Here is a 230,686-nt window from a genome sequence, read left to right on the forward strand (position 1 = left end):
CTGTCATTAGCAGGGTCTAGTTCAGTATTGCCTTTTTAAGGGATACACGACAAACAGCCCATGAAAAGCGGTGCGTTAAAGCAACTTCCTGCTGGGAGATTTTCAGGGTAGGAAATCCATCTATTGCTCCCAAACGAGGAAAATCAGCAAGTATAGCTACATAAAATCCATTTAATTTGTTTGGAGCGGCGGAGCAAGGTTAGAAGGGAGAGGATACACCCATCTTCGACCGAACTGTTGTGACACATCCATTCCTGCGGCTATAAGAAGCACTAGCAAAAACCCAATCACCATCCGCAAAATCGGATGTTGACTGGGTTTTATTTTAACAAGTAAAGGAATCAATAAAGCGCAAATCAATACCAAAGAATATCCAAGAGAAACCAGTCCAGCGGAATCCAGAAACCGATGTCCGTCCAACGAATACTGGGAAGTACCAGTACTGTTGGCCGTTGCTTTGCCAGATATACGTAAATCTGAACAAGCAGCGGGAGATGCCGCCTGGATCTACAGCGTAGACGCCAGGAGCTTTAAGCGGCTTAACGGGAATCTGAGATGGCGGCGCAGAGGTTGGCGGTTGAAATCCGCCTTGCCCTGGTCCAGGTCCTGGAGGTGGAAATCCAGGTCCGGGTCCAGGTCCACCTGGGAAACCACCAGGAGCACCAGGGAATCCCGGTCCACCCGGGAAACCGCCAGGACCGCCAGGGAACCCAGGTCCACCTGGAAATCCAGGTAGCATGCCGCCAGTGCCTGGGAAGCCAGGGATGCCGAAGCCACCTAATCCGCGCGGATCATAGGCTGGTACCCAGCCGTAATATTGCGGTACGGGATAGCCGTAAGGGTACGGCGTATTTTGCGGATAATAAGCAGTTGGATAGTCGGATTCCGTTGCCGCGCTTTGTGAAACCTCTGTTTCAAGCTCTACGTCGCGCAGTTCTTGTTTTTTGTTCGTTGCCATTCGTGAAGTCCTCCTTAGGTAAAAGCGGATAGTCGATACTTACTATATGCAGGGGGATAGACGGATGTCACGGTTAACAAATAACAAAAGTTAAGGATCGCTAGACCTAGAAGTCATGTTAGAATAGAAGTAACTGGGAAAATTAACCTAGATGAATTTGTCGAAATATAGGTTAATTCTCCCATATATGCGAGGGGATATGTCGTATATAATAGAAATTGGTATGATTTTGAAATTAATGGAGCGGGATTTCTTGAGAGACCTATTGGGTAAAAGATTAAGATACGATGTGACAACAAGCTATGGGCTAGTCTTAGTTCCTATCCATACCATTCTCAGTGAAGAGCATTTGGACTTATTTAAGCAGCATCGCATTGATACGATGGATATCGTAACCACGACTATGTCTGATGATCAGACGCAAGCTGCACCTGCTCATGAAGCGAATCGTTTAGTTCAGAAAGCGACGGAATATGCCAAGGATTTGTTCGAACGCATTCAGACGCAGAAGAAAATACCACTGCTTGAGATTAAGTCAGAATTAATTCCTATCGTCCAGCAGGCGGCTGATAATCCAGATCTGTTTCAATTATTTCAAGCTGTCAAAGCGAAGGATGAATACACACATCAACACAATATTGGCGTAGGCGTTCTTTCGACGCTTATAGGCAAATGGATGGAGCTCGCGGACACAGAAGTGGCTCTTCTATCTTTAGCAGCAACCATGCATGATGTGGGTAAAATCAAAATTTCTCAAGAAATTCTCATGAAGCCAGGTAAATTATCCAAAGAAGAATATGAAGAGATTAAAAAGCACACCATTTATGGCTATAATATGCTGCGTGAGACGGTAGGCATTAACTATCGTGTAGCTCTTGTGGCATTGCAGCATCATGAGCGCGCTGATGGCACGGGATATCCCCTGCAGTTGCAAGATAGTCAACTGGATAAAATGAGTCGTATCGTAGCTGTAGCCGATGTATTCCACGCGATGTCATCGAAGAGGCCTTATCATGAAATGATGCCTTTTCACGAAGTCGTCAGCCGCTTGAGGAAAGGTTTCTTCGGCGAATTAGATCCGCATATTGTTTCTGTTTTCTTGCAGAATATGATTAACAATCTAGTAGGCCGGCAAGTGCTGCTCACGGATGGTCGCTGGGGTGAAGTCGTCTATATTAATCCAACGGACGATACGAATCCACTCGTGAAAATCGAAAATTCCTTTCTTGATCTTAGTCGAGAAAGACACATTCATATAAAGGAAGTTGTCATATGAAGCCAATGATCTCAGAAAAGTCAGACGTTTTACTTCAATTTTATTCGAATTATGGGCTAACTCAACGCGAAATCGAAATCATTTCTTTGCTCGCTACATATGGATATACCAACAAGGAAATTGCCGAAAATTGCTGTATTAGTGAGAAAACAGTGAAGATTCACCTTGCCAATATTATGGGGAAAATCGGTATCGGCTCCATGCGAAAGTTGTTAGCTTTGCTGTTGCAGCAAGCGCTGCTCGTATCGCGATTAGGTGCAGGTGAGCCAGTCCGCGTAGCATCAATAGGAATGAGATAAGTAGAGCGTTTTGCCTTGTAAAAGCAGCCTATCCTCTAGGGGGAAAGTGCTGCTTTTTGCATTCTCTAACGCTCTTAAATGTGATACGATTTGGAACTAAAAAACGAGAATATTGTGTTGACATGATACGAAAAGTATCTTAAAGTAAGAGTAACAATTAAGATACAAATAGTATCATAGAAAATCGAAATAGACTTCTATTGGGAGGGAATCATGGAAATTAATTTTAAGGAATATTTGATGGTTATAAAGAAGCGATGGTGGCTAATTGTTATTGTCGTTTTTGTTTGTACCTTACTCACGAGTATGTATACAACTTCGAACTACGTACCCGTCTATCAGGCATCAACGAAATTAATCGTGAATAAAACATTTGAGCAAGATCAACTAGGTACAGAGCAGATCGATTATGGTGCGATTGGTGTGAATATGGCGCTTATCAATACATACAAAGAAATCATTAAAACCCCAGCTATCATGGACAAAGTCGTCCAGCGTTACCCTGATTTACGAGTTTCGACAGATCAATTGATATCTATCGTCAATGTAACTAATTTAAATGATACGCAAGTGATGTCGATTGTCGTGAGACATTTCTCACATGAAAGAGCTGTTGCTATTGCGAATGCCGTCTCCGATGTGTTCCAAACCGAAATTCCTCATATTATGAAGGTTGATAATATTACGATTCTGAATCGAGCCAAAGTTCAGGACAATCCTACTCCGGTGAATCAAAAGTCGAATCAATATATCATCCTTGGATTTTTTGCTTCCTTGGCTGCTACAATTGGTATCATTCTACTATTGGATGCGATGGATGATACGTTGAAAACAGATGAAGATATTCGAGAAGTGTTCGGACTTTCTACGTTAGCTTACATACCGAAAGCGAAGTACGGAAAGTTGAAATTGAAACGGAAAAATAAACTAAGAAAAAATGATGAGGATATTTCCTATGCGAAAACTATCTACTAATTCGACATCTCTCGCCTTGAAGCAAATTCTCCATAATTCCTCTACCTCAGAAGCCTATCGATCATTGCGATTTAACATTGAGTGCTCGGTATTTGGTCGTGAAGCCAAAACGATTACCATCACTTCAGCAAGTCGAGGTGAAGGGAAGACCACGACTGCGATTCAATTAGCTGTTGCCTATGCTCAGATTGGGAATAAAGTCATGTTGCTTGATGCAGATCTTCGAAATCCCTCCATCCATTTGGCATTTGGCGTTGAACCCAGCCATGGGCTAACCAATTATCTGAATGGTCAAATTACCATGAATGAAATCGTCCGAGAGACGATGGTAGAAAATCTCGAATTAATCCCGTCGGGCTCCAGGACACAGAATCCTTCGGGATTGTTAGCTTCTAAATTAATGGACAGCTTACTCGCAACGTTGAAGGAGAACTACGATATTGTCATTATTGACGCTTCCTCGTTGCTGACGATAACGGATGCCAAAATTATGGGGTCGAAGAGTGACGGTGTCCTGCTTATTGTCGAGCATGGCAAAGTCAAACGTGATATTGCAAAGAAGGTAAAAGAAGAGCTCCTGCTAGCGAATATGAAATTAATTGGCGTTGTACTTAATGAAGTCAAAGATAATCAAGCAGATGCTTATCTCTAATCAATCCTTTTGAAAAAATAAAGTAAGGGGAGAGAGTTTATAGCAAATGAGACAAAAAAGAAGAAAGCCACAGTCGCGAACTGTAAGAATTGCTTCTATTTTAACGCTCAGTATTGGCATCTTGGCAGGATGTTCGGACACAGCGATCCAGAATACAGATGCAAATTCAGTCTATGCGGATCAATCGCAGCAAGCGGTTAGAGTGTTCAAGGTAATTCCACAGAGAATTGGTGATTCGCCTGAGCGCGTCGCAGAAGTACAATTCTCTGCTCAATTTAAAATCATGGCCAAAGCTACCGGTGAAGTTGAGCAAATTATGAAGAAGCGCGGGGATATGGTTCAAGAAGGCGATGTTATTTTAAAGTTAAAATCAAGCGAAATTCTTGCGAGCCGGGAAGCAGCGGCTGCAACCGTTAAGACACTGCAAGACGCGATGGACAAAGCTCGCATAAGAGGACAGAAAGAAACGGAAAATCAGAAATCCGAGTTGAGTAATACCATTCAAAAAATGGAATTGGGGATGACTTCGCTCCTCCGCAGCTACAATAAAATGAAGAATGACTTTGATATTGGACTCGCAACCAAAGCTCAGCTGTACCAAATGGAAACGCAGATGATGAATGCTCGGATGGATTTGGATCAAATGAAAGTTAAATTACAAACATTTGACCCGATTGATCTAACTTCCGAGATGGAGTCACAACTGAAAGCGGCTAAACTGGCTTTGCAGCAGGTTGAGCAATCGACTGCGAACCTTGAAGTGAAAGCGACGGTCAGCGGTCTGATGACGGAGATGCCATTTGAAGCTGGAATGGGTATTGGGGCAGGTGCCCAGATCGCAATGATTCAAAGGCTGGATCCGATCAAAATTAAATCCCAATTATCTGATGAAGAAATGAAGCTAGCTAATGGGAAAACCGTCATGTCGTATTTACTTCCTAACAATAAAACGAAGTTTCAAGGGGCTATCAGCTATCTCTCCAAAGTGATGGATCCGGAAACGAAAGCATACGAAATTAACCTTGAAGTACCCAACAAGGATCTTAGCTTAAAGCCAGGCACGAAGTTAAAGCTGCAACTTGCAGAGGAAAAAGACCTTATTGTATTGACCGTACCGACTTATAGCATTGTTAGAGAAGGCGATAATGCTTATGTCTATGTCGTTTCGGGTGATACCGTCGAGAAACGTAATATTCAATTGGGGAGATTAAACGAACCTAAGCAAGAAGTGCTTTCTGGGCTTAAGGAAGGCGAGATGGTTGTGAAAATCAATCCTAGCGCTCTAGTGGATAAAGCGAAAGTGCAAGTAGCGGCAGTTGAAGAGCAATAAATAATAATGGAGTGACTTTATTTGAAAATACATTGGAAAAAAACGACGATAATGTTCATCCTAGCCGTCTCTCTGGTCATTCCATCGGCATCTTTCCATGTTGCAGCCGATGAGAAGTATTCACAATCCTACACATTAAGTCGTTACCAGCTGACGGAATCACTTCAAGTTGATGTGAAAAGCGTACTAAATGAACCTACTTCAGAGGGAACTAGAATTGGCGCTGTTGTTCGTTACTATAACGCTGGCGAGCGCTTAGTCGGTATTCCAGAGTATGAAGTTCGCGTGAAAACGAATGAAGGTTTGGAATACATTATGCGTCCTAGTCAAGCGAATGCGAGAAATATTCAGCCGAAAGAAACCATCGAGCTTAGTTATTTCAATGTCGTAGATCGTTATGATGTATTTGCTTTGGATGAGCTGTCATGGTCGGATGTGGATGAATTCGTCTACCCGAAGCAAGAGAAGCGAATTATCTCTCTGCCTATCGCGGATTTGGAGTGGAAAGGGGAGAAGGCGAATCTTTCTGACCCTGCTCAAATCAAGCAGTGGCAGGACACGTTCACCATCCCTATGCTAACGGATAAAATTCAATATCAACCTGTGAGCTTGAATGAACAGAATACAACTAATGGGATCAAGACCGTAGTCGGTTTCCTTGCAACCAACACGGGAGACAAGCCAATCTCTGTACCTGATTTTCGGATAAATGGGAAGTCAGGGAATAAAGTATTTATTGGCGAGCGACTGGAGCAAGATGAACTTATCTTAGATCCAGGTGAGAAGAATTATGTGCACTACGCCATACCGGTCAAGAGTAAAGCCGAATTGAAGAACTTAACGGTGCTAACACCGGAGGACTTTGTAGCGGAAGATAAAACACATATCTCTTACACCATCGGCAGACTAATGATTAATTTAATAGGGGCAACCAATTCAACTCGTTTACTGAGTCCGATTGGGTCCTATGAGTTGAACAAGCCGATTAAGTTCGATCCCATTAGTCAACTGATCCGATCGGATATTGAGGTATCCATGGTTGACCTGAACATGAGCGAGAGCGCAGGCGGCGGATTCAAAGCTGTAGTTGCTAAGTTCAAATTGTTAAATAAGAGTGGAGATTCCGTCCCGGTGCCTTCGTTCCAAACGGTACTGACCATTGCAGATGGTAAGAAATTCTCAGGCACTAGGCAAGAAACGAAGGTAGATACGTTAATCCCCAATATCAGCTACGTGATCTACTATACATATGTCGTGCCAAACTCTGAGACGGGTGAGCGGTTAACGATGGAAATTCTTGACGGTAAAAAGGTCGAGCCTTATAACTTAACCATTGCAGCGTTTAAGACAAAAGTGGTGGATACGTCAGACAATACTCTCGCGTTCTATCCATTTCAGGTGAAAATAAATGACACGTCCCTGCAACGAAGCTTTAATTTAGGAAACGGACCTAATTATTCCTATAAGTTAGGGATTGATTTCAACGTTAAACTGCAGGACGAGATTGTCGTGGATCAGAGCTTTTCCAAACTGAGATTAGAAGTAGCGGATGCCTCGAACCGAATTATGACATCGAAAGTGTTTTCATTCGCAGGTGAGAAAAAGCTGGTGACGGGTACAGAACTTCTGGCCTTCGATGCGGATACTTTAGAAGCTACGTTAACTCTTCGTCTCTATGAGGTCATAGATACTCCATTTGGAGAAGTAAGAAGACTAGTTCAAACGTTGAAAGAATAGGAGAGAAGAAAAGATGGAGAATGAGGCTATGAAACAAAAAGTGTATTCACCACCTATGGTGTTAAGCCAGCAGCCAGTTAGGTTTGAAACCGCCCAAAGTTGGAATAAAGGTCGTGGAAATTTGAATCACCCTGGAAAAGGGAATGGTGGCATTAACTATCCGAATCCTCCTTACACGGGACCGCACAATGGCAAAGGGAATGGTAAGCACTAGAAACTAGAAATAATTATTCTATGGAGGTCAATGAGATGCAGTCCGTGTAATTGGCCTCCCTTATTAATGAAGTGTCGAGGAGTAGAAGCATGGAACACATTCATACAATTATTGGTGAGCATTATATTCAAGTTCAGAGTCAGTCTACGAAGATTATGGATTGGATACGGAGAAACTTCGCAATTGTACCCGCCACATCGACTACCCCTCATATGAGGGTTCGGCTTCATGAAGGCTATGGTGTTCCTTTTGTTAATTATGAGGTATCCATTAAACAAGAAGAGAACAATCAGATTGTCTATCGAAGGTCGGATTATCTTATCGCGGTTGATAGTGATTATCGTGAAGCAGCGATCTCCGTGCACAATGAATTAGCTTTAAAGCATGCGTTCATGAATCTGTACAGCTCATTTCTCGTGCATACCAAGTGGGGGCTCCTTATTCATTCGTCTTGTGTAATCGAGAAGGATAAGGCCTATTTGTTCGCTGGTCACTCTGGCGCTGGCAAATCGACCGCTGCGAAATTGTCTGATCCTCGTGAGCTTCTCTCCGATGAAGCTTCTATTGTTAAGATTACACCAGATGGTATTACCGTGTTCGACTCGCCTTTTCGAAGCGAATTATCGCGATCAGGGAGTATGGATAAGAGTGCACTAGCAGGCATTTATTTATTGAATCAAGCAGCCACTAATCACAAGGTAGCACTGAGCAAGTCAGATGGTTTTCTGCAACTCGTTGATAAAGTGTTTTATTGGGCACATAGCTTGGAAGAAACAGTTAATATTCTGCATATGTTATTGGTTTTGGCCAAAACAGTTACGATTAACGAATTGCATTTTCAGAAAAATGATACTTTTTGGGAGCTGATCTCGTAATGACGCAATATGTGCGAATGAATAATTATGAGTCTATTGAGCTTGATATGGAATGGATTATTCTCAATACGGATGCGTATACGTTAACGAAGCTGAATGGTGTAGGCGGATTTTGCTGGTCTCTGCTGGGGACTGCGCAAACTATAGACACAATTGCCGAGGCGGTGCGCAACGAGTTCCAGTCGGTTCATAGCGATGTGGAAACAGAAGTCGAAGTATTTTTGCATGATATGATGGATCGAGGTCTTGTTCAACTTGCTGGGTCATAAGAACATCGATCAGATGATTGCGTTAACTATGGAGAAGCAAGGTTGGATTGATCTGCCTGCGCAAGGCATGAGTATGTATCCTTTTATCATAGAGGGGGATATTTGTAGATTTGTTCGTATAGAAGCATCATGCATGAAGAAGGGGGATATTCTCTTATTTCGTGCGAAGCACGGTCATTTAATCGCTCATCGATTGTCTCACTTCGTGATGAACGATCAACAACCACAGTATCGGTGCAAAGGTGATACGAATGTAACGTATGACGAATGGATTGCACAGGATCAGATCATCGGAAGATTGATTTGGATAAACCGTCATGGTCAACGTATTCAAATGACGAATCTAGCTTCAAGAACGTGGAGCTGGGCTATACGAACACTCCCTCTGTTATCGCGATTAGTTCAATTCTATTTGGTTCGAAGTCAACTTGCGAAATCGTCATCGTAGAATGAGTATGGAGTGTCGATGAGATGAACGGTCTATTGAAAATGGATGAAGCACGCAGAACGTATAAGGTTTTGAAGCCCTACATTAAGCAGCACCGAAGACCTTACCTAGGTCTCTTCCTCTTACTCTTCGTTGAAATTATGCTAACTATTGGATTCTCATGGTTTTTCGGTTCAATTACAGATGCAGCAATTCATAGTGACATCACACGGATGAAATGGTTAGTACCTCTTGGTATCACACTTGTTTTAATCAGTATTACCTCCACCTACCTGAATACCCTTTGGGAGACGATTGCTACCAATGCTGTAAAAAGGGATTTCTCCCAGCACTTATTTAAACATATTTTACAATTACCAGGTAAACAAGTAGATCGTATTCATTCTGGTGATTTATTAGCTCATTTCACGAATGACATTCATAATCTGGATGGCATTATTGGCAGCTCCTTAATAAATTTGATTAAGTTACCTTTTATTTATGGTGCTGTTCTCATTTATTTACTGCAAATCAATTGGAAACTAGCGCTTTTATGTGCACTTGTAGCTCCAGTGGCCATGGTTTCTGGGGTTATCTTCGGCATATTACTGCGTAATAATAATAGGCGAATTCAGCATTTGGTTGCTGGGTTCAATGTGCTGTTAAATGAAACATTTCAGGGCTTTTTCGTTATTCGCTCCTTTCTTATGGAGAAAGCGGTATTCACGAAATATGCGATCAAAAATAAAAAGCTTTACGCACTGGAATTAAACAATGCCAGATTACGCGGATGGTTTTATGTGGGGAGTCAAGCAGCCGCTTCCCTTACATTTCTAGTCAGCTTGTGTTTGGGTTCGTATTATATTTCTATAGGCGTATTATCTGTAGGAGCATTACTAACTTTTATCAATCTCGTCAATCATGTGGTGTATCCATTAACAGAGTTCGCTGGACAATGGGCTGGCTTGCAGAAATCGATGTCTGCTATGGAACGCATATTTCAAGTATTGGAGATCGAAGCGGAATCGGATGATTTCCCAGCCGCGATGAAAGTAGAACCCTTTGTGTCCTCCATTTCTTTTAGAGACATTACTTTCCAGTATGAGGGGCAAGCTCATCTATTTGATCATCTGAATGTACATATCCCAGCAGGGAAAATCGTGGCTATCGTAGGTTTAAGTGGAGCTGGGAAGACGACGCTGTTCAATTTGCTCCAAGGTTTCTACAAACCGCAAGCGGGTGAGATTTTAATTAACGGACGCCAAATCTCGCGTCTTTCGATATCTGAGCGAAGAAGTCTATTTGCCCATGTCTCTCAGGAAACGATGCTATTCAGCGGAACAATCAGAGATAATTTGTTAGTTGCGCGGCCTGATATTACCGATAGACAAATGATTGAAGCCACGACAACGGCGGGAATCCATGCTTATATTTCTACGTTGCCCCAAGGCTATGATACGGAAATTGGAGAAAATGGGTTAACATTTTCGGGCGGGCAGCGGCAGCGCTTAGCGATCGCAAGGGCCATTTTGAAGGAGGCTCCCATTTTATTATTAGATGAGGGTACCTCAGCCTTAGATAGTGAAACCGAATATCATGTGAAAGCGGCATTAGATCGGCTTATGCATAATCGAACCACGCTCATTATCACACATCGCTTAGCATCCGTTCACAGAGCAGATTATATTATTGTGATGGATAAAGGAGCAGTCGTACAAATGGGGCGACATGAGGAGATTATGCAACAAGAAGGGGTATACCGCCATTTGCAAGGAATGGAATCAAAGAGAGGAGAGTGGGGCTATGCTAATGTCTTTGATCAAAGCGTTGTATGACCCGCATGCTGCTCTTCCGGAGGAGTCCATGGTATATGAGAGGTCACTTGAGGAAATCAACCGGTATGCCATAGGATCACAAATGTTCACTTTACTGCATCAGCAGGGAAAATGGGACCATGTGCCTGTTTTTTTTCAAGAACGTTTACAGCAGCTCCTTGATGAGACGCGTTGTCTTAATTTTTTTATCAGAAATCAACTTGATCATATTCTTCGGCAGTTCGAAGCATCGCGTATTTCCGTGATTCCGTTAAAAGGTGTCCGATTTGCTGAGAAGTATTTCGGCCATTTCGGTGCTAGAGCGACTTCGGATATTGATGTATTGATCCAAAAGTCCGATTTGAATACCGCCATTCAATGCCTAAAGTCTCTCGGGTTCGTCAACGAGGAAGAGAGGTCTCCATCGCATTTCCATTGGAGTTTCTCCAAACGATTGCCATCTAGTCCGATTCCTTTGACCGTCGAGCTGCATTGGAATGTCCTTGTGGAGCAGACCTCCAATATTAACATGGGTGAATTCTGGGAGCAGGCGACGCCATTCGCATCTTACCAGCATGTTAAGGAGCTTTCCGTCTATCATACGTTCTATATGATGTGCCTGCATGGTTGGAGTCATTATATGGACTCGCCTAAGTATTATATCGACATTATGCAAATGATCCATCGTCATGGCGATGACATTAGCTTTGAAGCGCTCTTTCAAGATGCAGCGTCACATCAAACGCTACGAAGAATACACCGTACGTTAGTAAACGTGTATAGCCATTTCCCGCATCTCGGGGATATTAAAGAGCTGCCGGTCTCTTATAAGAAGGGAAGTAGTCAGTCTGGCAACCGTAATTTGATGGCATTAGCGAACAAGGTGAATAACAAATTTTTTAACTTTGACTCGGCTTCGCATACCTTGGTGGCCGTGATCCATACCTTATCACAATTGGTAAATTCAAGGTTTTCTAGCAGAATAAAAAAGTTTTAATAAGGCTGTTGACAGTGGAGATAGAAGATGATATTCTGAAAATGTTCTTGATAAAGAACGAAATGAGAGCGAATAGAGAACGATCAGAGAACGACAAAGAAATTGCTTATGTCATCTCTTTGTTAAAGAAACTCATCAGCAAATGTTCTCTAATAAGAATTTTTAGATAGAATGCTAACTTTGAGATTTGGCTATGTGGAGGGAAAGTATGAGTGCAATAACGGGAATCCGTCACTTCAATCAAGCGCATGTGAGTACTGAATATGGCCAAAGTTTAATGCAAGGATTACAGAAGTATCCAGCAGATGATGTGCGAACTTGGTATGATCAGGACATTTTCCTTGGCTGCCATTCGCAATGGATTACTCCGGAATCTGTGGGAGAACGCAATCCATACTATGATTCAGCAAGAGGATTAGTCATAGCGGCTGATGCGATTATAGATAACCGTGATGAACTGTTCCAACTTCTACAAATAGAGGCGAATAGGCAGAAATCGATGACAGACAGCGAGTTGATTGTACTAGCCTATAGCAAATGGGGCGAGGATGCTCCTAAGTATTTGATTGGTGACTTCGCTTTTATAATTTGGGATGAGAGAAATCAGCTGTTGTTTGGAGCTAGAGATTTCTCGGGTAGCCGGACGCTCTACTATCATTGTGACAAGGAAGCTTTCGCTTTCTGTACGGTGATTCAGCCTCTGCTAAGTTTACCTCATGTCAATAAAAGTATAAATGAACATTGGATCGCTGAATATTTGGCAAATCCCGGTGTAATAGAATGCGTTGACGACACGTCAACTGTGTTTAGAGATATTCAACAGTTACCTCCCTCACATGCCATTTCGATTAAGGGTGAGCGAGTGACGGTATCGAGATATTGCAAAATCACGCAGCAAGAAGAACGATTGAAGTTAAAGTCAGATCAAGAGTATGAAGAAGCGTTCCTGGATGTGTTTCAACAAGCAATTCAATCTCGGTTGCGAACGCATCGGCAGGTTGGGGCCTTCTTAAGCGGAGGGCTTGACTCAGGTACAATCGTTAGCTTGGCGGCTAGAGAGTTGCACAAGAAAAATAGCAAGTTACATACGTACAGCTATATTCCAGTAGATGATTATATCGATTGGACACCTAAAAGTGAAGTCGCGGACGAAAGACCGTACATCCATTCGACAGTCAATCATGTCGGGAACATCAATGATAACTATTTGGATTTCAAAGGGAAAAGTGCCTTAACGGAAGTGGATGATTGGCTGGAGATGCTGGAAATGCCCTATAAGATTTTTGAGAATTCCTACTGGATTAATGGCATCTATGAAAAAGCGCAGAACCAAGGCGTAGGGGTGCTCTTAAGTGGGGCAAGAGGAAACAATACAATCTCATGGGGGCCCGCTTTATCCCATTACGCTTCACTATTGAAGGAAATGAAATGGATTCGCCTTTTTAGAGAAATGGAAATGTATAGCGCTAATAATGGTGTCAAAAGGTCAAGGTTCATGAAGGCTGTCGCTCAAAAGGCATATCCGTTCATGAAACGTGGAAATGGGCAGCAAGTAGAGTATCACTTTCCGAAGTTGATCCATCCTGATCTTGCTGCGCGAACAGATGTTTACAGCAAGCTGCAGGCTTACGATATCGATTCAAATGGATTTACAAGTCCATCCAATATTTTCGAGACGAGAAAAAAACACTTTGAACAAACGTTTGTCTGGAGTCTAAATGGTACTTGTGGGACCAAATCATCGCTGCGCTACGCAGTCTGGAATCGAGATCCATCGAATGACTTGCGAGTAATTAAGTTCTGTCTCTCTGTTCCTGAGAACCAGACCGTGAAAGACGGGATGGATCGAGCCTTAATCAGGCGATCAACCAAAGGCCTATTGCCTGATAAAGTGAGATTAAATCAGCGAGTTCGAGGTGTTCAAGGAGCTGATGGTATTCATCGCATGGTGCCGGACTGGCATTCATTTATTGAGGAATTGCAGCAGCTTGCCGATGACCCTCAAATCTCGTCCTACATTAACATTCCAGTAGTCAAGGAAGCAATAGCTAGAATCGAGGGTACCACGCGGCCGAATAATCCATTCGACGCAGATTATAGCATTCTAATGCGAAGTTTAATAATGTACCGATTCTTACAAAAAAATGCTTGAAGGGAGGTGAGTATATGAACAAAACATGGGAAAAACCAGAATTGGAAGTACTTGATGTGAAAATGACAATGACAGGATTTCCGGATCAAAAACGGGACTTCTTGGACACGAACCAAACAGAACACCTAATGGGGCCTAGCTAGGTTCAAGTTACATAACCTTCAAAATTCCTGTGTTAAAAGCCCTTATACTGGAAAGTATGAGGGCTCGTTTTTTAAAGTTCTACAAGACAAAGCTTGGAGTGAGTAATGATGATAAGTACGGTGAAAGTCATGTATTATCGAGCTTTTGGATTTACTGTGGTAAGTACGATTCACTTACCTGAGTTAGTACAATTACATGATATTCAGGGATCACCTGATATTACCATTGAGACCACGGATCTATCACAATTATGGATTAGCATGGAAGCGGAGCTTGGTAAGTATACCGTTCGTGAGGGAAACGTCATTTTTCAAATTCCCCATCTGGGTATATTTTACATTGAACATGGAAATAAGATTCTCATTTCACCCGCCATTGGCTCTGACAAGGATGAAATTAGGCTTTATATATTAGGATCTTGTATGGGAGCACTGTTGCTTCAAAGAAAGATCCTGCCTTTACACGGAAGTGCAGTTGTTATTGAAGGAAATGCCTATGCGATCGTTGGAGATTCTGGAGCTGGCAAGTCGACGCTTGCATCCGCCATTATGAAGCAAGGTTATCCATTATTAAGTGATGATGTCATTGCGATTTCTTTCTCGTCGGATCAACAAACAGCTTATGTAACACCATCCTATCCGCAGCAGAAATTGTGGCAAGAAAGCATGGATCACTTCGGGATGGAATCAGCTGGTTATCGCCCGTTATTTAAAAGGGAAACCAAATTTTCAATTCCAGTTGTGTCCAATTATGAGTCAAAGCCTGTACCCATCGCAGGAATTTTCGAATTGGTCAAATCCGAGGGGGAGCACGTGGCGATTGGGCGGATGCCTAGTCTCGAATGCTTATCCATGTTGTATCATCACACGTTTCGTAACTTTCTGGTTCATAGGATGAACCTCTCATCGTGGCATTTTGACATGACAGCTAAGCTCGTTAATAAGCTGAGTCTATACCGACTAGAACGTCCTGTATCTAAATTTACGGCACCGGATCTCGTATCTACAATAATTACAACAATTAATAGGAGGCATATCTCATGATATCCAATCAAACCATTGATTTAACACAAGAAGTTGTTCAAAAGGATGGCCATATCGTAAGTGATATGGGGGGAGAAAAGGTCATGTTAAGTATTGAAAATGGAAAATACTACAATTTGGGATCAGTTGGCGGCATCATTTGGGACATGATTCAAGAACCCATACAAGTAGAGCATCTCATTCATAAATTAACGGGAGAATACGATGTTGAGCGATCTGTTTGCGAAGAGCAGGTACTATCGTTTCTAGAACATATGGCTAAAGAAGGCTTAATTCTTCGTATAGAAACAGGGGATGTGCGTTGAAAGCCATTATTTACTGGAGCCAACGATTGTATGCCAATACAGGGAAGAAGTTGTATGTAAGTGTTCTCGGTATGATTCTCATTAGTCTATTCGAAGGAATTGGCATCATTATGCTAATTCCTATGTTGAATATGAGCGGGATCTTTGACTTATCTGTTACGCATATTCCGATATCTGCTGCATTTGATTTCCTACGAGAATTGCCAAGGATCTGGGGCTTAACCATTATATTGGGCATTTATATCCTACTCGTACTAGGTCAAGGCATAATGAAATGGGTGATTACGGAAGGAAATACGAAGATCCACCAGGGCTTTATGCATCGAGTTAGATTGGATACGTTTAGCTCATTGTTGCAGGCGAAGTGGGACTTTCATTTGAAACGTAGAAAATCAGATTATGTAAATTCATTGACGGCCGAAATAGCAGGTGTTAGCGGTGGAATTAACGCTGGATTACAGCTGGTTACTTCGCTCATTTTTACGGGGATTCAAATTGCTTTAGCCTTCTGGTTATCTGCGAAGTTAGCCATTTTTGTCTTGATTTGCGGGTTGGCTGTCGCGATTATCTTCCGGAAATTCGTCCATAAATCGCAAGTCATCGGGCAGAATTCCATGGAATTGGGGAAACATTACCTCGCGGGCATAACAGATCAATTAAACGGAATAAAAGACATTAAGAGTAATATGCTGGAGCATTCCCGTATGACCTGGATGAAGGACCTCGATAGCCGAATACAACAAGAGCAGCTCGCTCACGTCAGATTGAAGAATACATCGCAATTCGTGTATCAGACGGCAGCGGCACTTTTTATCGCGCTCTTTATATTCCTTTCCGTTGGCATCTTTCAATCACAGTTAGAACAATTATTATTAATTATTCTGATCTTTTCAAGGTTGTGGCCACGATTGAATGGCATCCAGACCAATATGGAGACCATAGCCGCTTCAGTTCCAGCCTTCACAGCACTGAAATCGCTTCATGAAGAATGTGCGGAATCACAAGAATTTACAATGCAGAAGGTTGATTCTTCAATCGAGCCTATTGCGTTAAAGGATAACATAGAATGTCAGCATGTTTATTTCCGATATAACCGGAATACCGTGTATGCACTCCAAGACATCAACTTACAAATTCCAGTTAATCGAATGACGGCAATCGTAGGGCGTTCTGGTGCTGGGAAAAGTACATTGATTGACATTCTCATGGGCCTTATGCTGCCAGAAGAAGGGCATGTTTTGGTGGATGGAGTGCCATTAACACAAGAACGCCTATTATCGTTCCGTGCATCCATTAGTTATGTATCGCAGGATCCCTTCCTGTTCAATGCAAGTATAAGGGAGAATTTGCTGTTGGTTAAACCAGACGCTACCGAAGATGAAATCCATGAAGCGCTTGTGTTCTCCGCATCAGCCGAATTTGTTGCGAAGCTCCCTCAAGGTCTGGACACAGCAATCGGTGATCGTGGGGTTCGATTGTCCGGAGGCGAGCGTCAACGACTTGTGTTGGCAAGAGCTATCCTTCGTAAGCCATCCATTCTTGTATTGGATGAGGCGACGAGTGCACTCGATACGGACAATGAAACGAAAATTCAAGAAGCGTTGGAATTGTTAAGGGGTAAAATGACGATCATCGTGATTGCCCACCGCTTATCAACGATTCGGAATGCAGATCAAGTTCTTGTCGTTGATCAAGGAGCCATCGTTCAGCGGGGGATCTTCAGTCAACTTGCTAATGAAAAGAGAAGTTTGCTGAATCATCTCGTTGATAGTCAGCATGTGATAAGAAAGAATGGCTAGTTGCAACCATATTCATTATTTGGATGGAGTCAATGATGGTAATGATAACGATCATGCGAAAGTTCTTCTCATTAAATAGGAAGACGATGTTTCTATTTGTTGAGGCATTTATTTATTTGGCGTGGGCCAGAATTCTCATATCGGTTCCTTTTGCCAAGATAGCACCTTCTTTAGGTAGAGCTATGGAGGAATCAGCGCAAGATCAACCTAATATTCGGAAAGTGGATCTCATCCAGATTCATGATGCCATTGGGATCGTCAGTCGCCATACAGTATGGGATAGTAAATGCCTAGTCAGGGCAATCGCAGCTATGAAAATGTTAAAGAGACGCGAAATTTCCTGTACGCTTTATATGGGTACGCGCAAAGATGAAACAGGGAAGATGATTGCGCATGCCTGGCTTCGGAGCGGTCCTTTCTTTATTACCGGCGCGGAGGGGAAGGATGGCTATGTTGTTGTCGGGAAATTCGCACATCATAGTAACTAGTAGAATGAGGTTGGGAGGACCGAGATGAGTATCCGTTCGCAAGCGACATCCACACTGTTTTCCAAAGAATTAACATTGCTGCTTGCATTCATGCATATGCCGCCAGGCCAGAAGCAACTCCCTATCGGGAATGAACATCTCAATGGCATGGATTGGGACGAGTTTCTTGTGCTGACAAGACATCACCGAGTGTATCCGAATGTATATGACAAGCTTAGGCAAATGGATGACGAGCGCATTCCGGCCTATGTCATAAGGCAACTGCAGCAAGACTACCAACGTAACACGTTCTCTATGCTGCATTTAAGCTCTGAGATGGGGAGTATTTCCAAACACTTCGAAGAAGCCGACATTCGTGTCTTGGTTCTTAAGGGGCCAGTGCTAGCGGAAGATTTATATGGGGATGTATCACTCCGTACTTGCAGTGATTTGGATATCCTTATTCCAATTGATAACCTCCTGCAGGCAGAAGCCATGCTTATTGGGCTAGGATATGTGAAAGAGGACGTGTACAAAACGATCCTTGGTGATTGGAAATGGCGGCATCATCATATTACATATAAACACCCTCAGAAGGGAGTTAAACTTGAAATTCATTGGAGATTAGGACCCGGTCCTGGAAAAGAACCTACCTTTAATGAACTCTGGGAAAGTAAACGAAAGTGTTCCTTTGCCAAACATCCTGTCTATTATTTAGGAAGAGAGGATTTATTACTATTTCTTGCATCGCATGGCGCTCGTCACGGCTGGTCACGATTACGGTGGCTAGTGGATATCGACCGAATCCTTAGACAAGATTTGGCGTATGATAAGCTGAAGTATCAACTGAAGAAATACAGCCAGATGCATATCGCTGCACAAGCAATCATACTAGCTGTTAAACTGCTACAAACGCCGCTCACTAGTGAACTGGAGTCTATTGCAATGGCTAAACGAGGCGAACACCTTGCTGAGGATGCTTATTTCTACATTCATCAAAAAGTGAATCTCCACACAGATCCGGTTCCAGAGCATATTTCCAAATATCATAAACGACATCTGTTTTCCTTAATGACGTACTGGCAGAAAGCATTATTTATTTTAAGCTTTTTATATCCGTATCCGGAGGATGCTGAAACATTAAAATTGCCTCAGCGCCTGCATCTGCTCTACTTTCCATTAAGGCCTTTCCTATGGACATGGAGAAAAACCAAAAAACATGTGTTGTCATAGGCAAGCTATGGCAATGCTGAGCTGTATGTAAACGTTCTCTATGAAGTACAATGGTGTTGACATGTTCTTTATAAAGAACTATACTTGAGAGGAGTAAAGGTTCTTTATTAAGAACTTTTTATGTTTTTCGAATTAGGAGAGAGGTATCCCATGAAAATTCCCCAAATTATTCACTACTGCTGGTTTGGACATAATGAGAAGCCAGATATCGTGAAGCGATGCATACAAAGCTGGCACCTTCATCTACCTGGATATCAATTCATAGAGTGGAACGATAGCAATTTCGATCTGAACAGCAATCCCTATGTGAAAGAGGCTTACCAAGCAGGGAAGTTTGCATTCGTTAGTGATTATGTAAGAGTCTATGCACTCTATCACTTTGGTGGGATTTACTTAGACACGGATGTAGAAGTATTCAAACCGTTTGATGATATATTGCATCATGACTCCTTTTGGGGCTTTGAGCAAGAGAATTACATTGCCACTTCCACGATCGGAGCGGCCCCGCATAACAAGTTAATCCAAGTTTTCTTGGATTCCTATACGAACAAAAACTTCTTACGCTCGGATGGTACCTATGACTCATTAACCAATGTGGCCTTGATTACCAACATACTTAGCGACTGGGGAGTCAAACCGAATGGTGAATTTCAAGAGCTAGAAGGTATTGCGACGTTTTATCCCCAGGCGTATTTCTCCCCCTATGACTATATTAATTGCCGGACCTTAACAACGGGAGATACTTATGCTATGCACCACTTCTATAAGAGTTGGCTGCCGCTGAAGGCAAGGTGGAAGGGGCGGATCAAGGTGAAGCTGGCAAAAGTGATCGGTGGGGATAATATTGCTAGGTTGCGCAAACTACTTAGTTAAAATGATTTTTGAGGAGAATAGGCATGCAGATCTTAGGTAAAAAAATTCTAAGCACATTAATAAATGATGGCCGCGGTAGGGGATTCTACTACATGTTTATCATGAATGTATCGCATGCCATGGGAATTCTGAGAGCCTATCTCAACAAGCTTCTCTACTATAGAAATATTAAGTCTTCTATTTTCTCATTACAATCAAACAGTAGAATCGATGTGTTTAGCAAACACGCTAGGATCTATATTGGCAAATTCGTATTTATAAGGAAGAACGCAAGTATAAGAGTGGATCACTATGGAGAATTGTTTATTGCGGAGAAGGTGTTTATTAATGATCAGTGCAACATCAATTGTGTCTACAAAATAACGATTGGTAAGAACACTAAAATTGCACCTAACGTAAGTATAAATGATCATGACCATAATTTTCGTGAAAACGCTGGCGAACATCTTGTAAAGGGAGAGATTGTTATTGGTGAAAATGTGTGGGTAGGCTCTAATGTGGTTATTCTTCGAGACACGGTTATCGGTGATAATGCTGTTATTGCAGCGGGAAGTGTTGTTAAAGGTAATGTACCTGCGAATACCATATTCTTAAATAAAAGGGAAAAGAGCTACATTCAATATGCGTAAAATTCTTATTACAGTGTTTGATATGGAGATTGGTGGCATCGAGCGAAGCTTGATTAACATGCTGGAGAGCTTCGATTACAGCAACTACGAAGTGGATCTATTTATTTGCAAACATTCAGGAGATTTCTTGAGTTTGATCCCTGATAAAGTAAATCTGCTGCCACAGATAGATAGCTATACGGTATTTCGTGCATCCATGCTGGATTGTTTAAAGAGGGGGCAACTTCTAGCTTTAGGCATTCGAGTGTTGAGTAAAGTCGTTTCGAATTGGATGGCAAAAGTAAGGCAGCTAAAGGAGGGATCTGGGTACATCCAAATGCAGCTTGTTCAAAAATATACGACGTATTTCTTACCGAAGATAGGGAAGCAATATGATTTAGCTATTAGTTATGCATGGCCGCATGATATTGTCGCTAGCAAGGTAAAAGCGGTGAAAAAAATCGCATGGATACATACGGATTATAGCGAATTAGAGATCGATAATAAAATCGATTTGGCAGTATGGTGCAAGTACGATGTCATTGCTTCTATCTCTGAGGCCTGTACGGAAGCATTCATTAAGACGTACCCCACATTAGAAGAGAAGATTCAATTAATAGAGAACATTACATCTCCAGCGTTTATTAGAAAAATGGCAGATGATTATATTCACCTAGATGCTGAGCATCAGGATCATTTTAATATCGTATCCGTCGGCAGGTTATCTTATGTCAAAGGATTTGATATGGCTGTAAAAGCTTTGAGGTTACTTCATGATAGAGGATTAACTTCCATCAAATGGTTTGTCGTAGGATATGGGGGATATGAAGAACAGCTTAAACAGCTGATCGTGGCGAATAACTTAACGGATAGTTTCATTCTAGTCGGTAAGCAAATGAATCCCTATCCGTACATCAAGCTTTGTGACTTATATGTACAACCATCTCGTTACGAGGGGAAAGCAGTGACAGTAACGGAAGCTAAAATTTTAGGTAAACCGATATTAATTACCAACTATCCAACTGCGAGTAGTCAGATTGAAGATGGTGTGGATGGTATGATTTGTGAACTAAGTGTAGAGGGTATCGCGGAAGGAATTGAAGAGATGTATACACGAAGTGAACTCAGAACGGGCTTCATGAACAATAATGTAGGGCAAGATTACAGTAATACTTGGGAATTGAATAAGTTATACGGAGTGATATAGACATGAGTACGAAAGTAAGTGTAATTATCCCTGTGTATAATGCAGAGAAATACTTAGTGCCATGCATAGAATCACTTACCAGTCAGACGCTAGAAGAATGTGAATTCATCTTCATTAACGATGGATCCAAGGACGGGAGCGCTGGCATAATTGAGCATTATGCGAAACTCGATCGCAGAATTAGACTCGTGCATCAAGAAAATCAGGGTGTAAGCATAGCGCGAAATCAAGGGATAAAGTTAGCGAATGGTGAGTATGTAGGTTTTGTTGACGCAGATGATTATGTGGAGACGGATATGTTTGAAACGCTGTATGGGACAGCGAAAGAAGAAAATTATGATGTAGTTATTTCTATCTTTGAAACAGAAGTAGCGGGAAATAAGGTCATTACTGCATATCCATTTCCCACAGATACGAAATTAACTAGAGGTTTCATTGAACAAGAAATTATAACTTATTTACTCAAATCAGACCAAATGAATACAGTATGGAACAAATTGTATAAACGAAGATTAATTGTTGATCATGAGGTGGAGTTTCCCCAGAATATGCCGCTAGGTGAAGATGGATATTTTAATATGAGCTTCTTCAGCCATGCTCAACTAGTTATTTCGAAGGGTTATAGGGGATATCATTATCGAGAAGTAGCTGGAAGTGCAACTAGGAACATTCTAGAAAAGGATTACTTCAAGCGTGCCTTGGAAGTGTATCACCAGGACGTTCCGAAACTAGAAGTCATTATTGGAAACCAGCATAAAGTTAAGCAACTAAAATCAACTAAATTGATGAGAAGTGTGATGGCTAATATTCACGTATATCTAAATCCTACCCATGAGATTAGTTTCTATCGAAGGTTTAGGTATGTCACAAATATGGTTAAACATCCCATTGTATCTGAAGCATTACCGCTCTTCTATGAGCAAGAATACGATAACCTAGGCAGATACGAGAAGCTCATTACCTACTTAATTCAAAAAAAATCAATAGCCGGTCTATACGTTTGCACAAGATACAGCAAGCTTAAAAGCAAATCTATTTGAAGGGGATTATACAAATGAAAATTATGATGTTTGCTCATGATGGTAGCTTAAATAGAGGATGTGAGGCAATCGTGAGATCCTCAACACATATTATCAAGGAACGAATTCGTGGATCCAAGGTGTATCTTGCCTCAGGTAAACCAGAAACAGATCGTTTGATCACTAGACTAGATGGTATTTATGATGGATCGACGCGGAAGTTGAAAAAGTATTCATACGACTGGTTACTTTCTTCTCTTCAATACAAAGTATTTAGAGACGATTCCTACGCGCTGGGGAAGATTCATGATAACATTGTCAAGCTTATTCCCAAAATGGATGTGTATCTCTCCATTGGTGGTGATAACTACTGTTATGGTGAACAACCTGGCTGGTATGAAATTAATAAAAGAGTGAAGGCTGGAGGGAAAAAATTAGTTTTGTGGGGCTGCTCCATTGGACAAGAGGATATGTCTGAACGGAAGTTAGAAGATCTGAAATTATTCGATCTTATTCTAGCGCGAGAAACGCTTACCTATAACATGCTGAAGAGTAAAGGATTAACGAATGTGGAATTGTGTGCGGATGCAGCATTCACGATGGAGAAGGAAGAACTAGAGCTTCCTGAAGGTTGGCAACAAGGAAATACGCTTGGTTTAAATTTCAGTCCTTTAGTCATGGAACGAAATGTGAATTCTCAAATCGCAGTTAGAGAGTTAATTTCACATATTCTAGATAAAACGGATATGACGATTGCATTAACACCACATGTTATCCAGGCTGGCAATAATGACTATGAAATTCTTGAGAAGTTTTTCGAAGAATTTAAACATACAGGTAGAGTGATTTTGTTACCGAATCACTTAAACGCGATTCAATATAAAGGGTATATTTCAAGAATGAGATTCTTTATTGGAGCTAGAACCCATGCTACTATTGCGGCTTATTCCAATTACGTACCAACGATGGTACTAGGATATAGTGTGAAGTCCAAAGGGATTGCTCAAGATATTTTCGGTGAAGAGAAACTCGTGTTGGGCATTGAAGAAATTTCTGATGGGAACAAGCTTAAGACCAAATTTGATGAAATGTTCGCTGAGGAAGATGAAATAAAACACACACTGCAAGCTGCAATTCCGCGAATTAAAAAAATGTCATACCGAGCTGTTGAGTTACTTCATCAATTAGTTTAATGAATGAGGTGAATGTTAGTGAAAAAACTAATCTTTATCATGCCTAGTTTAACTTCTGGTGGGGGAGAAAAAAGTCTAGTTACCTTACTAAATAAACTTGATTATAACAAATATAGTGTGGATCTATTCTTATTATCACATGAAGGATTATTTATGGAGTTTGTGCCCAAGGAAGTGCGAATATTACCGCTGCCTAAGAATTTTACGATTTTCAGTTTACCCCTACTGAAGTCCATTGGGAAGTTTTTACTTAACGGAAGTGTTGGTTTAGCATACAACCGGGCTATGTTTACTTTTAGAAATAGAAGCCTTAAGAATGTAGCTTTAAGAGAACAATACAATTGGAAATATATTTCCAAGTCATTGGGCCTGATTAAAGGGCCTTATGATGCGGCTATCGGATTTTTAGAAAAAACATCTACATATATTTGTATAGATAAAGTCGATTCAGCCACTAGGAAAATAGGTTGGGTACATATTGATTATGATCAATTAGGCATGGATCCTTCGTTTGATCAGATCTATTTTAGTAAATTAGATCAAATTGTCACAGTATCAGAAGAGTGCGCTAATATCTTGGAAAGCAGATTTCCCGAGCAAAGAGATAAGGTAAAGGTCATTTATAATATTGTATCACCCGCGATAATTAAGAAAATGGCTGAACAAGGTCAAGCAGAATTGTTTGGTAAAAAAGAGAATCAGATTGTAATTGTATCAATTGGACGTTTACACTATCAAAAGAATTTCGTTATGGCTATTGAGTCCTGCAAAATGCTGATTGATCGTGGATATAACATCTCATGGAATGTCATTGGAGATGGTGAAGAGAAACAAAAACTCATGGAATTAATTAAAGAATATGGGTTAGAAGAAAATTTCAAATTATTAGGACTTAAATCGAATCCGTATCCTTATGTCAAACAAGCGGACATTTATTCACAAACATCAAGGTTTGAGGGTAAATCAATCGCAATTGATGAGGCTAAGATTTTGAATAAACCGATTATCGTGACTAATTTCACTACAGCTAAAGATCAGATTGATCAGGGCGTAGATGGTATTATCTCAGAAATGAATGCAGATGATCTCGCAAATGAAATAGAAAAACTAATTAATGATGTCGATTTAAGGGAGCGGTTATCGGCTACTCTAGCTAAGCAAAAATTGGGAACGGAAGATGAAATAGAGAAGTTTTATGAGCTGATCGGATAGGAGGCAGCAATGAAAAAAAAGGTGCTTTTTATTATGAATAGTTTAACCTGTGGCGGAGCAGAGAAAGCATTGATCTCGCTTCTGGAGACGTTGGATTATTCAAAATATGAGGTTGATTTATTTTTACTAAAACATGAGGGCCTATTTCTCAATAAAATACCAGATGAAGTCAACTTATTAAGTGAACCTCAAAATTATAAATATTTCGAAATGCCAATGGGAGCGGCTGTACTCGACTGTCTTCGCAAAGGAAGGTTGAAAGTAGCTCTTGCACGAGTGAGAGCTGGATTTATTTATAAAAGTGAGAAAAATTCAGCTAGGTCAGAGCAGAGGGCATGGAAATATGTTTACCAGGCTTTGCCTGATATCAATACGAAATATGACGCGGCTGTCGGATATCTCGAGAAGAATCCGATTTATTTTTGTATTGATAAAGTGAGAGCAACTAAAAAATTAGGATTTATTCATAGTGATTATAACAAAATGGGTATGGATGCTAAGTTGGATCACGGGTATTTCAACAAATTAGATCATATCGTGACTGTCTCGGAAGAATGTCAGCTCATTCTAAGAAAAATATTCCCGAGTTATATGCAAAGAATTGAAGTCATGCATAATATCGTATCGCCAGCAGCTATACGTAAACTCTCCTTAGAGGAAATTCATTTGGGCGGTCAAGAGTTGAAAATTGTTTCCGTAGGGAGATTAAATTATCACAAAGGATTTGAACTGGCTATTGAGTCTTGTAAGGAACTTGTAATGACTGGGTATCAAGTGAAATGGTACATCATCGGAGAAGGCGAAGAACGTAAACACCTAGAGAGAATAATCCATGACAACCAATTACACGATAATATCAAGCTTCTTGGCATCAAAGAGAATCCGTATCCTTATATAAAAGCTGCAGATATTTACGTTCAGCCTTCCAGATCTGAGGGGAAATCAATTGCGATCGACGAAGCCAAAATACTCAACAAACCGATTGTCGTAACCAACTTTGACACAGCCAAAGATCAAATCATTGATCAAATGAATGGTTTAATTGTTGAAATGAACCCGAAGTCATTGTCTGCAGGAATTGCTAGTTTAATAGATAATCCGTCTCTTCGGCAGCAATTCTCGCACAATCTCTCAACTGAAAATTTGGGGACAGAAAATGAAATAAACAAATTATACGAGATGTTTAATTAAATGAAAGAGGTTAACTTATATGATATTTCAACTCATAGGTTATGTTATATTACTCCTCATTGCAATCATAATCAGTATCGATATCTTTCCGATATTCAAGGATTGGTTAAGCAGAATTCATATCGGGAGATACGACAACCAACAAATATGGAATAAATCCATAACAAAGCTTGGCCTTAAGTGGCTGCATGCGACGCCGAAAATAAAAGTGACCGATCATACCAGGTTAGTCTTTATTGATATGTTGAAGGGGAACTATACGAAAGCTGCCATTCAGCATTGGCAAGAAGCTGCGTTGCTTCTAGGCATGTCGGAATATTTGAAACAAAATGATGACAGCGATGTTAAGCATCAACTTAATAAATTTATGTCTCAAAAATTTAATGATCAAGGTCAATGGAAACACACGCCAAAATATGTTGATGGGGCTATTTTTGCGTACGCAGTGATGAAATTAGATTTTATTGAAATCGACAAGTATAAACCTGCCTTGGATGCTGTTTGGGAAATGATAAGAGGGCATATTGGTCAGGATGGTACAGTCCAATATCGTAGCTTTATGAAAGAATATCGCTACGTGGATACGATAGGTTTCATTTGTCCTTTCTTAGTGGCGTATGGACTACGCTATCAAAAAGAGGAGTGCGTAGAGTTGGCTGTGAAGCAGATTACAACGTATGAAGACAGAGGTATGTTACAAGGACACCACATCCCAAGTCATGCTTACGCGGTTGCCGAGAAATTACCACTGGGACTGTATGGGTGGGGCAGAGGTCTTGGATGGTATGCTATAGGACTTATTGATGCATGGGGGGAAATGCCTAGTAATCATATCCATAAGTCAAGGCTGACAGAGAGCGTTAAACGATTCGCTGAAGCAGCCGTGTTATTCCAGCAGGATCAAGGAAATTGGAATTGGACGGTGACTAGAGGAGAATGTCGGCCAGACTCATCCACGACAGCAACGTTAGGTTGGTTCATGTTAAATGCCTCGCAAATTGATGGAATCTCAGAATTGTGTTTAAACAGTGCTAATCGAGCAGCAGCCTATCTCATGAAGGTCACTAGAAGAAACGGCGCTGTTGATTTCTCACAAGGAGACACCAAAGATATTGGTGTATATTCAACATTGTTTAATATTTTGCCATTTACACAAGGTTTCTGTATTCGAATGATGAATTTCAATCACGGTTATAAGGTTGTGAAGAGATGATTAAACGCATCGTGACCATTTTGAAAGTTAGGATTAGAAAATTTTTCCTAGAGGAAATTTGGTTAGAAGACTATGTGAAGATGGGAATGGTAGTTGGCAAGAATTGCTCAATACAACCGGGCGTTGTTATTGATTATTCACACTGCTGGCTTATTAAGATTGGAAATAATGTAACGATTGCGCCTCAGGCATACCTACTAGCTCATGATGCTAGTACGAAAAGTATCATTAATTTCACCAAAATAGGTAGCATTACAATTGAAGATAATGTATTTATTGGGGCGAGAGCATTGATTATGCCTGGTGTTACCATAGGGAAGAACTCCATTATTGGAGCTGGAAGCATTGTAACAAAATCAATTCCAGCAGATAGTGTTGCCGTTGGTAATCCTGCGAAAGTTGTAAAATCGGTTGACGAATACATTAAAAGCAATGAAATCCTGTTAACGAATAGTAGAAAATATGATGCTAGCTACACGCATGAAGGCCATATCACGCCGGAACAAAAGTATCGCATGTATCAAGAACTCTCAAATGAAATAGGTTTCGTTCTATGAGAACAAAAAGCTCGATTATTAATATTTCAGTCGGACTAGGTAATCAGTTAATTATTACTTTCTTAAGTTTCTTCTCGAGAACCGTCTTCATTCAAACGCTAGGCATCGATTATTTAGGTGTAAATGGCTTATTTACAAATATACTTGCTATGCTTTCCCTTGCGGAAGCGGGTATTGGTTCCAGCATTATTTATAACCTATATAAACCTGTTGCTGAAAATGACAAAGAAAAAATGATTATGCTTATGAAATTGTATAAGAAAGCATACTTAGTCATTGCGCTAATAGTCTTAGTCTTAGGACTTGCTGTTATGCCTTTTCTAAATTATTTTGTGAAAGATACGAATGTAGCGCATATCCATCTGATCTATTTTGTGTTTCTGATAAACACAGTTACACCTTATTTATTTCAATACAAGAGTTCTTTTCTGAATGTAAGTCAAAAGGGATATATTGTTACGGGGATGTTTTCAATCTCTTCAATTGTTTCAACTTCACTTAAAATAGTTATTCTGTATACGACTCAAAACTATGTCGTGTACTTAATTATTGACAGCATGATCACGTTAATTAATAGTGTCATCCTGTCGCTGATTGTTGATCGCTTATATCCGTTTCTTAAGGAGAAGATAACGAAGCAGATTGATCAGTTAACAAAGAGTAATTTAGTTAAGAATATTAAAGCCATCATCTTGCAGAATGTGGGGACCTATTTAATATTCGGTACCGATAATATTATTATTTCCTACTATGTGAGTGTGGCGGCTGTTGGGTTATATTCGAATTATTTTATGCTCATCGACATATGTCGAACCTTTGTTAATCAAATTTTTAATAATATTTACCACAGTATCGGCAATCTAGTAGCCAAAGAAAGTAAAGAGAAGATCTATCGTGTGTATAGAGTGACTATGTTTCTTAATTTCTGGCTGTACTCGCTGCTTGCGATTGTATTATATATCATGATTGAACCATTTATAAGCCTCTGGATAGGTCCCAAATTCCTAATGGATAAACTTGTATTAATCGTTTTAGTCGTTACTTTCTATGAAAGAGGAATGAGAAACTCGATTAGTACGGTTAAAACAACCGCTGGTATCTTTCATGAGGATAGATTTGTACCTCTGTGCCAGGCTGCAGTGAACCTAGTCTTCTCAATTATTCTAGTACAATACATAGGAATTGCAGGCGTATTTATTGGAACATTGATCAGCGCAATGGTTGTTCCATTTTGGACGACACCGTATTTCGTGTATAAGAAAGTGTTTCACAAGTCGATTTTCCGTTATTTTGTGCGGTATTTCTACTATGCGGCTATAGGATTAGGTACTTGCTTAATCACTTCTTATATAGCCAATTTGATAGTTGTGGAGAGCATTGTTTCATTAGTTCTGAGGGCAATTCTTTGTTTGTGTATTCCTAATCTTATTTACATTCTCTTGTTCCATAGGAGTGATGAATATAAGTATTTACTGGGAATCGCGAAAGGGATGTTAAATAGCATTCAGAGGAAAGTTACACCAAAAGGGAGTTCAGAATCTTTTTGATCTTTGGGTGTTCTTAATTGGGAACAGTAAAGGAGTCCGAAATGTGATGGAAATGATGCCATGTAACCCAGAAACCATAGCGTTTCTATTGCAAAAACGTGCGAAAACGTGTGCCAAAGATATTGCATACAGTTTTCCGGAAATAGAGCAGCATTATTCTTGGTCAAAGCTGTGGAATGAAGTTCAAATCATAGCAAAAGGGTATTTAGAGCTAGGGATACAGAAGGGTGATTCCATCGCATTTCTTATGACAGGAAGAATGGAACTCATCATTTCAATGTATGCAGCGGCTTGTATTGGCGCAGTAAGCGTACCATTGAATACCTATTCGAAAAAGGGAGAAGTATGCGAGTTTCTAAAGGGAGCGAGTCCCAAAGCTATGATCATTGGAAAGGAAGGACATCAACAACAATATGCTTCCATGATGATCGATATTTTCCGTGAGTACGTTCATAGTGACAACCGCCCAGCCTGGTTACCCTCCCATATTTTCATAGTGGAAGGGGATGGGATAGAAGTTCAGTCTCCTATACGACCCTATTCAGACTTATACACAATCGGAGCACAATCGGGAGATGAGGCTCTTCTTCGTGCATGTCTATTGACATCTATCCATGATCCGTTAATTCTGTTATACACGTCGGGTACGACCGGTACACCTAAAGGGGTGATTCGTACAACGGCTTCCTTCATATCAACCGCACCTAAGTATACGAACAAGAAGAAAGCTAACCCTATCTTGCAAAAAGTGACAGATGTGATAGCTAGAAGTTTTTCTGTTATCAGTCTGTTGCCATTGTACCACCTAGGGGGATTCGGCGTTATTTTCACAAATTTGAAGGTTTGTAATGTAAGGATGGTACTGCTTAGTTATTACCATCCTTTAACTGCCATAGAGATGGTTAGGAAGGAATCATGCCGTATATTGATTGGCACACCGTATATGGTCCAACGTATGCTTTCTGTTACCAAGGCCAACAATTCAGCCCTCTCCTCTCTAATTGGCATTTCCTTTACTTCTGCGGCAGTCAGTAGTGCATTACTTCATAGGGTGAAAAGCGAGCTTAAGCTCTTATTTTTTATGGTTACCTATGGCTCTACAGAAGCTGGTGCTATTGCGAACGGCACTTGTTTCACCGGTGGGGAGAGAAATTTACTCTTGTCACTGCTTTTCAAATTACTGAGAAGTACTCATTTATTAAGCGGTGCCGTGGAGTACAAGCAATTCGAGCAGAACAGTTACAGTCTTGCAGGGAAAGTTGACCGAGGCGTAGAGGTAAGAATTCGCGATGTTGTAACGGGGCTTGATCAATCTGCGCTTGAACATGGTGAAATTGAAGTTCGCAGCCATCGTGTAATGGGTATGCTTCATAGTCAGTCGTCCAATATGGATGAAGGTGGCTGGTTTCGAACAGGAGATCTAGGGTATATAGATAATAACCGAAATTTGACAATTACAGGAAGAATTCATCGACTGATATCGCGCGGTGGGGAGAAAATCTCTCCTCTTGAAATTGAAGGGGTATTATTGAGGAACGAAGATGTAGAGGATGCCTTCGTATTAGGTATTCCAGATGTGCTATACGGTGAAAAACTATGTGCATGCATTGTAGCAAGGAAAGGCTCGAGCCTTACAGCTGAATCATTAGTAAGAAGTCTTGTTAGTCAAGTATCGGCTTTTAAAGTACCTGAGCATATTATTTTTCTCCCGGAATTGCCATTATCTCCGACTGGAAAAATTTCTGTGGTTGAAATTCGTTCAATCGTCATGAATGGGTTAAATCGGGAGATTCGTTATGCGTAAATACTATCCGGGCATTACAATTTTTAAACTTGTCGGTTGCCTGCTCGTTTTATTTGCCCATTTGGTGATTAATCGTTATATGGTCTCAATGCCGGACCATCAACTGCGATTTCTTTCGCTGCCGCTTGGTGTGATCGTTCCTTGCTTTTATGTTGTTGCAGGGTTCCTAGCTTATAAGGGATGGACAAATGCGAGCAATTCACAGCACTATATCAGAAGGTATGTTAGCCGGATTCTTTTGATGTATGTGCCTTTTTGTTTGCTGTTTCTATTTGTATTTATTGCGCCTGAACTGATTCGCGGCGGGTTGACAATCACCAATCTCGGGCTTCAAGCCAAAATTCTTGCTGTTGCTGTCATCTTGAATGGACCATCCGTGCAATTATGGTTTATTCCTCCCTTAATTTTCAGTCTTAGTGTTGGGTACTGGCTTGTTATGAAAAGGGGTGTACGCACCGCACTATTGGCAGGGATTGTCGGTTTTCTAATGAGTTTGCTGATATCGGGCAGCTTGCGTTCTTTCGTAATCACTCCTATAGAAGACTACCTGTCTGGAAGCTCGATTCTGATCTATATGAAGTTGTTCATTTATAGATACCTTGGGCTTGGTTTTACTTTTGTTGTAATGGGGATTCTACTTGCACGCTATGAAGAGAAGTTCAATCGGGCGAAAGTGTGGCCATTAGTTGGAGTTGCCTTCATTATTTCGACAGCGGAATTTTTCTATTTATGGCGATACATCGACTGGAATATGGAGTATAAGATTACATTGAGTATTATTCCTAATACCTTACTTGTCTTCTACGGCATACTAAGAGTGAAAAGCTCCATCATCCAGAAGTATCATAGCTTCATTAATTTATTTAGTATAGTTACCTTCTGTGGGCACATTCTGTTTATGAAGCTTAACCTTTTAGTATTAGATTGGGAGATAACAGAGCTGAGCAATGGGCAGAACATTATCTATGTGGCAGCTACAGGTATAGAATGTATTCTTGTAAGCATCGTTTTGTATAAATGGAAGTCAATTTTTTCGAGCATTCAGATTAACAGGTTGAAGAGAATGAGTAAAAGCACTAATCGATAGTAGGGAGAAATTCCCGTAGATATGAGAGGATTGATATTTGGTAATGTCTAAATTAGTTTTACTTATTTACGTTTTGATGCTGTCCTTATTGCCAACGTGGTCTAGTAGTTCGAGTACAAGCGCTAATGTTAGCCCGAGTCCAAGTCCAACGGTTACTGCGAGTCCTACTACTGATTCGCCTTCTACTTCCGATACTCCGACAACAGGCCCTATTCAAGTACCTACAGGGAAGACATATGAACTTAATTTGTCCCAGTGGCAGATTTACAATGATAATACACATGCCCAAGAAACAACGGATGGATTAAACAAGGCTCTTATATGGGCGCGTGAAGCGGGATACACTGTGTTTAAAGTACCTGCGGGAACGTATCTCATTGCGAAGGGTACCGATGGAACGTGGGATTCTCGTGGGCGAATTAATATGGTAAGCGACATGACTTTCTGGCTTGATGATAAGGCTGTTATTCAAAAGGAAACGAATGGTTTCCAAGGTTACTCAACTTTATATGTTGGAGTTGGTGTCCAAAATGTTCGAATCGTTGGAGGTACCTACCGCGGCGATAGAGAAACACATGATTATTCAAGCGGAGGCACACATGAAGGCGGATATGGCATAGTCACGAAAGGTGCTATCAATGTAACGATAGACGGCGTGAAGACACTAAACTTTATTGGCGACGGGATCTATGTGGCAGGTGGAAGTGGGTATATGCAGGATATCTATGAACCTGGATTTGAGACAGGTGGCATTGATGATAAGGGGAATTCAAGCGCTGAGACGAATAAAATTAGAACCAAATCAACCTGGAAGATAACAGACCCTTCATTTGCATTGACGAAAGCAGTTATTATTGATAATGGAAAGAAATTACCATATACGTTTGATATATTTTTTTATAGAGCGGATGGTAGCTTTCTGACAAGTACCAAGCAACAGAAGCAAGGTAAATATATCCCGATACCTGAGGGAAGTAGTTCGATTCGACTTGTATTCTCTGGAAACCTGCAGACGGGGAACTATTTGGAAATATGGAATAAGATACAATCCACTGGAGTAATTATTCAGAATTCAGACTCTTCATTTAATCGTAGACAAGGGTTGAGTATAAGCGGTGGTAAACAGATTCTTGTGCAGAATAGTGTGTTCCATGATATCGGGGGGAAAGGTGGAACCGCTCCAATGGCAGGGATTGACGTGGAAGGCGGAGCTGGTGACAACGGTTATATTAACGAGAATATTACGATTAAAAATAATAAGTTTTATAAAAATAGTAGATATGATGTGATTTTCTACGATGGCCATGATGGGGTTCTTGAGAACAATCATTTAGCTTCTGCTGGAGCTATTGGGCTGGCCGTTTCTGAGCCATTTACAGGGGCTACGATAACTAATAATAATTTTGAAGGTACGAGTATTTATGCGAGTCATGACGTTACTTTCAATGGCAATCAGATTAGTGATTCATTGACTCATTTTGATGGTCCTAATATTGCGATCAGAGGCATGACGGCAACAAATACGAACTTTTCGATATCAAGTTCAATCCCCTTTGGCGTAACTGCATCGGATATTACGATTAATCTTACGAAAAAAACAGCTGATGCAGGATTATCAATTTGGAAAAATCCTGTACATTTAACGAATGTCACCATTCATGGAGCACCTGCATTGAGGTCAGTTTCAGGAGGGAATGTGCAAGGGAATATTATTGATAACCTCACAGTTACCGCTTATAATTCAACCTACGGATTGGATTTACCGCCTGGAACGTATAACAATTGCTCCTTTACTGGGCCAGAGGATGGTGGCAAAGCTATCCCAAGCGTTGGAAAACCTGGTGAATATATATTTAACAACTGTTCCTTTACTGGTTATGGGGGGATACAAGCTGGGAATGAAAATTTGGAACTCACCATCACGAACTCAAGATTTCATACAAAGGCTAATGCACCTGCAATATCAGTAGATAGCGCTCGGAAGGTGATTATTGAGAATAATGAAATTGTAGCAGATGGTATTACGTCAAGCTCAACCGAAATCATTAAACTGAATGATTTTTGGCAGAAAGAGAAACCGAATGACATCGGATTTGCTCGCATCAAGAATAACTCGATTTCAAGCAATATGGAGGCGATCGGAATTTCAACGATAAATGTTGGAACAGGAGCACCTGCTTTTGATATTTCAAATAACAATTTAAAGAACGCAATATTAAAATTAAAAGCAAACGATGTGAAATAGCTAAATAGTTAAGCGGATATAAAAAGGAAGAGCGATTGTGAATAGCACAGCTCTTCCTTTTGCTATGAGATTATAACGTGATATTGTTAATTAACCGGGTATTGGTGTTTATATCTGAAGTTACATTATTAAATATACAAGCAGCGATTGTCATTGATTTCTCACGTGTGAGCCAACGAAGATTTATTTTTGTGTTTTCAAGGTAACTATTTGTAATAACAGATATATTGGCACTGTCGGCTTTACCAATGCTTGAATTTATTAATGTACTCCGATTATTGGTTACGTTGCCATTGTAATTAATGCCTACATTTTGAAAGATACAGTTATCAACAAATAATTTTCTAGTATAACGAACATCATTGGAACCGAGAGCAATATCGCCGCCAAGTATGCTCGTCTTGGCTCGAATGAAGGAACCATTGGTTACATTTGCAGATTCGAAATTAGCGCCACCTTCAATTACGGTAATCCCGTCAATCGTATTGGGTCTTCCTACATAATTAGCAGGCGGACGAAGGTCGACTTCATAGTTTTTCACGGTGATATTGCGGAGAACAGCCCCTGTAAGAAGTAGCTGGAAATTTGGTGTCAGCACATTATCTGCCCGCCAATCCCGCTCAACAATAACATCGGAGATGTAGCATCTGCCATAATTAAAACGACTAAGGTTGAAACCAGATACGCCGGCGTCTGTCATCTTGACCGCGGGGCCATTCAAACTCTCCGAGACTTGAAAGCTGTTGGTTTTAACATTAATCGTATAATACAGTTTGTCAACACTAATCCCAGAGGGAACCTTGCCAATCCATTGCTCGAACGCAACTTTCGCTCCGTTTCCTGCCCCATGGGCTGCAGCGAAAGTGAATGTACTCGTTGCAATGTCGACTGTTGGCGTTCCCCAATAACCGTAGACACTTGAACCATAGAATAGGCCATTAGTAATCTTACAATTGTTAATTACTGCTCCAGTAACATCTGCAATTCGAATGTTTCCATTGTTGCAAATGGCCCCATTAACAAAATTATCACCTTTCACAACAAGTTCACAATTAATCATCGTGTTATTGAGGTAATTGATATACATATTATTGGGATACGAACTAATGCCTCCAACATTGTATCCTTCAAATTTGTTGTTTTCTAAGGTGACATGAATTGCATCTGCATTAACGAAATGGCCGCGGCTATTGGTGTAGATATAGTTCTGAGCGATATAAATACGTGTATTTAACTCCAAACCAGATTGATTCAATTCAGGACGCCAAGTAGGAATATTTGTTTCTGACCACATCGATTCAAGGTCAATACCGAACATGGGAGCCGTTCCGTCTTCTGTTACACCGTCATCAGCTAAACCAATATGGTGTATCTTATTGTTAATAATGCTCACGTCAGTCGGACCTGCAATGGAAATTCCTTGTCTTCTACAGTTGTGAAGATTGCAGTTATGAACTGTAATGTAAGATCCCATTTGTCCTTGTGTATAGTCAGCTGAATTTGTTTTGTATTCAAGCCAAGAAGCGAAGACAGCATCACCTGTACAGTTGCTGATATCCATATTCTCGATAAGAATGTTATTTGCACCTAGTAGATTAAACCCATGCCCCCATTCATGTGTATAGTTCTGAGCATCTACTTTAGCAGTGATTTGAGCAATCTGAGCATCTGTAAGAGGAGAGGTTGTAATATCAATGGCGAAAATCATTTTATTGGCATTAGCAATATCAGCAAACCAACCCCGTCCAGTTGGCGCTGCGGGTGCAAATTGTCCATTCGTTCTTGACCCGGCCAATGTCTCTTTTGAAATCTTGTCTTTGTATTGAAAGAAACTATAATTCGTGTTCGTTATACCGTTAATTGTCCATAATCGGAACATTTGAAGTAACCCAGGATTGCTGTATCGATCAACGACTTCACTACGGATCCAATTTGGATTTGTATTTAGGGAACCATCCGGATTAACCCCGCCACGGACGAACTTTACACCTAACTGATAAATGTGTGTTTTCTTATCCCCGACAACGGTTCCTCCTGAAATCTTAGCATCCGACACTCCTTTTAAATAAAAGATGCTGTACCAAGGAGAAGAATTCGCTTCCAATTGTAAAATGCAACCATCAAGCATTTCGAAATGCATATTGCTTTGCATGGTGATACAGGAGTAAATGGTGTTGTCGATTTTTAATGCATAGGTCCCTTTTGGTAAAACACAATGTGTAATGCCTTGTGATTTGGCCCAAGCAATTGAATCATTGATACCCTTTGTGGTTGCGGCTGAATTCGTACCATCATTCTTAATCGACCATTTGGCTAAATCAATTACGTAGGAAGCGGAGGAGAGGGAGTTCGAACTAACGGGTTGTTTAGGAACCCAACGTGATTGTGTACTGTCATAAGTCAGAACATCATTTTGGGCAGGCAGCTTGGTTGTTACATTAACATCATCTAAATCACCCAAATTTGCATGAATCATACAATCTCACCTTCTTTCTAGTTATTTTGTCGCATAGATTAGTGTATGTATAGCTAGTTGAATGCGTTAAGGATGAGAGACTAGGAGCCGATAGTTTATTTTGTTATTGACACGTTCTTTATAAAGAACTACAATGAAAGTAATTTAATCGAACCGTTCGTCAGTCTATTTTTTTTAATCCGAATGTTCTTTATAAAGAATTTATATTGAGAAAACGTTCTCTATACAAAGTAATCAGCAGAGTTGTTCCTTGTCGTTCTTTATAAAGAACTTCAATAGTCATAAAACGCTGTCGGTAATGTCTCCTTACCGTTATCAATGGGGGCACTCGATCATGCTGTGGGTTAGTGTATAAGACCTTAGACGCGAGTCGTCAAGAGTGTGGTGCGAGGTGGGGTTAGATGCCCTATTTATTAAAGGGTTTAATTATAAGGTCTTTTCCAAAGGCCCTATACTTAAGAACTTTAAAGAAAGGGTGAATTTATGTGTCATATAGCCAACGGTTGTCGCTTTTAATTATAGTAGACTCCTTCATAGTGTTAACTTCTATTTTCTTTAGCCGATTTTTGTTAAGCGCAGATCTACGAGTCATCACATTGCCGTTAGTTGTAAGTGCAATCGCATTGTTAGTAAGTCATCACGTATTTTCGCTAAGATATAAACTTTATAAGAAAGCTTGGGAATACGCGAGTGTAGGCGAGTTGCTCATTGTGTTGAAGGCTGTTTCCTTCTCCATTATTGCTGCTGCGTGCGTTCAACAAATTGTTGTTCAAGACATATACTTTCGTTTACTCGCTGTTACATGGATGATACATATTCTGTTAATTGGCGGCTCTCGCTTCTGTTGGAGATTATTGCGCGGGACTTTGACGAATAGGACGGACAACAAGAAGCGGACATTGATCATTGGCGCTGGATCAGCAGGTACGATGGTAGCCAGGCAGTTAATCAAGAATAGTGATACAGAACTGCTTCCAGTCGCATTTATTGATGATAACGTGCGTATCCATAATCTCGACATTATGGGAATTCCCGTTGTTGGAGGTATTAGTCAAATTGAGAAGACGGTCGCTGATCTTGGAATTGACAGCATTATTATTGCGATTCCATCCTTAGGACGGAAAGACTTGAATGCGATTTTCCAAGAATGCGCCAAGACGACAGCCAAAACACAAACATTGCCCATGTTAGAAGATCTTGTAACTGGTAAACTTTCGGTCAATCAATTCATGGATGTTCATGTCGAGGATCTCTTAGGTAGGGAACCAATCGAGCTGGATATCGCAAGTATTTCGGAGTTTGTTACCCACAAAGTGGTATTGGTAACTGGTGCGGGAGGTTCTATTGGTTCTGAAATCTGCCGTCAAGTTGCTAAATTCCAGCCAAGTAAGCTCATCCTGCTAGGGCATGGTGAGAACAGTATTTATTCCATCGAGATGGAATTGAAGGACATTTGTGAATACGACCAAACGGAATTCATTACAGAAATTGCCGATATTCAGGATTCACGCAAAATGATGGCCGTTATGAATCGATATCGCCCTGATGTCGTGTATCATGCGGCAGCACACAAGCATGTACCGCTGATGGAACGTAATCCCGAGGAAGCGGTTAAGAATAACGTCATAGGTACGATGAACGTAGCGATTGCAGCAAGTATGTGTGAAGTGAACACCTTCGTCATGATCTCAACAGATAAAGCAGTGAATCCAACGAGTGTCATGGGGGCAACCAAACGAATGGCTGAAATGATTATTCAAGACATGGATAAGAGCAGTAATACCAAATTCGTAGCCGTACGATTCGGTAATGTCTTGGGAAGCAGAGGCAGTGTCATTCCAAGGTTTAAGCATCAGATTGAAAAAGGCGGCCCTGTATCGGTCACTCATCCGGACATGATTCGATACTTTATGACCATTCCAGAGGCCTCTCGACTTGTTATGCAGGCTGGAGCTTTAGCCAAAGGTGGAGAAATTTTTGTCCTCGATATGGGCGAGCCAGTGAAAATTGTTGATCTCGCCACAAATCTTATCAAGCTATCGGGCAACTCCGTGGAAGATATCGGTATTGAATTTACCGGAATGAGACCGGGAGAGAAACTTTACGAAGAGCTTCTGAAAGCTGAAGAAATCGAGGAGCAGCAAGTATATCCGAAGATCTATATTGGGAAAACGGCGGATTTATTTATGGATGAAATCAAAGAGACCATTTCCGTGTACAACACCTTAGATAAGGACAGCTTAAGAGAACGTTTGCTTAATATTGGTAACAGCAACGTTCTTCTTTTATCCAAGAAACTATCATCTGTAGGCTAAAAAGGAGCAATCATGTATGAAAGTTAGAAAAGCCATTATCCCAGCTGCGGGTCTGGGGACAAGATTCCTGCCGGCAACGAAAGCAATGCCGAAGGAAATGCTGCCGATTGTTGATAAACCGACCATTCAATACATTGTTGAGGAAGCTGTTGAATCAGGCATTGAAGATATTATTATTGTGACGGGTAAAGGGAAAAGAGCGATCGAAGATCACTTCGATAACTCCTTCGAGCTTGAGCAGAATTTATTAGAGAAGCAGAAGTTCGAACTTCTTTCTGAAGTGAAGAAGTCATCTAACGTGGATATTCATTATATTCGTCAGAAGGAGCCGAAGGGCCTAGGGCATGCGATCTGGTGTGCACGCAAATTTATTGGCAATGAGCCGTTCGCCGTATTGCTTGGGGACGACATTGTTCGGGCAGATAAGCCTTGCTTGCAGCAACTGATGGAACAGTATGAGTACAACGACGCATCCATAATAGGTGTGAAGCATGTACCAGACGAAGAAGTGTCTCGATACGGAATCGTTGATGGATTTGAATTAGAGAACCGCCTACATAGCGTTAATCATCTGGTTGAAAAACCGCTCAAAGAGTTAGCTCCCTCCAATTTAGCTATCATGGGGCGATATATTCTAACTCCCACCATTTTCGATATCCTTAATAATCAACAGCCAGGTGCTGGAGGCGAGATCCAATTAACGGATGCGATCGCACAGCTCAATCGGATTGAATCGGTATATGCGTATGAATTTGAAGGTAAACGCTATGATGTTGGGGAGAAAATGGGCTTCATCCAAACGACAATCGAATATGCATTGCAGCGTAAAGATCTAAGATACGGTTTGTTGAAATATCTTTCCGAGCTCATGGAGAAAGAATTAATTAAATAGGTGATGCGGCGATGACTAAAAAAGTATTGTTCTGTGCCACGGTTGATTATCACTTCCGTGCCTTCCATCTACCTTACTTGAAATGGTTCAAGGACCAGGGTTTCGAGGTTCATGTTGCTGCAAGTGGAAATATAGAACTCCCCTATGTCGATACGAAGTTTGACATTCCGATTCAGAGATCGCCTCTACATCGTACGAATTTGGAGGCTTATGGGGCACTGAAGTCCATTCTTACTGCGAACAAGTATGACATTATCCATTGCCATACACCAATGGGAGGTGTACTGGCACGCTTAGCTGCACGATCTGCCCGTAAGAAGGGGACCAAGGTTATTTATACCGCGCATGGTTTTCATTTTTGCCAAGGTGCTCCTTTATTTCATTGGTTAGCTTATTATCCATTAGAGAAATTCTTATCTTATTATACAGATTGTTTGATTACGATCAATGAGGAAGATTACGCACTTGCTAAGAATCGCCGGTTCCGTGCGAACCAGATTGAGCATGTGCATGGAGTAGGCGTGAATACAACACAGTTTCAACAGATGGATGAACTGCATAGAGCTGCACATAAAGTATCCATGGGCTATCTGCCATCGGATATTCTTTTATTTTATGCGGCAGAATTTAATTCCAATAAGAATCAACATCAGCTTATACGCGCATTAGCTCATATTCGCAATGAAGCTCCTCATGTCAAACTGTTACTGGCTGGAGTAGGCGCACTACAAGAGCAATGTCAAGAACTTGCTAAGGAACTTCAGGTTGATCAACAAGTGGAATTCCTTGGTTATCGTACAGATATAGATCAGTTGGCGCCTGTGTGTGACATTGCTGTTGCTTCAAGTCTACGTGAAGGCTTGCCCGTGAACATGATGGAAGCGATGGCCTGTGGTCTTCCTGTAGTAGCGAGTGAGAACAGAGGTCACAGAGAACTTGTACATAATGGTGAAAATGGTTGGCTAACCCCCCCTAATGATCACAAAACAATGGCGGAGAAGCTCTTGCTCTTAGTTGGTGATAAGGAGTTACGGACTCGATTAGGATCGAATGGGAGACAAATGATCGAAGCCAAATACGCTATTGATCGAGTATTACATCAGAAAAGCGCGATATATTCCCGATTTATGGATGAAAAGGTGGAGGTCATGTGGGCGATCCAATAAGAATTCTGCATGTTGTTGTCAATATGAACAGAGGGGGCGCTGAAACCCTTCTTATGAATTTATATCGGAATGTAGATCGAACGAAAATTCAATTCGATTTTCTAACGTGTAAAGCAGGAGCCTATGATTCGGAGATTACCGAGATGGGAGGGATGATTCATAGAATTCCCTATGTGTCGGAAATTGGACACGCCAAGTATATCCAAGCCTTAAATCAATTCTTCGATACGCATACTACTTACAGAATTGTACACGCGCATATGGATAAAATGAGTGGCTTTGTATTACGTTCTGCCAAGAAGGCTGGTATCCCCATTCGCATTGCACATAGTCACAATACAAGCAGTGAAGGCGGCATAGCGGCTAAAGCATATAAATGGTTTGCAGGTACGTTCATCGCTTCCTGTGCCACTCATTTTCTAGCTTGCTCAAATAAAGCAGCGCAGTGGCTATTCGCAAATCAGCGGAGCAATGTGGTGTTAGTGAAGAATGGAATCGAGAGTGAACAATTCGCTTATTCACCAGTAGTAAGAGAGGAAGTAAGACGAGAGTTGCAAATTCCTCCGGACTCTTTCGTACTTGGTCATGTGGGCAGATTCAATCATCAGAAGAATCACACCTTCCTTATCGATGTATTTGCAGAATTGCATCGAGAGAAACCTAATACGATGCTTGTACTAGCAGGTGATGGACCTCTTCGAGAAGAGATGCAGAGAAAAGTGAAGATGCTTCGTTTGCAGGATAAAGTCAAATTCCTTGGCGTACGCAGCGATATTGCACATTTGCTTCAGGGGCTAGACATGTTTGTATTCCCCTCCTTACATGAAGGCTTGCCCGTGACGCTTATTGAGGCACAAGGCGCGGGACTGCCTTGCATGATCTCGGATGAGATTACACAAGAAGTGGATATGGGCATTCGATTAGTAGAGCGATTGCCACTCGCGGATAAAGAGATTTGGGTTCATCAGATGAAGGTTGTGATGGCCAGGAACAAATCCAGGCACATACCTGCTTCCTCCTTATCTAACCAGGGGTATGATATCCGCAACACGGCTGCTTGGACAGAAGGTTTTTATCTAGGTATTTCGAGGTGAAGAGATGACAAAGCTTACTGTTTTTACTCCAACGTATAATCGTGCGTATTGTCTTCCGAATTGTTATGAGAACTTGAAGAAGCAAACTTCGAGGGATTTCGTATGGCTTATCATTGACGATGGCTCAACAGACCATACAGATCAGGTAGTGGCTGGCTGGATTAAAGAGGATGTGATTAGGATCCGATACCACCGTCAAGATAATCAAGGTATGCATGGCGCGCACAATACAGCTTATCAATTGATTGATACAGAACTGAATGTATGTATAGATTCGGATGACTATATGCCACCGAATGCAGTAGAGCATATTCTTACTTTCTGGGAGGAACATGGCAGTGATCAGGTTAGCGGTTTGATCGGGCTCGATTCCTATACAGATGGGCGAATTATTGGTACCAAGCTGCCTGAGTACCTTGAGCGATCGACGCTATTCGAACTGTATAGTAAGCATGGCGTGACGGGAGATAAGAAGTTAGTGTACCGAAGCGAGTTAACGCGAGCTTATCCTTACCCCATTTTTGATAACGAGAAATATGTAGGTTTAGCTTACAAGTATTATAAATTGGATCAACAATATGAAATGCTCCTCTTGAACGAAGTTCTCTGCTGTGTGGAATATTTGCCGGATGGCTCTTCATTAAACATGGTAAAGCAGTATGCCAAGAACCCCCGAGGCTTTGCCTTCTACCGGAAAGAGCTCATGAAGCTACCCTTTGCCTCCTTATCTTTTAAATTCAAACAGTGTATTCATTATGTGTCTAGCAGTATGATATCTGGCAATCGTCGGTTTATGAGAGAAACACCTGCTAAACTCCTTACATTCCTTGCGATCCCGCTTGGCTGCATGCTCTATTGGTATGTTAGCCGCAAATCAAGAATCTCTTAAGCTATCAGGAAGGGAATTCACATGGCTATATTATGGCTTAACTTGGTCGTTGTTTATATTGCTTCCTATTTCTCTAGGCAGATTGCAAAACCTGTACGTGTTAGTTCAGGTCTGTTATGGATGAAACCTAATCAGTGGCTGACAGCTATTGTGATGGTGACATTCGTCTTAATTGCAGGGCTGCGCAACAACATTGGAGATACGTTCTTCTATATGTATTCCTACACATTAAGTGATTTTACTTGGGAAGAAGTCATGGCAGAAAAGGATATTGGTTTCGGTATTCTTCAAATGATACTGAAATCATTTACGAATGATCCGCAGTTATTAATCTTTATCACTGCGTTAGTAACCAACGTACTCATCGTGTATGTGTTGTACAAATATTCCAAATTATTTGAACTCAGTATTTTCATTTATATCACTTCAGGCCTGTACATTGTATCCATGAACGGTGTTCGGCAATTCCTAGCTTCAGCCATTGTTTTCGCTGCATCGAAATTCCTATTCGAAGGAAATTGGAAGAAATACTTTCTTGTTGTTGCTTTTGGCTCCTTATTTCACGGCAGTGCTCTAATCCTCATCCCCATCTATTTCATCGTGAGAAGAAAAGCTTGGACATCCTCTACGTTCGTTCTATTAACACTTGCTGTGATTCTGATAATTGGCTATAGCGTCTTATCCGACGCAATCTTTACAGCTATTGCAGATACACATTACGGTGAATACCAGAATTTTCAAGAGGGTGGGGCCAGTGTTATTCGTGTAGTCATTAGTGCGATTCCCCTCATATTTGCATTTATCGGAAGAGATAAGCTTCGGGAAATATTTCCCTATGGTGACTATGTCGTAAACATGTCTTTGCTGAATTTCGTGGTGATGGCTGTAGCGACGCAGAACTGGATTTTCGCGAGGTTTACCATTTATTTCGGTTTATACAACGTTATTCTCATGTCTTGGGTCATTAGTCTATTTGCTAAGAGACAACAAAAATTTATGTATTATGTCATTTTGGGCTTTTATCTCGTGTATTTCTATTTTGAAAATGTAGTTACGTTAAACATTATTTATCAAAGCGATTATTTTAAATTCTAAATGAATGATAGGAGGATATCACGATGGCAATTCTCGTAACGGGTGGAGCAGGCTATATTGGAAGTCACACATGTGTGGAGTTATTGAATGCGGGGTATGACATCGTTGTCGTTGATAATTTAAGTAATAGCAGTGCAGAGTCCTTGCTGCGAGTAACAGAGCTTACGGGTAAAGATTTCGCGTTCTATCCTGTTAGTTTGAACAATCGACCGGACATGGAGGGTATATTTCGCAACCATAAGATTGAAGCGGTCATTCATTTGGCAGGGCTTAAGGCGGTTGGCGAATCTGTTTCTGTGCCCTTACGCTACTATCATAATAATATCTCGGGTTCCATCGTCTTGTGTGAAATTATGCAAGAATATGGCGTGAAGAAGATTGTGTTTAGTTCATCTGCGACGGTGTATGGTACGTCAGAACATGTCCCCATTACTGAGGATGCGCCGCTAGGAGCAACGAATGCGTATGGTCGAACCAAGCTCATGATTGAGGAAATCATGAGGGATCTTCATGTCTCAGATGCAACATGGAGTATTGCGCTATTGCGTTATTTTAACCCAATTGGGGCTCATGCGAGTGGTCGATTAGGTGAGGATCCGAATGGAATTCCTAACAATCTCATGCCTTATATCACACAAGTGGCTGTTGGCAGTCTTAAGGAACTGCAGATATATGGCAATGATTATGCAACGACAGATGGTACAGGTGTTAGAGATTATATCCATGTAGTGGATTTAGCACAAGGGCACTTGAAGGCACTTGAGAAGGTTATGGAAACAACGGGCGTTGAAGCCTACAATCTGGGAACAGGGCAAGGTTACAGTGTATTGGAAATGGTCCAGACCTTCGAGCGTGTAACTGGCAGGCGTGTTCCCTATCAGATAGCTGCACGCAGGGCTGGTGATATTGGGGTATGTTACTCGGATCCTACCAAGGCTGAACGAGAATTAGGATGGATTGCTCTTAAAGGCATTGATGAAATGTGTCTGGATTCGTGGCGTTGGCAAACCAGTAACCCGCGTGGTTACCTAGTCGAGAACGAAATGCTCGCAAATATATAAGGAGGAATTAGCTTGTCGATCATTCGTGCAATGGACTTTAGAAGATTTAAGAATTGGTATGCTCTGTTGCGGAATGGAATGATTGTGTCGTTGTGGTCAATTACTGTATTTATTTCAGATAGTGTAATGGCTAGTGAGCCCCAGAAGCATAAGTTGGCAATGCCAAGCCTCCAAGCATCCGATGTAACGGATGTACCTGCTGAGTTTGTTGCTGATCCTTTCATTATTCAGCATAACGCAGAATTTCTTCTCTTCTTTGAAATTCTTAACAAAGCAACTGGTAAAGGAGAAATTGGTGTAGCAACCAGTTCCAATGGGAGCGAATGGACATATCGACAGGTCGTGTTGCGCGAGAAATTTCATTTATCTTACCCGCAAGTGTTTCTTCATAATAATGAGATGTACATGTTGCCGGAAACGGCGGAATCGAATCGCATTCTTCTATACAAAGCCACCCAATTTCCTTATGAATGGGAAGTGGCGTCTGAGCTCAAGGAAGGAAAGTACCTCGATCCTTCTATTGTGAATATGCATGATAGATGGTGGATGTTTACAGGGACAGGTGAGGGGAATCTTCATGTCCTTCATGCAGATCAGTTGGAGGGGCCGTGGTTGGAGCATGTTCAAAGTCCAGTCATCGTAAACAATCATATCATTAGTCGTCCTGGTGGGAGACTCATTGTTTCAGATGGTGTTCTGTACAGATATACACAAGCCGACTATCCGCATTATGGAGACTCTGTCCGAATGTTTAAAGTACATACACTCTCCGAAGATAAGTATGAAGAAGAGGAAGTTTCACTTGTCTTACGTGGTTCCAAGCAAGAGATGGATTGGAGAAAAGACGGGATGCATCATATAGACCAGCTTCAGTTGGATGAGAATCAGTGGTTGGTCGCTGTAGATGGTCATGAGATCAAGAAAGTAAATTATTTTGCTTGGAAGTTTGACCGTTTGAAGTCGAGCTTTATGGCAAAGCTGAGTGGGAGTTCAACGATTATGAAAAGACTATTTGATGTCAGTGTCGCAATCACATTATTACTAGTATTTCTACCGATTATCGGTATTGTTGCTCTTCTGATTCGGTTGAAGCTTGGCTCGCCAGTTATCTTTAGGCAGCAAAGACCAGGCCTATACGAGAAACCCATCAACATATTAAAATTGAGATCCATGACGGATGCCAGAGACTCCGAGGGTAATCTATTGCCGGATGCAATAAGATTAACACCATTCGGCCATTTTCTTAGAAAATTCAGTCTGGATGAATTATTACAATTGGTCAATGTCATTAAAGGTGATTTGAGTCTTGTTGGGCCAAGGCCGCTCCTAATGGATTATTTACCTCTGTATTCCAAAGAACAAGCGAAGCGTCATTTGGTTCGTCCTGGGATTACGGGGTGGGCCCAAGTGCATGGCAGAAACGCGATTTCGTGGGAAGCGAAATTTGAGCTTGATATTTGGTATGTAGAGAATAGGAGCTTTATGTTGGACCTCAAAATATTGGTGTTAACCGTCGGCAAAGTCTTGAAATCGGAAGGCGTCAGTCATGGAAATCATGTAACGATGGAGAAGTTCTCAGGATCAAATTTGTCATGAAGCGATGTGGACTCTTGTGAATATTGTTGTCATTGGCGAAGGTGGTCATAGCAAGGTTATCAGGGATATCATTAGATTAAATCCATTGAATCAAGTCGTAGCCATGTTAGATGATAAGTATTCGGAATTCACTTACAGAGATGGCCTGTATCAGGGACCGATCTCAGCAGCTCATCAATTGAGGGATCTCAGTCATGAGTTGAAATGGGTGGTTGCCATTGGTAATAACGAAATAAGGAAATCTATTGTTATGAAATTAGGCTTACCACATGAAGACTATGTCACCTTGATTCATGAGACAGCCGTCATTAGTCCAAGTGCAGCACTAGGTCATGGTTCTGTCATTATGGCGAATTCGGTTATTCATGCAGATGCCCATATTGGTCACCATGCCGTTGTGAATACGGGATCCATTGTTGAACATGACTGTCAGATTGCAGACTATGTTCATATTGCGCCTAAAGCAACGTTGACAGGGGCGGTTGTGATTCAAGAAGGAAGTATGATCGGGGCAGGAGCCACCATTATCCCAAGTAGGCAGATTGGCGAATGGGCTACAGTAGGAGCGGGAGCTACAGTTATCCGTGATGTTCCCTCATTTCGAACCGCAATTGGCACCCCAGCAATCCTTATTACTAAAAAAGAGTGAATGAAAGGTGTGTTTATATCATGTTTACCAACAAAAAACGAATCTATCTATCTCCTCCGCATATGAGTGGCAATGAGATGGCGTTTATCCAGGACGCTTTTGATACAAATTGGATCGCTCCGCTAGGTCCGCATGTCGATGCGTTCGAGAAAGAGATCGCAAGCCATGTCGGTCTTGTTGATGCGGCAGCAGTTAGTTCAGGAACAGCGGCCATCCACTTAGCCTTACGTCTATTAGATGTTGCTGAGGGAGATACCGTCTTTTGTTCAAGTCTGACGTTTGTTGCCAGTGCGAATCCGATTGTTTATGTGGGTGCAACCCCTGTGTTTATCGATTCAGAGCCAGAAACGTGGAACATGTCTCCGCAGGCATTGGAACGTGCTTTGTATGAAGCCGCGCGTATTGGGAAACTGCCCAAAGCGATCATAGTCGTTAATTTATATGGTCAAAGTGCCAAAATGGACGAAATCGTAGCGCTGTGTAAATTATTCCATGTGCCCCTGATTGAGGACGCGGCGGAATCATTGGGTTCAACTTATAAAGGAAGAGCAAGCGGTTCATTTGGCAAATTTGGCATTTATTCCTTCAATGGGAATAAGATTATTTCCACGTCAGGTGGAGGCATGTTGGTATCCAACGATGTTGATGGTCTGAATAAAGCACGCTTTCTTGCTACACAAGCACGCGATTATGCTTTGCATTATCAACACAGTCAGATGGGCTATAATTATCGGATGAGCAATATATTAGCTGGTGTTGGCCGTGCTCAGCTGGCTGTGCTGGAAGAGAGAGTGACCGCTAGGCGTGCTGTATTTGAACGTTATTACAACGAGTTAGCGCATTTGCCAGGCATTCAATTTATGCCAGAGATACCGAATACGAGGTCGAATCGGTGGTTGACAGCGCTAACAATCGATGCGAAAGAAGCCGGTGTATCGGTGGAAAGAATAATAGAACTCCTCGCGGAAGAGAATATCGAGGCTCGTCTCGTTTGGAAGCCGCTGCATATGCAGCCTTTATTCGAAGGGATTCCTTATTATCCGCATAGTGACAACGATAATGTGTCAGAGCGATTATTCCAATCAGGTTTATGCCTGCCTTCAGGTTCGAGTATGGCTGAAGAAGAGCAAGATCGGGTCATTGCATGTATTCAGAATTCCATACTTAAGGCGAAGAGTATCAGTGCTTAAATAATGAGTTGGCCTATGAATATTCGTCCATTTTCAACCGATGATGATGCATTTTTTGAAATATCATAATTTTCATTGGAATGTCGAGACAGTCGTGATAGAGGATAGAGTTGTAGTCATGCATGAATGTATGGTACCTACGTATCACCTTTCTCCATACGTTTATCCAAAATGAAGTCATGGCATGAATTCCTCCCTTCTGTACAAACGTATGAATACATAGACAATTCTATTCAATTATTCCTATATACTGACTTATTGTTCTTTATTAAGAATTTCGAAGGGGAGGACATGCGCATGTGCGGAATTGTAGGATATATCGGCAATCAGGATGCGAAGGAAATTTTGGTTAAGGGATTAGAAAAGTTAGAATATCGAGGGTATGACTCTTCGGGTATTGCTATTCTGAACGACAGCGGGCTACACGTGTACAAAGAGAAAGGTCGAATTGCAGCGCTTCGCGAAGTGATTGACTTGGAACAGGGGGCGCGGGTGGGAATCGGGCATACGAGGTGGGCTACGCATGGCAAACCTAGTAAACGCAATGCGCATCCTCATCAAAGCCACAATGGTAGATTCACGGTCGTACATAATGGTGTAATTGAGAATTATCAAGAGCTGAAGGAGAAGTCCCTCTCGCATATTCCTTTCTCCAGTGATACGGACACGGAAGTCATTGTGCAGAAGATGGAGCAGCTTGTGGAAAGTGGCTTATCTGTCGAGGAGGCTTTTCGGCAGTTGCTTCTAGCGATGAAAGGTTCCTATGCTGTTGCTATTTTAGACAGTCAGGACACGGGAACGATTTATGTTGGCAAAAATAAGAGCCCACTGCTCATCGGACTTGGATCCGATTTCCATGTGATTGCGAGCGATGCGATGGCGATGCTGCAGCTAACGAATCAATTCGTTGAATTAATGGATGAAGAAATGGTTATTCTACGTCAGCATACCAAGAACATTAAGAAACTGAACGGTGAAATCATTCAGAGAAGACCTTTCCAAGTAAAGCTGGATGCAAGCGATATAGAGAAGGGATTATACGCTCACTATATGCTCAAGGAAATTGACGAGCAGCCAGCCGTTATTCGCAAGGTGATCTCCAAATATCAGGATGACCAAGGTGGGATCCGGATTGACCCGCAGTTGCGTGAACGCGTGATGATGGCGGATCGCATCTATGTCATTGCTTGTGGAACTAGTTATCATGCTGGATTAGTTGGCAAGCAATTGATTGAGAACATCGCGAGCATCCCGGTTGAAGCCCATATCGCCAGCGAGTTTCTCTATAACAGGCCTATTCTGTCCGCGAATCCTCTGTTTATCTTTATTTCGCAGAGCGGTGAGACGGCAGATAGTCGAGGTGTCTTGGTTGCGATTAAACAGATGGGATATCCTGCCGTCACGATTACGAACGTACCTGGTTCGACACTTTCTCGTGAAGCAGATTATACGTTGTTAACGCACGCAGGACCAGAGATTGCTGTAGCTTCTACCAAAGCCTATACAGCACAGATTGCTGTATTAGCGCTGCTTGCCTTCGGTAGCGTAAGAGAGAATGCCAAGGCGCAGTGGCATGGCGTAGATCCTTTCCATGAACTGAGTATCGCAGCGAACGCCATGGAAATTCTAATTAATAAGAAAGAGATGATGGAAGAAGTCGTATGGCAATACCTGACTTCCTCACGCAATTGCTTCTTTATCGGCCGAGGGGTAGATTATTATGTTGCCTTAGAAGGTGCGTTAAAGCTGAAAGAGATTTCCTATATCCAAGCAGAAGGATTCGCAGGCGGGGAACTCAAGCACGGCACAATTGCCCTCGTTGAGGAGGGGACGCCAGCAATAGCTCTGATTACACAGCCGCATATTCGTGCGAACGTTCGAAGCAATGTGCAAGAAATTATGGCTCGAGGTGCACATGTGTGCATGATTACCATGGAAGGGTCGGAGGAGACCGGTGATCAGATTGTACTGCCTGCCGTCCATACGTTGCTAACTCCTCTGGTATCCGTAATTCCAGTTCAGTTAATCTCTTATTATGCTGCTAAATATCGGGGCTGTGATATTGATAAGCCCAGAAATCTTGCCAAAAGTGTCACTGTGGAGTGATGATAACGATGATTGGTCAGAATATATCGAGCATTCGCAAGCAAAGGGGGTATACATTGTCCGAGCTTTCGGAGCGGACAGGTATTTCCAAGTCGTATTTAAGCAACATTGAGAGAAATTTGAAACAGAATCCGTCTATTCATGTTATTGAAAAAATCGCTGTGGTACTTAAGGTTGATCTGAAAATACTATTGAAAATTGCCGTAGAAGTGGAAACCAACCAGCAGCTTGATCAGGAGTGGATGGATTTTATCGCGGACTTAAAGAAGTCCGGAATCAACAAGGAACGGATTCATGAGTTGAAAATATTGATCGAGTTTATGAAATGGCACAATGACAAAATAACGACGATATAATGAGATTGTATGAACCTTGTAATCAGGTAGAAAGCAAATACTAGCCCCTTAGGGGGCTAGTATTGTTCTTTATTAGGAACAAAATTTGTTCTTTAATAGGAATTCTGTTATACTAATAGGAGCAACCACTACATTTAAAAGGGAAGATCTACGATGATAGGTAAACGTGTACAACAATTAAGGAAAGAGAAAGGTCTGTCTCTGACAGAATTAGCTGAACGGGCAGGTGTGGCCAAATCGTATATTAGCAGCCTAGAGCGAGATATCCAGAAGAACCCTTCTATTCAGTTTCTAGAGAAGATTGCAGGCGTATTAAAGGTGCCTGTCGACAGACTTATCGATGATCAAGAAGAGATAGCTGTAGGTGAGCGAGAGTTAGATGAGGAATGGTACGAAATCATTAAAGAAGCTATGTCTTCTGGTGTTGATAAGCAACAATTTCGGGAGTTTTTGGATTTCAATAAATGGAGAATGAAACGGCCTAACGATGAATAGCTAGCTGCGCTATATGAACTTATGGGGACATGCACGGATTATTTTCATTTGCGTTTGGTGTTGGTTTCGTGGGTTGGAACGGGCTTCTTAAGAATGCGCGAATATCTTCCATGGTAAGTCCCATCTTACGAGCGCTTATAATGAGATTAATCCATTCTGCATCATATTCTTCTTTATCCATTTGCTTTAGCATGTTCACAACTGACCCCTCCAAAACTTTCTATGTAAGATACGCTTTGTATCGTTATATGTATTATCGCACGTTTTTTATCCGAAATCAATCCCGTTAACATTAAAATTATACAAACTGTATCATGAAATAAGAAGAGAATCATGTAGTATTATGTATGGATACAAGTCTTTAGACCTAGTTAGGAGGCGGACGCAGCATGGACGATACCCCCTTAAGTCGTAGGTCATTCCTCAAGCATAGTCTATTGGCGGTTGGTTCATTAGGGGTATTAGCGGGGATGAGCGGTGCGTATGGTATTTTTGGAGAGCCGAATTGGATCCAAACGACAACGGTCCAACTATCATACAAGCGGTACCCAGCTTCATTCGCAGGTATGCGAATCGTGCAATTCAGTGATACACATATTAGCAAGTATTATGGTTTATCACACTTAACTAGATTGGTTCAGCTGTTGCAGCGACAAGAGCCTGATATCCTTGTTTTTACTGGTGATTTATTCGATTCCAGGCAAGGTAAAATATCAGATGACGTGATTCCCGTGTTATCTCAGCTTCAAGCCCCGTATGGGAAATTTGCAGTCCTAGGCAATCATGATCTTCGTATGGATGCGAAGCGTATCACAGAGGTGTTAGAGAAATCTGGGTTTCAAGTACTCGTTAATGAAAACCGAAAAATCAGCCGAGGAGAAGAAAGCATTCGTATCGTCGGTGTGGATGAGATGTTCCACGGTAACCCTAATCTACCACTCGCGCTAGAAGGCGTAGACCAAGATGAGTTCGCCCTCTTGCTCGCGCATGAGCCTGATTTCGCTGATTTAGCTTCGAAGTACGCTATCGATTTACAACTTTCCGGTCATAGCCACGGTGGACAGATACGTATTCCTTTCTATGGCAGTGTATTCACGCCAGACCTAGGACAGAAGTACTCGATGGGGTTGTACAATTTCGACGGAACGGAGTTCCATGTATACACCAACCGCGGAATCGGTACGACTTTATTACCCATTCGCTTCAATTGCCGGCCAGAGATTACTGTATTCGTCCTTGAGACGAATTCCATATAAACGTCAAAAACTCCGCGGCACAAGGGATGCAGCGGAGTTTTTCTATCAATAGCAGAACCATTTTTTCCAGATGTCAAAGGAATCTTCGCATTCAATATTTTCGAAATCGAAATCATCCCAACAATCTTCCCAATCATAATCGTCCCAGTTGTTGTTATTATGATTGTTATTATTGTTGTTATTATTGTTGTTATTATTGTTGTTGTTGTTGTTGTTGTTGTTGTTGTTGTTGTGATTATTGTTATTATTATTGTTATTATTATTGTGATTGTTGTTGCTGTTGTTATTATTGTTAGCGTTGCCATATGTATTTGAATTGAAAATTTTACTTAAATTATTCATGAATTGAGATAGTAGACTATTCTTTTGTGAGTTTCCATTATCATAGCCGGAAGCAAAGGCAGATGCAGGAAATAGAATAGTAGTCAAGAGTATAACGATGAGGGGAATTCTTACTATTTTTTTGAACATGTATGGCGCAACCTCCTTTCTTCCTAGTATAGTAGTACTATAGTATTGTTCTTTATTAAGAATTATACATGAAATTTTCGGGTTTGAGAACAGTAAAAGGCATAGATCATTTCTTAAATTTATGATACAATATGTAACATGATAGATGAAAAGGGAGTGGTATGCCTATAAAATGAGTTCGTCACCAATTGATAGATACATATCGTAACATATCCTATGAAACTAATTAAGGTCATGTGAGGTGCTACTCATGCAAGTTGTTCAACCAATTAGAGAACAAGAGAAGATTGAGCAGATTCAAGAAGTGTTGAAAGAACAATCGGTTCGTGACTGGCTGCTATTCACAATTGGAATTAATTCAGGACTCCATCTTAGTGATATTCTCTATTTAAAAGTAAAAGATGTAACGGATCGAAATACGGTGAGTGTAAGAGAGGAAAAAACGGGGAAAGTAAAGACATTCCAGCTTTCTTCGCAGCTGAAGGCTTATATTAAGGAATATGTCCAATATATGGATGAAGACAATTACTTATTTCCTTCCCAGCGTACGGGGCACCCTATTAAGCGAATACGTGTGTATCGCATACTTAACCAAGCTGCAAAGCAAGTAGGCCTAACTGATATAGGCACGCATACCCTTCGTAAGACCTATGGCTATCATTACTACCTCAAAACGAGAAATGTCTCAGTTCTTAGAGATTTATTTAATCAGTCAGCACCATCCGTGACTTTAAAGTATATCGGTGTCAACAATTAATGGAAGGCTGAGCGTTGAGAGCAGCTAATAATTACTCTAATGAACGCTCAGCCCTAACAAAAGCAATAAATCTCCTTGCTTCCTCGGCTGATAATCGCTTCCCATCCACGGTTAATGAAAACTTCTGTAGAATTCCCTCGTCAGTTAAATCCAAATTTTCGACAAAGTCACGTACGTCTTCATCCAAAACCGTTTGTTGATGGTTTGTACGACCTAACAAATAATCGATAGAAACATTAAAAAAGTTTGCGATTTTATTAATAGTTTCATAATCAGGTTCGCGGCGATTTGTCTCATAATGCGACAGGGATGCCCTGGAAATACCTATTTTGACGGATAAGTCCTCTTGGGTTAGTCCTCTTTTTTCACGTAAGAGTGCAATGCGATCTCCGTATTTCAGCTTGATCAGTCCTCACTGTTCATAATCATTTCATTATTATATCCATTATCATTAACGTGGTATACCAGAAGATAATTATATCAAAGCAGAGATTCATTTGACTAGATACAAAATGTATTTCAAATCAGGAATAAACCCTTGATAAGTTACGAAATGTATCATATAATGAATAATATATACATATTGTAACAGGTTACGACATTTAGTCATACATTAGAGGGGGATATGAAATGATTAATCTTGAGAAAGTATTTTGTGTCGAATGCAACGAAATGATGGATAAGAGTTATGCTAGAAAGATTTTTAAGACAGGTTACTATCAAACAACAATCCCATTGGCTCATTGCATGAAATGCGAGACGATGCATGCCATGTACATGCCGAGCTTTGTTGAAGAAATGGCAGTTGCGAGTTGGATTTAATGGGATAAGGCGGGAGCAACATGAGAGACATGAAATGGACTTGTCACCACCAATAAGCCACGTTCTCTTAGTTGCATAAGAGTCGTGGCTTATTATTTGTTTTCTTAGTATAGTTCTACAACCTCAACGATACAATACGTATCTAATAAATAGATAAGTTTAAAGGAGTGACTACATGCGCCGTTGGGTAATGTACACTGCAGGCTGTCTCTTTGTTGGAATCGTTGGGGGAGGATTAGGTGTTTATTGGAAATATGAGCCCATTCATCACTTTGAGCAAGTGGACGTGCCAGTTCTAAGCAGGCCATCGCTTCCCATGGAGGAGGGAGTTGCGAATACTCAGTCTGTTGCTGCTGTAGAAGGAACGCCTTCTGTTATGCAGCAAGCCCCCCCTCAACCGATAAAGTCATTCAATGTGCTGCTTCTTGGAACGGACGCTAGAGGAACAGAGAACTCAAGATCGGATGTTATTATCGTGTTACACATCATGCCTAGCATGCGTAAAATCAATATGATTTCGATTCCCAGGGACAGTCGGGTCTACATTGAAGGTGTGGGATATACCAAAATAAACCATGCACATATGCTTGGCGAGATGCGAGGCGGTAACGAAGAGGGAACGAAGGAAGCTCTTCAGACTGTATCCAATTTCCTGGATGTTCCCATTAATTATTACATGAAGACTAATTTCAAAGGGTTTGAGGATTTCATTGATACCATCGGCGGTGTGGATGTAGAAGTTAAACAGAGTATACACTTACTCCATTCTGGAGAGACACTCCCTCAAGGCAGGCAGCACGTGGATGGCAAATTGGCACTGAGTCTGGTAAGAGAACGATACGCTTTTGCGAATGGAGATTTCGACAGGCAGAGCGAGCAAACGCAGTTATTGAAAACAGTTGCTTCAGAAATTTTGCGTCCAGAGCATGTTGGAGAGATCGCAAGCCTGCTATCAAAGGTTAAGAAAGATATCGTGGATACCAATTTCAAGGATAGCGATATGATAAGTTTAGCTTGGCTATTTAAAGGAATGACAGCAGACGATTTTACAACCAAGCAAGTTCCTGGCCATAGTGGTTATGAGATGGATCCCTTGGTGCGCGCACGGTTATATTATTGGATTCCGGATATGGTGAAGGTGAAGGAGATCAGCTCTACATTATTTTTGCAAAATGACATATTACGAGAGCGCTGATTCTATCAGACTTGGGTGCGCTTACAAGATTTATTGCTGGAATTCATGCAGGATTCTAATCATATCTGGCGATTTACGGGCATAACTTTGAAAACAAACAAGTGATTTTCACACGTGCTATGCAAGTCTTTGAGTATCTATTGAATTTTCTCGTTTCATCTTGACAAGATACGAAATGTATCATAAATTGAAAACAGAATTAAAATAAAATGTCATAGAACATATCATGATCAGGAGTGGTGCTCTTTTATGGAAAAAGATAAACCAGTTACACTTGAGATTAACGATGTTTTAAGACATTTGGGACTGGATGTGCAACAATTTCTGTTGTGGAAAGAAAACCAGTCGAAGAAGAAGCCCCACCAAGTTACTCCAACCCATGCTCCCCTCACTCACGAGAGATAATCGACATCGCCTCGTCCAAACCATCCCTACCACACGTATCGCACAAAGAAGTCAGCACGTACTGTAGTTATATTCACAATGATACATATCGTAACATTGAGGAGGTGAATCGATGACGACATCTTGGGCAGAATGCTCAGAAACTATTTTGGAATATCCTTGTTATGGTTTGATGAATATTAAACAGATTGACGGTCGAATGTTGGACTCCAAGTATACGCCGTTCAAAGTCATCGACATGAGTCCATCGCGAATGGGCTTCACTTCTTCTTTAAGTCTGCCCACAAATGAAAATGTGATTTGGTGTTTCCAATTTAAGTTTCATAACCAAGAGATCTCGTTATGCGGTGTGCTTCGTGAAAAGAGTCTGAGAGAGAATGGGTATGTCTATGCTGTGGAATGGCTGAATGAAGAAACGTCAACCGGCAACACCGTGCTGCAAACCCTTCGTTTCTGGGAGTACCAATTCAAGAATGAATTTGGCAAAGCGGTACGTGGCTATATCAATGCCATGGAGCTAGCCAACAAGACAACAATGGATGTTTCGTGCTAATTGATTTTCGGGCCAAGAAGGTAGAGTCTCTCAGAGACTCCTTCTTGACTTGGCTGCGGCTCGATCTTTAACAGTACATTCACGATAGGAGGTCACAATGGAAATTGAACTCAGACAATATTTGACCATTGTTCAAAAAAAGATGAGGCTAATTGCCGGCATTGTACTTCTAGCAAGTGTAGTTACGGGGCTTGTGAGCTACTATGGGATTGCTCCTCTGTATGAAGCGAGTTCGAAGATCATCGTAAATAAATCAACGGACATCGCTGGGAGAGAGAATCTCGATTACGATTCCATACGGACGAATGCGTTATTGATTAAAACGTATAAGGAAATTATTTTAACCCCAGCTATCCTCGACAATGTAGTTATGAAGTATCCCGATCTTGGTTTGACAAGCGCTGACCTTAAGGACATGATTCTAGTCAGCTCAACGGTTGATACGCAAGTGATGACCATATCCATTCGAAGTTCCTCGCCAGAACACGCAGCTAAGGCAGTCAATGCCGTCTCCGACGTATTCAAAACTACAATTCCTTCCATTATGAAAGTAGATAATGTTGTTATTTTGAATGAAGCTAAGCCCGAAGATCATCAAAGCCCTGTGTCCCCCCATCTGATTATGAATGTCGTGATTGCCTTCGTAGTGTCTCTGATGTTGGCTGTTAGCTTCGTGTTTCTTCTAAATTATCTAGATGATTCCATCCAGTCAGAAGCAGATATTGAACAATATCTTGGCTTACCTACACTTGCTACCATTGCCAGCGTCAAACCAGAGGATCTGCCTAACAAAGCACCTACGCAATCCCATAGAAAGGTGGCTGATACGGTCTATGCGAACGCTAATCAATAAGCATCCCCTCATTACGGAATCGCATCCCAAATCGCAAGTGTCCGAATCGTATCGAACCTTAAGAACGAACATTCAGTTCTCATCGATTGATCGCAATGTGAAGACCATCTTAGTGACATCGGCGCAGCCTGGTGATGGCAAATCAACGACAGCTGCTAACTTATCCGTTGCCTATGCACAAGAGGGAAAGAAGGTTCTCATTGTTGACGCCGATTTACGCAAGCCAACCCTGCATCATTATTTTGGAAAGTCGAATCGGTTTGGCTTGACCAGCGCAATTGTGAACCGAACCCAGTTCGATGAGTTCATCTGTGAGACGTCGATCGAGAATTTATCCCTTATCCCCTCAGGTCCGATCCCTCCGAATCCATCTGAATTGCTCATGTCGCAGAAGATGACCGCTTTCCTAGAGGAAATGGCCGACAGATTTGATGTCATTATTATTGACTCGCCGCCAACGTTAGCTGTGGCCGACGCACAAATTTTGGCTACCAAATGTGATGGTGTTGTCATGGTCATTCGTGATGGGAAGGTCAAGCGAGATATGGCTAGGAAGGCAATTCATAACCTAGAAAGAGTGCAGGCGAAAGTGCTAGGTGTCGTGCTTAACAACAAGCGCCATAAGAAAAGTGATGCTGCTTATTACGACTATTATGGCGACTAAATAGATAGAGAAGAGACAGAGAAGAGATATGAGGAGGAGTAGGGGATGGAGAGAACAGTAAGGAAAGCAATTATTCCTGCAGCTGGTTTAGGGACCCGATTCTTACCCGCAACGAAAGCGATGCCGAAAGAAATGCTGCCCATTGTCGATAAACCGACCATCCAATACATCGTAGAAGAAGCGATTGAATCAGGGATTGAAGACATCATTATTGTGACGGGGAAAGGAAAGCGTGCGATCGAGGATCATTTCGACAATGCCTTTGAATTAGAATACTCCTTAGCAGAGAAAGGGAAGTTGGAGCTGCTCGAGGAAATTCTGAGGCCCGCCAAAGTAGATATTCATTATATTCGTCAAAAGGAAGCAAAGGGGCTTGGTCATGCCGTCTGGTGTGCACGTCGCTTTATCGGTAACGAGCCATTCGCTGTGTTGCTAGGTGATGATATTGTAACGGCGGAAGTACCTTGCTTGAAACAATTGATGAGTCAATATGAACGGACACAATGTTCCGTCATTGGCGTGCAGCCCGTCTCTGAGGAAGAAACCAAACGATATGGCATCATAGATCCTGTGAATCGCAATGGAAAATTGTATCAAGTTCGCAATCTTGTGGAGAAACCACAACCGGGGACATCACCTTCCAAACTTGCCATTATGGGACGATACATTCTTACGCCAGAAATATTTGAGTTTCTTGATCTTCAAGAACGTGGCGCTGGGGGAGAAATCCAGTTAACGGATGCCATTTCGAAACTGAATGAGATACAGAATGTGTATGCCTATCATTTTAATGGGATTAGATATGATGTAGGTGAAAAGCTTGGATTTATCCTTACTTCGTTAGATTTCGCTCTTCGGAACAATGAGCTTAGAATGCCTCTCTTGCAGGCGCTCAATGAAGTGCTGAAACGTGAAAAGTCACCTCGCGCTATTGGCTAGAAGGAGGGAAACGAATGTCTAAATTATCCAACGATTCATCGGTAATCGAGGCAAACCAATACTATCCTAGAACAAGATGGAAGAAAGCAGATAGTTCAATGGTTTACTATGTCATTGCTAAACGAGTATTGGATATGATAGGTGCATGTTTGGGACTGCTTGTTTGCCTGCCCTTGTTCATTGTGCTAGCGATACGTATGAAGATAGAGGATCCGAAGGGACACATATTCTTCTATCAGCAGCGAGTAGGTAAAGATGGGAAAGTATTTAATATGTATAAGTTGAGATCGATGGTATCGAATGCAGAAGAGTTGCTTAACGATCTGCTTGATCAGAATGAAATGGAAGGCCATATGTTCAAAATGAAAGAAGATCCCCGAATTACCAAAGTCGGGAAATTCATGCGAAGAACAAGTATCGATGAACTTCCGCAATTATGGAATGTGTTGAAGGGGGATATGAGTTTAGTAGGGCCAAGACCGCCACTCCTTCGTGAAGTTGAGCAATACAGCGCCTATCATAAACAACGGCTGCAAGTTACGCCTGGGTGTACAGGGTTATGGCAAGTTAGTGGTCGGAACGACATCGGGTTTGAGGAAATGGTGGAATTGGATCTGACGTATATTCGTGAGCGGAAACTTTCATTAGAAGTCAAAATCATTCTGAGAACTTTCAGAGCCTTACTCGGTTCCAAAAATGCTTATTAATTGAAGTCTGAATTCGTCCATTTGAAGGAGGATAACTCGGGTGTGCCGAACGCGCGCTCTAGTCATCCTCTGAAAGGAGAGAGCTTCAATGAAGATTTGTTTAGCGAGTTCTACTGGTGGACACTTGGGTGAATTGAAGAAGGTCATTCCAGCTGTTGCTGAACATAACTATTTCATAGTTACAGAGCAAAGTGAGATGAGTCGATCTCTGAAAGACCAAGAAAGGGTCTATTACTTAACGCAGCAGGAAAGAAAAAATGCGCTCCTCCTCCTCCACTTATTTCTTAATTTGTTCATGTCCTTGTATATCCTATTCAAAGAGAGGCCGAAAGTCATTATAACGACGGGAGCAGGCGCTGTCCTAGGACTCTGCATATTCGGGAAACTGTTCGGGGCGAAAATTGTGTATATCGAAAGCTTTGCTAAAGTGTATACGGCTAGTGTCACCGGTAGGCTCATTTATAAAATTGCTGATCAATTTTATATTCAATGGGAGCAATTAAGAGATGTTTATCCGACGGGGACGTACAGGGGGAGCTTATATTGATCCTGATAACGGTAGGTACGCAGAGATTTCAATTCAATCGATTGTTACGTTGTATTGATCAGTTAGTAGAAGAAGGCGTACTGACAGATTCCGTTATCGCTCAGATTGGCTATTCGGATTATAAGCCTAGACATTATACATATGCTGACTTTTACAAACTGGAAGAGATCGATCAATTGACGAGAGCGTGCGACGTATGCATTACGCATGGTGGTATCGGATCTATTCTCAATGCGCTCAAATATAACAAGAAAGTAATCGTCATGCCTAGAAGACAATCATTAGGCGAACATGTAGATGATCATCAAGCTGAAATCTCATCTGCCTTTAGAGAAAAGGGATACATTCAGGTTGCCGAAGATGTGGATCAATTAAGGTTTCTACTTACTGAGATGGATAACCTGCACTTTAACACATACCTACAAGAGGAATCCAACCTCCTTCATGCCATTAAGGCATATCTTCAAACCTTAGGATAGGAGGCGAGCTCGGATGAAAGCGAAGATTCTTGTCGTAGGTTCATCGTTAAGGGATATGGGCGGCATCGTTACGGTCATTCGAAATATAGAACAATCCAATCTCAATGAACAATACGAGCTAACGAGAGTGGAAACGTACATAACTGGGAGTGTCATAGCCCGATTACACATTTTCATAGTGGGTCTGATTAAGTATCTTTATCAATTGTTATGGCACAGGCCTGATGTCGTTCATATCCATATGTCCAATGGCGGGAGCTTTTACAGGAAATCTATCATGATCATGGTTGGCAAAATTGTTAGAGTACCCATTATCCTGCATATACATGCAGCAAGTTTCGATGAGTTTTACAACCACAACAAGGTTCAGAAGAGGTATTGTCGGTTTATCTTGAATAGCGTTGATACCCTAGTCGTTTTATCGCAAGAGTGGAAAAATTACTTCTCTACCATTGTTCCTAGCGGGAAAATAGAGATTCTTTATAACGGGGTTTTTAAAATGGAGGAACCCATTAGCCGAAATAATGCGATACCGATTTGTCTTTTTCTAGGGAGATTAGGGGAGCGTAAGGGAACTTATGACTTACTTCTAGCTATTAGAAATTTGCGGAAAAAAGGGGTTGCCTGTAAGTTCCTCTTAGCTGGCGATGGGGAAATAACAGAAGTGAAACAGATCATCCAAAACTATGGTATCCAAGATACGGTTGATGTACTAGGTTGGATTAACGTTCAGGAGAAGGAAGCGTTGCTAAGAAGCGTAGATATGCTAGTATTACCCTCGTACAATGAGGGATTGCCAATGGCCATCTTGGAAGCGATGAATTTCTCATTGCCGGTTATTTCAACTTACGTTGGGGGCATACCTGAGGTTATCCAACATGGGGAGAACGGTTATCTCATTGAACCTGGTGACATTCAGGGGCTAACTAGATCATTAGAAATGCTGCTTAACGACAAGAATACGATCATCACAATGGGAGAGAAGAACAGGGCATTGATTCATCATCAATTTGATATCAACAGGCTGATGAACGAACTATCACACCTGTATCAACGACTCATTTTGAAATGACAATAGCTTCTAAAAGGAATGATTCATAATGAGCCTAACGATGAGATGTTTCTTGTGCTTTGTACTATTCATGTTTGCTCAGGATCTTATCACCATCCAATTGAACAACACCTTAGGCACGTATTTATCTTATGTGGATGAATTCTTCATTATAGGAAGCATTGGCATCATCATGGTTAGATCTAATTTTAAAATGAAAAGTAGTACATTGATCTTGTCGCTCATCACAATAGGCGTTTTGTTTTTCGGGCTGCTATCCAGCGCCATTCATCACGTACCGATAAGTACGACATTCGCAGGCGCACTATTAACAATTAAAGGATTTTTTTTATTCTTTATTTTTAAAAACGTAACGATTAACGAGCATAATACTCGGCCATGGATACGTCTCTTTACGATTCTTGGAGGTTTGGCTGCCTTTTGTGCGCTAGTGGATCTCTTGTTTCACGAGCAATTTCGAAATTTGCTGCACACGAATAATCTAGTAGATGCGAGATCTAATCTAGTCAGTGTGCAATCCTTCTTTATTCATCCGGGTACCTATGGTTGGTTCATGGTATTTGTAGGTTTGTACTACTTGTCGAATTATGTCGTTCTCAAACACAAGAAATCACTCATCTATACGATTCTTTTCTTCCTACTAGCATTTCTTTCGTTGCGATTTAAGGTATTGCTGACGATTGTCGTTATCCTCCTGTTGGTTGCCATGAAGAGGCGTATATATTCGGCAGCACTTGTGTGTGTGGGCATCCTCGTTTATTTGTTTTTTGGAGACATGATACAGAATCTGACCTTGTTAACCATAGACAGATATATTTCCGTAGACTATATGGACTCGGCTCGTAAAGCCTTATACCATACGGGGTTTAGTATTGGGCTTCATGATTTTCCGCTAGGTGAAGGATTCGGGAGATTCGGCAGTTGGATGGCGAGAGTCGACTACAGTCCTGTTTATTATGAATATGGCTTAGAACGTGTATACGGTTTGAGCCCCGATGATCCGAAGTGGGCAACCGATACGTACTGGCCATCCATTATTGGCGAGGTTGGTATTCTGGGAACGATCCTATTTATCTCTTTCTTTCTCTATGTCATGAGAGGAATTTATGTGACAATGCATGACGCCAGCGTCAGCAAGAATGAGAAAGTCTTTCTTCTTTTTGCTCTATTTATTATGATTCAGAGCTTGGTTGAGTCGTTGGGGGAACAAATTTTTAATGGCTCGCCCCAGTATATTTTTATTTTTGCGGTCATGGGAATGGCGGCCTCTCAAGTTGACAACATAAGAAGCAGTCATGCGAGCGTACAACTTTATGCACAAAGGAAGTATGCCTATGACTCGAGTCCTGTTTAAAACGGGGTTGGTCTTATTTCTGATCACAATCGTAAGTAAGGTACTTGGATTTACAAGAGAAATATTAATAGCCCGAACTTATGGGACTTCTTCATTGGCAGATGCCTATTACGTTGCGTTAACGCCGACGATGTTAGCCATTACCTTCTCCTTCACACTCAGCAGCGTTTTCCTCCCACTATTTGTTCAAGTTGCTTCCCATAAAAAGCATTCCAATGTCTTCACGAACAATGTCTTATTCCTGTTTTTTGCTATGTTCGTTGTGGCCTATGCACTTGTGATCGTGTTTACACAGCATGTAATCCATCTGCTTGCCCCTGGATTAACAGCAGAAGCGGAAGCCATGGCCATAACGCTTGTGAGAATAGTATTTCCGCTCGTTTTTATAGTTATTGCCATTCAGATCTATACCTTAATGTTAAATACATCTCATGACTATATGGCTTCAGCGGCAAGTATTCTTCCTAATAACCTCATCATTATTGCCTATCTGTGGTTGTTTGCTGATAAGTACGGTATGGTTGGTATCGCTGTTACAACGTTAGTCGCCTATGTCATACAGCTTGTCATACTGTTCATCCTGCTGAAGGGTCATCACTATAAAGTCGTGAAACATGTGGAACTTTGGCGGCCCGACTCTAAGAAATTCTTGCTATTGCTGTACCCGATTCTGTTTAGCTCTGGTTTCAATCAATGTAATGCGATCGTAGACCGCATACTGGCTTCAGGTATTTCAGAGGGCGCCATCGCGGCACTATCGTATGCCTTTAATTTAAGGGGAATCGCGACAGGTATAATCATTACGCCGATCATTACACTAACATTTCCTGAGTTATCGCGGCTATCGCATAACCAAGATTACGACAAAGTGAGTACACTTACGCACAATAGTCTATTTTCGCTGTTCATCCTCCTCATGCCACTTACCGTCATATTTATGTCATTTAGTCCGACAATTGTCCAAACCCTGCTAGAAAGAGGCAGTTTTGATTCGCAAGCCACGGCAATGACATCTACGATTTTCTGGGCCTATTCCATAGGGATTATCGCTATTGGGTTCAGAGAAGTCACCTTAAGAGCTTTTTATAGTTTCGGAGATACCCGTACGCCAACGTATATCATGATTGCTGGCACAGTGGTGAACATGGTTCTCAGTTATATCCTTGTGAGGAGCAGCGGAGTTATGGGGATTGGGCTATCAGCCAGTATTTCATTCATCCTCACAGCGCTTATTACGGCTGTTTTACTCAAAAGGAAGCAAGCTTCCCTATGGTCGAAAGATTTTATAAGAAAAATGATGAAATTAACTGTCGCAATGGGCGGATGTGGATTGGCCGTCTATTTGCTAAAGCAGGTTCCGTTGCTCGGAAGTCTACTCGCTGTTAATCGATATTACACGGTCATTGGATTGAGCTTATATGCACTGTTTGCCTACATCACTTTTATTGTTCTATTACTCGTCATGAAAGAAGATGACCTGATCACTCTCATGAAGAAGCTACTCTTTCGTAGGAAAAAGGAGATGAAGTTAGGATGAATATCTTACTTATTAATGCGCATTCCTCCAAGAATAAAGGTGATGCAGGCATTGTTCTTTCGATGATCGATGCGATCAAAAAACACAATGTGGACTGCTCTATTCGAATTCACAGTAGATTCCCGGAAATTGACAGTGAGTTTTATGAAGAACAGGTTAGCGCTTGCGTGGAAAATGTTTCAATAGATCCGGATACGTCGAAAATCGAAAAGATTGGATCGGTCTTAAAACTGCTGCCGAATTTGAAGAATGCAAGAAAAATAAAATCCGATGATTACCAATGGGCGGATGTGGTTGTCAGTTGTGGAGGGGGATTTTTACTTTCGCACAGATTTAGCGTCGCGCTTATGCAGCACCTGGTTCAGATTAAAACCGCATTCGACTATGGCAAACCCGTTGTTATTTATTCACAATCCATTGGCCCTTTCTATAATACGTATATGCAAAAGTTAGCGAAGGAGATTCTCGATAAAGTAGATCACATTTTCCTGAGAGAAGCGGTTTCCATGCGGTGGCTTGAGAAGATCGGGTGCAGCAATAAGAACGTGATGCTAGTTCCTGATTCTGCCTTTTCCATGGAGGAGGTTAGTTCGCCGCGGATAGATCGTCTGATGGAGGAGTTGAGGGCGTCACATGATGGTCCTATAATCGGTTTCACGGTTAGGGATTGGAATTTTCCAGAGGTCATGGATACGGAAGCGTATAGGTCCAAGTATATAGCAAGTATTCGACATGCGATTCAGTTTATTCATCAAGCGTACAAGGGAAAGGTATTGTTAATGCCTCAAGTGCTCGGTCCTAATGACTTTAATGATGACAGAATTATTAGCAGAGAAGTGCTAGCAGGCATTGACGCGCGAATTGCTGAGTTGTTGGCGTTTGATTTCCACCCTCGTGAATTGAAGTATTTATATTCCAAAATGGATATGTTTGTTGGGACTAGAATGCATTCCAATATCTTCGCTCTCTCCAATCATATCCCGACTGTCGCCATTAACTACGAACACAAAACGAGGGGCATCATGGAAATGCTCGGCTTACATGACTATGTGGTAGATATCTCGGATATTGAACCGGTCTCCTTCATTGAGATGATCGATCGTTGTTGGCAGAATAGGCAGGAATTAAGTGCTAAACTTGCTAATGAAATTCCTTCTGTTGTGAAACAAGCAGAGTTGCCAGCACAAATTCTTAAAGCGTTATAAATACAAATTTGTTAACCAGAGTGGTGAGAGGCCTTGATGACGAACCTACGAGCTGACATAAATCGTTATATAAAAGTAGGAAACCATGTTAGTGTATTGTCCAAACTGAAAATGTTCATTCTTCATGAGCCAATGTGGTATCTCATCATCTATCGTGCAGGAAGTTATGTGAAAGATCATATGAGAATTCCTGTCATTAAACAATTGTTATATATCATCCTATTTATCCTGCATAAATGTGTTTCCATCGTGATGGGCATTCAAATTCCGCTGGGAACACGAATTGGCAAAGGGGTTTACTTGCCTCATTATGGTACGATCGTGGTTCATCAGGATTCTATTATCGGTGAGAATTGCAATATTGGACAGGGCGTTACAATCGGCATTGCTGGCAGGGGGGAGAAGAAGGGCGTACCGCGAATTGGGAATAAAGTATATATGGCACCAGGAGCCAAGATTATTGGCAAAATCGTGATAGGCCATAATGTGATGATTGGTGCGAATGCAGTCGTCACGAAAGATGTGCCCGATAACGCTGTTGTCGCAGGTGTTCCAGCACGAATTATTAGTTACAAGGGATGGGAATAGACATAGCGACAGCAAACACGCCTCCTTGTAGAAGGGGGCGTGTTCTCGATTAATTTAATAAATGCTTGAATGCGCTGTAATCAATCTGTTGCTTCTCCAAGAAGCTCGTCAAGCTTCGATAATCTCGCTTCGGCGTTGCAAGGATGTAACCCTCGATACAGTGTTCTCTTGTAACTTCATTGGCATGAGCTTCTAGAGCTACTTGTCCGATACGCGCGGCGATGGAATGCTTGGCAATATCACGGAAAGCTGTTGGTACCGGCGACACTAATTGGTCGAGAAATGCTTTGGAATCTGCCGTCCATAGATGCCGAGACGTGTCCACGTAATGATTCTGCCAATCGAGTTTGGACTTGCCGTCCTCTTTGGGAAGGACCTTAATAAACTTGCGGAACATGAAGAACCCGCCGATGGACATGAATGCAAGCAGCACGCATACCCAAAAAATGATGAAATACATAAAGAAATCATTCGCCATTTATTTGTCACCTCGCTAATTTGCTTGGAATAGATAGTAAGAATTATACCTTATTTCTAGATTTCTTGCGACAATACGAGTAAAATAGGAGGGTAGCAGCTACTAATAAAGGAGTTATGGACTATGCCGAAAATTGGATCACACGTTTCGTTCTCAGATAAAGGCTTGCTCAATGCAGCAGAAGAAGCCGTTTCCTACGGATCATCCACGTTTATGATATACACAGGCGCACCGCAGAATACGCGCCGTAAACCGATCGAAGAGCAGTATATTGAAGAAGGCAAAGCTGTAATGGACAAGCATGCGATGAATGAAATCGTTGTTCATGCCCCCTACATTATCAACTTGGGTTCTTACAAAGAAGATACATTTGAACTTGCCGTACGTTTCCTTCAAGAAGAAATCCGTCGGACGGATTACATTGGTGTTCGCAACATCGTGCTTCATCCAGGTGCTTATACAGACAAGGATGCCGACTATGGGATTGCCCGAATTGCTGATGGCCTGAATGAAGTGCTAGCTGGGGTCAAAGATACGAACGTTAACATTGCGCTCGAAACGATGGCTGGCAAAGGGACCGAAATCGGCCGCAGCTTCGAGGAAATCGCGGAAATCATGGAGCGCGTAGAGTTCAACAATAAGTTGACTGTCTGTATGGACACTTGCCATATTCATGATGCAGGCTATGATATCGTGAATGATTTGGACGGCGTGCTGCATCATTTTGATCGCACGATTGGCCTTGAGAAGCTCGGTGTCATTCATTTGAATGACAGCAAGAATTCGCGCGGAGCGGCCAAGGATCGCCATGCACCGCTGGGTTCAGGTTGGATTGGCTTCGAAGCGATGAACAACATTGCGAACCATGAGAAGCTGCAACATTTGCCAATGATTCTCGAAACCCCTTGGATTGGGAAAGAAGATAAAACACAACGCCCGATGTATGAAGCGGAAATTGCCTTGTTATCCGGCAACTTAAGTGGTCGTTTCGGCGGCGAGTTCCTGGACCAAGTGGAGCGAATTGACTTCTTGATGAACAAGAAAGATATTCACTACCGTGATTTCGTTCTCAAAACATGGGAATTGCTCAAAAATGATGCGAAAGCGAAGAAAGCGGATGGACGTGAGCCGCTGGAACGTTTGTATGATATTCTTCATGAGGAACGCCTTTTCGCTGATCTAAGCGAAGAACAAATTAATCAACGATTGATTGTCTGGCTTGCTGGCAATGACATCTTGAAGAAGGCTTAAACGAGAGAGAGAGACAGAATCGCTAGGGGGATAAAGATGGAAGCGGGAACCACGAATAACTTAAATCGCCGAGGAAGCGATTTAGAGAATAGAGCCAGAATGCTGATTTCTTGCCCGGATCAGCCGGGTATTGTAGCAGCCGTATCGCAATTTCTATATGAATATGGTGCCAATATTGTGCAATCGGATCAGTACACGATGGATCCAGAGGGCGGCATGTTTTTCATCCGAATTGAATTCGATTTAACAGAACTAGCGAGCCGTGTAGAGACTTTAAGAGCGGATTTCTCCATCGTTGCTGAGAAGTTCTCGATGGACTGGAGCCTTTCATTGGCAAGTCAGAAGAAGCGAATTGCAATCTTCGTTTCGAAGGAAGACCATGCCTTGCTTGAATTGTTATGGCATTGGCGTGCAGGGGATCTCAACGCAGATATCGCGATGGTGATTTCGAACCATAACGATATGCGTTCCTTGGTGGAGCCCTTCGGGATTCCATTCCATCACATTCCCGTTACCGCGGCAACCAAAGCAGAGGCGGAACAGCGCCAGCTTGAGGTTATTGGCGATAGCGTAGATGCGATCGTCCTTGCTCGCTATATGCAGATCGTTTCGCCATCATTTATCCAAAATTACGCTAACCGCATCATCAATATTCACCACTCCTTCTTGCCTGCTTTTGTAGGCGGTAAGCCTTATGCGCAGGCGCATAACCGCGGCGTTAAGATTATTGGTGCGACAGCGCACTATGTGACGGACGAGCTAGATGCCGGACCGATTATTGAGCAGGACGTTCAGCGTGTAAGTCACCGGGATAATGTCGAGGATTTGAAAAGAATTGGTCGTCACATCGAACGAATCGTACTTGCACGTGCGGTAGCTTGGCATGTTGAGGACCGAATTATCGTCCACAATAATAAAACGGTTGTGTTTAACTAAATGTCAGGTTGTACCCATTAATGGGTACAGCCTATTTATATATAGGTTAATACTCTAAACGTTTTAACGGGTTATTGTGGCAAAGCCTTAAAGCAAATGGTACAATAATGCAAGCGAGTAAAGTCACTTGTATATACAAGTTAGTTAGCTTTTTTGAAAATACAGAAATTATGGAGGGAATTATCGAATGACTGCATCAACGAAAACAATTGAACAATTAGCCGTCGACACGATCCGTACATTAGGTATTGACGCGGTTGAGAAAGCGAAATCAGGACACCCAGGTATGGTAATGGGAGCTGCACCAATGGCTTACGTACTCTGGAAACAACATATGAAACACAATCCAGCGAATCCTAAATGGGTTAACCGTGACCGTTTCGTTCTATCTGCAGGACACGGATCCATGCTTCTATACAGCTTGCTTCACCTTTGTGGCTATGATCTTCCAATCGAAGAGATCAAGAATTTCCGCCAATGGGGAAGCAAAACCCCTGGTCACCCAGAGTACGGTCACACAGCTGGTGTTGACGCAACGACGGGTCCACTTGGACAAGGTGTAGGTATGGCAGTGGGTATGGCCATGGCTGAAGCTCACTTGAGAGAGACTTATAACAAAGAGAACTTCCCAGTGATCGACCACTACACATACGCAATCTGCGGTGATGGCGATATGATGGAAGGCGTTTCTTCCGAAGCAGTTTCCCTAGCAGCTCACTTGAAATTGGGCAAATTGATCATGTTGTACGATTCAAACGATATTTCGCTGGATGGCGAATTGAATATGGCATTCTCCGAAAACGTGCAAGCACGTTTCGAAGCATACGGCTGGCAAGTAATTCGCGTTGAAGAGCAGAATGACCTTGCTGCGATCTCCAAGGCGATTGCTGAAGCGAAAGCTGATACAACACGTCCTACATTGATTGAAGTGAAAACGACAATCGGTTTCGGTTCCCCGAACAAAGGTGGTAAAGGTGGTCACGTTGGACCTCACGGATCCCCACTTGGCGGCGACGAAGTGAAATTGACGAAACAAGCATACGGCTGGCCGGAAGAGCCGGACTTCTTGGTTCCGGACGAAGTTCGTGCTCACTATGCTGAAATCGGACAAGAAGGTGCTGCCGCTGAAGAAGCTTGGAGCAACTTGTTGAACGATTACATCAAAGCGTACCCAGAGCTTGGCAACCAATTCAGCGCTGCTGTGAACGGTGAGCTTCCTGCTGGTTGGGATGCTGATCTTCCTAAATACACAACAGAAGATAAGCCAATGGCTACACGTGTTGCTTCTGGTAATGCAATCAACGCTGTTGCAGGCAAATTGCCGCAACTAATCGGTGGTTCCGCGGATCTAGCGAGCTCCAACAACACGATGATCAAAGGCGAATCCAACTACAGCGCAAGCAACTATGCGGGACGCAACGTATGGTTCGGTGTGCGTGAGTTCGGTATGGGTACAGCTATGAACGGTATGGCGCTTCATGGTGGTGTTAAAGTCTACGGAGCAACATTCTTCGTATTCTCTGACTACCTGCGTGCTTCCATCCGTCTTGCAGCACTTATGCAGCTTCCTGTTATTTACGTTCTAACACATGATAGTATCGCTGTTGGTGAAGATGGACCGACGCATGAGCCGATCGAACAATTGCCGGCACTTCGCGTGATTCCAGGCATCACAGTGATCCGTCCTGCTGATGGTAACGAAACGTCCGAAGCTTGGCGTTATGCGATCTCCGAATCCAAAGGTCCAGTTGCACTTGTCTTGACTCGTCAAAACTTGCCAATCCTTCCAGGTACGGTTGAAGGTGCTAAAGCGAACCTAAGCAAAGGCGGATACGTGGTATCCGATGCTGCTAACGGTCAACCAGATGCACAAATCCTAGCAACAGGCTCCGAAGTTCAACTGGCTGTCGCGGCTCAGAAATTGCTGCAAGCTGAAGGCATCAACGTTCGCGTTGTCAGCCTACCGAGCTTGGAATTGTTCGAGAAACAATCCAAAGAATACAAAGATTCCGTTATCCTGCCAGGCGTGAAGAAGCGTCTTGCTGTTGAGATGGCGTACCCACTTGGCTGGGAGCGTTACACAGGCGACGAAGGTTCCATCCTAGGCATCTCCACTTTTGGAGCATCCGCACCAGGGGATACAGTTCTTAGAGAATACGGATTCTCACCAGAGAACGTTGCAGCACGCGTTAAGGCTTTGTTAGGTTAATCGAGTGGCAGGGGCTCAGTTAAGTCTGGGCCTCGGTTTGCACTTATTTATAGCATTCTAGAGGAGGAACTATTCATCATGTCAAGCTTTGAAAATGTAACCGTACTTACGAAAGCTAATGTTTATTTCGATGGAAAAGTAACAAGCCGCACTGTGCAATTCGCAGACGGCACGAAGAAAACACTAGGCATTCTGCTTCCAGGTGAATATGAATTCGGAACAGATGTGAAAGAAATCATGGAAATCCAAGCTGGTGAGCTGAACGTATTGCTTCCAGGCAGCACAGAGTGGATTACAATCAGCGGCCAAGGTGAGTTCACCGTGCCAGCTAACGCGAAATTCAAGCTCGAAGTGAAAACCGTGAGCGACTATATCTGTTCGTATATCGCTGAGTAATTACGCGGCGAATGTTTTAAAGCGAATAACCATACATCGGAATTGAACGATATGTTCAATGGATGTATGGTTTTTTTCATTTGAATGACCAGCTGTAGTAGGAGCGGATCTCCATCTGCAGCACCTCTTCGATGTCGGTCATGCGAATCCATAATTGCTGAATCGATGAGTGATCCCGGAGAAGCAGCTGGTGTCGTTGCTTGATTCTAGACAGGCTGATTCCGATGGAAGCAGGCCGCGCAGGATTGACGACGAGATCCTCCATGAGCACGGTGATACCAGCATCTAACTCGAGGATTTCCTCGGCATGCAGCTGCTGGAAAGGAGCACGAATCGGTATGTACAGGGTGGACTTGCTAAAGTCTAGCTCGTTAGGGCGAAAACGCAGCGCCAGGAGTAGGGGGTGTATGTGTTCTTCATGAAAGTCATAGAAGACGGCTAGCTTGACGATCGGCCATTCCTCCCCTGCGCTTTAATTGTTCTAGCTTGTTCATAATGGCGCGGGTAGCATCGGACCAGTTGGCCGAATCGTACGTCCTCACTTGGCTCTGTGAGAATTGTTGGTATTCATGATCCAGGATTCCTTGCAGGACGCGCCGCTGGATTTGTTCAATCCGTTCATTAGCAAGTCGATAACTCACCTGAAATTCATCAGAAAGAAAAGCGACCATTTCATTCTTATGTTCAGGCAGAGACAGTTTCTTCAGCATGGACATAGGAATAGCCGCGTAGAGCTGAAACGCAGAAGCATCCTGCTCTTGCCAATCGACATAACGATCCGGCATTACCATCTGATTGCCAGAATGGCGAAGCACATGACATAGCTCATGGAGGAAGTCCTCCCATTGTTCTTTGACGGATAGGCGGCGGTCAACATTGATGCTGAATAGGCCATTTTTCTCGATAGCCATGCTGTTCATATCCATCGTATACACCCAAATATGCAGTTTGGCAGCCAAGTTCGTCATAGTGAGTTGAGCTGGGGATGTGATGCTATGTTGTTGATATAAGTCTTCTACCCACTGTTCAAGGGGAGTTGCTTGGTAATGAGTGAACAGGTTGATACACCTCATCCTGGGAATGTATGTTCGTTTATTATCTGAAAAGAAAAGCCCGCAAGGGCTTAGCTTAAATATCAGAATTCATAAGTTTTACTTCATAATTATGCTGAATTTCCAGATAAACGCTCCTGTCCTTCAAAGGACGGCATAGCCGTTTATTTTGCATGAATTACTGCTGGCTGTCAGGTGTTCGGTTCTGCTGCTGCTCCTTGATAAAGTTCCAGAAACGAAGCATCTCGTCGCGGCGCTCTTTGGGAGCATTCTTGAAATCTTTAAAAAATAAGCTCACATCAGGATCATCGACTTCGTCCGGACCGTCTCCCGATAAGCCATCAAGTGACTCCTCTTCTGTTGGAGCGAATCCAGCAAGCAGCAGAAGCTCGTCCTTCTCAGCAATACGAAGCGCATCTGCTAAGGCGATAACCGTTTCCCGCGAGGGGCTGAAGCGGTTATTCTCTATGGAGTTAATAAATGAATAACTAACACCGGATCGTTCGCCGAGCTCTCTGAGGGAATACTTGTTCATCTTTCGCAGATCCCGGATTCGGATGCCGAATTGCACCATATCTTTCATCGTTTGATCACCTGTTTCTATTGTAAATGCGGAGCGGTACAAAAAACAAGAGGAGATCGCTAAAAAGTTTTGATTTTCAAAACTTTTTGTGTTGAAATTTTAAACGAGAGGGCGTATGATTTGTTTAGAATTTCAAAACGACATATTTTAGGAGATGGTCCAAAGGATGGTAGAACGTATGTTGCATATAGAGCAAGAACAGAATGATCGCCGGGCAACGCGCAAAAGGGTAGAAGGTGTGCTTGAAGCCGTGCGCATGTATCGTTCAATGGGAGGCTTGCGGGCAGGTAAACGAGCCATTGCGATTAGCAATGAAAGAGATAAAGTTGCGGAGGACGGTGCCCCTTACGAAGTTGGATCAGATGAACACCTGCGCAGTATATGTGATGAAGTGGAGCAGGCCATGTCCCGTCTAGACGAGCAAGAGCAAGACATTATCAGGGAACGGTATTTAAAAAAAGAGAAGACGTTCGACTTTCTGCTGTTTCATGAGCTTAATTTGAGCGAACGTACCTATCGTCGGATGAAAGCGCGAGCGATTGAGAAGCTTGCCTACATGCTGCAGCTAGAAGTGAAGATAGGGGAGAGTTGACCGAAAGTTGGCCGACTGTTGGCAGTTCGTTTTCAGAAGGGCGTGGTAAGATCGTTGTGTAGCCAAGCAAGGAAGGTGATGCCGCCAAGAAGATGCACAAGAAACCGTTCCGGCGGTGGAGTAAGGAGTGAAGATATGTTTTGAAAAGAAAAAAATGTTTTGAATTTCAAAACAAAATAAAGCCGGAAAGGAGGTGAGAGAATGGAATGATGAATTTGGCACATGAATTAGCCTTATATCTCCAGTCAGAAGCAGCAGGGACGCTTGGAGCTGACCTCTTCATTGACGACGTGCCACCAACACCCGATGAAGCAATATGGTTGAACCATACAGGCGGAAGTGCAGAGTTCAAATGGGATGCGCCGGATAATTGGCGCAAGCTAAGCTTGCAAGCTAGAAGTACAACTTCTACTGGAGCACATGAGCGAATATGGAGCGTCATTACGAAGCTTCTAGAGCCAGATGATGGGGTCATCGAGGTCGCAGGCAAATTGTACACCGTACAAATTACGGCACTGCCGGCACTGCAAGACAAGGATGCGACAGGCCGATATCTCATGAAGTCCAGTATGATCATTCGGCAAATTCAGTTGGTTGAGGAGTCGTGGTTAGAGGCAATTTCGCAACTTACAGAATCAGTACTTGGGGCGTCTTGGCGGGTATATCGTGGATTCAATGGTACATGTCGACCGGCTGTATCGTGGCAATGTACAAGCTTACAGAGCGCATCCTCTTCCCAAAGTACTACGAAGGTCACCAAACAATACGTTGGGCAAATTGCTGCAAAGTCAGCAAGTGACTATCAACTAGCTGCTCAAATGTTAGTGGTAGGGTTGGCCGAGCAGGTGAAATTGCCTATTGATGATGCGAATGGCAGATGGTTAACCGTAGTTAACTCGAATGTGGCAATGCGTTCAGGAGATCTATCTACAGGTTTGTTAACCGTTCATGTAACAGGTGTAGTTACGGCTCCACAAGGTAGTCTCCCGCTGATAGCAGCGGTGCATACGGAAACACAAATTCATAACTGAGGTGATGGAGTTGAAACAGGGTACAAGTCTTACTAAAGGTCAAGCAGAAGTAGAGGCAGTTGAAGCTGTTGGTTATACAAAGGAAGAGCTGTTAAGCCATTCCCAGCAGCTATTCGGTTGTCCACCGGAAGTGCTCATTGGAGCCTTGCACGGGAACACGGAAACGGTATTCACGATTTCTGAGATGAAACAATTCATTCAAAACTTTTTACAAAGGAAGGTGCAGGAATAATGGCAGGTGGAACATGGAGTGGGACGGATCGTCCGGTATTGCCGGGATTTTATATGAATTTTGAGGCGGCTGCGCTAAGTGCGATTGAACCGGGGAGCCAAGGGACAGTTATCATCCCTGTGAAAGCAAACTGGGGAACAGTCCGGAAGTTTGTGGAAATTACAAGTGAACAGAGTATTTATGACGTGTTCAGTGCGGATCAATCCGGTGCAGCGACAGCTCCGGCTGTGTTGAAACTGGCTTTGATGGGCAAGCCGAAGAAAGTGCTAGCTTATCGAATCGCGGATGCAACGGCGGCGAAAGCGAGTGTTACGTTGAAAGATTCTGCTTCAGCGAATGTGTTGAAGCTTGATGCGAAGTACGAAGGAACACGAGGGAATAATTTCTCTGTTACCGTACAAACCAATGCCATAGATAGCGCGAAGAAGGATCTTAAGTTGCTGGAAGGCACGTCAGTTCTGAAAACATTTACTTTCTCGGGCACTACGGTTCAAGCTGCTGCTGATGCCATTAATCAAGATGTTAGCAATCTATGGTTGACGGCGACCGTGATTGCTCCTGGTAACGGCACGTTGGCCGCCGTTGCAGGCAGCGCCCTTACGGGAGGTAACTCGGGTGTAAGCGGCATTGCCGCAACCGATTATGTGAACGCCTTGAGTGCAATGGAAACGCAGGATTTCCATGTCTTGGCCCTGGACGGCATTTCGGATGCTAGCATCCAAGCTTCGGTCGTCGCTTGGACCACACGATTGCGGAGTGAAGGCAAAGGGATTGTCACCGTGCTCGGCGGTTCATCTGCTGACGATGTGGCGGCAGATGCCATTAGCAGAGCTACGGCGAGAAGTGCAACCTATAATCACGAAGCGATCGTGAATGTTGGAACAGGTGCTATTGTAGCGGGTACGAGCTACAGCTCGGCTTATATTTCTGCTTATGTGGCAGGCCTCATCGCGGGTCAAAAGCTGAATGAATCGACGACCTATGCGGCATCGCCATTCAGTGATGTAACGCGCCGTGCTACACGCAGCGAGCAAGAAAGTGCCGTCAAGAATGGCGTGTTCCTATTCGTTCACGACGGTCAGAAGGTGAAGGCGCTACGCGGCATGAACGCACTAATCTCTTTGCGCCCAGGGCAGAGCGCGGCGTGGAAGAAGATTCGGACGATTCGCGTCATGGACGCGATTAATAACGATCTGCTGCGCACGGCGGAAGACAGCTATATCGGGAAAGTGAACAATACGGAAGAGGGGCGACTCGCGCTTGTAGAAGCTGCTAAGCAATACATGCAGACACTGGCACAAGCAGGCGTTATTGATGCCCAGGGATTCAATGTATATCTGAACCCTGCCTATTATGGTCAAGGATCCGTACTTACACCTGCCCCAGATCAAGTGTATATTAAGTGGGAAGCACAATTGACGGACGTTATGGAACAAATTTTCGGAACATTTATCGTAAATTAAGGGAGGCATACTGATGAGTTTAGATGCGAGTAGAGTTATTTTAGGAACATATGGCAGTGTATTTATTGCGGGTGAATGGCAAACCAATTTTAACCATTTGGAAGCCAATGTTGAAATTCAGAAGAAAGAGCTTAACCTGGCTGGTGACCCATGGGTTCGCCATAAGAAAGGTGCCATGAAGGGTACCGGCACGCTCAGCGGTTTCAAAGTCACAAGCGATATGATTGCTCGCGGATTCAATAAATTTAGCCTTGTTTCCAAATTAGGCGATCCGGATTCTTATGGTTTCGAACGTATTACGTTGAATAACGTCATGTTGGACAAGCTTCAGTTAGCGAACTGGACGGCTGGCGAGGAAGTGAAGGAAGAAGTATCCTTCACGTTCGAAGGCTACACATTGAATGACCCGATTAAGGCGAATTAATCCAATCTTAACCATTTTGAAGGAGGACATACCTGATGTTGACTGATGAACAAATTTTACAAAAGCTGCTTGAAGCGGATCAATTACCAGAAAAGACGTTAACCCTTTCCCGGGTTGGCGTCCCCATTATTCTGCGCGGTTTGACTGGCAAACAGGTGTTTGCGCTGCGTGAGCGTTGTACCGAAAGATCGGATCGCCGAGGTGTCCAAACCGATCGGCTCGACGAAGAGCAATTCAACGTCGCGCTCATTGCCGCCGCCACTGTCTCACCCAATTGGGGGGATTCCCGGTTGCTGACGAAGTATCAGGCAAGCTCTGGCGAGGAAGTGATCAAGCGAATTCTGCTAGCTGGCGAGCTGTCGGCGCTGGGGGATGAAGTACTCGATCTGAGCGGGTTCAACAAGTCGCTAGATGAAGTAAAAAACTAATTGCCTCCGGGGGGCTCCCGGCGATGCTCCATGCCATATGGACGCGTCATCATCTGCGCCCCGGAGTATTCTGGAAGCTGCCTCGCGGGGAGCAGCTATTCCTGCTGGCCAGCTTGGAACTTGAGCTGGAGCAGGAACAGGCGCTGCAGCGAGAGCGTGAACGCGCAAGGAGGTGAGAGCCATGAGTGACATGGCGATGGCAGGCAATTTAGCCAGAGTAGCAGCTGCGCAAGATGGATTGCGAAGAGCTGTGGATCGAACGGGGTCAGCTGCACAGCGCTTGTCGGGTTTATTCGACAAAGCTATTGAAGCTGGCGCAAGGCTGAGTCAGGTGACAGCTAGACCGACAATTGCTGTGCGGGATTATTTTTCTTTTGTCATTGACCGGCTGCTGCTGCAGCTGGCGGATCTGGGGCACACGAAGGTGGAAGTGAAACTGATCATCAACGATCAGGTGATTGGCGCAGCCAAACAGCTGCGACAGTTGTTGACTGGGCTTGGCGGGACTTTATCCGTCGGCATTCAGGGTGGGGGATCGGCAGGAGCGAGCGCATCTGCTTCAGCTTCTGTGTCAATGATCACTGTGAAACCAGCACCAGAGAAGAAAAGTCCGATCGATGTTTGGATTGATCGCCTAGTGAGAATAGGTGAGGCACTAAAGCTGTTTGGTGAAGCTTTTAAAGCATTTGGTGATGGATTCAAAGGTATTCGTGATGGACTTCAAGGGATAGGTGAGGCATTCAAAGGATTTGGTGCAGGCATAGGTGAGGGTATTAAAAGCATCGGTGCAGGCATAGGGGATGGACTCAAAAATATCGGCGCAGGAATTGGCAGTATAGGCGACGGAATCAAAGGAATCGGTGCTGGAATTGGCAGCATAGGTGATGGATTCAAAGGGATCGGCGCGGGAATTGGCAGTATAGGCGACGGAATCAAAGGAATCGGTGCAGGAATTGGCAGCGTAGGTGATGGATTTAAAGGAATCGGTGCTGGAATTGGCAGCATAGGCGATGGATTCAAAGGAATCGGTGCAGGAATTGGTAGCATCGGTGATGGAATTAAAAATATTGGTGCAGGCATCGGAGATGGACTCAAAAATATAGGCGATGGATTTAGTAGTATTGGCGCTGGAATCGGCAGCATCGGTGAAGGAATCAAAGGAATCGGTGCGGGACTAAGTAGCATAGGTGAAGGAATCAAGGGGATTGGCGATGGCGTTAAGAGTTTCGGCGAAGGAATCAAAGCCGTAGGCGCTGGTGTTAAAAGCTTCGTTGAGGGGCTCAAGTCCGTCGCACAAAGCTTGAAAGAGACCTTTAAATCTATGGTAGAAGGCTTCAAATCGATCGCAAGCAGCGTTAAATCCATGGTTGAAAGTATAAAATCTTTGCAAGGGTTATCCTCGGGAAAAGGTAATCGCGAAGGGAACAGTAAGACATGCTGCTGTGATGCGAATACGAAGACGAAGTCTAGTGCAGGCACGAAAACGAAGTCCAGGACGGGGACGGTAACCAACATGCAAACCGATAGCACAACACAACCCGTAGGTAACAGGAGGACGAGACCAAGTGCTGCTGACCTTACGTCAGATGACAGAAATTCAGGGAGAGTCGCTGCAGAGGGACAACCCGACGGACATCCACCGACTTCCTCGAGGGGACGATTAGGCAAATTGCTCAAAGGCGGCTCCAAGCTTCTGAAAGGAGCGGGCCGAGTGGCAGCACCACTCGGTATTGGTATGGCAGCCCTAGATGTGATTACATCTGAGAACAAAGCGGGAGCAGCGATTCAAGCAGGTGCAGGTGCGGGTGGCGCTGCGCTCGGTGCTGCGCTGGGGTCAGCCATTTTGCCGGGATTAGGAACGGTTGCTGGCGGGATGATCGGCGGTTGGCTCGGGGATAAAGCAGGCGCATTTATTGCGAATAAATGGTTTTCGGGGAAGACTTCCAAAACATCACTTGTGCCTGAGGGGCGAGAGTCGGTGGCCTCTGATGTAGCTCAAGCCGTTTCTGCGGTGAATGCTGCGAAATCGCAAACGGCCCCTCCGAACAAGTATGACATCAAAGTGGATGGCGTAGCGGTGCATTTTCCGAAAGAAGAGGTCGACAAGGACAAGCTTGCGCTCACGATCGGGCATCAAATTGTATCCAACATGCAAGCTGCCATGCAAAACCGCTTAGTGAATGGGGGCGGCGCGATTGGCTGATGAGTCTATGGATTTTACGCTGGAAGATCCGAGTGGCCTAAGATTGCACTTCCCCGTGAATCCGACAGAAGTGAACATTCGCCGGGATAAAAGTTTTGAGACCATCACGATTATTCAAGGCGGTGAGCTGGACGTGCCACAAGGTGTGAAGGTGAAGGAAATTGCCTTCTCTTCCTTTTTCCCATCCCAATATGATGCTAGCTACTGTAAATACAAACCTCTGCCGAACCCGCAAACAGCCATGAATCAGCTGAACACTTGGATGGAACAGCGTGAACCGCTTCGCCTCATTATTACGGGGACGGATGTGAATGTGCTTGTCATGTTGTCGGCTCATAATAGCAGCTTCAAAGGCGGTGAGCCAGGGGATGTGTACTTTGATGTGACCTTTCGTACTTGGCGGGACTACAAAGTGAGGACGTTAGCGGAACGCAGTGGTGCTTCGAGTGGAGAGGCACGACCTGACATTAAGCCTGTATCGGCTACGTACACAGTCAAATCAGGTGATTCTCTATGGGCGATTGCAAAAATGAATCTTGGTTCCGGCAGTCGTTGGCGGGAAATTTATGAAGTAAATCGGTCATTAATCGGCGATAATCCCGATGTAATCCAAGTTGGACAAGAGTTGGTGATGCCCTGATGGCGAGTTGGCCTAGCGGATCTTATGATATTTGGCTGGATGAGCAATATGCTTTGCGGGATTTGATTTATGAAATGACGCTGGAAGAATCGCTCGATGAAATTTCCTATCGGGCACAAGCGACGATTGTGGTGACGTCGGAGTTTCCAGGGATGAAGCCAGGACAAGCTGTTCGTGTGATCGGCACTCCTTTTGGCGGGACAGAGCAAGTAGATTTGCTGCATCCAGCTGTTATATGGCAGTGCGAGAACAGTTATGAACGCATGGATCGGTTAACGGTGACGATGTATGATCGCACGATTTATTTGGCCAAATCAGAGGATGAGTACGTGTTTCCGAGCGGAATGACGGCGAATGAGCGCCTACGTAGGTATGCGGAAGATTGGAATATTCAACTAAGTAATTTGCCTAACACAGGTGTCAAGCTTGCGAAGGCGATGTTCCGTTCGGAGACAATCTACGCCATGATCATGAAGGACCTTAAGGAAACAGCCAAGAAAGGCGGCCCGATGTATCGTCCACGCATGACAAGTGGCGGGTTGGAGCTTGTGGAAATTGGCAGTAATGCAACCGTGTGGTCATTGGAGCCGAGTGAGAATGTGATGAACGTGATGCAGAAAAGAACGCTCGAAGGAGCCGTTACCAAGGTGAAGGTGCTCGGTACCAAAGCAGCAGGGGATGATGCAGCAGCACAGGTATTGGCGGTTGAGGAGGGGGATTCGGCTGAACTAGGCACGCTGCAAAAAATCGTCCAAGACAGCAGCTTTCAATCCGTTTCCGAAGCCAAAGAGGTTGCGCATGCGATGCTCACGGGTGTCCAAGAGACGATTAGCGTCACCTCGATAGACATTAACACGATACGTGCAGGGGATAAAGTAGATTTGGCGGGCAGCGGGATGGCGCTTATTGCGATGTCGGTCCGGCATGAGTTAGGTGATCCTGGCAAAATGGTGCTGGAACTAGGCAGTCCCGAACTCGTTAGAAGGAGGTATTACATGAATGAATCCGTATAACAAATTGGCTTCGCTTTTGGACAATCGGATGTCCGGGTACGCCGCTTCCGCGGTTTCCGGTTTACCCGCTGAACTCGGTACGATGACGGCCAGAGGGTTGAAGTTGGATCGTTTTAAACATGAAATTGCTGATTATTATGTGGCCGATTGGATGGCTAAGCTTCATCTGCCTAGCTTCTCGCTTACTGGTACGGTTTCGGGACTGAATAGCGGGGGTGTTCCGGTGGCGGGGCAGGGTACGTTTGCTTTTACAGAGTCGGGTGTTGAGGATGTGCGGATGGAGTTTCAGCATGGTTTGAAGCCCGGGGACCGTGTGCTCGCGATTCCGATCGATGACGGCAATGATGCCGTGATTCTGTGCAAGGTGGTGAAATAGATGCCGAATTTATTTCCATTAGTGGGGGCGAATGCTGGGGTAGGTTTAGGGGCAGGAACAGAGGCACTTTTGGCTGGGGGCAAAAGAGGGACGATCCCGTTCGGACGCAGTCCGAAGTTTGACCATTCCGTAGGGGAGTTCGTAACGACGCCAACGGGCAAAATCGCGGAAAGCGAGGGCACCGATGCATGGCTCGAATGGTGCCAGAAAGCGCTGCGTTCACGGCGGTACACACATTTGGTATATTCCCCGGCCTATGGCCAGGAGTACGATGATTTAATTGCCCGGCATTTGTCTCGTCAGGCGAATGAGATGGAGATTTTACGTATGACGACGGAGACCTTGAAGGTCGACCCGCGTACAGCGGATGTTCGCCATTTTACATTTGCGTGGGGAAAAGATCAGTGCTCGTTTCAATGCGAAATTGTGAACGTGCGAGGCGAGCAGAAGAACCTAAAAGGAAGTGTGGTGATCAATTAATATGGCAAGTTTACCTGATTATTTGGTTGAACAGACGGAGGAAGCGATTCGGAGCCGGATGTTAGGCAGTTTGCCTTCCGATTTGGACAAGTCAGAAGGTTCCTATATCTGGGATGCATTGGCCCCGGCTTCGATTGAGTTGGCGCTTGCGGCGTTGCAGTCGCAGGAGGTTTTGCGGAGAGGATTCGCGGGAACGACCTTTGGGTCCTACTTAGACTTGCGCTGCGCGGAACGCGGGATTACTCGCAAAGATGCGGTGAAAGCTGCCGGTCAAGTGAAGTTTACAGGCGTGGTGGGGACAGTCATCCCTCAAGGAACGCGTATGGGTACATTGGCCGATTCCGTTCAAGGGACATCGTCTGTGATATTTGAGACCGTGGATGCGGCAGTTGTAGATAGCACAGGATTCGCGATGGTGGCGGTATCGGCAGTTGAAGGTGGTACGAAAGGCAATGTGCCAAGCGGGGCAGTTAGCCTTTTGATAACGCCGATTGTAGGCATAACGAACGTGATGAATACAGCGCCAATGACAAGTGGAGCGGACGTAGAAAAAGATGATTCGCTGCTCAATCGCTATTACGCCAAAGTTCGCTCCCCTGGAACAAGTGGGAATAAAGCCGACTATCTGAACTGGGCGCTCGATGTGGCTGGTGTAGGTGCGGCGCAGGTGCTGCCGTTATGGCAGGGTGCTGGTACAGTCAAGGTTGTCATCATCGGCACGGATAAAAGGAGTGCTCCTGCTCCCATCGTCACCGCTGTGCAGCAGTACATTTACCCTACGCCACCTTTGGTCGGCAAAGCTCCGATTGGAGCGACCGTAACCGTCGTGGCGGCTGCGGAAGTCGCGATTGGCATTCAGGCCGTGCTTACATTGAACGGAACAAGAACATTGACGCAGGTGAAAAATGATTTCACCGTGGCCGTTCGCGCCTATTTATCCGAACTGGCGTTCTCGAGTGATCCGGCGGTCCGCTATGTGCGCATCGGCTCCTTGTTGCTCGACACGCCTGGCGTGCAGGATTATGCGAACTTGCAGATCAATGGCGGCAGTTCCAACATCACGATCAACGTTGGGCAAGTTGCTGTTGCAGGGGTGGTGTCACTCGTATGACCCAAGTGACTTCACCAAGTGGCAAGCGCATGTTGGGCTCTTTGCCTGAATACTACGAGACATCGCGTGTGATGGGCGCTATTTTACAGGCCCAAGGGGCTGAGCTTGATCAATTGCGTGTCTCCTTGGAGGAGACATTGGGGCAATTTTTCGTGGGCTCCGCGACGTGGGGGCTGGACGCGTGGGAGGCCGAGCTCGGCATCGCGCCAGTGCCAGGCAAGCCCGACGATCAGCGTCGGTCGGTGATCAACGCCAAGCTGCGCGGCGTCGGAACCGTCACCGTGGACTTGATCCAAAGCGTGGCCGAGGCCTACGACCGCGGTGCGGTAGAGGTTACGCAGCAGCCGGCTGCGTACCAGTTCACGGTAAGGTTTGTGGATACGTTGGGGACGCCGCCGAATTTGAATGATTTGAAGGCTGCTATAGAAGAAATCAAGCCAGCTCACTTACAGGTGATCTATAAGTACAAATATTTCTTACTCAGCCAGCTGCATCAAACTATGACTATTAATGAAATTCAAACGAGGAAATTGACCGATTTCGCGCCATTCATCCCCGTTTAAAAATGGAGGGAAACACATATGTCCAGTACGACAACGAACGTAGGACTGTATAAGAAAAATCCGTCAACAGACGGCAATGATACATTCGATATTAACACCATGTTGAATGATAACTGGGATAAGATTGATGCGCAGCTAGGTTCGCAAGTTGGAGTTAGCCCACCTCCAACGGCTGTAAATTTGGTTAATGGGATCCAGGTTGTTAATGTTCCACAGAGCTCGCCGTTGAACAACTTGAATATCAAGGGGCGGACGTTGGTTAATTTGTTGGGGCGGGATGGGAATTGTGAGGATGTGAGTAAGTGGTCGTCAATAACTGCAACAACTTCGTTAGATACTACTAACAAAACACTCGGAAATAGCGCTATAAAAGTGACGGTTACTTCAACGGGGGCCGCAGTTCTTTACTACGGCCCTAAAGTCATGACAGCATTAAAGTATTACATTGGTTTATTGGATATAAAGAATGGAAATGCTTCCACAGGAGTCAGGGCGACATTCAATGGATTAGGTGTAACGTCTTATGTTACGGATGCAACTAAATTCACAACATTGATTATAAAAGTCAATCCGTCTGATGGAAATGCGAACATAGAAGTACATATTACCGGTACTACTGGACAGTATGCCTATGTTGATGCGATTCGTATTTATGAAGTTACAGCGGCAGAATATGCAGCAATAACCGTAGGCGTGGCGACAGCTGCACAGATTGCTAAATACCCATACGTAGATGATGTAAAGCATGTTAATGCACCTTATGTGATTAAGTATGGGGAAAACTTATTGCCTACGTTCAATGAAGCGATACTGCACGCAAATGCCGTAATTGTTGAGCCTTACAAGTTAGCCCTTTCCGCTACAGCAAACAGTCAACTTAGTTATGTAGACATACCCGCCATAGTAGGACAGCAATACACGTTGTCTGTAACACATAACGGAAAAATTGCGGTTGACTTTGTAGACGCTAGTGGCGGGGTTCTATTGGGCGGTACAGGTTGGATAACGGGGGCTTCGGTTACGTTTACCGCTGTAAGTCTTACAGATAGACTAAGAGTATACTTTAGTAATGACACATTTGGTGCAGGAACGTACACATTCTCTAACCCTATGTTAAACCTTGGAACAACAGCCAAACCATTCAAACCACGCAACGATGATATACTTGCGTTCCCTGACGTACAATTGGCATCTAGCGTGGATGGTACTGTCTACGATACGCTGTTTAAACGTGACGGTAAATACTTTGTTGAAAAGCGATTCAAGGACGTAATACTAGATGGAAGTTTAACATGGTCGTTGTTGGATGCTTCAACTGGGACAAAGCGTATTCAACTTTCAATTACGGGCATAGTAAATGTTCTCGCCGCTGTAAAGTATGACGGAAAGATTTTAAAAGGCGGTGTAGACACATTCTCCGTAAGTGACGCTTATGCTTACGACAGTACAAGACTACTTTTATCTATTCCGTCCACCGATTCGGGTTGGGGCGATTCATACACACCTACAGCACAAGAGATACAAGCGTATTTCTATGGTTGGGTTATGTCAGACGTATCAGGTAATAAATACACATCAGGAACAAAATACTGGAATGCCGCATACAACGGCGTAGGAACATCAGCCGCATTTCCTACAGGTAAGCTAGTTGTTTCAGGTACGTCTATTACGGCAACAGTACCGACGACGCCAAGTACTTACGGTTGGACGCCTTATAAACTAACGTATCAACTAGCTACACCGACATTCGAGGAAATCCAAGTAGACGCGGGTATGTCTTTACATGAGGGATTGAATCAGATTGAAGTGGGACAAGGTGTTATTGTTCGGGAGAAGGTTACGCCGCAGAGTAACGGTGTTACTGGCTATGCGTTAAATAACACGACCTTCCCTCTTTGCCAATTTAAAAATAGAGAAAGTCGTATGATTGCGGTATATCGAAACGGTCTAATAGACAAAAAGTGGTCTATTTTATCAGGTTCACCCGCATATGGAAACGAGAGATTGCTATGCTTTTACGCTGATTACGACCCAACAGCAACTTACGAAGTCTCTTACATTGCCTTAGATCAGCATCAGTTAACATCTTCAAATACTAACGTAATATTCGATGTAGCAAGCAATTTGAAGACGGTTGTAGATTCTTTGTCTCAGACACAAGCAGATCATGAGTCCCGTATCAGCGCCACAGAGCAACTTTCAAGACGTATCTACAACGTCCCTGAAAAGACTACAACTGCAATGACGTTATACGTAGACGGGACAAACGGGGCAGATAATAATGATGGAAGTGCAGTAAACCCATTTAAGACGATTGGGCGGGCGCTTAACAGCATCCCGAAAGACACCGACCACAATAACAAAATTTTTATAGCAGACGGGACATATAATGAAGACTTGTTTATCAATGGTTTTATGGGCGGCGGCGAAATACGTTTGATAGGTAATTCATCGTCAATAACCAATGTTAAAGTGAATAGCATCCAAGCAATGAGGAATACAGCCTACATTAATTTGTCATACTTGCAAGTAATCGGTGAAACCTCAATCGGTGTCGGCGCATTATGGGTATACGGTTGCACGAATATTGTAATTGCTTTTGTCACTACAACTAATGTGGGTCAATATGGGCTGAATATCATGAGGTGTTTCGCAACAGTTAATAATTGTACATTCTCTAATAAAACCGTAGGCGGTTTATTCGTACAAAATGCGACCATTATTAGCCAAGACAACGGTGGGACTGGAAATGCTGTAGGCATTTATTCGACTATAGGGGCGTATGTAGGAAAATCGGGAACACAACCTAGCGGTACGACTCTAGAACATGCAAACCAAGGTGGAGCCATTTCAAGCGGAGTTCTTAACCCTTGGGGAGACAATACACAAGCTAGCAGAAGTAGAATATCATCAGCAAGCAATACTACACAAAATATTTCAGCGGCAATCGCAACAAAAGTTCTTTTTCAGTCCGTAGCACCTGATAATTTAACAGAATTTGCTTCTAGTAAATTCACGGCCAAAAGTGCAGGATCTTATGATGTGAAAGGAGTTCTATCTTTTGCTTCGGGTATTACAACATCTGTAACATACACTATTGCAGCCTATAAGAATGGCGTAGCATATCGTTTTATTCATGCTAATAATGGCACTACAAATGCGACATCAGTTATTCCCTATGCAACCACAATTGATTTATCAGCGGGGGAATATGTAGAGGTATACTTAACAACATCGTCGTCTACAGTTCTAGGTGTAGGTTCAACTTTAGAAATCACTAGAATCGCATAGGAGGAAACCACATGAACATAGCACAAGCAATCATGCATCTATACCCACAATCCATACCCATGACCGACTTCATCGTCCAAGACGATTCAGACGGCAACGGCCCGTACATCGCACAATGGAACATGGAGGATCCCCAGCCAACGTTAGATGACCTTCAATCTGCATGGGACGCAATGCAACCGACGCCAGCTCAAGTATTGAATGACGCTAGGACCGCTCAAATCAACTCTCTCAATGTAGCATGCAACGAATCAATTCTCAAAGGATTCACATCTGACGCCCTCGGCACAGATAACGCATATGATTTTGCTTACTATGACCAGATTAATCTAGATAGCACACTAAATGCAGTCTCAGCGGGAATCCATCCGGATAAAATCATATGGAAAGCTTCAGGTGTGCCACTACCTCATACGTTCGAACAATTCAAGAAGCTGTACGCCGATGGGCTCGCCCATAAAAACGCGAACATCAGCAAGTATTGGGAGCTAAAAGATCAGGTATTATCAGCGAGCAGTGCTGAAGATATCTCATCAATATCGTGGTAAAACGCAATAAAAGGTCTACCAGGAAGATAAAAATCCCGGTAGCCTCCCACCCATCCCCCCAAGAAAGGAGCAAAAAACATGAACCAAATCAGTTTTAACCTGATTACAGCCACTCTCGGAGCCATAGCAACCTACGCCTTCGGCGGGTGGAGCGAACTTATTGGTCTCTTCCTCATGGCGATACTCGTTGATTATGTCACCGGTATTGCGGCTTCGATCAAAGAGCAGCAAGGCCTCAACAGTCAAGTTGGTTATTGGGGCCTGGCGCGCAAAGGACTTATGCTGCTTGTTATTATGCTGGCTCATCGCATGGATATTCTCTTGGATACAGACCTCATGATGACAGGCGCAATTTATTTTTACTTGGCCAATGAGTTTATCTCGATTACTGAAAATTATGGACGTTTAGGTTTGCCTCTTCCCACCTTTTTGAAGCAAATGATTCAAGTCTTACGAAGCAAGGGGGAAGGGTTATGAGTAAGGGGACTTTTATTGAGCAAATTGCACCTGTCGCACAAGCGAACAGGTTAGCCTATGGTATTTTAGCTAGTGTGACGATAGCACAGGCTATTCTGGAAAGCGGTTGGGGCCAACATGCCCCGGGCAATAATTTGTTTGGGATCAAAGGAAGCGGGCAACTGCAAGCAACCCAGGAATTCATTAATGGCAAGTGGCTGCAAATTGTAGATGGGTTCTGCGTATACGAAAGCTGGAGCGACAGTATACGCGATCATGCTATCCTACTTGCGAACAATCCAAGATACGCCATGATCGTGAATGAACAAGACTACCGAAAAGCGAGTCGAGGGCTTCAGCAAGCAGGATATGCGACGGATCCCAACTATGCGGACAAGCTAATTCGTATTATAGAGGGGAGTGATCTGACACGTTTTGACTATATTGAAGAAGAAAGGGAGTATGTAATGAGTTCAGATGATGCGAATAAAATGATTAACTTTTTATCTGCTGCTTGGATGAGTACGGAGGATGCCGAAGCGAGGGAAGAGTTCCATCGGCTAGCCAACGAGCTCCGAAAAGCATCAGGGCAGACACCAACGTAATAAACAAAGAACACCGCCACTTCCATTTCAGGAAAGAACGGTGTTCTATTTATTATTCGTATGCTCTATACCGCACTCGCAATATGCTCCTCAATATACTGCTCCAACTTGATCCGTACGTACGGCGGCAAGCCTGACAGCATACAACCGTATCGGAAGCTGCGCCCTTCAGTCACGATGCGAATGACACGACCCGTGATCGGAGGTAGTCCAGCTTCCTGTGGGAAGTGGATGACGACGAACATATCTGGCGCAAGCAGCACATCGGTTGTGATCTGAAGTCCGCTTTCGGATAAATCGAAGAGAGTTCCGTCTATATTTTGCCCGGAGAATGAACCTTCTTGTTCCCATTGATAAATGGACAGCTTCAAATTAATATTCAGCTGCACACGCGTATTCTTGCGACGTTCGCGACCGGAGAGCGGAGAAGCGGCTTTCACCTGTTCCGTAACAGCGGGCTCACTAGGCTTAACAACTTCTTGCCCCATCCATTCCTCGTAACACTTAATGACTGCGCTTAGATCTTCTTCACCTAAGCCTTTGCTCTGACCGATCTGGAACAGATTAGTCGCAGATTGCAGCATCGGTGTCGGTAATTGAAACTTCCCTGTAATCTCTTGGGCAAGCAGCAAATCCTTCAACATCAGCTTCAATGAGAATTGATTGCTGAAATCGCGATCGAGAATTTTGTCGCCTTTGAGCTCGACTTGCTTGCTATTGGCTCCGCCTGAGCGGACGATTTCTAAGAATTGACCTGGATGAATGCCAGCTTTCGTTGCGATAGATAAGCCTTCGGCAAGTCCTGCAAGGTTAATGCCCACCATTGTGTTGTGAGCGAGCTTCGCATAGGATCCTGAACCGCTTGGTCCTAGGTAAAGTGCTTTGCTGCCGAGTACGTGGAACAATTCTTGCTGCTCCTCGAATACTTCTCGACTGCCGCCAACCATGAATGTCAGCGTACCGGCCTCAGCAGCAGGCTTCGTACCTGTAACGGGCGCGTCGAGGAAGTCGACGAAATGCGCTGCAAGCTCTTCCGCGAGCTTTTGACTTGTTTGAGGAGATACGGTGCTGGTGTCAATAATAGTGAGTGCCGGATGAATTCCGCTCAGAATACCTTGCTCACTGTAAAATGTTTCGAGAAGCGCAGCATCGTTGCTGAGCATCGTAAATAGGACATCTGAGTTGCGAGCGACTTCCGCAGGCGTGAGGCCGACCTCAGCCCCCAGTCGCCCAAGCTCGTCCGCTTTGCCAGCAGTACGATTATACACAGTTACCATAAAACCTTTTTGAATAAGGTTAGCAGCCATGGGCTTACCCATTGTGCCAAGTCCAATAAAGCCGATACGTTTCATGTCCTCACCTCTGACTTCATTTTAGCATGGGAATTAATACCTGTGAATTCCTTTCTCGCTTGCTTTTGGACAAGCAAATAAGTATGCTAGGAAAAGGTGAAAAATAGAGATGGAGGCGAACCTAGTGAGTAAAAAACTACAATTTGATTACAGCAAAGCATTATCCTTTTTATCCCAGCACGAGGTCGATTATTTGTCGGCTCAAGTGGAGCTAGCTCATGACCAGCTTCATAACAAAACAGGTGCAGGCTCTGACTATCTAGGATGGGTCGATCTTCCTGAGAACTACAATCGTGAAGAGTTTGCCCGCATTCAAGCTTCCGCGAAACAAATTCAATCGGACTCCGACGTACTGATCGTGATCGGTATTGGCGGTTCCTATCTAGGCGCACGCGCTGCACTAGAAATGTTGTCTCATTCTTTTTATAATATTTTGCCAAAAGATAAACGTAAAACGCCTGAGATTTATTTTGTAGGAAATAATATCTCTTCGACATATGTCACACACTTGCTTCAATTAATTGAAGGCAAAGATTTCTCCGTGAACGTCATCTCCAAATCCGGTACAACAACGGAGCCTGCGATTGCTTTCCGTATTTTCCGTGAATTATTGGAGAAGAAGTACGGTAAAGAAGCCGCTCGCAAACGCATCTACGCAACAACGGATCAAGAGAAGGGCGCGCTCAAGACTTTGGCAACAGCTGAAGGATACGAGAGTTTCGTTATTCCGGATGATGTTGGTGGACGTTATTCCGTGCTAACAGCGGTTGGATTACTTCCAATTGCGACAGCGGGTATTGACGTTGAAGCGATCATGAAAGGTGCGGCAGACGCGCAACAAGAGTTCTCGAATCCGAAACTTAGCGAAAACCAAGCCTACCAATATGCAGCTGTTCGTAACTCCTTGTATCGTAAAGGCAAAACCATTGAAATCCTTGTCAACTATGAGCCATCCCTGCACTTCGTTTCGGAGTGGTGGAAGCAATTGTTCGGCGAGAGCGAAGGGAAGGACTACAAAGGGATTTATCCTGCTTCTGTCGACTTCTCAACGGATCTTCATTCCATGGGACAATTCGTTCAAGATGGCAACCGCATTTTGTTCGAAACCGTTATCCAAGTTGACCAAGTGGCTGATCATATCACGATCGGTACAGATGCAGATGACCTGGATGGGTTGAACTTCCTAAGCGGCAAAACGATGGACTTCGTAAACAAGAAAGCTTTCGAAGGTACAATGCTTGCTCACACAGACGGTCAAGTACCGAATCTAATCGTGACATTGCCGGATATGACGCCTTACACGTTCGGATATATGGTCTATTTCTTTGAAAAAGCTTGCGGCATCAGCGGCTACTTGATGGGTGTAAATCCATTCGATCAACCGGGTGTTGAAGCGTACAAAAAGAACATGTTTGCCCTATTAGGCAAGCCTGGTTACGAGAAAGAAAAAGCGGAACTAGAAGCTCGTTTGCAAAAGTAATTGAACTTGAAAACGAAAAGCGATCAATCCTATCGGATAGGTCGTTTTTTTGCACCTTTTTTTCCATTATTTATGTGGTAAATTTTCTTTCTATATTGTCGAAGTACTACGTTGTGTGTAGAATATAGTGAAACAGTTGTTTCCTTCTACCGAGAAAGGTTGGCTATGCTAGCACATTATCGCACAATCCATGCCTATGGTTCGTCTGAGATTATCATCAAGAAGTCACGTTTCATCGGTCATGCTAAACCCGTAGAGTCAGAAGAAGAAGCAATCCAGTTTATTGAGGCGATCAAGAAGGAACACAGAGCGGCGACGCATAATTGCAGTGCGTACATCATTGGCGAGCGGGATCAAATCCAGAAGCAATCCGATGATGGAGAACCCAGCGGTACCGCAGGGAAGCCGATTCTGGAAGTGATGAAGCATCAAGGGCTCAAGAATACCGTTGTCGTAGTTACTCGTTATTTTGGTGGCATCATGTTAGGGGCTGGTGGTCTTATACGCGCTTATGCGGATGGGGCTGTAGCAGGCATCGAAGCAGGAAAGCCGATTTATAAAGTAAATCATCAGCTCGTGCTGATTGAAGTCGATTATACATGGTATGGCAAGCTGGAAAATGAACTGAGAAATCAAGGAATGCTGCTAGGGGAGATAGGATTTACGGACAAGGTTACCGTACCTTGTTATCCATTAGCGGCTAATGCGGAAGCATTCATGAATTGGGCAACGGATGTTACGCAAGGTCAAAGTTTGATCGTCGCGGGTGAGAACGAATACATTGTTCACGAGAGCTTGCCTGAATAGGCAGGCTCCCCGTAGACCCAACAAATTTCATATGAGCTGAGGATGCGGAGGGATAGGAATGGCTAGGAAAGCAGTCGCGCAAGAGCTTAGCAGAGAACGAATTCTTACAGAGGCGCGGGAATTATTCGCTACTTTCGGCTATCGCGCTTTAACGATGCGAAGCATTGCTAAAGCAATGGGGTACAGTCATGGTGCGTTATATTACCATTTTAATGAGAAAGCTGAATTATTTTATGCACTAATTAAAGACGATTTTGCCTCATTGCTGCAACGTCAGCGGGAAATGATTGTTCGTGAGCATGGGTTTAGCGTGAATTTGCTTCAGAAGTTAATGATGGAATTCGTTTGGTTTGGTCTGAGTAACCCGAATCATTACGAAATGATGTTTATGATTAACGAGCCAGAACTACAACAGTACTCACGTACCGAACAAGCGCAGTGCTTGGACATGTTTGCCATTGTGATTCGTGAAGTGATGGTAGATCAACCAGGAGCTGAGAGCCGGAAGTTTACGCTTCCATGGAATTTGTTTATGTCTTTACATGGCTTTATCTCCTATTGTATTCAGTTTAATCTATCCTACGAGGATGCACGTAAATTAGCTGATGAGCATATTCGCCTTATCTGTGTTAGTTTGGATGTCGATTCAGCTGAATTGCAACGTCCGCTGGTCAAAATGGTTGGACCGAATACACTTAAATCAATCGTGATCTAGTAGAAAAAAGGAAGCGAGACGCTCAGTCTGTGCTTCCTTTTTGTGTTTTGGGTCAAACTGTATTTTACATTACCCCCTCTGTGCATTAAAATGATGACAAGATACCCGAGGAAGGATGAACACATACGATGGATTTGAATACATGGTCGGAAGCGAACGTTGAGTTTATGTTTGAGGAAATTAAGAAAAAGCTGCGCATGGCAACAGGGGGTTCTATTAAAGCCTCCAATGTGAAGGAAGAAGTCTACGAGGATCTGAAAGATCTCTATGATATGGTTGCTAGCAAAGATCGTTTCAGCATTAGCGAAATTGATGCGATTACGACCGAACTTGGTAAAATTCGCAAGGCATAATAAACGAATATGCACCGATAGACAAGCCGTTGTTCTGACCATGAGTTGGAAGAGCGGCTTTTTGTTGTGGGGGCAGCACCAGGACGATCATCACCACTAACAGCCTCCCGACCAGCACTAGCACTAACACCAACATCAGCAGCAGCACCACCACTACTACTAGCAGGACTAGCAGCCCTATCACCACTAGCCCCACCCAACTCGCAATCGGACGCCAAGCTGCCTCCCCTTTTGCCCGCCTCTACCCGCTAACATTAGCGAATAACTGGATTTTATACATCTAATTCAGGCTAAATCAATCAGTTATACAAAATAACTGGATTTCCTCCCGTTAATTTCGAGTAATTCGCGCAAACAGGGTATTCTGAGCAAAATTAGCTGTAGAAAATCCAGTTAAACTCATAAAATGCTAGTTTCTTCCTGATATAGCTGTAGAAAATCCATCTAATCCATCAAACCACCTCAGCAAGAACCCAAGCAGACCCAAGCAGACTTCCAGCCACCCCACCAGACCCCCACCTTCAGCTAAATCTGCCCAAGATCAGTTTCGATCTCTCATTTGGATGGCTGCGACTAGATAGAGAACAAGCACCAACCCAAATAAATTCCAAATGCTAGGAATCGTAGCGACGGATAAATAGAGTCCGTAGGGGAGTGACCAAACAAAGGCTGCATACATCAACTTTCTACGATTAGTAAAAGAACCAATTAACCCTAGCACGGCAGGTGCAACTAGCATTGCGAGAAGAATGAGTACAGTATCCCTGCTAGTCGCTGTTTCTGAATAAGGATTCTGATAAAGGAACCAACAACAGAGCAGAAGACTGCCTAATGATGCACAAACGCCAACATAGGATATGGTCCATCTCAAAAGAAATCCCCCTTATCGAACGCGATCGAGCTCAAGTCGCCAATCGTTACATTGCATGAGATGTCCTGGCGGGTATTCAAATTCACATTCATTCCTGAGTGTAAAATGGAGCTTGCGACACACAGCATTCGATGCTGGATTGTGAACAGAAGGAAACGCATGCATCCATCGGAACTTGGCCTCTGAATTGGCATGGGAAATAGCTGCCTGCAAAGCACTGCTCGCTATCCCTCGCCCTTGAAAGCTAGGCAGCACACTCCAACCGACTTCGTAGACGTCCTCTCCTTGCCACTGGCTATCCCAGTAGCCAATGCTCCCCACGACTTCGCGATTAGGCAGCAGTACGATGCTAAACATGTGCCCCTTGCCTTTCCCGCTGATTTCCAAATACCGTTTGTGGCGAATCGCTAGTTGTTCCTTTGTTTCCGAACCCCCTAGATGTTCCATCATCTCAGGAGCATTAATGAGCCGAAGCAGTTCGAGGTTGGACTCGGACCACGGTACGATGTTTATCTGTGACATGTTCTCACCCCAAGTATAATGTTACTTACTCCTATCCACATCATATTGGAACATATGTTCCAAAGCAAGTGTTCATCCTTTCATCCTGTTCATTCAGTCATCCATTCCTCCATCTCTGCATTCCTTCATCCCTTCATCCCTTCATCCCTTCACCCATTCCCCGTACATACAATTCCCCCACCAAGGACAAAATAGGTAGAAATTTACACATGAGGAGAATGTTACATTGGCACAACATGGAGAGGCTTCCACGGCCGTTTTACCGCAATTTCCCCAGTCCTTCTGGCTCGATTCTGTCGACAAGCTCCCTCAGTTCCCCATGCTGAAGGCCGATTTGAAGACCGATGTAGTGGTCATTGGTGCAGGTATTACGGGCATCACAACTGCGTATTTACTCGCCAAACGAGGTGTTAAAGTTGTAGTTCTGAATGCAGGACCCATCCTACAAGGAACAACAGGACATACCACCGCTAAAATTACTACACAGCATGGACTTATTTATCATGAGTTTCTTTCCCATTTTGGAGAGGAGAAGACCCGGCTTTATTATGAGGCCAATCAAGAGGCGCTATTGCTCATCAAACAAACGATTCATGAGCTAGGCATCGAATGCCAGCTTACGGATGAAGACGCTTATCTCTATACGAGTGATGAAGCCTATTTGCAGCAACTTCAAGACGAATATATGGCATATGGGCAAATGGAAATTGGTGGCGATTATCTGGAATCCACCCCTCTTCCGTTCGCGACCAAAGGGGCTATTCGATTAACCGGGCAGGCTAGGTTCAATCCAGTGCCTTACTTAATCAGACTCCTTCAGGAGGTCACGAAATTAGGTGGTCAAATCTATGAAGGAACAACCGTCGTCGGTGCGACCCATGAGCAGCCATCCGTTATCACCACAAAGCAAGGTTATCGAGTCACTTGTAATCATGTGGTCACGGCCTCTCACTATCCTTTCGACGATATGAAAGGCGCTTACTTCACTCGTCTGCATGCAGAGAAGTCGTATGTCATTGCAGCACGGACGAAGAAAGCCTACCCTGGGGGAATGTACATCAACGTGGAGCAGCCAAGTCGCTCTCTGCGCGCTGTCACCATTCATGGGGAACCGGCGGTAATTATTGGAGGAGAGGGTCATAAGACCGGGCAAGGTCTATGCACGCATCTCTATTATGAAAATCTTCAGAAGTTTGGCGAGGACATGTTCGGACTCCAGGAGATATTGTATCGTTGGTCGGCTCAAGATGTGTTCACACTGGATAAAATGCCCTACATCGGCCAGCAGTTTTCCGATGCGCCTCACCTCCTCATCGCGACTGGCTTTCGCAAATGGGGAATGACGACCAGCATGGCAGCCGCGCTGCTGAATTCCAAAATCATTCTAGGGGAGAAGAGCCCCTACGAAGACGTATTCACACCGGATCGGTTCCATGCCGATCCTAGCATCCGAACATTTGTCATGCAGAATGCCAATGTCGCCAAAGAATTTGTTGCTGGCAAGTTTGACTTGGTTCATAAGCAACCAGAAGAACTGTCGCCTGATGAAGGGTCTGTCGTCAGCGTGAACGGGAAGAGAGCTGGTGCGTACAGAGAACCAAACGGCGAACTGCATATCGTTGATACGACTTGTACCCATCTGGGATGTGAAGTCGATTGGAATGATGCGGAGCGAACATGGGATTGTCCATGTCACGGTTCGAGATATTCGTTCCAAGGTGATGTCATAGAAGGACCTGCCAAAAAAGCATTGGCCAAGCTTTCGATAGAGACATGAGCGTATTTTTATTGCAAAATGGACAGCTATCCATGCGCTGTTACCCCATCAGCCATACACTGTAGAGCAATGTATCTCTATTGGGTAAGAGGAGGTGGACGTTCATGGCATCCAGAATTCGTAAAGAAGAAGTGCGCAAATTGATCGGGAAAGAAATTGTTGCTGTTAAGAAAGATGGTACACACGTAACTGGCAAATTGGTGCGAATCAGCGGTAACACATTGATGGTTGCTCCACAAAATGGGAAAAAAGTGCAAGTAAAAGCGATTATCCCGTTGGTCCTATTTGATTTGTTGGCAATTGGCACGGCACCTTATGCATATGGTGGTTTCGGTGGTGGCTTTGGTGGTTTTGGCGGCGGCTTCGGCCCTGGATTTGGCGGTGGCTTTGGCCCTGGCTTTGGAGGTTTCGGTGGTTTCGGTGGTCCAGGACTCTGGTTCTAGTCATCGTGTTCGTAGACTCTTTCCTTCGGGAGAGGGTCTTTTTCCATGTGGACACCATCTACACCATCTAAGAAAGATCGCACCATTTCACAGCTCACTGAATAGGCTAAGATACAGGTTACGGCAGGGTCCCATTCAGGAGGGAGAGCCTAGAACCAATCGCGGACAGGGAGTGAGCAACATGCCGAGTTCCATCGTGTTTAACATGATCAATATAAATAATCAGAATACGAATGCAACGATCGGGATTGGTGAGAATGCACAGTCCAGCTGGGATTCCCATAGCAAAAATAATTATGGCAACGGTGAATTCATCGGTAATTCGATCGCCTGCAACTTCGTCAATACCATCTTCGATAATGACTTTATTGATGCCCCAATTAATGATCAGGATTTCAAACCAGCCTTAACGAATCAAGTTTAAAAGGAAGGGTGGTTGTATGCGATGCAGAATCTGCTCGGACCGTTAGACCCGCCATTAATTCAATTTGATTCCATTCATGTCAATTCAATAACCGATGCTTCCGGCATATTCATGGGTACGAACGCTCAAGTGAATTGGTCAACGAGCAGCAAAAGCAATAGTGGCCTTGGTGAAGTCGGTGGTGAACACAATATAGTATGGAACAATATCAACACCGTTTACGATAACGATATTATTGATGCACCTTATACCAAGGGTGATTTGATCATTGGCCGTGTTTGAAAAATAAGCTCCGCGAGCAGCCTTACTCGGCCGTTTGCGGAGCTTTGGTTGTTGCATCTGCTTGGGGTGAAGAGGGTGCAGCCCCGGCCCCAGCGGTGAAGCCCGATGCTTGTGCTTGCACGGTTATCATCTCTTGCAGCCATTCTGGCGTATCATTATCGCCGACATTGAGCATGTCGAGGAAGTCGGAATCATTCAGCATGGAACGAGTACCGACCAATTGATTATGATCTCCTTCGACGGCGCCAAAGCCTTGAACGGTTTTTTGATTGCTTTGAAAATCTGTCGGCCAATTATTGCCCATATTGATACAGGACGCACTTTCCACAGATCCAATTCGGATCGAGCCGATGATAAAAGTTGGAGACATGAACGATGACACAGTATCACCTCATTTTACACTTTAGACTGGGGAGGGGTGTAGCGGTAGCCGGTTGAGGTCCGCTCAGGACCTGGACCGTCCTGTACAGGGGACGAATTCGAGAGACCGTCTGACGATCGCTCCTGTCGAGGCTCTTTCGTCACCTGAGAGCGCTGGAAAGCCTTATCCACGGCTTCATCCTGCGCTTTCCCATTCGGCTTAGCCCCGAAATTATTTCCCAAATTCAACGAACCACTAAGCTCCTTAATATCGAGCTGATCGAGTCGAAACGTTAAGTTCTCGAGAACAGGCTGATGAACGTGAAGGTTATCGATATGGATGCGTGGATGCTTAGCAGAAAGGTCAGCCAACTGTTCTTCCAATTTACGCAACCGCTGTTCCAATATGTGTACAGTTTGCGCGTTTACGGATGAAGATTCGGTTCTCATCGCAGGTTTGGGAGCGGCAGTAGCGGGTGTAGTTGGAGGCGGCGACGATTTCTTTTTTTGAAACCACATAGGTTAGGTCAGCTCTCTCGTGTATTCGATTTCACATCGAACGTATCATTATCCAGGACCGTATGCTTCCCGCCAAATACCATATTACGTTCACCTTGTATAACTCCGAGCCCTTGATTCGTCTTGACAGAATGTCTTCTGCCGCTGATCCGATTGCTGCCTTTGTTAACGCTAGAATTTTCCGATATGTCATCAATATGAATGGATTGAAATTGGATCCGAACCATGGTTATTCCCTCCAATCCTCAATTTCAGCTACTCCTTTCCATAGTATATGGGGACAAACGCAGAATCATTTCTATTTTTGCAAAACAAAAAGATCACCACAGCTCCTTTATGAAAGGGAGTCGGTAATCTTTCTTCAACCGTTGTCTCAAGTAAACTGTATGGGGATAACTTTCTCGCCATCGGGTGGTGCAAGCGGGATGCGAATGATAAGCAAACCATTATGATACTGTGCTCGCATCTGATCGGTCAAAGCCCTGCCAGGCAAGCGGATCGCTCGCTCAAATGTGCCGAAATAACGCTCAGACAACCGCATTTGCTCATCGCTAACCTGATACGGACGAACGAGCATCCCTCGGATGAGCAGAGCGTGGTCGCGGAAAGATAGCTGGATATTCTCAGGGGACGACAATCCTGGAACCTCAGCAACCACAACAAGTTCCTGCGGTGTTTCATACATATCAACTCTAGGTCCGGTTAGTGGAATAATACTGGCAATGTCCTGCCAGAATTCGGGGCCCAGCACATCGCCGGCTTGCGCCGACAGCCCCTTCCAATCGGGTTTTGACGAACGATTGCCTGGAGGATTCATCTGCCATCATCACCTGACTTCACCATGAAAAGTAGAGCTGCAAGCAGCTTGCTACTAGTTTATGTGAGGATACGTCGGATTATGGCTAGCATCTCAAATGCGGGTCGTGCTTAAGGCTGTGGTGGACGCTTATTCGCTAGCTGCTGTTGCGCCATGCGCACGAGCTCTTTCACCATGGCACCGCCAATTGGACCTCCGACTCTGCCGGCGTCTTCTGAGCTGAGGTGCCCATTATAGCCCTGCTGCAGAGGGACGCCAAGTGTACGGGCAACCTCGTATTTGACCAGATCAGGCTGAAGCGGATTAACGGCATACCCTTGATTCTGCATAACGTGAGCTTTAAGCAGCGATAAGCCTTGTTCGGATCCGGGCACCATAGCCCGGTTTCTTCTTCTTCGTGACATCATCAATCACCTCTTAGGTGTTAGGATGCCCTTCCTTTTTCGAAACATGAGTACGGAAAGTGAAATATTTATGCCCGACATAGTTGCCAATCGTGTACAAGCCATTTCCTACCAGTATGGCACCATTGTGGAGCCAGATTGTACGAGCATTGGGCCAATAGGAACTGAGCGCTTCGGCAAGCAGCCAGGAGATTCCATAAGATAATCCGTAGCAGATCAGAATAACGAGTCCGAACTTCCACCAACTGCTGCCGATACTGGCTTGGGAGCGAAAAGTAAACCTACGATTCAGTACATAACTCACTACTGCACCAATCGTATTACCGCCAAAAGTAGATAACCAATAATTCAGATTCAGGAGGTTAAAAAGAGCGAAACTGGCGGACAGACCCACCAGCGTATTTAACACACCGACGAGTAAGAAACGCGCAAAGCTGCCGGTTAACAAGGACTTAAGTGAAGTGGACGTAGGTGTTGAAGTCATCTTATTACCGCCTTGCAGAGGCAGGTTGGTTCGCCTGTGACGTGGCAGATGACAGATCCTGAGCTGCTCCCTCGATTAATTCTTTTTCGATGACAAAAAGCGGACGCTGCTTCACTTCTTTATAAATTTTACCTATGTATTCGCCGATCAGACCAATCGCAAGGAGCTGCACACCGCCGATGAACCAGACAGAGAGAATAAGAGAAGTCCAACCCGTTACATTCGCGCCGAGGAGTTTGCCTACAATCGCATAAACAGCAGCGACTACGCTAAGTGCGAAGAGCAGAAAGCCCATTACCGTAACCAATCGTATGGGAGTGACACTGAACGAGGTGATGCCGTCGAAGGCAAAAGCGAGCATTTTGCGCAGCGGATATTTGGATTCACCTGCCCATCGTTCTTTGCGGTCATAATAGACCTGTGTAGAGGGAAATCCTAGCAGAGGGACTAAGCCACGGAGGAATAAATTAACCTCTTGAAATTTCTCCAAATTATCGAGTGTACGCTTGCTCATTAAGCGGAAATCCGCGTGATTGTACTGTATTTTAACACCTAGGGATGTCATGAGTTTATAAAAGCCTTGCGCTGTAGCTCGCTTGAACAAGGTATCAGCTGAGCGATCTTGACGAATACCATAGACAATATCGTAGCCTTCATGGAATTTAACGAGAAATTCACGAATGACAGAAGTGTCATCCTGAAGATCTGCATCGATGGAAACGACACAGTCGGAATACGCTTTGGCTTTCAGAAGCCCAGCGAGTAAGGCGCTTTGGTGACCGGCATTTTTGGCCAGTTTAAGCCCCGTTACGAATGGATTAGCAAGGTGGAACCGCTCAATGAGCGACCAAGTTGCATCTTTACTGCCATCATCGACAAATAATACCGTACTACCCTGGGCAACTAATTGATCTGTTATGAGAGAATCTAATACTTCGCTGAGTTGAAAGACCGTTTCGGGGAGGACTTCTTCTTCATTATAACAAGGGACCACAATGGTCAAAATCGGTTTAGACACAGTACCTCGTCTCCGTCCTGAATAGGGAATAAATGATATTCATGCTTAAGTTTTTATTATAGCTAAAAGGATTAAAAAAAGTAAGCGGCTGAAACGGAATCACCGTTTCAGCCGCCGCTATAGCTTTCAATTACCAGCCAAACCCAAATGTACTAAGAACGATAACCAAGAGGATGTATAGTACAAGGACTACAGCAGTACCAGAATAACCAACGCCGCCAGTTCCGCAACCACAACTCATGTCAATCCCTCCCTTCACAAGATTACTATATGTCATCTGACTATAGGGTGTATGGATGAATGACCCGTATGCACAATAATAATTGGGCAACGTGTCCATTTTGTGAGACGGGAAGGGAATTTTGCGGATAGACAGCTTAACGGTACATGGATGAGGAGATATCTACGAGCGAGGAGGGAATGGAGCATGCGTTACGAGGAGCGTCAGCCGGATGAGACATTGCAGCGATATATCCAATGTTATTGGTATTTGGAGCGGGATTACAGCGCGGCGGAAGAGGAGGAAACCCTGTGGCCAGATGGCTGCCAAGAGCTGATCTTTCACTATGGGGCCGATTATTCAATCGGTGGGCAAGTGCTGCCGAGAGCATTTTTTATCGGGGCACTTTCTCGCTATCAGCCGCTTGCCGCAGATGGTCCCATCCGTCTATTCGGCGTGCGCTTGCTGCCATGGGGGTTGCGCGGCTTCAAAGAGATGGATCATCGTACGTTGATCGATAAGTTTCTTCCGCTCACAGACGTATTTCCCGAACAGGAACTTGCTGAACTAGTTCTACAGCTGGCAGAGTCTGACTTGGATGAGGGGATAGCCCTGCTAACGGCTTATCTGACTCGTCATTTGCAACCAGAAATCAAGCATGACGCGATGATTAATATCTTGTCCAAACTATATCGAACACCGATGGAGCAGGATGTTCCCATCAGCGTAGCTGAGAGCGGATATTCGCAGCGGCATTTTGAACGAATTTGTTCAGAGCTTGTCGGGATGTCTCCGAAAAGATTAAATGCCGTGTCTCGATTTAACATGGCTCGCCTTCAGATTTTCTTCAATCCCATGATAGATATCGCGAGTTGTATGGACCAGTTTGGCTATCATGATTATGCGCACTTTTCCAAGGAATTTAAGAGATGTCTCGGCGTTACACCGACGGTGTATAAGAAGTGGTTGTTGGGGCTTGGGAGGGTGCGTTAAAAATCGAATTGAATAGCTCGTTGGTGGCGGCCGATTAGGATAATAACTGTATTTTCTCCAGTTAATCGTGCGCGTTTCCTTCTACCGAAGAGAAATGGACGAAATTAACTGGAGTTTTTCCATTTAAATTCCAAATCAGCTGAATAGCGTTGAAAATAGCTGGAGTTTTTACAGTTAAAGTCGAGGGGGGAGTTGGTACGACAGAGTGATGAGAAAGATAAGCGTAACTAAAAGTGACGAGAGAAATTAAGTGTGATGAAGAGTAGCATAAGAATGATTAAATGTAATGAGTAGCATGCGTGAGTAGGTGATCAAGAGTGGAGTTCCCACTTAGGATAGGGTTTCCCATTTTGCCCACATTTCCCTCGGATTCAACTCGTAAACTTCACTCTCGCGAAACATAAATTGGTGCATAATCAGTTCTCGGCGCAGTGTTGCGAAATCGGGATGATAGTTTTTGAGGTAGAAGTTAAGCTCTTTTTCGTCGTAGGAGCGGCCTTTCTCAAGTCCTGAAACTAGATGCTCAAGGACAATGAGTTTTTTCTTGAGCTGAGCGGGAATATGTTTGAGTTTACCATCGAGCGTGAAAAAGTTCCGTAAAACAGATTTTTGAAGATTTGAGTGTTTGTCTTCTATTTCCATGGATGCGGGTAGCTCCTTTTTATTTTTGAAAATGAGGTTAGCGGTCGCTTGGCTATAGCTATGAATGAAGGCGTCGTTCAAGGTGAAATAAATCGTGTTTTTGTCACGGCGCTCATGAATTAGGTTGGCTTCGCGAAGTTTGGAGGCATGGTGGGTAATAGTCGCAGGTGTTACGCTCAGCTTCTCAGCGAGAGTTTGCCCATTAGATTCACCGTCCGCTAACAAAATAAGCATGCGAATACGCGTAGCATCCGACATTGCTTTGTGGTAAGTGAGGATTTTGTCCAATTGCATACGAGAACAACTCCTTGATAAGTAATTTAACATTAGTCTAATTAGATATTATTTAAATTAAATGATCCTGTCAAGCGTGAAAGTTTCCTTCTGGACATGGGTCATGTAAAATACGAGTATAGAAGTCAAAGCTTAAAGGGGAAGAACGATGCGAATACTTGTCATGACAGCAGTCGCTGCTGAACGAGATGCCATACAGCGTGGTCTTGGTCAGGATAGCCGATTTGACTATGCATTAGCTGGTGTTGGGCTTGCTGCGGCGGCAGTAAACGGTGCCCTTGAACTTGCCAAGGCCGATTATGACCTATTGATTATCGCCGGCATCGCAGGCGGTTTCGTGGGCCAAACGGAGATTGGCTCGCTTGTTGTTGCGAGCGAAATCATCGCCGCCGATCTTGGCGTTGAGCTGCTGGATGGCTTCAGCAGCTTGGACGAGCTGGGCTTCGGCGTGACGCGCATCAGCGCGAATGCCGAACTGGCCCAGCGTGTGACGGCGGCGCTGCAAGCCGCAGGCCTGCAGGCGCAAGCGGCGCCGGTGCTGACGGTGGCCACGGCCACCGGCACAGCGGCAACCGCCGCTGCGCTGGCTGCGCGCGTGCCTGGCGCTGCTGCCGAAGCCATGGAAGGCTTCGGCATTGCGACAGCTGCGCAGCAGCGCGGCGTGCCCGTACTGGAGATCCGCGCGATCTCCAACGCGGTCGGCCCGCGAGACCGAGACGCCTGGCGGATCGGTGATGCCTTGAAAGTTTTAGAAGCAGCAGGTTCAGTCTTAGCGGAGGTGCTTTAAAATGAAAATAGCGTTCTCACCTTGTCCAAACGATACATTTGTTTTCCATGCCTGGGCGCATGGCTTAATCCCAGGCGCACCAGAGCTCGATGTCCTCTACGCGGACATCGACATCACGAACCGTCTGGCCGCCGAAGGCACCGGCCCCGACGTGCTCAAGATCTCCTACGCAGCACTCCCGTGGGTGCTGCAGGATTACGCCCTGCTGCCCTGCGGCGGCGCCTTGGGCAGAGGCTGCGGCCCGCTTGTGCTGACGCGGCCAAGCGCTGACCAACCGGCAGACCCGGCTGCCCTTAGCGGTCGCCGAGTAGCCGTGCCAAGCGAGCGCTCGACAGCGTACTTACTGTTCCGCCTATGGGCCGAACAGAACGTGCCTGGCGGCGCCCTCGAAATCGTGGTCATGCCGTTTCACGAGATCATGCCCGCCGTGCGGGACGGCCTCATCGATGCCGGCCTAGTCATTCATGAAGCGCGGTTCACGTACCCGTCGTACGGGTTAGCGCTTCTAACCGATTTGGGCAGCTGGTGGGAGCAAGACACCGGGCTGCCAATCCCGCTGGGCGCCATCATTGCTCGGCGCACCATGGATGTGAAGGCGCTCGCGGGCTGGGCTCGCGCCTCGGTGGAATACGCGTGGGCGCATCCGGAAGCTTCGCGCGACTACGTCATGCAGCACGCGCAAGAGATGGATCCGCAAGTCGCGCAGCAGCACATCGACTTGTATGTTAACGAGTTCACCGCTGATCTCGGCGAGAGCGGTTATGGCGCTGTCTTAACCTTGCTCCAGCGGGCAGCAGAGGCAGGTCTAGTGCCCCAGATGGATTATGCGGCTTTATTGAAATAGTATGGAAAAGGCTGTCTTCCTCGTAGTTAAATCTACTTGGAATGACAGCCTTTTTGTGTTCTTTTACCCTGACGTAGTCCTATACAACACTCCTAATTAACCTTGATTTATACACGCAAATATAAAGTAAAATTAAAGTAGATTTGTCGACAGCGAGCAATCATAATTGGCGTATGCAAGAACACTTGGGTTAAGAGGTGAAGGATTCAGCATGCCAACGAAGCTATTTCTATCCTTACGGGGCAAGTTCATTATTTTGTTTGCTCTGCTCATTACGGTTCCCTTCTTTATTAGCGGATGGATTACCTATTATCAATATATCTCGAATGTGGAAGAGGACTCCCGTAGATATACAAGCCAAATTATTGAACAGGTCCACATTAATCTAGACCGATACATGAAGGACATGGATCGTATTACGATGGCGCCTTATTATAATCAGAACGTCATGAATATTCTGAGAAAGCACCCTAAGCAAAGTAATTCCGAATTCGTAACCTCTGATGAATACAGCAAGATGAATTTGATGATTTCTTCCATCACCTTTGATCGAAGTGAGATCAAGAGTATCTTGATTTTTGCGCTTGATGGGAACTTGTTTAGCAATCTGGAGACGACCGTTGATCGATACTGGGAAGCTTCAAGCAATCCATGGATGGCAGATGTCGAGAAGGGTGACGGTTCAATTGTCATATTGCCCCCACATGACGCAGGGTATTATTTGGATGGCACGGAGAAGGTTATTTCCATTGCACGAGTCGTTAGGGAAATTTCCACCAATGAATATTTGGGCATCGTAAAAGTAGATCTGACAGAGTTGGGTTTCAAAAGTTTGCTAGATTCCACGAATTATAATAGCAAAAGCCAAATTTATATTTCGGATCGTAAAGGTGATGTCATCTACCCAATGGACGGGATGAATATGGATAATTCATTGAGTTTGAAGGCAATTAACGACAGCAAAGAGCACATTTCGGCCAAGGTAAGCTCTGAATTTACAGGTATGCAAGTGACGGGTTTTATTCCGAAGAGTGAGGTAACAGCGGGAGCACGCAAGCTAGTAAGGTCTACGTTTATCGTTTCGGTTATTTCGATGCTAGTTGCTTATCTCTTAGCCGTTGTAGCATCAAGCCGACTAGTGAAGCCGATTCGACATCTTCAGAAGAAAATGAAAAAGGTGCAGATGGGTGATTTTGGAGAACGAGCTGAAGTTGCTTCTCACGATGAAATTGGTCATTTAACAGGTGGCTTCAACATGATGGTAACAGAAATCGAGCGCCTGATTAAAGAAGTGTATGAAAGCAAGCTTCGTGAAAAGGATGCCCAGCTATCGACGCTTGAGAGTCAAATCAACCCCCATTTCATCTACAATACGCTGGAATCCATTAATCTGATGGCTCTGGAGTCGAATCATCCTAAGCTATCTAGTGTTGTCGTCAGTTTAGGCAGGCTGCTGCGATTTACGGTAGATAAGGATGAGCGTCTTGTTTATCTGAAGGACGAGCTGCTATTCATAGAATCCTATATTCAGATTCAGTCGTATCGATTAGGTGGCAAGCTTCAGATGGAGCTTGATGTCGACATGGGGCATGAAGAGTATCTCGTTCCCAAATTAATGCTTCAGCCTTTGATCGAAAATGTCATTGAGCATGCCATGGAAGACGATCCTGTCATTGTCCGAATTGCCACATATGTAGAAGAGGATCACTTTGTCATCACGATTTCAGATGATGGCAAGGGGATTACCGAGGAGAGAATGAGGCAGGTAGAAGCTCATATCTACAAGGAAAGCAACGAACACGGCGCTAGGGATGGCTTTGGATTCAAGAAGAAAGGCTTCGCTCTGCGAAATGTTCACTGGCGAATCCGACTATTGTTCGGACCGGAATACGGGTTGTTTTTGGATAAAACCCATAGGCAAGGCACACATTTTATTGTGAAAATTCCATTGCAGTGGGAAGGGGAATGACAAGTGCTTCGAATTTTATTAGTTGAGGATGAGATTAATCTTCGGAATGGTTTCCGTCATTTACTTGAGCATATTATAGGCGGGGTTCAGGTAGTCGGTGGAATGTCCAATGGCGTGGAAGCGCTTGAATGGCTGAAGACCAATGCGACTGACGCCGTCATTACGGATATTCGTATGAAGGAAATGAACGGGATTGAGATGATGCGGAGGCTTAGCGACCAATATCCTGAACTGCCAGTTGTCATCGTTAGCGGTTACAGCGATTTTGAATATGCACGGGATGCGCTAAGGTATCATGCTGCGGATTATTTATTGAAGCCAGTAGACAAGGCAGAACTCGCCATTGTTATAGATCGATTAAAGAAGGAGCTGCTCAAAAGCAATCCCCTGCAAGCCGAAGCAGCCTCTTCTGCAAAGGAAGGGCAAGAGGAGCGGCAAATCATAAGAAAGGTCAAGGAGCTTATCGATAGTCATCTTGATCAGAACATCTCCCTGCAATATTTGGCTGATCAGGTGTTCTTAAACCATAGATATTTGTCCGCATTATTCAAGTCCGAAACGGGACAGAACCTGTCGGAATACTTGACACAGCGCCGAATAGAGAAGGCTAAGCAGCTTTTAAAAACGACGCATATGAAGGTTCAAGACATCGGTAGAATGTCGGGATATCCCAATGGCAAGTATTTCATGTCCCTATTTAAGCAAGTCGTTGGGTTGACGCCATCCGAATTTCGAGATCAATAAACGTACGAATATGCATGCAGATTATTATACCAATATCGATACAATTCGAACCTATTCTGAACTTTAGGCCATAAAAGAGCGGGTTCGTTTTCTTTATAATAAAGTTTGTAAACGTTTCACTGAAGCGGTTACATAATACAAATTAAAGGGGAACTCGAATATGAATAAAAAGTTTAGCTTACTCATGGGCACGCTGCTAGTCACAACTTCAGTAGTAACTGCTTGCGGTACCAAAACAGATACGCCTGCAGCAGCCGGAGCTACAACTGCGCCAAGTTCGTCGACAGAAGTGAAGGCACAGAAGCCTGTTACTCTGAAATTCAGCATATGGGGCAACGATACGCACAAGAAAATGTATGAAGATATGATTGCCAAATACAAAGAGAAAAATCCGAACATCAGCGTGGAGATTACAATTATTCCTTTTGCTGACTACCAGCAGAAGCTTTCGATCATGCAAGCATCGAATTCTGCTCCAGATGTCGCATGGCTCGCAGAACGCATGATTCCACAATTCATTCAGGGCGGTCAGCTTCTTGATGTGACTTCTTTGAAAGCGGATACGGCGTATAAATTTGATGAGGTGTATCCAACCACGCTCGAATTGCTAACCAAAGACAGCAAGATCTATGGCATTCCATTTTCTACACCTACCTCGATGATCTACTACAATAAGACGATGTTCAAAGCCAAAGGACTGGCAACGCCAACTGAGTTGTATAAACAAGGGAAATGGAACTATGAAGAGTTTCTCAAAGCGGCGAAAACATTAGCTGACCCTGGCAAGGGTGTATATGGAACGAACTTCGTACGCAATGGCTGGACCAACTGGCCGGATGCCCTGCAAACAGTATTTAATTCATACGGTGCTGAGTTGTTAAGTAAAGATGGCGCGAAGTTTACCTTGAACTCCAAAGAGGGCGAGCAGGCGCTTCAGTTGTATTCGGATATGATCTTCAAGGATAAAGTGCATCCGAAGCCAGGGGATCAAACGACGTTCGACACGGGTAAAATTGCTATGCAAAAGGAATTGTTCAGCTATATGGGTAAAGCTAAGGCGATTAAAGACTTCGAGTGGGATATCGCGCCATTGCCTCAAGGACCTAAAGGTGCGGGCACGACAATGGGATACGCTGGCGTTGTTGTTATGAAGGATAGCAAATACCCGCAAGAAGCAACGGACTTCCTCAAATACATTACGAATAATGAGAATATGAACATTACGAGCCAATATTTCGTACCTAGCCGCAAGTCGATTCTGGAATCGGAGTCATTCCTGAAGCAAGGGCCATCACCTGAGAGTGTGAAGCTTGCTGTCATCGATCAAATGGTAGGCGCTACTACGTTGCCAGCTCACAAAAATTGGCAGCAAATTGATACCAAGATGCAAACAATTCTTGATTTACTCTATGCGCAGTCGGGCACAGTGAAGGATGTATTAACCAAAGCGGAAAGTGAAGTAAGCCCGTTGCTTAAATAAATGCAATAAAGAAACATCACGGTAGTGGTTTGGAGTAGAAGGATCGTCTGATCGCGAGTTATGTCCTGATTCTGGCAAGTAGCTTGAGCTCAAGCTTGTGCATATGTCAGCCCCCTTCTACTCGAAGCTTCTTGCGCTGCTGTGGATTTCGTGTGTCTATGATTCGAAAAACATACAGAGAACGGAGAGAAACAACATGGATTCCGCAGGTGCGAAATTGACCCCATCCCTGCAGACGGGGCAACCCGTTTCCGTCCGGAAACGTGCCAAGAGCCGCCTTGCTTCAAGTGGGGCATGGTATGCATACTTATTTATTTCTCCGATGGTACTCGGATATATCATCTTCTTATTGGTTCCGATCGTGGCTGCTTTCGGCATGAGCTTCACCAATTACTCTCTCCTTCACGATACGGCCTATGTAGGGTTGGATAACTATGAGAAAGCATTTCTGAACGACCCTTTATTTTGGAAGACGGTATGGAACACATTGTACTTCTCGGCTGGGCTCATTCCCTTGAATTTGATGCTGGCGCTAGGTTTGGCTCTTCTGTTAAATAGAAAAATACCAGGAATCTCCCTGTTTCGAACCGCTATATTCACGCCGGTTGTGACTTCGATTGTCGTATGGGCGATTGTGTGGAAATACATTTTTGCGACGGATGCTGGCTTGGTCAATCAAATCCTGCAGTTATTTAACATTCAGGGACCCGCATGGCTTTACAATTTTGGCTTGGCGATGCCAGTAGTTATCGTGGTCAGCGTATTGAAGAATGTAGGTCTGAATATGGTGATTTTCCTTGCTGCGCTGCAAGAGGTTCCCAAAATGTACTACGAAGCTGCCAAGATTGACGGAGCCTCACGTATGAGAACTTTCTGGAGTATCACTTTCCCGATGATCTCACCAGCGTTTTTCCTAGCGCTTATCCTAACCTTAATCGGTTCGCTGAAAGTATTCTCCCAAATTCAAGTCATGACGGATGGCGGTCCAGGGACGAGTACATATGTTCTTGTTTACTACATTTATCAGCAGGCATTTAAGCAATTTGAATTCGGTTACGCATCTTCAATCGCTTTCATCTTGTTTTTCCTAGTGCTGGTCTTGACCATCGTGCAATGGAATATGAGAAAAAGGTGGGTGCATCATGAACAATAATCAACAGGGCATACTTCGAAACCTGCCTATTTATACAGTGCTTTCCCTGATATCACTCGTTATCTTGTTTCCATTCCTATGGATGATCACGACTTCACTTAAGGATCCGACTAAAATTTTTCTTTTTCCACCGCAATGGATTCCTGATCCGATTTCTTGGTCCAATTTCAAGCAAGTATTCATCAAACAGCCCGAGTTTCCTCTCTATTTCTTCAATAGCGCTTATATAGCCATCGTAGTTACCATCGCTACTTGCTTGTTTGCGGCACTGGCTGGGTATGCGTTTGGCAAGATGAATTTTCGCTTCAAAAATGTTATCTTCCTCATCTTGCTGACGGGTATGATGATTCCGACGGAAGTAACGGCGATTCCGATGTTCGTTTGGATGTCTAAGCTGCATCTGACCGACACGCACTTCCCGTTAATTGTACCATCCGTATTAGGGGCAGGCGGCATATTCGGCGTATTCCTACTTCGCCAATTTTTCATTATGGTCCCAGATGAGCTGGAGGAAGCGGCCAAAATTGATGGCTGCACACCATGGACAACATTCTGGCGTATCATGCTGCCGCTTGCTACACCAGCGTTATCCACACTCGCTATTTTTACATTTCTTCATAGTTGGGATAACTATTTCGATCCACTGATCTACATTAGCGATAATAAATTATTCACTTTACCTGTTGGACTCAAGTTATTCACGGATACGGCAGGGACGGATTGGCACTTATTAATGGCAGCCTCCGTTATGGCGACCGTGCCCCTATTGCTTGTTTTCTTTCTCGCCCAGAAGCGATTTATCGAAGGGGTAGCTTTGACTGGTTTGAAATAAGTAGAGAATAATCTACCATTAGAAGGAGCAAGGCTGATGCTAAAAAAAGTGATAGCCAGTTTGATATGTTTTATCATGGTGCTGAGCATGGTAGTCGTTGTTAAACCAAAGTCTGCGTCCGCTCTAGCGGGCTTTCCAATTTTCAAATATCAGGGGCAAGTCTTGAACCCGCTGGATCTAAAATATAATCCGACAGACGAGATTATTTTTCCGCAAGTCGTTAAAGCGACGGATCATATTGCGAATCCGCTAGGTACTTATTATTTGTATTATGCTCCTCATGATGCACCAGGAGGGATTAATCTGGCGTATTCCGATTCCTTGAACGGTCCTTGGACGGAGTATGAGGCTAATCCGTTAATCTCCAATGTTTGGTCTCCGAATTACAGTGTGTCTCATGTGTCCTCACCGTATATGATATGGAACGATGCGGCTCAGAAATTTTACATGTACTATCACGGGGAAAATACGACGACAAGGATTGCCTCAACCTTAGACGGCATCAACTTTACGTATGAGCGAAAAGCGCTTGGCACGAGTGATTTTGTCGGCTTGTCGGAAACCTCCTATGCCAAGGTGTTCAAGTACACGATTCCCTCCAAAAATAATACGTACATCATGCTGCTGATGGGGAATACCACAGCGAATAAAAGAAACATTTATCTCGCATGGTCCAATGATGGTCTTAGCTGGACCACGCAAAAGAATCCTTTGATTACTTCGAATGCATCTGAAGGAACAAACTTGTCCGGTCCCACGTATTTTCCATGGAATGGCAAGCATTATGTAGCCTACCATGCGTCTTCGGGGAATGTGCATATTACCGAGGTTGGTGCTAATTTTGACCTGGAGAATCATCTAGGGATACTACATGACTCTGATGATGTGATTGATCGGGGACGAACGGCCTCGGCTAATTTTGTATATGACGGCGAAGACTTATATATGTTCTATGAGCAGGGCGACCGATTAGGCGGTGTGCTTGCCTATGCCAAGATGGATCCGAATGCGGTTGAACCTATCGACGAGATACCGCCACTGCCCCCAGGCCCGTTCAAATATTTTAATGATGATATGAATAAGTATTCACGCGGCTGGTCCAAATTGGTTAATGGCCCCGGTTCCGTAACACAGGATAGCGGAAATGTAAAAATTATAGACTCAAGTACCTCTTTTTCAACCTATTTACTGAAATCCGATTTCGCACCTTTGGTGGGAGCCTTCACCGTAGAGTATAGAGCCAAGGTAAATACAGCCAACACCTTAAATGAATTTACAATCCGAAGCGGTAATTATCAGATCGGACTTTATTTAAAACACGGTACACAAGGTACGGCGCAGAATAAATCTAGCAGTCCAAGCAAGACAGCTACGCTAGATACCACTGTGTATCACGATTACAGAGTCGTTGTTCACGCTAATTATACGTATGACTTATACATTGACGGTCAACTCGCTTGGGCTGGAGCAGCCAGTTTGGGTACCGGCGGCAATGTGATGAAAATTGGCGGAGACACGTCTCCAATCGCCGATATTACATTGGACCACGTCAAAATGGGCAGTGGTGAAATCATTCCAGGAACAGCTGTGATTAATGCGGTATCACCTGTGGATGTGAACACATATGTCAACGTTGCTCCAACATTGCCTTCAACTGTCTCAGTTACGTATAGTGACGAGTCGGTCGAAACGCTGCCGGTTACGTGGGACAGCCTAACGGCTGATCAATATGCCGCAGAAGGTACCTTTACTTTACAAGGAACTGTAGCGGGAACAGCCATACGAGCGGTGGCGCATATCACTGTAGGAGCTAGCCCGGCTGCTATTGTCAGCTTCGAGCCAAAGTTGGTTACGACTGCTGTTGGAGTAGCGCCAGTATTACCTACTCAGGTTACCGCTGTGTACGACAATCAGTCGCAGAAATCACACCCTGTCATCTGGGATACTGTGACACCTTCGCAATATGCACAGGCAGGAAGCTTTGTTGTGTACGGTTCCGTAGAGGGGACAGATGTGAGAGCGGAGGCTCAAGTCACAGTCAATCCTAACCCAGTGATTGTTAGTATCAATCCGGTTGGGGTGTTAACAACGACAGGCATAGCACCAGAACTTCCTTCCGTAGTAACAGCCGTGTATGATGATCAGTCTACTTCATCGCAGTCTGTTACATGGGATCTCGTGGAGGCTTCCCAGTATGCTGAGGCAGGTTCGTTTGTCGTCAATGGCGATGTTGCAGGCACAAGCATTCGCGCAGTAGCGAATATTACGGTCACGGACATTCCAGCTGTTATCGTATCGATTGAACCTGTATCCGTAAGCACGACAACCGGGGTAGCACCGATATTGCCGACCGTTGTAACGGCCGTATATGATAATCAGCTAACCTCCCAGCTTCAGGTTGTCTGGGACAACATCGCTCCAACGCTTTATGCCCAAGCAGGTACCTTTGTCGTTCATGGATCAGTAGCCGGAACTGCGCTTCAAGCGACTGCGAATGTAACGGTGACAGCTAGTCCTATCCATGGAGAGGACCCGGACGATACGACGGACGATACGTCTAACGGATCGGGCAGCGGCGGAGGTGTCATCACTGTACCTGTTAAAGAAGAGCCTAAGGATCCTAACACGTCTACAGTTACCATTCAAGATCAAGACATGGCTAAGGCCATTGAGGGAGCAGCGAACGGAACGATAAGCTTAAGCGTTCCAGCAGAGTCGACAACGAAGAAGTTTGTCATACAAGTTCCTGTTGCGTTGCTGAACGAAGCAGATGCGAACCAAGTGAAACAGATCGCATTCCAGGCAGGCACCACTAAAGTCATCCTACCGATTCAAGCATTGAAGCAACAGGCAGGAACGGATGCGAAGAACATTCAGGTTGTCGTAACGAACGTTGAACGAGAGGCGCTTTCCGAGCAGGTAAGACAATCCATTGGGGGCGGTAGCGTATTCCAATTTGACTTGCAAGTGGATGGAAAGTCGACGAAGAACTTGAGTACCGAAGGTGCTCGCATTGCCGTCAACTATACGTTGAAACCGGGAGAATCTCCGGAGAAAGTCATCGTAAGCTATGTGAACGCATCAGGAAAGTTAGAGGTTCTTGTGAATGGGGCCTATAATGCCGCTACTGGACAAATGGAGTTCACGACTACAGAGTTGGGCAACTATGCCCTATTCTATAAGGATGTTACCTTCCAAGACATCAGTGATGTATCTTGGGCGCAAGCCAGCATTGATGCTCTGGCAGCGAGAGACATAATTCGTGGTATGAGTGAATCGAGTTTTGTACCGAATAACCCGGTCACAAGAGCAGAATTCGTAACACTGCTAATGAGAGCCTTCGGCTTCGATGGTGAACAGACTGCGTCAAATGCCTTCTCAGACATTGATCAGGAGGATTGGTACTACAGCTCTACTGCTGCAGCTAAGCAGCTTGGCATCATAAGTGGCAGAGAAGACGGGAGCTTTGGTGCAGAGGATGAGATATCCAGACAAGATATGGCGGTTATGGCGTATCGTACCTTACTAGCGCTCAACGCAAGTATCCAGACGAATGCTGGCTCCAAGGCCTTTGACGACTCGGCTGACATCTCCGATTATGCGGCTGAAGCCGTCAGTGCCATGCAAAAAGCAGGTATTATTGAAGGAAGTGATGGCAGCTTTATGCCAAGCGATAGCACGACAAGAGCGCAAGCGGCTGTGATCATTTACCGTTTATTGAATAAGATAAAATAATCGACAATTAAAAAGGACTGCCGCCAAAGCTTCGAATTCACGAACTTTGGCAGCAGTCCTTTCATACTATCCGATCACATTCACCGGTTGACCCGCGACGAAACTCCGCGCATTACTGCTTGCAACAGCCATCAACCTCGTTCTAGCTTCCTTCGTTGCCCAAGCGATATGCGGAGTAATAATTACATTCCGCGCATGCAGCAAAGGAGTATCCGGTTTTGGCGGTTCAATGGTCAACACATCAAGTCCGGCTCCAGCTAGGCGGCCTTCGTTCAAAGCTTGCGCAACATCTGCTTCGTTAAGCAGTCCACCTCTGGCAGTATTAATTAGAATTGCCGATGGTTTCATCATGGCGATCCGCTCCGCATTAATCAGCTCGTTCGTTGCAGGCGTCAGTGGACAATGCAGACTAACGATATCAGCGCGTTGCAGCAACTCCTCAAGCGATACCCATTCAATGCCTTCCACAGGTTGTGGCACATTTCGTCCGCTCCCTGTCGCAATGACCTTCATACCCATCGCCTGGGCGATCAGAGCTGTTTGCTTGCCTATCTGACCAAGTCCGATCAGCCCCAAGGTTTGTCCGTTTAATTCAACGAGAGGGGAGACACTGTAGTAGAAATCAACCGATCCAGCCCAATCCCCTTGAAGCACGCTGTCGCTATGGCGCTGTACCCGGTGGCAGAATTCTAACACCAGTGCAAAAACCAACTGAGCAACCGAGTGCGTGCTATACGCAGGAACATTGGTCACTACAACACCGCGTTCTTTCGCGGCTTGTACATTTACAATATTGTAGCCAGTTGCCAAAACACCGACATATCTCAGTTTCGGCAGTTGACTTAGCGTGTCAGCGGAGAGAGGCGTTTTATTTGTCAGCACGATGTCTGCGTTGGCCGCACGCTCAACGATTTCGGATGCAGCGGTTCGATCATAAACAACCAGTTCACCAAGCGCTTCAAAGCCGCTCCAATCCAAATCACCTGGATTCAATGTATATCCATCAAGAACAACGATATTCATCTATGTACACACTCTCCCACTAGTCTAACTTTTCAATGGAGTCAACTTTTTCACATTTCGCGAACTACTTCTTCACACCAGGCTCTTTAAAAGGGTTCAAAAATACTTTCGGAATTTGCGTCTCAAAACGCATTAACTGCCCTGTCGTCGGGTGCATAAAGGCTAGCACGCGCGCATGCAGACCAAGGCGATTGATCTCCTTCGATTTGGAGCCATACTTTTTATCCCCAGCGACAGGGTGGCCGATATCCTGCATATGAACGCGAATTTGGTTTTTACGACCCGTCTCCAGGTTCACTTCAAGCAGGGAGAAGTTCTTGTTCGCTTGCAGCGTTTTGTAATGCGTGACCGCATGCTGTCCATCGTTCGGGTACGGCGTGGAGAACATTTTGAGCGATTTCGTGTGCTCTTTGAGCCAGGAAGAAATCGTTCCCTCTGGCTTGCGCACCATGCCTTCCACTAGGGCGACGTACGTCCGCTCCTTAACGCTCTCTTGCCACGTGTTCTGCAAGTGCTGCTGCGCTTGCTCATTCTTCGCAAACATCATCACTCCGGATGTGTCCCGATCTAGGCGATGAACGACGAAAATCCGCGCCTTCGGATCATGATTTCTCACATGGGCCGTCAATTGGCGGTAGGCTGTGATTTGATTTTCCTGTGTATCCGTTGCAATGGATAGGAGGCCTGCATCCTTTTGAATGACAATGACATCGTGATCTTCGTGCATAATCGTCATGCCTGCCAGCGGGATATCTTCTACAACTTTATCTTTGTTGATCGTGACTATCATTTCCGGTTGCAAAGGGTGATTATAAGCCGTTACTGCTTTGCCATTCACGGAGACTTGGCCACGAGCGAGAATAGCTTTGACGGCATTCCGGCCAAGACTTGAGAGCTTTTCCAACAAGAAGGGCAGAAGCTCAGTGGGTTCCTTTACCGTGTACTGGCGAGTGCTCGACTCTTGACCCCCTTTAGCTGCACCTGCTTGCAAGGACTGGGTTTGTGCTTTATGCGTACCGAATTTGGGTTTATGGCTGGGGTTTCCTTTCGGACGTGAACCTGGTTTCTTTTGCATATTAAAATATTACCTCCTAGTACGATGGCTTACCTTCCGGTCAGATCATTCGACCTCCAATATACCACGTTCATAAAAGCAAATGAAATGATCGTTTCGTTATTGTTAACCCTGCAACTTCTGAATCGTGCTCCCCGTGAAAAAATCCCCTTGCAGCCGCACATGCTCATAGGGTAAATGCGGATTGGCAATCCGCCATAGCATGCGATCCGCTGCGCGATAGCCAGCCTCACGAATCGGCAGTTGAGGGCGAGAACAGAGCGGCAGCGTGTCGCTTTGCTCATTCAACAGCGCAACCAGCGAGCATTGCTGCGGCACACTAACGCCTAATCGGCGAAGGGTGTGATACACAGGCGCAGCTTCCTCATCAATGCCGCAAATCACAGCCGTTGGCTGACGCAGCTCATATTTCTGCTGGAAATCCACCAACCACCCCTCGGAACCATCTCGCTCTATCGCGTGCTCACTAGGATCCACCGTCAGCCCAGCTTCTTTCATCGCTTCCGTGAAAGCCTGCCAACGAATAACGAATCCGCGCTGATCCTTCGTATCTCCGACATAAAGAATGTTCCTATGGCCCATTCGCACGAGCCTGCGCACCGCCTGATAGACTGCCTCGTACACGTCCCATATGACACTATCGACCTTGGACTCCGGAGGTGGGAAATTCAAGAGAATTCGCGGGAGCTGGAGCTCTAACAGCTTCTGCTCCAAGAGATCCCAATTCATCCGCGGTGCGATAAACACGCCCTCCGCATATAACAAACCTTCGTCCTCAGCCCAGTCGTCGAATTGTGAGGGCTTGAGTTTTGGCGGAATAAGGAGTGGTTGAACCGTGTGGCCAAACTCCATGAACCGTTCGTGCAAGCCTTGCAGCAACAGGCGGTTAAAGTTCAAAGATAGCTTATTCTGGACGAGCACGAATCTGCGCTGCACGACGGGATACGGTGAGATTAAATCTTGTTGAAGTGTTAGTTTCTGGTCTTTGGTCATATAGCCAAGTTCGCGCGCTAGCTTGAAAACTTCGCTTCGTGTCTGCTCGGACATACCAGGCAGCCCGCGCAGCGCCTTCGATACCGTTTGTATCGTTAAACCGAGCCGAGCGGCCAAATCGTGGAGTGTAATTCGTTTTCGCATACGTCTGAGATGCCCCTTTTCTGACTGCCTTCTATTCCTCTAATTTTAAACTAATTTTAAACTAAAAAGAAGCTTAATTTTAAACTACACTAAGAGAGAAGCAAGTGAGTGAGTGGCAAGTGACTTACCAACATTTAAGATAAGGGAGAGTTGTTAGATGATTAAACAGATAGAAGCAGATGTAGTTGTAGTAGGGGGAGGACCAGCGGGTGTCAATGCGGCGATTGCAGCAGGGAGAAGCGGGGCCTCAACTGTTCTGATAGAGAAATATGGCTTTATTGGCGGCATGTCGACAGCAGCGCTTGTGTATCCATGGATGACGTTTCATACAACAGATGGTAAGCAAGTTATTGCAGGGCTCGCGCAAGAAATTATTGACCGCCTCATGGCCATGAATGCATCACCAGGGCATCTTCGGGATACGGTTGGTTTCGTCAATACGATCACACCTTATCACCCTGAAATTTATAAAGTTCTTGCCGTCGATATGCTCAAAGAAGCAGGCGTTAAGTTGTTATTCCATAGCTTTGTCGATCATGTGGAGACCGTGGACAATCGTATTCAATCTGTGCAGCTAACGTCCAAATCCGGCCGAATTGATGTCAGAGGTAAAGTATTCATCGATACGACTGGTGACGCTGATCTTGCGTATCTGTCTGGTGCACCGTGCCTCAAAGGGCGTGATGGAGATAAAGCAACACAGCCAATGACGATGAAATTCAGAATGCGCGGTGTGAATCTGCCTGCCGTGAAACAATACATGATCGATCATCCCGATGAGTTTTATAAAAAGACGCCTTTCTCCGAGCTCGCTGATCTCCCTCTTTCTGGTGTACTCGGCTATTTCAAACACTGGAAGGAAGCGAATCTTCCGATCAATCGCGATCAAGTGCTATTCTTCACAGGTCCAGAGGACGACGAAGTACTGGTCAATACTACGCGCGTGCAAGGGCTGGATGGCACCGATGTGGAGGATTTAACAGAGGCCGAGGAGTTGGGGCGCAAACAGGTGCTGATGGTCGCTGAATTTATGCGCAATAACTTGCCAGGCTTCGAAAAAGCCTCCATCTCCAACGTTGGCGCACAAATTGGTATTCGGGAAACACGCCGTATTGACGGTCAATATGCGCTGCAGGTGGATGATGTCGTGCAAGGCCGTCATTTTGAGGACGTGATCGCACGCAGCGGCTACCCGATCGACATCCACGATCCATCAGGCAAAGGCGTAACCGCCGCATGGGTCAAAGGAGACGGCGCCTACGACATCCCTTACCGCTGCTTGCTGCCTCAAAAAATCGAGAACCTGCTCACCGCAGGTCGCTGCATCTCGACTACGCATGAAGCGCTGGCGACTACGCGCCTCACGCCGAGCTGCATGGCCACAGGCCAAGCCGCAGGCTCCGCTGCTGGACTCGCTGTGAAGCACGGTGTGCAGCCAGCGGAGATTAACGTAGCTGAGCTGCAGGCTATCCTGGAGCGGGATGGAGCTTTGTTGAAATAGATATGTCTGAAAACCCCAGCGTCTTAAGTGAACGCTGGGGTTTTCTATTCTGCGTATGTGCTGAGCCTCCCAATTGTCTCCCCCAACAATAATGCGGCCACAACCAATTTTAAATAAGGGTCTGCCATAACGTTATTAACTCCACCTATTTGTTATACGAAGAAATAGCGTTACCCAATAACGTTATTTCGACTAGAATGAGTGAATTTGGCCATTTATCCTGCAATAACACTGTGCCATAGCGCTATTCTTCTGAAATTTCTTCCAGACGAGCAAATAAGATGGTTTCATAACGTTATCTTTGCGAACAAGCCTCTCGAATACGACTCCTCAAATCAGGGAACACTAGCGGATACATATCTTACGTGTGAGAGGCGGCCCCTTATGCTTTTATACCAATTAACGCAATGGTTTGAAGAACGCACGACCCTACAACAAGCGCTGCAACGTGAACCTGTGGAAACGGCTGGCGAAATCAGTCAGAGGATTCAAGAGGTCGAGCAGCAGCTTTACTCCCATGCTGAACGCTGGAAAAACGCAATCGAAGAAGCCTCCTACCTCCAGTTTCCCTATGAAGTCCCTCATTTGGACGACGACATGGTTCTTTAAAAGGGTTGCCATTTGCATAAACGCTGCTAAAGTCGTCCCGCATGGGAGGGCTTTCCTTTGTATTTCCGCGGTTTTCGTGTAGAATTAGAAGGCACGATAACCCAATAGAACGAGGTTTCCTTCCTATGAAAGTACTTGTATCCACACTGAATGCCAAATTCATTCATACCTCCTTGGCTTTACGCTATCTGAAAGCGTTCTGCGAGAAGGATTTTGATGTTGAGATATCCGAATATACGATCAAAGATCCCGTCATGAATGTCGTCTCTGACATCTATCAGAAGGCGCCGGACGTACTTGGCTTCTCTTGTTACATATGGAACATTGAAGAGACGATTCATATTATCAAAATGATCAAGAAAATCAGACCCGACATCCTCATCGTCCTTGGTGGACCCGAGGTTTCTTATGACACGGACTACTGGATGGAGCGCATTCCAGAGGTTGATTTCATCGTGATGGGTGAAGGGGAGGAGACGTTCCACCAACTATTGACCGAAATTTCAACGACGCGCAAATACCACTTTGTCTACGGAGTTGCCTATCGGAAGGAACAAGAAGTGATTCTGATGCCAGGCAGACCGAAGCTGAAGCTGGATGATATCCCGTCGCCGCATCGCTTCAAGGAAGATCTTCCGAGTCTAGCCAATCGTGTTGTCTACTTTGAGACAAGCCGCGGCTGCCCGTTTTCCTGCCAATTCTGCTTATCGAGTATCGAGGTAGGTGTGCGGTATTTTGATATGGAGCGGACGAAAGCGGATCTGCTGTACCTCATTGATTCAGGAGCGAAGTTGATCAAATTCGTGGATCGTACGTTTAATATTAAGCGCGACTATGCGATGGAAATCTTTGAATTCCTTATCCAAAATCATCGCGGCACCGTGTTCCAATTCGAGATTACGGCGGACATTATGCGGCCGGAGGTTCTAGATTATCTCGCTGAAAATGCCCCTCCAGGTACGTTCCGTTTCGAAATCGGCGTGCAATCAACGAATGACACGACGAATGATCTCGTGCAGCGCAGACAGAATTTCTTCAAGCTGAGCCGTACCGTGTCTAAGGTGAAAAACAGCCTCAAAATCGATCAGCATCTCGATCTCATCGCTGGATTGCCAGAAGAGGATTACAACTCGTTCCGTAAGACGTTTAACGATGTTTTCGAATTAGGGCCCGAAGAGCTCCAACTCGGCTTCCTCAAAATGCTGCGAGGCACAGGAATGCGTAAAGATGCCCATAAATTTGGCTACGTGTATATGGATCACGCCCCTTATGAGATTCTTGGCAACGACATCCTGCCGTTCACGGATTTGATTCGCATCAAGCGTGTGGAGGATGTGCTTGAGAAATATTGGAATGCGCACCGTATGGATCACACGGTGAAGCATCTCATCGCTAGGGAGTTCGCATCGGCGTTCGATTTCTTCCAAGAGTTCGGCGACTTCTGGGAAGGCCGCGGCTGGCAGAAGATCGGGCACCAGCTCGAGGATCTGTTCACTCGCTTGCGCGAGTTCCTGCTTCATCGCGGAACGTCCAACATGCACATCATCGAAGGCTTGATGAAGCTTGATTACTTCCTCGGCCACAAGTATAAGCCGCGCAAGATCTGGTGGGACTTCACCCTGGAGAAGTCCGAACAGAATGCGTACCTCAAGCTGATCGCGGAGCAGCCTGAGCTTGTCAGCGGAGACTTCCACAGCCTCCGCATCAATGAGAAAGACCTCCACAAGCATGCCATGCTTGAGGTCTTGCCGTTCGCTTTGCAGACGTATCTGCAAAGCGGCGAACTCGACCAAAGCAGCAAGGAGCTGCTTGTCGTGCACTTCCCGCCGGACGCGCAGAAGCCAGCGTCCTACTATACGATGCCGCTGCAGCAGCTGGCAACGATCTAACCCTAATCCCCCTTGCGCCTATCGCGAGGGGGATTTTTTTCGTATAAACCGATTGAACACGCGCCCATATGGGTAATCTAGGATAGTTAAAGCAGTTTCAGACTGAGAGGAGAGATAACTATGATCGAAACGAAAAAGTCACAACTCGAAGAACAAATCATCGGTGTGCTGAACGCCAACCAGGTGTGCTCCTTTGCGACCATTGACGGTAACAAGCCAAAGGTGCGTTACATGGCTTTGTTTCACGATGGGCTCACGATTTATTTGGCAACGAATAAGAAAACAGATAAAGTAGAAGAACTCCAAGAGAATCCCAATGTGCATATTCTTGTGGGATATGATGGCAAGGCTACGCCGAACATTTTGCAAATCCAAGCGACGGCCAAGATCTCTTCAGATAATGCGCTTCGCGAGAAACTATGGAACGATGAGATGAAGGAATGGTTTGATGGACCGCATGATCCTAACTATGTCGTGATGGACATTTCTCCATCCTACATTGAATATTCGAGTAAGGGTTTTGAACCTCAAATTTGGACGAAATAACGCCACCTTGTAGCCAACTGAACATTTCCCTAAAAAATCCATTGACCACAGGTAAGGTTCAGTGATAAGATTATAAAAATTTACCTATGGATCAGTCGAGTGAGAGACTTTGAGGAATGCTCAAAGATCCCTATTATTAGGAGGAAAATGTAAAGTGGCTACGTATTATATGGAACCATCGCGTACGTTTAGTGAGTTTCTGTTGATTCCTAACCTGACGACGAAGGCATGTACACCGGCGAATGTAAAGCTTAAGACCCCGCTAGTCAAGTTTAATAAAGGTGAGGAGCCTGCGATCTCACTGAATATCCCGTTTTCTTCTGCTGTCATGCAAGCCGTATCCGATGATGGAATGGCTATTGCGTTGGCGCGTAGTGGCGGGATTTCGTTCATTTTCGGCTCCCAGTCAATTGAAGAGCAAGCACAGATGGTGCGCAAGGTAAAAGGGTACAAGGCTGGTTTCGTCGTAAGCCGCTCCAACCTGAAGCCTGAGCAATCCCTTAGTGATGTGCTAGCTTTGAAAGAAGAAACAGGGCACTCTACGGTTGCAATCACCGACGATGGCACAGCGAACGGCAAATTGCTGGGCATTGTAACAGGTCGTGACTATCGCAAGAGCCGTGATCCGTTAGAACGCAAAATTTCGGAGTTCATGACACCGTTTGAGAAATTAATTTACGGTAAATCCGGTATCACGCTTTCGGAAGCAAATAACTTGATCTGGGATCACAAACTGAACTGCTTGCCTGTTGTTGATGACAATGGCAATCTGGATACGCTTGTCTTCCGTAAAGATTATGATGAGCACAAAGAGAACCCGATGGAGCTGCTTGACAAGAACAAGAGCTACATTGTTGGCGCAGGGATTAACACCAAAGATTATACGGAGAGAGTTCCAGCGCTTGTTGAAGCGGGCGTAGACATTCTGGTAATCGATTCTTCTGACGGTTACAGTGAGTGGCAGCATGAGACGGTACAGTACGTGAAACAGAACTTTGATGTGAAAATCGGTGCGGGTAACGTAGTTGATCGCGAAGGTTTCCGTTACTTAGTAGAGTCAGGTGCTGACTTTATTAAAGTGGGGATCGGCGGCGGTTCCATCTGTATTACGCGGGAGCAAAAAGGGATTGGCCGCGGCCAAGCATCCTCTGTGATGGAGGTTGTCGAAGCGAGAGACGAGTACTTCAGAGAAACAGGGATCTACATTCCGATCTGTTCCGATGGTGGTATCGTACACGACTACCATGTGACCCTTGCTTTGGCGATGGGCGCTGACTTCGTTATGCTGGGCAGATATTTCGCTCGTTTCGATGAGAGTCCAACTCGTAAGCTGAAAGTCGGCAACAATTTCGTGAAAGAATATTGGGGCGAAGGTTCCAATCGTGCCCGTAACTGGCAGCGTTATGACACGGGCGGCAAGAGCAAGCTTCTGTTCGAAGAAGGCGTAGACTCCTATGTTCCTTATGCGGGAAGTCTGCAAGAGAATTTGGACAAGACGCTGGGGAAAATCAAGTCCACGATGTGCAACTGTGGTTCTTTGACGCTGGATGAACTGAAGCAAAACGCAAGAATCGCGCTCGTATCCGCAACTTCACTCGTTGAAGGCGGAGCACATGACGTGATCCTGAAAGAAAGCAGCCTTACGGAAGAACACTAAGAATCAAATAAAAGCTCTCTGACAGTACCCATCAATCGTGGGGTTGTCAGAGAGCTTTATTATTTTTAAGGCAAGTAACTACGAATCACTGTCATGCTGCCCTCAAGGGAATAGCTGCCCAAATCTGCAGGAAGCAAGAAGCAGTCGCCTGGCTTCGTCGCGATTTGGCCATCTCCCCATTGCAACGTTCCGTTGCCATCTGCGATAACAAGAATAACGAAGCTGTCTGGCGTTGTAGTAAGCTCCCATTGCGGACCTACAAGACCTTTTTCCACGGTGAAAAAAGGAGAGGAAGCGAGCGTTAACCATGTACCTGCTTCGGATAAATCGGTTTTCATGCGTGTGGAACCTGAACCTTCGTACGCGATCACATTAAGGGAATCCTCGATATGCAGTTCGCGCATTTTGCCATCCAATCCTGGACGGTTGTAATCATATAAACGATACGTTGTATCAGAGTTTTGTTGAATTTCGGCTACCAGGACTCCCGCGCCTAGGGCGTGAACCGTACCAGCAGGTATGTAGAAGGAATCGCCAGCTTCAACAGGAACTTCTTGCAAGCAATCCATGATGCGGTTCTCCGCAATCGCTTCGGCAAGGCTTTCCCGTGTTACGCCTTCTTTCATGCCATAAATAATTTTGGCACCTGGCTTCGCATCAAGAATGTACCACATTTCTGTTTTGCCAAGTTCACCAGCGGCTAGGTTCTCATAGTGATCATTGGGATGAACCTGAACAGACAGATCGTCTTCGCAATCGAGCAATTTGATTAAGAGTGGAAAACGGCCGTTTTTCTCAGAAAAGCCTTTGGTACCGAACAAGGTTTTGCCATATTTCTCACGAATCTCGTCCAATCCAAGGCCAGCCAATTCGCCGTTGATCACTTTCGTCGTTCCGTTCGGATGATCGCCGATCATCCAACCTTCTCCGATTGCACCTTCTGGCAGTTCAAAACCGAAACGTTCAAGGGTTCTGCCTCCCCAAACGCGTTCTTTCATTTCAGGTTGAAATTGTAACGGGTATGATTTCAAAACAATCCCTACTTTCCCCTAGTCTATTCTATCATTCTGTCTTTTATACCACTCTAGCATTATATCATGCGGCTATCTTTTTTCTAGAGCCAAGAGATACGGCGCGGAGGCGCTGCGATTGGCAAATTGATACCGCAGCACTTGAACCGCTGCGAGTGGCAATTGAGAAGCCCAGCGCTCGACCGCTACGGCTTCTTCGGACCCGCCATCGTGCCCGCTGTACAGCACGATGGTCACGATCCCGCCTTTGCGCAGCAGGCGGAGCGCAGCTTCAAGAGCAGGAATGGTGGATTCCTGCTCGGTGATAATGGCTGTATCGGCTCCTGGCAGGTAGCCGAGATTGAAGGTGACCGCGGCGACTTTGCCGTGGCGGTCTTGCGGCACCGCCGCTTCCATGAGCGCATGGCTGCATAAGCTCATGTGCACGTTGGCGTCTGGCAGTTCCTTCGCCAGACGCTGCTTGGTTTGATCCAGCGCGGCCTGCTGGATATCGAAGCCGTAGACGCTGCCGCGGGCGCCTACGAGCTTCGCCATGTACAAGGCGTCCACGCCTGTGCCGAGCGTGGCATCGATTACGGTATCACCAGAGCCGACGCGCTGCCCGATTAATTGGTGTACATAACTCAGAACTGAAACGAATCCCATGTGTAGAGTGCCTCCATTGCTTGCTATCGCATTTCTCGACAATTTCCCAGGAAATATAGAAAGAGAAGCTAGTTGTACGTAAATTAGGCTTAAGTTCCGGAATGAGCCCAATACTTGCCTTGCCACGTATTTCTCTCCATGAGCAATTTATCAAAAGCGTTCAACACTTCCCACTTTTTGAGGCTCCACATGGGCCCAATCAGTAGATCCCGAGGGGCATCTCCTGTGAGTCGATGAACGATCATGTCTGGCGGCAGTATCTCCAACGTATCCACGATCAGCTTCACGTACTCATCTTTCTCTAAGAACTGCAACAAGCCAGCTTCATATTGCTTCACCATCGGGGTTTTGCGCATGAGATGAAGCAAATGAATCTTGATGCCTTGCACATCCATTTGGGCAACCGCCTTGCCTGTATCCAGCATCATGTCGTGGGTTTCGCCAGGCAATCCATAAATAATGTGTGCACACACGCGAATATTATGTTTGCGCAGTTTAGCTACAGCATCGAGATAACATTGCGTATCATGAGCGCGATTGATCAGCACCGATGTGGATTCATGCACGGTTTGCAGACCCATTTCAATCCACAAATAGGTGCGTTGATTCAATTCCGCCAAGTATTCAATTACATCATCTGGCAAGCAGTCTGGCCGCGTAGCGATAGACAAACCGACCACACCAGGTTGTTTCAAAATCTCTTCATAATATTCTCGCAACTCTTCAACGGGGGCGTAAGTATTCGTGTAGGCTTGGAAATAGCCAATATAGTTGGCTTCCGGCCACTTTTGATGCTGGAGATCACGGATCTTGTTAAACTGTGTGACAAGATCATCGCGGCGACTTCCAGCGAAATCTCCTGATCCGCGTGCTGAGCAGAAGGTGCACCCGCCGGTTGCAATTTTGCCATCGCGGTTCGGGCAGGTGAAGCCAGCGTCAAGCATGACTTTGAATACTTTTCCTCCGAAGGCATCGCGCATTTCATAATTCCATGTATGGAAACGTTTATCACCCCAAAGCTGTGGCGATTCCTGAATCATCGTAGACATAGGACAGGTATCCTTTCTTTCAGTTACTTCTCTTTCTTTTAAATCTTGTTTCAACCTATATTGTAGCGAAATTTACGCATGAAAGCGACCCCTGCCTTTCCAACAAGTTCCCCAATAAAACCTCTGCTTAGCGAGCATGATAACCTTGCACCACAATTACGAGCTGAGAGGGGAAATGGACTACATGAAAAAGTTTCGCACGATAACTTTGGCCGTAGCACTGACAACAGCTTTAAGTATGGGGGCAGCAGGGGTTCAGGCAACACAAATGGATACGGGCAATGCGGTCGGAACGGGATCACCAATTGGGACATTGGGAACAGGAACAACGGGGACTACGACATCAACGGGGTATACGGGGAGCAATTATGATGCCACTTCACCAGGAATGGGGCTTGGGACAGGCGTCAGTCCGTCGCCAAATTTTAGCGGGAACGGAACGAACGGTGTTTACAATGGGAGTTTAACGACGCCAAACACATATTCAGGCACATCGGGGAGAGGCACCGGCATTATAGACCATATCAATGGCTATGGAACAAATTCGGTTGAGCGAGGGGCTAATGCGGTTGAGCGCGGTGTCGAACGTGGGGCCAATGCGGTCGAGCGCGGTGTTGACCGCAGCGCAAATATGGTTGATAGAATGAGTACCAAAGGCATAAGTACCAAAAGCCTAAGCACAACAACACCAAGCACTAATGGGAATTCATATCGCGCTTATGCAACAACGGACAATGATAAGGGCAATAATTGGGGTTGGTTAGGTCTAGTAGGGTTATTAGGCTTAGCGGGACTACGCAGCAATAACAGTCGAAGAGACGAAAGTTACAAATAAATATCTATCTTCTAAGAGCGAAGCACCTTCCATTCGGAAGGTGTTTTCTTTCATTCTTCCATACATCTACTAGAGGAAAGCTTTGATTTTTTTTATAGAATCGTCTATGATTTGTATTCGATAGCATGTACGTGTAGGAGGCAAATGAATAATGCGTTTACGGGGCAGAAAAGGTATCAGAGAAGATATAGAACGTCAAAAAGAACTTGTTGTGCTAAATGCCAAAGATTATAAGGGTAAATGGGCCGAGTTGTTCGGGAATAATAACCCTATTCATGCCGAGCTTGGTATGGGCAAAGGGCGCTTTATTAGTGAAATGAGTAAAAAGTATCCTAACATCAATTTCATTGGTGTCGATATGTATGATGAGTTGATTCGGAAAGCAAGTGAGAAAGCCAAAGTTGCTCATGAAATTACAGTGGAAAATGAAGAAGATGCCGTGCTAAGCATTCCGAATCTGAGATTGATGCTTTTCAATATCGAGCATATTGAAGAGGCTTTTGCTGAAGGGGAGCTAGAGCGCGTGTACTTGAACTTTAGCGATCCATGGCCGAAGAAGAAGCATGCGCGCAGACGTCTAACACATCCGGGGTTTGTTGCGAAATATCAACAAATTTTGAATGCGAAGGGTGAAATTCATTTGAAAACCGATTCGCAATCATTATTCGAATTCTCGTTGAATTCATTTGCGGATATGGGGCTAAGAATGCGTAATATTTCGCTAAATCTTCACGTGGACGGCATTCATCCAGATCATGTGATGACGGAGTACGAAACGAAATTCGCGGGTCAAGGCATGAATATTCATCGCTGTGAAGTAGTGATTGGACAAGAAGCATTGTCATCACATCAAGAGCAGTTGAAGCAAGCCGCGGCAACCGCGTTAGCCGCTGAATCGAAAGAAGATTCAGCTGAATAAGCATAAAATACAAACAGACGAATCGCTGTTGCTCAGGAGCAGCAAGGATTCGTCTGTTTTTTCATGTGCTAACCCAACAGCTGGAGAATGACTTCCGAACCATCACCCGCAGGCAAATGGCTTTTCCTGTGTTGATTGGAAATGCGCTTGGCCTGCACATCCGCATAACGGCTAGCCAACATGGTCAACCAGTGAGAGATCGTATCTGCGGATCGAATCGATTCTCCGAACCCATGTTTAGTGAAATAATCCACGTTCTCTTCCTCTTGTCCTGGAATGGGATCATAGAATAACATGGGAATCGATTTGGCTAGACCTTCTGAACATGTCATTCCGCCTGGCTTCGTCACAAGGAGGTCCGAGACTTCCATCAACTTGCCAATCTCTTGTGTAAATCCAAGCAGGTGAATATGAGGGTGTTGATACCGCGGGTTTGCCGCGAGTTTGGAGATGGCCTTGTGGTTATGACCTAAGCAGAAAATGAACTGAATTCGCTCTCGCCATGCGAGTAAATGCTCGCTCAATGAATCTCCGCCTATGAGTCCCCAACCTCCGCCCATTACCAATACAGTCGGTTTGGCGGAGAGATTGAATTGCTGCCGAATTAAGGTGCGATCATGGACTACTCGGAAGCTCGGATGCACGGGAATTCCCGTGATTTCGACATGCGCGGCCGCGATGCCATGCACGATAAGTTTATGTTTCACATCTTCGGAAGACACCATGTATTTATTGACCTCAGGGCTGACCCATGTCCCATGAACATCGTAGTCGGTGATTACGGTGCAGAGAGGGATATGCAAGCCGGCTCTTTTCAGTCGCGAAACAACGACGCTGGGAAAAGGATGCGTACAGACGATGGCTTGCGGTGCCCAATGTCTTATCATAGCTGCTGTTTGCGCATAGAAAATGCGATGAAGGGCGAGCTGTGTCAACGGATTCAGTGATTTCTGATATTGAGCTCGGTACAGGCGACCATACCATTTGGGCTGTGCAGCAATGGTTTTCTTATAAGCGCCGAGAATCCAAGGGGCCAACGTAGGATGGAGGAAGGATCCAAGTTCCACGACACGGGTTTCAATGGTAGAGCAGCGTTGTTCTAAACTGCTGGCCAGTGCGTAAGCAGCTTGCGTATGGCCGGCACCGAAGCCTTCAGATAAGATAAGCACTCTTCTTTTTGGCGATACGTGATCCATGTTTTACCCCCAGCATGCAACTGTCACTACAGATACCGTTGTTCCAATCATGCAACCTACGATACAATCCGATGGATAATGAAGTCCCAAGTAAATCCGCGACATGCCGACAACTAGGGCAATAGGGATTAGTGCGAGTCCTAGCAGAGGAAGAGCGTATACGCAAGGGATGATAACCGAGAAAATAGCGGTGGTATGTCCGGATGGGAAAGAGTGATCGGTTAGAGGGTTCTTATGTGTAATGGCTTGTGGATGAACAAGATAAGGGCGAAGTCTAGGGTATCTTTTTTTCATAATGGCTACAGGAATATGGCTGATGGTCAAAGCAAGCAGTGCTTGGAGTCCAGCGATACGCAGTGAACCTTGCCCAAAACAAGCTAAGCATAAAGCGATCATAATGGAAGCTGTGGCTCCGCCTAAATGAGTGATTTTTGTAAAGAATTGATCGAGGAATTGATGTTGGATCCGTTGATTGACGAAGTGGAATAGACGTGTTTCATGATCTTGAAGCCAATGGACAACTTTGCTGTTGCTCATGAGTAACCGCCTCCTTCAAACTTAGAAATACTCGCTATTTATATTGTACGAAGGGTTTATTCGTGGAGGATTAACTGGATGATAAATATACATAAAATCATTTTAATGTTGCACTAATCTGGCGTTAACATTTGTATGGTAGGATTGCATTTATCTGCGATTAGACCTAGGAAAGATACTAGTATGTTGTACCTAGTATTTCCGAAAATTGGTGCGGATAGCCTGTCTCGACTGGGGGTGTTATGTCCTAATTGTGAACGACGGACTATTACAGACTTTACAATGCGAATGTTGTTATAATAGTCAGAGCTATCCATTTACAGGGGATTTGAGCAAAAGTTGTCAGCGAATAGCTGAGTAATTTATAATAAAGACGTCACCACATAGAAAAGGCAGTGTTCGTCTAAATGGTGAACTTTTGGTACACAATATATGAAAAACGATGAAAACAAGACATTTTCGATCCGATTTCAAGCGCATGCTCTATTCGGTGTGTGCGAACCTCCCAAATTTCAAAGAACTGACGCTTTTTCGAAGTTTGTAGACTTTGACAAACTGGAGGAAAGAGAGGAGAATCAGAAACGATTGTTTCACCGTAAGTTTGTTAACTTGAATGATTTGTACATAAAAGCACCAGGCATACAAATAGATAGCTGACGTGCACAAAAAAAGGGGGACTTTGCTTCATGCTAGACAAGATTATGCTTGCCGTTCAGGTTTTCTTGGCTTTGATCGGTGCGTATCAGTTGTTTTTAACGTTTTTTGGTTGGTATCGTCCCAAGAACAAAAAGATGTTTGCTCCACAGAAATCGTTTGCTGTATTGGTTGCTGCTCATAATGAGGAGCAGGTTGTCGGGGCTTTGATTGAGAATCTGAAGACGTTGGATTATCCGAGAGAGATGTATGACATCTTCGTGATTTGCGACAACTGTACGGATAACACGGCAGACATTGCTAGACACCACGGGGTGTATGCGATGGAACGCCATAACCCGAACCTGAGAGGGAAAGGGTATGCGATTGAATGGATGCTCAAAGAGTTATGGAAGCGTGAGCGTCAATACGATGGTATCGTGATGTTTGATGCGGATAACTTGGTTAGTCCAGATTATTTGATTCACATGAACAATGATTTGTGTTCAGGTTCCCGCGTGATTCAAGCTTATCTAGATACCAAAAATCCGAATGATTCATGGATCACAGGCTCGTTTGCGATCTCGTTCTTCTATGCGAACCGTTTCGTCCAAACGCCGCGTTCCAATCTGGGGCTTGCCAATTACCTTGGCGGGACGGGCATGTGCTTTGACTCCGCACTGTTAAAGCAAGTTGGCTGGCGGGCAACAAGCTTGGTTGAGGATCTTGAGTTCTCCATGATGTGTGTGCAAATGGGGATTAAACCTACGTATAACTACGATACGCGTGTCTATGATGAAAAACCGTTAACGTTCAGTGCTTCTGCTAAGCAGCGTCTGCGTTGGATGCAAGGTCACTTTGAAGTGGCGAAGCGCTTCTTCTTCCCATTGCTGTGGCAAGGCATTAAGACGGGCAGCTGGGTGAAGATTGACGCGGCGATCTATTCGGCGAATGTATACAACTTTTTCTTCGGTGCCATTCTAACGGTTATGTTGTGGATTCAATCTATGACGGATCATGGAACTGCTAACTCAGCGCTGGTTCACGTAAATCCTGTGCTGATCAATTCAATCAGCTTGGCGATCTATGTGTTGCTACCGATGGCGATGTTGATTGAAAAGGCGAATAAGAAGACTTACAAGTACTTGCTGCTTTACCCGATTTTCATGCTGTCTTGGTGGCCAATTACGTTCTATGCGTTCTTCACGCAAAACAACAAACAATGGAGCCACACAGAACATACGCGTGTCATTCGGTTGGATGAAATGAAAAGTAAACAAGTGAGTTGACTTTTCTAGAATGAGATGATATTATATTTCGAGTAAAGCAGAAGCGCCCGCTTCTCACCTGACTAACGTAACGTTGGCTGGTTTGAATGAATCATCATGTACATTCAATAGGTTTGTCTTAAACCTGTTATTGATGAAGATGTGGGCCCACTGTGCCCGCATCTTTTTTATATTTGGAAGAGAGATACATACTTTATGGAGGTGGAACACGATTAGCAAAGACCATATGATTAATGACGAGATTCGTGTGAAGGAAGTACGCCTTATCGGGGCGGATGGAGAACAACTTGGTATCACACCAATACGCGAAGCTCTTCAAATTGCACTTGACGCGAACCTTGATTTAGTAAACGTTGCACCGACGGCGAAGCCGCCTGTCTGCCGCATTATGGATTACGGCAAGTTCCGTTATGAAACACAGAAGAAAGAAAAAGAAGCGCGTAAGAATCAGAAGATTGTGGATATCAAAGAAATTCGCCTGAGTGCGACGATTGATGAACATGACTTCCAAACGAAGCTTCGCAACGCAGTTAAGTTTCTTGGTGAAGGCGATAAAGTCAAAGCTAGCGTTCGTTTCCGTGGTCGTGAAATTGCGCACTCGGAGATTGGTCGCAAAGTGCTTGAGCGGCTTGCTACAGAAACTGCTGAAATCTCCTCACAGGAGCGTGCTCCTAAGCTTGAGGGAAGAAGCATGATCATGATCTTAACGCCAAAAGCGACAACTTAGGCGAGTATACTAAATTAGGAGGAACAACAACATGCCGAAAATGAAAACACACAGCAGCCTGAAAGGCCGTTTCAAAATCACTGGCACAGGCAAAGTGATGAGATACAAACAAGGTAAGAACCACTTGCTTTCTGGTAAATCATCCAAGCAAAAACGCGTATTGTCCACGAACCCAGTAATGGCTCCTGGCGATGTACGTCGTCTGCAACAACAATTGTCCCTTATCAAAGGTTAATCGTTACTCAGCTTAAACACGGAACATCATTTATATATCCCAGGAGGTAGTTCACAATGGCAAGAGTCAAGGGCGGATTTATTCGCGCTCACCGTCGTAAGAAAATTTTGAAATTAGCAAAAGGTTATTTCGGTTCTAAACACCGTTTATTTAAAACAGCTAAAGAGCAAGTAATGAAGTCATTGGTATATGCATACCGTGACCGTCGTCAAACAAAACGTAACTTCCGTAGACTTTGGATTACTCGTATCAATGCAGGCGCTCGTCAAAACGGCTTGAGCTACAGCAAATTGATGCACGGCCTTAAATTGGCTGGTATCGAAGTTAACCGTAAAATCTTGGCTGACCTAGCTGTGAATGATTCCAAAGCGTTCAACGATTTGGCAACAGCTGCAAAAGCGAAAGTAAACGCGTAAGCGATGCACGTAAGAGCTTGTCCCCATTAGGGGGCAGGCTCTTTTTTCATATCAAGTAGAATGGCCGTACCACTTGAACTCAGATGTCGGATGAGACTTGAGGAGCCGGGAGTTTCCGAAATCGTATCACGATGAACATGAAGAGGGGGATGACCACTTGAAATAGTGGGTATAGCTTCACACTAAACTTAAGCCCTAGCCAAACGTGTACCGAGTAGTTAGGTTCAAGAAATGAAGAGGCAAAGATTAGGCTGCCCACTATAACGAGCCAGGTGGCTTTTCGCAAGGAAGGGAAAATATGAGCGAAAGCATAAACAGCTCCCCAGAAAAAGGTTGTCATTTTGACGAATAAGCCTAGAAAGAGCAGTAACGTGACGAGAACATCTAGCCGCTCGAAGATATCGCCAACCTCAATAAGCTGGACAGTTTGCAGGAAGGGAAGCGTGCTGTTAGCGGCCAATGTAGTACCGAGTACGGTAATGTTGATGCTATTCATTATGATTAAGAAGAAAGAGACGATGGTGTATGCCGTAAGACTCAGTTTTTTTACCTTTTTCTGCTCAGGCAGCATATGCCAAATCATGAAGAAAATAATGGTTTGTCCGAAAGGGAAAGAGACCATGTCCGGAAAAGCTGCAAGAAGGATAGGTTTAAAGCCATTCTCTAGGATAGGCAGCAAATTATCGACGTGAATTAAATCAGCAATACTTATGAGGAAAATAAGTAAGCCGTAACTGATCGCGACGACCGGAAGCAGTGCTTCTGTCACCCGAAATAAGGTATCGACTCCCATCAAGATGGCATAAGAAGCTAATAATAGGATGATGAGCATGGTAATGTATTTCGGTGTGGTATTCAGTAGGGTTAAATTCGAGATTTCCCCGAAATCACGGACGTTTCTCATGGACTCATAGGCAAAATAGATCGCAAAGAGAACTCCGAGGACGCTGCCGGCGATTTTGCCAAAACAGATCCGAAGGAGTCCGATTAAGTCCTGCTCAGGGACTCGTCGTTGTAAGGTTACAAACATGAGCAATAAAATGAATCCGGCTAGAGCCGCTGCCAGCATGGCAAGCCAAGAATCCTGCTTCGCACCGCCTCCTAGTGAGAATAGCGGGGTGCTCCCGATTTCGAATAGGATGATCATAACAACGAGTTGATAGTTCGTAATGCGATCTTCCATGTCTCTCGGTTCCTCCTCTTATAATGGATTACTCAGCTGAATCTTTGGTCAATTCCGTGAAGGATTTGCCGCTCATGCCGATCCTTTCGATTTTCACCTTGACGTGAGATTCGAATTGCAGATTGGCAAAGTGCTCATCCCAATTCGGTTTTATCTGTTTCCAATACGCAGGGTCATGCTTATGAATGGTGTCTGCAAAATGAAAGACATCTAGATCTTTTTTCACTGCTGCGTGGAAAGACTCCGTCATAAGGCGTGTGATTTCGGCACCTGCTACTTGCTCAAAAGCATGCAGGTCTTTAGGTTGTGTAAGATCATTCGAGCAGGCATTTTCATTAATGGTGCCTACGGTATCTACGTCGACATGCATAATCAAGCGCCCATCGCTAGTATGAATTGGCTTCATTTTGCTAGTACTGCGATCGACTCGCAGCGCTGCTTTGACGTCCAAACTGCCTGGTGTACAGCCGAAAAATAAAGTTGTCCGTTTGATTGTATTTCGAATCCAACTGATTCCATATTCTTCATGGGGAGTAAACCATCCGGCTAGTTTATCCTTTTTGAAAACAGCACTTCTACCTAACCTAAGCTTATTGCTGAAGAACGTTTTTTTGAGGGTGGCAATCGTATTGTTCTCGCCTTCTCCGGAGATGACAATTTCGGGCACGATCGTGTAGGGGGCATCACTAGCTATTCCCATCATCAATTGATACACGGAAACTTGCTTAAAATTCGAGCCATTCATATCCTCGTTCTGGATCATGTTTTTGATGGCGGCGCCTGGTACTTTCTCTAGGGGGACAATTTGCTCGAGAATCTTTCGTCCTTCACCGCTCGTAATCAATAAACCAACAGTTTCCCGTGAATCTGAATTGCGCAAATAGACATCTAAGAGCTGGGCTATGCCTTCTTTAGCGGCTTTTTCTCCAATCACGATCACACGATTATGAGCAAAAAAAAGCGATCTTGGCATCTCCAAGCTCGATTGCTGGACAGCTCCTCGGATCGAACTGCCGCTTGTAGAGAAGACCATGACAGGTGCTTGCTGCCCAGGGCTTCCCCCCGTGTTCGGATTAGCGATGGATTGTGGGATAACTACCTGGTAAGACACAGTCCACACCTTTCCGTCCCAATCGATGGCGGTCGCGGAGGTAATCGCAAGCTGGTTCAGTTCTTTCCGATCCCAACAGCCTGTTAGCAGCAGACAGCATAAACTGAGGATCAGACATGGTATGTAGCGGTTGTACTTCTGATTCAAGTCGATATCCTCCGAGAGCATGTCTTAGAAGCGATCTTTTCTAGGCGGAGAAGGTTTGTCATAGGGCTTAGCTCTCGTTGTATTCGAGCGAGTAAACGGACGTAAGCCGACTATCCAACGCGGAACCCGTAACAAGGTATCTTTGAATGAGCTTACGGTGAGAGGTGCCACAGGTGTCAAATAAGGAACACCGAAGGAACGCAGCGAAGCCAAATGAATTAAGATGGCCATGCAACCAGTCAAGATGCCGAATAATCCAAAGGAGCCCGCCAACAGCATTAACCCGAAACGAATTAATCGGGCGGCAACAGCCATATTCAGTGCTGGAGTGACGAAGTTCGAAATCGCTGTAAAGGATACGATGATAACCATGGCAGCAGAAACTAACCCAGCTTGCACAGAGGCTTGGCCAAGTACAAGCGCTCCTACTATGGAAATGGCGGACCCGATTACCCTGGGCATGCGCACGCCTGCTTCACGAAGCACTTCGAAGGTGACTTCCATGAGCAGCGCTTCAAGCAAGGCTGGGAAAGGTACGCCTTCACGCTGTGCGGCCAGGGAGATGAGCAAGGTCGTCGGCAGCATTTCTTGATGAAATGTCGTGATCGCGATATAGAGCGACGGAAGCAGCATCGAGACGATAAAGGAGATATAGCGAATGCCCCGAATGAACGTTGCGATATCAAAGCGTTGATAGTAATCCTCACTCGATTTTAAAAAGCTAAAAAAAGTAACGGGCGCTTGTAAAACAAAAGGCGTGCCATCGACCAGGATCGCAATCTGACCTTCGAGGATACCTGCGGCCACCGCATCCGGACGTTCAGAATTCATGATCGTAGGAAAAGGGGAGTAGGTAACATCCTCGATATATTCCTCGATAAATCCGCTTTCTAGAATACTGTCCGTATCAATTCGTTCTAACCGCGATGTCGCTTCAAGGATGACCCTTTCATCAGCAATGCCTTCCAAGTAACAAATGATGACCTCTGTTTGGGTATAACGACCAATGCACATGGAGATGAATCGAAGATCAGGGGATCTAATTTTTCTCCGAATTAAAGAGGTGTTCGTGCGAATATCTTCCGTAAAGCTTTCTTTGGGACCACGGACTACGGTTTGTGTTTGCGGTTCTTCAATGGCTCTCTTGTCCCATCCTGAAGTACCAGCGATGATCACTTCGTCATAGCCATCTGCAATCAGGATGGTATTGCCCCCTAGAAGGGCAGCGAGGACAGCCGTTCCTTCCTTACTCAAGGTTAGTTCACTGATGGTGATCGCCTGGCACAACAAATCATGGAAGCAGATATCCTGCTGCCAATAGGAGGCATTCTCATGAGCGCTAAGAAGCGGTTTTGTTACGTGTTCATTCAGGATATCATTTTGGACAAGTCCGTCGATGTAAAATAAAGCAACGCTATTCGTTTCTGGATATACGCCGATTTCTAGTTGTCGATAGTACACATCTGAGCTTTTGCCTAATCGATCTTGAAGCCATTTGACGTTATCCTGCAGCGATGTCGTCATGGGGAAAGGGACTTGCAGAGACGTCTTCATCGTTGGCCTCCTCAGAACTTTCCATAGAATTGGTATTATCTTCTCTCACTTTCCATTGTTTTATTCGATCTACCTATTGACTATTGGCTTTGGGATGCATATAATAATCTTTAATCATATTTGATATGGTGAAGCATACGAATGAATCGCTATGAAGAGGAAGAAGTAATAAGGGCACTTATGCGCAGAGAGCGTTGGACTTGCTGAAACCATCGCCTTAATCCCTTACGTACGAAGTCACCTCGGAGCTGTTTTCCTGAAACATGCGGATTGCCTGCACGTAGTAGGGAGAACCGGAAGAGCACACGTTATCGTGCTGAGGGTAATGTTCGATCATGAACGTTCCTGCTAAGGTTATGTGCTGTGAGGCATATAGCAAATTTGGGTGGTACCACGGAAGCTTAAACCCCTTTCGTCCCGTTGAACACGCGTAGTGCGTGTCTGGGATGAAAGGGGTTTTTCTTATTTTCATGGATTGTTTGACAATAACACGAATTGACTTTTCGAGAGGAGGATCACAATGAATGTTCAAACTGAACCAAAACGCTCTAAAGAAGAACTAATTGAAAAGCTGACGCAGCCAGACCTGATTACAGGTTCCGAGATTTTGCTAAGAAGCTTATTGCTGGAGGGTGTGGACTGCGTCTTTGGATATCCAGGCGGCGCTGTATTGTACATCTATGATGCGATGCACGGTTTTGATGATTTCAATCACTTGTTGACTAGACATGAGCAAGGCGCTATTCATGCAGCTGACGGCTACGCTCGTTCAACTGGCAAAGTTGGCGTATGTATCGCAACTTCCGGACCGGGGGCTACGAATTTAGTCACAGGTATTGCTACAGCATATATGGATTCTGTTCCTCTAGTCGTTATTACAGGTAACGTAGCAACGAGCTTTATCGGAACGGATGCTTTCCAAGAGGCAGACATTACAGGTATTACAATGCCGATTACGAAGCATAGCTACTTGGTAAGAGACGTTAATGACCTGCCGCGTATCATTCATGAAGCTTTCCATATTGCGAACTCAGGTCGTAAAGGGCCGGTTCTCATTGACATACCAAAGGATGTCTCCGCTCATAAAACCATATTTAAACCTGCGAAGGATGTAAGCATTCGTGGTTACAACCCTACGGTACAACCGAATAAGCTGCAAGTTGATAAGCTGATCAAAGCCATCGAAGAGGCTGAGCGTCCAGTGATCATTGCAGGGGGCGGCGTAGTTTATGCGGATGCTTCCAAGGAATTGATTGAATTTGTTAATAAAACGCGGATTCCAGTAGCAACGACGTTGCTCGGATTAAGCGGCTTCCCAAGTGCACACGAGCTTTGGCTCGGTATGCCAGGGATGCACGGAACGTATACCGCAAATACAGCGATCCAAAATGCAGATCTCCTCATCTCCATCGGTTCCCGATTTGATGATCGCGTGACGATGAATTTGAATGGTTTTGCTCCAAAAGTGAAAGTGATTGCGCACATTGACGTAGATCCAGCGGAAATCGGCAAGAACGTGAAAACCGATATTCCATGCGTTGGTGACGTAAAAGCTGTTCTCGAGTATGCGAATACGAAAGCGAAGCCTGCGAATGACGCAGCGTGGATCGCTGAACTGCAAGAAAACAAAGAGAAGTTCCCGCTTAAATATGGGGAAACCGAAACAGAACTTAAGCCGCAATTCGTTGTTGAGATGATCAGCGAAACGACCAAAGGTGAAGCGATCATTACAACGGACGTAGGTCAACATCAAATGTGGGCCGCGCAGTTCTATAAGTTCAAAAACCCGCGTTCCCTCGTTACTTCGGGCGGACTTGGCACGATGGGCTTCGGATTCCCATCCGCGATCGGCGCTCAAATGGGTAATCCGGATAAACTGGTTGTTTCCATTAATGGAGACGGCGGCGTTCAGATGTGTGCGCAAGAACTTGCGATCTGTGCGATCCACAACATTCCAGTTAAAGTTGTTATTATTAACAACCAAGTGCTGGGGATGGTTCGCCAATGGCAAGAGATTATTTATGACAATCGCTATAGTCACATTGACTTGGCAGGAAGCCCGGACTTCGTTAAGCTTGCAGAAGCTTACGGCGTGAAAGGCCTTCGCGCAACGACGAAGGATGAAGCGAGAAAAGCATGGCAGGAAGCCCTCGACACACCGGGGCCTGTCGTTATTGAATTCGTCGTACCGAAGGGCGAGAACGTGTTCCCAATGGTTAAAGCCGGCGATACAATTAGTGACATGTTAATGGGGGATTCGGAATGACAACTAAACATACAGTTTCCGTACTCGTAAACAATCAGCCTGGTGTCCTGCAACGTGTTTCTGGTTTGTTTGGACGCCGCGGCTTTAACATTGAAAGCATCACCGTAGGAGAGTCCGAAGAAAACGGACTTTCCCGGATGGTTATCGTAACCACGGGTGATGACAATACGTTGGAGCAAATCTCCAAACAATTGTACAAGTTGATTGATGTCATCAAGGTCGTAGATCTGAGCTCCAACCCAATGGTAGCTAGAGAACTCGCACTTATTAAAGTTAATGCTGAACCAATCATGCGTCCAGAAATTCTAGGCATCGTTGAAACGTTCCGCGCAGCGGTCGTTGATATTGGCCCAGCTTCATTAATCGTGCAAGTTGTCGGAGATTCAGATAAAATAGATGCTATGGTCGAATTGCTTCGTCCTTATGGCATTCGTGAGCTTTCCCGTACGGGCGTTACTGCGATGATTCGCGGTTCGGTGAAATAAATTTTTTAAGGAAATATCCAATGCTCGACCAGCAATAAGCTCCTCTTGAGTGGGGGTTTCAGCGAAGTACCACGGTAAATCGTTGAAACACCCACTCAAGGGGTAGACAAAACGGATTCATCATATCAAAGGAGGATTTATTCGAATGGCAGTTACTACTTACTATGAAAAAGATGCAGACTTAGCGGTACTTAAAGGTAAAACGATTGCGGTTGTTGGTTATGGTTCCCAAGGGCACGCACAAGCACAAAACTTGCGTGACAGCGGGTTGAACGTTATTATCGGACTTCGTGAAGGCCGTTCATGGAACGCAGCTAAAAACGATGGTTTCGAAGTTGTTTCCGTAGAAGAAGCAGCACGTCGTGCTGATGTTATCCAAATTCTAATGCCGGATGAAACACAAGCTCGCGTATACAAAGAGTCCATTCAACCGAACATGAAAAAAGGCGCAGCAATTATGTTCTCCCACGGATTTAACATCCATTTCGGACAAATCATTGCTCCTGAAGGTACAGATGTATTCTTGGTAGCTCCTAAATCCCCTGGTCACATGGTACGTCGTACGTACGTTGAAGGCTTTGGTGTACCTGGTCTAATCGCAATCGAGAAAGATGCGACTGGCAATGCAAAAGCAATCGGTCTTGCTTATGCAAAAGGTATCGGCTGTACGCGTGCAGGCGTTATCGAAACTTCGTTCAAAGAAGAAACAGAAACAGACTTGTTCGGTGAGCAAGCGGTTCTTTGTGGCGGTGCTTCTGAACTGGTTAAAGCTGGTTTCGAAACATTGGTTGAAGCGGGCTATGCCCCAGAAATGGCTTACTTCGAGTGCTTGCACGAATTGAAATTGATCGTTGATATGATGTATGAAGGTGGACTTGCTTCCATGCGTAGTTCCATCTCCAACACAGCTGAGTACGGTGACTATGTAACAGGTCCTCGTATCATCACAGCTGAAACGAAAAAAGCGATGAAAGAAGTTCTTTCCGACATCCAACAAGGTAAATTCGCTCGCGACTTCATCTTGGAAAACCAATCCAACTTCGCATTCATGAACGCTACGCGTCGTAACGAAGCTCAACACCCAATCGAGGTTGTTGGTGGACAATTGCGTGAAATGATGCACTGGATCAAAAAATAATACGGCATTCTTGAATTTTATAGCAGTACATTCCACAGGGAGTGATTGAGGAGAATTTCCCAATTACTCCCTGTGAATACTATAACGACTTGGAAAAAATACAGTACAAAGCTTACGAAGTAAGTTTTCTATGAAAACTTTTAGGAGGTGACATGGTGCGTAAAATTTACATTTTTGATACAACCCTTCGTGATGGTGAGCAATCACCAGGTGTGAACTTGAATACACAGGAGAAGGTTGAGATCGCCTTGCAGCTTGAGAAGCTTGGTGTGGATCGTATGGAGGCTGGTTTTCCTGCGGCATCTCCAGGGGACTTGGCTGGTGTGAATGCGGTCGCTAGAGCGATTAAGAATGCTTCGGTTATCGGCTTGTCTCGTTCTCGTGAGCAGGATATCGAGGCTGTTCGTGAAGCCCTTCAAGGTGCACAAGATCCATGCATCCATCTCTTCCTTGCAACTTCACCGATTCACCGTCAGCACAAATTGCGGATGGAGAAGCATCAGGTGTTGGAAACGGCTGAGGCGGCGATTAAATATGCGAAGAAGTATTTCAGCAAAATCGAGTTCTCACTCGAGGATGCAGGACGTACGGAGCTGGACTTCATCGCTGAAGTAACAAGCATGGCGATTCGTGCTGGCGCTTCTGTCGTGAATATTCCAGATACAGTCGGTTATATGACACCGTATGATTACGGTAATATTTTCAAAATGCTGAAGGAGACAGTACCTGGCATTGAGAAAATTCAATTGAGTGCGCATTGCCATGACGACTTAGGCATGGCGACTGCGAACGCGCTCGCGGCTGTTCTGAACGGTGCCGATCAAATCGAAGGCACGATCAATGGGATTGGCGAGCGAGCAGGGAACACCTCGATCGAGGAAGTCGTCATGGCGCTGGAAACACGCCAAGACTTCTACCAAGCGAAGACTTCGCTTGTGTTGAACGAGATCTACCGCACCAGCCGTCTAGTCAGCAAGCTGACTGGCATGGTGGTACCTGGCAACAAGGCGATTGTTGGCGCTAACGCCTTCGCGCATGAGTCCGGCATCCATCAGGATGGTATGCTCAAAGAGAAAACAACCTACGAGATTATGTCTCCTGAAACGATTGGCGTGAAGGAAAGTAAGCTCGTGATGGGCAAACACTCCGGACGCCATGCGTTCCGTGAGAAGCTCATTGATCTTGGATACGAGCTCGGTGACGAGCAAGTGAACGTGGCTTTCGCGAAGTTCAAGGATTTGGCGGATCGCAAGAAGCAAGTAGAAGACGAGGATATTCGTGCTCTGATCGAAGAAAAATTGATCGAAACACCGGAAATTTTCTCCCTTGGCACGCTTCAAGTCACTTACGGCAACCAAATGACACCAACGGCAACAGTTCATGTTCGCTTCCAAGATGGCAGCGAAGTGGCTGAAAGTGCGGTAGGTAACGGTTCTGTTGATGCGATTTACAACGCGATTGATAAAGCGACGAAGGAAAACGTGGAGTTGGATGACTATTCCATCAAATCCGTATCACACGGAAAAGATGCGCTTGGTGAAGTTCACGTTGTACTGAAGCAAGATACCATTTCCGTACAAGGTCGCGGTATTTCGACGGATATTCTGGAAGCAAGCGCGAAGGCTTACCTAGACGCTGTGAACAGACTGATCGATAAGCGCAAAAACCCAACAAGCAACAGAAGCAACGTTACGTTAATATAATCTCTTAGCCTTCATGGCAACCCGGATAAGCACCTCACCTCCACGATTCGAGGAGGGGTGCTTTCTACAAATGCGAAAGGATGCGTCCCTATATGAAATATCGATTTTCTAAATCGTTGGAAGGCTTCTCATCGTCAGCAGTAAGAGAAATTCTTAAGCTGACACAAGGAAGCTCGATTATTTCTTTTGCTGGCGGACTGCCTGCTGAAGAGTTTTTTCCATTAGACGCAGTTAGTGAAGCGTTCACAAGAGTTATTGGCGGCGGTAAGTCTGCGTTGCAATATGGGCTAACAGAAGGCTACAAGCCATTGCGCGAATCCTTATGTAAACGGATGGCGGCGAAGAACATGATCGTTACGCCGGATGAGATGTTGCTCACGACAGGTTCGCAGCAAGCGATCGATCTTTTGACACGTGTCTACATTGATGAAGGCGATGTCATTCTCGTCGAACGTCCTACCTATTTGGCAGCGATCCAAGTGTATCAAGCCAAAGGGGCCAAAATCGTTTCCGTTGACAGCGATAACGACGGCATGATTCTTGAGGATTTGGCAGCCAAAATCGCGCAGCATAATCCGAAAATGGTCTATGTCATTCCGACGTTCTCGAACCCTGCGGGTCGTGCATGGAGTTTGGAGCGCCGTCAGGGCTTGCTGGATATTTGCCGCGGCGCTGATGTACTCATTCTGGAAGATGACCCGTATGGGGAAATCCAGTTTAACGAAAGCGAAAGCTATCCGACGATCTACTCGCTTGGCGGTAAAGCTGAGGGCGGCAACGTCGTGTATACGAGCACTTTCTCCAAAACCGTTGCACCTGCATTCCGTACAGGTTGGATTATGGGTGACGAGTCGATCATTCGTCAGGTTGCACGCTTCAAGCAATCCGCGGATCTGCACTCGAGCACGATCGATCAGCAAACACTGTATCACTTGCTTGAGCACTTTGATCTAGACGCTCATATTTCCCTCATCCGTGAACAGTATATGGATCGGATGAAGTTCATGTCAGGGCTGCTCTCAGAGCTGAACTGGCCGGGTCTGAAATGGGAAGAGCCCAAAGGCGGTATGTTCATTTGGGTCGAGCTTCCTGAGCAAATTAACGCAGCGGAACTGTTGAAAATCGCTGTGCAAGAAGGCGTTGCCTTTGTACCCGGCGCTACGTTCTACGCGGAGAATCCGCAGTACAACACGATGCGCTTGAACTACACGCATACGGATAAAGAAACGACCGTTCAAGGTATGAAAAAGCTTGCCAAAGCTATGGAATCGTATTTGCAAAACGCTTAAATAAGAGAAGGAGCACCCAGGGCCGTTGGCTTTGGGTGTTTTTTTGTAGGGCTGGCTGTGACGTCGCCGGGCAGGAGAGGGAGAGTTAACGCCCGAAAAGGGCGTTAACTGGGTGGAGCTGGCGCCGAGGGCGCAGTTAAGGCCCGAAAGGGTCCTTAACGAGTCGCGCTGCGTCGTCGCCTGGCAAGAGCTTGAGAGTTAACGGCCCAAATGGGCGTTAACTGGGTGGAGCTGGCGCCGAGAGCGCAGTTAAGGCCCGAAAGGGGCCTTAACTGATCGCGCGACGTCGTCGCCTGGCAAGAGCTTGAGAGTTAACGCTCCAAATGGGCGTTAACTGGGCGGAGCTGACGCCGAGAGCGCAGTTAAGGCCCGAAAGGGCCTTAACTAATCGCGCGACGTCGTCGCCGAGCAAGAGCTTGAGAGTTAACGCCCCAAATGGGCGTTAACTGGCTGGACCTGGCGCCTCCCCGCCGCCGCCGCTCACTTCACCATCCCCGCCGCAACAGCCGGATGCAGCCGATAGTATCGGATTCGCTGCTGCCCCACGCCTGCAGAGAGAAGCAGTTCTTTCTCCATCATCTCATGGAGAATGTTCCTCGATTTCTTAATCCCGAATTGAAAATATTCAGATACATATCGAGGAGAGATCGCTTTTTCATGGGAGAGTGCTAGTCGACAAATTGTTTGTTCAATGATACTTAACTCCGCAATGTGTTCCTGTCCCCCATGCTGGTCGCTGAAATATTTCCCAATAAATTGCAGAATCATCTGTTCGCACATACGTGGGTGATTTTTCACATCATCATAGGAAAAACGCAAAACTTTCCATCCATCGATCATCAGATGATTTTGGCGGATGAGTGCATCTGAGAATTGTGTACGGCTAATTTGACTAGCGTGCGTGCTGTACCCATCAATTTCGATAGCGAGCTTCAGCCCTTGTCGAATGTAGGCAAAATCGATAAAACGAGTACCGTCACGGAAATCTTTGATTTCAAACTCGGGATGTAAATACAAAAAGTCGCCTAATGCTCTCCACCATACTTGTTTCAAAAATAAACGCTCGGCATGACCATGCCCTTCGAGTAATCTCCGCAATCGTTCACCTTTACGTTTCCTCGTGTGCTCCTTCATGAATGCCTCATAAGACTTATCGAATACTGACAAACGCCATCTCGCCCCTTTTTCTGATAATAAAAAAGCCGCTCTCTCACGTCAGCAAATGCTGAACGAAAGAAGCGGCGTGTACTTCACTACCATTTTTTAGCATTTTACCATAGGTGTAAGGAAATGATCAAGTAACCGACAAATTGGAATGCAAGGCAGGTTTGAGCAATTGACTTGGGATTATCTTGAAATTAAGATGGGGGGAGAATGTGAGAAAGGGGACGTTCAGAGGATGAGTAAACCTTTAAAACCGATCCACCGCAGTCGCGCAAGGATATATCTAGGGATCAAGGCGTATCGTTTGAAACGATATGTAGCTTGGTTTTTTGATGGCCAAAAGTATGCGTCCCATAAACAGAGTGAGATGCTCCCTCACCTCGCTTTTACGCACCGAACTCCTCTGTTACGGCAATTGAAGGACGTGGATATGTGGCTTCAACATAACAAAATCATTAACTTGAAGCTCGCTGCCAAGCAGTTGAATGGCGTGATGATCCGGCCTGGCGAGACGTTTTCCTATTGGCGCTTAATTGGACGTACAACCCGTAGGAAGGGATATGTCGATGGCATGGTGCTTTTTCACGGAATGGTGAAGACGGGAGTTGGCGGTGGTTTATGTCAGCTTTCGAATTTAATCTATTGGATGACGCTGCATACGCCGCTTACGGTAACAGAAAGGTATCGTCACAGCTACGATGTATTTCCAGATGTGGGGAGGACTCAACCTTTTGGGAGTGGAGCAACGTGCTATTATAATTACTTGGATTTGCAAATTCGGAACGAGACACAAGACGTATATCAGCTGGTGATCTATGTTTCGGATACCCATTTGGTAGGGGAATGGCGTGCACTTACGCCCACCCTTCATAGCTACGAAATGTACGAGAAGAACCACAAAATCACACGAGAGTACTGGGGTGGATATGTCCGGCATAATGAAATTCACCGCAGGGTAAGGAATCGAGAAGGGCAGCTTGTAAGGGATGAATGGGTGAAGGATAACCATGCGATTATGATGTATGAACCGTTGTTGACGGCTGGAGATAGCGATCATAAATAATGAAATGGACAACGGAAAGTTTTTCATGCATGGTTATAGGAATAAACTATCAAAGCAATAGCTTTTATATCTAAAGTAGCGTGCTATCTTATGGTACAATGAGAACAGGATATAACGATAGGAATGCTAACAAACTAGGTTTGCTACAATAAGGAGTGAATGATTGTCATGGCTGATGTAAAAAAAATCGCGGTAATCGCTGGGGACGGTATTGGTCCAGAAGTTGTTGCTGAAGCAGAAAAAGTATTGAAACGTACCGAAGAATTATTCGGATATCAATTTGAAACTGAACATGCGCTTTTCGGTGGTATTGCGATCGATGAGAAAGGTACACCACTTCCAGAAGAGACATTGAAAGTTTGTCAATCCGCTGATGCTGTTCTTCTTGGAGCAGTTGGTGGTCCGAAATGGGACAACAACTCCAAAGAGCTTCGCCCAGAAACAGGTCTTCTAGGTATTCGTAAAGCGCTTGGCTTGTTCTCGAACATCCGTCCTGCGTTCATCTTCGACTGTTTGAAAGAAGCTTCCACATTGAAACCGGAAGTGCTTGAAGGCACTGATTTGATTGTTGTTCGTGAGTTGACTGGCGGTATTTACTTCGGTGAGAAATTCCGTCGTGAAACAGCTAATGGTCAAGAAGCGGTTGATACATGTGCTTACAGCGAAAAAGAAATCGAGCGTATCGCGCGTCAAGCGTTCGACATCGCACGCACACGTCGCAAGAAGCTTGCTTCTGTTGATAAAGCGAACGTACTTGAAACATCCCGCCTATGGCGTGAAGTAGTTATCCGTGTATCGGCTGACTACCCAGATGTTGAGCTTGAGCACGTATTGGTTGATAACTGTGCGATGCAATTGCTTCGCCGTCCGTCTTCCTTCGACGTTATCGTAACGGAGAACATGTTCGGTGACATCTTGAGCGACGAAGCAGCGATGCTGACTGGCTCCATCGGGATGCTAGCATCCGCTTCCCTTGGCGAAGGTGCATTCGGCTTGTACGAGCCGGTACACGGTTCTGCGCCTGATATCGCAGGTCAAGGTATCTCCAACCCAATCGCAACAATTCTTTCCGTTGCTTTGATGTTCCGTTTGACTTTCGGTTACCACGAAGCTGCGGATTCCATTGAGCGCGCAGTGAAAGAAGTCTTGGATGCTGGTCACCGTACAGGCGACATCGCAGTAGATAAGAGCACAGCTATCGGTACGCTGGCAATGGGTCAATTGATTGTTGACGCAATGCGCAAATAATTATACCAATAAGCTCGCATTTTCGAAGCCGTTAAGCTTCGGGATTGCGAGCTTTTTTCATATCAGGAGGAGGTAGGAATCGTTTAGCCATTCTTTAGAAGCTTATCCGCAAGCGATGGGGAGATTCGTTGGAGAAGGCGAAGCAGCTTGGTTTTGCCAATGAGTATTTCATAATGGTCCCTTTCGAAACCTTGTATGAATTCGGAAGCGAGCTGATCAGGCGAAATTTTCCCTTTGCCCCGACCTGCGGTCATCTCAGTGCTTACAAGTGGAGGAATGATTTCAAATACCTTAATATTTGTTGTTTCCAATTGATAGCGCAAGCTCTTGGTGAAGAGATGTACGGCCGCTTTGGTCGCACAATACACGGGAGCTGATTTCTTGGGAACGAGCCCGAGTCCAGAGGACACATTGACGATAGCCGCATTAGGCTTTGTGATAAAATGTTGCAAGAAATGGCTGCATAACTGAATCGTAGCTGTCAGATTGATCTGGATTTCACGGTTGATTTTGTTCCGTACATCCGTTTCTTGGAGGAAATCATAGTTGAATTGGATCCCGGCATTGTTAATGAGGATATCTAGGTCTGGGTGTGCCTGCACCATTGTCCGAGCGAATTCATTAATGTCATCAGGATTATGCAAATCACACGGATACGCAATTAGCGCGGGACAAGCCTGCACGGCTTGATGTAAGCGATGGATGTTACTGCTCGCAATAATTACTGTATTGCCTTTCTCGACAAGCGACTTGGCGAGCGAAAGGCCAATACCGGCAGAACCCCCTGTAATGAGGATACAATGACCAGTTAGTTTCATCTGAACGACATCCTTTCGAAGGTGATATCAATCAGCATAAAAGGAATGGCTATGAATTTCATTAACCTAGGTTAATTGCCAAAATTATGAGTATGCTTGTGTATTTCGCCACTTTGCACGAATCCGGCTTAGAGCAACGGGCGTAATGCCTAGATACGAGGCGATATAGTATTGGGGAATCTCATTTTCCAAAGTGCCAAATTCCTCCAAAAAGCAGCGATACCGATCCTCTGCAGAAAGAGTTAGCAGTTGCATTTCGCGTCTTTCCTTTTTCAAATACAAACCTTCTGACATTCGCCTTGCCAAACGTTCCCAGGTCGGGTCTTCGGCTGTTAATGCCATGAAATCAGGGTAAAAGATACGAAGCAGTGTAGCGGGCTGTAGCGTTTGAATAGAAAATTGGGAAGGACTGTTCGTCAGCAGTGAACTATAGGAAGTGATGAATTCATGGGTCGAACAGAAGGATTTGATACGTTCTTTACCGTCATAGGTACTATAATACATGCGAAAGCAGCCGGATAAGCTGAAATATAAATAGGACATCTGCTCACCCGAGCGCAGTAAATGGTCGCCTTTGTCGAATGATATGGGGGTAAGTAAGCTTGTGAAACGGTTTTTCTGTTCATCAGTGAGTGGGAGCATTTTATCTAAAAACGTAAGCAGAGGCGTGAACAAGTGCATCAGTAGTTGCCCTCCATGGATTAAAATAATTATTATCTAGTATATGATCTAATTATTGACTTTCAGGTAGGGGAATGATACCATTTTATACGGATAATATAGAAATTTAGATAGATTTTGAGGAGGAATTATACCCATGGCAGAGCGTTTAGTTGGTAAACAAGCTCCTGATTTTACAATGGAGACAGCTACAGGTGACGGTACAGCATTCGGTAAAGCATCTTTGTCCGATTACAAAGGAAAATGGTTAGTTCTTTTCTTCTACCCATTAGACTTCACATTCGTATGTCCGACTGAAATCACAGCACTTAGCTATGCTGCTGATCAATTCAAAGCTTTGGATACTGAGATTCTTGGTGTTTCCATCGACAGCATCCATACGCACAAAGCGTGGATCAATACTCCAGTTAATGACAACGGTCTTGGCAAATTGGCATTCCCACTTGCTGCTGACATTACGAAATCCGTTGCACGTGACTATGGCGTTCTAATCGAAGAAGAAGGTATCGCACTTCGCGGTCTATTCATCATCGATCCAGAAGGCGAATTGAAATACGAAGTTGTTAACCACAACGATGTAGGCCGCAGCGTAGAAGAAACACTTCGTGTGCTTCAAGCGCTTCAATCCGGCGGATTGTGCCCAATGAACTGGAAACCAGGCGACAAAAACTTGGTTGTTAAATAAGGTATACTTACATAGAAAGGCCCCTCGGTTAGCATGCGAATGCGGGCGGAGGGGTCTTTCTTGTTAAGGAGGTCCGAGTATGGATAGCATAACGACAGAAAATTTATTTTGGATACGTAAAGAAGGCAACGAAGCTATAGTTGGGTTTACAGAGGATGCGTTAGAGAAATGGAGCATGATTCTATTCATAGAGCTGCCAGAGAAGGGGACCGAGTTAGCGAAAGGGGCCTTCATGAGCACTATCGAAACGGCTGTTGATGAATTTGACTTACTTTCTCCTGTGACAGGGAAGGTGGTAGCTGTGAATATGTTGGTAGAGCGCACCACTATGCTGTTGTATGAGTCGCCCTATGATAAAGGCTGGTTGTTTCGAGTAGAAATGACTTAGTCCCCGCCACCGCCGCCACCATCGCCGCCACCGCCAGAATCTCCACCACCACTATTTCCGCCGCTGTCATGGGAGTGCCCGTGGTCACTATGACCACCGTGATGTCCATGACTACCATGAGGACGATGATCCTCATACGGAGAGGAGTCACTAGCAAAGCTATTATAGCTGGCGTCATGGTTGTCATGTCGGCGTCTTCGCTGTTGCCTGCTCTTAGACTCGTGGGAGAAAGCAGAAAAAAGAAACAGAACGACAATTGCGATTATGACAATAGTGATAATAGTTCCCATACACAACCTCCTTAATAAAATAACGGGCTGATTCGGTTGGAAAGAAAGGGGCTAGTCCGAGTCTCCTCCAGAATCCCCTCCCGAATCCCCGGAATCACTAGCGTCGCTGGAATCACCGCAATGGTCATCCCCGTGGCTGCTGTGGTGATGGTTGTGGTGACCACGCCCAGGGTTATGGTCATAGACAGCTGTGTCATACCAGTTACTTGAATCACCTGCAACAGCTCTTTTTCTACGAGACTTTCCAAGCTGCGGAAGGTCTGATTTCTTCATTTTCATTTTCTTCCGAGTGCGGGATACCATAACATAAAGCAAATACAGAATGATGATACATAAGATATAAAAATTTAAATTCCCCAAAACCATATCCCCCTATGGTCGAATGTGAAAGGAGGACAAGATTTTACTCCTGTCCTCCGTTTACAATCGTTTACTTCCCTAATAGCTGTTTGTATTTGTTCAGGTATTTGACCACAGTTAGTACATAAGTCGCATGGGACCAAGTGAGTGGAGCAACAGACACCGGCTCACCGGAGAACGGATCCAATTGCTCGGATAAGACGCCGCTTTCCATGGCATGTTTGACGACCCATTCGAGAGTTCGGCGCGGAGCCTCAAGGTCTTCAACTGTCTTGGCATATTCAATTTCCCATTCTGCGATCCACAGGGTACAAATGATCCAAGGATTGCCCGGCACTTTCTCAATATCGGTGGAGCGTTGGAAGTAATAATCATGATGATAACGGGCGGAGCCACCGACTTCGGTTTTGATCGTGAGACCTTCTTTGTTAGCTAGCATCGTGCTTACTACACGTGGATCGTCAGCAGGCAGTACGCCAAACTCAAAAATACCGTACACGGAGCTTTCGAGCGTCATATCCTTCACCCATTGGCCATCTTCCATGTACAAACCGCGAACGAATCGTTGTTCACCTTCATCCCACAAATGTTTGAGGATACCGGATTTAATTTTCTCCGCGGTATGCTTGTAGCGATTGCTGCGCTCTTCATCGCCAAACAAGTTGCTGAAGTTTGAAGCAGCGATTAATCCCCCGTATACAGCAGATGCCGTGAAGGTATAGATCCCGTAGCGTTCTTCCCATAGATCGTAACTTGGCTTCGGAAGATTTAGTTCTTGATCGATGTAAGTGGACATAAATCTTGCCGCTCTGCGAATGAGATTGCGATAGAGAGACTGAGCAAACTCGAGACTTCCATTTTTCTGGAAATCTTGCCAGAGGGCATACAAGACAAGAGCCGTTTCATCTTCCTGAATCGGAAGCTGAACGCGTCCGGAATGAATATAAGGATGCCAACTGGAGCCTACGGTTCCATCAGGATTGTATTTGTGATGCAAGTAACCTTCTGGCGACAGCACGTTCGCACAGAAGTTAAAGAACGGAATAATCATGCCTTGGTAGCCCGCCATAGACATGGAATAAGCGATTAATGCGCCATCGCGCGGCCACATGTAGCTGTAATGATCTCGGTTGCTCTGCATGATGTCAGAGTCATTCGCTGCAATAATAGCTCCGTTCACATCGGTTTGCGTACGGACAAGCAGCAAGCTTTGTTTGAATAGACGTTGTACTTCAGGTGTGAGATCGTAGTAGTCGCGATCGATTTTGTTCGCCCAACGCTGCCAATATACCGTTACACGGTCAAGCAGCTTGCCTGGGTGGCTGTCTTTGACGTAGGAGTCGAGCTTCTTCACTTCCTCCAAGTTCTTGCCTGCGCCCATCCAGTAGTAGAGCGTCTGGTTGCCATTCGGTGGGACGAACAATCGGAAAGAGATCGTACTATCGACGGACCCTTGGGCAATGGCATTGCCCATCAGATGACCATCTTCCGCATCGCGCCATGTGCCTTCGGCGTTATAGAACCTTTTGACACCGGTAGAATACTGAAAAATCCCCTCCGTGCCAGTACTTCCGTTAAACATAAAGTAACGATCTTTCTTATAATGAAAAACGGTATTCGTAGAAGGGTAGTAAGCGGCTGTATCACCAACCTCAGTCTCATTAATGAGCAAGTCTTGGTTGAAGAACATACGCACTTCACGAACCGTATTCGTGTGATTGGTGATATGAATTCGTTTCAAATAAATATCCTCACGCTGGTGAACACCGTCATTCATAAGCAGAGTAACACCGAGGCCGGGATGTGTAGCTGTCACTTCTGTGACGAGAGAATCCTCCACATACGCAAGCTTGAATTGCCACTCAGGGGCATTCAGCCAAGCGAAGTCGCCATCTACCCATACACCAACACGGCACTGATAGCCGCCAATATGGTTAAGCTGGCCTACGAAAGGATAGTACAGATCTCGCATGTAGGAATGCTGATCGAGGTTAATAAGGAATTTTCCATTTCCGATGACCAGATGTCTTGGCAATACAATCACTTCCCCACTCTTTTGTTTGATCGCGCATTCAGATCAGGCCACGAGGACTGAACGATGGAGCACAAGTCTTGCAACTAGGTTACCTAATTCTGACAAAGGAATCAATGTTTCTTTGAAAAAATTCTGAAAATTCTTACTGGTCACGCTTTCATTTGGTGTGGATTACCAAATTATTTGATAATTTCCTTTTGAAGCGGAGAGTGATTGGAAGACGATTTCAGATTGGAAATTACCGCATCGTAAACATGCGTTGTCATAGAGCCAACTTTCTTCCAGTTATATTCGCTATGAACCGTGCGTAAGGCGTTCGCAGCAAGTTTAGACGCATACTGAGGTTGTTCCAATAGTTGAATAATTTGCGCGGCTAACGCTTCAGCATCCCCTGGAGGACAAGTACATCCGTTCACTCCGTGGCTGACAATCTCAGCAAGGCCTCCAGTATCTGAAACGATAAGCGGTGTCCCGCTTGCCATTGCTTCTAATGCGACTAATCCAAAGGGTTCGTAGAGGCTTGGGAAGATACAGATCTCTGCCGTTTGTAAAAGTAAGCTTTTGTCAGCTTCGCCTAGAAAGCCAGCGAAGATTACCCGATCTCCAAGGCTATGCGCGAGTTCTTTTAACCGATCTTGCTCAGGGCCGACTCCCGCAATGACGAGTTTGGCGTCTGGGTATTGGGTGAGTACTTGCGGCATCGCGGCGAGTAGTGTGTGTACCCCTTTTTCATACACAAGACGGCCTAGAAAGGCAAGAATGCGCTGTGGTTTCCCGCCAGGGGAAATAGTGTCAGCAAGCAATGAATTCAAAGTAAAGAGGGGGGACTCGGGCTTGTGCAAGGGAGAAACACTGTTTGGAATTACCGTTATTTGGTGAATAGGAATATGAAAGAGCGCCTTGATTTCTTGCCCCATGGCATGACTGCAAACGATGAGATGGTCGGCTGTTTCTGTTAATTTACCTTCTAGGGTATGAATCCGCTTCTGTAGCGGTGACTCGAGCTTCCCAAGATTGCGCCCTGTTTCTGTTGCGTGAATCGTGGCTAGAAGCGGGAGATGCGCTTGATGTTTGGCAATATGTGCTGTGTAGTACACTAGCCAGTCATGTGCATGCACGAGATCGAACACGATGCCCTGCTGTATGAGGTTCAACATGAGTTCTGTTAACGCCAAATTCATTTGAAAGACGCGATCTAGGAAGTGTAGGGAATCTGTTGTTGGGAGTACTTCTGCACGATGAATGTGAACTCCCTCGGTAACTTCATAGGGAAGACAACCTAGGGACTGACAGGTAATGACATGAACGGAATGTCCGTCAGCAGCAAGTCCTCTGGATAGATCGCAAACGGCTCTTGCCAGACCGCCAATCACATGCGGTGGATATTCCCAAGCTAGCATGAGAATGCGCAGTTTGGAGGGCTGGTTCTGTTGATTAGCCCCTTGGTTCGAAGTAACGGCAACTTCGTTTATAGGTATGACGGTATCTACTAAAGTTGATGCGCGTAGCAGTGTATATTTAGAGGCAGATGGTTGAAAAAGTCGATAATGAAGCTCTGGTAAGAAAGGGCTCTTCCGCTCGAGTGCATGAACCAGTGCAGCCAGCTCTTTGTCAGATCCGCTCTTGTCTAATGTATTCATTAGATTATGAAATTGGGATAAATGCGTTTCGATGCGCTTCGTCGCATAAGACGTGACCGTATCCGCGTCCAAAATAAACGTCCAATCGCTGCTCTGCGCGAGCATCAGCTCCCGCGCGGCTTGATTCAGCGCCCGCAGCTGCAAGCTGCTAAGCGCTGCGGGATCCTGGTGCTGCTGCGCAGCCAGCACCATACGGTCCTCCGCCGCGTGCAGCCGCGGCGTAACCCACTGGCTGCGCGGCTGCAGCCAGACCTCGGCATAGCCGCCGCGGCCCCAACTCGACACCGGTAGCGCAGCTACGGTGGTCGGCGCATGGGCGGCGGCGTAGCCGCCAAGCGTAGTCGTCTGCACGACTACGCTGTCATCGCTGCGCGCGGCAAAGCCGCGCAGCACGGCTTCGAGCCACTGGTGGCCTTCGTACCACCAGTGCCCAAGCAGTTCGGCATCGTACGGGCATACGATGATGTAGGGCTCTTCAGGCGCAGATGCACCGCCTGTGCCTCTAGCCGTGCGCCGCTCCGCGAGGCGGCGCACCTGCGCCACCCGGCTAGCGATGAAATGCTCAGCATGGAGCTGAGCTTTCTGAGCGGCCCGCGCCGGGTCGTAGGGCACTTTGGCGTCACCATCGCCGGTGACGCTGTAGTACTTGAAGCCCGTATTAATGCGTGCGCCGTCCGGCAGCACGTAGGGCTTCAAGTAAGCCCACTCGGCGCCGCCTTCGCGGCCGAGGTCATGCCCGATATCGCGATAATATTCGCGATAGTCGGGGTCGCCGGGGTACCCAGCCTCGGCGCTCCAGACCTGGGCGCCGGCTTCGGGGTCCCTGGCGAATGCACAGGCGCCGCCTGACGTGCGCAGCGGTAGGCCCGCGATGTCTTTGCCTATGTCATTGTCAGCATCGCGACGTGCTAAGGTGTGTGCATGCGTGTCTACGATGAAATAGCGTAGACCCAATGCTTGCAAGTGTGGCTCAAGCGCAGGCGTGTAGCCGCATTCAGGCAGCCAGATACCTGCTGGAGCCACCCCGAAGTGCCGGCGGAATTCCTGTACCGCCGCCTCGAGCTGCGCACGCAGAGTGCTATCGTTCTTAACCAAGGGGAGGAACGCATGTGTCGCTGCGCAAGTAATTAATTCTAAGCAGCCTGTGGAGCTAAGGCTGCGGAATTTGGCAATGAGATCACCGTGTAGGCGATCGTATAAGAGCTTGAGCCGGTGATACCGATCCGCGTACAGCTTAGCCAAGGGGCCGAAGGCTTCATCGCCCCATAGGCGAATGACTTCTCGCTGGCCCAACTCGCAAAGCGAGGAGAGGTGCTTGCGGAGGCGCAGATGCATGCGAGAATCCTCTAGCATAGCAAGCAGGGGTGGAGACAAGGATAAGGTAAAGCGGAACGGCACCTCATCTTCCATGAGCTTTTCCATCATGTCGATGAGCGGCAGATACGTATCGACAACCGCTTCGAAGAACCAGCGTTCTTCTAGCGTGATTTCAGAACTGTTGTGGCGAACATAAGGGATATGGGCATGCAAGAGCAAAGCAACATAGCCTTGTACGTTAGTGCTCAATCAGTATCGCCTCCAGGTTCCATATCTACAAGGTAAGTGTTCTTCGGGACATACACCGAATAGGCCGAGAAATACACATGTTCATCGGGCGTTACTTGCGGTAAAAGAACAGATGTTAGCTGGTAAATGAACGGATGATCAGACGCGGCTGAGTGATGATCGACAGGCAGGCTTAGCGCTGGGATTTGAATGATATTGGAATGTAGAAGCGGAAGGAAAGATCCCTGCTCATTCCGGATACCTAATGTTGCCATATACGATTGGCCGGAGGCTAGCCCGCTGAGAAAACAGGAATCTCCAGGGGGAAGCATAAGCTCTGAGACCCGATTCGCGAGGGGCTGCAGCTTGCTGTTAGACGTGCTAGGAGGTGAATCGACTTCGTGAAACCGTAGTGTTGGAGATAATGAGCGCCAGTCTTTCTCGTAATGCTCCTGAAGGAGCATCTGCTTACTGGAGGAAAGCTGCCAATAAATAAACTGCACGGTAGGAGATTGTGCCAGTAAATAAAGCGAATCACGATCAAGGGCAAAGTGGCGTGCTTGGATAGCGATCAGACTCACCTTTTCTGCTTGCTTATGTTATAAGAAGAAGTAATTGCACTAATCCTATGTTGTATTGTAGCATATGCGCCATATAAACCAAAAATCTCCACCCCTTACGAAAGGGCGGAGATTGCTGAGTATCTTGCGGTTGCTTATGATGTTTGACCGAGGGGAAAGGTGATCTTGTAGCTTACTTGGTAGAAATGTTTTCTTCCATGTACCTACTCTCCGTAAGTCGCATGAGAGAATCATATCGATTCGCCGACGTGAAAAGCAAGAGATACTCATCTTGTTTGACATTGGTGTAGGAAGCTCTGAATCCGGTATGATACTGGACTGTCATGCTGGAGGATTGATCGTCGTACTGCACAAAAGCTATCTGTCTGGAAACACTCGGAATCATGTTCACGCCGCTCTCCCCTTCATCTTAAGAATTCGGAAAACACGTATTGGTTCAGTCAATACTATAATTATGCTTATACAAACACATTTAGAATGATTTGACATCTCCGAGAGCTCTTATGAAAAAGGAATTTCACACATTTGTAACGAATATATTAAAGAAATCCGGGTTTGACGAAGCTTATGCTTACGAGGAGAGTTTTGCTAAGGCAAAACTTTAAGGAGGGAATTCCCATGAGTTTTTGCTGTGGAGCTAGTATGATTGGAACAAAAGGTACTTTAAAGCATATACGTACACAAATTCACAATGTGCCCATCCTCTTCTGCCCGGTATGTCACCATATTGAGGTTCACTATTTGGTTGAGAATGAATATGAAATCCTCGCCGAATATGCCCATGGAGATGGCGCTGCTGAAGTCGATTTCATTGAATACGTCGATGGCAAAGATCATCTGTTGCACGATAATTGCGTGAATCATGAAGGTGAGGAACCGCTCGATATCGTTCGCTGCCAAATCGATATGGCGTTAGATCTGCTAGGATTCGCCAAATCGATTGAGGACCAGGAATGGGAAGAGCAACTCATGAAGCGACTCAAGATGCTTAGCGTACGCCGCGACAAGCTCAAAAATAAAAAGACCTCTAAGAATTCTTAGAGGTTGTCCTGTTAGGAATGGAGCCGTGCTGCACATGCAGTGCGGCTTTATTTGACTTCCTGCAGCAATTTTGCGAATTCCTTCTGCAAATCACGGCTAAGTGGAATCTTGACGGAGGTATGTCGCAAATGAATGAGAAATCTCCGAGAAGTGGGGAACCCGCTTTCTTTCACAAACGAAACGACATGCCGCAGATTCACAAGATAGCCTTTGAAGGGACTGAACATATGGGGTGTGCTTTGCGCTAGAATATCCGATAAATTCGAGCTGGATTCCATTTGAGCGCCATTCACCAAGTGAATTCTGGAGAGTCGTTTGTCCTCTTTTTCCACAAAGAGAATCGCATCTTCGGAAATAGGAAGCTGTGATTTCTGATTTTTAACAGTAATCCACGTTGCTGAAGCAGGCTGTATTTCTTCTGAAGTACGGCTTCGCTCTAGTTGAATTTCTGCAATCGTTTTGCGAATGGCCGCTTGAAATTTGGGCAGTAGGACTGGTTTGGAAAGAAAGTAGACAGAATCAAGCTCATGGAAGGCAGTCAAGATATGCTCTGTATTCGTAGTTCCACTAACCATAATGACCTTCATTTGGTACCCCGAAAACCGCAAGGCTTTCACAACGGAGATGCCATCCAATTTCCCCTCAAGTCCAATATCCATGAGCAGGATATCAGGTTGCAGCTTATCGTAATCCCGTAGAAATTGTTCCCCGTCCGATACAATCGATATAACCTGTAAGCCACATTGCTGACAATAGTTTTCTAATAATTGACCTACCCAGTAATTATCTTCTACGATGGCGACTGTAAAGCCATGCTTCATTTACGGATCTCACTCCAATCCTTTCTAGACAATCGCAGAAAATTTTGTCATCTTATACGCTATAACAGCCAACTTAGTCCACTTTGAAGGCAAAAGTACAAATATCTTGTATACTTTTAAATGTAAGGATAAAAATTAAAAAGTTGCTTATCGTATAACTTCGTCGCTTAGAAATGGGGAAAGCGCAATTGTTCACATGGGTAAAACTGATACTAGCCATTATTCATTTTGTTCCCATGGTCTTATTCTCCTTGTTGCTGTTTCGCATTCGAATAAAGCCATATTGGAAACAAATATCGCTTGCCGTGCTGGTGGGAGCACTACTTTCCTTAATTAATAATTCGCCCCTCATATTGGTATGCATCATATGTATCTTACTTATGTGTGTATGGCGATATCGGTTCGTACCTGCTTTACTCATTGCACTTTCGGGTTACATACTTCCAGTTCTAATTTCAACGACTGTCTATGTTTGTATCAATTTCACACAAGATGAAGCCTATCATGTCATTAAAGATGAACTTGCCGTTTCTTATACGACACGTTTCTTAATTCTGTTAGGTAAATTCGTATTCCTGATGACGTTATATAAGCGGAGATTAGGATTTACCTTTCTTTCGCATTATACGAGAATACCATTCAATCGAGAGAATATCGGGGCCTATTTATACATGATCGTTGTTATTATCGGCATGATCTACCGTCATGCTTTTAGTGATAATGTATTCAGTGTCGTGATGCCCATTCAGCTATTGAGTATGGCCACAATTCTATTCATCTACGTTATGCTAAGTAAAGAACTTGGCATTCAAAGATGAGGGACTTGAATGACCTAATGATTCCAAGGCGTGTCCATTATTAAATGCGACATAATCAAGAATAGTTTGATGATACTTCTTTTGTGGGATTGCTGCGGCAATAATGAAGGGAGCATTTTCATATGTATCAAAATAAAGTTTGCCTTCTGCGGAGGCATACTTTTTTATTTTGTTCAAATTTACGAAAAGATGCATATCCATTTTCACAAAATGATGCTCTGTTAATGTTTCAATAAAGTGTGTGAAAGCCACGAGAGACTCAACCTGTTCTTCACGCATGCCGTCCTCTGAATAGTAGATAATGGATTGAATGCCAAATTCAACATACCAGATCGTATCTAGATTGGCTTGCCCAGGCTTCGACCATGTGGAAGTTTCTTCTAAATATCCTGCCTTTTTAAGTAAATCCGTATACGGGTATTGATAAGCTTGTGCCAACTTTCTCAATGTCTCTGGAGATGGTTTAATAACATCATTGGTCGTACGATTACGACCCAATTCCAAATCTCTAATATATGCATGAGATAGGCCGCTTTTATTAGCTGCTTTACGCAATGAAGCTTTGCCTCGTAACGTTTCAAGAAACTTTCCAAAGTGATTGCTTGCTTCCATATATAAAACACCTCCCTGTCGTACCTCCGCTATTCAACATGGCTCATCTGAGATGGCACCCTGATAGAGGTTTTCTTAATATTATAAAGGATTGATAAAGCAATTGAAACCGTGAACAAGGGTTTATTTGCCAGTAGGTGCTCATTTAAAGATCTATGTTATAATGAATCAGCAAATTATTTATAATTTTCATTATACATACCCCCTGAATTGTTATATATAAGGACGAAACTACTATACTGTGAGGTGGAAAGGTGCTACTGGTACTATTCAAAAAGTTTCTGGGAAAGAATGAGTCCCACGGAAAAAATGAACCGCAAGCCTCTTCACTTGAGGTAACCATACATCAGATTCAAAAAGGAGACCTACGACTAAGGAATCAATTTATTGCAGATTATCAGCCCTATGTAGCGAAAGTAACGAGTAGGTTTTGCAAAAGATTCATTGATCCTGCAAGAGATGATGAGTTTAGCATTGCTTTAGCAGCTTTTAATGAAGCTATTAATCAATACTCTTCGGTCATGGGAAGATCATTTCTTGGTTTTGCAGAAACGGTCATCAGGCGAAGACTCATCGATTTTATTCGTAAGGAGTCACGCTTTAAAGGACAAATCCCTTATAGCTCGTTTGATCAAGAAGATGATGAAGACAACTTAATGAATCCAATTGAGGTTCATCAAGCCATCGAAGCCTATGAGAAGCAGAAGGGTTTAGAAGAAAGGCGAAGTGAGATTATTGATTTTAATCGCTGCTTAAGTGATTTTGACATTAATTTCTCAGAATTAACGGATGCCTCCCCCAAGCATGACGACTCAAGGCAGATGCTATTCGGTATCGGCCGCACGCTTGCACTGGATTCAGAGCTTATGCGCACTCTGTTGACGAAACGACAGCTGCCAATTAAAGAGCTGCTCGAGCAAGTTCAAGTATCTAGAAAAACGTTGGAACGAAATCGTAAGTACATCATTGCCATTGCTCTTATTTTTAACGGACCCTATCCGTATTTACGGGATTACTTACATATTCGTGATGAAGAAAGTTGAATGAAAGGAAGAACAGCGCATGAACAAGGGGATCGTAATGGAATTAAGCGAAAGCTCCATTATTGTGATGAATTCAAAGGGGCATTTTGATAAGTTACCACGGGGGACGCGCAGCTGTGAGTTAGGTGAAGAGATTCTCTACTCACCTCTGAAGCGTCGGTTACAAGTACCGCAAATGGCCATCGTTTCCGCATTGGCTGCTGCCATAGTTGTATGCTTCGTTCTAGTTACAACCTTGTCAGGCGGCATGCCCGGCAATAGCGTAGTTGCGTATGTAAGTATTGATATTAATCCAAGTGTTGAAATTGGCATTGATAATCAGGAAATTGTTCGTGATCTGCGTGGATTGAATACGGACGGAGAAGATCTGATTCAGGCCCTCGTGTATGAAGGTAAGTCCTTAGCGGATGTAACGTCTGATATTCTCGATAAAGCCGAGCAAGGGGCATTGGCGAAAGGTGAAGGAGATATTATTATTTCCTCCACAGTTGTAGGCGCCAAAACAAAAGTCGACGACGAAGCTATCGCGACGAAACTGAAAGCTCAGGTTAATAAACACATCGAAGAGAGTCATCCGGATCAAGTGAAGAATTATGAAGTGCAAGCCTTCGCTGCACCACAAGAAATTAGGCAGGAAGCCAAAGCTAGCGGTGTATCCGCAGGGAAATACGCGATCTATCTCAATGCCATTGATAATGGTGCGAAAGTATCGCTGGATGACATCAAAACAACTTCCATTCATCAACTTGCGAAGGACAACGGTGGTATTCAAACGTTCGTTAAACCGGATAAGCCGATTGATAAGTCTTCTTTGCAAAGGTTACTTGCTGACGAAAAGTCCGGTAAGCTGAGTGAACGAGCTGGGCAAACTCCCGTTGCCAAATCTGGATCTAATTCATCTACGAAAGATGATGATAAGAACAGCAAAAATAACAACGGCAAAGGTAACAACACAGGAAGCAATACGCCAAGCAAGGTAACGAAGAAGCCGACGCCGACGCCAACATCGAAGAACGATAGAGACAAGAATGACAATAACGGAAGAAATAACAACAATAATAACAATGGTAAGAATAACGGAATTGATAAGAATAATGACAACGATAAGAACGATAACGACAAGAATGATGATCGCAAACCGACCCCAAAGCCGGATCGTAGGGATGATGACGATGATGGGAAGAAACCGACGGTAACGAAGCAACCAACTGCGACGCCGAAGGCCACCCCTACACCAAAGGCTACTGCAACCCCTAAGGCGACAGCGACGCCCAAGGCAACAGCTAAGCCTACAGTGAAACCAACGAGTTCAAGTAAACCTACGGTAAACCCATTCTCTAAGGATGACAACGGGAAATTCCCCGGAGTCAACTGGGGCTGGGGAAATAATGATAGGGACGACAATGGGAATCAAAATGAGGGAAGAAGATAAAGGAAGAGCACCTGGGGCATTTGTCTCAGGTGTTTTTGCATGTACGGGATCTCTTGCAGCATGGAAAGTAGAAGTGACTTGTATTACAATATTGAAGTGAAGTGAATGCTCTTGCGGGAGAGCGTGAGGAAGAAGAAGTAATAGAGTAAGTTAATCTGGTTGTAGACCAGCAAACCTGAGGGGGAATAGGGCTTGAAGTATTCAACATTTGGGAAGTCAGGTTATAAAGTGTCGTCATTAGGGTTTGGCGCTATGAATTTGCCTAGCGTTCCTTTGGAACAAGCGAGAGAAGCGCTTAATTATGCTTTGGACCATGGCATTAATTACATAGATACTGCGGCAGCATATAGGAATAGTGAAGAAATTATAGGGGAGTGCATCTCGCATCGAAGACAGGAGTATTTCTTGGCAACGAAAACGGGAGCACGTGATTATGCTACGGCGAAAGCGGAAATCGAGCGAAGCCTAGTACGCATGAAGACCGATCATGTTGATTTATTACAAATTCACTATGTGAATAACGTAACGGAATATAAGAAAGCGATGGAAGTCGGTGGCGCTTATGAGGCGGCATTAGAGGCTCAGCGAGAGGGCAAAGTGCGATTTATCGGCATTTCCGGACATCGTCCAGATCTACTTGTCAAATGGATTGCGAACGAGCAGTTCTCGCAAATTCTATTTCATCTGAACTTGGCACAGCCTTTTGCTTTGGATGAGCTAATTCCCAAAGCAGCTGAGATGGATTTGATGCGCGTCGCCATGAAGCCGTTGTCAGGTGGATTCATTCAACCAGTGGAACAGGCGATCCGCTATCCGTATAGCCAAGATGTGCATGTAACAATTTCGGGGATGGTCAGCGTTAAGGAAGTGCAAGAAAACTTGGATGCGCAACTGAAAGAAGTTGGCCCCGAGGAGCGCCGTGAACTAGAGCAGCTCGCACTTGAACTAGGTGAGCACGATTGCAGACGTTGCAATTACTGCTCATGTCCACTGGAAATCCCAATCCCTGATGTGATGATCGCTAGTAAGTTCAGAGAGAAATTCGGCTTGCTGCCGAAGGGGAATGGATTTTTCCAGCGCCATCAGGAGAAAATAACTAGCTGTGCAGACCATGACCCTTGTAAGGTAGTCCCACTGTGTGAAGCGAAGTGTCCGTACCAATTGCCAATGTCATCGGTCGTGCAGAAGGCTGCTTCGTTTTATTAGGGAGAGTAAGGAGTTTCGCTAGGAGTAGGGTATATAGGTGCGTGCGAGTGTGGAACAAGGGAGTAGGGCATGTAGGTGCATGTGCGCGATACCGTATGAAGGTGACCCAACATGCGACTCCTCACGCGAATAAATGGAAAAAGTACAGCTAATTTTGATTAATCCGATGAATTTAGAGGAATAGATGGATTTTATGTAGTTAATTTGCCTAGATTGGTTTGAAAATGGCAATTCGGTGGAAAATAGCTGGAGTTTTTCCAGTTAAATGGATTTTTTGGCGAGAAAGTAAGGAATTAACGGGAGTTTTTATAGTTAATTGGCGGAGTAGTCTGGTTAGGGGAGCGAGATGGAGAGTACGGTAGAGAGACAAGATTAAGAAGCTAGTTAGAGTAGAAGTGTAGCGAGTAAGGTAGAGTAACAAGTTAGGAAGCAAGTTAGAGTAACAGGATTGGATGTATAGTAAAGTAGCAAGATAGCGGCAAGGTGGAGTAGAAAGACAGGAAATAAGAATTAAGAGTAAGGGTTGAAATTTGGATGAGGGTAGGGATCATTTTCCTATGTTTACGAGAATAACTGACATTACAACGCGTGTGTACACCTCGTTGTTGGAAAATACAGAAGGGGCAGACGCGATTCTCGTCTGCCTCACGGAAGCGGAGCTGCGCCAGGACGGCGTCCTCGGCCTGCCGCAGCTCGACCAGGCCCTTGAGCGCATGCGCGCAAAGGGCCTATTCACGGGCGCATCAGGCGAGCTAGAGGCGCTGCCGACCCACGGGCTGCTGCCGTACGCGTACGTGCTGGTTGCGGGGCTCGGCCCCGCTGCCACGCGCGATACGCTGCGCGCAGCCGCGGTCTTCGCAGCGCGCAAGATGCTCGCGCTGCAGTTCGAACGCTTGGCGCTGAAGCTGCCAAGCGGCTTCGACACCCGGTCAGCCGCCTCGGCGCTGACCGAAGGGCTGCTCCTCGGTACGTACCGCATCGCGGCGTACCGCAAGAACGAGCCTGCGCGCGCGGAGCTGCGCCAGGCGGTGTTGCTCACGGAAGCGGCTGCGGATGCAGCGCTTCTTCAACAAGTCGCAGCCGCCGAGGCGATTGCGGAAGGCACGAACTATGCCCGGGATCTCACGAACCTCCCGGGCAACAAGCTTGTGCCGGCTTCCCTCGCAGAGGAAGCCATCAAGCTCGCCCAGCACTATGGCTTCGCCGTAGAAGTGCTGGATGAGCGCGAAATCGCCGCCCGCGGGATGGGCGGCCTCACAGCGGTGGGCGGGGGCAGCGTCCACCCGCCCCGCATGATCACCCTGCGTTACACGGGTGATCCAGATAGCGCCGACGTGCTGGGCCTCGTCGGCAAGGGCGTGACCTTCGATACCGGCGGTATCTCGATGAAAAGGCCCGACGGCATGGAAGAAATGATCAGTGACATGGGCGGAGCTGCCACACTGCTTGGAGCTCTGCACGTCGTCGGTCAATTGAAACCGAAGGTGAATCTGGTTGTGGTCATTCCCGCTGCGGAGAATATGACGTCGGGTACGGCGTACCGTCCTGGGGATATCGTTACGATGCTCAGCGGGCATTCCGTGGAGGTACTCAATACCGATGCGGAGGGTCGTATTATTTTGGCAGAGGGAATCACCTACGCGAAAGCGCAAGGGGCGAACCGACTCATCGATGTAGCGACATTAACGGGTGCGATTTTGATATCTTTGGCAGACATCGCAACAGGAGCCGTTACGAACGACGATGAATTCATTAAACCATTTCTACAAGCAGCAGGAGCTGCTGGTGAGAAAGTATGGCAGCTTCCCAACTATCCTGAATATCGTGCGATGCTAAAGAGTGATGTAGCGGATATCAAAAATGCGACCTCCTCCGACCGCTGGGCAGGCGCGATTACGGCAGGTCTGTTCATCGGATACTTTGCCGAAGAAACGCCGTGGATCCATTTGGACACCGGTGGTACAGCTTGGTTATGGTCGGCCAAAGGCATCGAGCCCAAAGGGGCAACTGGTGTAATGGTTCGTACGTTAGCAGCGTATTTGTGCGACGAGCTCCGCACTTAATCTTTTTAAAATAAAAATCACCCACGATTGAAACTCTCAAACCTACTTGTTGCATGTAGACTGAGATCTCAAGCGTTGGGTGATTTTGTGTTTTGGTGCCCCTTAAGCGCCAACTTGTTGGCCTACAGAAGCAGGTTGTTTAAAGTTGGTTTGCAGCAATTCTTCAATATCCGAAGTACGAATAATTAGACGGTTTACTTCATTGGTTGTATAAGAGAGCTGTTCGGTGCGCTGCTGAAGCTGGGATAAGGAAATGCCAATCCAATGTTTCTTACGGCGATGCTTGAACAGATCATATTTGAGTACAGTAAGCGTTGCCGCAAATGGATCTGGCTTTACATACACATCTTTCATATTATCTGAGAGATTGAAGAAAAGTTTGCCGCCATTCCATTTGATATAACCCGGTTCAAAAAGAATTACGAGAAAATCAGTATCTCCGCCATCCTTGTTTTCCATTGAAATGAGGCGTACAGCGCCGTTCCCTTTGGGCTTAATATATTGATTCGAGCGGATATCTGGTAAAAAGGGGACGACAAGAATCGGGCAAACACTAGCGACATACAAATAAGTAGTTGACTCAAATTTCAGAGAGAGTACAATGAAAATCAAAAAGAGCAACAATGTTGCCAGCAAACCCCAATATTTAGATTTCATAAGGTTTCGATAATCCCGCCTGACATGATAGATTAGGTAGTCTTTCCTATTTTAACATAAGCAACCCATAGGTTGTAAACTATTAGATCCTACTAACCTTGCTAGACCGACAAAAGGAGTTTTATACCTATGAAACTATTCGATCCGAATGCGCGTAAGCCGAAGAAAAAAATGTCCAATTACCGTAAAAGTTTACTCGTCGCAACATTCGAGGGCTTTCCTGCTGTTATTATTTTTCAACTGCTTGGGGGGCCGTTCTTAACCGGTTACTTGATTTACTTAGGAGCAAGCTCGACGGAAATTGGACTTATTCTTGCCATTACAACAGTCGTGAACATTGTGCAAATCGGGATGGCTGTTGTCATGCAGAAATTTCAAAATCGGAAGCGCATGCTGATTATTTTCGGATCAACCCATCGTGTCTTATGGGCTTGTGTAGGTTTAATTCCTTTTGTCTTGCCGCAAGAGTATTGGGTCATCACTTATATGATTCTGTACACGGCTGCGCATCTGGGGAATGCGGCAGGGGGAATTGTGTGGACATCACTAATCAGCGACGCGGTACCTGGACCGATTCGTGGTCGTTATTTTGGAATGCGGAATACCATTCTAGGTGGCGTAAGCTCACTGGCGCTATTCGTAGGTGGTCAGATTCTCGATAGGTATCCCGGTGAGCAGGGCTTCAATTACCTTTTTATGATCGTAAGTGTATGTGTGGTTCTTAACGTGATTGCTTACTTTTTGTATCCGAATCCGCCTTTCGAGCCTTCAACAGCCTCCAATCCAGTTGGGATGATCCGGAAGCCACTGATGGACCGCGCGTTTCTCAAAGCGATTATATTCTTGGCCGCCTTCCTCTTCGTGCAAGGATTAACGGTGCCGCTTTTCTCCTATGTCATGTTGAAGTTGATGAATGTATCCTATGGAACTGTTTCCTATATTACCGTGGTACATACGTTAGTCATGATGGCTAGCTATTATGTATGGGGAAATTTGAATGCACGATTCTCGGCTCAAACTTTGCTATTATGGTCGCTTCCGATTATTGCATTAGCTTGTTTATTATGGGGAGCGATCGCCTTCATTCCAGCTGTTGTTGTACTATTCTTAGTTCATATTGTGCTAGGAATTGGTTTGGGCGGCTTTAATCAGATGGTTTTTGCCTTTACGATCGGCGATACGCCAAAGAGTGAACGTCCGATGTACATTGCTACGTATTCAGCGATCACTGGCTTTGCAGCGTTTTTAGGGCCAGTTGCAGGCGGGAAGATTTATGCCCTGATTACCGATCAACCGATGTGGGTGCAGATCTACGGTGTGTCTACGTTGGTTGGAGCGATTTTGCTCATACTAGGATTGTGGGTAGGTCGATATGTGTTGCGAACAGAGATAAGGAGTGGCAATTAATATGTCCAAAAAAAGAATAGGCCTTATCGGATTAGGCGATATTGCGCAAAAAGTATACTTACCACTGCTCTCCGTCAATGAACGGGTGGACCTTGTAGGGATTATGAGCTCTACGCCAGCGACCGTCGAACGGATGAAAGTGAAGTACAGAATCCCGTTCGGGACGACACAATTGAATGACTTGTTAGCGCTTGGGTTGGATGCTGTTTTCGTGCATAGTCCGACTTCGACGCATTATGAACTTGCGATGAAGTGTATGGCGCATGGTGTGGCCATATATGTCGATAAGCCGCTTTCGTATGCGTGGGGAGAGTCCGTGGAAATGGCGTCCTATGCAGAAAGCAAAGGTGTGCTGCTTGCAGCTGGTTTCAATCGTCGCTATGCACCTCTGTATGTGGAAGCGAAAAACTGGTTGCAGGAAGCGGGCGGATTCGACGTAGCGTCTGCCGTTAAGCACCGTACGAAGCTGCAAGGGCATAGTGCGAAGGAAACGCTCTATGACGACTTGATTCACATGTTGGATACGCTGCTTTGGTTGGGTGAAAGCGCATATGAGGTGAGAGCCTCGCACCAACAAGTAGATGACAGTGGCAAGCTGCTGCATGCTTCGGGCATGCTGGGTTTTGGTTCCTCGATAGGCAACTATAGTATGGTTAGACTCGCTGGCGTTGATTTGGAAAAAGTAGAGCTGCACGGCAGCGGAAGATCCGTCGAGGTGACGAATTTGGAGTCAGCGGTCTTTTATGATAGGAATGCCGCTCCGCGCCTGCGCACCTTCGGCAGCTGGGACACGGTGCTGGAGCGCAGAGGCTTCGCCGGAGTCGTCCAGCATTTCTTGGACTCGCTGGAGGATCCGAATGCTTGCGGCATTCGGGCGGATCGAGTGCTGGCTTCTCACCAGCTGGTGGAGAAGTTATCGGTGTGAGAGTAGACTAGCCCTACATCCAACCGACTGTGGCCAATCTCCCATCCAACCTGCTGACGACAGTTGCTGTAAACGTTTGGAAGCTGATTAGTTCGACTTTTCCTACTTAAATAGGAGATTTGGAGGAGATTAGCGGCTGTAGTCCGATTTAGCCCACTTAAAATGCCCAAAACCGGCGCTCACCTTGGAAATTGGTGAAATAGTTGGGTAAAATCAAACTAATCGATCATCGGGTGGGACTTGATTCCATTTAGTTCGGTTTTTTCGGACTATTGATTGGTTAGTGAGTCTAATAAGTGCTAACATCCCCAAAGAAGATAAAAAGGCTGATCCCCAAAAGTAGCACTCTACTTTGGGAATCAGCCTTTTCACGTATTGTGGCGATAGTCAGGTGTACATTTTACCCGCAAGTACAGTTCAGAACCGGCTTCCGAGCGGCCAATGCCTCATCCATCCGACTGACGACGGTGGTGTATGGCGCATTTTTAACCAACTCGGGAGTCTCTTCTGCTTCTTTGGCGATGGCGATCATCGTATCGATGAAGCCATCCAAGGTTTGCTTGCTTTCCGTTTCCGTTGGCTCGATCATGATGCATTCTTCCACGCTGAGTGGGAAATAGATCGTTGGCGGGTGATAGCCGAAGTCGAGTAGTCTTTTGGCAATATCGAGCGTACGGACGCCCAGCTTCTTCTGGCGATTCCCCGACAGCACGAATTCGTGCTTACAGAAGCGGGGATGCGGCACATCGAAATAAGGTGTTAACCGAGCGAGCATATAGTTGGCGTTCAGCACAGCAAATTCGGATACTTTGCGCAAGCCTTCCGGCCCAAGTGTGCGAATGTAAGTGTAGGCACGAACGAGAATGCCGAAGTTGCCGTAGTAGCCTTTGACGCGGCCGATGGACTGTGGATAGTTGTAGTCAAAATAGAAACTGTTATCCTCCCGCTTGGCGACAAGCGGTGTCGGAAGAAAAGGGATCAGCCGTTCTTTGACGCCGACCGGTCCTGCACCTGGTCCGCCTCCGCCGTGCGGGGTGCTCATGGTCTTATGCAGGTTGAGATGGACCACATCGAAGCCCATGTCACCTGGACGTGTGATGCCCATAATGGCATTCGCGTTCGCGCCATCATAGTAGAGCAGTCCGCCTGCCCCATGCACGATTTCGGCGATCTCGACGATTTGTTCTTCGAACAAACCGAGTGTGTTCGGGTTCGTGAGCATGAGCGCAGCGGTATCGGAGCCGACGGCACGGCGCAGCTCGTCAAGATTCACAAGGCCGCGTTCATCGGATGGGATGGTCACAGTTTGGAAGCCAGCAACGGTGGCACTGGCTGGATTGGTGCCATGTGCGGAATCAGGGCAAATGACCTTGGTGCGGTGCTCGCCGCGACTTTCGTGATAAGCACGAATCATCATGAGCCCCGTCCATTCGCCATGGGCACCAGCCGCGGGCTGCAACGTTACGCGATCCATGCCTGTGATGGCTTCGAGATCATGCTGGAGATTGTACAGCAGCTCTAGAGCCCCTTGTATCGACTCCTCCGGCTGATACGGGTGGATATGAGCAAAACCGGGGAAGCGGGCGACGTCTTCGTTGATTTTGGGATTATATTTCATCGTACACGAGCCGAGCGGATAGAAGCCATTATCTACGCCGAAGTTGCGTCTGGAAAGCGCCGTGTAATGGCGGATGACATCGACTTCATACACTTCGGGTAGGTCTGGTTCTTGCTTCCGGCGAAACTTGGCAGGCAGAAGTTCGTCGATACTCACGTCGGGGACATCCGAGTCGGGTAAGGAATAGGCGACGCGTCCAGGATGACTCATTTCGAAAATAAGCGCTTTTTCGTTGTTCATACGAGTTCCTCCAATGCGGCTGCGAAGGCATCTATATCTTCGCGAGTTCGTTGCTCGGTGACGGCGATTAGCATATGGCCGGCTAGCTCGGGGTAATCGCGGCCGAGATCGTAGCCGCCGATGATATTGCGCTGGAGGAGCTGACGATTCAGCTCCTCGATGTTCGTGCCGTCCGGCAGCTTGACGGCAAATTCATTGAAGTAGCTGCCTGCGAACGGCAGCTCCAGCTTGGATGACGCGGTTAGTCGGTCCGCCGCATAATGGGCTTTGCGGACGTTCAGCGTGCCAACGTCCTGAATGCCTTGCTTGCCCATCGTGGACAAGTACACGGATGCGCAAAGCGCGAGCAGCGCCTGGTTGGAGCAGATATTCGACGTGGCTTTCTCACGTCGGATGTGCTGCTCCCGCGCTTGCAGCGTAAGGACGAAACCGCGCTTGCCATCGCGGTCCACGGTCTGGCCCACGATGCGCCCCGGCATGCGGCGCATCCAGCTCTCCGCGACGGCGAAGTAGCCGCAGCTCGGCCCTCCCAGCGCAGCTGGGATGCCGAGTGGCTGGCAATCGCCGACGACGATGTCAGCGCCGAGCTTGCCCGGCGCTTCGAGCAGCCCGAGCGTGAGCGGATTCGCGCTCACGACGAGCAGTGCGCCCGCGCCGTGCGCGAGCGGCTCCATAGCCGCGATATCCTCCAAGCAGCCGAAGAAATTCGGCGATTGGAGGATGACGGCGGCGGGTTCGCCGCTTGCGACCTTGGACGCGAGGTCGTCTAGATCGGTTACGCCTACGGATGTAACCGCGATCTCGACGACGTCCAAGTTCAGCCCGCGGGCGGTCGTGCGCAGCACAGCGCGCGCCTCCGGGTGCACCGCACGGGACACGAGCAGACGGCTGCGCTTCGTCGCGCTGCTGGCTAGGGCACCGGCTTCGGCCAGCGCCGTTGCCCCATCGTACATCGAGGCGTTCGCCACGGCCATGCCGGTGAGCTCACAGATGTACGACTGAAATTCAAAAATCGCCTGCAATTCCCCCTGGCTAATCTCCGGTTGATAAGGCGTGTACGCGGTGTAGAACTCCGAGCGTGAGATCACATGATTGATCACCACCGGAAGGTGATGATCATAGATGCCAGCGCCGAGGAAGCTGGCGTACCGCTGGAAATCCGCATTGCGCCCCGCCAACTGGCGCATATATCGGAGTAATCCCTGTTCACTGAGCGCATGCCCCACTTGCAGTTCACCCTGAAACCGAACCCCCTGCGGGATATCGCTAAACATCTCTTCCATTGAGGAGATGCCGATCGTTTCCAACATTTCCTTTTGATCCTGCTCCGTAATAGGTAAATAACGATGTTTCATAATCGAAGATGCTCCTTCCGACCCGGATTCGGGGATTATTTCTTTTTATGAAAAGGGGTAGTCACGACTGAAGCTTTCACTTGCGCGCCTCTAATCTCGACAAAGATTTCCGTACCTAGAGCGCTATATGCGGAATCGATCAGGGCTAAGCCCACATTCGTTTTGTACGTTGGAGACTGTGTCCCTGTTGTTACTTCACCAATCTGTTTACCTTCGGCGTATACGGCGTAATGCGGTCTGGGGATTCCGCGCTCTTGCATTTCAATGCCGACAAGCTTGCGGGTCACGCCATGTGTTTTTTGCTCGAGGAGGGCATCACGCCCTATGAAATCACCTTTATCCAACTTTACAAAAAAGGAAAGTCCCGCCTCCAGCGGCGAAATCTTCGAGGATAGCTCTTGTCCGTATAGGGGAAGACGCGCTTCAAAACGAAGCGTATCTCGAGCTCCTAAACCTGTCGGAATGAGCCCATGCTCTTCACCAGCCTCGAGGAGTTTCCGCCACAATGTCACGGCATCCTTTTGATCCACATATAACTCGAAGCCATCTTCACCTGTATACCCTGTGCGGGATACCAACGTGGTTACATCGCCTACTGTCACATCTGCAAGGAAATGGAACGTCTTCAAGGCTTGAATTGGAGCATCAGTCAATTTGGCTAAAATGTCTACGGCCCGTGGCCCTTGCAGCGCCAGCAAGGCAGTCTCATCAGAAACATCAGTCAGTTCGACCTCACCTGTCAGGTGCTGCTGCAGCCACGCGATATCTTTTTCAATATTGGAGGCATTGATAACTAGCATATAGTCATCGTCTTTCAGCTTATAAACGAGCAGATCATCGACCACACCACCGTCAGGGTAGCAGAGGAGGCTGTACTGGCACTGGCCTTCCACCAGCTTAGCCACATCATTCGTCGTAACGCGTTGTAAAAATGCCAAAGCATTCACGCCATGTATACGTAATTCCCCCATATGCGACACATCAAAAAGCCCAGCTTGCCCCCTGACAGCGTCATGCTCCTTTTGAATGCCAGTGAACTGCACAGGAAGTTCCCAGCCGCCAAAATCGATGATTCTCGCGCCATACTCCGCATATACCGGGAAAAGCGGTGTTCGTTTCAACATGCGTATAACCTCACCTACAATCGACTTTTATCCGTTGGTAGTATTGCCGGAAATGCCAAAAAAGAGCAAAAGGTATGCAACACAAACATACCTTTTGCCCCTGTCCTTTGTACCTGAGAGTTGCCTAGAACGAATGAACTTCTATGCTCAACCGTTTAGTTTCCCCTTGGGTGTTCGATTCATCGTGCTTACTGATTCCTCGAAGCTCTCCAGAGTCGCGTCCGACACAGGTCCTTTTGCCTGAGAGATTCACCACACCTGGCTTACTCCTTCGGCGCCGCCATCCTACTCAGCAGTCTCTCCCTGTATCCTCATTCGCCAATATTTAATTGTCTTAGTATATTCATTATGCGCCTAAATTGGTGTAGATTGTCAACAGTAACTTTTGTACTTGTGGATCAGCAGTGGATCTGTATGCTCGTTTCACTTCATCTCGGAGGTCCATCTTGACTTTGATGTTCGCAGTAGATTAAGCTATAAGCAAAATTTGTAAGTAAGTGAGGCGTGGACTGATGAGCAACGTACAAGCCAATTTGTTATACACCAAAGAGCACGAGTGGGTAGAGAAGCTATCGGATACGGTGGTTCGCATAGGGATTACCGAATTTGCACAAGATCAATTGGGTGATATTGTATTCGTCGAGCTTCCGAAAGTTGGTGCTTCTGTTACAGCGAATGAAAGCATTGGGAGCGTGGAATCGGTCAAAACGGTTTCGGATATTTTCTGCCCCGTATCAGGAAAAGTAACGGCTGTGAACAGTACTTTAGAAGGTTCGCCAGAGCTAGTCAACAATGCATCTTTCGGTGAAGGTTGGATGGTTGAAGTAGAAATTTCGGGACCGGAAGCATTGGAAGGTTTATTGAACGCTGCGGAATACAGCTCCTATATCGGTAACGACTAGGTTGTTCCGATTTCTATGGAAGTAGAACAGATGGAGGTTTTTTCCATGCAATTTGGTCAAAAGCTGCCGCAAGACCCGAACGACCGCGTTCCTCCTGGGCAAACGCTGACACAAGGCTGGCCTGTGTTGCACTATGGGTCTGTCCCCTACTATAACGATATGAGCCTATGGGATTTGCGTTTGTTCGGCTTGGTGGAGGAAGAGTTCACCATCTCGTACAAGGATTTCATGGCGTTGCCGCGCAAGGAATTTACGAACGATATTCACTGTGTGACCACATGGTCCAAGTTGGATAATGTGTGGGAAGGCATTGCTGTGTCGGAACTGATGAGCAAAGTGAAGCTGAAGCCGGAAGCAACCCATGTCATGCTGCATGCGGAGCATGGATGGACGACGAATCTTCCATTGGAAGATTTCCTGTTGGAGACGTCTTTTCTGGGTATCCGACATAATGGTGTGCTGCTAACACCTGACCATGGAGCACCCGTGCGAATGGTTGTACCGCATTTGTATTTCTGGAAAAGTGCCAAATGGCTGCGCGGCATCGAATTCATGGCGAAGGATAAGCCGGGCTTCTGGGAGCGGAACGGCTATCATATGTATGGAAATCCCTGGAAAGAGGAGCGCTACGATTTTGATTAACAATTCAAAAACGTAAGTGCCAATTAATAATTATTTGCGGGTATGAATAGAGTATGTTAGAGTAAATATAACAAAAGAGACGGATTCGCGGTCCGTCTCCTGCACAACACTTGGATGGAGACACTCCGAGTGACATACCGGAAATGAATAACCCCTACCCTTGGCGCTAACCTGAGTGGGGTTATTTTCTTTTCACATAGGTTAAAAGTGCGAGAATAAACATCCCGAACAGCATTAACTCATGAAATGAAAATGAGATAGGCATTACCTCCTCTCCGGAGGATGCCGACCACCCAAGTTCAGTTGTACGAAAGCTATTATACCAATTATCGCCTATCATCGATAGGCTTATTTTTCATTTTTGGAAATAATCAGGAAGTTTCATAGGGGGTAGTTCCGCTCTCCAATCTGGCCTTCTCCCTGTATGCCGATGGGGATAGACCAATTGTCCGTTTAAACATGCGCGAAAACATGAGAGGATCTTGGTAGCCCACGGACTGGGCTATTTCGGCGATCCCGAGAAGCTGCCTGCGGAGAAGGCGGCAAGCTTTTCTCATCCGAACGTCGGTTAAATATCGGTAAGGGGACATAGATAGGCGCTGCTGAAAGAGACGGCACAAGTACTTGGTATCCAGTCCTACATGCTCTGCAATTTCGTGGAGACCAATGCGATCAGCATAGCGGGTGTTCATAAAGGAAACGGCATTGCGAACGTGGTGTCCAACATCCGCTCTAAGTGGCGGTGCATCGTCCGGTATGGCCAGCGTTCCGAATATTTGGTACAGCAGAGCGGTTAGAAGGAGCTCCTTAGCCGGTTCATTTCGCAGGCGCATTAAATTGTGAAATAGAGATTCAACGGGGAGTGACGAATCAGCCCCACGAACGGGAGATAGGACTGTAAATCCAGCCAACTCGACCAGACGGGTGGCTAATGTCCCGACAAAACCGAACCACGAGTAGCTCCAAGGCTCATCCGAATTGGCACGATACGTGTGGACGGTGTCCGGCATCACGAGAAACAGTTCGCCAGGACCGATCGGTTCCGTTCGGCCTCCCGTCGAGTAAGTGCCATACCCGCTGTGAATGTAATGTAGGATGTACATATCTCTTACGCTGGGCCCGAATGACATGTCAGGCAGGCAACTTTGCGTACCAACTTCAAGAACGGCTAGATCGGTTAAACCGATCGGTTCTGTATAAATAAATTCCATGTGTGTGTTCACCTCTTCCTCAAATAGAGAAGATATGCCATAAGATGGGGAACTCTAGCTATTTTGATTATAAAGGATGAACACTACAATTTACAGTAGGAGGGATATAGAAATGGAGTATACTACATTCGGCCGCACCGGACTTCGTGTATCGAAACTCGGGCTTGGCGGTGCACCCCTTGGCGGGGTTTTTGGACCTACAGATGAACGCGACATCGAGAAGATGATCCATGAGGCGTTGGATAGCGGCATTAATTTTATTGATACAGCACCGAGCTATGGCAGAGGTGAGTCAGAACGTCGAATCGGCAGTGCGCTGAAAGACGGCAGGAGAAACGAAGTTGTGTTGGCATCGAAGGCAGTAGGACCGGGAGAATCGTTCGATTATGCGACGACGATTCGCTCCGTTGAACATAGTTTGGAACGGCTTCAAACCGATTGGATTGATCTACTGCAAATTCATGATGTGGAGCAAGTTCCCTATGAAACGATTGTGAACGAGACACTTCCTGCCCTCGAGAAATTGCGGGAAGACGGAAAGATTCGCTATATCGGCGTTTCAACAAGAATTTTGTCACTTCTAGAGCGGTATATTCGGCTAAATCGATTTGACAGCATCCAGTTTTATGCGAGATATATGCTGATTGATCATACGGCGAAAGATGTAGTGCTCCCGCTCGCAGCAGAGAAGGAGATTGGGGTTATCAACGGCAGTGTGCTCGGACTTGGCTTGCTTGCGGATACGCCAGCGCCATTTCTGCGGCCCAATCTCATCGACGAAGCATTGAAGCGGATGGAGCAGCTGGAGTTCTTGCGCAAAACAGCACCACACGGTCTCGTTGAGCCAGCGATGCGTTTCAGTCTGTCGCAACCAGCCATACATGTGACCTTGACCGGAGCTGCGACGACGGAAGTGCTGCGTGCGAACTTGGCATTTTGCGATGGGCATGGTTTGGATCCCGAAGAGCTGGAGCGGGTGTATGCGTTATTTCAGGGTCGTAGTTTATTTCCAGCTGAAAAGGAGGAAGAAAAGTGACCAAACAAGGAAGCGTGTTGCCGAGGATTGTAGCCCAAGAGCGAATGGTTCCACCAGAATGGGCGCTCCAGGAACAATGGTTGTTTACGACATTGAACCAGGCGGCGAAGGAATTTGTGGCCCGTTACACACAACCGGATGGGAGCTTGATCTGGCAGAAGGAATGGCCGGGTATGGACGGTTCGGATGATCCTTATGAAGGGTTCATGAATCTAGCACTGCTTTATGTGCTGGGGGGCAGTCGTGAGCTCCATGACGTATCGCGTAAGATTTGGGAAGGGATTACTTGGCAATGGACGGAATATGGGCAAATTCACCGTGAATTTGATGCGTACTATGATTGGATGCATCATGGTGAAGGTTATTTATTTCTCTACTTCCTCGGACTAGCTGGCCCTGTTACCAACAAGGACAAGCAGAGGGCAGTGCGTTTTGCCAAGATGTATACGGGGGATGATCCTGATGCTCCCAACTATGATAAGGCGCAGAAGTTGATAAGGTCCCCATTGACCGGAAGCAAAGGTCCGCGTTTCACAGTGTCAGAAGAGGATTGGGTCACGCATCGCAGCATTCTCGATCACTATCCTGCACCGTATGAAGATATTCCTGGTGTCGATTTTGCGAGCGGTAAATGCCCTTGGTCTAATGATGAGGTCTATCAGAAGATGATTGCGATGATGAATGAGCGAATGAACCGGGGAGACGTTCCGCTGAATTTGAATGCAACCGGAATGATTACGCACGCCTTTATGCACACGGGAGATAATGCCCTTCAAGATTGGGTAATCGAGTATCTCGCAGCATGGGAAGAACGTACCCGTACTAACGAAGGCATTATTCCCGACAATATCGGACTGTCAGGCATCATCGGCGAGTACAACGATGGCAAATGGTGGGGAGGTTACTATGGATGGAGATGGCCGCACGGCTTTATGACCATCATTGAGCCTCTGACGAACGCGTGTATGAATGCTGTATTACTTACGGGAGACATGACCCAGCTTACGCTAGCTCGTTCCCAACTAGATGCCAACTGGGCGCTGCGGCGGGAAGAGAACGGCCAGGTTCTCGTACCTAATAAGCATGGGGATAACGGCTGGTACGATTGGCGGAAGGCGTTGCCGAAGTATCCCGTTTATCTGTGGACCATGTCCATGGATGACGAGGATTTAGAGCGGTTAGAACGGATTCCGAAAGATCATGATTGGAATGAAATTACGGTGCCGGTCGTATCGGGAAGAGATAGCAAGACAGGAAGGGAAACGAAGCACTATATCGGCAATACAGAGCCTTGGTTCCAGTACATTCGTGGGCTCAACCCAGACTATCCGAAGCGGATACTGGCCGCTAACATGGAGCTGATTGGTCGGCAGTTGGAGAAAATGCGCTCGGATCAGGGCGACCCGCATGGGTGGAAAAGCGACTTTGCTGACGGTGATTTCTCTAACATTCATATTTGGCAGGAAATGTGCCCGATTTATTTCGAATCACTTGTACAACTAACATTGGGTGGACCGATGCACATCTCGCATGGCGGTTTGCAGCATGCTCGCGTGCGCTACTTTGATTCCCAGGAGAATAGACCAGGTCTTCCGCAAGGCGTGTCAGCACTAGTGGAGGCGCTTACAGTAGATAGTGTGACTTTGCAGCTATGTAACACCAGTTTATTTGACGAACGCGAGGTCGTCATTCAGGCGGGAAGTTTCGGTGAGCACGAATTCACCAGTGCCCAGCGAATCGACGCAGAAGGCTGCCCTGTACCGGGATCGCAGATAGAGCTCGAAGGCAAATGGCTAGCCGTTCAGCTAGCCCAAGGATCAGGCATTAGGCTGCAACTTGGCATGAAGCGTTACGTCAATTCGCCAAGCTATGAGATGCCGTGGCCGAACCCGTACGCCGCCGATTTACTGGCCGGACGCAGGGGAGATGGGGTTACGTCATGTACGTAGACAGTCACGTTCATTTTTGGCAGCCCTCGCGTATGGATTACGGTTGGCTGAAGTCTGAGAATGAGCTGCTCTACAAGGATTACTTGCCAGAAATGCTGCTGCCGGAACTAGGTGCTTTCGGTGTGAAGGGACTCATAGCTGTTCAGGCCGCCGTTAAGATGGAGGAAGCGGCATTCCTGCTGGAGTTGGCGCAGTCTTGGCCGATTATATCCGGCGTGAGCGGAGGACTCGATCCGTTCGCGGATCATTTTTACGATCAGCTCGCATCCTTGAGGGTCAATCCACGCTTCACCGGCATTAGACTTAACGGCAGCGCATTTCGGTCTGTACGGTCGGAGGCTGAGCAAGTCAAACTCCGGTCTGCCCTTGCTGAATTGATGCAAGCGGGGCTTACGCTGGATCTGCTTATACAGCCTGATGACCTTGTAGATGCAGCAGTGTATTTAGAGGAGCTGCCACAGCTCAAAGTAGTCGTCAACCATCTCGGTTGTCCTAACATCCGAGATCAGGGGATGGAACCGTGGCGAATCGGTATGGAGCGGCTATCCCGGATTCCCGGCGTAGCGGTTAAATTGTCTGGCATGATTACGATGGCAGGTGGTTCCCATCCTGAAAGGATTCGACCCTACGTCGAACAGTTGGTGCCGCTGTTCGGTTGCGATCGGCTGCTGTTCGGCAGCGATTGGCCGGTCGCCTTACAGGCAGGAGGCTATGGAGACGTCATCCATTTGTTCGAAGCGGTGCTTCCAGATAATCTTACAGAGAAGGAGAAGGGAATGATTCGCGCGGGCAACGCAAGCCGATTCTACCCGATACTGACATGATAAGAAAGATGTACAGGTCACAAGTGCTGGCAGGATGCGAAGCGAGCTTCGCAGTCGCGTTGGCTGAAGCAGCCGTCGGCTGGGAGCGCAAACTTCGCGAGCAGGGTATCTTGAGCTGCTCGATCTTCACCAAGGAGAGCGGCGTATTTGTTTACTTGGAAGCGGCAAGTGAAAGTTGCGAATGGGAATGGCCGAAGGCGTGTAGGGACCTGTTAGAGACATGGCCGGGTTGGGGAAGCGAAAAGCGGTACGCTGTTCCGATGCTTGATATTTATCACGATGGGGAGCCAGAAATCAAGGAAGCCCGATATGATAGAGGCAGCGAACGACTCGGTATGCTCGCGCGTCTGAAGCCGTCGAAGTACAGCAGCTACATCTTCTATCATTATGCCATGCAGGAGGAGAAACCGAACTGCTTTAATCCGACCTATATCATCGGAACGCACGAGGAATTTATCTTCTCGTATTACGAACATCCGTCTCCTGCATTTGAGAACGGAGCAACGCGAAGGACATGGCCAGCAGCGATTACGCCAGAGAATTGGCACGACGTGATGCAACCACATTTTATTCCCTGGTCGGAGAGTGAGCAGGGAATGGTTTTATGGGAAAAAATGAATAACCTCTTGTCATTTTAATAACTGATCCTATAGCGCATAAACATTCCTTCTAAACAGGAATGTTTGTGCGCTATTTTGCTGATTTCAGATGGAAATGTAACGGATAGGAACGGTAGATACGCTAGCAGGAAGATCTCAAATGTGACTACTCACACGCAAGTCATCCACTTGACAGTTGTAGATCTATTTGAGAATAATAGAAATGTTTCAAAAGCAGCTCCTAAGGAATGGATGTGACTTCATGAAATTGGTTCGCAAGAGTTTTTCTCAGAAGCTGATCGTTAGTCTGGCTGTTATCATATTGTTCACGTTTGCAGTATCCGGGTACATTACGTATAGAATTCATCTCAAACTGTTCACTGAGGAGATCAGCGAACAGTTCTCAAAGACCAATGAACAGGCAGCGGCGAGGTTGGATTTGCAAATTAGGGATATTTACCGAATCTCAAATTTTGTCGTGTTTCATCCGTATGTCCAGCAGGTACTTGAGCGTTCTGCTCAGACGGAGCAGCGAGAAACATATACCCAACTTTCTGACCAGGATGAGCTTAACGATTTGCTATTTCAAGTGAAATATGACGAGCCGAAGTTGACTGCTATGTACCTATACGACGCCAAGGAGAATGGCTTTATTTTCAGCGGAACGAATAGGCTATCAACGAACTTAACGAAGGAAGCGTTTTCACAAATAAAAGCGTCTTTAGAAGGCTCTTATGGTAATCTCATTTGGTTTCCCTTGCAGGTAAAGAATTCGGAAGCGGCTTCGGGATATCAGACTTTTTTTGTTGCAGCACGCCAAATGAAGACCGTTCAACAGAATCCCTATGGCATTATGGTTATGTTGTTCGACCAGTCGCTCATATCCGAATATTTGATAGATTTGGTCAAGGATGAACAAGCCAACGTTTTTCTCTATGATAAAATGGACAATCTTGTCTATAGCGACATGACGAATTACGATGAAGCGCCCGTTCCTGGCAGCGTTATGAACCGCAGCGTAGGGCTCGTGGATGGCGAACCGTACTTAAACGCGAAGAGCCGCTCTGGCCAAGTTGATTTTACATTAATTAGCCGGGTATCACTTGACTCCTTGCAATCGCGAAGTGGCATCATTCTTCAAGTGAATCTGTTAATCGGAATTGTCAGTTTGCTCCTCGCAGGCTTGCTGGTGACTTGGGCTGGCCGTAGGCTCTTGCGACCGCTTCGCGAGTTGGTACAAGGGATGACGCGGATGCAAGCTGGCGACATGCAGACCCGCATGGAAGTGCGCACGGATGACGAGTTAGGTTATTTGGCTCGCAGATTCAATTCTATGGCGGAGCATGTGGATTCATTAATTAAGGAAGTCTACGAGCGCCAACTTAGCGAGCGGGAGGCGGAGCTTACAGCGCTGCAGGCGCAATTAAATCCCCATTTTTTGCATAATACACTTGATAGTATCTACTGGATGGTTTATTTAAAAGACGATAAGGAGACGGCTGGACTCGTTGTCTCGCTCTCTGACATGCTGCGGTATGCGTTGGAGCCAGCCGAGACGGACACAACGTTATATGATGAATTCAGCCAGATTCGCAATTATTTGAAAATACAAAATCATCGTTTCGGCCATCAACTGGAGACAATTGTAAAAATGGAGGAAGGCATTCAATTTACGCGTATACCTCGGCTTATTTTGCAGCCTTTGGTTGAGAATGTGTTTGTCCATGCTTTCACGGAAAAGCCTTCCGCCCAAGTGCTTGCCATCCGCGCTTATGTAGGGGAAATGTGGGAGGATGCATCTGCTAAACCAGTACCAGCTATTATTATCGAGATATTTGATAATGGCAAAGGAATGTCGAGTGAGATTATACAGAAAGTAATCGGTGCAGCTGAGGCGGGCAGGGGGCAGGTTGCTTATTATGACAGCACGCCATCGAAAGACAATCGGAGACGTAATCACATTGGGCTTCGCAGCGTTATAAGGCGGCTTAACTTGCTTTACGACAAGCCTTATGGATTGCGAATTGAATCTGAGCTGGGCATTGGTACGACGGTTCGCATGTACTTGCCAATGGGAGGGGAAATAGATGATAGGTAGTATTTTAATTGTAGACGATGAACCATTGATCCGTAGAGGACTTACGAAGTTGATCGAGACCAACGAGTTAGGTTGGAACGTAGCCGGTGAGGCTGGGAATGGGAAAGAGGCGCTTCAGCAAATTGAGCACTTAAAGCCAAATCTGGTTCTCACGGATATCCGAATGCCGGTGATGGACGGGCTCGAACTAACCCAACACATCTCTGAACACAACAGCGAGACTGCAGTTATTATTTTGACGGGCTATCGTGATTTCGAATATGCGCAGGCTGCACTGCGCTACGGGGTGAAAGAGTTCCTACTGAAGCCATGTGCGGAAGAAGAGATTTGCAGAGTGCTTCGTCAAGCCAACGAACAATTCAGGATGAAGAACGAATTGCGCCAGAGGGAAGTTAGAGAACAACGTGTTAGTGAGGATTATACGTTGCGGTCAGCGCTGCTGGGGTTGCCGCGACCGACAGGCGAACGATTTCAAGAAATGGATTGGATCGTTGGCCTTGATTTCTGGGTAGTTCATGTAGAGACGTTCCTGCCAGAAGGTAAAATGTATCGTGCCGATGATGTCGAACTGCTTCAGTTCGCTATTTGCAACATCACAGCAGAATTAATGAAGTCCCAAGGGATTAAAGGGCGATGGACAACGGTAGAATACGGAAGATTTGCGTTTTTCCTAGAGTTGAACGACGCCAATAAGGACTTCTTCCAAAAATTGTTTGCGACTGTTCATTCCCTGTTGGGACTTCCACTAAGCGTGTTGCAATTAGGCTCAATTAACTCCATTTGGGATGCGGTGAAACGCTTTAATGAACACAAAGAGGGTTCATCCTTTCTGCTCGTCTCTAACAACAAGACCGTATTTGACGATGAAGCGAGAATTCGAGCGATTCACGCAGAAATCACCTCATTGCTGCTACTTGGAAAGCATGCCGAAGTTGGTGGAATTCTGAAAGCAAGCTTCCAGGGCAAGCCAGAAGAATCGCTAGCACATAGAAAAAGAGAAGCGCTGTGCCTAGCGATGGTGGTTCAGCAAGTGATGCGCAAAGACCTTGAGTTGGACGTGCAGACGGAGGACATCGGTTCTGAGCTTGAGGAACTTCGTGTACTGCTCTCTCCCTCAGAAGTAGAGGCATGGGTTGGGGAGCGAATTGCCTCGCTGGAGCAAGCAACGGTCCAATGGCTAGAGGAAAGGAATAGCGGTGTTGCTGAACGCTCTATTCGATATATGGAGCAGCAATACATGGAGGAGTGCAGCCTTGCGACCGTTGCTGCACATGTGCATCTGAATCCGAACTATTTCAGCAATCTGTTTAAAAAACAAACAGGTGAAAGCTTCAGTGGCTATCTAACCAAGCTGCGCACGGACAAGGCCAAAATGCTGTTAACGAACACGGATATGAAGATAGCCGAGATCGCTGAAGCGGTAGGATACGCGGATTCGAACTATTTTGCCACAGCCTTCAAGCAGTCGACCGCGCATACACCAAGTGAATACCGCAAGGTGCATCGCATTTGAGATTACGTTCCTGCCCCTGCCGATATGGCATGGGGCTTTTTGACATCCTATGGATGGCAGATCATACTTCCTGTAGATATTCAAGATATGCCCGTAGAGATTGAAGGTTTTACTTGGACCATCGGATTTATAATGAGGGTGTGAAACAAACAGAGAGGAGTTGCAACGTCATGTCTACCGCGCCTATCTCCAACAAAACCGCCGGCACACAAGTGGCGTCCATACATGCTGACGAATTGCAGCGCAGGACAAGGAAGGCGGCCCGCCGCCGAAGATGGAAAGCGAACATTCCGCTAATGCTGCTTTTTATTCCCGGGGTGCTGTATTATGTATTATTTAAGTATCTTCCTATGGGTGGCCTCATCATTGCCTTTAAGGATTATAACTTTTATGACGGTGTGTTTGGCAGTCCTTGGGTCGGCTTTAAGAACTTCGAAATGATTTTTAATCAGCCACAGACGCTAAATATCATCCGAAACACGGTTGTGTTAAGCCTGTTGAATGTATTCGTCGGATTTCCATTTCCTATCCTTCTGGCGATTCTGCTCAATGAAGTTCGGAAATCATGGTATAAGAGAACGATTCAGACCATTGTATACCTGCCCCATTTTTTCTCATGGGTTATTATCGGCGGTTTCGTCGTCACTTTATTTGCAACGGAGTCAGGTACAATCAATCATATCTTACAGGCTTGGACTGGCAAGTCGATTCCATTCTTGTTCAGCCCTGGCTCCTGGATTGGTATCTACCTAGGGTCTGGAATATGGAAGGAAATGGGATTCAGTGCGATTATTTACTTGGCGGCATTATCTTCCATCGATCCAAGTTTGTATGAATCAGCCGGCTTGGACGGAGCGAATAAGCTTCAGCAGATCAGACACATTACAATTCCTGGTATTAGCACAACGATCGTTCTGATGTTTATTCTCGCGATGGGGCGCATCATGGAAGTGGGTTTCGATCACATCTACGTTCTGCAAAATTCAGTTGTTTCGAATGTGTCCGACGTCATCAGCACGTATCTGTATAGAGTCGGCTTGCAGGGAGCACAGTTCAGTCTCACTACCGCGATGGGTTTGTTCGAATCCATTGTCGGCTTAATTCTAGTGCTTAGCGCCAATGCGCTTGCACGTAAATTCGACCGCGGGCTCTGGTAGCTTTAGGAGGGACAATAATGAGAATATCTTCAGGTGAAAAATGGTTCTACGCCATTAATAATATTGCGTTGGCTCTGCTAGGGCTGACCTGTCTGTTTCCGCTAATCAACACGATAGCAATCGCATTTAGCGACACCGCGGCCATCGAAACGGGGAAGGTTACTTTCTATCCAGTTGGTTGGCACACGGATGCTTTCGTCTCTCTTTTCAAAGGTACGCGCATCGTTTCTGCCTTTCAGAACAGTATCATCATTACTGTCATTGGTGTTGTCTTGAGTATGACGGCGACGATCATGACCGCTTATCCAATATCTCGTCGAATTTTCTACGGGCGCCGTTTCTTTACACTGGCTATGGTATTTACGATCCTCTTCTCAGGGGGGCTCATACCGACGTATTTGGTTGTTAAGTCTCTCGGTTTGATGAACTCCTATTTCGCCTTATGGCTGCCTGCGCTCGTAAGCACGTATAACATGCTCGTCATGCGGACGTTTTTCGAGAATATCCCCGATGAGATTGATGATGCTGCAAGAATTGACGGTTGTTCGGAGATCGCTTACTTGGTTCGTATCGTACTTCCGTTATCTTTACCGGTCATTGCAACTCTAACCTTGTTCTATGGCGTCAGCTACTGGAACATGTTCATGAACGTATTGATTTATATTCATGACACAAGTCGGTTTAACTTGACTGTACTTGTCCAAAATATGATTCAAAGCCAAAGCTTACTGCAGGAGCTATTAAATAGCGGTGTAACCTCAGGTGTACAATCGCAGGTTGTGCCAGAGTCATTAAAGGCGGCAGGTGTACTGGTTGTTGTTCTACCAATGCTTGTGGTATATCCATTTCTGCAAAAGTTTTTCGTAAAAGGTGTTATGCTTGGTTCCGTCAAGGGCTGAGCTCGCAATCATACAAACAAACTTATCGAGTTGAGAGGGGTTATCGTATGAAAAAGCATCAATGGGTTACAGGCATGCTGATGTTTACTTTAGCGGGAGGGACATTGCTGGCTGGCTGCTCGTCCACGAATAAAGGCGATTCTGGGAAATCTGGCGAAGGCGAGGCGAAAAAGAACATTACCGTGTCTATCTACGATCGGGGGAATGTGTCGCCGGACGAAGGGACGATTGAGGAGAATCGTTGGACGAAGTGGATCAATGAGAATGGTCCGGCCAATGTCAAATTCGTAGCCATCCCAAGGGCTCAGCCGGAAGAAAAGATTAACGTACTGTACGCTTCAGGAAGTGCGCCAGATCTGCTGTTCGAGTATGCGCCAAAAACGAAGGATCCGCTTCAGCAGCAGAAGCAGTTCATGCCACTTGACGAATTGATTGAGAAATACAGTACCGAATATAAAAAAGTGCTGCAGGATAATCCTTCTTTGAAGAAGGCGGGTACGAAAAGCGATGGAAAGTTATACTATTTCGGGAAAGTGAACTGGGTTGAACCGAACCGTGGGTTACTGATTCGGACGGATTGGTTGCAAAAGTTGGGCCTCTCTGTACCGCAAACAACGGAAGATTTGTACAAGGTATTGAAAGCGTTCGCTGAACAAGACCCAGACGGAGATGGCAAGCGAAATACGTACGGCATTTCGTTAAGCAGCAATTCCAGTTACAGCCTCAAGCAATTATTCGGGGCGATGTCCAAGTGGGTGGTAACAGACAATCAGTTGAAACTAGATTGGGACCGTCAGAAAGAGTATTTCACGTTTGCAAAGCGTCTGTATGATGAAGGCTTGATCGATAAGGATTTTACCACAGATACGAATGGCGCCAAAGCGAAGCAGGATTTTCTTACGGGTAAGGTCGGTATTTACGGATTCCTTACTTCGGATGTTGTGAAGGATACGCTTCTAGGGACGATTAACCCTCTGAAGAAGAACGTACCGGGCGCTGACGTTACATTCATGGCGTATCCAAAGAGTCCGTTCGGAGCCTTCGTGCCGACATTTAAGAATCCCGTTCAAATGACGGCTGCAGTTAGTGCGACGACGAAAAATCCAGATGCCGTCATCAAGTACGTAGATTTCCTACTCAAAGATACAACGACGAAGGCGCTCGATTATGGTCAGGAAGGGACGCACTATAAGGTAACAGACGGGTGTGCGGAAATTAATGATGCCAACAAATTTAAGAAGGAAGTATCCGACCTTACGCTTGATATGAGAATGCTGGAAAACAGTGGTAATACGTTTAACAAGTGCGATGTGCCTCTTGTCGCATTCAAGAGTGATCCCAATAAAGACCAATATCAAAAAACGTATGATTCATTCCGCGAGACTTACATGACGTTTGACCGCAGCTATCCCGAGTTAACGCATTCCGAGCACATGCCGACACCGCCAAAAGACATCTTTAGCGTGGAATCTAATTTGGATAAAGCGATTGGTGATATGTGGTTGAAAGCGATAGTCAGTGGTCCAAAGTACTCCATTGATCAGGCGCTTAAAGATGCGCAGGCTGCTTGGAACAATTCAGGAGGCAAACAAGTCGAGGATTGGTACAAGCAGTGGTACGAAACAGAAAGCAAGAACTCGATCTTGTCTTCCGACATATTCGATATTGCTAAAAAACAAAATGAGCAGTATAAAAAAATTATGCAAGATCTTAAATAATAAAGGGAATAGGGCAGAGGATATCCTCGAGCCCTTTTTCATTAGGAGGTATTGTTTTGAAGACGATAATGATTCTAATGGATTCTTTAAATAGGCATTATTTAAACTGTTACGGTGAAACTTGGGTGCAGACACCAAATATCGACCGTTTGGCTGAGCGGGGGATCGTATTTGACAATCATTTTGCCGGTTCACTGCCATGCATGCCCGCCCGTCGCGACATCATAACCGGCAGACTTAACTTCCTCGAAACACCATGGAGTCCACTTCAACCCTTTGATGAATGCTTAGTTCGTGAACTGAGGAAACAGCGTGGTACGTACAGTCACATGATTACGGACCATTTTCATTATTTTGAGTGGAATGGAATGGGGTATCACACGGGCTTCGACACTTGGGAATTTCTAAGGGGACAAGAGGGAGATCATTGGCATCCTCGGGTACAAGATCCGGTTATTCCCGTGTACCGAGGTAAGAACAGAAGACAGGACTGGGTTAACCGCACGGCGATGAACTTGGAACGAGATGAGGATTACCCAACTCCGCAATCGTTTATGAGAGGGATTGATTTTCTCAAACATAACTATGAGCAAGATAACTGGCATTTGCACTTGGAAGTGTTTGATCCCCATGAACCTTTTGTATGTCCGCAAAAATATGTTGATTTGTATAAGGACACATGGCATGACAAGTATCATTTCGATTGGCCGAATTATGGACCGGTGGATCCTGAACATGAAGGGGAGGAGGCCATAGCCCATATCCGCAAACGCTATGCAGGTAGCCTGACGATGGCAGATGCTTGGCTTGGCAAATTCCTGGATACGATGGATGAGCTTGATCTATGGAAGGATACCACGGTTATTTTGACAACAGATCATGGGCATTTGTTAGGTGACAACGGCTATTGGGCCAAAAACTATATGTTTGACTATGCCAAATTGGCGCACATCCCGCTTATTATGTATTCACCACAGGCGGCGAATAATGGTCAGAGCGTGAAGGCACTGACAACGACCATTGATTTGATGCCTACGTTTATGGAACTGCATGGGGCCACCCCACCTCCAAGTGTGCAAGGCAAGTCACTCGTTCATTTATTGAATGAAGATCAATTACATCATGACGCGGTGCTTTATGGCTATTTTGGCAAGGATATTAACCTTACGGACGGCAGGTATACGTATTGCCGTCAACCCATCGAAGGCAGTATCGTTCACCATCATACGGCTGTTCCAGTCGGAGCTATGTCTGACCCGGAAAGCTATGCGAATGCAGAAATGGGGCGTTTCCTCAAACGAACGCAGATGCCAATGTATCGAATTCCGGTAAAATCACGCAGACATCACAATGCCACCGGCTTGCCACTCCTCTATGATTTGCTCACCGATCCGGAGCAACAGATTCCGATTCGTAAGAGGCAGATTGAAGAAATCATGGATAGCAAGATGAAGGAGCTTATGGTGCGATATGAAGCTCCAGACAGCCAATATATAAGAATGGGTCTAACTAATTAACTGGAATTTATTCCATTAGCTTAGCACTTGCGGGTGGAGTATGACCTCCCTTATAATTTACATCTATAAGGGAGGCGGTAAATATGGCAAATCATTTTGCCGGAATAAGAAGCGACTCATGCAGAGCCTTTCATTAGGGCGATCTTTGCATGGGGTGATTCGTTTATAGTGATCGCCCGAGGAAAATCGTTTCTAATTATGGGGCTTTGCAGCTTATTTTATTTTTATCAAAAATAAGGAGCTGGAAGCTATGAGTCAACCATTCATTAGAAACCATCAATATAACGAGATTAAGAAGCTAATCGGTCAGTTACAAAATGCTTGTAACTCCGTTTCCAATTTGAAAGTAGTCGAAGCGGTACGCAATGAGACAGAAGCCAAGATAAGCGGATTGTTTCCGAATCTAACCGAGCTGCACAAACAATTACTTGTGAATCTGAAACAGCTACAAACCAGTGCTGACTTTCAGCGATATCTGCATGACCTGGAGCCTTATTTAATAGAGGAATATGCGCATGTGATGGACAATCAAGTAAAGAAACTTTTCCCTAAGAACAAGAAGCTGAAAATACCCGATCTTCAAGGTATCACTTATAGATTCGCGTCATACCTGGGCTGGACCGATATTGCAACGAATAAATTATTTATTGTTTATGATCTGAACGGAAAGCTAATCGGCATTGAAGGGAAGTATACACCGACTAATAAGAAGGGTGTGTGCTTTGTGTGCAATCGGCATTCTGAGGTCGCGCTTTTCACGGCTGTGACCAAATGGAAACCGGCAGGTGCATCGCCAGATTATTACAGAGCCATTGGTAATTATTTGTGCGTCAATAGCGAGGTTTGCAACAAGAACATAACGGATGTTGAAGTATTGGAAAAATTTATTCATGGTGTGTTGGTCGGTCCGTAACGGCCGCGAAGCATGGTTAGCATGCATGTAATTGCAAAAGTTTATAGCAAAGAAGCCACTCCTGCCAATGGAGTGGCTTCTTTGAATTGTGGATGAGTCATAGGAGTGACAGTCGACTGCTATGTCGGCAAACAGCTAATGAGGCAAACCGTCTGCGCGCTCAAACATATTGGTGTACATAAAACAGCGAAGATGCCGCAGGCAGACCGACAAGCGTTCCCAATCCGATAACATTTTGCATTGCATTCGGGATCAGCAGTCGCACGTTTGCCACTCTTTGGAGTTAGATTTTTGATAACACGCTCAAGTTTAGTAAATAGTCGTTTAAGGGCAAGTTGAAGCGATTTATCGATGCTGATCTTGAAAGTTGTGCCGTCTTTGAATCTTATTTTTTGGGTACGCGAGCAAGAGCAGCCACATGGGCAACCGCTTTCAAGTCTAACGGGAACAATTGCTTTCTTATTAATGAAACCCCTAGCCGTGATGTTGTTCTTCTTCTCTTGAAGAATAAGGTTGGCACTGGAGGCACCGTTCACTCCTTTACCAAATGAAGCAGTAAGTCTGCTGCTTGTACGATTTAGAGACTGTATTTTGAAAGTTGCCAAGTTGCATGCATTCTGCGTGATGTTGAGGAAAATGTCGGAGACACCTCTACTAGCGTTTAGAACCAATTCAATATTCGCGCTTAAGATGCCTTCTTGCTTGGATTTTATGCTGGCTGTTCCAAAAAGGGTGGTCGTTCCGTTGACTGTCCGTAGCATTCCGGGCATAGCTATCCACTCCCTCCATTCGATTGGTCTGTTCTCACAATATATGTGAAACCAAGAGACTCGGTGTGGGTGAGTAGCTAGAAGACCTAGCGATTCATAGAAAGAGGGATAGACTTATCAATGGAAGCAAGAGCCTACAGGTTATTGTTTAAACTGCTGCCTTAGTGCTTCAAACTCAAATTTTTGATTCTTAATCCACTGTGAATTTGGAAAAGGAGTAGTAATATCATTCATTAATTTAAGATAATCAATAAATTGATTTGCTTTTTCCTTATTGTTAAGCCCAGTTAGGTATCCGAACGCTGTATTACTTTTAAATTTTTTAAACTCTGCATCTGTTATCCAGTCCGGAATTTTCTGCTGGATATCATCTATTTGGCTTTGCTTCGTATTTTCCTTTTGTGCTTTCTCACCTTGTTTTCGCCTGTCGTAGTCTGCAGTGGATTCCACTCTGTAATTGTACATTCCTGTGGCTTTGTTGATATTTCCTTTGTCTTCTTCTTCTCCATAATGAATTGTTCCAAAATCCTTAAGTACAACGGCAGGGGGATCTATATAATTGATGTCAATGTTGATTCCGGGCCACCGGTCTTTAAATTTTCGAGCTACAACCTGGCAAGACGTACATGAACCTTTTGTGCTTACTAGTGTTAATTCCCCAGTAATGTTCGGATTATTCTCTTTTACAAGCTTATTATCAATTTCTTGAAAAATCTGTACCTCAGAATCATTTTTTTGAGAAGGATACTTTCCTTTCTCTGCAAAATCGCGGTAATCGAACCCTTTGTTCAACGGCCTATCGACCTTCCAACCGCTTTTGTAGACACCTGTATCAAATTTAGTTGATTTCTTTTCACTAACTGTATAGTCGAGCTTACCTTTTGCAAAATTGTGGCCATCATCATGACCACTTGATGCTTCCACGACTTCTTTTTTTAGTTCCATCAAAAACTTATCTTGCGTTTCAGTCGTATTTTTCCCACCAACACGTTGAATAACTGTATTGGATTGGGACGTTAACATCTGCATCGTTCTTCTATTACCAATGGTTTGCTGCAGTTGATTTACATAGCTACCAGTTCTTCCTCCCGTCGCCCTCTGTATGATACTACTAAACGAGTTGCTCGCGGAATGGGAAACGTTACTTTTAGAATGTTGTTGAAACATAGGTATATCACCCCGAATCAATGGCATTATACTCTATAACCTACCATCCATTCCATAATATAACAATGAACGAGAAGTAGTATTTTTAGCGTAATGGATAGAAGCAAAGATGGAGGATTAGCGTGATGGGAGACGGTGCATTAGGACTATTGGACTGATTGGAAATTTGGAAATGACTGTAACTTGTAGATCATATAATTTATTATTATATGAGTGATATAAATGGGGTTAGGCAGTCGAGAGTGCGAAGTTTTGTAGGTGGGAATGAAGTGCCAAATGATCATATTAATTAGTAGGGAAGAATCTATCTTATGAAATTTTTTAAGAAAAGTAGTAATAGTTTTATCTGTTCTTGCTGTGGAAAGAAACATGATGGACTTCCAATGAGTTATGGTAGCAATGCGCCATATTATTGGTTTCAAACTATGTCAGAAGAAAGAGAAGCAAAGTTTAAGTTTTTACATGATTCTGAATTATGTGTTATGGACGAGGAGCACTTCTTTATACGTGGTAATATTGAAATACCTGTACTTAATAACAAAAGGAATTTCGTTTGGGATGTCTGGGTTTCTCTTAGTAAAGATAACTTTGAAAAAACAGTGTCGTACTGGAATAAATGGGGGAGAGAGAAGAAGTTAGAACCAATGTTTGGTTGGTTATCAACTTCAATCCCATCTTACTCAGAAGAAACTATGAATCTAAAAACGATGATACATACTCGCAAATTAGGCTCTAGACCATTTATTGAAATAGAACCAACAACACATCAACTAGCAGTCGAACAAAGAAATGGTATTACAATGCGACAGGTTCAAGAAATAGCCGAAGGTATTCTTCATATGAATGAATAGGTCGTTAATTATAATGAACTAACCAAGGTTCGCAGAAGCTTTGAAGAGTCACTCATGGTTGCTGAAGCTCACAAAGGAGAACGAGACAATGAAAAAGTACATACCCTTCGATCATGATGGTGTTCTGGTTGATATTGAGTTCTGGTATTACAAAGCGGGAGAACGCGCTCTGGCTGACATGGGTATATAGGAGTTGATAGTGATATGATTCGTGAAGCCGAACGATCTGATAGAAACCAATTGTACGAGCTCTATTGTATGTTAGTGCCAAATAGTAAAAAAATGGATGTTCTCGAAGAGCAGATTGATAGAATCAAAAGTGACCCCAATAACTTTTTACTTGTTTTTGATGAAGGCGGTGAAATAGTAGGGACCGTGACGCTAAATATATGTATCCAAGCGCTGCATGGAACAAGACCGTACGGCATTGTCGAGAACATTATTGTTCATGAGAATCATCGAAGTAAGAGTGTTGGACGACAACTTTTACAGTATGTTGAGGATTATTGTAGGTCAATAAATTGTCATCGGATAATGCTTCTAAGTAACTCAACCCGTGAAAGAGCTCATCTGTTCTTCGAACGAGAAGGATACGACGGATCAGTTAGTAAAGGTTTTAAAAAATACTTTTAATTGAGAGGCTGCCGCGTGCAGCCATTCGCTTTGTTAGGGGGGAATTATGCTAGGCGCAGTTATAGGGGATGTAATTGGACCCGTATTTGAGTGGCATAATACCAAATCTACTGAGTTTAAGCTTTATGATAGGTTTACAAGATTTACAGATGATACTGTTCTAACGGTAGCTATAGCTGATGCTATTCTAAACAAGAAAGAACAAGTATGGTCAAAAGTTTGAGGAATGGGTTTCGAGTAGCAATCCTAAGCCATACAGACAATCAAGATAAGAAATCCCGGCATTAAAGTAACGGGAAATTATAGTTGAGGGGCTTGCTTCGCGGCAAGCTCCTTTTTCGTTATTGAAGTAAAGCCAGAATTTTATTGGGGAAGTTTATGAAAAGATCCGTTTGAAAGCGGATTTAACTAAATAACAAAAATCATACAGAAATACCTAAAAATTCTTAAGGCCTGGAATGGAGGAATCAAAGTACAGTGAAAGCATCCATGGAGCAAAGCTTTTAGCGGAAATGAAAGCGATTTATTTATGAGCGATCATTCCCTGTCAGCAATAAACTCCAAATAAAATCCCAAAAGGAGGAAATTGTTGCAATGAGGAGGATTGGACTGTTTGCTGTACCCCTGGTGGTAGTGATCGTAATGATGTTGACCAATATCGCCTATGCGGATGTATCATCTCATTATCTTAACCCGCTGATGAAAGGAGCCGACCCTACCATTGAACGGCAAGAGGATGGATACTATTATTCCGCTGCAGGCGATGGCAATGTTGTATTGAAACGGCATGAAACCATTCTGGGCGTTTCCACCGCAAAGAGTAAAGAAGTATGGAAGTTACCTGAGAACCTGGAATTTATATGGGGGCCAGATGCACACAGAATTGATGGCAAATGGTACATCTATTTCGCATCCGGTCCGAAGAATAGTGATCAAGCGGGGCGCTTTGCTTATGGTCATCCCAGCTCTTATGTTCTGGAGAATAGCTCGCCCGACCCATTTGAAGGGACCTGGGAACTGAAGGGAACATATGACAATGGAGACGGACTTACACCCCAGCAGGGGTTGTTGAATACGCAAAGCTATGGACTGCCTACCGGCTTTGTAACCATAAATGGACAGAGGTACCTTACTTATACCAAATATTTTTATTATATAGATCCAAAAACGGGGAACGAGAGATTTGATGAGTGTCCCACAATAGTAAAGATGAAAAACCCATGGACATTGGAAGGCGAAGAGTTTACTTTGGCCAGGCCGACCTACGACTGGGAGAAGTATGTTGATAATGTTAATGAAGGCGCAGCCGTGGTGGAGCGGAATGGTAAAGTTTATTTTGCCTATTCCGCCAGCAGCTACACGCATGATAATTATGCGGTTGGCCTGTCCTGGGCTGATTTGGCCCAAAGTGTGGAGAATGAAGCGGCATGGAATAAACATCCCGAGCCGATCATGAAACGTTCGGATGAAAATGGTTCTTATTCGACTGGCTCGCCGTTATTTCTGAAATCCGAAGACGGCACAGAGGACTGGATTACCTACCATGGCATACCGACCCATAGTCAAGGTGGTAAGAATAGAGAAGTTCGCGCCCAGCGGATCAATTGGGACGACAATGACTTCATCAATCTAGGCATCCCATCCAACCCCGGCACCGTGCTTAGCCGCCCTTCCGGGGAGGAGAAGAGCGAAGTCTATGAAGCGGAAGACGCGCAACTATCAGGGGCTGCAAGAGCAACAATGAACAGCATCTATGCCTCGTCAGGCCGATATGCTCGGTATAGCAATGGCAATGACAGCGACTCTGTAGAGTTTACAGTCAACACGAGTACAGGGGGAATTTACTCACTGGACTTCCGCTACAACAACAATACGCCAGAATCGATCACCATGAAGCTGGGCGTGAACCAGGAGGCTCCGGACGCACTTGTATTCCCGTCTAATGCCGGACCGGAGAACAAGCTGAACTTTGACTTAAAAACCGTTCACAACATCCGGCTGCATGCAGGCAGCAACATCGTGCGTCTTTCCGGTAAAAGCGCATTGGGGCTAGACGCGATCATTGCCAAGAAAAGCGTCTTGTATGAAGCGGAGAGCGCAGAGCTATCAGGCGGCGCGGGCATCGCTCAAAATCATGAGGGATATAGCGGTTCAGGTTTTGCCAACGGGTTCACGGAGCCGAACGCGGCGATCAGTTTTACCGTAAACGCTCCTCACGCGGGCAGCTATTCGGTCAAGCTGGCTTATGGCGCGGGAGGCGAGGAAGATCGAACCTTGACCATGTATGTGAATGGCGTGAAGATCAAACAAGCGAATTTCTTCGGTCTGAAGGAATGGGATAAGTGGGCCGACCGCTATGACAACTTAGTCTTGAAAGAAGGTAGCAATGTCATCACCTATAGGTATGACAATGGCGATACGGCGAATGTGAATCTTGATTATATCACCGTTACCGAAGCGGCGACCTGGACGTATGAGGCGGAATCCGCCAAAACGACAGGCTGGGCGGATTCCGGAATCGTTCAGGCTCAGGATGGCAATACGGGAGTCGGGTATGTGAGCGGCCTGTCCCAGGTGAACTCGTCCGTGGAATTTTCTGTGGAGGCCGAATATGCGGCCAGCTATGATCTCAAGCTGCGGTACGCCACAGAGCAGGTTGGCAAAACATTGTCGTTGGAGGTGAACGGCGCGCCTGTGCAGGACATCGTCCTTCCCCACTCTGGAGGCGCTGGGATGTGGAAGGAATACACGGTGACTGTTCCCCTGAAGAAAGGGAAAAACAGCATCGCTTATAGGAGCGCAGCCGGAGATTCAAGCGTCATCCAGATCGATCATATTCATCTGAATAAACGCACGCCTTGGAAATATCAGGCGGAAGCGGCAACCCTCTCAGGTACGCCGGGGATCGGCAGAGACCGTCTATGGTTTGAAGGCAACGGTTATGTCGGCTTATTCCAGAAAAAAGGGGATGCTGTCCGATTTGAAGTGAATGTCCCCTATACGGCGGCCTATACGTCAACCTTGCGTTATTCGGGCGTACAGTCGTCGAATCGAACGATGACCCTGTATGTAAACGGCAACCGGGTCAAGCAAGTTTCCATGCCGCCGACAGTGAATTGGGATACCTGGATGGATGCGACTGAGACTGTCAATCTGCAGGCAGGAAAAAACATCATTGAATTTCGCCGTGAGGAAGCGGATACGGGCCAGCTCAATATAGACAGCCTGATCCTGGATAAATTCAGCGGTGGATTCATGAGCACGACGGCCAGGGAGCTTACCCCCGAGAAGATGGTGAAAATCCAGCCGAAGCATAGCGGCAAAGCGCTGAGCGTGGCAGGTGAGAAATACAATCAGGGAGCGGCCGTCATCCAATTTTCCAATGGCGATACCAATAGTCAATTGATGCGATTCGTGGATCTGGGAACAGGCTATTACCGGATTCTGATTATGCGTGGCGCACGTTTCCTCGATATCAAGCCTGATTCCGGTATCCAGGAGCTTATTCTAAATCAGACTATTGAGGAAGCCCCTATTCCCTCCGATACCGAACAGTGGCGTCTGGAGAAGGATGGCGATTATTACAAAATCATCAACAAAAGCAATGGAAAAGTGATTACGGTCAATGAAGCATCCAAAGGAAACAACGCTGTTATACGGTTGGCCGATGACGAGGGGAAAGATCACCAGCGGTTTAAGATTGAGCTGCGCAACCTATATGACAATACCTTCTACGGGGTGTCAGACATTACTGCTGTCCCGGAGGCGGTGCAGGCAGGCCAGGAGCTAACTCTCTTCGGAACAGTTTCACCAGATTGGACCACGCACAAAAGTATCGCCTGGAGCATCAAGGATGTCGGGCAAACAAGAGCTATCCTGAATGGGAATGTGCTGTCTGCCACAAGAGCGGGAACAGTCATTGTCACCGCTACGATAGAAGATGGAAGCGATATTGGCGTGAACTACTCTAAGGACTTCACCATTACCGTCACCAAGAAGGACGCGGATGTTAGTCCTGAAAAGGCCACCTTCGATCTTTATGTTCCTGGGGATATAAGCGCCAGCATCATATGGAATGAAGCCCAGACTGTTACCGGGGTGGTGTACACAGCAACAGTAACAGGTGTCGTATATAATGGCACATTGGGAACAGACGGTTATACGGTCAATGGGGATATGTTGACCATCAAGCGCGAGACTATGGCCGGGCTGGGGTTGCAGAGCGGTGATAAGGCGGACTTCTCTATCCTGTTTAATCAGGGGAATCCGGCTGTGTTAAGTGTCAATGTGGTGGACAGCTATGCTTTGGCTAACCATAGGATTACAGTGACAACCGAGGGGCATGGCACTGCTAGCGCCAATGTATCGTCAGCGGTCAAAGATACGGCGATTACCTTGACCGCTACACCAGATCCTGGCCAGTTCTTCAAGGGCTGGCAGGTGAATAGTCCGAGTGGACTAAATGTGACTGGCAATACCTTCACCATGCCAGACGAAGCGGTGATGATCACTGCGATATTCGGAACGCAGTCCTACAGTGTTACCTATAACGGCAACGGCGCAGAAAGCGGTCTTGCGCCGGTAGATGATAGCAGTTATGGGCAGGGCGTCTCGGTATCGGTCTATGGCAATACAGGCAATCTGAAGAAGCCGGGCTATTTCTTTGCTGGCTGGAATGTACGGGCGGATGGCAGCGGAACCAGCTACACGGAAGGCCAGGTATTCACAATAGGCGGGGCGAACCTGACTCTGTATGCGCAATGGAAGGTTGAGAATTCGGGTGGTTCTTCTGGGGGAGGTTCGTATGGTGGGGATTCTTCCGAAGATAGTTCACCAGCAACACCAACGAGCGAAGGCGTTATTCCAGCGAATAACAGCGAATTTACGGTTCAAGCAGATAAGAATGGCAAATTCGGCATAGGTGATGAGATTAAGATCGAGATCCCTGCCGGTGCTTCTCGAAAGGAATTCCAACTTATCATCAGCAAGGTAACAGACACACAAAAGTTGCTTGCAGTCAAAGATGCAATGCTCAGTCCGGTGTTCGAGATTAGGAAGGACTTCCCAGGAAATTTCGATAAGGAGATCACTGTGTCCATTATTTTCGATCCGAGCAAATTAAAGATGGGTCAAAAGCCGACTGTATTCTTCTATGACGAAATACGAAAAAACTGGATGGAAATAGGCGGGCAGGTCAGTGAGACCACTTCCATTACCGTGAAGGTGAACAACGTTGCCAAGTTTGCGGTATTCGGCGTCGATCAGGCACCAAACCTGATCGATTCGAAAGCGACGCTCAACTTGAGTGACCTGGCGGCACACTGGGCGGAGTCCGATGTCAAACAAGCGATTGATCTAGGAATCGTTAGCGGTTATCCGGACGGTACGTTCAAACCGGATCGAGCCGTAACACGCGCTGAGTTTGCCGCCATGCTCATTAATGCGCTCAAGTTGCAAGGGAACCCCATCTACAGCGCACAACTAACGTTCACCGATAAGGAGAAGATAGGCGTGTGGGCGCTGAATGCCGTGGCGCAAGCGGTGCAAAGAGGGATCATTACCGGTTACGAGGATGGTTCCTTCCGTCCGGATGCTGAGATTACCCGCAGTGAGATGGCTAAGATGATTGCCAATGCCCTGGATCAGTCAGACGAAAAGGCAACAACAACAGAGTTTGCGGATGACACGGTTATTCCTGACTGGGCGAAGGGTGCCGTTGCAAACTTGAGCAAGCGGGGCATTATTGAAGGCGAAGAAGGAAACCGATTCGCTCCAGGCGATCAAACAACAAGAGCAGAGGCAATCAGAGTGATGCTGAACATGCTGCACAACAGACAATAGAAGACGGAACGCCATTGACAACAGGATAATAGGATTCCAAGGAGGATTGTACATGGTCAAAAAACAATTCAGACATCTGTTGCTTTGTCTTGCAGTACTGCTGATGCTGCCGCAATGGAGCGGATTGGCTGCGGCGGCAGAACCGAAGACAACTAAGACGGATTCGGCATATGCGCAGGAGGGAAAGAATGTGTCGGATTTCTACAATGTAATCATGCAGACAGGAGCCGATCCCTGGGTTTACAAGCACACCGACGGCTACTATTACAACGTATTTGCCAACTCTAGTGGTATCGTGATCCGCAGAGCGAAAACGATCACCGGCATTGAGGCTGGCGAGAGGGGCATTGCCTGGACGCCAGTTAAGGGCACCATGTACAGCTCCAATGTTTGGGCGCCTGAAATGCATTATCTCAAAGATACCGACGGCAAATCCAAATGGTATATTTACTTTGCGGCTGACAACGGAACTAACGCAAACCACCGCATGTACGTGCTGGAGAACGAAAGTGAAAATCCGTTGACCGGCACCTGGGAGTTCAAGGGGAAGATAACTGATTCTACCGACCGTTGGGCGATTGACGGCACTGTGCTGACTGTAAATGAGAAACACTATTTCATCTGGTCCGGTTGGGAAGAAACGGACGGAAGCTTCCAAAATTTATATATGGCGCAGATGAGTGACCCACGGACCATCAGTTCAGAACGGGTATTGCTCTCGACGTCTGAATATGATTGGGAATCGTCCCCGGCCAGAATCAATGAAGGTCCAGAAGTGACGATCAAGGGCGACACGATTAATCTAGTCTATTCTGCAAACGGAAGCTGGACAGACAGTTATTGCCTCGGGCTGATCACGGCCAAGATCGGCGACGATTTGATGAATCCCGACTCCTGGGTGAAAAAAGACACGCCGATCTTCTCCGGAGCCAATGGCGTTTACGGCCCTGGTCACCACAGCATTGTCACGTCTCCTGATGGCACAGAGGACTGGATCATCTACCATGCCGCCCGCTGGTCGGGAGCGGGTTGGACTCGAAAAGTCCAAACGCAGAAATTTACTTGGAAAGCAGACAATACGCCGAACCTAGGAGAGCCCGCCGATCCGAACATACCGATTGCTCTACCTTCGGGCGAGCCGGCGCGGAAGCGCTATGAAGCGGAAAACGCACTGTTGGTGAAAGCTCCTGGCGGTGAAACTTCTCCTGCTGTTCGGTTGGAAAGCACCGCTTCCGGCGGGAGGAAGATCGCCAATATCAAGAACGCCAACGATTATGCCCAGTTTACCGTAAACGTGCCGGAGGCGGGATTTTATTTGCTGTCTGTGCGCAATGCCAACGGCTCACCCAATGCGGCAGATGCTTCCCATATCTTGTCGATTAATGGGAGCTCTGGCGTCAATTTGAACATCGTTTATTCCGGCTTGAATCGCTGGGGTCTCTCTTCGGCGAAAGTCTATCTTAGAGAAGGCAACAATGTCCTCCGCTTCTCGAAGGGGAACAACCTTGCCGAAATCGACAGCATGGATATATTTAAACTGAATGCATCGGAACTGTTATTCGATGCCCCGGGGTACACGCTGGGGTTGGGTGAAACCCGCAGCTTGCCCCTGTATACCGTAACAGGCACTACTTATACTGCTGTTGACACAGGAGCAATCTTCAGTTCTTCCGATACGAAGGTCGCCGTAATTGACGGTGGCGTTAGGGTAAAGGCTGTAAGTGCTGGCAATGCAACAATCACCGCCACATCTAATGGAAGAACGGCCACAGCCACGGTTTCCGTAGCTGCGGAGCCTAAAGCTGTTCAGTCCGTTGCCATCAGTGGATTGGAAAGAATACTGACCAGTGGGCAGTCAAGCGCGTCATTGCAGGTAATGGCACGCTATAACAACTACGAGGTGCATGATGTGACAGCGGCAACCCAACTTACCAGCAGCGATCCTGGGGTGGTCAGGATTGAAGCGGATTCCGTGACCCAATCGGTATATACGATTAAACCGGGAACAGCGCTTCTTACAGCCGAATACAACGGCAAGAAAGCAACGCTCAACTTGACCGTTATTGCAGCATCTGATGTGGTTGAGGTTGCCACTGTAGTAAAGGTTCCTTCCGGGGCGACCCCTAAGCTGCCAAGCGTTGTTGATGTTGTCTACAACAGCCAATCGAAGAAGGCCGAGGTTGCCAACTGGGAGCGCGAGGGGCTTGATTTCAGTTCGCTTGGCACTGTTCAGGTGCCTGTCACACTGAAGCTGGATGGCCGTGATGTTCCTTCCACCATTGCCGTAAACGTCATTCCGGGATGGGGCCTTGACGAGATTGTGAATCAATTCCGCAACAAGTTGGCTAACTTCTCTTATCCTTTGGGCGATGGGCTGGGCAACTATAGCCAATCCAAGTATGATTCCTTAGTGGCCGAAGTCAACAAGGCGGAAGAGATGGCCGTAAACGCCGATCTGAGCAAAGAACAGTTTGACGAGGAACTGAATAAGCTTGCTCAAGAGGAAACAGCTTTGTTAAATTCGCTGAACAGTATTCAGGACGGCGTCATCTATAATGCTTACCGGGATTTCTCTGGGGATACGGTTGGCAAGTACCCTTATGGCATTACCACCGAAGATCTGACCAATGGGGCTACCGCAACTGTGCAGGAAGAGGCCGGGAATAAATTCCTCAGGCTGACCACAACCGCTACTTCGGGCAAGGCAAACTTGTTCCTGCCGTATGCAGGCGAGGTAAAGGCTGAGGGGGACGAGCGCATCGTCATTGAATATCGCGCCAGACTAAACACCAGTTTCCAGTACGCCAATGGTGCCATGATACGAAATGACAGCGGTACGGGCAATTATACCATGGTCACGGCTTTTGATACGGGTAAAATTATAGTCCAAAACGGGCCGTCTACGAAGGTCAAAGTCAAAGACTTTCAGTACAACACATGGTATACAATCAAAATGGTGGCAAACGAGGACGCCAAGACTTATACCGTCTATATAGACGATGTCGAGGTGGCCACCGACTACAATTTTCGCCATACAGGCGGCGACAAGCTGAGCGGCCAGCGGTTCGGCATCGATGGCTATGCCAACGCCTCCATCGATTTTGACGATTTTAAAGCGATGGTTACCGGAGGACCGAAGGCTGCGCCCGAGAGGCTCAAGCATACCAATGAATCAGCGGTTGGGGCCAATGATGGATCCATTACCGGAGTAACCTCCTCCATGGAGTGGTCCTCCGACAACGGGAGCACCTGGTTGAGTGTCGAAGGGGATACCATCGCAAATCTCTCGCCCGGGACGTATTGGGTTCGTTACTCTGAGACGGTTACTCATAAAGCTAGTCCTCATGTGGTTTTGACCATTACGGTCTATACTCAGCCGGTGCATGTCACCGGGGTGAGCCTGAATCAGACCATCGCTCAACTGTATACCAACTATGGAAACTCGTATGTCCAGCTCACCGCAAATGTAGAGCCCGTTGACGCAGCTAACAAGACGGTGACCTGGAGCAGTTCCAATCCGACTGTAGCTACAGTGGATGGACATGGACTTGTGACGGTTCATGCCGCAGGTATAGCCGTTATTAAGGTAACCACGGAAGATGAAGGCTTCACAGCTTCTTGTGTTGTAACTGTAGGTGTATATGATAACGGCGGTGGTGGAAGCGGCGGAGGAGAGCCCCAAATTGACGGCAGCAATCCCATCGCCCCAACTACGCCATCTTCTGGAGTCACAAACGCGGATGGCAGCATGACCACCAGTATCACCGATCAAACAACCGGTACGGTGACGGAGACTACGGTCTGGCTGAATGGCGACCGTGAAGTTATAACGAAAGAACGCAATGGCACAATTACTGAGGTTGTCACCAAGCAGAACGGGAGCAAGCGCGAGACCGTGAACATGCCCGATGGAAGCAGCCGTTCCGTCACCACGGATAAACAGGGAGTCAAGGTTGAGACTGCCACGTCTTCTCTAGGTGGTGTAACGGCGTCTGTCCATCTGCCCCAAGGCGTCGCGCAAGCGAGGGTCACAATTCCCTTTAAGAATGCTTCTGCTTCCACGGTGGCTTTTGCAATGCGGGAAAACGGAACCAAGGAAGTGATCGGAACCGTTATCACCGAAGCTGGATTGAGCTTTACAGCTAAGGGCAATATGACGGTGAAGCTGGTCGACAATAAAGTTGTTTTCCAGGATGTCCTTAACAGCCATTGGGCTGCGGAGGAGATTGCCTTCACAGCAAGCCGGGGATGGCTGCTCGGAATGGAGCAGGGAGTCTTCGCTCCCGACGTATCCTTGAGCCGGGCCATGTTATTTACCGTGCTGGCCCGCTTGCACGGAGTTGATACCGAAGGTGGGGAATATTGGTACAGCAAGGCGAAAGACTGGGCTACTACATCCGGGATCAGCGATGGTAATACCCCTGAAGCTTCCATCACTCGGGAACAACTGATTACTGTCCTGTACCGTTACGCTGGACAGCCGGCTGATAAGAACAATGGCAAGAGCTTTGCCGACAGCGAGGAAGTGTCCGCCTGGGCAAATGATGCCATCAATTGGGCTGTATCGGCAGATATTCTTAACGGCAAGCCGGGGAACCTTCTGGAGCCTGCCGGTATTGTCTCACGGGCGGAGTTATCCGCCATGCTCGCACGTTTTATATCGTGGCGCAACAACTAAAGTGGTAGAGTAGTTAACAGGAAACCAAGGAGCCAAGCGGGAACATCCGCTCGGCCCCTTGGTTTTTTTTCGCAGATTTAGTACTGTTCAGCTAAGAAGGGCTACGCACGAGGATGTTGCCATTTCGGGGAGACTTCCTCTCGTTGGAAGGAGAAACAAAAATCGCACAGAAAGACCTAAAGATTCTTAAGGCTCGGAATAGACGAACCGCGGTACATTATAAGCATCACATCTAATAAAAACTTTCAGCAGGAAGAAGGGGGAGCCATGAAAACAACGCCTGCCGTCGTAGGAACGGATAGGGCACCGGCAGCCAAAGAGGCTTTTTATCAGACAAAGCGGTTTCGGCAAAATATTCCGCTATTTGTCATGCTTATACCGGGAGTGCTTTATTATCTGATATTCCGCTACTTGCCAATGGGCGGTCTTGTAATTGCTTTCAAAAACTACAATTTTCACGATGGCATATGGTCAAGCCCGTGGGTCGGGTGGAAATATTTCGAGATTTTATTCCAGTCCCGCGTCACGCTGCAAATTATTTGGAATACCCTTACCCTGAGCGTTCTGAATCTGGTCTTCGGTTTCCCTGCGCCGATTATTATCGCCATTGCCTTGAATGAGGTCCGGAAGAGCTGGTTAAAGCGCTGGATTCAAACCATTATTTATTTGCCTCACTTTTTGTCCTGGGTTATCGTTGCAGGTATTATTCTGACCCTGTTCTCCATCGATGGCGGTACCATCAACAAGTTGTTGAGCCATTGGGGGATGGAGAAAGTACCTTTCCTGTACCGTGCAAACTCATGGATCGCCATCTTTGTCGGCTCCGGCATGTGGAAGGAGATGGGCTTCGGCGCTATTATCTATCTCGCCGCTCTCTCCGGCATTGACCCCAGCTTGTATGAATCCGCGGGGCTTGACGGTGCAGGCAAGCTTAGGCAGATTTGGCATATCACCTTGCCGGGCATTCGTCCTACGATTATCCTACTGCTGATTCTTGGAATGGGCCGTCTGATGGAAGTTGGGTTTGACCAGGTTTACAACTTGCAGAATCCCACTGTCATGCAGAATGCGGAAGTCATCAGTACTTATGTGTACAAAGTGGGGCTGCAGCAGGCGCAGTTTGGTCTGACCACAGCCATGGGCTTGTTTGAATCCTTTGTCGGCCTGGTGCTTGTGCTGTCGGCCAATGCATTGGCCCGTAAATTTGATCAGGGATTATTCTGAAGAAAGGAGGGAATTCCTCTTGAGGGAATCCACAGGTGGTAAAATTTTCGTAAGCTTTATTCACGTGGTATTAATCATTATTTCACTCACCTGCATCCTGCCTTTCCTGCATTTGATTGCGCTGTCCGTGAGCTCGGGACATGCGGTTGACTTGGGTCAGGTTTGGTTCTGGCCGGTGGGGCTTGACTTCACCGTTTATAGATACTTTTTTGAGAATACACCGGCCTTGCGCGCCTTTAGCAACAGCGTGATCATTACTTTATGCGGAACGGCCTTGAGTATGCTGGCTACAGTGCTGACGGCCTATCCCTTATCCCGCCGTTACCTCTACGCTCGCAAGCCGATCACAACAGCCGCATTGTTCACCATGCTCTTTAGCGGAGGCATGATCCCGATTTATCTGGTCATCAATAGCCTGCATTTGACGAATACATACTGGTCGCTTTGGCTTGGTGGGCTGATTAGCACCTATAACATGCTGATTATGAAAAGCTATTTTGAGAGCACTCCGGGAGAAGTGGTGGATTCCGCCCAGATTGACGGCTGCGGCGAGGTCCAGCTGCTGTTGCGTATCATATTGCCCTTGTCTCTTCCCATGCTGGCTACGCTGACGTTATTCTACGGGGTGGGCTACTGGAACATGTTCATGAGCGTTATTCTTTATATCAGTAAGACGAATTTGCAAAATCTTACTGTTATCGTTCAGGGAATGCTGCAAATTCAAGGGAACTTTAATATGTCGGCCATGGATATGATGCAGCAGCAGGAAATGGTATCCGAAAAGCTGAAAGCAGTTGGGGTTATGGTTATGGTTGTGCCCATGCTGGTGGTATACCCGTTCCTGCAGAAGTATTTTGTCAAAGGTATTATGCTTGGCTCTATCAAAGGTTAGCGGCAATAACGAAATTAATTATAGATTGAGGAGGGTTCCACATGTTTAGACAAACATCCGCACCAAGAATGAAGATCACGTTGGCACTTGGACTTTCGGCGGTTATGGCAGCAGGGGCAGTTGGTTGCAGTCAAAAGGAAGAGGGGACAAAGGGACAAGCCAAAGCGATAATTACCGTTTCCAACTATGACAGGGGCAATATTCCCGCAACGGAGGGAACGGTGGAGGAGAACCGTTGGACCAAGTGGATCAATGAACATTCTCCCGTTACGGCCAAGTATGTGCCTGTGGCCCGGGCAGAGTCAGTCAAGAAGCTGAATGTGCTGTTCGCATCGGGCAGTGCGCCGGATATTGTCAATGATTTTGATACGGGTTTTCGGAATTCCCTGTACCAGCAGAAGCAATTGATGCCTTTGGACGATTACTTGCAATATGCACCAGAATACCAGAAGCTGCTGGAAAAGTACCCTCAGCTCCGCAAAATAGGCACCAAGGCAGACGGCAAGCTTTACGAGATCGGTAAAATTAATGAGCCGCATCTACAGAGTGTAGCCTTTATCCGGATGGATTGGCTGAAAAAGCTGAAGCTAGAGGTTCCGAAGACCACCGAGGAATTGCTTGTCGTTCTGAAAGCATTCGTTGAGCAGGACCCTGACGGCAACGGGAAAAAGGATACTTATGGAACCAATATGAGCTACACCTCGGACGGCATGGTGGATTCCATGTTCGGATCGTACGGCTGGAAAATCTCCAGTGATGACAAAATTATCAGGACTTGGGACAACACGCTGGAGTCTCTTAAATTCAAGAAAAGGTTATTTGAGGAAGGGCTTATCGATAAGGATTACTTGGCGGACAAGAATGGGGCCAAAGCTAAGCAGGATTATCTGAACGGAAAAATAGGCATTTATCTTCCGCCTGTTGTCAGCTCCTGGTTTGAGAGTACTGTAACAGACCTCCAAACGCTCCGAAAGGTGGTTCCAGAGGCGGAGATTGCGCCGATGGCGCAGCCCAAGTCTCCCATGGGGCAATTCGTTCATCATGTCGTCAATCCGATTCAGATGACGACGGTGATTAATGCTGCTGCCAAAAATCCCAAGGCCGCTATGGAATATATTAACTTCATAATCAAGCCGGAGAACGGTCTGATTCTGAGAAAAGGCGTGGAGGGAGAGCATTGGAAAAAAGGTACGGACGGCTTTCCTAAGGTCATTGATCCAGCAAAGAATGCCAAGGAACTGGACTGGGCCATGGACTACACTATGTTCTACTCGTTCCCCGAGAATCCACTTCTGACTTCCATCACTGCGTTCGACGTGAGTGATCCTATTCAGAAGGCAGGACTGGAAATGCTGAAGAAAGCTGACGAATTTCTGCTTAATCCCGATGCCCAGTATCCCGCACTAAGTCACTACGAACATATGCCTAACTTGCCGAGCGAGTTGGTTGTGATCAATACGAATGTCGACAAGGAAATGAAGGACATCTATGCTAAAGGCATTATCGGCGGGGCCAAATATACCCCTGAGCAGGCCATTGCAGATACCAAAGCTGCCTGGGAAAGAGGCGGCGGCAAACAGATTGAGGAGTTCATGAATACCTGGTACAAAGAAAATAAGGACAGAGCTTTCCTGGGTAAGGATATCCTGGAGATGGTCCGCTCCCAACACAAGTAAAGGTTGAAGAGCCTAGAATAAGTAAGATGAATGAGGACTTGGTTCGGCAAAGGCTGAGCCAAGTTTGCTTTAGGACCATTTAATATGAGAAGGAGTATATGAATCATGACAAATGAGATGCTGCTTCAAAAAATCGAACTAGTCGTGGACAAGCTTTTGAATTTGGGAGGCAGCGACTATGAAAAGGATAAAACCGTAGTCCAGGCCGATACAAGGAAAGGAATTGTCCAACGGGATTTCGGAATTGAAGAATGGGACTGGCCCCAGGGGGTTGGCCTTTATGGTCTGTACAAGCTGCAGAAGCATTACAGCGATCACCGATATACGGCGTTTTTTATGAACTGGTATTCCCGCAATTTGGAAGTGGGACTGCCCTCCAAAAACATTAATACGACCGCCCCTTATCTGGCTTTGGTGATGCTCCTAGATCAGTTGGAGCCATCTAACCAGTTGGAACAACTATGCCGGGATCACGCGGATTGGCTCGTTCATGAGCTGCCCAAAACCAAAGAAGGCGGCTTCCAGCATACAGTCACTGCAATTGGCAACCGGGATGGCGTCCACTTGCACAATGGGCAGCTATGGATTGATACGCTCTTCATGGCGGTTTTGTTTCTGAACCAGGCTGGGCGAAAGTTTAATCGACCGGAGTGGGAGGAAGAAGCCGCACACCAGATTCTGCTCCATATCAAGTACTTGTTTGACAAACATACCGGACTGTTCTTCCACGGCTGGAGTTTCGAGCGCAATGATAATTTTGGCAGCATCTTCTGGTGCCGTGGCAATTCCTGGTTTACCTACGGCCTGGTGGATTACCTGGAAACTTGTCAGGATACGATTAACCCAGGCGTCCGTCAATTTCTAGTTGATACGTATAAAGCTCAGATCAATGCGCTCGTTCCGCTCCAGGCCGCTTCCGGTCTTTGGCACACAGTCCTGCAGGACATCACCAGCTATGAAGAGGTATCCGGATCTGCCGCAATTGCTGCGGGTATTCTAAAAGGTATAAAAGCCGGCATTTTGGATTCCTCCTATCAGACTGTTGCAGATAAGGCCATCCAGGCGGTTTGTCAAAATATTAGCGGGGATGGAACTGTGCTGAATGTGTCAGCTGGAACCGGTATGGGAATGGATAAGGATCATTATAAAAATATTACCATCATGCCGATGGCATACGGGCAGTCCCTTGCCCTTATTGCCTTGTATGAAGCTTTAACATAATAGGGGTAAACCGGACCGGAGCATGATCCGCTTTCTTCTTACGTAGACAGGTAAAATGAAAACCTTGTTTACTTGGAAGGAAGCGTTTTATAATACAGTATGAAATTCAAGGGGGGAGGGGAGCTGACTGTATCCCACAAGCTGGCCGGGTAATATAGCTGGAAAGATTAAGGGCAGCTTTAAGATCAAACTGATCGTGCTGCTCTCGTGTATGGTAACACTTGCCTTTGCCTTGGCAGGCTGGATGGTTTACCGGTCAAATATCCAGTTAATGGAGGGTGAAATCAGCAGGCAGTTCTCCATCGCCAACGAACAGGCTTTGGCACGACTGGAGATGTCCTTCCAGGAAATAAACCGGGTATCCCAATCGATTATCCTGAATCCGAACATCGAACAGTTCCTCAGGGAGAACACTGTTCCAGTAAGCGATTCTTACACTCAATTCAAGAACCGTAAGTATGTGGAAGAGCAATTGAATATGCTGTTGGTGGATGCGCCGTCTATCCGTTCCGTTTTCTTATACAATGAAAACGGGGAAATGACGGTTCTTTCTAAGACCGGAGCGTCGGGAGAGCCGGGAACAGATGACTTGACCAGGATGATGGATAAGCTTAAGCCCCATCGAGGGAATATGGTCTGGGGCCGGGCCGAGGCGGCCAGCACCATTGATCTCGACGGTCGCAGAACGGTTCTGGTTGCTGCTAGACGGATGCTCAATGAGAAGCTTATTCCATATGGCACCATGGTGTTGGTGATGGAGGAAAGCTTGGTATCCAAGGTGCTGCGAGATCTTACGGAGAACGGCAGTGGCAAGGTGCTGCTACTGGAGCCTATGGGCGGTATGCTTTACTCCAATACTGACCAGAGCGAGATGGAGCAACTCTTGGAACTGACAGAAGCAAATTATCCCCGTTACGTCAAAATGAATGGCATCTCCTATCTGTTTGTCCGCCACGAGCTGATTCCGGCAGGATTTACCCTATATGGAGGAGCTTCCTTGCAAGAGATACAGAGGAAAAATAAAGACATCATTCAGGTATTGGCATTTGCCGGAATCGGCGTGATTCTGCTAAGTGCACTCCTTATTACGATTTCCACCCGGACACTCCTGAAGCCTCTAGCCCATCTGATGCAGGGACTGCGTTTGCTGCGTTCCGGCGATTTCACGGTCCGTGTCAGAGTGGACTCCGGCGATGAGTTGGGCTACATCGGAGATAGCTTCAACAGCATGGCAGAGCAAGTGAGCGAGCTGATCAATAAGGTATATTTGGCGCAAATCAGCCAGAGGGAGTCGGAGCTGAAGGCCATCCAGGCGCAGCTGAATCCTCATTTTCTTCACAACCTGTTCAATGAGCTGTATTGGAAGCTGTATAGCGACGACCAAGAGGAGACGGCGCTTCTGATCAACGCCATCTCGGAGATGTTGAAGTATTCCCTTAAATCAGTTCAGACGGATACGACTCTTGGTGAAGAGCTGCATCAGATCCGCAATTACATCAAGATCCAGACAGAGCTGTTCACTGGCGAGATTGAAACCATTATTCAAGCTGAGGAGTCTCTGCTGAATCTGCGGATGATGCGATCCCTCTTGCTGCCAGTGGTGGAAAATGTTTTTGTGCACGCTTTCAGCGATATGGAGAATGACCGAGTGCTGCGGATTAAAGCGTTCGTATTTAATGAAGCGTTGCATGTCGAGGTAGCCGACAATGGATGTGGCATGGATAAAGAAACCCTGAGAATTTTGACTGAGGAGGATGCTGTGCTGCCAGACTGCAAAAAGACGGGAATCGGCTACAAAAGTGTGTTGAGGCGCATTGAACTGGTATACGGACCCTCTTATGGAGTGGAAATTATCAGCAGTATAGGAAAAGGAACGGTTGTTCACATGACGCTTCCTATTAAGTCCGGGACACTGGGGAGTCATGAGGAGGGGACGGATGAAGGGTAAGATGTTTATTGCAGAAGACCAGCCACACTTCCGTAAGGGGCTGAGGAGGCTGGTAGGGAAGCGGTCCGCCGAGTGGGTGGTCATGGGGGAAGCGGGAAATGGCCGAGACGCCTTGTTAATGATGGAGAAATGTGTCCCGGATCTCTTGTTGACCGATATCCGGATGCCGCATATTGATGGTCTGCGGCTGGCAGAAGAAATCAGAAAGCGCGGTTGGCTAACTAAAATTGTGCTCGTAACTGGATTTAAGGATTTTACATATGCCCAGTCTGCCGTCAAGTTCGGGGTGATGGACTTTATCACGAAGCCTTGTGTGGAATCGGATATCTTATGCGTACTCGATCGGATTTATGTGCAGCTGATTAAAGAAAGCCAGTCCCAGCTCTTGGTAGAGGGCTGGAAGCGCCAGCATGAAGACAGCGAGCTACGCTCGGCGATCATGGGCATGCCCTGCAACGGTGAAGAAGTGGACGCTCTGCTAAAACGGATGAAGCAATGCGAACTGCATTTTCTCCGTGTTCCTACCTATTTCCCGCCGGAGAAGCATTATTCAGACCAGGATGTGCCGCTTTTGCAGTTTGCTTTCTCCAATATAGTAGGGGAGCAGTTGAATAAATGGTTTCCTGGCGGTTTTCGCCTGTTTCCGTTGAACGCTTCGGAGTGGGCTTTATTGGTGGATCGGAGTGCTTCCCCGCAGGACACATTTGATACATCTTCTTCATGGCTGCAGTTACTCACCGATTCTGTCCATCATTATTTAAGGTTGGTTCTTGAATACAACGGACAAGGGCAATGCGCTAGTACGGAGGACTTACACCAGGGCTACAAACGGTATTGCCGGGAAGGGTATAGGCAACACGGTTCTGCCAATGAATCACTACTCAACCAGACAGCGCTTTACGAGAAGGAGAGGGAGATTGTAAGCTGGCTTATGTCGGAGGATAACAGTCTGCTGGGCCAGGAGATGCAGGGGCAAGTTCTCCGGATATGCTATCTACCTCCGCAATCCGCAAAGATCGAAGCGCTGCTGCTGGCTGCTGCCATTCTCCGGCTGGTGCAGGTCCAGTTTCCCGAATGGCAAATGACCGTTCGTCCAATAGAGTGGGATGCTGTCTACAAATGTGTGACGTCGGAGGAAATTGTAGCTTGGCTGAAGGGATACATCCATGAATTCCTGCAGTCCCACAATAACTGGCTTGCTAGTAAGAATGATAATCCCGTCAAACAGGCCATTCGGTTTATTGAAGAATCATACATGGGGGTATGCGGCTTGGCTGAGGTGGCAGCTCATGTCCATCTCAACCCCAGCTATTTCAGCAACTTGTTTAAAAAGGAGATTGGGGAAAGTGTAACCGTCTATGTCCAGAACCTGCGCGTACAGAAAGCGAAGCTGCTGCTGAAAAGCACAGAAATGAAAATATTCGAGATTTCCGAGGCTACTGGATTTAACGATTCTAATTATTTCACGCATATGTTCAACAAAATAGCGGGAGTCTCCCCCAAGGAATACCGCAAGCAAATGGCTGGACAGTGACTCTTCCAAGAAAAACGTTGCTCAAAAGCATGAAGAAAATGAAGTCATTCATACCAGCAATCAATCAAACAAACACACTCGTTCCCAATAGGCCGGTGTGTTTGTTTGATTTTGAAATGTTGCGCTCGCGACTACTCCGAATCCCCCATATCCCCCGCAGGAACCTGGTCCACCGTCTGCAGTAAGCGGTACTGTCCAGGCGTAGTCCCCATGCGAGATTTGAAAAGCTTGCTGAAGTAGCTGACGTTGGCATAGCCGATTTCACGGCAGATGTCCTCGAGCGAATACTTGGGCTGCCGCAGCAGTTCGCAGGCACGTTTGATGCGCAGATGAATCAAATGGTCGTTGATCGTGGTGCCCGTTGTTTCTTTGAAAATACGGCTCAAAAAGGACGTGCTTCGCTGCACGTGCCCAGCAACCGTCTCGATGGTGATGTTGTTATTGTAGTTCTTCTCCATAAACTCGGTAGCGAGCTGTAGGGTCATATCGTTGAGCTTCAACCGCTTCTCCCGATTGTGCGTGATGATTTGGGTGCACATCTCCATCAAGCGTGCCTCCATATCGCGCAGCGTCTGGATACCAGACAGCACGAACGGTCGATCGCCGAGTACGGCGGTCATATCCCCGCCAGTTTGCACCAGCGTTTTGACGATCTCCCCGCTCAGTTGAAAGAAGAGTTGCTGCACATTGGCTTTCCTCAGCCTGCGGGCAGTCACTTCTTGCGTGATACGGCTGATCGTCTCGGCACATTCCTCTTCTTGCAACTGAAGCAGCGCCTGAAGCAGCTTGGTCTCTAGCTCGTAGGGGTAGTAATAGGTCTCCTCATCCTGCTTCCAAGAGCTGACGATGGTATAGGGCACGATTTCGCCCTTGCCGACATACATTTTCAGGCTGAGCGCTTCGACCGATTCTTCATAGGCGGTTTGGGCCGAATAAGCACCTGAGTGGGTGCGGCTAAGGCCGATCGTAGCCATGATGCTGTAACGGCTCTCCATAGTACGCTGCAGCTTTCTCGCAAGCTCGGTTGGATAATCGTCTTGATTGGTTGGCACAGCAAGAATGATGATAATGATGCGTTCATCGTCTCTAGCGAAGATTTCGCCGTCAATTTCGGGTCCAAGCTCTTCAATCAAACCATATTGAAAGAGATGAAAGTGGAGATTGCCAGTCGAGTCATTCAGCAGAGATTGTTCCTCCAGCTCGATTGTCAAGATGGCAAATCGTTCGAAATCCAGTTTAAGTCCCAAAAGCTCCGCTGCATCTTTCTCCTGTCCACTGCCCTGCTGAGAAATAGCCCGTCCCTTGATCAGATCGCTCAAATATTTCTCCTTAATCGCTGAACGGTTATCCCCAAGTAATGTTTCTACCCGTTCCTTCTCGCTGAGAATCGTCTCCCGGCTATGACGAAGCCGTTCGAAAGCCATCTGAATGAAGCTCGCTTCATCAGCGGCTGGCAGAGAAGCTTCTTGACTCGCGCTCTCGCCCGTAGAGGGCGCAGCAGTCGCATTGGCGCCGCTGATATAGGCGACAACACTTTTGAGCGGTCGGTATAGTCGCTGTGAGATGTAGATTAGCAGCAATATTGCAATCGTGACGTAAATTGCTGAAATGCCAGCGACAATCATTTTGATACGGTTAAGGCCTTGAAGCAGAACAGATCGTTTGGTCAAATTAACAAACTTCCAACCTGTCACACTTGAGGTGGTGTAGGTCACGATCCACTGGCGATCGTCAACGTAGGAACCGCTACCAGGAGCGGATAGTACGCTTTGATTAAACTTCCCGATAAGGGCGGCCGCTTCTTCCGTTTCACTATAAAGCGGTTCACCATTGGATCCGAGGACAAGCGTCATTCCCTTTTTATTATGATAATGGCTCAAATACTCTTTAAAGAGCAGGTCGAGTTTCAAATTAATCACAATGGCCCCATCAACGGGACCGATGAGCGGCATTTTCTGCATTAAACTGGTGGCCAATGTTCCTTTGGCCGCATTGCCAGGACGATTGGTCAGCCAAACCGTTCGGTTCGCGGTGTCTTCACTCATCGTCGTTATCCAAGAACGGTCGGTGAAGGAAGAGAGTGGAGACATTTTCATATCGGAACGAGAGGTCAGTACGAGATCAAGTTTATTGTAGACGAGATAAATGGAGTCAATATAAGGATTTAGCTTCTGCTGCTCCTCCAGAAACCGCGTTAAATCAATAAGTGAAGAGACGCTGAGCTTATCATTTATTTTATGATACAGGTAGGATTGGGTCATGACCATGCTCGAAGCGATATTCTGTATCGCAGTAAGTTCTTTATGAATTAATTCTCGCTGCTGCTCCATGATGGATTGATTATATTCAATCGAATTCTGAATGCTGGTATCGGCAGAAATCGTATAGGTAACCGAGGAAATGAGGATGACCGTGACAATGACGATCGCTGTCATCGACAACAGCAGTTTGACGAAGAGAGATCGGTTGCGAATGAGTTGAAGACTAGGCATCCAAACCCTCCTTTCGTAGTGTTAGCGTTTTCAAGTTCAGGTGGATAACGTACTCAGCACCATGCAAATTATAGCACAGAATGAGATAAGGGGAAGGCAAGTGGCGAAAAACATACGAAAAATCGGATAACATAATGGGATAAAAACAGGCTTAGAAAGGAAAAACATAAAGAAAATCGAATGAGATCATTGTGTAGTTGTGTGCCACGGGATATCGTAAAGAATGTAACCGTTCCCAATTCCCGGCCGGGGCAGAGCGAGTTAAGGAACGGAATTCATGATGTGAAGCAGGGGGAGATTATTGTGCCTATCTATAAAATGAAACCAGTCGCACTCACCGTCTTAGCAGCCAGTATGGCTGCAAGCGTACTTAGCGGGTGTGCCGCAGATAAGAAAACAACTTCCGAATCGAGTCAACCGAGTAGTACTGCTGCTGCAAAACCAATTGAAATTACGTGGGGCATTCAATTCCAAGCACCGGCCGTTGTGGCCGATACGCCAGTACAGAAGTGGCTTGAACAGAAATTCAATATCAAAATCAAACCGGTCAAAGTGACCGATGCCAGTATCGCTTCAGGTGACGTACCGGATGTGTTCATGTTGGGAGATCCATCCAATGTATCTGCCTACCAAGCGCAAGGTGTTCTGATGGACTTAGATCCTAATATGGTGAAAGACAAAATGCCGGAATACTATAAAGATGTGATGCAGTCGAAGGCGCTTTTCCAGACGGTAACGTTTAGCGATAAGCTCTGGGCAGTTCCGATGTTTATCGATTTGAAACCTTACGACCTCACGATGTTATGGCGCAAAGATTGGCTCGACAAAGTAGGCATCACGAAGCTTCCAGAGACATTAGATGAATTCGAACAGGCGGCTTATGCGTTTGCGAAGAAAGACCCAGATGGCAATGGTAAGAACGATACCTACGGTTTGACCGGTACGGCGACGTCGACATGGTCGACGGGCTTCTACTCGATATTTGGCGCTTATGGCGTTCAACCAACCATGTGGCACGAGAAACAAGGACAGATTATGAACGGTTCCGTTATGCCAGAAGCCAAGGCTGCACTTGAGAAGCTGCGCAAATGGTATGCAGACGGCGTGATCGATCCTGAATATATTACGGATACACAAGATTCATACCGCAAGAAGCTGTATAACAGTCGAATCGGTGTGATTGAGGAGCAAGTCGGCAAAGCAGCTCTCGCTGATGGAGCGACAAATATAGCGATGAAAGACATCAATCCGAATGCCAAGCTTCAACTGGGTAAAAATCCGAAAGGACCTGGCGGCAGCGGCAGCTGGGATTGGGGCGTGAAAAGTAATTACATCGTGCTAGGCAACAAGGTGAAGAATGATCCAGCTAAGCTGAATAAGATTTTTGAAATATTGCGAGCAGAGAGCAGTGACGAAGAAACAATCAATATGACGAGTTTGGGTGTAAAAGGAACACAATGGGATTTTGCAGCGAGCGGAGCGACTTCGGGCGCAACGAAAATCTTAACGGGTTTCGAAAAGCAGGAACAACGTGATGCAGTTGGCATCCGGTTGTTCTCCCTTGGCAATATCACGACTCGGGCCTACCGGGATAAATATTCTAACCCGCAGCTGAACGAAGCGGTTCGTACCTATTCTTCCGCACCGAATCAGACAGATGCGCTATTATTCGCAGCGCTTCCATCCGATGGCAAATATAAGAAGGATTTGACAGCGCTGACGCAAAAATATTTCGCACAAATCATCAGTGGCGAAGTGCCGCTTAGCGATTTTGATAAGTATGTAGCGGAGTGGAAAGCCAAGGGTGGAGACGAACTGACCAAGGAAGCCAATGAGATGTACCAGAAGCAGTTCAAAAAATAATCAGCTTGAGAAGCGATTCTATATCCTCGGTAGCAAGTCAATAACCGCTGCCGAGGAGAGTCGCAACTAGCCCTGAGGAAGTGCACAAGATATGAAGACGATAATGAAAAATAGGGAGCTGTTTGCGCTCTATTTGTTTGCCTTTGCCTTTTTTCTCGTATTCAAATATGGCCCGATCTACGGGGTACTGATCGCGTTCAAAGATTTTCGCGTTGTCGATGGCATATGGGGCAGCCCCTGGGTGGGCTTTAAGCATTTTGAAGCGCTCTTTCATTCATCCGATTTCTACCGATTGCTAAGTAATACACTGCTGCTGAATCTCTACTTGCTGCTGTTCGCCTTTCCTGCACCGATCGTGTTGGCGCTTCTGCTGAATGAAATTAGATCCCGCTTTTTTCAGCGTTTCGTACAGATGACGATGTATCTGCCACATTTCGTTTCGTGGGTCATTATGTCCGGTCTTGTCATCTACTTCCTGTCACCGACCACGGGCATTGTGGCTGAGATGGTCAGTTGGTTCGGTGGGAAACCGGTATTTTATATGGGGCACAAGGAGTATTTTCGCTCCATTGTGGTGGGTTCAGCCATATTGAAGGATATCGGCTGGGGATCGATTATTTATTTTGCAGCCCTGTCGGGCATCAATCCAGAACTTCATGAATCAGCAACGATGGATGGTGCGAATCGCTGGCAGCGTTTGTTTCATATTAATATTCCGTCGATTATGCCAACCATTGCGATTATGTTCATTCTGAGCCTAGGCGGCTTCTTGAGCGCAAACTTTGAACAAATTATTAACTTGCTCAATCCTGTCACCTTTGATACGGGAGATGTCATTGACACTTACGTCTATCGCGTTGGGCTACAGCAATTCCAATACAGTTATACGGCTGCGATTGGCTTGTTCAAGTCTTTAGTAGGTTTGCTGCTCATTCTAGGGGCTAACTTCACGGTGCGCAGACTAAGCAAGGGAGAGAGTGGCTTATGGTAGGAGGATTCGCAACATGAGAACTGGAAACTGGCAAGATCGATTAAGCGTTAGTCTCATTTATATTGTACTTGGCGTTCTCGCCATTATTGTTGTCTACCCTTTTATTCACGTGCTGTCGGTATCGCTAAGTGGAAGGGGAGAGGCGCTTCGCAGCGGCTTTCACTGGATTCCGAGGGATATGACTTTGACGCCATACAAAGAATTGTTAACGTACCCGTTCATCTGGAAAGGGTACAGCAATACACTGTTCCGAATGGTTGTTGGTACAGCGCTTACCTTGATCGTCACCGTGTGTGCAGCGTATCCGCTGTCTCGCAATGAAATGCCATGGAAGCGGATATTGGTCATGCTCCTGCTTTTTACCATGATCTTCGATGGTGGAATTGTACCGAACTATTTGCTGATCAAGGAGCTGCATCTGTTGAATACGCGGTGGGTTTACGTGCTGCCGCATGCGGCGAACGCCTTCCAGGTGTTGGTGATGATCTCGTTCTTCCGTTCGATTCCGGATGCGCTAATTGAAGCAGCGCGGATTGACGGAGCGCGTGATCTGCGAATTCTTATCCGTATTATTTTGCCACTGTCTGTTCCTGTATTAGTTACGATCGGACTATGGTCGCTTGTGTATCACATTAATGCCTTTATGGACAATTTGCTGTATGTGACCGATCAATCCAAGTTCGTGCTGCAGCAGATCGTTCGGCAAATCCTGATCGAGAACAGGCTCGATCCGTTTACGACAGCTGTGAATGAGGTTCCCCCTGCACCTGAGAGCTTGAAGATGGCAGCGGTTATTGTATCCGCTCTTCCCGTGTTAATCATGTATCCATTCCTCTTGCGCTACTTTGAGAAAGGTACAATGATTGGATCGGTGAAGGGATAACGCTGTCCTGCATACGTCTCTCCTGTGCCAAGTAAAATTTTCTTTACGAAGGGATGTAGAGCTATGTTTAGAAAAAAAGCAATCATTCTCGCGATCACAGCTATGATGTCGAATTTGTTTATGTTACCTGCCATACAGGCCGAATCCGGATTACCGGAAACGGCCTTCTATGTGGCCACCGATGGAAGTGATTTCAATTCGGGTGGGATCAATGAGCCTTTTCAAACGATAGAAAAGGCCCGAGATGCCGTTCGTCAGTTGAAGGGCACTTCCGGCTTGCCCGATGGCGGTGTGACCGTTTATTTGCGTGGCGGTACGTATAATAGAACAGCTAGCTTCCAGATTGAGGCGCAAGATTCCGGTACGGCTGACAGTCCGATTATCTACAAAGCTTATCCGAATGAGAAGGTAAGTTTATCTGGCGGTCAATCGCTCGATAAGAGTTGGTTTACACCAGTTGCCGATCCAGCCGTTCAGCAGCGAATTATTAGTCCCGATGCACGTACCAAAGTGCTGCAGGTGGATCTGAGTAGTCACGGCATTTCGGATTACGGCGTGATGAGCCGACATGGTTACTATAAGGCAAACGATGTCAGTCAGGTTCCGCCTATGGAACTGTACGTGGCTGGCGAGGGCATGACGCTTGCGCGCTGGCCGAATAACGGTACTGTGCAAATGGGCGACATCATCGATGCGGGTCCGACGCGTAAGGATGCTGATCTGCAGGATCGGGGAGGGACGTTCAGCTACACGTACGACCGGCCGCAATACTGGACGAATGCCAACGACATTTGGTTGGACGGTATTTTCGGTTATAGCTGGGAATGGTCGTATAACCAAATCGCTTCCATTGATACCGTGAATAAACAGATCACATTGCGCTACGGCGAAATGAGCGGTTTGTTCAAGAACTGGTATCCGGATTTCCATTTTGCACAAAATTTACTTGAAGAAATCGATATGCCTGGCGAATATTACATAGACCGTACGCAGGGAATCTTGTATTTCATGCCGACAGCAGCGTTTGAAGCGGCGCATCCGGAGATTACGGTAACGATGCTCAAAACACCGATGATTAATGCGGTCGGCGCTTCCTATGTCACGTTCGAGGATCTAACGTTGGAGAATGGACGTGATTCGGCCGTGGTGATTATGGGTGGCGATCATGTGCTGCTTTCCCATTGCGAAATCCGTAACTTTACAAATGGCGGCGTGCAAATGAATACACAAAGCCGATGGCTATACAATGATTTTGCATCAGCAACGGGGGTGAATCACGGAATAACGAACAGTCACATCCATCATATCGGTGGGACAGCAGTCACATTGAACGGAGGCAGCCGTGTCACGCTGGAGCCTGGCAACAATTATGTGGAAAATTCGCACATCCACGATTTTGCTTATTATCACAAGGCATACAATCCGAGTGTCATTCTGACCGGAGTCGGGAACCGTGTGTCGCACAACGAAATTCACGATGCACCGCATCCCGGCATTCTAATCTTTGGCAACGACCACCTCGTAGAATACAATAACATTTATGATGTATGCAAAATGTTCTCCGACCTCGGGGCCATCTATATGAATGCTGGCGAGACACCGCAACAGCGGGGAACCGTCATTCGGGGCAATTATTTCCACAACATTGGCGAATCCAAAGCTGGGGTAGAAGGTGTTTATCCTGACAATTTCACGATGGGGCTGACGATTGAAGATAATATTTTCTACAAAATGGGCAATTCCGCTATTAAAAATAACGGTGGTGCACACATCAAGACTCAGAATAATCTGTTTATCGATAGTGAAGTACCTTATGATTATGCCGACATCTATCTTGGTGATGCACCGGATAAGCAGATTCCGAAGAACTACATGCCGAAATGGCAGGCATTGTTTGCCCAAAATAATAATTTTGTAGGGACGCCATATTTGGTCAAATATCCAGAACTTGCGGACTTCTTTACGGAGAATCGGTATTATCCGACGACGAACACCTTACAGAATAATGTGATATATAACCCTACCATGGCTCGCAGCTCTATCACTAACGCGCAAGGGGCGTACGATAAGTTCAATTTGCTGCAGTATGCGAACAACTGGGTAACGAACAGTGATCCTGGCTTTGTCAACCTGGCGGGCGGCGATCTCAATCTGAAAAGCGATGCCGCAGTGTTCCAGCAGATACCTGGCTTTCATCCGATTCCTTTTGACGATATCGGGATTATTGGCAAAGCAGGGCCTTATCTGGCGCCAGATACGATTCCCGTTCAAGGTATTCGGGCTTATGACACAAACGTGACGATTGGAATTGGTAAATCGTATGAGCTTCACACTGCTGTGTTACCGTGGGATGCGACGAATCCAAAGCTGCTATTCACCTCCAGTGATCCAAGCGTGGTCAAAGTGGATAGCAAAGGAACGTTGAAGGGAGCGGGCATCGGGCAGGCCGTCATCACAGTTACTTCGGCAGAAAATCCGCTGCTTCAGGATGAAGTCATGATTAACGTCGAGATCGGGGACGGTATTTATGAATATACCGATTTCGAGACGGGGCGGAACAGCTGGCCGGTGGATCCGAATCGTTCCGTCGTAGATATGGGCGGCAATCACATGTATAAAGTGTTGAAAGGCGCTACGGCGGTTTCGCCGAACGAATATGCCAACTACGAATTAACATTCAAGATGAAGACACCGCCAACAATGCCTAGCTTAGGCACGATTTATTTCTTCGACAGGCTAGGTTCGAGCGGAGGGGGCCGAATCGGCTACCGTAAGCTTGAAGACGGCACGTCCAAATGGCTTCTCTATAATAAGGCCTGGGGGACCGTTAAGGAAGTGAACCTGCCATACGCAGATTTAGCGCCGAATACCGAGTACAGCGTCAAGGTGCTTGTAAAAGGCGCTGACATCTCCCTCTATGTGGGTGGCGTGCTGAAGTTAAAGGCGACGGATGCAACGTATAATCCGTCTGGAACGGTCGGCTTCTATGCAGGTGGATTTGACTATCTGTTGTTCGATGACATCAAGCTGTCGGTGCCGACCACGAAGGTTGCAGGGCTGCTGCTGGATCGAGCTAGCGCAAATCTCGGGGCAGATGAAGCGCTGAACCTGCATGTGAGTTTTGATCCATCAGATAGCGTTAATCATGTGGTTACTTGGACATCGAGCAATCCCGCCGCAGCGGTTGTTGATGGTAACGGCTTAGTCACCGCCGTCGGACCAGGTGAGACAGACATTACTGTGACATCCGTCGAGACGCCTGAAGCATCAGCAACTAGCCACATCATCGTGTCGGACGTTCTGCTGAAGACGGACTTTGAATCTGGTGGAGGCGGTTGGCCGGTGGATCCGAATCGCAGCATTATCACGGTGAACGGTGACCATAAGTATCGGCTGTTAAAAGGGGCTTCTGCCACATCTCCACGTTCATTCACTAACTACGATCTGACGTTCAAGATGAAGACACCAGCCACGATCCCGAGCGCAGCGACGTTATATATCTTTGATCGCTTGGTTTCAGGCAGCGGTGATCGAATTGGGTATCGGAAGACAGTGGACGGAGCGTCGCAATGGATTCTGTATAACGGTGCCTGGGGGACTGTGAAACAGTCCAACCTGAACTACGAGGACTTGGCTCCGAATACGGAGTATACCTTTGAACTGATCGTGAATGGCGCGGATATCTCCCTATTGGTCAATGGGGTCCTCAAGTTAAAAGCTTCAGATCCTGCGCACAATTTGACCGGAACGATTGGGTTCTATGCAGGCGGATTCGATAATCTGATCTTTGACGATATCGTGGTTACACAGCTTCGTGAGCCGATAACAGCCCCATCCATCACCCCTACCGAGCCGGATGGAGCGAATAACTGGTACACCAATCCGATTACGATTGGGTTAGGTCGGGGTGAACGATCGTCCACCTTGGCCCAAACGAACTATAGTTTGGATGGCGGGGTGACATGGCAGCCTTATGTAACGCCGATTGTGATAGAGACAGACGGCATCCACACGGTTTCTTATCGATCTACGGATTACGCTGGCAAAGTGGAAGCCGTGCAAACGAAAACTGTTCGGCTCGATAGGACGGGGCCTAGTGTAACGATTTCCACGCCAAGCGTGAATCAAGCGTTGAAGAACAGCGAAGTGCTTACGCCTCAATTCATATTGTCTGATTCCTTGTCCGGTGTAGATCCGTCGAAGACGAAGGTATGGCTTGACGAGCAGCCAATTGTTGAGGGGGATCAGATTCCACTATACACGCTCCCTCTCGGGAACCATGAGCTTATCGTGTCGGGGGTTGATGCAGTGGGGAACCAAGGCAGTCACACGGTCACGTTCCAAACTTATGCGGACACCGACTCGCTGCAAGCGCTCATCAGTCAGTTTACGGCGATGTCATGGATTACGAATAAGGGAATCGCCAACAGTCTGGTTGTCAAGCTGCAGCATAACAACTTGGTGGCCTTTGTTCATGAAGTGGAAGCACAAAAGGGTAAGCACATTACATCCGCTGCTGCTCAGATACTCCTGAGGGATGCGAACAACTTGCAGATGACAATGAACCTGACGATGAACCAAAAAGGAGAATTCCATGATTCCGTTTCACCAATTAAGAGAAGCGATCATAGCCGTTCAACGACGGCCGACAACCCTGACCTCCGGAGCGTTGACCCCGGCGCAAAGAAGGGTACTGCTTGAGGCGCCGCATCTCGCCCAATTAATGAAGGAAATACGTGAGGAAGCGGAGAGGGCCAGGCGTGAGCCTGTCCCTCTCCTGTCCTTCTCGGATTTCCAGGCATTCCATTCCTTAGGCACGCGTAAGGAATTCGAAAAGCCCTATTTTGAACGTAGAGGACGCTTGCTTGCCCTTGCCTTGACGATGATGCTAGATGATAGCGATGCCTATAAGGAGACGTTGGAGAATCTCATCTGGGAAATCTGTAATGAGTATGCCTGGGCGGTACCAGCGCATCTACCTGAAACCATAGATCAAGTGTTGGCGGCGCGCGTCCCACCTCATCGCCATGTGGATTTGTTCGCCGCTGAAACGGCACATGCGTTGGCCGAAGTGCTGGATCTCGTAGGGAACCGTTTGAATGACTGGGTTACGCACCGGGTGAAGCAAGAAATCGAGAACCGTGTGTTCCAGCCTGTGTTCGAAAGTGCTCATCATGTCATCTGGACGTCAAAGACGAATAATTGGTCGGCCGTATGTGGGGGTGCCGTCGGGATGGCGGCGTTGTTGCTCATTGATGATCGGGAACGCCTTGCTGGCATGCAAGACCGGGTTGTCAGCGCGATGGATAGCTTTCTTGCTGGATACGGAGAGGATGGCTGCTGTCCGGAAGGCCTCTCCTATTGGAGGTACGGTTTTGGGTATTTCGTTTATTGGGCCGAGATGCTCTATGAATTTACGAACGGGTCGATTGATCTGTTCAAACAGGACAAAATCAAGCGGATTGCCGAGTTCCCAGTAGCCATTGCACTCAGCGATTCCTCCTGCATCAATTACTCGGATTGCAGGCCCACATTTAAGCCAGCTACTGGACTGATTAGTCGTTTGTGCAGCAGACTAAACATGGCTCCGCCGATCATGACAAGTGTACCTTCGTTTCATGAAGATCATTGCTACCGCTGGCCGTTCGTCTTCCGCAACATCCTATGGACAGAACCCAAATGGTTGCATACGCAAGGTGCAGAGGGGACATTCTACTTCCCCAGTACGGATTGGGTGGTGGATAAACGCGAAACTTCGAGAGGTTTGCTCGCTTTTTCGGCCAAAGGAGGACACAACAACGAGCCTCACAATCATAACGACCTTGGACATTTTATTCTTCATGTCGAGGGAGATACGTTGTTGGCGGATCTTGGCATGGGTGTATACACGCGAGAATACTTCGGGAAAGAACGCTATAACCACCTGCATGCCTCATCTGGGGGACACTCGGTTCCTATTATCAATGGCGAGCATCAGGTTGCCGGTGAAGCACACAGCGCAATCGTCACAAGATACGAAACGGATCAAGACGCTGTCAGGTTTGAACTGGATTTGACGCATGCTTATAGACCAGAGGCACGAATCCGCTCCATCCAACGGTCCTTCGCATGGAAGGTCCGCCGAGAGGAATCAAGCGCGGAACTCACGTTGACGGATCATTTCATTTTTGACGAGGGAACTAGGGAGACAGAGCGGAGCTTAACGGAGCATTTCATCAGTTTCCATAAACCGGTTATCCGCGATGGCGTGGTAATTTGGTCGGGAGCGAAGGGGAATGTCGTTTTACAATTTGAACCGTTGAAACTGACGGCGTATGTGGAGATGGTAGAGATACCTAGTCGTGATCCCCAGCCATTATTGGTATACCGGCTGCATCTTCATGCTAAGCACTTGGCCCAAACCTATACATGCAGGTTCGTCATGACATGCTGTATACATTGAACCCGTTTGTGCACACTGGATGTCATTAGACGGTTGTCGTCGATTAGGAATAAAGGGAACAGGTTCATGCGAACCTGTTCTTCTTCATGCTCATACGGCTATCCATGCATCAAGTGACCAATAGGCACATGAGCACATACAATGGTTAAGAGCTGGAAGGGAGTGGCCGGAGCATGCCAGCAATTATTAACGGTGGAATCAAAATTCTAAATGTCGCCCAGGGCTCCAATGTCCAGATTGGCGATACCTTGGCAATCAACCTTACAAGTTCCTCCAAAATATTTGCGGGAGCCAACTCATTTTCGCCAGGGGATAGCTTTGGAAGTGTGCAGAATGTGCTGAATGGGAGCACGAATACCGTGGATCCTGATGTCGTGGATACGCCGAATAATACGATATAATGACCGCTTATTTACTTCCATAAATTGGACGTGATTAGTGTGGGAATTAACGGTCCTAAAGGGATATGGTGCTGCGAAAGATATACGGAACGCGAATCCATTTTAGGGGATAGAGAAGCTTGTTAAAACGAAGAGTGATTCGGATATATATTGGAAATCTGATCTGGTTTCTTCCTGTCTTTATTTTAATCATTGGGGTCAATCCTTCTGTCTTGGGCAGTTTCTGGTGGAAGGTGCTGGGTTTGCTGCTCTTTGCCGGCATTGTTGTCGTATGTATCTGTTCCTGGCTTCAAGTAGATCGTGAACAACGAGAATTAGATAAAAAAGAGCGCGACTATGAGTCTGTTGTATACCGTCAATTCTAATAAGAATAACTAACCGTCGATGCGATCCGCATGGGCGGTTGTTTGAACAGAAAAAACGAAGCCCGCTAATCGCGTGGCTTCGTTTTTCTTTATTTAACCACAACGCGTACGCGGCATAAATTCAATACTTGCGTATACATGTCACTCGTATTACCATTCCTGTTTGAAGCTGCGCGCAAGACAGGAAAGTACGTGCCAGGGCTGTCAAACGTATAAGTCGCCTCGACAACTGCTTGCGATCTTTCTTCGTTGACATAGCTGAGAATCGCATTGATTGGGAAGGTGGCATCCCCTTCGAAGTCCCATTGGGCGGATACAATTTTCCCTGTATGAGTCGGAACTTCGATTTCTGCATTGAAGCTGACCGTTTCGCCCACGAAAACATCTGCCCGATCTCCACCGTCTACTTCTAGCGATATAACAGGCTGGATACCTTTACGTTCTGCGGCTTTGGATGGGACGACAACCTGACCGTCGATAACTTCGTATCTCGTAGTGGCAGGAGGGGGAATGTCTTTTTCTACCCACGCACTCAAATCACGAAGCGCCTGATGTAAGGCAGGGATGTAGGATACAATATGGAGCTCATCTAAATCATTGTTCGAACTATTATCAGCATGCAAAGCGTGATCCACATACCAAAGTCTAAACCGGTTATCAAGCTCTTCTCCAAGGGCTTCTTTGACTTTTGTTCGGTACCAGTCTGCCTGCCACGGAAACGCGCTTTCGTCCATCAACGTTTGAAGGACAATCATCTTTCCTTCATAACGCCCGCTTTGAACAGAGCCCGCGCCACCAAAGGCAACAGCTGGACCTACTAATAAGGGACGCTGCGGATACAGCGGCTCGCCGTCGTCGTCCCGGTATTGGTCCCACACGGCATAATCACGGGTGGGGACCTGATGCCGGTGATAGGTTTGAAGAGCGATATAATCCGAGTTGTCCAGCACGATCTCGTCGCCTTGCTTAACGTTATCCAGTCCTTCCGCGGATGAGAAAAACCCGAAGGCAGACCCGACAGTGACAACATCTCCTTTTATCTGTCCAAGAGGGATTTTCAGACCTGCGGCTTCGCCACTGGTAATCTTTATAAATGCGCCATCCAGATAGGTATCAACAGGAGGGAGAGGATTCACTCGGAAGGCAAGCAGGTTTCCTTCACCTTCTGTTAGCATTTTCCAAGCTTCATCGACGCCCATATTCAGTGATTTGTCGGTTTCAGAAGCGTCTTGCTTTTGCGGACGAATAACCTCTGTTATCACGCTTTTTAAAGTGAGACGCGCCCTAGCAGCTGAACTTTCGGGGTTGTGGCCGAGGTATCCAGGAAGCGTCCAAAAATCTTTGAAATAGGAAGGATCCATCATCAGCACGGCTGGAGCCAATACGGTAAGCGCCCCATCTCCAATTTCTTTATAGGCAAACCACGCTTTAGGCGGAAACCCCATTCGGGTCACTTCTTCAAGTGCTTGTCTTTCTTCTTCATTTAAGCCAGCATACATGTCTCCACTGCCGCCAGGCTCAATTGCATCTAGGATGGCAGGGAACTTATCCTTCAGCAGTCGCATCGCGTGTACACGAGCCGTGAAAACATTTGGAATTGCCATTGGCGTTCCAATGACGAAAGGCACTGCGCCATCCCATACGTCTGTCGTGTTTTCTATAAAGGAAATGGTTTTGAATCCACCACCGCTGCCGCCGTAAATATAGCCATGCGGGCGGTGAGGGCCGAATATTTCCGCTGCTTTAACCCGCGAGTACTGCGCTACCGCAGCGCTCGCACGATACACAAGGGTAGGGTCAGATGACATTCCACCCATATTCGTTTCTACCAAGTAGGCGCCGCTGGAGAGGGCAAAGCCAATTTTGTTGTCTACACCATCAGTGTGGCTTTGTGCAGCATTTTCACTGCCTTGAACAGGATAGACAGGTTGGAAAAAACGTCCCTCGTACTCCTCTTTCGCTGGGAAGTAAAATGAAAAACGGGTGTCGTTCCCCTGAAATCCACCGTGAATGTATCGATGACGCATAGGCTCTTCTCGCCACTCATCGATATCTACATAGGGGTATTGGAACTGTGTATCTTGCAGTTCCATATTGCTCGCATTTTCCGTTTGTGTATGTTCATTGTCATGAATAGACATTAAATTAGCCTCCGCTTCAAATTGTGGTCTGTTGGGCAGCTTTCCTTCTAACTTCCAAATCACTAGCGATTTGGGTTTGTTTTTCTTCGGTAAGATCAAACCAGATAACGCATAGGGTAAGTGCGCCGAAAACAGCTGGAAGTACACCTATAATGAACCGAAGCCCAAAAAGAGTTGAACTGCTTTGCTCTACATCCGGTACGTATCCAATAAAACTTAGCGCACCCGCCGCTATTGCACCCGAAAGAGCTGTTGCCAAGGTTTGGGCAAATCCGTTGAAGGAACTCATAAAGGCATTCAAATTCAATCCCGTTTTCCATTCGGTATAATCGATGGCAGCCGGCATCATAGCCCCTTGAGCAGGGCTGCCAAATCCACCGATGATACAAGTGAAAACGGTTACTGCGATATGAATCATGAGGCCCGTAGTATTCGCTGGAATGAATAACATAAGGGGACAGGTTGCCAAATTAGCAATTGCACCGGCTATTAGGGTGTTTTTTAATCCAAATCGCTTAATAATCGGTTGACTAAAGGCTACACCAATGAGTGTTGGCAGCAAGGAAACGATGCCCATAATCGCCATTAAGCCTTCATTATTGAAAAAATATTTGTAAAAATGGATTTGAACACCTGCCCGAATCCCGGAGGATAGAGCAGTTGCAAACAAAAATACATAGACGATGACAGCGGCTTTATTGGTAAAAGTTGCAGCGACCATCCCCTTAACTGAAGGTCTCTTCTCGTCTTTGTTTGTTTTTACTACGTGTCTTTCTTTCACTTTAATCCATTGATAGATGGATATTAGGATGGTAAGAATTG

212 protein-coding genes, 2 pseudogenes, 2 riboswitches and 1 other annotated feature (1 of these 217 cut by a window edge) are annotated in these 230,686 nt (G+C 45.8%); of the genes and pseudogenes, 162 read left to right on the forward strand and 52 right to left on the reverse strand.

Features of this window, described 5'->3' with window-relative positions:
• Window positions 1–325: 325 nt before the first annotated feature.
• On the reverse strand, window positions 326–958 hold the full coding sequence (locus AC58PV_RS17010) for a hypothetical protein (RefSeq protein ID WP_497433402.1): 633 nt from the start codon (window positions 956–958) through the stop codon (window positions 326–328).
• Between the two features lie 253 nt (window positions 959–1,211).
• Here AC58PV_RS17010 and AC58PV_RS17015 point away from each other — a divergent pair, with 253 nt between their 5' ends.
• From AC58PV_RS17015 to AC58PV_RS17170, 32 genes are all read left to right on the forward strand, one after another.
• The gene (locus tag AC58PV_RS17015; RefSeq protein WP_497433403.1) at window positions 1,212–2,234 is read left to right on the forward strand and encodes an HD-GYP domain-containing protein; all 1,023 of its coding nucleotides are present in this window, start codon (window positions 1,212–1,214) and stop codon (window positions 2,232–2,234) included.
• Complete coding sequence (locus AC58PV_RS17020; RefSeq protein WP_497433404.1) at window positions 2,231–2,533, forward strand: helix-turn-helix domain-containing protein; 303 nt, start codon at window positions 2,231–2,233, stop codon at window positions 2,531–2,533. Before AC58PV_RS17015 ends, AC58PV_RS17020 begins: the two co-directional genes overlap by 4 nt.
• A gap of 213 nt (window positions 2,534–2,746) precedes the next feature.
• The gene (locus tag AC58PV_RS17025) at window positions 2,747–3,508 is read left to right on the forward strand and encodes a YveK family protein (protein ID WP_497433405.1); all 762 of its coding nucleotides are present in this window, start codon (window positions 2,747–2,749) and stop codon (window positions 3,506–3,508) included.
• Entirely contained in the window at window positions 3,489–4,160 is a 672-nt protein-coding gene (locus tag AC58PV_RS17030) for a CpsD/CapB family tyrosine-protein kinase (protein WP_497433406.1), read from the forward strand. Before AC58PV_RS17025 ends, AC58PV_RS17030 begins: the two co-directional genes overlap by 20 nt.
• A 46-nt stretch (window positions 4,161–4,206) precedes the next feature.
• Window positions 4,207–5,490 (forward strand): efflux RND transporter periplasmic adaptor subunit, encoded by a 1,284-nt coding sequence (locus AC58PV_RS17035; RefSeq protein ID WP_497433407.1) that lies wholly within the window; start codon window positions 4,207–4,209, stop codon window positions 5,488–5,490.
• A gap of 21 nt (window positions 5,491–5,511) precedes the next feature.
• A complete protein-coding gene (locus AC58PV_RS17040) occupies window positions 5,512–7,227 on the forward strand; it encodes a hypothetical protein (protein WP_497433408.1) in 1,716 nt (571 codons plus the stop codon).
• Window positions 7,228–7,255: 28 nt separating this feature from the next.
• Entirely contained in the window at window positions 7,256–7,441 is a 186-nt protein-coding gene (locus AC58PV_RS17045; protein WP_497433409.1) for a hypothetical protein, read from the forward strand.
• Between the two features lie 89 nt (window positions 7,442–7,530).
• Window positions 7,531–8,316: a hypothetical protein gene (locus AC58PV_RS17050; RefSeq protein ID WP_497433410.1), complete on the forward strand. Its 786-nt coding sequence runs from the start codon at window positions 7,531–7,533 to the stop codon at window positions 8,314–8,316.
• On the forward strand, window positions 8,316–8,585 hold the full coding sequence (locus tag AC58PV_RS17055) for a PqqD family protein (protein ID WP_497433411.1): 270 nt from the start codon (window positions 8,316–8,318) through the stop codon (window positions 8,583–8,585). Before AC58PV_RS17050 ends, AC58PV_RS17055 begins: the two co-directional genes overlap by 1 nt.
• Complete coding sequence (locus AC58PV_RS17060; protein ID WP_497433412.1) at window positions 8,563–9,033, forward strand: S24/S26 family peptidase; 471 nt, start codon at window positions 8,563–8,565, stop codon at window positions 9,031–9,033. Before AC58PV_RS17055 ends, AC58PV_RS17060 begins: the two co-directional genes overlap by 23 nt.
• A gap of 23 nt (window positions 9,034–9,056) precedes the next feature.
• Complete coding sequence (locus AC58PV_RS17065) at window positions 9,057–10,847, forward strand: ABC transporter ATP-binding protein (protein ID WP_497433413.1); 1,791 nt, start codon at window positions 9,057–9,059, stop codon at window positions 10,845–10,847.
• Window positions 10,816–11,823 carry a nucleotidyltransferase family protein gene (locus tag AC58PV_RS17070; RefSeq protein ID WP_497433414.1) on the forward strand — a complete coding sequence of 336 codons (1,008 nt, stop codon included), beginning with the start codon at window positions 10,816–10,818 and terminating at the stop codon, window positions 11,821–11,823. The genes AC58PV_RS17065 and AC58PV_RS17070 overlap by 32 nt, the downstream gene beginning before the upstream one ends.
• Before the next feature lie 208 nt (window positions 11,824–12,031).
• Complete coding sequence (locus AC58PV_RS17075) at window positions 12,032–13,975, forward strand: asparagine synthase-related protein (protein ID WP_497433415.1); 1,944 nt, start codon at window positions 12,032–12,034, stop codon at window positions 13,973–13,975.
• A 14-nt stretch (window positions 13,976–13,989) separates the two neighbouring features.
• Window positions 13,990–14,118: a paeninodin family lasso peptide gene (locus AC58PV_RS17080; protein WP_157264903.1), complete on the forward strand. Its 129-nt coding sequence runs from the start codon at window positions 13,990–13,992 to the stop codon at window positions 14,116–14,118.
• 108 nt (window positions 14,119–14,226) lie between these two features.
• On the forward strand, window positions 14,227–15,162 hold the full coding sequence (locus AC58PV_RS17085; protein ID WP_497433731.1) for an aldolase: 936 nt from the start codon (window positions 14,227–14,229) through the stop codon (window positions 15,160–15,162).
• Window positions 15,159–15,467: a lasso peptide biosynthesis PqqD family chaperone gene (locus AC58PV_RS17090; RefSeq protein ID WP_497433416.1), complete on the forward strand. Its 309-nt coding sequence runs from the start codon at window positions 15,159–15,161 to the stop codon at window positions 15,465–15,467. The genes AC58PV_RS17085 and AC58PV_RS17090 overlap by 4 nt, the downstream gene beginning before the upstream one ends.
• Window positions 15,464–17,266 carry an ABC transporter ATP-binding protein gene (locus AC58PV_RS17095; protein WP_497433417.1) on the forward strand — a complete coding sequence of 601 codons (1,803 nt, stop codon included), beginning with the start codon at window positions 15,464–15,466 and terminating at the stop codon, window positions 17,264–17,266. Before AC58PV_RS17090 ends, AC58PV_RS17095 begins: the two co-directional genes overlap by 4 nt.
• Before the next feature lie 35 nt (window positions 17,267–17,301).
• On the forward strand, window positions 17,302–17,754 hold the full coding sequence (locus AC58PV_RS17100; RefSeq protein ID WP_497433732.1) for a lasso peptide biosynthesis B2 protein: 453 nt from the start codon (window positions 17,302–17,304) through the stop codon (window positions 17,752–17,754).
• Window positions 17,755–17,778: 24 nt separating this feature from the next.
• Window positions 17,779–18,966, forward strand: coding sequence for a nucleotidyltransferase domain-containing protein (locus tag AC58PV_RS17105; protein ID WP_497433418.1), 1,188 nt, complete (start codon window positions 17,779–17,781; stop codon window positions 18,964–18,966).
• Between the two features lie 150 nt (window positions 18,967–19,116).
• On the forward strand, window positions 19,117–19,839 hold the full coding sequence (locus AC58PV_RS17110) for a glycosyltransferase family 32 protein (protein ID WP_497433419.1): 723 nt from the start codon (window positions 19,117–19,119) through the stop codon (window positions 19,837–19,839).
• Window positions 19,840–19,862: 23 nt separating this feature from the next.
• Window positions 19,863–20,468, forward strand: coding sequence for an acyltransferase (locus AC58PV_RS17115; RefSeq protein WP_497433420.1), 606 nt, complete (start codon window positions 19,863–19,865; stop codon window positions 20,466–20,468).
• A complete protein-coding gene (locus tag AC58PV_RS17120; protein WP_497433421.1) occupies window positions 20,461–21,654 on the forward strand; it encodes a glycosyltransferase in 1,194 nt (397 codons plus the stop codon). Before AC58PV_RS17115 ends, AC58PV_RS17120 begins: the two co-directional genes overlap by 8 nt.
• A 2-nt stretch (window positions 21,655–21,656) precedes the next feature.
• Window positions 21,657–22,694 (forward strand): glycosyltransferase, encoded by a 1,038-nt coding sequence (locus AC58PV_RS17125; protein ID WP_497433422.1) that lies wholly within the window; start codon window positions 21,657–21,659, stop codon window positions 22,692–22,694.
• A gap of 14 nt (window positions 22,695–22,708) precedes the next feature.
• Window positions 22,709–23,866, forward strand: a complete 1,158-nt coding sequence (locus AC58PV_RS17130; protein WP_497433423.1) for a polysaccharide pyruvyl transferase family protein — start codon at window positions 22,709–22,711, stop codon at window positions 23,864–23,866.
• A 12-nt stretch (window positions 23,867–23,878) separates the two neighbouring features.
• Entirely contained in the window at window positions 23,879–25,078 is a 1,200-nt protein-coding gene (locus AC58PV_RS17135) for a glycosyltransferase (protein WP_497433424.1), read from the forward strand.
• Window positions 25,079–25,087: 9 nt separating this feature from the next.
• Window positions 25,088–26,269 (forward strand): glycosyltransferase, encoded by a 1,182-nt coding sequence (locus AC58PV_RS17140; protein WP_497433425.1) that lies wholly within the window; start codon window positions 25,088–25,090, stop codon window positions 26,267–26,269.
• A gap of 19 nt (window positions 26,270–26,288) precedes the next feature.
• Window positions 26,289–27,482: a glycoside hydrolase family 88 protein gene (locus tag AC58PV_RS17145; RefSeq protein WP_497433426.1), complete on the forward strand. Its 1,194-nt coding sequence runs from the start codon at window positions 26,289–26,291 to the stop codon at window positions 27,480–27,482.
• Window positions 27,479–28,039, forward strand: coding sequence for an acyltransferase (locus AC58PV_RS17150; protein WP_497433427.1), 561 nt, complete (start codon window positions 27,479–27,481; stop codon window positions 28,037–28,039). The genes AC58PV_RS17145 and AC58PV_RS17150 overlap by 4 nt, the downstream gene beginning before the upstream one ends.
• A complete protein-coding gene (locus AC58PV_RS17155; RefSeq protein WP_497433428.1) occupies window positions 28,036–29,586 on the forward strand; it encodes a lipopolysaccharide biosynthesis protein in 1,551 nt (516 codons plus the stop codon). Before AC58PV_RS17150 ends, AC58PV_RS17155 begins: the two co-directional genes overlap by 4 nt.
• A 46-nt stretch (window positions 29,587–29,632) precedes the next feature.
• On the forward strand, window positions 29,633–31,390 hold the full coding sequence (locus tag AC58PV_RS17160; protein ID WP_497433430.1) for a class I adenylate-forming enzyme family protein: 1,758 nt from the start codon (window positions 29,633–29,635) through the stop codon (window positions 31,388–31,390).
• The gene (locus tag AC58PV_RS17165; RefSeq protein ID WP_497433431.1) at window positions 31,383–32,477 is read left to right on the forward strand and encodes an acyltransferase family protein; all 1,095 of its coding nucleotides are present in this window, start codon (window positions 31,383–31,385) and stop codon (window positions 32,475–32,477) included. Before AC58PV_RS17160 ends, AC58PV_RS17165 begins: the two co-directional genes overlap by 8 nt.
• A 43-nt stretch (window positions 32,478–32,520) precedes the next feature.
• Window positions 32,521–34,722 carry a right-handed parallel beta-helix repeat-containing protein gene (locus AC58PV_RS17170; RefSeq protein WP_497433432.1) on the forward strand — a complete coding sequence of 734 codons (2,202 nt, stop codon included), beginning with the start codon at window positions 32,521–32,523 and terminating at the stop codon, window positions 34,720–34,722.
• A gap of 70 nt (window positions 34,723–34,792) precedes the next feature.
• Here the strand turns inward: AC58PV_RS17170 and AC58PV_RS17175 are convergent, their stop codons facing one another.
• Window positions 34,793–37,198 carry a right-handed parallel beta-helix repeat-containing protein gene (locus AC58PV_RS17175; RefSeq protein WP_497433433.1) on the reverse strand — a complete coding sequence of 802 codons (2,406 nt, stop codon included), beginning with the start codon at window positions 37,196–37,198 and terminating at the stop codon, window positions 34,793–34,795.
• A 485-nt stretch (window positions 37,199–37,683) separates the two neighbouring features.
• Here AC58PV_RS17175 and AC58PV_RS17180 point away from each other — a divergent pair, with 485 nt between their 5' ends.
• From AC58PV_RS17180 to AC58PV_RS17245, 14 genes and pseudogenes are all read left to right on the forward strand, one after another.
• Complete coding sequence (locus tag AC58PV_RS17180) at window positions 37,684–39,513, forward strand: polysaccharide biosynthesis protein (RefSeq protein WP_497433435.1); 1,830 nt, start codon at window positions 37,684–37,686, stop codon at window positions 39,511–39,513.
• Between the two features lie 16 nt (window positions 39,514–39,529).
• Window positions 39,530–40,405: a UTP--glucose-1-phosphate uridylyltransferase GalU gene (galU, locus tag AC58PV_RS17185; protein WP_068666614.1), complete on the forward strand. Its 876-nt coding sequence runs from the start codon at window positions 39,530–39,532 to the stop codon at window positions 40,403–40,405.
• A gap of 11 nt (window positions 40,406–40,416) precedes the next feature.
• Window positions 40,417–41,571, forward strand: coding sequence for a glycosyltransferase family 4 protein (locus tag AC58PV_RS17190; RefSeq protein ID WP_497433436.1), 1,155 nt, complete (start codon window positions 40,417–40,419; stop codon window positions 41,569–41,571).
• Window positions 41,556–42,665 carry a glycosyltransferase family 1 protein gene (locus AC58PV_RS17195; protein WP_497433437.1) on the forward strand — a complete coding sequence of 370 codons (1,110 nt, stop codon included), beginning with the start codon at window positions 41,556–41,558 and terminating at the stop codon, window positions 42,663–42,665. The genes AC58PV_RS17190 and AC58PV_RS17195 overlap by 16 nt, the downstream gene beginning before the upstream one ends.
• Window positions 42,666–42,669: 4 nt before the next feature.
• A complete protein-coding gene (locus AC58PV_RS17200) occupies window positions 42,670–43,554 on the forward strand; it encodes a glycosyltransferase family 2 protein (protein WP_497433439.1) in 885 nt (294 codons plus the stop codon).
• A gap of 21 nt (window positions 43,555–43,575) precedes the next feature.
• Window positions 43,576–44,649 carry an EpsG family protein gene (locus AC58PV_RS17205; RefSeq protein WP_497433440.1) on the forward strand — a complete coding sequence of 358 codons (1,074 nt, stop codon included), beginning with the start codon at window positions 43,576–43,578 and terminating at the stop codon, window positions 44,647–44,649.
• 23 nt (window positions 44,650–44,672) lie between these two features.
• Window positions 44,673–45,710: a UDP-glucose 4-epimerase GalE gene (gene galE, locus AC58PV_RS17210; protein ID WP_497433441.1), complete on the forward strand. Its 1,038-nt coding sequence runs from the start codon at window positions 44,673–44,675 to the stop codon at window positions 45,708–45,710.
• 159 nt (window positions 45,711–45,869) lie between these two features.
• Window positions 45,870–46,607, forward strand: a pseudogene (locus tag AC58PV_RS17215) (glucosamine inositolphosphorylceramide transferase family protein); the annotation flags it as partial.
• A gap of 102 nt (window positions 46,608–46,709) precedes the next feature.
• Entirely contained in the window at window positions 46,710–47,306 is a 597-nt protein-coding gene (locus tag AC58PV_RS17220; protein WP_497433733.1) for a sugar transferase, read from the forward strand.
• A gap of 16 nt (window positions 47,307–47,322) precedes the next feature.
• On the forward strand, window positions 47,323–47,955 hold the full coding sequence (locus tag AC58PV_RS17225; protein ID WP_497433442.1) for an acetyltransferase: 633 nt from the start codon (window positions 47,323–47,325) through the stop codon (window positions 47,953–47,955).
• Between the two features lie 20 nt (window positions 47,956–47,975).
• Window positions 47,976–49,145 (forward strand): DegT/DnrJ/EryC1/StrS family aminotransferase, encoded by a 1,170-nt coding sequence (locus AC58PV_RS17230; protein ID WP_497433443.1) that lies wholly within the window; start codon window positions 47,976–47,978, stop codon window positions 49,143–49,145.
• A gap of 297 nt (window positions 49,146–49,442) precedes the next feature.
• A complete protein-coding gene (glmS, locus tag AC58PV_RS17235; RefSeq protein ID WP_497433445.1) occupies window positions 49,443–51,251 on the forward strand; it encodes a glutamine--fructose-6-phosphate transaminase (isomerizing) in 1,809 nt (602 codons plus the stop codon).
• Between the two features lie 8 nt (window positions 51,252–51,259).
• Window positions 51,260–51,607: a helix-turn-helix domain-containing protein gene (locus tag AC58PV_RS17240; protein WP_497433446.1), complete on the forward strand. Its 348-nt coding sequence runs from the start codon at window positions 51,260–51,262 to the stop codon at window positions 51,605–51,607.
• Between the two features lie 153 nt (window positions 51,608–51,760).
• Window positions 51,761–52,102 (forward strand): helix-turn-helix domain-containing protein, encoded by a 342-nt coding sequence (locus tag AC58PV_RS17245; protein WP_068666591.1) that lies wholly within the window; start codon window positions 51,761–51,763, stop codon window positions 52,100–52,102.
• Between the two features lie 19 nt (window positions 52,103–52,121).
• Here the strand turns inward: AC58PV_RS17245 and AC58PV_RS17250 are convergent, their stop codons facing one another.
• Window positions 52,122–52,295, reverse strand: a complete 174-nt coding sequence (locus tag AC58PV_RS17250) for an anti-repressor SinI family protein (RefSeq protein WP_497433734.1) — start codon at window positions 52,293–52,295, stop codon at window positions 52,122–52,124.
• 196 nt (window positions 52,296–52,491) lie between these two features.
• Between AC58PV_RS17250 and AC58PV_RS17255 the strand changes: the two genes are divergently transcribed.
• The gene (locus tag AC58PV_RS17255) at window positions 52,492–53,358 is read left to right on the forward strand and encodes a metallophosphoesterase (RefSeq protein WP_497433447.1); all 867 of its coding nucleotides are present in this window, start codon (window positions 52,492–52,494) and stop codon (window positions 53,356–53,358) included.
• Between the two features lie 45 nt (window positions 53,359–53,403).
• Here AC58PV_RS17255 and AC58PV_RS17260 read toward each other — a convergent pair whose 3' ends face one another.
• Window positions 53,404–53,829 carry a hypothetical protein gene (locus tag AC58PV_RS17260; protein WP_497433448.1) on the reverse strand — a complete coding sequence of 142 codons (426 nt, stop codon included), beginning with the start codon at window positions 53,827–53,829 and terminating at the stop codon, window positions 53,404–53,406.
• Between the two features lie 250 nt (window positions 53,830–54,079).
• Here AC58PV_RS17260 and AC58PV_RS17265 point away from each other — a divergent pair, with 250 nt between their 5' ends.
• Window positions 54,080–54,586 (forward strand): tyrosine-type recombinase/integrase, encoded by a 507-nt coding sequence (locus AC58PV_RS17265; protein WP_068666583.1) that lies wholly within the window; start codon window positions 54,080–54,082, stop codon window positions 54,584–54,586.
• A 31-nt stretch (window positions 54,587–54,617) separates the two neighbouring features.
• On the opposite strand, the gene AC58PV_RS17270 is transcribed toward AC58PV_RS17265, so the two are convergent.
• Complete coding sequence (locus AC58PV_RS17270) at window positions 54,618–54,986, reverse strand: helix-turn-helix domain-containing protein (protein WP_082595196.1); 369 nt, start codon at window positions 54,984–54,986, stop codon at window positions 54,618–54,620.
• A 230-nt stretch (window positions 54,987–55,216) separates the two neighbouring features.
• Between AC58PV_RS17270 and AC58PV_RS17275 the strand changes: the two genes are divergently transcribed.
• From AC58PV_RS17275 to AC58PV_RS17345, 15 genes are all read left to right on the forward strand, one after another.
• Window positions 55,217–55,408 (forward strand): hypothetical protein, encoded by a 192-nt coding sequence (locus tag AC58PV_RS17275; RefSeq protein WP_497433450.1) that lies wholly within the window; start codon window positions 55,217–55,219, stop codon window positions 55,406–55,408.
• A 175-nt stretch (window positions 55,409–55,583) separates the two neighbouring features.
• Complete coding sequence (locus tag AC58PV_RS17280) at window positions 55,584–56,603, forward strand: LCP family protein (RefSeq protein ID WP_497433451.1); 1,020 nt, start codon at window positions 55,584–55,586, stop codon at window positions 56,601–56,603.
• A 249-nt stretch (window positions 56,604–56,852) separates the two neighbouring features.
• On the forward strand, window positions 56,853–57,008 hold the full coding sequence (locus AC58PV_RS17285; protein ID WP_497433452.1) for a hypothetical protein: 156 nt from the start codon (window positions 56,853–56,855) through the stop codon (window positions 57,006–57,008).
• Window positions 57,009–57,120: 112 nt separating this feature from the next.
• Complete coding sequence (locus AC58PV_RS17290; protein ID WP_497433453.1) at window positions 57,121–57,561, forward strand: hypothetical protein; 441 nt, start codon at window positions 57,121–57,123, stop codon at window positions 57,559–57,561.
• Window positions 57,562–57,658: 97 nt separating this feature from the next.
• Window positions 57,659–58,414 carry a YveK family protein gene (locus AC58PV_RS17295; protein ID WP_497433454.1) on the forward strand — a complete coding sequence of 252 codons (756 nt, stop codon included), beginning with the start codon at window positions 57,659–57,661 and terminating at the stop codon, window positions 58,412–58,414.
• Window positions 58,395–59,078, forward strand: coding sequence for a CpsD/CapB family tyrosine-protein kinase (locus AC58PV_RS17300; RefSeq protein ID WP_497433455.1), 684 nt, complete (start codon window positions 58,395–58,397; stop codon window positions 59,076–59,078). The genes AC58PV_RS17295 and AC58PV_RS17300 overlap by 20 nt, the downstream gene beginning before the upstream one ends.
• 45 nt (window positions 59,079–59,123) lie before the next feature.
• Window positions 59,124–60,017 (forward strand): UTP--glucose-1-phosphate uridylyltransferase GalU, encoded by an 894-nt coding sequence (gene galU / locus AC58PV_RS17305; protein ID WP_497433457.1) that lies wholly within the window; start codon window positions 59,124–59,126, stop codon window positions 60,015–60,017.
• 14 nt (window positions 60,018–60,031) lie between these two features.
• Window positions 60,032–60,724, forward strand: coding sequence for a sugar transferase (locus tag AC58PV_RS17310; protein ID WP_497433458.1), 693 nt, complete (start codon window positions 60,032–60,034; stop codon window positions 60,722–60,724).
• 88 nt (window positions 60,725–60,812) lie between these two features.
• Window positions 60,813–61,271 carry a PssD/Cps14F family polysaccharide biosynthesis glycosyltransferase gene (pssD, locus tag AC58PV_RS17315; protein WP_497433459.1) on the forward strand — a complete coding sequence of 153 codons (459 nt, stop codon included), beginning with the start codon at window positions 60,813–60,815 and terminating at the stop codon, window positions 61,269–61,271.
• A complete protein-coding gene (pssE, locus tag AC58PV_RS17320; protein ID WP_497433460.1) occupies window positions 61,268–61,750 on the forward strand; it encodes a PssE/Cps14G family polysaccharide biosynthesis glycosyltransferase in 483 nt (160 codons plus the stop codon). The genes pssD and pssE overlap by 4 nt, the downstream gene beginning before the upstream one ends.
• A 13-nt stretch (window positions 61,751–61,763) precedes the next feature.
• Window positions 61,764–62,822, forward strand: coding sequence for a glycosyltransferase family 4 protein (locus tag AC58PV_RS17325; protein WP_497433461.1), 1,059 nt, complete (start codon window positions 61,764–61,766; stop codon window positions 62,820–62,822).
• A 28-nt stretch (window positions 62,823–62,850) separates the two neighbouring features.
• Window positions 62,851–64,176, forward strand: a complete 1,326-nt coding sequence (locus AC58PV_RS17330; protein WP_497433462.1) for a hypothetical protein — start codon at window positions 62,851–62,853, stop codon at window positions 64,174–64,176.
• The gene (murJ, locus tag AC58PV_RS17335; RefSeq protein ID WP_497433464.1) at window positions 64,157–65,713 is read left to right on the forward strand and encodes a murein biosynthesis integral membrane protein MurJ; all 1,557 of its coding nucleotides are present in this window, start codon (window positions 64,157–64,159) and stop codon (window positions 65,711–65,713) included. The genes AC58PV_RS17330 and murJ overlap by 20 nt, the downstream gene beginning before the upstream one ends.
• Window positions 65,710–66,918 (forward strand): polysaccharide pyruvyl transferase family protein, encoded by a 1,209-nt coding sequence (locus tag AC58PV_RS17340; protein WP_497433465.1) that lies wholly within the window; start codon window positions 65,710–65,712, stop codon window positions 66,916–66,918. The genes murJ and AC58PV_RS17340 overlap by 4 nt, the downstream gene beginning before the upstream one ends.
• A gap of 36 nt (window positions 66,919–66,954) precedes the next feature.
• A complete protein-coding gene (locus AC58PV_RS17345) occupies window positions 66,955–67,506 on the forward strand; it encodes a serine O-acetyltransferase (RefSeq protein ID WP_497433466.1) in 552 nt (183 codons plus the stop codon).
• A gap of 49 nt (window positions 67,507–67,555) precedes the next feature.
• Here AC58PV_RS17345 and AC58PV_RS17350 read toward each other — a convergent pair whose 3' ends face one another.
• On the reverse strand, window positions 67,556–67,984 hold the full coding sequence (locus AC58PV_RS17350; RefSeq protein WP_477569320.1) for a DUF2621 family protein: 429 nt from the start codon (window positions 67,982–67,984) through the stop codon (window positions 67,556–67,558).
• Between the two features lie 123 nt (window positions 67,985–68,107).
• On the opposite strand from AC58PV_RS17350, the gene AC58PV_RS17355 reads away from it, so the two are divergent.
• The 4 genes from AC58PV_RS17355 (at window position 68,108) to ppnP (ending at window position 72,776) form a co-directional block, all read left to right on the forward strand.
• Complete coding sequence (locus AC58PV_RS17355) at window positions 68,108–69,235, forward strand: deoxyribonuclease IV (RefSeq protein WP_497433467.1); 1,128 nt, start codon at window positions 68,108–68,110, stop codon at window positions 69,233–69,235.
• Window positions 69,236–69,271: 36 nt separating this feature from the next.
• Window positions 69,272–70,171 (forward strand): formyltetrahydrofolate deformylase, encoded by a 900-nt coding sequence (gene purU, locus AC58PV_RS17360; RefSeq protein ID WP_497433468.1) that lies wholly within the window; start codon window positions 69,272–69,274, stop codon window positions 70,169–70,171.
• Window positions 70,172–70,358: 187 nt separating this feature from the next.
• Window positions 70,359–72,380 carry a transketolase gene (gene tkt / locus AC58PV_RS17365; RefSeq protein ID WP_497433470.1) on the forward strand — a complete coding sequence of 674 codons (2,022 nt, stop codon included), beginning with the start codon at window positions 70,359–70,361 and terminating at the stop codon, window positions 72,378–72,380.
• Between the two features lie 78 nt (window positions 72,381–72,458).
• Window positions 72,459–72,776, forward strand: a complete 318-nt coding sequence (gene ppnP, locus AC58PV_RS17370) for a pyrimidine/purine nucleoside phosphorylase (protein ID WP_056609015.1) — start codon at window positions 72,459–72,461, stop codon at window positions 72,774–72,776.
• 425 nt (window positions 72,777–73,201) lie between these two features.
• On the opposite strand, the gene AC58PV_RS17375 is transcribed toward ppnP, so the two are convergent.
• Together AC58PV_RS17375 and AC58PV_RS17380 are read right to left on the reverse strand one after the other, a co-directional pair.
• Window positions 73,202–73,849 carry an ImmA/IrrE family metallo-endopeptidase gene (locus tag AC58PV_RS17375; RefSeq protein WP_497433471.1) on the reverse strand — a complete coding sequence of 216 codons (648 nt, stop codon included), beginning with the start codon at window positions 73,847–73,849 and terminating at the stop codon, window positions 73,202–73,204.
• A gap of 157 nt (window positions 73,850–74,006) precedes the next feature.
• A complete protein-coding gene (locus AC58PV_RS17380; protein ID WP_497433472.1) occupies window positions 74,007–74,411 on the reverse strand; it encodes a helix-turn-helix domain-containing protein in 405 nt (134 codons plus the stop codon).
• Between the two features lie 166 nt (window positions 74,412–74,577).
• Here AC58PV_RS17380 and AC58PV_RS17385 point away from each other — a divergent pair, with 166 nt between their 5' ends.
• The 18 genes from AC58PV_RS17385 (at window position 74,578) to AC58PV_RS17470 (ending at window position 89,867) form a co-directional block, all read left to right on the forward strand.
• Window positions 74,578–75,003: an ArpU family phage packaging/lysis transcriptional regulator gene (locus AC58PV_RS17385; protein ID WP_497433473.1), complete on the forward strand. Its 426-nt coding sequence runs from the start codon at window positions 74,578–74,580 to the stop codon at window positions 75,001–75,003.
• 206 nt (window positions 75,004–75,209) lie between these two features.
• Window positions 75,210–76,034 (forward strand): minor capsid protein, encoded by an 825-nt coding sequence (locus AC58PV_RS17390; RefSeq protein WP_497433475.1) that lies wholly within the window; start codon window positions 75,210–75,212, stop codon window positions 76,032–76,034.
• A 10-nt stretch (window positions 76,035–76,044) separates the two neighbouring features.
• Window positions 76,045–76,266, forward strand: a complete 222-nt coding sequence (locus tag AC58PV_RS17395) for a YqzN/YkzM domain-containing protein (RefSeq protein ID WP_497433476.1) — start codon at window positions 76,045–76,047, stop codon at window positions 76,264–76,266.
• Window positions 76,266–77,729 (forward strand): phage tail sheath subtilisin-like domain-containing protein, encoded by a 1,464-nt coding sequence (locus AC58PV_RS17400; RefSeq protein ID WP_497433478.1) that lies wholly within the window; start codon window positions 76,266–76,268, stop codon window positions 77,727–77,729. Before AC58PV_RS17395 ends, AC58PV_RS17400 begins: the two co-directional genes overlap by 1 nt.
• A gap of 13 nt (window positions 77,730–77,742) precedes the next feature.
• Window positions 77,743–78,153: a phage tail tube protein gene (locus tag AC58PV_RS17405; protein ID WP_497433479.1), complete on the forward strand. Its 411-nt coding sequence runs from the start codon at window positions 77,743–77,745 to the stop codon at window positions 78,151–78,153.
• A 35-nt stretch (window positions 78,154–78,188) separates the two neighbouring features.
• Entirely contained in the window at window positions 78,189–78,581 is a 393-nt protein-coding gene (locus tag AC58PV_RS17410) for a phage tail assembly chaperone (RefSeq protein ID WP_068666527.1), read from the forward strand.
• A 23-nt stretch (window positions 78,582–78,604) separates the two neighbouring features.
• Window positions 78,605–78,757 (forward strand): hypothetical protein, encoded by a 153-nt coding sequence (locus AC58PV_RS17415; RefSeq protein ID WP_167355906.1) that lies wholly within the window; start codon window positions 78,605–78,607, stop codon window positions 78,755–78,757.
• A 5-nt stretch (window positions 78,758–78,762) separates the two neighbouring features.
• On the forward strand, window positions 78,763–80,784 hold the full coding sequence (locus AC58PV_RS17420; protein ID WP_497433481.1) for a hypothetical protein: 2,022 nt from the start codon (window positions 78,763–78,765) through the stop codon (window positions 80,782–80,784).
• A gap of 7 nt (window positions 80,785–80,791) precedes the next feature.
• Complete coding sequence (locus tag AC58PV_RS17425; RefSeq protein WP_497433736.1) at window positions 80,792–81,424, forward strand: LysM peptidoglycan-binding domain-containing protein; 633 nt, start codon at window positions 80,792–80,794, stop codon at window positions 81,422–81,424.
• Window positions 81,424–82,437: an XkdQ/YqbQ family protein gene (locus tag AC58PV_RS17430; protein ID WP_497433482.1), complete on the forward strand. Its 1,014-nt coding sequence runs from the start codon at window positions 81,424–81,426 to the stop codon at window positions 82,435–82,437. The genes AC58PV_RS17425 and AC58PV_RS17430 overlap by 1 nt, the downstream gene beginning before the upstream one ends.
• Complete coding sequence (locus tag AC58PV_RS17435; protein WP_497433484.1) at window positions 82,424–82,813, forward strand: hypothetical protein; 390 nt, start codon at window positions 82,424–82,426, stop codon at window positions 82,811–82,813. Before AC58PV_RS17430 ends, AC58PV_RS17435 begins: the two co-directional genes overlap by 14 nt.
• Entirely contained in the window at window positions 82,814–83,293 is a 480-nt protein-coding gene (locus tag AC58PV_RS17440) for a DUF2634 domain-containing protein (protein ID WP_497433485.1), read from the forward strand.
• Between the two features lies 1 nt (window position 83,294).
• Window positions 83,295–84,404 carry a baseplate J/gp47 family protein gene (locus tag AC58PV_RS17445; RefSeq protein WP_497433486.1) on the forward strand — a complete coding sequence of 370 codons (1,110 nt, stop codon included), beginning with the start codon at window positions 83,295–83,297 and terminating at the stop codon, window positions 84,402–84,404.
• Entirely contained in the window at window positions 84,401–84,967 is a 567-nt protein-coding gene (locus AC58PV_RS17450; RefSeq protein WP_497433487.1) for a putative phage tail protein, read from the forward strand. Before AC58PV_RS17445 ends, AC58PV_RS17450 begins: the two co-directional genes overlap by 4 nt.
• 18 nt (window positions 84,968–84,985) lie before the next feature.
• Window positions 84,986–88,258 carry a hypothetical protein gene (locus AC58PV_RS17455; RefSeq protein ID WP_497433489.1) on the forward strand — a complete coding sequence of 1,091 codons (3,273 nt, stop codon included), beginning with the start codon at window positions 84,986–84,988 and terminating at the stop codon, window positions 88,256–88,258.
• Between the two features lie 11 nt (window positions 88,259–88,269).
• A complete protein-coding gene (locus tag AC58PV_RS17460) occupies window positions 88,270–88,806 on the forward strand; it encodes an XkdW family protein (RefSeq protein WP_497433490.1) in 537 nt (178 codons plus the stop codon).
• Window positions 88,807–88,884: 78 nt separating this feature from the next.
• The gene (locus AC58PV_RS17465; RefSeq protein ID WP_497433491.1) at window positions 88,885–89,283 is read left to right on the forward strand and encodes a phage holin family protein; all 399 of its coding nucleotides are present in this window, start codon (window positions 88,885–88,887) and stop codon (window positions 89,281–89,283) included.
• Window positions 89,280–89,867, forward strand: coding sequence for a glycoside hydrolase family 73 protein (locus tag AC58PV_RS17470; RefSeq protein WP_497433492.1), 588 nt, complete (start codon window positions 89,280–89,282; stop codon window positions 89,865–89,867). Before AC58PV_RS17465 ends, AC58PV_RS17470 begins: the two co-directional genes overlap by 4 nt.
• A gap of 65 nt (window positions 89,868–89,932) precedes the next feature.
• Here the strand turns inward: AC58PV_RS17470 and AC58PV_RS17475 are convergent, their stop codons facing one another.
• Window positions 89,933–91,219: an NAD(P)-binding domain-containing protein gene (locus tag AC58PV_RS17475; protein WP_497433494.1), complete on the reverse strand. Its 1,287-nt coding sequence runs from the start codon at window positions 91,217–91,219 to the stop codon at window positions 89,933–89,935.
• Between the two features lie 124 nt (window positions 91,220–91,343).
• On the opposite strand from AC58PV_RS17475, the gene AC58PV_RS17480 reads away from it, so the two are divergent.
• The 4 genes from AC58PV_RS17480 (at window position 91,344) to AC58PV_RS17495 (ending at window position 94,574) form a co-directional block, all read left to right on the forward strand.
• Entirely contained in the window at window positions 91,344–92,699 is a 1,356-nt protein-coding gene (locus AC58PV_RS17480; protein ID WP_497433495.1) for a glucose-6-phosphate isomerase, read from the forward strand.
• A gap of 165 nt (window positions 92,700–92,864) precedes the next feature.
• Window positions 92,865–93,506 (forward strand): YigZ family protein, encoded by a 642-nt coding sequence (locus tag AC58PV_RS17485; protein WP_497433496.1) that lies wholly within the window; start codon window positions 92,865–92,867, stop codon window positions 93,504–93,506.
• 58 nt (window positions 93,507–93,564) lie between these two features.
• Entirely contained in the window at window positions 93,565–94,221 is a 657-nt protein-coding gene (locus AC58PV_RS17490; RefSeq protein ID WP_497433497.1) for a TetR/AcrR family transcriptional regulator, read from the forward strand.
• A 128-nt stretch (window positions 94,222–94,349) separates the two neighbouring features.
• On the forward strand, window positions 94,350–94,574 hold the full coding sequence (locus AC58PV_RS17495) for a DUF1128 domain-containing protein (RefSeq protein WP_314798492.1): 225 nt from the start codon (window positions 94,350–94,352) through the stop codon (window positions 94,572–94,574).
• Between the two features lie 541 nt (window positions 94,575–95,115).
• Here the strand turns inward: AC58PV_RS17495 and AC58PV_RS17500 are convergent.
• Together AC58PV_RS17500 and AC58PV_RS17505 are read right to left on the reverse strand one after the other, a co-directional pair.
• The gene (locus AC58PV_RS17500) at window positions 95,116–95,445 is read right to left on the reverse strand and encodes a hypothetical protein (protein ID WP_497433499.1); all 330 of its coding nucleotides are present in this window, start codon (window positions 95,443–95,445) and stop codon (window positions 95,116–95,118) included.
• Window positions 95,446–95,457: 12 nt separating this feature from the next.
• The gene (locus tag AC58PV_RS17505; protein WP_497433500.1) at window positions 95,458–95,967 is read right to left on the reverse strand and encodes a GNAT family N-acetyltransferase; all 510 of its coding nucleotides are present in this window, start codon (window positions 95,965–95,967) and stop codon (window positions 95,458–95,460) included.
• A 226-nt stretch (window positions 95,968–96,193) separates the two neighbouring features.
• On the opposite strand from AC58PV_RS17505, the gene AC58PV_RS17510 reads away from it, so the two are divergent.
• The 4 genes from AC58PV_RS17510 (at window position 96,194) to AC58PV_RS17525 (ending at window position 98,893) form a co-directional block, all read left to right on the forward strand.
• Window positions 96,194–97,744: an FAD-dependent oxidoreductase gene (locus AC58PV_RS17510; protein ID WP_497433501.1), complete on the forward strand. Its 1,551-nt coding sequence runs from the start codon at window positions 96,194–96,196 to the stop codon at window positions 97,742–97,744.
• A 104-nt stretch (window positions 97,745–97,848) separates the two neighbouring features.
• Entirely contained in the window at window positions 97,849–98,187 is a 339-nt protein-coding gene (locus AC58PV_RS17515) for a hypothetical protein (RefSeq protein WP_497433502.1), read from the forward strand.
• A 181-nt stretch (window positions 98,188–98,368) separates the two neighbouring features.
• Window positions 98,369–98,611, forward strand: coding sequence for a spore germination protein (locus tag AC58PV_RS17520; RefSeq protein ID WP_068666489.1), 243 nt, complete (start codon window positions 98,369–98,371; stop codon window positions 98,609–98,611).
• Between the two features lie 21 nt (window positions 98,612–98,632).
• The gene (locus AC58PV_RS17525; protein WP_497433504.1) at window positions 98,633–98,893 is read left to right on the forward strand and encodes a hypothetical protein; all 261 of its coding nucleotides are present in this window, start codon (window positions 98,633–98,635) and stop codon (window positions 98,891–98,893) included.
• Between the two features lie 22 nt (window positions 98,894–98,915).
• Here the strand turns inward: AC58PV_RS17525 and AC58PV_RS17530 are convergent, their stop codons facing one another.
• The 8 genes from AC58PV_RS17530 to AC58PV_RS17565 form a co-directional block, all read right to left on the reverse strand.
• Window positions 98,916–99,275, reverse strand: coding sequence for a hypothetical protein (locus tag AC58PV_RS17530; RefSeq protein WP_068666485.1), 360 nt, complete (start codon window positions 99,273–99,275; stop codon window positions 98,916–98,918).
• Window positions 99,276–99,289: 14 nt separating this feature from the next.
• Entirely contained in the window at window positions 99,290–99,772 is a 483-nt protein-coding gene (locus AC58PV_RS17535; protein WP_497433505.1) for a hypothetical protein, read from the reverse strand.
• An 8-nt stretch (window positions 99,773–99,780) separates the two neighbouring features.
• Window positions 99,781–99,999 carry a hypothetical protein gene (locus AC58PV_RS17540; protein ID WP_497433506.1) on the reverse strand — a complete coding sequence of 73 codons (219 nt, stop codon included), beginning with the start codon at window positions 99,997–99,999 and terminating at the stop codon, window positions 99,781–99,783.
• Between the two features lie 146 nt (window positions 100,000–100,145).
• Window positions 100,146–100,589: an Hsp20/alpha crystallin family protein gene (locus AC58PV_RS17545; protein WP_497433507.1), complete on the reverse strand. Its 444-nt coding sequence runs from the start codon at window positions 100,587–100,589 to the stop codon at window positions 100,146–100,148.
• Between the two features lie 110 nt (window positions 100,590–100,699).
• Window positions 100,700–100,993, reverse strand: coding sequence for an alpha/beta-type small acid-soluble spore protein (locus tag AC58PV_RS17550; protein WP_497433737.1), 294 nt, complete (start codon window positions 100,991–100,993; stop codon window positions 100,700–100,702).
• A gap of 13 nt (window positions 100,994–101,006) precedes the next feature.
• On the reverse strand, window positions 101,007–101,477 hold the full coding sequence (locus AC58PV_RS17555; RefSeq protein WP_497433509.1) for a GtrA family protein: 471 nt from the start codon (window positions 101,475–101,477) through the stop codon (window positions 101,007–101,009).
• A 4-nt stretch (window positions 101,478–101,481) separates the two neighbouring features.
• Window positions 101,482–102,495: a glycosyltransferase family 2 protein gene (locus AC58PV_RS17560; protein ID WP_497433510.1), complete on the reverse strand. Its 1,014-nt coding sequence runs from the start codon at window positions 102,493–102,495 to the stop codon at window positions 101,482–101,484.
• Window positions 102,496–102,625: 130 nt separating this feature from the next.
• Entirely contained in the window at window positions 102,626–102,736 is a 111-nt protein-coding gene (locus AC58PV_RS17565; protein ID WP_204787604.1) for an MYXO-CTERM sorting domain-containing protein, read from the reverse strand.
• A gap of 186 nt (window positions 102,737–102,922) precedes the next feature.
• Between AC58PV_RS17565 and AC58PV_RS17570 the strand changes: the two genes are divergently transcribed.
• A complete protein-coding gene (locus AC58PV_RS17570; RefSeq protein ID WP_497433512.1) occupies window positions 102,923–103,708 on the forward strand; it encodes an AraC family transcriptional regulator in 786 nt (261 codons plus the stop codon).
• Between the two features lie 330 nt (window positions 103,709–104,038).
• On the opposite strand, the gene AC58PV_RS17575 is transcribed toward AC58PV_RS17570, so the two are convergent.
• Complete coding sequence (locus AC58PV_RS17575; RefSeq protein WP_497433513.1) at window positions 104,039–104,644, reverse strand: DUF2087 domain-containing protein; 606 nt, start codon at window positions 104,642–104,644, stop codon at window positions 104,039–104,041.
• Between the two features lie 148 nt (window positions 104,645–104,792).
• Here AC58PV_RS17575 and AC58PV_RS17580 point away from each other — a divergent pair, with 148 nt between their 5' ends.
• From AC58PV_RS17580 to AC58PV_RS17615, 8 genes are all read left to right on the forward strand, one after another.
• Window positions 104,793–105,431, forward strand: a complete 639-nt coding sequence (locus AC58PV_RS17580) for a futalosine hydrolase (protein ID WP_497433514.1) — start codon at window positions 104,793–104,795, stop codon at window positions 105,429–105,431.
• 1 nt (window position 105,432) lies between these two features.
• Window positions 105,433–106,275 (forward strand): 1,4-dihydroxy-6-naphtoate synthase, encoded by an 843-nt coding sequence (locus tag AC58PV_RS17585; RefSeq protein ID WP_497433515.1) that lies wholly within the window; start codon window positions 105,433–105,435, stop codon window positions 106,273–106,275.
• 211 nt (window positions 106,276–106,486) lie between these two features.
• Window positions 106,487–108,244 carry a sensor histidine kinase gene (locus AC58PV_RS17590; RefSeq protein ID WP_497433516.1) on the forward strand — a complete coding sequence of 586 codons (1,758 nt, stop codon included), beginning with the start codon at window positions 106,487–106,489 and terminating at the stop codon, window positions 108,242–108,244.
• A gap of 3 nt (window positions 108,245–108,247) precedes the next feature.
• Window positions 108,248–108,988 carry a response regulator transcription factor gene (locus AC58PV_RS17595; protein ID WP_497433518.1) on the forward strand — a complete coding sequence of 247 codons (741 nt, stop codon included), beginning with the start codon at window positions 108,248–108,250 and terminating at the stop codon, window positions 108,986–108,988.
• 160 nt (window positions 108,989–109,148) lie between these two features.
• Window positions 109,149–110,468, forward strand: a complete 1,320-nt coding sequence (locus AC58PV_RS17600; RefSeq protein ID WP_497433519.1) for an ABC transporter substrate-binding protein — start codon at window positions 109,149–109,151, stop codon at window positions 110,466–110,468.
• Between the two features lie 196 nt (window positions 110,469–110,664).
• On the forward strand, window positions 110,665–111,621 hold the full coding sequence (locus AC58PV_RS17605; protein WP_497433520.1) for a carbohydrate ABC transporter permease: 957 nt from the start codon (window positions 110,665–110,667) through the stop codon (window positions 111,619–111,621).
• On the forward strand, window positions 111,611–112,453 hold the full coding sequence (locus tag AC58PV_RS17610) for a carbohydrate ABC transporter permease (RefSeq protein ID WP_497433522.1): 843 nt from the start codon (window positions 111,611–111,613) through the stop codon (window positions 112,451–112,453). Before AC58PV_RS17605 ends, AC58PV_RS17610 begins: the two co-directional genes overlap by 11 nt.
• A gap of 36 nt (window positions 112,454–112,489) precedes the next feature.
• Window positions 112,490–116,188, forward strand: coding sequence for an Ig-like domain-containing protein (locus AC58PV_RS17615; RefSeq protein WP_497433523.1), 3,699 nt, complete (start codon window positions 112,490–112,492; stop codon window positions 116,186–116,188).
• 66 nt (window positions 116,189–116,254) lie between these two features.
• On the opposite strand, the gene AC58PV_RS17620 is transcribed toward AC58PV_RS17615, so the two are convergent.
• From AC58PV_RS17620 to AC58PV_RS17630, 3 genes are all read right to left on the reverse strand, one after another.
• Complete coding sequence (locus AC58PV_RS17620; protein ID WP_497433525.1) at window positions 116,255–117,211, reverse strand: D-2-hydroxyacid dehydrogenase; 957 nt, start codon at window positions 117,209–117,211, stop codon at window positions 116,255–116,257.
• Between the two features lie 64 nt (window positions 117,212–117,275).
• On the reverse strand, window positions 117,276–118,286 hold the full coding sequence (locus tag AC58PV_RS17625) for an RluA family pseudouridine synthase (RefSeq protein ID WP_497433526.1): 1,011 nt from the start codon (window positions 118,284–118,286) through the stop codon (window positions 117,276–117,278).
• A gap of 105 nt (window positions 118,287–118,391) precedes the next feature.
• The gene (locus AC58PV_RS17630; RefSeq protein WP_497433528.1) at window positions 118,392–119,423 is read right to left on the reverse strand and encodes a LacI family DNA-binding transcriptional regulator; all 1,032 of its coding nucleotides are present in this window, start codon (window positions 119,421–119,423) and stop codon (window positions 118,392–118,394) included.
• Window positions 119,424–119,580: 157 nt separating this feature from the next.
• Here AC58PV_RS17630 and AC58PV_RS17635 point away from each other — a divergent pair, with 157 nt between their 5' ends.
• The 5 genes from AC58PV_RS17635 to AC58PV_RS17655 all read left to right on the forward strand — a co-directional run bounded on the left by AC58PV_RS17635 (window position 119,581) and on the right by AC58PV_RS17655 (window position 125,625).
• Window positions 119,581–120,924, forward strand: coding sequence for an FAD-dependent oxidoreductase (locus tag AC58PV_RS17635; protein ID WP_497433529.1), 1,344 nt, complete (start codon window positions 119,581–119,583; stop codon window positions 120,922–120,924).
• A gap of 384 nt (window positions 120,925–121,308) precedes the next feature.
• On the forward strand, window positions 121,309–121,533 hold the full coding sequence (locus AC58PV_RS17640; protein WP_497433530.1) for a hypothetical protein: 225 nt from the start codon (window positions 121,309–121,311) through the stop codon (window positions 121,531–121,533).
• A gap of 125 nt (window positions 121,534–121,658) precedes the next feature.
• Entirely contained in the window at window positions 121,659–123,422 is a 1,764-nt protein-coding gene (locus AC58PV_RS17645) for a B12-binding domain-containing radical SAM protein (protein ID WP_497433531.1), read from the forward strand.
• A gap of 120 nt (window positions 123,423–123,542) precedes the next feature.
• Window positions 123,543–123,968 (forward strand): pyridoxamine 5'-phosphate oxidase family protein, encoded by a 426-nt coding sequence (locus AC58PV_RS17650; protein WP_497433533.1) that lies wholly within the window; start codon window positions 123,543–123,545, stop codon window positions 123,966–123,968.
• A 154-nt stretch (window positions 123,969–124,122) separates the two neighbouring features.
• Window positions 124,123–125,625, forward strand: coding sequence for an IMP dehydrogenase (locus AC58PV_RS17655; protein WP_497433534.1), 1,503 nt, complete (start codon window positions 124,123–124,125; stop codon window positions 125,623–125,625).
• Between the two features lie 65 nt (window positions 125,626–125,690).
• On the opposite strand, the gene AC58PV_RS17660 is transcribed toward AC58PV_RS17655, so the two are convergent.
• From AC58PV_RS17660 to mnmL, 3 genes are all read right to left on the reverse strand, one after another.
• Window positions 125,691–126,656: a type I phosphomannose isomerase catalytic subunit gene (locus tag AC58PV_RS17660; RefSeq protein ID WP_497433536.1), complete on the reverse strand. Its 966-nt coding sequence runs from the start codon at window positions 126,654–126,656 to the stop codon at window positions 125,691–125,693.
• A 72-nt stretch (window positions 126,657–126,728) separates the two neighbouring features.
• Window positions 126,729–127,301, reverse strand: coding sequence for a tRNA 5-(aminomethyl)-2-thiouridylate-methyltransferase MnmM (gene mnmM, locus AC58PV_RS17665; protein ID WP_497433538.1), 573 nt, complete (start codon window positions 127,299–127,301; stop codon window positions 126,729–126,731).
• An 89-nt stretch (window positions 127,302–127,390) separates the two neighbouring features.
• Window positions 127,391–128,350, reverse strand: a complete 960-nt coding sequence (mnmL, locus tag AC58PV_RS17670) for a tRNA modification radical SAM protein MnmL/YtqA (RefSeq protein ID WP_497433539.1) — start codon at window positions 128,348–128,350, stop codon at window positions 127,391–127,393.
• A 184-nt stretch (window positions 128,351–128,534) separates the two neighbouring features.
• On the opposite strand from mnmL, the gene AC58PV_RS17675 reads away from it, so the two are divergent.
• Both AC58PV_RS17675 and trmB read left to right on the forward strand, forming a co-directional pair.
• Window positions 128,535–129,185, forward strand: a complete 651-nt coding sequence (locus tag AC58PV_RS17675) for a WGxxGxxG family protein (protein WP_497433540.1) — start codon at window positions 128,535–128,537, stop codon at window positions 129,183–129,185.
• Window positions 129,186–129,336: 151 nt separating this feature from the next.
• A complete protein-coding gene (gene trmB, locus AC58PV_RS17680) occupies window positions 129,337–130,104 on the forward strand; it encodes a tRNA (guanosine(46)-N7)-methyltransferase TrmB (protein WP_497433541.1) in 768 nt (255 codons plus the stop codon).
• A 68-nt stretch (window positions 130,105–130,172) separates the two neighbouring features.
• Here the strand turns inward: trmB and AC58PV_RS17685 are convergent, their stop codons facing one another.
• Both AC58PV_RS17685 and AC58PV_RS17690 read right to left on the reverse strand, forming a co-directional pair.
• Window positions 130,173–131,300 (reverse strand): MGDG synthase family glycosyltransferase, encoded by a 1,128-nt coding sequence (locus AC58PV_RS17685; protein ID WP_497433543.1) that lies wholly within the window; start codon window positions 131,298–131,300, stop codon window positions 130,173–130,175.
• Window positions 131,301–131,303: 3 nt separating this feature from the next.
• Window positions 131,304–131,837, reverse strand: a complete 534-nt coding sequence (locus AC58PV_RS17690) for a phosphatase PAP2 family protein (protein ID WP_497433544.1) — start codon at window positions 131,835–131,837, stop codon at window positions 131,304–131,306.
• Window positions 131,838–132,523: 686 nt separating this feature from the next.
• Here AC58PV_RS17690 and AC58PV_RS17695 point away from each other — a divergent pair.
• The 4 genes from AC58PV_RS17695 (at window position 132,524) to rplT (ending at window position 135,137) form a co-directional block, all read left to right on the forward strand.
• Window positions 132,524–133,759 carry a glycosyltransferase family 2 protein gene (locus tag AC58PV_RS17695; RefSeq protein ID WP_497433545.1) on the forward strand — a complete coding sequence of 412 codons (1,236 nt, stop codon included), beginning with the start codon at window positions 132,524–132,526 and terminating at the stop codon, window positions 133,757–133,759.
• Between the two features lie 29 nt (window positions 133,760–133,788).
• Window positions 133,789–133,933, forward strand: a sequence feature (ribosomal protein L20 leader region).
• Between the two features lie 52 nt (window positions 133,934–133,985).
• Complete coding sequence (gene infC, locus AC58PV_RS17700) at window positions 133,986–134,486, forward strand: translation initiation factor IF-3 (RefSeq protein ID WP_056609101.1); 501 nt, start codon at window positions 133,986–133,988, stop codon at window positions 134,484–134,486.
• Window positions 134,487–134,517: 31 nt separating this feature from the next.
• Window positions 134,518–134,721, forward strand: a complete 204-nt coding sequence (gene rpmI / locus AC58PV_RS17705; protein ID WP_068666422.1) for a 50S ribosomal protein L35 — start codon at window positions 134,518–134,520, stop codon at window positions 134,719–134,721.
• A gap of 56 nt (window positions 134,722–134,777) precedes the next feature.
• Window positions 134,778–135,137: a 50S ribosomal protein L20 gene (gene rplT, locus AC58PV_RS17710; RefSeq protein WP_028553998.1), complete on the forward strand. Its 360-nt coding sequence runs from the start codon at window positions 134,778–134,780 to the stop codon at window positions 135,135–135,137.
• Between the two features lie 79 nt (window positions 135,138–135,216).
• Here the strand turns inward: rplT and AC58PV_RS17715 are convergent, their stop codons facing one another.
• From AC58PV_RS17715 to AC58PV_RS17725, 3 genes are read right to left on the reverse strand one after another with little or no spacing between them, the layout of a single operon-like run.
• Window positions 135,217–136,320 (reverse strand): GerAB/ArcD/ProY family transporter, encoded by a 1,104-nt coding sequence (locus AC58PV_RS17715; RefSeq protein ID WP_497433546.1) that lies wholly within the window; start codon window positions 136,318–136,320, stop codon window positions 135,217–135,219.
• Window positions 136,321–136,348: 28 nt separating this feature from the next.
• Window positions 136,349–137,578, reverse strand: a complete 1,230-nt coding sequence (locus tag AC58PV_RS17720) for a Ger(x)C family spore germination protein (RefSeq protein ID WP_497433547.1) — start codon at window positions 137,576–137,578, stop codon at window positions 136,349–136,351.
• Window positions 137,579–137,602: 24 nt separating this feature from the next.
• Window positions 137,603–139,132 (reverse strand): spore germination protein, encoded by a 1,530-nt coding sequence (locus AC58PV_RS17725; RefSeq protein ID WP_497433549.1) that lies wholly within the window; start codon window positions 139,130–139,132, stop codon window positions 137,603–137,605.
• 520 nt (window positions 139,133–139,652) lie between these two features.
• Between AC58PV_RS17725 and ilvB the strand changes: the two genes are divergently transcribed.
• The 5 genes from ilvB to AC58PV_RS17750 all read left to right on the forward strand — a co-directional run bounded on the left by ilvB (window position 139,653) and on the right by AC58PV_RS17750 (window position 146,013).
• Window positions 139,653–141,398, forward strand: coding sequence for a biosynthetic-type acetolactate synthase large subunit (gene ilvB / locus AC58PV_RS17730; protein ID WP_497433550.1), 1,746 nt, complete (start codon window positions 139,653–139,655; stop codon window positions 141,396–141,398).
• Window positions 141,395–141,883, forward strand: a complete 489-nt coding sequence (gene ilvN / locus AC58PV_RS17735; RefSeq protein WP_056609108.1) for an acetolactate synthase small subunit — start codon at window positions 141,395–141,397, stop codon at window positions 141,881–141,883. The genes ilvB and ilvN overlap by 4 nt, the downstream gene beginning before the upstream one ends.
• 145 nt (window positions 141,884–142,028) lie before the next feature.
• Window positions 142,029–143,021 carry a ketol-acid reductoisomerase gene (ilvC, locus tag AC58PV_RS17740; RefSeq protein WP_497433551.1) on the forward strand — a complete coding sequence of 331 codons (993 nt, stop codon included), beginning with the start codon at window positions 142,029–142,031 and terminating at the stop codon, window positions 143,019–143,021.
• 155 nt (window positions 143,022–143,176) lie between these two features.
• A complete protein-coding gene (locus AC58PV_RS17745; protein ID WP_497433738.1) occupies window positions 143,177–144,724 on the forward strand; it encodes a 2-isopropylmalate synthase in 1,548 nt (515 codons plus the stop codon).
• A 92-nt stretch (window positions 144,725–144,816) separates the two neighbouring features.
• Window positions 144,817–146,013 (forward strand): aminotransferase-like domain-containing protein, encoded by a 1,197-nt coding sequence (locus AC58PV_RS17750; protein ID WP_497433553.1) that lies wholly within the window; start codon window positions 144,817–144,819, stop codon window positions 146,011–146,013.
• 480 nt (window positions 146,014–146,493) lie between these two features.
• On the opposite strand, the gene AC58PV_RS17755 is transcribed toward AC58PV_RS17750, so the two are convergent.
• Complete coding sequence (locus tag AC58PV_RS17755) at window positions 146,494–147,180, reverse strand: DUF559 domain-containing protein (protein WP_497433554.1); 687 nt, start codon at window positions 147,178–147,180, stop codon at window positions 146,494–146,496.
• 232 nt (window positions 147,181–147,412) lie between these two features.
• Here AC58PV_RS17755 and AC58PV_RS17760 point away from each other — a divergent pair, with 232 nt between their 5' ends.
• Complete coding sequence (locus AC58PV_RS17760; RefSeq protein ID WP_497433555.1) at window positions 147,413–148,240, forward strand: VanW family protein; 828 nt, start codon at window positions 147,413–147,415, stop codon at window positions 148,238–148,240.
• 168 nt (window positions 148,241–148,408) lie between these two features.
• Window positions 148,409–149,488, forward strand: a complete 1,080-nt coding sequence (leuB, locus tag AC58PV_RS17765; protein ID WP_497433556.1) for a 3-isopropylmalate dehydrogenase — start codon at window positions 148,409–148,411, stop codon at window positions 149,486–149,488.
• Between the two features lie 83 nt (window positions 149,489–149,571).
• On the opposite strand, the gene AC58PV_RS17770 is transcribed toward leuB, so the two are convergent.
• Together AC58PV_RS17770 and AC58PV_RS17775 are read right to left on the reverse strand one after the other, a co-directional pair.
• Window positions 149,572–150,306, reverse strand: coding sequence for an SDR family oxidoreductase (locus tag AC58PV_RS17770; protein ID WP_497433557.1), 735 nt, complete (start codon window positions 150,304–150,306; stop codon window positions 149,572–149,574).
• Between the two features lie 84 nt (window positions 150,307–150,390).
• Entirely contained in the window at window positions 150,391–150,987 is a 597-nt protein-coding gene (locus AC58PV_RS17775) for a Crp/Fnr family transcriptional regulator (RefSeq protein ID WP_497433559.1), read from the reverse strand.
• Between the two features lie 136 nt (window positions 150,988–151,123).
• On the opposite strand from AC58PV_RS17775, the gene AC58PV_RS17780 reads away from it, so the two are divergent.
• Both AC58PV_RS17780 and AC58PV_RS17785 read left to right on the forward strand, forming a co-directional pair.
• Window positions 151,124–151,672 carry a peroxiredoxin gene (locus AC58PV_RS17780; protein ID WP_028554012.1) on the forward strand — a complete coding sequence of 183 codons (549 nt, stop codon included), beginning with the start codon at window positions 151,124–151,126 and terminating at the stop codon, window positions 151,670–151,672.
• Window positions 151,673–151,751: 79 nt separating this feature from the next.
• On the forward strand, window positions 151,752–152,060 hold the full coding sequence (locus tag AC58PV_RS17785) for a glycine cleavage system protein H (RefSeq protein ID WP_497433560.1): 309 nt from the start codon (window positions 151,752–151,754) through the stop codon (window positions 152,058–152,060).
• Here AC58PV_RS17785 and AC58PV_RS17790 read toward each other — a convergent pair.
• From AC58PV_RS17790 to AC58PV_RS17815, 6 genes are all read right to left on the reverse strand, one after another.
• Window positions 152,057–152,350 (reverse strand): hypothetical protein, encoded by a 294-nt coding sequence (locus AC58PV_RS17790; RefSeq protein ID WP_497433561.1) that lies wholly within the window; start codon window positions 152,348–152,350, stop codon window positions 152,057–152,059. The genes AC58PV_RS17785 and AC58PV_RS17790 overlap by 4 nt on opposite strands.
• 51 nt (window positions 152,351–152,401) lie before the next feature.
• Window positions 152,402–152,710 carry a hypothetical protein gene (locus AC58PV_RS17795; protein ID WP_497433562.1) on the reverse strand — a complete coding sequence of 103 codons (309 nt, stop codon included), beginning with the start codon at window positions 152,708–152,710 and terminating at the stop codon, window positions 152,402–152,404.
• A 70-nt stretch (window positions 152,711–152,780) separates the two neighbouring features.
• A complete protein-coding gene (locus AC58PV_RS17800) occupies window positions 152,781–154,745 on the reverse strand; it encodes a glycoside hydrolase family 15 protein (RefSeq protein ID WP_497433564.1) in 1,965 nt (654 codons plus the stop codon).
• Window positions 154,746–154,924: 179 nt separating this feature from the next.
• Window positions 154,925–157,951 carry a 1,4-alpha-glucan branching protein domain-containing protein gene (locus AC58PV_RS17805; protein ID WP_497433566.1) on the reverse strand — a complete coding sequence of 1,009 codons (3,027 nt, stop codon included), beginning with the start codon at window positions 157,949–157,951 and terminating at the stop codon, window positions 154,925–154,927.
• Complete coding sequence (locus AC58PV_RS17810; protein ID WP_497433567.1) at window positions 157,948–158,511, reverse strand: DUF4912 domain-containing protein; 564 nt, start codon at window positions 158,509–158,511, stop codon at window positions 157,948–157,950. Before AC58PV_RS17810 ends, AC58PV_RS17805 begins: the two co-directional genes overlap by 4 nt.
• 172 nt (window positions 158,512–158,683) lie before the next feature.
• A complete protein-coding gene (locus tag AC58PV_RS17815; RefSeq protein ID WP_236291977.1) occupies window positions 158,684–158,896 on the reverse strand; it encodes a KTSC domain-containing protein in 213 nt (70 codons plus the stop codon).
• Between the two features lie 233 nt (window positions 158,897–159,129).
• Here AC58PV_RS17815 and AC58PV_RS17820 point away from each other — a divergent pair, with 233 nt between their 5' ends.
• Window positions 159,130–159,552: a hypothetical protein gene (locus tag AC58PV_RS17820; protein ID WP_497433569.1), complete on the forward strand. Its 423-nt coding sequence runs from the start codon at window positions 159,130–159,132 to the stop codon at window positions 159,550–159,552.
• A gap of 47 nt (window positions 159,553–159,599) precedes the next feature.
• Here the strand turns inward: AC58PV_RS17820 and AC58PV_RS17825 are convergent, their stop codons facing one another.
• Window positions 159,600–160,373, reverse strand: a complete 774-nt coding sequence (locus tag AC58PV_RS17825) for a LytR/AlgR family response regulator transcription factor (RefSeq protein WP_497433570.1) — start codon at window positions 160,371–160,373, stop codon at window positions 159,600–159,602.
• 188 nt (window positions 160,374–160,561) lie between these two features.
• On the opposite strand from AC58PV_RS17825, the gene AC58PV_RS17830 reads away from it, so the two are divergent.
• Window positions 160,562–161,191, forward strand: a complete 630-nt coding sequence (locus AC58PV_RS17830) for a hypothetical protein (protein WP_497433571.1) — start codon at window positions 160,562–160,564, stop codon at window positions 161,189–161,191.
• Here the strand turns inward: AC58PV_RS17830 and AC58PV_RS17835 are convergent.
• On the reverse strand, window positions 161,162–161,803 hold the full coding sequence (locus tag AC58PV_RS17835; protein ID WP_497433572.1) for a helix-turn-helix domain-containing protein: 642 nt from the start codon (window positions 161,801–161,803) through the stop codon (window positions 161,162–161,164). The genes AC58PV_RS17830 and AC58PV_RS17835 overlap by 30 nt on opposite strands.
• A 254-nt stretch (window positions 161,804–162,057) precedes the next feature.
• Between AC58PV_RS17835 and sigI the strand changes: the two genes are divergently transcribed.
• From sigI to AC58PV_RS17855, 4 genes are all read left to right on the forward strand, one after another.
• Window positions 162,058–162,846 (forward strand): RNA polymerase sigma factor SigI, encoded by a 789-nt coding sequence (gene sigI / locus AC58PV_RS17840; protein ID WP_497433574.1) that lies wholly within the window; start codon window positions 162,058–162,060, stop codon window positions 162,844–162,846.
• A gap of 19 nt (window positions 162,847–162,865) precedes the next feature.
• Window positions 162,866–164,278: an anti-sigma-I factor RsgI family protein gene (locus AC58PV_RS17845; RefSeq protein ID WP_497433575.1), complete on the forward strand. Its 1,413-nt coding sequence runs from the start codon at window positions 162,866–162,868 to the stop codon at window positions 164,276–164,278.
• Window positions 164,279–164,470: 192 nt separating this feature from the next.
• Window positions 164,471–165,484: an aldo/keto reductase gene (locus AC58PV_RS17850; RefSeq protein ID WP_497433577.1), complete on the forward strand. Its 1,014-nt coding sequence runs from the start codon at window positions 164,471–164,473 to the stop codon at window positions 165,482–165,484.
• 557 nt (window positions 165,485–166,041) lie between these two features.
• A complete protein-coding gene (locus AC58PV_RS17855; protein WP_497433578.1) occupies window positions 166,042–167,547 on the forward strand; it encodes a leucyl aminopeptidase in 1,506 nt (501 codons plus the stop codon).
• Between the two features lie 102 nt (window positions 167,548–167,649).
• Here AC58PV_RS17855 and AC58PV_RS17860 read toward each other — a convergent pair whose 3' ends face one another.
• Window positions 167,650–168,204, reverse strand: coding sequence for a hypothetical protein (locus AC58PV_RS17860; protein WP_497433579.1), 555 nt, complete (start codon window positions 168,202–168,204; stop codon window positions 167,650–167,652).
• 129 nt (window positions 168,205–168,333) lie between these two features.
• On the opposite strand from AC58PV_RS17860, the gene AC58PV_RS17865 reads away from it, so the two are divergent.
• Window positions 168,334–169,611, forward strand: coding sequence for an MFS transporter (locus tag AC58PV_RS17865; RefSeq protein WP_497433581.1), 1,278 nt, complete (start codon window positions 168,334–168,336; stop codon window positions 169,609–169,611).
• A gap of 1 nt (window position 169,612) precedes the next feature.
• Window positions 169,613–170,536 carry a Gfo/Idh/MocA family protein gene (locus AC58PV_RS17870; RefSeq protein ID WP_497433582.1) on the forward strand — a complete coding sequence of 308 codons (924 nt, stop codon included), beginning with the start codon at window positions 169,613–169,615 and terminating at the stop codon, window positions 170,534–170,536.
• 400 nt (window positions 170,537–170,936) lie between these two features.
• Here AC58PV_RS17870 and gcvPB read toward each other — a convergent pair whose 3' ends face one another.
• Genes gcvPB through gcvT form a run of 3 tightly spaced genes read right to left on the reverse strand, consistent with a single transcriptional unit; the run spans window position 170,937 to window position 174,879 of the window.
• On the reverse strand, window positions 170,937–172,394 hold the full coding sequence (gcvPB, locus tag AC58PV_RS17875; protein ID WP_497433584.1) for an aminomethyl-transferring glycine dehydrogenase subunit GcvPB: 1,458 nt from the start codon (window positions 172,392–172,394) through the stop codon (window positions 170,937–170,939).
• Window positions 172,391–173,749: an aminomethyl-transferring glycine dehydrogenase subunit GcvPA gene (gcvPA, locus tag AC58PV_RS17880; RefSeq protein ID WP_497433585.1), complete on the reverse strand. Its 1,359-nt coding sequence runs from the start codon at window positions 173,747–173,749 to the stop codon at window positions 172,391–172,393. Before gcvPA ends, gcvPB begins: the two co-directional genes overlap by 4 nt.
• A gap of 35 nt (window positions 173,750–173,784) precedes the next feature.
• Window positions 173,785–174,879 carry a glycine cleavage system aminomethyltransferase GcvT gene (gene gcvT, locus AC58PV_RS17885; RefSeq protein WP_497433739.1) on the reverse strand — a complete coding sequence of 365 codons (1,095 nt, stop codon included), beginning with the start codon at window positions 174,877–174,879 and terminating at the stop codon, window positions 173,785–173,787.
• 90 nt (window positions 174,880–174,969) lie between these two features.
• A riboswitch (glycine riboswitch) is annotated at window positions 174,970–175,090 on the reverse strand.
• A gap of 1 nt (window position 175,091) precedes the next feature.
• Window positions 175,092–175,188, reverse strand: a riboswitch (glycine riboswitch).
• A 197-nt stretch (window positions 175,189–175,385) separates the two neighbouring features.
• Here gcvT and gcvH point away from each other — a divergent pair.
• Window positions 175,386–175,775: a glycine cleavage system protein GcvH gene (gcvH, locus tag AC58PV_RS17890; protein ID WP_497433586.1), complete on the forward strand. Its 390-nt coding sequence runs from the start codon at window positions 175,386–175,388 to the stop codon at window positions 175,773–175,775.
• Window positions 175,776–175,820: 45 nt separating this feature from the next.
• Window positions 175,821–176,417: a sulfite oxidase-like oxidoreductase gene (locus tag AC58PV_RS17895; RefSeq protein WP_497433588.1), complete on the forward strand. Its 597-nt coding sequence runs from the start codon at window positions 175,821–175,823 to the stop codon at window positions 176,415–176,417.
• A gap of 371 nt (window positions 176,418–176,788) precedes the next feature.
• On the opposite strand, the gene AC58PV_RS17900 is transcribed toward AC58PV_RS17895, so the two are convergent.
• Window positions 176,789–177,628, reverse strand: a complete 840-nt coding sequence (locus AC58PV_RS17900) for an AraC family transcriptional regulator (protein ID WP_497433589.1) — start codon at window positions 177,626–177,628, stop codon at window positions 176,789–176,791.
• A 112-nt stretch (window positions 177,629–177,740) separates the two neighbouring features.
• Here AC58PV_RS17900 and AC58PV_RS17905 point away from each other — a divergent pair, with 112 nt between their 5' ends.
• The 11 genes from AC58PV_RS17905 to AC58PV_RS17955 all read left to right on the forward strand — a co-directional run bounded on the left by AC58PV_RS17905 (window position 177,741) and on the right by AC58PV_RS17955 (window position 191,851).
• Window positions 177,741–178,664, forward strand: coding sequence for an aldo/keto reductase (locus AC58PV_RS17905; RefSeq protein ID WP_497433590.1), 924 nt, complete (start codon window positions 177,741–177,743; stop codon window positions 178,662–178,664).
• Entirely contained in the window at window positions 178,661–180,613 is a 1,953-nt protein-coding gene (locus tag AC58PV_RS17910; protein WP_497433592.1) for a DUF8034 domain-containing protein, read from the forward strand. The genes AC58PV_RS17905 and AC58PV_RS17910 overlap by 4 nt, the downstream gene beginning before the upstream one ends.
• Window positions 180,604–181,437, forward strand: a complete 834-nt coding sequence (locus AC58PV_RS17915) for an amidohydrolase family protein (protein ID WP_497433593.1) — start codon at window positions 180,604–180,606, stop codon at window positions 181,435–181,437. The genes AC58PV_RS17910 and AC58PV_RS17915 overlap by 10 nt, the downstream gene beginning before the upstream one ends.
• Before the next feature lie 8 nt (window positions 181,438–181,445).
• Window positions 181,446–182,075 (forward strand): hypothetical protein, encoded by a 630-nt coding sequence (locus tag AC58PV_RS17920; RefSeq protein WP_497433594.1) that lies wholly within the window; start codon window positions 181,446–181,448, stop codon window positions 182,073–182,075.
• A gap of 223 nt (window positions 182,076–182,298) precedes the next feature.
• Entirely contained in the window at window positions 182,299–184,134 is a 1,836-nt protein-coding gene (locus AC58PV_RS17925) for a sensor histidine kinase (RefSeq protein WP_497433596.1), read from the forward strand.
• Window positions 184,124–185,647, forward strand: a complete 1,524-nt coding sequence (locus AC58PV_RS17930) for a response regulator (RefSeq protein ID WP_497433598.1) — start codon at window positions 184,124–184,126, stop codon at window positions 185,645–185,647. The genes AC58PV_RS17925 and AC58PV_RS17930 overlap by 11 nt, the downstream gene beginning before the upstream one ends.
• A gap of 296 nt (window positions 185,648–185,943) precedes the next feature.
• Window positions 185,944–186,804: an ABC transporter permease gene (locus tag AC58PV_RS17935; protein ID WP_497433741.1), complete on the forward strand. Its 861-nt coding sequence runs from the start codon at window positions 185,944–185,946 to the stop codon at window positions 186,802–186,804.
• Window positions 186,805–186,821: 17 nt separating this feature from the next.
• Complete coding sequence (locus tag AC58PV_RS17940; RefSeq protein ID WP_497433599.1) at window positions 186,822–187,703, forward strand: carbohydrate ABC transporter permease; 882 nt, start codon at window positions 186,822–186,824, stop codon at window positions 187,701–187,703.
• Window positions 187,704–187,750: 47 nt separating this feature from the next.
• Window positions 187,751–189,421: an extracellular solute-binding protein gene (locus AC58PV_RS17945; RefSeq protein ID WP_497433600.1), complete on the forward strand. Its 1,671-nt coding sequence runs from the start codon at window positions 187,751–187,753 to the stop codon at window positions 189,419–189,421.
• A gap of 56 nt (window positions 189,422–189,477) precedes the next feature.
• Window positions 189,478–190,938 carry a sulfatase family protein gene (locus AC58PV_RS17950; protein ID WP_497433602.1) on the forward strand — a complete coding sequence of 487 codons (1,461 nt, stop codon included), beginning with the start codon at window positions 189,478–189,480 and terminating at the stop codon, window positions 190,936–190,938.
• A gap of 250 nt (window positions 190,939–191,188) precedes the next feature.
• Entirely contained in the window at window positions 191,189–191,851 is a 663-nt protein-coding gene (locus AC58PV_RS17955) for a FusB/FusC family EF-G-binding protein (RefSeq protein ID WP_497433603.1), read from the forward strand.
• A 119-nt stretch (window positions 191,852–191,970) separates the two neighbouring features.
• Here AC58PV_RS17955 and AC58PV_RS17960 read toward each other — a convergent pair whose 3' ends face one another.
• A complete protein-coding gene (locus tag AC58PV_RS17960; RefSeq protein WP_497433604.1) occupies window positions 191,971–192,621 on the reverse strand; it encodes a hypothetical protein in 651 nt (216 codons plus the stop codon).
• 141 nt (window positions 192,622–192,762) lie between these two features.
• Window positions 192,763–193,788: a deaminase domain-containing protein gene (locus AC58PV_RS17965; protein ID WP_497433605.1), complete on the reverse strand. Its 1,026-nt coding sequence runs from the start codon at window positions 193,786–193,788 to the stop codon at window positions 192,763–192,765.
• A gap of 311 nt (window positions 193,789–194,099) precedes the next feature.
• On the opposite strand from AC58PV_RS17965, the gene AC58PV_RS17970 reads away from it, so the two are divergent.
• From AC58PV_RS17970 to AC58PV_RS18025, 12 genes and pseudogenes are all read left to right on the forward strand, one after another.
• Window positions 194,100–194,639 (forward strand): DUF2199 domain-containing protein, encoded by a 540-nt coding sequence (locus tag AC58PV_RS17970; RefSeq protein ID WP_497433607.1) that lies wholly within the window; start codon window positions 194,100–194,102, stop codon window positions 194,637–194,639.
• Between the two features lie 204 nt (window positions 194,640–194,843).
• Window positions 194,844–195,272, forward strand: a complete 429-nt coding sequence (locus tag AC58PV_RS17975; protein WP_497433608.1) for a GNAT family N-acetyltransferase — start codon at window positions 194,844–194,846, stop codon at window positions 195,270–195,272.
• A 46-nt stretch (window positions 195,273–195,318) separates the two neighbouring features.
• Window positions 195,319–195,495, forward strand: coding sequence for an ADP-ribosylglycohydrolase family protein (locus AC58PV_RS17980; RefSeq protein WP_497433609.1), 177 nt, complete (start codon window positions 195,319–195,321; stop codon window positions 195,493–195,495).
• A gap of 371 nt (window positions 195,496–195,866) precedes the next feature.
• The gene (locus AC58PV_RS17985; protein ID WP_497433610.1) at window positions 195,867–201,113 is read left to right on the forward strand and encodes an S-layer homology domain-containing protein; all 5,247 of its coding nucleotides are present in this window, start codon (window positions 195,867–195,869) and stop codon (window positions 201,111–201,113) included.
• A 214-nt stretch (window positions 201,114–201,327) separates the two neighbouring features.
• A pseudogene (locus tag AC58PV_RS17990) lies at window positions 201,328–202,185 on the forward strand (glycoside hydrolase family 43 protein); the annotation flags it as partial.
• A gap of 105 nt (window positions 202,186–202,290) precedes the next feature.
• Window positions 202,291–205,791, forward strand: coding sequence for an Ig-like domain-containing protein (locus tag AC58PV_RS17995; RefSeq protein WP_497433742.1), 3,501 nt, complete (start codon window positions 202,291–202,293; stop codon window positions 205,789–205,791).
• A gap of 267 nt (window positions 205,792–206,058) precedes the next feature.
• Window positions 206,059–207,015: an ABC transporter permease gene (locus AC58PV_RS18000; RefSeq protein ID WP_497433612.1), complete on the forward strand. Its 957-nt coding sequence runs from the start codon at window positions 206,059–206,061 to the stop codon at window positions 207,013–207,015.
• A 19-nt stretch (window positions 207,016–207,034) separates the two neighbouring features.
• Window positions 207,035–207,907, forward strand: coding sequence for a carbohydrate ABC transporter permease (locus AC58PV_RS18005; RefSeq protein ID WP_497433613.1), 873 nt, complete (start codon window positions 207,035–207,037; stop codon window positions 207,905–207,907).
• 41 nt (window positions 207,908–207,948) lie between these two features.
• Window positions 207,949–209,583 carry an extracellular solute-binding protein gene (locus AC58PV_RS18010; protein ID WP_497433615.1) on the forward strand — a complete coding sequence of 545 codons (1,635 nt, stop codon included), beginning with the start codon at window positions 207,949–207,951 and terminating at the stop codon, window positions 209,581–209,583.
• A 105-nt stretch (window positions 209,584–209,688) separates the two neighbouring features.
• Window positions 209,689–210,804 (forward strand): glycoside hydrolase family 88/105 protein, encoded by a 1,116-nt coding sequence (locus AC58PV_RS18015; protein WP_497433616.1) that lies wholly within the window; start codon window positions 209,689–209,691, stop codon window positions 210,802–210,804.
• Between the two features lie 211 nt (window positions 210,805–211,015).
• Complete coding sequence (locus AC58PV_RS18020; RefSeq protein ID WP_497433618.1) at window positions 211,016–212,752, forward strand: cache domain-containing sensor histidine kinase; 1,737 nt, start codon at window positions 211,016–211,018, stop codon at window positions 212,750–212,752.
• Window positions 212,742–214,286: a response regulator transcription factor gene (locus AC58PV_RS18025; protein ID WP_497433620.1), complete on the forward strand. Its 1,545-nt coding sequence runs from the start codon at window positions 212,742–212,744 to the stop codon at window positions 214,284–214,286. The genes AC58PV_RS18020 and AC58PV_RS18025 overlap by 11 nt, the downstream gene beginning before the upstream one ends.
• Window positions 214,287–214,417: 131 nt before the next feature.
• Here the strand turns inward: AC58PV_RS18025 and AC58PV_RS18030 are convergent, their stop codons facing one another.
• A complete protein-coding gene (locus AC58PV_RS18030) occupies window positions 214,418–216,778 on the reverse strand; it encodes a helix-turn-helix domain-containing protein (RefSeq protein ID WP_497433621.1) in 2,361 nt (786 codons plus the stop codon).
• 303 nt (window positions 216,779–217,081) lie between these two features.
• Between AC58PV_RS18030 and AC58PV_RS18035 the strand changes: the two genes are divergently transcribed.
• From AC58PV_RS18035 to AC58PV_RS18065, 7 genes are all read left to right on the forward strand, one after another.
• The gene (locus AC58PV_RS18035; protein ID WP_497433622.1) at window positions 217,082–218,641 is read left to right on the forward strand and encodes an extracellular solute-binding protein; all 1,560 of its coding nucleotides are present in this window, start codon (window positions 217,082–217,084) and stop codon (window positions 218,639–218,641) included.
• A gap of 91 nt (window positions 218,642–218,732) precedes the next feature.
• The gene (locus AC58PV_RS18040; RefSeq protein WP_497433623.1) at window positions 218,733–219,632 is read left to right on the forward strand and encodes an ABC transporter permease; all 900 of its coding nucleotides are present in this window, start codon (window positions 218,733–218,735) and stop codon (window positions 219,630–219,632) included.
• A 13-nt stretch (window positions 219,633–219,645) separates the two neighbouring features.
• Complete coding sequence (locus AC58PV_RS18045) at window positions 219,646–220,515, forward strand: carbohydrate ABC transporter permease (protein ID WP_497433625.1); 870 nt, start codon at window positions 219,646–219,648, stop codon at window positions 220,513–220,515.
• Window positions 220,516–220,578: 63 nt separating this feature from the next.
• Window positions 220,579–225,216 (forward strand): Ig-like domain-containing protein, encoded by a 4,638-nt coding sequence (locus AC58PV_RS18050; protein WP_497433626.1) that lies wholly within the window; start codon window positions 220,579–220,581, stop codon window positions 225,214–225,216.
• Window positions 225,110–226,957 (forward strand): heparinase II/III family protein, encoded by a 1,848-nt coding sequence (locus AC58PV_RS18055; protein WP_497433627.1) that lies wholly within the window; start codon window positions 225,110–225,112, stop codon window positions 226,955–226,957. Before AC58PV_RS18050 ends, AC58PV_RS18055 begins: the two co-directional genes overlap by 107 nt.
• A 173-nt stretch (window positions 226,958–227,130) precedes the next feature.
• Complete coding sequence (locus AC58PV_RS18060) at window positions 227,131–227,358, forward strand: spore germination protein (protein WP_057309976.1); 228 nt, start codon at window positions 227,131–227,133, stop codon at window positions 227,356–227,358.
• A 119-nt stretch (window positions 227,359–227,477) separates the two neighbouring features.
• Window positions 227,478–227,723 carry a hypothetical protein gene (locus AC58PV_RS18065; protein WP_497433628.1) on the forward strand — a complete coding sequence of 82 codons (246 nt, stop codon included), beginning with the start codon at window positions 227,478–227,480 and terminating at the stop codon, window positions 227,721–227,723.
• An 89-nt stretch (window positions 227,724–227,812) separates the two neighbouring features.
• On the opposite strand, the gene AC58PV_RS18070 is transcribed toward AC58PV_RS18065, so the two are convergent.
• Window positions 227,813–229,864, reverse strand: a complete 2,052-nt coding sequence (locus tag AC58PV_RS18070; protein ID WP_497433629.1) for a PKD domain-containing protein — start codon at window positions 229,862–229,864, stop codon at window positions 227,813–227,815.
• Window positions 229,865–229,880: 16 nt separating this feature from the next.
• Window positions 229,881–230,686, reverse strand: partial view of an MFS transporter gene (locus AC58PV_RS18075; protein ID WP_497433631.1) — the 3' portion only. It continues 610 nt past the right edge of the window; only the last 806 of its 1,416 coding nucleotides appear in the window; its start codon lies beyond the right edge, outside the window; its stop codon occupies window positions 229,881–229,883.

It is taken from the genome of Paenibacillus sp. J22FR83 (assembly GCF_059691955.1).

Coding starts and splice junctions, on each gene's coding strand:
- AC58PV_RS17010 (WP_497433402.1), bottom strand. CDS start 958: ATGGCAACGAACAAAAAACAAGAACTGCGCGACGTAGAGCTTGAAACA.
- AC58PV_RS17020 (WP_497433404.1), top strand. CDS start 2,231: ATGAAGCCAATGATCTCAGAAAAGTCAGACGTTTTACTTCAATTTTAT.
- AC58PV_RS17025 (WP_497433405.1), top strand. CDS start 2,747: ATGGAAATTAATTTTAAGGAATATTTGATGGTTATAAAGAAGCGATGG.
- AC58PV_RS17030 (WP_497433406.1), top strand. CDS start 3,489: ATGCGAAAACTATCTACTAATTCGACATCTCTCGCCTTGAAGCAAATT.
- AC58PV_RS17035 (WP_497433407.1), top strand. CDS start 4,207: ATGAGACAAAAAAGAAGAAAGCCACAGTCGCGAACTGTAAGAATTGCT.
- AC58PV_RS17045 (WP_497433409.1), top strand. CDS start 7,256: ATGAAACAAAAAGTGTATTCACCACCTATGGTGTTAAGCCAGCAGCCA.
- AC58PV_RS17050 (WP_497433410.1), top strand. CDS start 7,531: ATGGAACACATTCATACAATTATTGGTGAGCATTATATTCAAGTTCAG.
- AC58PV_RS17055 (WP_497433411.1), top strand. CDS start 8,316: ATGACGCAATATGTGCGAATGAATAATTATGAGTCTATTGAGCTTGAT.
- AC58PV_RS17065 (WP_497433413.1), top strand. CDS start 9,057: ATGAACGGTCTATTGAAAATGGATGAAGCACGCAGAACGTATAAGGTT.
- AC58PV_RS17070 (WP_497433414.1), top strand. CDS start 10,816: ATGCTAATGTCTTTGATCAAAGCGTTGTATGACCCGCATGCTGCTCTT.
- AC58PV_RS17075 (WP_497433415.1), top strand. CDS start 12,032: ATGAGTGCAATAACGGGAATCCGTCACTTCAATCAAGCGCATGTGAGT.
- AC58PV_RS17080 (WP_157264903.1), top strand. CDS start 13,990: ATGAACAAAACATGGGAAAAACCAGAATTGGAAGTACTTGATGTGAAA.
- AC58PV_RS17085 (WP_497433731.1), top strand. CDS start 14,227: ATGATAAGTACGGTGAAAGTCATGTATTATCGAGCTTTTGGATTTACT.
- AC58PV_RS17090 (WP_497433416.1), top strand. CDS start 15,159: ATGATATCCAATCAAACCATTGATTTAACACAAGAAGTTGTTCAAAAG.
- AC58PV_RS17100 (WP_497433732.1), top strand. CDS start 17,302: ATGGTAATGATAACGATCATGCGAAAGTTCTTCTCATTAAATAGGAAG.
- AC58PV_RS17105 (WP_497433418.1), top strand. CDS start 17,779: ATGAGTATCCGTTCGCAAGCGACATCCACACTGTTTTCCAAAGAATTA.
- AC58PV_RS17110 (WP_497433419.1), top strand. CDS start 19,117: ATGAAAATTCCCCAAATTATTCACTACTGCTGGTTTGGACATAATGAG.
- AC58PV_RS17115 (WP_497433420.1), top strand. CDS start 19,863: ATGCAGATCTTAGGTAAAAAAATTCTAAGCACATTAATAAATGATGGC.
- AC58PV_RS17120 (WP_497433421.1), top strand. CDS start 20,461: ATGCGTAAAATTCTTATTACAGTGTTTGATATGGAGATTGGTGGCATC.
- AC58PV_RS17125 (WP_497433422.1), top strand. CDS start 21,657: ATGAGTACGAAAGTAAGTGTAATTATCCCTGTGTATAATGCAGAGAAA.
- AC58PV_RS17130 (WP_497433423.1), top strand. CDS start 22,709: ATGAAAATTATGATGTTTGCTCATGATGGTAGCTTAAATAGAGGATGT.
- AC58PV_RS17135 (WP_497433424.1), top strand. CDS start 23,879: ATGTTAGTGAAAAAACTAATCTTTATCATGCCTAGTTTAACTTCTGGT.
- AC58PV_RS17140 (WP_497433425.1), top strand. CDS start 25,088: ATGAAAAAAAAGGTGCTTTTTATTATGAATAGTTTAACCTGTGGCGGA.
- AC58PV_RS17145 (WP_497433426.1), top strand. CDS start 26,289: ATGATATTTCAACTCATAGGTTATGTTATATTACTCCTCATTGCAATC.
- AC58PV_RS17150 (WP_497433427.1), top strand. CDS start 27,479: ATGATTAAACGCATCGTGACCATTTTGAAAGTTAGGATTAGAAAATTT.
- AC58PV_RS17155 (WP_497433428.1), top strand. CDS start 28,036: ATGAGAACAAAAAGCTCGATTATTAATATTTCAGTCGGACTAGGTAAT.
- AC58PV_RS17160 (WP_497433430.1), top strand. CDS start 29,633: ATGGAAATGATGCCATGTAACCCAGAAACCATAGCGTTTCTATTGCAA.
- AC58PV_RS17165 (WP_497433431.1), top strand. CDS start 31,383: ATGCGTAAATACTATCCGGGCATTACAATTTTTAAACTTGTCGGTTGC.
- AC58PV_RS17170 (WP_497433432.1), top strand. CDS start 32,521: ATGTCTAAATTAGTTTTACTTATTTACGTTTTGATGCTGTCCTTATTG.
- AC58PV_RS17175 (WP_497433433.1), bottom strand. CDS start 37,198: ATGATTCATGCAAATTTGGGTGATTTAGATGATGTTAATGTAACAACC.
- galU (WP_068666614.1), top strand. CDS start 39,530: ATGAAAGTTAGAAAAGCCATTATCCCAGCTGCGGGTCTGGGGACAAGA.
- AC58PV_RS17190 (WP_497433436.1), top strand. CDS start 40,417: ATGACTAAAAAAGTATTGTTCTGTGCCACGGTTGATTATCACTTCCGT.
- AC58PV_RS17200 (WP_497433439.1), top strand. CDS start 42,670: ATGACAAAGCTTACTGTTTTTACTCCAACGTATAATCGTGCGTATTGT.
- AC58PV_RS17205 (WP_497433440.1), top strand. CDS start 43,576: ATGGCTATATTATGGCTTAACTTGGTCGTTGTTTATATTGCTTCCTAT.
- galE (WP_497433441.1), top strand. CDS start 44,673: ATGGCAATTCTCGTAACGGGTGGAGCAGGCTATATTGGAAGTCACACA.
- AC58PV_RS17220 (WP_497433733.1), top strand. CDS start 46,710: ATGAAAAGACTATTTGATGTCAGTGTCGCAATCACATTATTACTAGTA.
- AC58PV_RS17230 (WP_497433443.1), top strand. CDS start 47,976: ATGTTTACCAACAAAAAACGAATCTATCTATCTCCTCCGCATATGAGT.
- glmS (WP_497433445.1), top strand. CDS start 49,443: ATGTGCGGAATTGTAGGATATATCGGCAATCAGGATGCGAAGGAAATT.
- AC58PV_RS17240 (WP_497433446.1), top strand. CDS start 51,260: ATGATTGGTCAGAATATATCGAGCATTCGCAAGCAAAGGGGGTATACA.
- AC58PV_RS17245 (WP_068666591.1), top strand. CDS start 51,761: ATGATAGGTAAACGTGTACAACAATTAAGGAAAGAGAAAGGTCTGTCT.
- AC58PV_RS17250 (WP_497433734.1), bottom strand. CDS start 52,295: ATGCTAAAGCAAATGGATAAAGAAGAATATGATGCAGAATGGATTAAT.
- AC58PV_RS17255 (WP_497433447.1), top strand. CDS start 52,492: ATGGACGATACCCCCTTAAGTCGTAGGTCATTCCTCAAGCATAGTCTA.
- AC58PV_RS17260 (WP_497433448.1), bottom strand. CDS start 53,829: ATGTTCAAAAAAATAGTAAGAATTCCCCTCATCGTTATACTCTTGACT.
- AC58PV_RS17265 (WP_068666583.1), top strand. CDS start 54,080: ATGCAAGTTGTTCAACCAATTAGAGAACAAGAGAAGATTGAGCAGATT.
- AC58PV_RS17275 (WP_497433450.1), top strand. CDS start 55,217: ATGATTAATCTTGAGAAAGTATTTTGTGTCGAATGCAACGAAATGATG.
- AC58PV_RS17280 (WP_497433451.1), top strand. CDS start 55,584: ATGCGCCGTTGGGTAATGTACACTGCAGGCTGTCTCTTTGTTGGAATC.
- AC58PV_RS17285 (WP_497433452.1), top strand. CDS start 56,853: ATGGAAAAAGATAAACCAGTTACACTTGAGATTAACGATGTTTTAAGA.
- AC58PV_RS17290 (WP_497433453.1), top strand. CDS start 57,121: ATGACGACATCTTGGGCAGAATGCTCAGAAACTATTTTGGAATATCCT.
- AC58PV_RS17295 (WP_497433454.1), top strand. CDS start 57,659: ATGGAAATTGAACTCAGACAATATTTGACCATTGTTCAAAAAAAGATG.
- AC58PV_RS17300 (WP_497433455.1), top strand. CDS start 58,395: ATGCGAACGCTAATCAATAAGCATCCCCTCATTACGGAATCGCATCCC.
- galU (WP_497433457.1), top strand. CDS start 59,124: ATGGAGAGAACAGTAAGGAAAGCAATTATTCCTGCAGCTGGTTTAGGG.
- AC58PV_RS17310 (WP_497433458.1), top strand. CDS start 60,032: ATGTCTAAATTATCCAACGATTCATCGGTAATCGAGGCAAACCAATAC.
- pssD (WP_497433459.1), top strand. CDS start 60,813: ATGAAGATTTGTTTAGCGAGTTCTACTGGTGGACACTTGGGTGAATTG.
- AC58PV_RS17325 (WP_497433461.1), top strand. CDS start 61,764: ATGAAAGCGAAGATTCTTGTCGTAGGTTCATCGTTAAGGGATATGGGC.
- AC58PV_RS17330 (WP_497433462.1), top strand. CDS start 62,851: ATGAGCCTAACGATGAGATGTTTCTTGTGCTTTGTACTATTCATGTTT.
- murJ (WP_497433464.1), top strand. CDS start 64,157: ATGACTCGAGTCCTGTTTAAAACGGGGTTGGTCTTATTTCTGATCACA.
- AC58PV_RS17340 (WP_497433465.1), top strand. CDS start 65,710: ATGAATATCTTACTTATTAATGCGCATTCCTCCAAGAATAAAGGTGAT.
- AC58PV_RS17345 (WP_497433466.1), top strand. CDS start 66,955: ATGACGAACCTACGAGCTGACATAAATCGTTATATAAAAGTAGGAAAC.
- AC58PV_RS17350 (WP_477569320.1), bottom strand. CDS start 67,984: ATGGCGAATGATTTCTTTATGTATTTCATCATTTTTTGGGTATGCGTG.
- AC58PV_RS17355 (WP_497433467.1), top strand. CDS start 68,108: ATGCCGAAAATTGGATCACACGTTTCGTTCTCAGATAAAGGCTTGCTC.
- purU (WP_497433468.1), top strand. CDS start 69,272: ATGGAAGCGGGAACCACGAATAACTTAAATCGCCGAGGAAGCGATTTA.
- tkt (WP_497433470.1), top strand. CDS start 70,359: ATGACTGCATCAACGAAAACAATTGAACAATTAGCCGTCGACACGATC.
- ppnP (WP_056609015.1), top strand. CDS start 72,459: ATGTCAAGCTTTGAAAATGTAACCGTACTTACGAAAGCTAATGTTTAT.
- AC58PV_RS17375 (WP_497433471.1), bottom strand. CDS start 73,849: ATGAGGTGTATCAACCTGTTCACTCATTACCAAGCAACTCCCCTTGAA.
- AC58PV_RS17380 (WP_497433472.1), bottom strand. CDS start 74,411: ATGAAAGATATGGTGCAATTCGGCATCCGAATCCGGGATCTGCGAAAG.
- AC58PV_RS17385 (WP_497433473.1), top strand. CDS start 74,578: ATGGTAGAACGTATGTTGCATATAGAGCAAGAACAGAATGATCGCCGG.
- AC58PV_RS17390 (WP_497433475.1), top strand. CDS start 75,210: ATGATGAATTTGGCACATGAATTAGCCTTATATCTCCAGTCAGAAGCA.
- AC58PV_RS17400 (WP_497433478.1), top strand. CDS start 76,266: ATGGCAGGTGGAACATGGAGTGGGACGGATCGTCCGGTATTGCCGGGA.
- AC58PV_RS17405 (WP_497433479.1), top strand. CDS start 77,743: ATGAGTTTAGATGCGAGTAGAGTTATTTTAGGAACATATGGCAGTGTA.
- AC58PV_RS17410 (WP_068666527.1), top strand. CDS start 78,189: ATGTTGACTGATGAACAAATTTTACAAAAGCTGCTTGAAGCGGATCAA.
- AC58PV_RS17415 (WP_167355906.1), top strand. CDS start 78,605: ATGCTCCATGCCATATGGACGCGTCATCATCTGCGCCCCGGAGTATTC.
- AC58PV_RS17420 (WP_497433481.1), top strand. CDS start 78,763: ATGAGTGACATGGCGATGGCAGGCAATTTAGCCAGAGTAGCAGCTGCG.
- AC58PV_RS17425 (WP_497433736.1), top strand. CDS start 80,792: ATGGATTTTACGCTGGAAGATCCGAGTGGCCTAAGATTGCACTTCCCC.
- AC58PV_RS17430 (WP_497433482.1), top strand. CDS start 81,424: ATGGCGAGTTGGCCTAGCGGATCTTATGATATTTGGCTGGATGAGCAA.
- AC58PV_RS17435 (WP_497433484.1), top strand. CDS start 82,424: ATGAATCCGTATAACAAATTGGCTTCGCTTTTGGACAATCGGATGTCC.
- AC58PV_RS17440 (WP_497433485.1), top strand. CDS start 82,814: ATGCCGAATTTATTTCCATTAGTGGGGGCGAATGCTGGGGTAGGTTTA.
- AC58PV_RS17445 (WP_497433486.1), top strand. CDS start 83,295: ATGGCAAGTTTACCTGATTATTTGGTTGAACAGACGGAGGAAGCGATT.
- AC58PV_RS17450 (WP_497433487.1), top strand. CDS start 84,401: ATGACCCAAGTGACTTCACCAAGTGGCAAGCGCATGTTGGGCTCTTTG.
- AC58PV_RS17455 (WP_497433489.1), top strand. CDS start 84,986: ATGTCCAGTACGACAACGAACGTAGGACTGTATAAGAAAAATCCGTCA.
- AC58PV_RS17460 (WP_497433490.1), top strand. CDS start 88,270: ATGAACATAGCACAAGCAATCATGCATCTATACCCACAATCCATACCC.
- AC58PV_RS17465 (WP_497433491.1), top strand. CDS start 88,885: ATGAACCAAATCAGTTTTAACCTGATTACAGCCACTCTCGGAGCCATA.
- AC58PV_RS17470 (WP_497433492.1), top strand. CDS start 89,280: ATGAGTAAGGGGACTTTTATTGAGCAAATTGCACCTGTCGCACAAGCG.
- AC58PV_RS17475 (WP_497433494.1), bottom strand. CDS start 91,219: ATGAAACGTATCGGCTTTATTGGACTTGGCACAATGGGTAAGCCCATG.
- AC58PV_RS17485 (WP_497433496.1), top strand. CDS start 92,865: ATGCTAGCACATTATCGCACAATCCATGCCTATGGTTCGTCTGAGATT.
- AC58PV_RS17490 (WP_497433497.1), top strand. CDS start 93,565: ATGGCTAGGAAAGCAGTCGCGCAAGAGCTTAGCAGAGAACGAATTCTT.
- AC58PV_RS17495 (WP_314798492.1), top strand. CDS start 94,350: ATGGATTTGAATACATGGTCGGAAGCGAACGTTGAGTTTATGTTTGAG.
- AC58PV_RS17505 (WP_497433500.1), bottom strand. CDS start 95,967: ATGTCACAGATAAACATCGTACCGTGGTCCGAGTCCAACCTCGAACTG.
- AC58PV_RS17515 (WP_497433502.1), top strand. CDS start 97,849: ATGGCATCCAGAATTCGTAAAGAAGAAGTGCGCAAATTGATCGGGAAA.
- AC58PV_RS17520 (WP_068666489.1), top strand. CDS start 98,369: ATGCCGAGTTCCATCGTGTTTAACATGATCAATATAAATAATCAGAAT.
- AC58PV_RS17525 (WP_497433504.1), top strand. CDS start 98,633: ATGCAGAATCTGCTCGGACCGTTAGACCCGCCATTAATTCAATTTGAT.
- AC58PV_RS17535 (WP_497433505.1), bottom strand. CDS start 99,772: ATGTGGTTTCAAAAAAAGAAATCGTCGCCGCCTCCAACTACACCCGCT.
- AC58PV_RS17540 (WP_497433506.1), bottom strand. CDS start 99,999: ATGGTTCGGATCCAATTTCAATCCATTCATATTGATGACATATCGGAA.
- AC58PV_RS17545 (WP_497433507.1), bottom strand. CDS start 100,589: ATGAATCCTCCAGGCAATCGTTCGTCAAAACCCGATTGGAAGGGGCTG.
- AC58PV_RS17550 (WP_497433737.1), bottom strand. CDS start 100,993: ATGTCACGAAGAAGAAGAAACCGGGCTATGGTGCCCGGATCCGAACAA.
- AC58PV_RS17555 (WP_497433509.1), bottom strand. CDS start 101,477: ATGACTTCAACACCTACGTCCACTTCACTTAAGTCCTTGTTAACCGGC.
- AC58PV_RS17565 (WP_204787604.1), bottom strand. CDS start 102,736: ATGAGTTGTGGTTGCGGAACTGGCGGCGTTGGTTATTCTGGTACTGCT.
- AC58PV_RS17570 (WP_497433512.1), top strand. CDS start 102,923: ATGCGTTACGAGGAGCGTCAGCCGGATGAGACATTGCAGCGATATATC.
- AC58PV_RS17575 (WP_497433513.1), bottom strand. CDS start 104,644: ATGCAATTGGACAAAATCCTCACTTACCACAAAGCAATGTCGGATGCT.
- AC58PV_RS17580 (WP_497433514.1), top strand. CDS start 104,793: ATGCGAATACTTGTCATGACAGCAGTCGCTGCTGAACGAGATGCCATA.
- AC58PV_RS17585 (WP_497433515.1), top strand. CDS start 105,433: ATGAAAATAGCGTTCTCACCTTGTCCAAACGATACATTTGTTTTCCAT.
- AC58PV_RS17590 (WP_497433516.1), top strand. CDS start 106,487: ATGCCAACGAAGCTATTTCTATCCTTACGGGGCAAGTTCATTATTTTG.
- AC58PV_RS17600 (WP_497433519.1), top strand. CDS start 109,149: ATGAATAAAAAGTTTAGCTTACTCATGGGCACGCTGCTAGTCACAACT.
- AC58PV_RS17605 (WP_497433520.1), top strand. CDS start 110,665: ATGGATTCCGCAGGTGCGAAATTGACCCCATCCCTGCAGACGGGGCAA.
- AC58PV_RS17610 (WP_497433522.1), top strand. CDS start 111,611: ATGAACAATAATCAACAGGGCATACTTCGAAACCTGCCTATTTATACA.
- AC58PV_RS17615 (WP_497433523.1), top strand. CDS start 112,490: ATGCTAAAAAAAGTGATAGCCAGTTTGATATGTTTTATCATGGTGCTG.
- AC58PV_RS17620 (WP_497433525.1), bottom strand. CDS start 117,211: ATGAATATCGTTGTTCTTGATGGATATACATTGAATCCAGGTGATTTG.
- AC58PV_RS17625 (WP_497433526.1), bottom strand. CDS start 118,286: ATGCAAAAGAAACCAGGTTCACGTCCGAAAGGAAACCCCAGCCATAAA.
- AC58PV_RS17630 (WP_497433528.1), bottom strand. CDS start 119,423: ATGCGAAAACGAATTACACTCCACGATTTGGCCGCTCGGCTCGGTTTA.
- AC58PV_RS17635 (WP_497433529.1), top strand. CDS start 119,581: ATGATTAAACAGATAGAAGCAGATGTAGTTGTAGTAGGGGGAGGACCA.
- AC58PV_RS17640 (WP_497433530.1), top strand. CDS start 121,309: ATGCTTTTATACCAATTAACGCAATGGTTTGAAGAACGCACGACCCTA.
- AC58PV_RS17645 (WP_497433531.1), top strand. CDS start 121,659: ATGAAAGTACTTGTATCCACACTGAATGCCAAATTCATTCATACCTCC.
- AC58PV_RS17650 (WP_497433533.1), top strand. CDS start 123,543: ATGATCGAAACGAAAAAGTCACAACTCGAAGAACAAATCATCGGTGTG.
- mnmM (WP_497433538.1), bottom strand. CDS start 127,301: ATGGGATTCGTTTCAGTTCTGAGTTATGTACACCAATTAATCGGGCAG.
- mnmL (WP_497433539.1), bottom strand. CDS start 128,350: ATGTCTACGATGATTCAGGAATCGCCACAGCTTTGGGGTGATAAACGT.
- AC58PV_RS17675 (WP_497433540.1), top strand. CDS start 128,535: ATGAAAAAGTTTCGCACGATAACTTTGGCCGTAGCACTGACAACAGCT.
- trmB (WP_497433541.1), top strand. CDS start 129,337: ATGCGTTTACGGGGCAGAAAAGGTATCAGAGAAGATATAGAACGTCAA.
- AC58PV_RS17685 (WP_497433543.1), bottom strand. CDS start 131,300: ATGGATCACGTATCGCCAAAAAGAAGAGTGCTTATCTTATCTGAAGGC.
- AC58PV_RS17690 (WP_497433544.1), bottom strand. CDS start 131,837: ATGAGCAACAGCAAAGTTGTCCATTGGCTTCAAGATCATGAAACACGT.
- AC58PV_RS17695 (WP_497433545.1), top strand. CDS start 132,524: ATGCTAGACAAGATTATGCTTGCCGTTCAGGTTTTCTTGGCTTTGATC.
- infC (WP_056609101.1), top strand. CDS start 133,986: ATGATTAATGACGAGATTCGTGTGAAGGAAGTACGCCTTATCGGGGCG.
- rpmI (WP_068666422.1), top strand. CDS start 134,518: ATGCCGAAAATGAAAACACACAGCAGCCTGAAAGGCCGTTTCAAAATC.
- rplT (WP_028553998.1), top strand. CDS start 134,778: ATGGCAAGAGTCAAGGGCGGATTTATTCGCGCTCACCGTCGTAAGAAA.
- AC58PV_RS17715 (WP_497433546.1), bottom strand. CDS start 136,320: ATGGAAGATCGCATTACGAACTATCAACTCGTTGTTATGATCATCCTA.
- AC58PV_RS17725 (WP_497433549.1), bottom strand. CDS start 139,132: ATGAAGACGTCTCTGCAAGTCCCTTTCCCCATGACGACATCGCTGCAG.
- ilvB (WP_497433550.1), top strand. CDS start 139,653: ATGAATGTTCAAACTGAACCAAAACGCTCTAAAGAAGAACTAATTGAA.
- ilvN (WP_056609108.1), top strand. CDS start 141,395: ATGACAACTAAACATACAGTTTCCGTACTCGTAAACAATCAGCCTGGT.
- ilvC (WP_497433551.1), top strand. CDS start 142,029: ATGGCAGTTACTACTTACTATGAAAAAGATGCAGACTTAGCGGTACTT.
- AC58PV_RS17750 (WP_497433553.1), top strand. CDS start 144,817: ATGAAATATCGATTTTCTAAATCGTTGGAAGGCTTCTCATCGTCAGCA.
- AC58PV_RS17760 (WP_497433555.1), top strand. CDS start 147,413: ATGAGTAAACCTTTAAAACCGATCCACCGCAGTCGCGCAAGGATATAT.
- leuB (WP_497433556.1), top strand. CDS start 148,409: ATGGCTGATGTAAAAAAAATCGCGGTAATCGCTGGGGACGGTATTGGT.
- AC58PV_RS17770 (WP_497433557.1), bottom strand. CDS start 150,306: ATGAAACTAACTGGTCATTGTATCCTCATTACAGGGGGTTCTGCCGGT.
- AC58PV_RS17775 (WP_497433559.1), bottom strand. CDS start 150,987: ATGCACTTGTTCACGCCTCTGCTTACGTTTTTAGATAAAATGCTCCCA.
- AC58PV_RS17780 (WP_028554012.1), top strand. CDS start 151,124: ATGGCAGAGCGTTTAGTTGGTAAACAAGCTCCTGATTTTACAATGGAG.
- AC58PV_RS17785 (WP_497433560.1), top strand. CDS start 151,752: ATGGATAGCATAACGACAGAAAATTTATTTTGGATACGTAAAGAAGGC.
- AC58PV_RS17790 (WP_497433561.1), bottom strand. CDS start 152,350: ATGGGAACTATTATCACTATTGTCATAATCGCAATTGTCGTTCTGTTT.
- AC58PV_RS17815 (WP_236291977.1), bottom strand. CDS start 158,896: ATGATTCCGAGTGTTTCCAGACAGATAGCTTTTGTGCAGTACGACGAT.
- AC58PV_RS17820 (WP_497433569.1), top strand. CDS start 159,130: ATGAGTTTTTGCTGTGGAGCTAGTATGATTGGAACAAAAGGTACTTTA.
- AC58PV_RS17825 (WP_497433570.1), bottom strand. CDS start 160,373: ATGAAGCATGGCTTTACAGTCGCCATCGTAGAAGATAATTACTGGGTA.
- AC58PV_RS17835 (WP_497433572.1), bottom strand. CDS start 161,803: ATGGAAGCAAGCAATCACTTTGGAAAGTTTCTTGAAACGTTACGAGGC.
- AC58PV_RS17845 (WP_497433575.1), top strand. CDS start 162,866: ATGAACAAGGGGATCGTAATGGAATTAAGCGAAAGCTCCATTATTGTG.
- AC58PV_RS17855 (WP_497433578.1), top strand. CDS start 166,042: ATGTTTACGAGAATAACTGACATTACAACGCGTGTGTACACCTCGTTG.
- AC58PV_RS17860 (WP_497433579.1), bottom strand. CDS start 168,204: ATGAAATCTAAATATTGGGGTTTGCTGGCAACATTGTTGCTCTTTTTG.
- AC58PV_RS17865 (WP_497433581.1), top strand. CDS start 168,334: ATGAAACTATTCGATCCGAATGCGCGTAAGCCGAAGAAAAAAATGTCC.
- AC58PV_RS17870 (WP_497433582.1), top strand. CDS start 169,613: ATGTCCAAAAAAAGAATAGGCCTTATCGGATTAGGCGATATTGCGCAA.
- gcvPB (WP_497433584.1), bottom strand. CDS start 172,394: ATGAACAACGAAAAAGCGCTTATTTTCGAAATGAGTCATCCTGGACGC.
- gcvPA (WP_497433585.1), bottom strand. CDS start 173,749: ATGAAACATCGTTATTTACCTATTACGGAGCAGGATCAAAAGGAAATG.
- gcvH (WP_497433586.1), top strand. CDS start 175,386: ATGAGCAACGTACAAGCCAATTTGTTATACACCAAAGAGCACGAGTGG.
- AC58PV_RS17895 (WP_497433588.1), top strand. CDS start 175,821: ATGCAATTTGGTCAAAAGCTGCCGCAAGACCCGAACGACCGCGTTCCT.
- AC58PV_RS17900 (WP_497433589.1), bottom strand. CDS start 177,628: ATGGAATTTATTTATACAGAACCGATCGGTTTAACCGATCTAGCCGTT.
- AC58PV_RS17905 (WP_497433590.1), top strand. CDS start 177,741: ATGGAGTATACTACATTCGGCCGCACCGGACTTCGTGTATCGAAACTC.
- AC58PV_RS17915 (WP_497433593.1), top strand. CDS start 180,604: ATGTACGTAGACAGTCACGTTCATTTTTGGCAGCCCTCGCGTATGGAT.
- AC58PV_RS17920 (WP_497433594.1), top strand. CDS start 181,446: ATGTACAGGTCACAAGTGCTGGCAGGATGCGAAGCGAGCTTCGCAGTC.
- AC58PV_RS17925 (WP_497433596.1), top strand. CDS start 182,299: ATGAAATTGGTTCGCAAGAGTTTTTCTCAGAAGCTGATCGTTAGTCTG.
- AC58PV_RS17930 (WP_497433598.1), top strand. CDS start 184,124: ATGATAGGTAGTATTTTAATTGTAGACGATGAACCATTGATCCGTAGA.
- AC58PV_RS17935 (WP_497433741.1), top strand. CDS start 185,944: ATGCTGCTTTTTATTCCCGGGGTGCTGTATTATGTATTATTTAAGTAT.
- AC58PV_RS17940 (WP_497433599.1), top strand. CDS start 186,822: ATGAGAATATCTTCAGGTGAAAAATGGTTCTACGCCATTAATAATATT.
- AC58PV_RS17945 (WP_497433600.1), top strand. CDS start 187,751: ATGAAAAAGCATCAATGGGTTACAGGCATGCTGATGTTTACTTTAGCG.
- AC58PV_RS17955 (WP_497433603.1), top strand. CDS start 191,189: ATGAGTCAACCATTCATTAGAAACCATCAATATAACGAGATTAAGAAG.
- AC58PV_RS17960 (WP_497433604.1), bottom strand. CDS start 192,621: ATGCCCGGAATGCTACGGACAGTCAACGGAACGACCACCCTTTTTGGA.
- AC58PV_RS17965 (WP_497433605.1), bottom strand. CDS start 193,788: ATGTTTCAACAACATTCTAAAAGTAACGTTTCCCATTCCGCGAGCAAC.
- AC58PV_RS17970 (WP_497433607.1), top strand. CDS start 194,100: ATGAAATTTTTTAAGAAAAGTAGTAATAGTTTTATCTGTTCTTGCTGT.
- AC58PV_RS17975 (WP_497433608.1), top strand. CDS start 194,844: ATGATTCGTGAAGCCGAACGATCTGATAGAAACCAATTGTACGAGCTC.
- AC58PV_RS17980 (WP_497433609.1), top strand. CDS start 195,319: ATGCTAGGCGCAGTTATAGGGGATGTAATTGGACCCGTATTTGAGTGG.
- AC58PV_RS17985 (WP_497433610.1), top strand. CDS start 195,867: ATGAGGAGGATTGGACTGTTTGCTGTACCCCTGGTGGTAGTGATCGTA.
- AC58PV_RS18000 (WP_497433612.1), top strand. CDS start 206,059: ATGAAAACAACGCCTGCCGTCGTAGGAACGGATAGGGCACCGGCAGCC.
- AC58PV_RS18010 (WP_497433615.1), top strand. CDS start 207,949: ATGTTTAGACAAACATCCGCACCAAGAATGAAGATCACGTTGGCACTT.
- AC58PV_RS18015 (WP_497433616.1), top strand. CDS start 209,689: ATGACAAATGAGATGCTGCTTCAAAAAATCGAACTAGTCGTGGACAAG.
- AC58PV_RS18020 (WP_497433618.1), top strand. CDS start 211,016: ATGGTAACACTTGCCTTTGCCTTGGCAGGCTGGATGGTTTACCGGTCA.
- AC58PV_RS18025 (WP_497433620.1), top strand. CDS start 212,742: ATGAAGGGTAAGATGTTTATTGCAGAAGACCAGCCACACTTCCGTAAG.
- AC58PV_RS18030 (WP_497433621.1), bottom strand. CDS start 216,778: ATGCCTAGTCTTCAACTCATTCGCAACCGATCTCTCTTCGTCAAACTG.
- AC58PV_RS18040 (WP_497433623.1), top strand. CDS start 218,733: ATGAAGACGATAATGAAAAATAGGGAGCTGTTTGCGCTCTATTTGTTT.
- AC58PV_RS18045 (WP_497433625.1), top strand. CDS start 219,646: ATGAGAACTGGAAACTGGCAAGATCGATTAAGCGTTAGTCTCATTTAT.
- AC58PV_RS18050 (WP_497433626.1), top strand. CDS start 220,579: ATGTTTAGAAAAAAAGCAATCATTCTCGCGATCACAGCTATGATGTCG.
- AC58PV_RS18055 (WP_497433627.1), top strand. CDS start 225,110: ATGATTCCGTTTCACCAATTAAGAGAAGCGATCATAGCCGTTCAACGA.
- AC58PV_RS18060 (WP_057309976.1), top strand. CDS start 227,131: ATGCCAGCAATTATTAACGGTGGAATCAAAATTCTAAATGTCGCCCAG.
- AC58PV_RS18070 (WP_497433629.1), bottom strand. CDS start 229,864: ATGTCTATTCATGACAATGAACATACACAAACGGAAAATGCGAGCAAT.